This is a genomic window from Tenacibaculum finnmarkense genomovar ulcerans (genome assembly GCF_900239495.1).
Classification (GTDB): Bacteria; Bacteroidota; Bacteroidia; order Flavobacteriales; family Flavobacteriaceae; genus Polaribacter; species Polaribacter ulcerans.
On record NZ_OENE01000007.1, the window covers coordinates 1 to 230,686 of the forward strand.

The following is a 230,686-nucleotide window of genomic DNA, read 5'->3' on the forward strand; positions in this document are numbered from 1 at the left end:
ATAAAATTGTATCGAGAACTTTTATATATTTGAAATAACATCTCGATACAAATTTGATTTTCCTATCGGACATCAAATTCACTCGATGTGACATACGCTGTCAGTTCGAGTGATTTTATTGAAATGTTAATGGAAATAAAATTGTATCGAGAACTTTTAACGATTCAAAAATGAAAATTTATTACGTTTACATATTAAAATGTTCTGATAACTCTTATTATACAGGGGTTACCTCTAATCTTCAAGAAAGGTTAATCGAACATAAAAATGGAAAAAATATAAATAGTTATACCTTTAAACGAAGACCTTTAAATTTAGTTTTTTATTCTGAATTTACAAATATAGAATTAGCAATAGAAAAGGAAAAACAATTAAAAAAATGGTCAAAAGTTAAAAAAGAGGCTTTAATAAACGCTAAATTTGAAAAACTCCCAAATTTAGCGAAGAAAAAATTCAAATAACATCTCGATACAAATTTGATTTTCCTATCGGACATCAAATTCACTCGATGTGACATATCCTGTCAGTTCGAGTGATTTTATTGAAATGTTAATGGAAATAAAATTGTATCGAGAACTTTTATATATTTGAAATAACCTCTCGATACAAATTTGATTTTCCTATCGGACATCAAATTCACTCGATGTGACATATCCTGTCAGTTCGAGTGGATTAATATAAAAAGTAAAAAAATGAGCAACTTTACCCATATAAATGAGCAGAATCAACCGAAAATGGTCAATGTTTCTGATAAAAAAATTACCAAACGAACCGCTATTGCAAAAGCAACCATGTTTTTAGGTTCTCAAATTATTTCTCATTTTAAAAATAATGACCTAATTACCAAAAAAGGACCTGTTTTTCAAACCGCTATTATTGCAGGTATTCAAGCGGTAAAAAAAACGTCAGATATTATTCCAATGTGTCATCCGTTATTAATTAATGGTGTAGATATTGACATAAATATTGTTGGAAACGAATATTTAGAGGTTTTTTGTAAAGTTACTATCGAAGGAAAAACTGGCGTAGAAATGGAAGCTTTAACAGGTGCATCGGCAACTTGTTTGACCATTTATGATATGTGTAAGGCAATCAATCAAAAAATGATTATTAAAGAAATTATTTTAGTAGAAAAAACAGGTGGAAAATCTGATATTAACAGGCGTTAAAAAAATGTAAACATGGATAAAATAGCAATCATTGGAGCAGGAAAATTAGGGTGTGCAATTGCAGATGGCCTTTTAGAAAGTGGCTTAAGCCCAACTGATTTAAGTTTATCAAGAAGAAATACAGCAGCGTTAAAAAAATATGCGGATATCGGAACTTTAGTAACCACCGTAAATAATGATGCCATTAAAAATGCTGCTATTATTATTTTATGTGTAAAACCGCAAAAAACAAAAGAAGTCATTGCCCAATTAACACCGCAATTAACCAAGCAAATAATTATATCTACGGTTACAGGAATTTCATTAGCTGCCTTAAAAACAATGCTAAATAAAGAGCTTCCCTTGTTTAGAGCAATGCCAAATACAGCAGCAGCAATTAAACAATCGATGACTTGTATTTCAACAATTGACAGCAATCAAACACAGCAAAAACAGGTGAAAACTATTTTTAAAAACTTAGGCGAAACTGTTTTTATTGATGACGATTTAATGGCTTCGGCAACCGTTTTAGCAGCTAGTGGTATTGCCTTTGCTTTGCGCTACCTTCGGGCTTCAATGCAGGGCGGTATTGAAATAGGTTTTAACTCTGAATTGTCACAAAAAATAGCTGCGCAAACTTTAAAAGGAGCTGCCGAATTAATTTTACAGCGCCAAAATCATCCTGAAAGTGAAATTGATAAAGTAACAACACCTCAAGGAATTACCATTACAGGCTTGAGTAAAATGGAGCAAGAAGGTTTTAGTTCTGCTATTATTCAAGGGATTATAGCCTCAAAAAATAAAATAGATAATTTATAAATGATACATCAAAAACACGCAAAAATCACTAAAAAACAAAACGATACTTACGCTACGAATGAAGTCGCTATTTTAGGAACAAATTGTGGTATAATTGCTGATTTAGTTAAAGATGTTTCTTTGAATTTATCAAATTATAATTTAGGGTATTTTGATGCTTCTCATGCCAAAAATATTGCTAAAAACAACTTTACCGAATACACGTTTCATCAGCAAGGGAATTTACAAATTAACACGATAAGTTCTGTTAATAAATTTGAACAACGCTTGCAGTTTATCAATCATGATTTGGTGTTTATTAACGGAAATCATTATCAAGGAGCCAAGCAAATTTTAATTTTAGATAAGGAAAAACAAGCGTCTATTGAAAAAAGATTAGACCAAATAACCAACATTCAATTTATTATAAAACGTACTTCGGATGTTCCTTATTTTGATTGCTTACTCGAAAAATTTCCACAGATAAAAAACATAACTTGTTATCAAATTGATGAAATTGATAAAATTACACATCATATTGAAAATATAATTAAAGAACATATTGCGCCTGTAAAAGGCTTGGTATTAATTGGAGGAAAAAGTACCCGCATGGGAACGGATAAATCGGTGTTGGAATATTACGGGAAACCACAAAAAGAACATGCTAAAGAATTGTTAGAAAGTACTCTTTTAGAAACTTTTTATTCGGTACAAACTTCTTCGGAAAAAGCTTCTTCGGATGAAATTCAGGATACTTTTTTAAATTTAGGACCTTTTGGAGGTGTTTGTTCTGCTTTTCAAAAAGATCCTAATTCGGCTTGGTTAGTGCTTGCTACGGATGTTCCTTTTGTTGATAAAAACCTACTGAAATTATTGCTAGAAAAAAGAAATCCTAGTAAAATAGCTACGGCTATTAAAGGAAAAAATAGTGAGTTTGTTGAGCCTTTAATTACTATTTATGAGCCAAAAGCATATACTAAATTATTGCAATACATAGCCCAAGGATATTCATGCCCTCGAAAAATGCTGATTAATTCTGATATTGAAATTGTAGAAGTTGATGATCATTTGATTCGAAATATTAACACGCCTGAAGAATTTGAAATGGCTAAAAAAATGCTTTAAATTGAGCAAAATGCCTAGCCCCGATTGAAGCATTTGTTTGAGCTCTTTTTTGTTTTTTTCAAACAAAAAAAGCGAGTGCGCAAAGCGGGAAATTGCTTCTAATAAAAATTTTATAACTAAAAACAGCCCATTTTAATAAGATGGGCTGTTTGCTTTTAATTCGTATGTTTTTTAGCTTTTAATAGGCTTATTTAATTCTTGAATTTTAGCTTTTTTTCAATGGCTTCAATCATAATATTAGCAATGTCTAAACCTGTTGCAGCCTCAATACCTTCTAATCCTGGTGATGAATTTACCTCTAATAATAAAGGTCCTTTGTTAGAGCGTATAATATCGACTCCTGCCACAGGAAGGTCTAAAACTTTTGCCGCTTTAATGGCTAATTTTCGTTCTTCGGAAGTAATTTTAACTTTAGATGCCGATCCTCCTTGATGAATATTTGCTCTAAATTCCCCTTTTTCAGCTTGTCGTTGCATAGATGCTACCACTTTTCCGTTTACTACAAAACAGCGTAAATCTTGCCCGTTGGCTTCTTTGATAAATTCTTGAACAAGAATATTGGTTTTAACACTTTTAAAAGCGTTAATTACACTTTCTGCGGCTTTGGTGGTTTCTGCTAAAACAACGCCTTTTCCTTGGGTACTTTCTAACAATTTAATGATAAGCGGCGCTCCGTTTACCATTTTTATCAAGTCTTTAGTGTCTAAAGGTGAATTTGCAAAACCTGTAATAGGAACTTGGATATCGTTTTTAGCAAATAATTGGGTGGCTAATAATTTATCTCTTGACTGATTAATTGCATCGGCTGAGTTTAAACAATAGGTTCCCATAGCATCAAATTGACGAATTAATGCACAGGCATAAAAAGTTACCGATGGTTTAATTCGAGGAATAATAGCATCAAAAGCATCGATTACATTTCCGCCTCTGTAGCGTATTTGAGGCTCTTTAGCATCAAATTTCATATAGGCTTGTTGCACGTTTAAAAACACCATTTCATGCCCTCTTGCACGCCCTGCTTCCATAATTCGTTTGTTACTAAACAAACCTGAATTACTGGCTAATAAGGCTATTTTTAAACCTGTTTTTTCTTTTCTAAAAGCAGCGTATTTTTCATCAATATCCTGTTCATTAAAAGCAGGAAGTAAATAACTTTCTGATGCGTTTACTAAATATCCGTTTGACAATGCTTCACGCCCTAATAGCATTCTAAATTCCATCGAATCTCGGTTGGCAAGGGTTAATTCAATATCAAAAGTAGCTTGACCTAAAGTTACAGGAACTTTTATAACAAGACGTTCTTCGGATATTCCCGTAGAACTTTTAATAGAGCGTTTTGCGTGTACTTTTGACTCACAAGTAATACTGATACTCCTATTTTCTTGTAATGGATTTACCTCAAAACGAACCCATTGTTCTGTTCCTTTAAAAAAAGGCGTGATACTATTTGCTTGAATTGAAGAAGTTTTAGCTCCTGAATCTACTCGTGCTTTTATAGCAGGAATACCGAAATTTTTAAACGAACACCACTCTTCGCTTCCTATGATTTTTAAATTGTTCAATGTGATTTGTTATTTATATAAAGGTTTAATTTATTATTTCCCTACATCAATAATAATCATTCTTTAAATAAAAAACTACTGTTTTTTTTAAAAAACAATTAATTATTTTGGAAGTCATATTATATATCATCTTTTACTATTTCTATTTTACCAATACCTCAACAGACAACATAAAACACTCATTACAAACGAATTAAAACTTTAAAAACTTATATAAAAAGACTATTGTTCAATAATTGAATACTATTGTTCAATTTGATATTCTTTTTTAAACGGTAAATTTGACTTGTATATTAAATAATTAAAAAGTGGATTTAGAAGAACTTTTAATCGAAACAAAATCAACAGCTATTTTTCTCTTAAAAGATGATGGGGAGGTTATTGACTTTTTTCCAAAAAAAAATGACTTAGGCGATTTACAAGAGAAAATAATTGTGTTTCAAACAACTCTTTTTAATATGGGAAATCATTTTTTTAGTACGTTTTTTAATACTGAATTAAAGAAAATAAGGCTCAAGTCAGACGGTCAAAATATTCTTATGATTAAACACCATCAATACATGCTTTGTTTCTTATCAAAAAAGAAAATAAATATTGCCTTACTAGATATTATTTTAAAAAAAGAATTTAATAATCAACTATAAATAGAAAAAAAATGCAAAAAATATTAGATAAATTAGTGGAAAATGTAAGAGAAGATATTCCGGGGTATATCGCAATTAGTATTGCTGAAATGGCTTCTGGAGAATCGCTTCATTCACATTCTTCTAAACCTGATTTTGACCCTGCCTTGGCTTGTGCTTATAACGTTGAAATAATAAATGCTAAGCGTAAAGCAATGGTTACCTTAGGTTTAAATGAAAATATTAAAGACATTTATTTTAACCTAGAAAATGAAATACATATTGTTAATTTATCGCCAAGTGGTGAGTATTTTATTTATTTAGCTGTTGATTCTAAAAAGGCAAATTTAGCCCTTACCAGAACATTATTAAATAGACATAAAAAAGAATTAGATAATGAATTATAATAAAATTAATTTAAAAAATTATAATTTAGATAGCGATTTTCTATCGTACATAGAATCGTTTCAAAATATATACGAGCATAAAGTATTGCAAATTGCTACAAGCACAAACACAGCAGAAGCAATAGCCTTAGAAGCAAAGGAAAATGTTTTTACAGAGAATACTGTTGTTACTGCTACTGTTGAAAAAAGAGATATAAAGAAAATATTAGAAGATTTCTTTTTTACTCCAAAATATAACAATGTGCTAGATGTTTTAAAATTTGGAAACAATTAAATTATAGAAATTCACTTAAAAAAATCGGTGATCCTAGCATTTACAAACACATAAGGATGCCGATTTTTAGGTGTGTAAAATAATAGCCGATTCAAAATTTAAAATTCCCCAAATTTTAGAATTTATTTATATTGTATGTTTTATTTTTTCAGCTAAGAAAAAACCGATTTGCTCCTTGTTGTTTGTCTTTTTAATTTTATCAATCGTATTTTTTTGTATATTGATATTCAAATTATTACGCTATGAATTCTGATAAAATAATCGCTATTTTACGCCTACAATCCACCAAAAACATAGGCGATATTATCGCTAAAAAATTAATTACCGCTACAGGAAGTGTGGAGCAAATATTTAAAGAAAAAGCAGGTTCGCTACAAAAAATAAACGGAATAGGAGCGCATACCATACAGCAACTATTAAATACTGAAAACATAAAAAAAGCAACCGAAGAATTTGAATATATCAAAAAAAATAACATTCAATATTCTTATTTTTTAGATGCCGATTATCCTCAAAACTTAAAAAACTGTATTGATTCGCCTATTTTATTTTTTAAAGATGGTGCTATTAATTTAAACAGTCAAAAAATAATATCAATAGTTGGTACTCGAAAAATCACTCCTTACGGGCGTGATTTTTGCAAGCAACTTTTAGCTAATTTAGCGCCACACAACCCGATTATTATAAGTGGTTTTGCTTATGGTATTGATATTTGCGCCCACAAAGCAGCTATTGAAAATAACTTGCAAACTATTGGCGTTTTAGCACATGGCTTAGAAATGATATATCCAAAAACACATAAAAAATACTGCGCTCAAGTAACTAAAAATGGTGGTTTTATTACTGATTTTTGGCATAAAGAACAGCCGCTTCGTGAAAATTTTTTAAAACGAAATAGGATTGTTGCGGGTATTTCTAAGGCTACTATTGTTATTGAATCGGCAGCAAAAGGAGGCTCATTAGTTACTGCCGATATTGCAAATTCATATAACAGAGATGTTTTTGCAGTGCCTGGTAGAACTTATGATATTTACAGTAAAGGCTGTAATAATTTGATCAAAAATAACCAAGCGCATTTATTAAATACTGCTGACGATATTATAAAAATGCTTAATTGGGACGTTAATGAGTCAAAAAATACAACAGCAATACAAAACCAACTATTTGTTACCCTAAGCGATGATGAACAAAAAATTTATGATTTTTTAAACCAAAATGGCAAGCAATTATTTGATGTAATTGCCCACAAATGTGAAATTCCTGTATATAAATTATCATCATTAGTTCTTCAAATGGAACTTAAAGGAGTTCTCAGACCTTTACCGGGTAAACTCTTTGAGGTTTAGTATCTTTGAATTATGGCACAAGAAAAATTAATATCTCAAAGAAAACCCGCGTATCCTGTTAATAAAAAACTCGGACTTTATTTAAAAAGACATAATAGAACCATTCAAATTCCTATTTTTTATGATGATTTATTGCGTTATCAGGGTGCTATAACTGTCTATGATAAAAATGATAATGACACCTTATGGGTGCGTGTTTATTATAATGAATTTGAGCGTAAAGAAATAGATTTTAGCTTAAAAAAAATATATAATATTTTACATTCAAACGGTTCTGACGCTAGTATTCAGCACTTAAATGTAGATGCTGTTGATTTTTGTACCTTTGGTAATTCACAGCCTTTTAGGGTAAAAGTTCGTAATATTTTAAACGATAATTACACCTATTTTTACGTTAAAAAAACCGATGCTTCTCGTATTTATGGCTTAGAATTAGAAGATATTTTATCGCCTTATAACTTAAATTTTTTAGTGTATAAAGACACCTTAATTGAAGAACATATTTCAGGAATTCCTGGCGATATTTTTATCAAAGATTATTTAGACGATTGTTTAGATATTGAAAAAGCGCAAATAGCCAAAGAATTTGTGAAGTTTAACGAGCGTTGTATGATTCGTTTATTGGGTGATATGCGTTCGTATAATTACGTAATTGTACCTACCCACGATTTTGAAAATGTGGTGTATAAAATTAGACCTATAGATTTTGATCAGCAATGTTATGAAGGGAAATTCAAGGTGTATTATCCGCAGTTTTTTAAAGAAAATTTAAAATTTGTAAAATTAGTAGCTCAAAAATTAACCTCCGATTCTATTGAACAATATCAATTAGAAGAACGCTCAATTGTGGCAAAACGTATTTTAGGTTCTCGTTCTCGTTTAAACAGATTGCTTACCGCAATGAAATCGGACACTATTTCTATCCCAAAAAATATCGAAAAATTAAAAAAAGAAATTTTTGAGTTTACTGGCGATATTAATTTTAGAGATAGCGACGGAATGGGCGAAGTATTATACAACGCCTTAACCTTTATTCGCCGAAATTACGAAGATGTAACCCTTAAAAGTATTATCGAACAACAGCATAAAGGGTATTAGGTTTATTAGCGCTTGTTTAAACTTTTTTTTAAGTAAAATTTAAACAGGCGCTGCCTATAATAAGGTTTTTATTTTTCAGAAGATTCCTTTAATAATTTACATCGTTTTTTATATTTTCGGTATAAATAGAAAAAATAAATTGTTAGAAGTGGATGGATAATAACAAAAATCCAAATATTTGCAGATTTATACCCTAATCCTGTTACATTTCCTACGTATTGTAAAATATCGACGCATATATCAAAGAGTTTGTTCATAGTTTTTCTGATTCATTTTTTTTAATTTTTAAATTTACGCTTTCTTTAATTTTAAAACTAATTAGAACCTAAATTATGAGGATGTTAGCCTAAAAGTATCATACCAAAAAAACAACTTTTCAATTACCTCCTACTCCTCACACTCTCAATAACCACGGTTGCTAAAATTAAAGAACCACCAATAAAAGTATTCCAAGTAGGTATTTCATTTAAAAAGATAAACGCCAAAATAATTCCGAAAATAGGTTGCACGCTACTAATAATACTCGATGTTGAAACCGTAAAAAACTGTAAAGAATGCACCATTAAACTATGCCCTATTGCCGTGGTTAAAAGTGCCAATAATAATACATACGGATATTGGTTTTCAAAACCTGAAACATCCATAAAAAACAATACAGGAAGCAAACAAATTGTAATAATTAACGTTTGATAAAACATCAACATGGTGCCGTTATATTGAATTACATATTGCTTTAACATCAAAATTCTGATAGCATAAAACAATGCGGAAAGCAATCCGAATAAAATCCCTTGAACATTCGAACTTTCTAAATTAAATTCAGGTGCTAAAATATAAAGCCCTAGCAATACCATACATCCTAAAACAATGTAAATCGGGTTGAATTTCACTTTTAAAAACAAGGGTTCTAAAAAAGCAATCATTACAGGAAAAGTATATAATGATAGCATTCCTATGGCAACATTCGATAATTTTAAGGCATAAAAATAGGTAATCCAATGCCCTGCCATAAAAATTCCGCTGACAATAAACGGAAAAATATGTTTGCTTGATTTTATGGTTAAATCAATTTTTTTAAACTTACAAAAAGCAAATAAAATTAACATCGCAAACACCGAGCGAAACCAAATAATTACTTCCGAAGGCATTGCTATATATCTTCCTAAAACACCTGATGTACTTATAAATAATGTTGCTAATAATAAACCTGCTAAATTTTTAGTATGATTATTTTCCATTTTATATTTTTTTCAACAAAGGGCTTCAACCCCCCTTGCCTGACATTTATTTGATTTCACTTGACTTTTTTATATTTCTCGCAACAAGTTTAAAGCCGTTTTTACTGAATCAATTCGAATAAAAGTAACTAATAATCGTAAGCCATTTTTAGTTTCTTTCTGTTTCATTACACAACTTTTTGGATTTTCCTGTACATATTGCAACATTCTTGTAAATCCATCAGTTTCATAAAATTTACTTTGCTGGTCAGCTATAAAATAGCCTAATAAACGTTTTTGTTTTAATATAATTTTTTCAAGCCCTAATTCTTTCGCAAGCCATTTTATACGAACGCTGTCTAATAAATCTTGAACTTCTGCTGGATATTCTCCAAACCTATCAACAATTTGTTTTTCAAATGTTAATAACTCTTCTTCTTTTGTTAAATTTCCTAACTCATTGTACAAGCTTAATCTTTCGGTTACCGAATTTACATAAGCATCAGGAATAAGAATTTCAAATCCTGTTTCAATTTGTACATCTTTTACATATTCTTTCGGCGTATTTTCATCCGTAGGATATAAATCTTTAAACTCATTTTCTTTGAGTTCTTCAATAGCTTCTTGTAATATTTTCTGATAGGTTTCAAAGCCAATATCATTGATAAATCCACTTTGTTCACCTCCTAATAAATCTCCAGCTCCACGGATTTCTAAATCTTTCATAGCGATATTTAAACCACTTCCTAATTCTGAAAATAACTCTAAAGCTTCGATACGTTTCTTCGCATCTGTAGTCATCATATGATAGGCTGGCGTAATAAAATAACAGAATGCTTTTTTATTCGAACGCCCTACACGACCTCGCATTTGGTGCAGGTCTGACAATCCGAAGTTATTCGCATTGTTGATAAAAATAGTATTCGCATTTGGCACGTCCAATCCGCTTTCAATAATAGTGGTTGACACCAATACATCAAATTCACCATTCATAAAAGCAAGCATTAATTCTTCTAGCTTCTTCCCTTCCATTTGCCCATGACCGATACAAATTTTAGCATTCGGAACTAAACGTTGTAATAATCCTGCTACTTCCTTAATATTTTCGATTCTATTATGGATAAAAAAGACCTGTCCTCCACGAGAAATTTCATAAGAAATTGCATCTCTAATGGTTTCTTCGCTAAAGCGGATGACATTGGTTTCAATCGGATGTCGATTTGGTGGCGCTGTTTTTATTACTGATAAATCTCTAGCCGCCATCAAACTAAATTGTAGCGTTCTTGGTATTGGCGTAGCTGTTAATGTTAGCGTATCTACATTTTCTTTGATAGTTTTTAGCTTGTCTTTTACGGCAACGCCAAATTTTTGCTCTTCATCAATAACTAACAATCCTAAATCTTTAAATTGTAATTTTTTATTGGTTAATTGATGCGTTCCTATTACAATATCTACACTTCCATTTGCAACACCTTCTAAAACAGTATTTCGTTGTTTTGTGGTTCTAAATCGATTTAAATAATCAACCGTAACAGGAAAATCTTTTAAACGCTCCGAAAAAGTTTTAAAATGTTGAAAAGCTAAAATAGTAGTAGGAACTAAAATTGCTACTTGTTTTCCATTATCTACCGCTTTAAAAGCTGCACGAATAGCGACTTCTGTTTTACCAAAACCAACATCACCACAAACTAACCTATCCATGGGTTGCGGTTTTTCCATGTCGGTTTTTACATCTTGCGTAGATGTAAACTGATCGGGTGTATCTTCATAAATAAAACTAGCTTCCAACTCATGTTGCATATGCGTATCAGGAGCAAAAGCGTAGCCTTTTTGCAATTTTCTTTTGGCGTATAATTGAATTAAATTAAACGCAATATGTTTCACTCGAGCCTTCGTTTTCTGCTTTACTTTTTTCCAAGCACCCGAACCTAATTTATATATTTTAGGCGGTTTTCCGTCTTTTCCGTTAAACTTTGAAATTTTATGTAACGAGTGAATGCTTACATATAAAATATCTCTATCGCCATAAATTAATTTAATTGCTTCTTGTTTTTTTCCTTCTACATCAATTTTTTGAAGCCCGCCAAATTTTCCAATTCCATGATCGATATGTGTTACATAATCGCCAATTTCTAATCTGGTAAGTTCTTGTAAAGTGATGGATTGCTTTTTTTCATAGCCATTTTTTAAGCGAAATTTATAATAACGCTCAAATATCTGATGGTCAGTATAACAAACAATTTTATTTTGAATATCTACAAATCCTTGATACAAAGGAAAAACAATGGTTTCATAGGATACTTCCGTGTCGTTATCATCAAAAATATCATGAAAACGCTGAGCTTGTTTATCATTAGAGCAAAAAATATAATTGGTAAATCCTTTTGCTGAAAACTCGTTAAAATTCTGAATTAATAAATCGAATTTTTTATTAAAAGAAGGCTGTGCATTTGTATCAAAACTAATATCTGTTATATTTTTGATAACAGATTTACCCATATTTACCGTAGTAAATTTTTGTAATTCTTGTTGAATTAAAGTACCATCACAAAATAACTCCGATGGTTTTGAATGTTTTATTTCTGTTGATAATTCATCGAAGGAAGCAGTTGCTTTTTTAAAAAACGTATCTAAATTTGTTGTAATTGTAGCTATATCTTTTACAAAAATTGCTGTTTTAGCCGATATATATTTTAAAAAACTTTCTCTATTTTCTTGTAGCCCTTTGTTTTCAACATTAGGCATAATACTTACTTTCTGTTGTTTTTCTTTTGATAACTGCGTTTCCACATCAAAAGTTCGGATACTTTCTACTTCATCGCCAAAAAACTCCATTCGATAAGGTTCATCGTTCGAAAATGAAAAAACATCAATAATTCCACCACGAACTGAAAAATCACCAGGTTCAGTAACAAAATCAACACGATTAAACTGATATTCAAACAATACTTCATTTACAAAATCGGGAGATATATTTTCTCCAACTGTAATTTTCAAAGTGTTTTTATCAAGTTCTTTTTTAGTGACTACTTTTTCAAATAAAGCCGTCGGATACGTTACAATAATTGCAGGTTTTCTTCTCGAATTAATCCGATTTAAAACCTCTGAACGCAATAAAACATTGGCGTTATCAGTTTCTTCAATCTGATACGGTCGGCGATACGAACCTGGATAAAATAACACATTTTTATCGCCTAATAATTGCTCTAAATCGTTTAAATAATAGGCGGCTTCTTCCTTATCATTAAAAATTAATAAATAGGGTTTTTCGGCTTTTTTAAAAGTTTCAGAAATAACAAAAGACAACGAAGAACCAACCAAATTCGATATTTGAAAGTGGTTTTGTTCTTGTTGAAGCTCTTTAACAATCTGTTTGACGGTATCAGATTGTTGGTAATGGTTTACAATCAATTGTTTGCTCAACGTACAAGTATTTTATACAAATATACGTGGTTTATTTTTTTGGGTGAAACTCATTTTAAAACATAGACCTACATTCGATGAATTGCTTTATTTACTATTTTGTAAGTTTTTGTATTACTTTATTTGTTTTATCTAATTCAATTAAATGATAATTCTCACTATTTAAATCTTCTGTCAATATTTTAATTTCTAATTTTTCTTTATCATTAATTTCTTTATCTATTGAAGTGAAAATAATTATTTGTTTATTTTTTATCTCTGAAGACTCTTTAAATAAAGATTTCAAACTACTAATATTAGTTCTGTGCTGACCAGGTTCATCAAAAATAACTAAACCAGGATGATTACTTCCTACTTCAAGTAATGATAAGGTATAAGCCCAAATATTCCTTACAAAATCAGAAGCAGAAGAATTTATCCTAATTGATTGAGGTATTTCTGATTTATAAGCTCTATAAACAGGAAAGTATTTAAATGGTTCTTTTCTATTTATAGATATTTTCCATTGATCAGAATTACTGTCGTAACCAAATTTATAAAGCAAGTTTTTATATTTTTTCTCAAAATTAATTAATTTATTTTCATCTTCAATTTCAGAATCATTTAAATTTTCATACGCATTTTTATTATCTATATATTTATTTAATAAGTCAATTAATTCATTTTTTAATTCTGTAATCTTTAGTTCTAAAAATAAAAGATTTTCAATTTCTTTTTCTAGTTGTAATTTTTTTAAAATTTCAGCTTCTGAAAATGTTCTATCATCTGCAATTAAATCTCTTGATAGTGATTTTATTAAAGATTCTTTTTGTCTTAAATTTTCTTTAAAATACTGTAATAGTAATTTTTTTTCTGATGTCGAAACCTCTAATGACTTTGAAGACGTTTCAATCATTTTTTTTTGCCCTTTTAAGAAAGCTATAGTTTCTTCAATACTTAATATCGGTATCTCAATATCTGTATTTGAAAGTAAATCTGTTGATACAGTTTGAGAACATGTTGGACAATGATTTCCTTTTTTATTTAGAATGTTTTTACTAAATACTTTTTTTAAATTATTTTGATCTAGAATTTCTTTAGTTATTCTTTCAAACTGTTTCTTTAAATTACTTAACTGAATATTTTCAACAGCCAATTTGCCTGCAAAATCCTTAATGTATTCTTTTAATTTAAAATATTCTTTCTCTTTTTCTTGATACTTTACAAGTAGTTCTTTTTTATTCCTTCCGATTTTAGATATCGGTTTGTTTTTTAAAGTATTAAATGTATTTTTTTGAGATTTTAAATATTTGTCTAGTGAAATTTTTTCAGTTTCTGAAACTGAAAATAAAATATGTATATCATCAATTTTAGACCTATCTATGGTTAAATTATTTGGCAGTTCATTAAACGACCCATTAAATTGTTTAGATAAAATATCAAAAGATTTAATCGTTTTAATCCATTTTTCTGATAGTTGTTTCTCTTCTTTTGATAAAACATCTTTTTTAGTTGAAAGCTCTAATTCATTAAGGTTCAATAAAAATTCAACATTTTTCTGTTTAGCACTTGGTATACCAAAAAAAGGCATTGTTGCAAAAAAATCAGACCAGCCTTTTGTTTGTTCAATAAACATTGTAGAAAAAATAATCTGTAAATAAAGAGGACTGTAATCATTCACTTTTGATGTATTACTTACAGTTGGTCTATTAATATTACAAAAATTAGCTAACCAGACATAAAATCCATTTTCACTTTCATTGTTACCTGTACCATTAACAAAATACTCCTCAGAAATAGTAGATTCCTCTGATATTTTAACATTAATTAGATTAGGTTTTAACTTTTCTTCACCAGCCTTAATATTTCGAGTTAAAATTGCAATTACTCCATTGTTCTCAATTTCTAAAATAACTCTAGAACGAATTATTTTATGATTTATATCTTCGGCTTTTTCTGATTTAATTGTAAATTCATCTTTGAGAGCTTTATCTAAAGCTTTTTCATTATGACCTCCTAATAACTCTTCCATTCCTAAGGCATAATAAATACAAGAATTTATTGTAGTTTTTCCTTTTGAATTATGCCCAGCAACTATATTTAACCCTATATTAAATTTATAATCAAATCCATAAATTTCTTTGGGATAACTTTTTTCATTAGATAAAATTTCAGCTCTTAATCTATTTATTTTTATCATATTTAGTTAAATAAGTGTCCATTTTTTATTTGCATTAATAATTCTACTTTTAGGAATTGTACCTAATTCTTTAATTTTTATTATATCTTTTGTAAATAAATTAAAATCATCTATTTTTTTTAAAATATCCTCTCCTTCATTCGTTATATTTATTTCTAAACTATCGGAGTATTTACCTTTCATTATAATTGATTTTTCACAAAAATTATTTATATAACAAAGTGCTAATATTTTATCAATTCCAATTTCAAAAGACCAAGGTGTAATAGTTTGTCTTCTTTTTTTAGAAAAATCATATAAAACTTGATAGTTTGATTCTGTTCTTAATCCCCAAAAAACTAAATGAATTAATTGTATTGATGCTTTTTTTCTATTGGAACAATACTTAACTATTGCGAGTAATATTATTAATTTATAATAAGCATTATGTCTTATTGGTTCAGAAATAGCTTTTGAAGTTAATTTAATATCAATCATTATTATCTATTTTCAAAATTTAAAGAACAATCTAATAACCATTCAATTATTTGGAAATCTGCTAAATCTAATTTTATGTCATTAGGAATAACTTTTTCAAGTTCATATTTTAGTTGATTCTTTAATTCTCTTTTCGTTTTTCTTGCTTCATTATTATCCTTTACAAATTTAGAGGAATATTCCTCTTCAACATCATCCTGAAATTTATTTACAATATTTTTAAAACTCTTATGTAATTCAGGGCTTTTAGCATCTAAATCATAAATATTTTCTTGTAAAGAAAGATGTTTTATAAGTTGTTTTTGTGTGTTTTTATTTGCTATTTCTTCTGTATCATAAATTACTTTGTTTTTTCTTTCTAAATTCTCAAAATTACCATTATTCAATAATTTATAATTTTCTAAATCTTTTATTGTCTTTTCCTTTTCTAAGTTTTCTTCCCATTGTTTTAAAAAATCTATATCAGACATATTATGAAAATGTTTAAATACCTTAGATAAGTTTTTTATCGAACAACAATTAATATCATCATTCCAAGCTGTTTCTGTATTAACAGCATTTAGTATTCCTATTAGAAAAAGTTCCTTGTTTTTTATTATATATACTCCACTACCCGAAAGTCCTTGAGCAACAAACTGACCCTCATTACCCCCTTGATCAAATGTGCCATCAATATTAATTTGAAAATTTAATTTATCATTTGATATTTGTAAAATCTTTCCTTCAAATGGTCTAAATTGATTTTTATAAACCCCTTGATAACCATAAAAAATAATATTTTCTTTTTTAATAAAACCATAGCCTAATTTGACTGCTTTTAAATTATTTACTTCTTCAATAAAATCAATTTCTAATAGAGCCCAATCCTTATACTTTTTAGGACTATTATCTACTATTGAAAGAACATCAATATTTTTAAATTCAGAATTATAACCATCTTGAGTTTCAATATAAATGTCCTTTATATTCGGTAAAGAATCACCAAGACAATGAAATGCGGTTAGTACATAATAATTATTGTCATTAACTATAATTACACCACTTCCTTGATTTATATTTTTACCTTCTTTTTTTATAGTTATTCTAACACACGATTTTTCTAAAATATCAGTTATCATATTTTTTAGAATTTATTTTTATATTCAATTTTCCAATTGCCTTTTTCTAAATCGACTTCTGTTATAAAATCACCTATTTTATTTTTAATATCTTCTAAAGAATAGTTTGTAAAAATAGAAACTTCATTATCAAAATTTCTAGCTGAATTATAAACAATTCTAGCAATTGTTTCTCTTGATGGATGTTTATGATTACTCGAACCACCATTAGTAGATATAATAAAATTTGGACAATTAATTAATTCTAATAAACTACTAGAAGTATTGTTTTTACTACCATGATGAGATATTTTTACATAATCACAATTTAGTTTATTAGTGACTGTGTAATTTAACGCCTTTAATTCTTCTTCAATTATTTCAGCTCTTGAATCAGCAAGGAATAATATTTTTTTATCTAAACAATCTAAAATGAAAGAAATTGAAGAAGCATTTACAATATCACTTTTTATAGGACTATTAGGTTTAAAACTTGTTTTACTCAACTCTTCTAAGCAAATATTATAAGAGTCTGTAATATTTTTAGATGATATATTTTCTTTTTGTTGTTGATTATTAGGTTTTAACTGCTCCCATTTATCATATAGTGAACTTAATATTTCTTTTGTAGGAGATAGAATTTTGAATTTTATTCCCTGCAAATTAATTTCTTTATCCTCATTTGTTATATTTCTAACTCTGACTTTTGGTTTTTTCTCTAAAATGAGTTTCTTTAAATCACTCCCTTGTTTAAAACTAATTAATTCACCTGCATTTATATCAAAAAGTTCTGGATGATTTACCCATATTTCTTCTATTTCTATTTTATCAATAATAGAATTTTTGAATAATTTTATTAAACCACCTATATGGTCAGAATCAATATGAGTCAGGATTAATAAATCAATTTTAGTAATACTTTTTAATTCTTGTTTTAAAAAATATTTAAATGTAGAAGATGTTCCTCCATCTAACAAAATAATAAACTCATTGTTATCAGAAGTATACGTTTTGATTAAAATACAATCTCCGTTATATGCTTTTAAAACTGAGAATTCTGTGATTTTTCTTTTCATTCTAATTTTTTTATAAAAACATACTATTATATAATTTATTAAGAGTATCTCTATTTTTTAACTATACATCTCCACCATTAAACAATGAAAAACACATAAGAAACAGAGAACTCTTCCTTTTTCAATTTTTAACCTATAAAACTACACAATTATTTAGATAAACCACCAACCACTTACACAACATCCAAAACACTAACCCCGTTACTTTTTTTGGTGATTTGTATTTGCGTCGGGATACGTTCTTTCAGGTTTTCAACGTGGGATATAATCCCAATCATTTTTCCTTGTGCCTGCAGCGTTTCTAAGGTAGAAATTACCGTTTCAAGCGTATTGCTGTCTAAAGTTCCGAAACCTTCATCAATAAATAGCGAATCAATTTTCACATTTTTACTCGCCAAATCCGATAATCCTAATGCCAAAGCAAGGCTAATAATAAACTTTTCGCCACCACTCGAAGTATCTACCAATCGAGCTTGATCGGTTTGATAATGGTCGATTAAATTAAAATTAAGCTCCTCTTTTGGCTTGTATAAATCCTCCATTTTTAACGAATAACGCTTGTTCAATTTGTACAAATGCACGTTGGCGAGGTCTAATAAATGCTTTAAAGTTAAACGTTGCACATAGATATTAAACGCATCTTTTGAGTTCCCGATAATTTTAAATAACTGCTTCCAAACGTTGCAAATAGCGGTTTGCGCATCAATTTTTTGACAAATATCCTGGTTTCTATCCTGTATTTCTTTGTCCTTTCTAAAAGCCTCTGAAATTTCTCCTTTTTCAGTTAAAAAATCTTTGTTTTTTTGTTGAAAATCAGCTAATTTTAATTTGCTATCTTCCTCAGAAACTTCAAAATTTCTAGCAGTATTTAAAACTTCTTTTGCTTTTATATTCTCTTCTTTTAGCGTTTTTAATTCAACTTGTTTTTTGTTTATTTGCTCTTTATTCTCGCTATATTTTAAAATATTTTCTTTCGATAACAACGCCTTTTCAATAGCTTCTTTCGATTCAAAATCACTATTTTTTAGTTGCTTATTAAATTCAACATTTAAGTTTTCTATTTCTTCGGATAAAACTTTTAAATCTTGATTATTTTTAACTTTTAACGCTTCTTTTACCGATTTTTCTTCTAATATTTTTTGAACATTTTTTTTACTTTCTTCCAATTTTTTTGAAGCTTCTTTACATCTTAATTGTAAATTTTCACGCTTTTTTTCCACAGTAATTTCAGATGGTAAAATACTATTTCGTTGTTCTTTTAAAAGCTTCGTATTATTTTCAGATGCTGATTTTTTTTGAAGAAACTCATTTTGTGTTTTTGTATAATTTTCTACTTGTTTTTTAGTATTTTCTAAATCAAGATTATTTACTTTTTCTTCGGATTTTAAAGCCTCTAAATTTTGTTCAATTTTTGAATATTCAGCAACAGATTTTTCAATATTTTCGATAAACAAATCCGCCTGATTTATAGCTGGTAATTCATACTTAAATTCAGTCAACTTCGTTTTTAAAGTGTTTTCTAACTTGCTATAAGTAATCGTTAATTCATCCGTTATTTTTTCTTTGGATGTTATTTCAGCAGTGGCATTTTTGTTTTTCTCGGTGAGTGTGGCAACGGCTGTTTTAAGTGTATTTACTTCGTTTTTCTTAAGTTCAATTTTTTTAGATAAACGATCTTTATCAATTTGTAATTCTTGTGCTATTTTTAGGTTTTTATCAAGTACTTTTAGTTCTTCCGATATTGAATTTAACGCTATATTAATTTCAGTAATATTTGTTAAATCAGAAGAAATTGGCAATTCAGAAGATTTTAATTTTAGTTTTTTTACATCCTCTAAAATTGAATTTAGTTGAGTTTGTAAAGCTTCAATATTGGTATTTAATTGTGTTTCTTTTATCTTTAAAGCTACTTTTGATTCTTCTAAATATTTTAAACTATTTTTTCTTTCGACAAGTATTTTTTCAGATTCTGAAATCCCAATAACTTCCAAATTTTCTGCAAACGGATGTTCTTTTGAACCACATAAACCACAAGGTTCGCCTTTTTTTAATTTTTGACGATCAGCCTGATAATTAGCGATACTTTTTTCTAAATTCAGAATTTTTTCAGCATCTTTAACTACTATTTCTTGTTTTGAAATAGCTGTTTCAAACTTTTCAATTTCTAATTTACAATTGATTAACTCCGTTGATAAATTTTCTTTTTGAGTTATTTTTTCAGTATATTCTTGCTTGTTTTTTGCAATTTCTTCGGATAAACTTTTAAATTCTTTCCAATTATTTTCTGATGTAGCAAGTTGTTTTTGTTTTGCAAATAAATCAGTACTATTATTTTTTGATAAGGTGGTGTTTACAGCTAAAATTTCTTTCTCAAGCTTTTCAATTTCGATATTTTCTTTAGCTAAAAAATCAGTTTTTTCTTTTAAAGAAATCGTTGTTTTTTGTATTCCTTCATTTTTATCAGCAATAAAAACAGCATTTTCTTTTAAAATATTTTTATGTGATTTTAACGTAATTAAATCCGAATTCCAACTAGAAATATGATTTTTAACTTCTAATAAAAAGTTGTTTTCAGTTAGATTTTTTTCATCAATTTTAATATTTCCTTTTAATTTATCTAAATTTATTTTTAGCTTATTTTCTTTAGTTTCAAAATTTGTAATTTCTACTTTTAACTCTTTTAATTTTTCAGATGATTGAAAAGTAATATCAATTTCATTTTTTAATTGCGCATCTAACTTTGTAATTTTATCAAATTTCGGCAACCAAATTTTAAATTCTTTATCTGTATTTTCTAAAGCTGTTGTTTCGTTTTTAACTTGATTTTTGAAGTTTTCAATTTTAGGCGTAAGCTTTATTAATTCATCTTCTAATATTTTCTTTTGATGTGTTTTATCAAGAATATTTTTCTCATTTCTTTTAAAATTTTGAATCAACTCTATAAAAGGAGCTGCTTTTTCATGTAAAGATAACAAGCTTAATTCTTGTTTATAATTATCAACAAAGAGAGAAAGTTTTTCAGTTTCTTTTTCAAAAATTATATCTTTTTCAAGTAATTTTTGATAATTTATATACCAATTAATAACAGCTGTAATTTTTGTTATTTCTGCTTCATTTTTAGCAATATCGGTTGTTAAAATTGCTGATTTTTCTAATAATGCTTCTTTTTCTTCTTTTGATAAAATATCATCAGCATTAATTTTTGCTTTAATTATAGCTAGTTTTTTTTCTTCGGACGATTTTCTATTTAAAATTTCTTCACCAATTTTTTTATAGATTTGTTCGCCTGTAATTTGCTCTAATAATTTTCCTTTATCAGGTCCTTTTGCTGATAAAAAAGAGGCAAATTCACCTTGCGCCAATAATACAGAACGTAAAAATTGGTCGTAATTTAATTGGGTTACTTTTTGAACCTCTTCAATATATTTTCTTTTTTGAGTGGCGATTATTTTATCCGTAGATAAATTTTTTAAGCTCACCTCTTCTTTTGGATTTGTATATTTTTTACCTGCTTTGTTTGCAAGTTGGATTCCCCAATATCCTTCATAAATAAAATTATTATTTTCGAAAGTAATGCGGGTAAAAGCATTATTTGCACCATGACTTACTACATCAATTAAAGATCCTTTTGTATCCTTAAAACGAGGGACTTTTTGATATAAAGCGATTGTAATGGCATCTAAAATAGTGGTTTTTCCTGCACCTGTAACACCTGTTATGGCATATAAACCAACGTCTTTAAAGTTTTCATTTTCAAAATCAATAACAATTGGTGTTTCTGATTTTAACGAATTTATATTTTGTAATGCTATTTTTAAAATTTTCATAACGAATAAAGAATATTAATTTTTATTGATTTTTAACTGCTTGTAAAACTTCATTAAAAGCATCCCAAACTTGCTGATTTTGGTCTAAATCAAAATCCATTTCTTCGCATTTTAATTTAAAAACTTCGGTAGGAACTAATTCTTTTATGGAGGTTGCATCGGCTAATAACTCTTCAATTCCTTTTATTTTTCGTTGATTTTTTAAGGTGATTTTTAATATTTCAAAATCGTGTGCTTCGGAAGCTATTTTTAATTCATCAGTTTGTATCGTATTATCTTGATCTAAAACAATTTCTACCCAAGGTTTTAATTGATACGAATTGGAAATGATACTCGGAAATTTAGCGATACAATCATCCATACTTCCTTTTAGTTTGTAAAACTCTCTAAAATTAGGAACTATAACATCATCAATATTGCTGATTTTATTTGCTGATATTTCTAAAACAATGATTTTTTTATCATAAGTAAGTTCACTGAAACTTAAAATATTTGGAGAACCTGAATATCTGATTTTATCATTTTCGCCAACTATTTGCGGTCTGTGTAAATGCCCTAAAGCCACATAATCAAAATAAATTGGAAAATCTTGAGCACCGATATGTCCTAAAGTTCCTACATAAATATTTTGTTCGCTATCAGAAACCGAACCACCGGTAGCAAATAAATGTCCCATAGCAATAACGGGCGCATTGCTGCTATTTATTTTTTCAGATTCAATAGCGATTTCTTGATAATGATTGATTAAAGCTTTTTTATATTTATCGGTTAAATCATCAAAAGATTCGCCTGCAACGGCACGCCTAATATCGCCATCACGCAAATACGGAACAGCGCCAATAAGTACTTTTTCATCATTTATATTTATTTCAAAAACTTCATCGGAAATCTTTTCGGTGGCTTTACCAACTACTTTTATTGATAAGGCATTTAATAATTCTTTAGGAGCGTTTAAAGTTCCTGGCGAATCGTGATTTCCGCCTGTAATAATGATGTTTTTACACGAAGTTTTCTGGAGTTTTACCAAAAAATTATAATACATCGTTAAACTTTGGTTCGAGGGCGAACTGGTATCAAAAATATCGCCTGAAATTAAAAGCAAATCAATTTTTTCATTGCTAATATGATTTTCTATCCACGCTAAAAACAAGGTTTGTTCTTCTAATTGCGAATGCTCATGTAATCGATGTCCTAAATGCCAATCGGCAGTGTGAAGTATTTTCATGTGTTTTTTTAAAGGTATATTCTTCTTATAAAGAAACCTTGAAAATCACTATTTTTATAGTAAAAAAAGTAAAAAACAAGTTAATTTTAGTTGTTTTATATAAAAAGGTTAAAATAGCAGCGGTTTATTTTTTAAGGCTAAAAGTACACAATTGTTAAAATAAAAACAACAGATAAAAGAATAGTATATGAGTATTTTATCAAAAAAATTTATCATTTAATTAAAACGGATAAAAAAATTCAATAGAAAATTATTCATATATTTCTTAACTTACATAAATTGTTTTTCGTGACTTTTTTTTCATCTTTGTATCCTAAATAATGAGTACCTAATTTTAATTATTAAAAAATAAAAAAATGTCAATATCAGATTTATATTCTACAGGAAAACACAAACAAGAAATAGGACACTTTGCAAGTATTGTAAAAATTGCAAAAACTGATGGCACTATTTCAGAAAAAGAGCAACAATTATTAGAAAGAGTTGCAAAAAGGTTAAACATTGATCAAACAGAATACACAGCAGTTTTAAAAAGCCCTGAAAAGTATCCTGTAAATCCTCCTGTAAGTTATGACGAGCGTATTGAGCGTTTATATCGTTTAACAAAAATGGTTTTTGCCGATGAGCATGTAGACAAAAAAGAAGTAACTCTTATGCGAAAAATTGCTGTTGCTTTACAATTTCCTACCGACAACGTAGAAAAAGTTTGCGATGAAGCAATTTACTTGGTAATGAACGATAATGATTTAGATAATTTTACAAGTGCAGTTAAAAAAGTAAACGCTGTTTAATGGTATTATAATTAATTTTTTTTAACAAATCCCCTCTTTAAATGATATATAAAATTATACTTGCTACACTGCTTTGTTTTTCGATCAATTTATGTTCACAGAATTTAAACGATTCGTGGCAAGTAGGTATTGGTATGGGTATTACACATTTTAATGAGTCGAATGCGGCTTTTATTGGTGATACCAATATGTTTCAAGTACCAGTACTTAATTTAACCGCGCCAATTAGTGAGCGTTTATCAGTTAATGGAGCGATGTCAGTAAATACGATTGACAATGTGGGTTTTATGGAAAATAGCGTTAAATATTTTTCTATGGATGCTTCATTGCGTTATAATTTTAATGCAATTTTTGATAAGTTTAGCCCCTATATTTTTACAGGTGGAAGTATTGTTGACTCTGAATTAAAAGCAACTCCTACCTTAAATATTGGAGCGGGTGGTATTTATTGGTTTACCGACAGAATTGGTTTAAATCCGCAACTATATTACAAGCATTCTTTTGATGGTTATCAAAGTATGCGTTCGCATATTCAAACTACTTTATCGGTTGTGTTTAACCTTAATTGGAACGCCAATAACCGTAATCGTAATGGGTCGCAATCAAGGCCTGACTGTTATCATAATAAATATTAAGGATCAATATTAAGAACTATTTTTATACTAAAAAACGCCACTTTATTACAAAGTGGCGTTTTCTATCTATTTATTTTGATGTTTTTTTAAGACAATTTATCTATTGCATTTTTAATTCTTGCAATCGTATTTTCTTTTCCAATCATTGTCATGATATCAAATAAATCAGGACCTGCTAATTTACCTACCAAGCTTAAACGAAGCGGTTGCATTACTTTACCAAAACCAATTTCTTTGGATGTTATCCATCCTTTAATTTGGGTTTGAGCGTTTTCTATATTGAATTCTTCAATAGTAGAAATTACCGTAATTAATTCTTGCATTAATTCGCTAGTAGTTTCTTTCCATTGTTTTTTAGCTGCTTTTTCATCGTATGCTGATGGATTTTCAAAGAAAAAACTTGATAATTCCCAGAAATCAGCCACAAATGTAGCACGCTCTTTTATTAATGAAACAATTTTTTGAGTGAAATTTTCATCCGCAGTAATTCCTTTTTCTTTAAGAATAGGCAAATATAAAGCGGTTAATTCTTCGTCAGATTTTGTCTGTAAATATTGCTGATTAAACCAGTTTGTTTTGTCTGGGCTAAATTTAGCTCCCGATTTACTAACTCTGCTTAAATCGAAAGCTTCCACTAATTCTTCTAATGAAAAAATTTCTTGCTCCGTACCAGGATTCCATCCTAATAAAGCCAACATATTTATAAAGGCATCGTTAAAATAACCATCTTCTTTATAGCCACGAGAAACATCACCGGTTTGTTCATTGGTATATGCTAGTGGAAATACAGGAAAACCTAATTTATCACCATCACGTTTGCTTAATTTCCCTTTTCCTACAGGTTTTAAGATTAACGGTAAATGTGCAAATTTTGGCGCTTTCCAATCAAAAGCACGGTATAATAAAATATGTAATGCCATTGATGGTAACCATTCTTCACCACGAATAACATGTGAAATTTCCATTAAATGATCATCTACGATATTTGCTAAATGATAGGTTGGCATTCCGTCCGATTTAAACAATACTTTATCATCTAAAACATTGGTATCAATTTTAATTTTCCCACGGATTTCATCTTCTAAAATCAAAGTTTCATCTTGTGGCGTTTTAAAACGAACAACGTATTTATCGCCCGCAGCTAATTTAGCTTCAACTTCTTGAGCTGAAAGCGCTAATGAACTGTTTAATTTCTCACGATTATGCCAGTTATAAGTAAACGTTTTTCCGTTTTCTTCATGGTTTTTACGATGCGCATCTAACTCTTCAGCAGTATCGAAAGCATAATAAGCCCATCCTTTTTCTAATAAAATATCGGCATATTCTTTATATAATTCTTTACGTTCTGACTGACGATAAGGCCCGAATTTTTCATTATTATTTGGTCCTTCATCAAAAGGAATATTACACCATTCTAAAGCATCAATTATATATTGTTCGGCATTTTTAACATAACGAGTTTGGTCGGTATCTTCGATACGTAACACAAAAGTTCCGTTGTATTTTTTAGCGAATAAATAGTTGAATAAAGCAGTTCTTACACCACCAATATGTAAAGGTCCTGTTGGGCTAGGAGCAAAGCGTACTCTTACGTTATCAGTCATTTTTTGTTGATTTGAAGCTACAAATATAGTTGATAATCTAATTTTAGTATAAAATATTACATCTTTAATTAAAAATAGCGTGTTATTATTATCTGTAAACACGTTAAAAAAATAGTACTTTTATAAACTATTGTGTACATTTAATTAAATGAATTAAAAATATAAAATTAACACTATGAAAGATAATAACCATCTTCTTTTCTCATACGGAACTCTACAATTAGAAAAAGTTCAAATAGAAACCTATAAGAGAATTTTGAAAGGGAAAAAAGATAGTTTACCAAATTACAAACTAGATAAACTTAGAATTATAGATAAAGATGTCTTAGAAAAAAGTGGTAAAGAGTTTCATCCAATAGCTATTAAAACAAATAGTCCAAATGATTTAATCGAAGGGACTATTTTTGAAATATCAGAACTAGAACTTAAAGAAACGGATAAATATGAAGTGAATAATTACAAAAGAGTCTTGGAAAATTTCTCATCTGGACAACAAGCTTGGGTTTATGTATCGAGTAAAGAAAAACCAAATTCAACAATCTCTAATAATATTTCTAAAATCAGAGAAAGAATAGATAATGCTTGTAAACTATCAAATCGAAACCCAAATGAAATAAAATTACTTCTAGCAACAAAAACTGTATGTAGTGAAAGAATTAAAGAAGCTCTTAATTGTGGAGAAACTTTGATTGCTGAAAATAAAGTTCAAGAAATAAAACAAAAGTATAACGATTTGAATACATGTTCTTTTGAACAGCATTTTATTGGGCATTTACAAACCAATAAGATTAAAGAAATATTGAAGTATAATATTAATTGTATTCAAACAATTGACAGAATTAGATTAGCTGAAAAACTAGATAAAAGATTATCTTTTGAGGATAAAGTAATAGATGTTTTAATACAGGTAAACACTTCAAATGAAACTAGTAAATTTGGTATTAAACCAAATGAAGTTATTGATTTTATTAAACAAGTATCACTGTTTAAAACCTTAAAAATTAAAGGACTAATGACAATCGGATTATTTAGTTCTGATTTTGAAAAAGTGAGAAAATGTTTTAAACTTTTAAAAACCATACAACAAGAAGTTATAGAAGAGCAAATACCAAATGTAGAAATGAAAGAATTGTCTATGGGTATGAGTGGAGATTTAGAAATTGCAATTGAAGAAGGAGCAACAATAATTCGAACAGGAACAGCAATATTTGGAGAAAGAGAATATCCTGATAGTTATTACTGGAATGAAAACGAATAAAAACTATGCACAACAAACGAAAATAGCGAAAATAGTGCTTAATTTAAATTTTATGTATTTTTACAAAGTTCATACTTAATTCGAATTTTTTAGCTTTTTTATTCGCTACTTCGTTTATACGTCCAACGATATGGAGAATTTTAGCAAAATAGAACAAAAACTACAGCAATTTAGTAGAAAATACTATACAAGCGAATTAATAAAAGGAAGTATTTTATTTATTTCCTTAGGATTAATATATTTATTTTTCACCTTATTTATAGAGTATTTTCTATGGTTAAAACCCACGGCTAGAACTGTATTATTTTGGCTATTTATTTTGGTTGAATTATTTTTATTTGTCCGATTTATCTGTTTTCCTATTTTTAAAATTATAGGATTAAAACAAGGAATTTCTTTTGAAGAAGCATCAAAAATAATAGGAAATCATTTTCCTGAAGTACAAGATAAACTTTTAAATCTGCTTCAATTAAAACAAAATAACACTAAATCTGATTTATTAATAGCTAGTATTAATCAAAAATCAGAAGAAATACAGCCAATTTCTTTTAACAAAGCAATCGATTTTAAAACGAATATTCGCTATTTAAAATATGCGTTAATTCCGTTAATTATTTGGGGATTATTTTTTTTAACAGGTACTTCTAAACAATTATCTGAAAGTTTTAATCGAGTGGTAAATCATTCGGTTGCTTATAAAGCGCCTGCCGATTTTTACTTTAATATTACGGCAAAAAACTTAACTGTTATTAAAGGAAAAGATATTACTGTCTATATACAAACAACAGGAAAAGCTGTTCCTGAACAAGCAAAAATTCATTTTAATGAACAACAATATTTCTTCAAAAATGAAGGAAATTGTTTGTTTTCTTACACTTTTACACAAGTACAAAAACCTGTTGATTTTTACGCAAGTGCAAATGCTATTACTTCGGATGTATTTAAAATAACGGTCATAAATACGCCTTCGATTCAAAATATTTCAGTGCATTTAAGCTATCCGAAGTATATCAAAAAGAAAAATGAAATCATTAAAAACACAGGAAATATAATTGTTCCACAAGGAACTCTTGTAAAATGGGCTGTTAAAACAAGTCAAACAGATAGTGTTCATTTTATTTCAAATAACAAACGATTTGCTTTTTTAAAAGATACTAAAAATAAATTTCAATTTAAAAAACAAGTAAAAAAAGCACTCAATTATCAAATTTCTACGAGTAATAAAAACTTAAAAGAGTACGAAAAATTACAATTTTCGATTGGAGTTACTAAAGATGAATATCCGACAATTCATGTAAAATCTAATATTGATAGTATATCACGAGGAAATGCACAGTTTGTAGGGCAAATTGCTGATGATTATGGTTTCAAAAAATTAGAATTGGTGTATTATGATAAAAATAATAGCGAGCAAAATAAGCAATTCAAAAAAATTAAACTGACTAAAAACACCTTGCAAACCTTCTTTTTTGAATTTCCTGATGGCTTGAATTTACAAAAAGGCATCGATTACGAACTCTATTTTCAAGTGTTTGATAACGATATTATAAACGGTAGTAAAAAGACTAAAAGTCAGAAATTTTCGTATCGACAAAAAACAAAAAATGAAATTGATACCGAACTTTTACAAGAACAACGTAATCATATTCAACATTTAGAAAATTCATTGAACAAGCAAGAACAACAGAAAAAATCATTAGAAAAAATTCAGTTTGAGCTTCAAAACAAGAAAAATGTAAGTTGGAATGATCAGAAAAAAATTAAAAATTTAATTAAGCGTCAAAATCAATATAAAAAAATGATGCAACGGCAAACTGATAATTTAAAGCAAAATTTCTCGGAGAAAAAAGAGAAAAATGAAGCCTTGCAGGAAAAGAAAATCGACTTAAAAAAACGTATTGAAGAGCTTAAAAAATTAGACAAACAACAAAAATTATTAGACGAACTTAAAAAGTTAGCCGAAAAGTTAAATAGAGAAGATTTACTCAAAAAAACCAAAGAATTAGCCGAACAAAATAAACAGCAAGAAAAAAGTTTAGAGCGTATTTTAGAAATGACCAAGCGTTTTTATATGGAACAAAAAATGCAAAAGCTTGCTGATAATTTAAAGGATTTATCTAAAAAACAAAAAGATTTAAGTGAAAAAGAATCGCCTAAAGAAGCTGATAAAAAAGCTTCCGAAGAAAAAATAAAAGAAGAACAACAAAAAATAAATAAGGATTTTCAGAAAGTTAAAAAAGAATTAAACGATCTTAAAAAAGATAATAAAAGTTTAAAATCTCCGATGAAAATTCCAAAAATGGAAGATTTAGCAAAACAAGCTCAAGAAGAATTAAACAAAGCTGAAGAAAATTTAGAAAAGAAAAACGAACCTGAATCGAAAAAAAATCAGAAAAAAGCTTCTGATAAAATGCAAGAAATGTCTCAAAAAATGCAAAAATCAATGCAACAAATGAGCGCCGAAAATGACCAAGAAAACATGGAAGGTTTGCGTCAGGTTTTAGAAAATTTAATTATGTTTTCTTTTAACCAAGAAGCCTTAATGACTGTGTTTTCAAAAAGTAATTCTTCGCAGCCTAACTTTGGTAAAAACTTGCAAAAACAGCATCATTTAAAAACTTATTTTGAACATATTGACGATAGTTTATTTGTTTTATCGATAAAAAACCCAAAAATAACTTCAAAAATTCAAGATCAACTTTCATTGGCACATTATAATTTAAACGAATCTCTAGAAAGTTTTGCCGATAATAAATTTCAACAAGGTATTACAAGTCAGCGCTATATTATGACTGCCGCAAATACCTTAGCCGATATGCTAAGCAACGCGCTTGACGCCATGAAAAACCCAAAACCTGGCAGCGGAAAAGGTAAGGGAAAAGGAAAATCTTTTAGCCTGCCCGACATCATTAAAAAACAAAGCGAGTTAATGAAAAAGATGCAAGACGGAATGAAAAAAGGAGGCAAAAAGAAAGGAAATAAACCTGGAGAAAAAGAAGGTGGAAATAAAAAAGGCGAAGGACAAGGTGAAAAATTAAATGGAGAATTATATCAAATTTATAAAGAACAAGCCCAATTAAGACAGCAATTAGAAAAGGCGCTTCAAGAACAGAAAAAACAAGGAGCAGGGCATGGAAAAGGTAAAAATAAAAGTGCTGAAAAAGCCATAAAAAAAATGGAACAGCTAGAAAACGACATTTTAGAAAAAGGTTTTACCCAAAAAAATATTGACAGAATGCAGCAATTAAATTATCAATTACTAAAATTAGATAAGGCTACTTTTGAACAAAATAAAGATAAAAAACGAAAATCTGATGCTAATCTAAAGGAGTTTCATAGCAAAAATATTAAAAAATTAAAGTTTCAAAAGTTGTTTTATAAGCAGACAGAAATATTAAATAGACAATCATTACCTTTGCAACCTGATTATAAGAAGAAGGTACAAGAATATTTTAGCCTTCCTAAAAGCAACAAATAATACTTAAAAAACATTATTTTAAACAACTAAAATAGCATGATTGAATTTAATTACGAAACCGATTTTCAACTAAAAAATGAAGAAAAAACGGCACAATGGGTTTTAAATTGTATCGAAAAAGAAGGTTTTGAATTAGGAGAAATAAACTATGTTTTTTGTGATGACACTTATTTACATAAAATGAATGTAGAGTTTTTACAACATGATACCTTAACAGATATTATTAGTTTCGATTATACCTTAGGAAAATTAGTTGGTGGAGATATTTTTATTTCGATTGAAAGAGTCAAAGAAAATGCAAAGGAGTTTGATGTATTATTTGAAAATGAATTGCACCGAGTTATTATTCATGGCGTATTACACTACATGAAATACAAAGATAAAACGGATCAAGAAAAACAACTAATGCGTACTAAAGAAAATGATTCTTTAAAACTTTTAAATTTAAACTAAAACCGTTCCTTGTAGAACAGCCATAAAAAATGAGTTTATTTAATACAACATACGATGTAATTGTAGTAGGTGGTGGTCATGCCGGTAGTGAAGCTGCCGCAGCAAGTGCCAACATGGGTGCACATACATTACTAATAACAATGAATCTTCAAAATATTGCTCAAATGAGCTGTAACCCTGCCATGGGTGGTATTGCGAAAGGACAAATAGTACGAGAAATTGATGCTTTAGGTGGTTACAGTGCCATTGTAACCGATAAAACGGCGATTCAATTTAAGATGCTTAACAAATCGAAAGGACCTGCAATGTGGAGTCCTAGAGCGCAATCTGACAGAATGCAATTTGCAGAATGCTGGAGAAATATGCTAGAAAAAACCGATAATTTAGATTTTTATCAAGATGCCGTAAACGGATTAATTTTTGATGAAAATAAAATTGTTGGCGTAAAAACAGCCTTAGGTTTAGAAATAAAAGCCAAAACAGTAATTATTACGGCAGGTACTTTTTTAAATGGATTAATCCATATTGGTGAAAAAACATTTGGCGGTGGTAGAGCTGGTGAAGGTGCTTCAACAGGAATTACGGAAGATTTAGTTGAAAAAGGTTTTGAAGCTGGAAGGATGAAAACAGGAACTCCACCAAGAGTTGATGCAAGGTCTTTAGATTTTTCTAAAATGACAGAACAACCTGGTGATGAAAATCCTGAGAAATTTTCTTACTTACCAATTACTGAAAAATTAACCACACAGCGTTCTTGTTATTTAACCTATACAAATCAAAAAGTACACGATATTTTACGTGAAGGTTTTGATCGTTCGCCAATGTTTAATGGTCGAATTAAATCGACAGGACCAAGATATTGCCCGTCTGTAGAAGATAAAATTGATCGTTTTGCTGATAAAGATCGTCATCAGGTTTTTGTAGAACCTGAAGGATGGAATACCGTAGAAATTTATGTAAACGGATTTTCTACCTCATTACCTGAAGATATTCAAGACAAAGCAATTCGACATATTGCAGGTTTTGAAAATGTGAAGTTCTTGCGTTTTGGATATGCTATTGAATATGATTTCTTTCAGCCAACGCAATTAAAACATAATTTAGAAACTAAGTTAATCGAAAATTTATTTTTCGCAGGGCAGATTAACGGAACTACTGGTTACGAAGAAGCAGCTGCACAAGGTTTAATGGCTGGTGTAAATGCAGCTTTAAAAACTCAGAATAAAGAACCATTTATTTTAAAAAGAAGTGAAGCTTATATTGGTGTTTTAATTGATGATTTAATTACAAAAGGAACAGAAGAACCTTACAGAATGTTTACTTCTCGTGCTGAATATAGAACCTTATTAAGACAAGATAATGCTGATTTACGTTTAACAGAAATAGCTTATAATCTTGGTTTAGCTTCTAAAGAAAGGTTAGATAGAGTAATAAATAAGAGAACTAAAACAGCCGATCTTGTTAAATTTGTAGAAAATTTAAGTGTTAAACAAGAAGAAGTGAATCCTATTTTAGAAAGCAAAGGACTTAGTTTAATTAATCAATCGGTAAAATTATTTAAAATAGCTACAAGGCCACAATTATCATTTAATGATTTTAGAGTTATTGAAAAACTAGAAAATTATTTACAAGAAAATGATATGGATCAAGAAATTATTGAGCAAGTAGAAATTCACTTGAAATATTCTGGTTATATTGAAAAGGAAAAAAATAATGCCGACAAATTAAACCGATTAGAAAACGTTAAAATTCCTGCTAAATTCGATTTTAATAAAGTTCATTCATTATCGCATGAAGCTAGAGAGAAATTAAATAAAATTCAGCCAACTTCAATATCACAAGCTAGTAGAATAAGTGGTGTATCACCAAGTGATATTTCTGTTTTATTAGTTTATATGGGACGATAATAATTAAAAAAAATGATAAAAAAACGTTCCTTATGGAGCGTTTTTTTTTACGTATTATTGCAGTAAAAGACAACAATACATTGCTTAGAACATCATAAAAAATAAAAAATTGGAAACAACAAAAGAGCTTTACAAAAATCTTACACCATTACTAAATTGTATAGATCATACGGTTTCTGATGAAAGTTACGAAGTAATGTATAACAAGAAATATGATATGCTTGTTACTTCGCCTGTTCCTGTAAATTTAGAAAATTACTATGTAAGTGAAGCGTATATTTCGCATACTGATAGTAAAAAAACGCTGTTTGATAAAGTATATCAATTAGTAAAAAATCATACTTTAAAACAAAAATTAAAATTGATAAATTCTTTTAAATCCGAAGAAAAAACAATTTTAGATGTAGGTGCTGGTACTGGTGATTTTTTAAAAGTTTGTAAAGAAAATAATTGGAAAGTATCAGGAGTTGAACCATCAGAAAAAGCTAGAAGTTTTGCTTCAAAAAAAAATATTGAGCTTCAAGAAGATATTTCTAACTATAAAGGAAAACAATTTGATGTTATTTCGCTGTGGCATGTTTTAGAGCATATTCCTAATTTAATTGAATATACAAATCAATTAAAAAAATTATTAAAACCAAATGGTGTTTTAATTATTGCCGTGCCAAATTATAAAAGTTACGATGCTAAAAAGTATAAAGAATTTTGGGCTGCTTATGATGTGCCAAGACATTTATGGCATTTTTCTAAAACAGCGATAAAAAAAATATTTGCAACCACTAATATGAAAGTTGTAAAAATACTTCCAATGAAATTTGATGCTTTTTATGTTTCTTTATTATCAGAAAAATATAAAAATAATACATCAAAACCAATTAGTGCTTTTTTCACAGGATTAACATCAAATATCAAAGCAAAAAAATCAGGCGAGTATTCTTCTTTAATTTATTTGATAAAAAACAATTAAAATCATTTTAAACTATTTTAAAGTGGTTTTTAATAATCAAAATAAATAAAACATATAATTTACCTAAAAAAAATAAAACACCTCTTAAATACTTGTTTTAAGAGGTGTTTTTTATCAAAAAAAATTATTGCTATTTATTTTACCATCAAAAAAAACAATGATAATTTAAATAATCAAGCTTAATTACTTAGTAAATGCATTCCTAAAACTGTTACGATAAAATAAACTGCTAACGACATTGCTCCTGGATAATCTTTAGCCAATCGCTGTCCTATTAAAAGAAAAATTAAACAGAGTGCCGAAATTTGAACTCCTAATAATGCTAAATTAGCATCGTTCATTGTTATCAAATTAAAAATTCCGATAAACATAAAAGCTCCTGCAATTAACTCCATCACTAAAATTACCATCAATAAAAGTGGTACTGAATTTTTTAAAGGTGAATCTTTAAAATGCTCTTTGATAAAAGCAACATTTCCACTCCAATCAGAAACCTTATCAATACCCGATTGTAAAAAAGTAACGATTAAAAAAAGTAAAATTAAAATTGCTGTTCCGTGTTGTTGAATAACCTCCATATAATTGATTTTTAAATTATTTTTAAATAAAAAATTTGTAACAAAACTAAAGAAAAACCTTCTATAAATATCTATTATAAATAGTATCTTTAACCAATGCTTAAAAATTACTAACTAAAAAAATTAAAACTATGTTTAATTATTTGTATCCAATAATAATTATTGGACTATTTATTTTCTTCAAATCATTTTTTACCGTCAAACAACAAACAGCGGCAATTCTTGAACGTTTTGGTAAATTCCATAGTATTCGTCAATCAGGTTTGCATTTAAAAATTCCTTTAGTCGATAAAATTTCAGGAAAACTAAGTTTAAAAATTCAGCAATTAGATGTAATTATTGAAACAAAAACCTTAGATAATGTTTTTGTAAAACTAAAAGTATCGGTTCAATATAAGGTTATAAAAGAAAAAGTCTATGATTCTTTTTATAAATTAGATTATCCTCACGATCAAATTACTTCGTATGTATTTGATGTAGTTCGTGCCGAAGTTCCTAAAATGATTTTAGATGATGTTTTCTTGAAAAAAGATGATATTGCAATTGCTGTAAAATCAGAATTAAATGAAGCAATGATGACTTATGGATACGATATCATTAAAACATTAGTTACCGATATTGATCCTGATGCACAAGTAAAAGAAGCTATGAACCGTATTAATGCTGCCGATAGAGAAAAAACAGCTGCTCAATATGAAGGTGATGCACAACGTATTTTAATTGTTGAAAGAGCCAAAGCAGAAGCAGAAAGTAAACGTTTACAAGGTAAAGGTATTGCCGATCAGCGTAGAGAAATTGCACGTGGTTTAGAAGAATCAGTAGAAGTTTTAAATAGAGCAGGAATTAACTCGCAAGAAGCATCTGCATTAATTGTAATTACCCAACATTACGACACCTTACAATCTATTGGTGCCGATACAAATAGCAACCTAATTTTACTTCCAAACAACCCGAATGCGGCAAGTTCTATGTTAAATGATATGGTCGCTAGTTTTGCTGCTACAAATCAAATAGGCGAAAGTATGAAGGAAAGTAAAAACCTTAAAAAAGACGCATCATAGTATGATTATAACTACAACACCTAACATTGAAAATAAACCAGCAACAGCCTATTTAGGAATTGTTACTGGTGAAACAATTATTGGGGCAAATTTTATTAAAGATTTTTTTGCAGGAATTAGAGATATTGTTGGCGGACGTTCAGGTTCTTATGAAAAAGTATTGCGCAAAGCAAAAGATACCTCTTTAAAAGAAATGCAAGAAAGAGCTGAAGCATTAGGTGCCGATGCTATTGTTGGAGTAGATTTAGATTATGAAACCCTAGGAGCTAAAGGCGGAATGATCATGGTAACAACCTCAGGGACGGCTATTAAATTTTAAAAATTATATTTTACTCTATAAACGAAAAAAACCGAAGCATTTGCTTCGGTTTTTTTTAGCTATGATACTGCTGTTTTTATTTTTTATCGTTAGAAGAAGTTTTAATTTCTTCTGTTTTTTCACCTTTTTCGTCTACTTCTTCCTCGGCTTTAGTGGCATCTTTAAATTCTTTGATTCCTGTACCTAAACCTTTCATTAATTCTGGAATTTTCTTTCCTCCAAACATTAATAATGCTAATCCAACTACCAAGGCTATTTGCAATGGTCCAATCATTCCTAAAAATATACTAAGTGAAATCATCTTTATTAAATTTTACAGTACAAAGATACTAAATTAAATTCGCTGTTCAATTACTCCACCGATTACTTTTTTTGCTTTCAAAATTTCGGGAGTTCCTTTGTAAAAAATAGAACCTCCAAAAGAAACTTTAGCATCTAATGTTTCGCCAGCATTTACTTCAACTTTAGCTCCTGAACCTACTCGAACGTAATTTAAATCGGTTACCTTTAAATTATATCCATGGTACATACCACCTAAATTAGCCGCTACATTTTGGTTTTTAGTTGACCCTGAGAGTTTAATAACTGCTCCCGATGAACTTTTAACCGTTAAATGTTTCACTTTAACAACCATATTAATAAAAGCGCCTTCTTGTGCTTTTATTTCAATAGCTGGCTGTTCCATTATTTTTGCGGTAATTGTAGCACCTTCATTCGCATCAATTATACCTAATTCTGACTGGTAATAAAGCGTTATTTTAACCGTACCATCGGCAGTTGTTTCAGGGAATTTCAACGATAATTTTAACGTGTTATTTTTACTTTTAACCGTTACTTTATCTGCTTTATCTCCTGTTATAACTACTTTATTTTCTGTAGATTTTACTAAAAACACATCAATACCGTTAAATACTTTTACCTGAGTAAATTCACCGAGTTTTTTTGTAATCGTTGTTTGAGCAGCTGCTAAAAACGGCATCAAAATCAAACTTAAAAAGATTATTTTTTTAATCATAATAATTAATTAGTTACTTGGTACATTCAATAATTGTACCAACACTATAAAGTCAAATACTGGTTTTTATTGCAGTAGTGACTATAAATTAATGAGATACTAAATGAAAATCTAAATGTTTACGTTCTAAATCGGTATTTTTTACTTTTACAACAACCGTGTCTCCTAATTGAATTTCATTATTAGACGATTGCCCAACCACAGCATATTTTTTCTCATCAAAAACATAATAATCATCTTTAATGTCTCTAATACGCACCATTCCTTCACACTTATTTGCAGTAATTTCAACATAAATTCCCCATTCAGTAACCCCTGAAATAACCCCTTCAAATTCTTCCTCTTGATGGTCTTTCATATACTTTATTTGCATATATTTTATGCTAGAACGTTCTGCTTTTGCAGCTAATTCTTCCATTTGTGAAGAGTGCTTACATTTTACTTCATATTCATCAGATTTAGGAGAAGTTCCGCCATCTAAATAATGCTGTAATAAACGGTGTGTCATTACATCAGGATAACGACGAATTGGCGATGTAAAATGCGAATAATAATCAAAAGCCAAACCATAATGTCCAATATTTTGAGTTGTATAAGCTGCTTTACTCATCGAACGAATCGTTAAAGTTTCTACCATATTGGCTTCACCTTTCCCTTGAACATCGGCTAATAATTTATTTAACGATTGCGATGTTTTCTCTTTAGTTTCGGTATCTATTTTATACCCAAACTTGTTGATAATGTTCTGTAAAGAAGCTAGTTTATCAATATTAGGTTCATCGTGTGTACGATATATAAACGTATTTTTTGTTTCTTTTCCTTTAGAAAAACCAATAAATTCGGCTACTTTTCTATTGGCTAATAACATAAATTCTTCGATTAATTTATTAGCATCTTTCGATTCTTTAAAGAAAACTCCTACAGGATTTGCCTTTTCATCTAAATCAAACTTTACTTCAACTCTATCAAATGAAATTGCGCCTGCTTTCATACGTTTTTTACGTAATTTTTTGGCTAATTCATCTAATTTTAAGGTCGCTTCAACTATTTCTGGAATTACTTGATAACTTTCATCCGTAATTGAAATATCCGCTGGCATTTCGTAGGCTTTAATTTCTTCGGATAATGTACAGTTTTCAATAATTGACTGTGCTTCTTCGTAAGCAAAACGCTGATCAGAATAGGTTACTGTTCTACCAAACCACTGGTTTACAATTTCTGTTTTTTCATTCATTTCAAAAACTGCCGAAAAAGTTAATTTTTCTTCGTTTGGGCGTAATGAACAAACTCCGTTACTTAACATTTCAGGTAACATTGGCACTACTCTATCAACCAAATAAACTGATGTTGCTCTGTCATAAGCTTCATCATCTAAACTCGTTTTTGGTTGTAAATAATGCGAAACATCGGCAATATGAATTCCTATTTCGTAGTTTCCATTTTCTAATTTTGTAAATGATAAGGCATCATCAAAATCTTTAGCATCCTTAGGATCAATGGTAAATGTTAAATCTTTACGCATATCACGACGCTTTGAAATTTCAGCTTCGGTAATTTCTAATGGTAAATTTTCAGCTTCTTTTTCAATTTCTTCCGGAAATTCATACGGCAATCCATATTCTAATAAAATAGAATGAATTTCAGTTTCATGTTCACCAGGTTTTCCTAAAACTTGTGTAATTTTTCCGAATGGATTTTTAGAATTTTCTGGCCAATCTGTCATTTGCACGACTACTTTATCGCCATCTTCTGCGCCGTTTAATTTATTTTGAGAAACAAATAAATCTACCGACATTTTTTGACTGTCTGGCAATACAAAACCAAAACTTTTATTCATTTGTAAAATACCAACAAATTCAGTCTTTTTACGTTCGATTATTTCAACAACTTCGGCTTCTAATTTCGAAGATCGTCTTTTGTTATAAACAAAAACTTTTACGGTATCTTGATGCAATCCTTTTCCTAAATTAATGGCAGGCATAAAGATGTCTTTTTCAAAATCATCTGACATAAAATACCCATTTCCATTCGCTGTTAAATCTAAGGTACCGATATGATATTTACGATCTTGATTTATTTGATACTTGCCTCTATCTATTTCTTTAATTTTTTTTGTTTCGTGTAATTCTACTAATTTTTTAAGTACTTGACTTTTTCCATCAGAATCAGAAATACCCATTTTACTGGCAATCTGTTTATAATTATATGTTTTAGAAGTGTCTTCTTTTAAAATTTTGAAAATTTTTAAGGTTAAGTCTTTAATTACTTTTCCCTTTTTTTTATATATTTTTTTCTTTCTAGTCATTAATCTTTCGTCTTTTGTTAATTATCACCAAAATACAATTTATTTTACGACACTTTTTATTAAATAAGTGTTACCAATTTATTGTTTTGGGCTAATTTTTACATTATTATTTATGATATCATCATGATTTTTAAAACTCAATATATTTTATCTAAAAAATACCTCCTAAAAATCAAGAAGAAATTGAGCAATTTTTATACCATAAAAATAGTTAGTTGTTTTGCTTTTAAGGCTATTCCTATAATTTTATTAAATATTTAGATAGGCTATTTAATAAGGTTGTAGCAATTAAATTTCTGTTAATGGAGAAGTAACTACATTATGTAATTTAACAGTGTTATACCGCAAATATATATAAAAATAGCTAATAGTATCTGTGACGGTTATTTTTTGCTTGTTATACTTCTTTTTTTAGAAGAATTTTAAACAAGCTTTAAAGCTAATTAATGCGGTTATTAGTTATTTCTAATTTTTTTTGAATTGTTATTTCTTTATAAGGTTATTAACATTTATTATATTATATATATTTTCTCTTTAAATTTTAAAAAAAAGATGTTTGTTATTATAGTGTGTTAATAAGTACAATAAGTATTTGCTATTATTTTTGGTAATATGACTTATTAAATATTATCAACAGGTTATCATGTATTTAACTTCTTGATTTTTAGTATTTAAGTAAAGTTATTAACAGGTGTTAATAACTGTTAACAACTAATGATTCTTAATAACTTTAGCTAGTTTGATTGTTAACAAGAGGTTAATTTAGTGTTGATAAATGTTTATTAAATTCTAATAAAAAAAGTTGCATATGTTAAAATTGTTTTTGTATTGTAAAAATAATTGGAATAAACAAAAAAAGTTTTAAAAAGATACGCTTACTTATTAACATTTGCCCGGTATTTCTAAATTATTGATTTTGAGCTATTTATTGCTTATCTTTAAAAAAGCATTGTTAATTACTGTTGATAACCCTGATTTGCTGTATTTTTGTAGTACACAACTAAATTAAAATCAACAAATTATGACAATAGCCATTGGAAATGACCATGCCGGTACCGAGTATAAATTCGAAATTATAAAACTCTTAGAAAAACTAGGGCATAAGGTGATTAATTTTGGAACAAATGATACTAATAGCATGGATTATCCAGACGCTATTCACCCAACCGCTGAAGCTGTAGAAACGCAGCAAGCTGAAATGGGAATTATTTTATGTGGAAGCGGAAATGGTGCACAAATGACGGCAAATAAACATCAAGGCGTACGTGCAGCTTTATGCTGGAATAATGAATTAGTAGCATTAACACGTCAACATAATAATGCCAATATTTTAACAATTCCAGCTCGTTTTGTATCATTACAACAGGCTTTAGGTTTTGTAACTATTTTTTTAAATACCGAATTTGAAGGTGGAAGACATGCCGATAGAGTTAATAAAATAGCCTGTGATTGCCTATCGTAGTTTATAATGATTATAAATTAAAATATTTTAAATGAATTTTTTAATCAAAAAATTTACAGAACTAACAACATCAGAATTGTATCAAATATTACAATTGCGCTCTGAAATTTTTGTTGTTGAACAAAAATGTGTGTATCAAGACCTTGATAATAAAGACCAATATGCCTTGCATGTTTTAGGAATAAAGCAAGATAAAATTATAGCGTACACACGTTTATTTAATAGCGGTGAATATTTTGAAACGCCAAGTATTGGTAGGGTACTTGTTAAGAAGAAGGAGCGTGCATATGGTTACGGTCATTTTTTAATAGAAGCCTCTAAACAAGCTATTTACGATAGTTATAATTCGACTAAAATTACTATTTCAGCTCAAAAATATTTAATAAAATTTTATGAATCTCATGGGTTTATTAAAGAAGGGGAAGAATATTTAGAAGACGGAATACCACATGTTAAAATGAAAACAGTATAAAAAATATCGTTATTTCCTGCTATTTTTAGAGAAGTAATTATTTAATAATAGCAGGAAATTTTTTTTAAAATTTTTGATGATATTTTATTAAATTGCCAATAGGCTTGTTAATAACTTGGGTAATTTTAATTTTATTTTTGAAGGCAACCTCTTCTAAAATATCTTTAAAATAAAATGCGATAGAACCGATAAAATACACCGGAGTATCTATGTTTTTACGATAGGCTAAAACATGATATTTAAAAAATTGCTGAAATCCTTTTTTCACTAATTTTTGAATATATGGCGTTTCTTTATAAGAAAACATAAATTTAGCAAAAGTTGCTAAATATCTATTTGGACTTTGGTTTTGATATAAATTTTGTTTTATAAAATCAGGATCTAAATTAAATTTTTTTTCAAAATTATGTGCTATTTCAGCAGGCATTTTTTTATAGAAAAAATCTCTAAGTAATTTTTTACCAAAATAATTTCCACTTGCTTCATCCATAACTAAATAGCCCAAAGATGCTGAAATATAAGTGATATTTTCACCGTCAAAATAACAACTATTTGCGCCTGTTCCTAAAATACAAACAATGGCTTTTTTATTTTTTGCAGTAGCATATACCGCTCCTAAAATATCTTCTTGAACAGAAACATTTGTTGTTGCCGAAAAAAAATCAATTAAAACTTCGGTTAAAATATTTTTAGGGGTATTAGTACCACAGCCAGCGCCATAAAAATAAATTTTTTTAATAGCTTTTTGATATTTTTTTAAATCGGCACAGTTTTCAAGAATTGTTAATAACTTTTTTTTAGATAAAATATTGGGGTTTAAACCCAGTGTTTGCACTCTAAAAACTTCTTTTTTGCTACTATTTAAAGCAACCCAATCTACCTTTGTAGAGCCACCATCTGCAATTAATATCATGTTGTTTTTAATTTTTTAATAAAAATAACTAATCTTTTTTAGCTGCTTTTAACATTTTTTCATCCTCTTTTTGGGAAGCTGGTTTTTTGGTCATTTTATAAATTAAATAACCAAAACCAACCAAAAAATGTAGTATAATAATACTGGCTATTATATAAATAAAAGTGTTTGAATTATCTCTCATAGTGTAAAATTTAATGTGAAATATTAGTAATTACACTGTAAATTTACATAAAATACTACGTTAAAAAAACACAAATAGTTACATCAATTTAGATTGCTTATAATAAGGTTTGGGTTTCAATTACTGCTCCCGATTCCATATCATTTAAAAGAATATTTCCAATACGAACCCTAATTAAACGCAATGTTGGAAAGCCAACTGCGGCGGTCATTTTACGAACTTGCCTAAATTTCCCTTCACAAATTACAATACTAACCCAGCTTGTAGGACCATGACGATCATCTCTTATTTTTTGAGATCTATTAGGAAAATTAGGTGTTTTTAAGGTAGAAGCTTTCCCTGGAAGTGTGGTATATTTTTGACCATCAACCCCAATTTCTACGCCTTTTTGTAGTTTTTCGAGTGCTGCTGGTGTTATGATTCCATCTACCTGTACGTAATATTCTTTTTCGACTTTTTTACTGCGAACCTCGGCGCTTACTTTGCCATCGGTAGTTAAAAATAAAAGTCCTTCGGATGCAAAATCTAAACGACCAATTGCCATTGTTTTTTCAGGAAAATCAAACAATTCGCCTAGCATTTTTTTCTTTCTTTTGGTTTCGTTGGTAATAAATTGAGAAAGATAACCATAAGGTTTATGAATAATAAAATAACGATGTATCATAAGGTATTTATAGGGTGCTAATTGTTACTGAAAAGAAATCGTTACCGCTACTTATTCTGCTGTTTTTTATCGAATTTTCAGCAGCTTCTGCTAACGGATATTGTGTAATAGGTTCTATGCAGACCATATTTTTAACAGGAGTCCATAACATAAAATTATCAAAATTTTTGCTGCTAATTTTTATACTACTCCCCTCTTTTTTTATCAAATTAATTTCGTTTGTATTTAAAACTTTATAAGCTGCCGAACCTACATTTAAAATTTCCGATACGCTAATTTCTTTATTTTTTGTTTTTATAATTTCATCAGCAAAACCAGACAGTTTAAAACTCGGATGATAGCCAAACATATAAGGCATTTTTTTATCACTAATAATTTCAAAAGCTATTTTTATAGCTGATTTTTCAAGCGAAATAATTTTTCTAAAGATAAAATCATAGGTCCAAAATAAATGTTCTTGTGTCGATTTTTCAGGAAATTTAGAATTTTTTATCAGCGTGTTTTTTTTATATTTTTTTTCAAAAACTGCCGAAGTTTTATCGCTAGAAATAAGCTTGTAATTAAGTTCTCTTAATAAACCGTGTTGGTCTTGTTTGGCAATTCCATTAGGCGTATCAACAGAAAAATCATTTAATTTTGTAGGACCAATAATCGGAAACATTTCAATATCCGAAGCATTCCAACCAGGTGAATTTTTAGAATGTATTAGTTCTTCATTATTAATGATAAAACTAATTAGCTCACCTTTATATATAGTTGCTAAACTATGGCTGTTTTTTAAAAGAATACTCGCGCTCATTTTTATTGAAAATTAAAAAAACAATATTACAAAATGTAGCATGAAAAAGATGCCAAAAAAGCTGCTAAGATAAAAGTAGTTTTTCATAACTTAGCCACACTTATTGTACATATTTTAATAAGAAAAGAACTAAAAATAGCATTAAAAACAACAAGATTTATGGCAGCAGATAAAGAAAAAGAAGCGAAATTAAAAGCCCTTCAACTTACCTTAGACAAGTTAGATAAAACTTACGGAAAAGGTGCAGTGATGAAATTAGGGGATACTAAGGTTGAAGATATGGAAGTGATTTCATCAGGATCTTTAGGGTTGGATTTAGCTTTAGGTGTTGGAGGATATCCTCGTGGAAGAGTTATTGAAATTTATGGACCAGAATCATCAGGAAAAACAACCTTAACATTGCACGCTATTGCAGAAGCTCAAAAAGCTGGTGGTATTGCCGCTTTTATTGATGCAGAACATGCTTTTGACCGCTTTTATGCTGAAAATTTAGGTGTTGATACTGATAATTTAATTATTTCTCAACCAGATCATGGGGAGCAAGCCTTAGAAATTACCGAAAATTTAATCCGTTCAGGAGCTGTTGATATTGTAGTGGTTGATTCTGTTGCAGCATTAACACCAAAATCGGAAATTGAAGGTGAAATGGGAGATTCTAAAATGGGATTACATGCCCGTTTAATGTCTCAAGCGTTGCGTAAATTAACTGGTACAATTAGTAAAACAAAATGTACCGTTATTTTTATCAACCAATTACGTGAAAAAATTGGGGTAATGTTCGGTAATCCTGAAACAACAACAGGAGGTAATGCATTAAAATTTTATGCATCTGTACGTTTAGATATCCGTCGTAGAACACAAATTAAAGATGGCGATAAAGTTATCGGAAACAGTACGAAAGTTAAAATTGTAAAAAATAAAGTAGCGCCACCATTCCAAATTGCAGAATTTGATATTATGTATGGTAAAGGAATTTCAAAAGTTGGTGAAATTTTAGATATCGGTGTAGAATATGGTATCATTAAAAAAAGTGGTTCATGGTTTAGCTACGGCGAAACAAAGCTAGGACAGGGTAGAGATGCTGTAAAAGGTTTAATTAAAGACAATCCTGAATTGGCAGAAGAGTTAGAAACTAAAATAAAAGCGGCGATTGAAAATCAAGAGTAAATTTGATATTTTAAATAGCTAAAAAAACCTGTTGTAATATTTTTGCAACAGGTTTTTGTTTTTTTAGAAGCAATTTCCCGCTTTCTGCACTCGCTTTTTTTTGAAGAGAAAATCAAAAAAAGAGCTCAAACAAATGCTTCAATCGGGGCTAAAAATTTAGATACCAATTAAACACCAGTACTACCAAAACCATTTTCGCCACGTTCGGTTTCATTTAAAACTGTTACTTCTTGCCAAACTACACGCTCGTGTTTTGCAATAATTAATTGCGCAATACGTTCACCATCATTTACAGTAAAATCTTGGTTAGATAAATTCACTAAAATAACGCCAATTTCACCACGATAATCAGCATCAATAGTACCTGGAGCATTTAAAACAGTAACCCCTTTTTTAGCTGCCAACCCACTTCTTGGGCGTACTTGCGCTTCAAAACCAATAGGCAATGCGATAAATAATCCTGTTTTTATAATGGCTCTTTCCAAGGGTTTTAAAACCACGGGCTCATTTAAATTTGCACGTAAATCCATCCCTGCAGCACCTTGGCTTTCGTAAGTTGGTGTTTGATGTTTCGACTTATTTATTAGTTGTATATTCATATTTTTTTATAAAAAGTTTTCAAAATTCAAATATAATACTCATAACTTTTACTAGAAGGGTATAGATTTATTAATTTAGCCCATTAATCAAACCATACTATGAATAAGCAAACTAAAATAGCGGTTTTAGGCGGCGGAAGTTGGGCTACAGCCATTGTAAAAATGTTATCTGAAAACCTAGAAACTATCGGTTGGTATATGCGAAGTGCCTATGCTATCGAGCATATAAAAAGAAACAAACACAACCCTAGTTATTTAAGCTCCGCAGAATTTAATACCGAACAGTTAGATTTGTCTGACGATATGAACTATATCGCTGAAAATTATGACGTTTTAATTTTTGCAATTCCTTCGGCGTTTTTAAAAACAGCATTAGACAAATTATCAACTTCGCTAGAAGATAAAATAGTTTTTTCCGCTATTAAAGGTATTGTGCCAGAAACAGGCTTAATTGTAGGGGAACATTTTCATAAAAACTTTAATATTCCCTACCAAAATATAGGAGTTCTTACAGGTCCTTGCCATGCAGAAGAAGTTGCTATGGAGCGTTTATCATACTTAACAATTGCGTGTCAAGATCGAAAAAAGGCAGAACATTTAAGTCAATTTATTGGCAGCCGTTATATTAAAATAAAAATTTCTGATGATATTATCGGTACAGAATACGCCGCAATGTTAAAAAATATTTATGCGATAGCAGCAGGTATTGCACATGGTTTAGGCTATGGAGATAATTTTCAGGCAGTATTAATGAGTAATGGTATTCGTGAAATGAAACGCTTTATTGAAAAAGTAGATCAAATGAATCGCAATATTAACGATTCGGCTTATTTAGGTGATTTATTAGTTACAGGATACTCCGTTTTTAGTAGAAATAGAATGTTTGGTAATATGATTGGTAAAGGCTACACGGTAAAATCGGCACAAATGGAAATGAGCATGGTTGCCGAAGGATATTACGCTACAAAAAGTGCCTACGAAATCAATCAAAAAATTGATGCCAATGCCCCTATTATAAAAGCGGTATATAATGTGTTATACGGAAAAAAAGAAGCGAAAGATGAATTTTTGAAGTTAACAAATAGATTAGATTAGTTGTTTGCATTTAATAAAATAATCTCTCTTAATAAAAAGAATAAAATTCATCAATCACCGCTGTTTTTGTTATTTGATAAAAAAAAAATTAATATATAACAAGAAACAAACATAACTTAAAAATCTGATTTACACCTATTTTGTATTAAAAATAAACAATTTAAATGTTTTAGAAAAATTCTACTATTGGTTGTATTTTAAGTATTTTTGTTTAAAATTAAACAAAAATGAAAACAATTCAAGAAGCTGTTGAAATTACTATAAGAAAAACACCTTTTATAGAAGAAGCTTTAAATGAAAAATTGATAAACGTATCTTCTTTAGCAAGGGTTGTGTTGCCAGAGGTGTCTAAATTGCTTAAAAAAGATGTAAAAGTAGGCGCTGTTATGATGGCAATTAATAGATTGTCACCAGCAAATGAATTAAGAGTACGTAAAAACATCAAAAAATTAGCCCTTAATTTAGGCGATGTAATTGTTCGGTCAGATTTGTGTGATTTCACCTTTAAAAACACGTCTTCTTTATTAAGAGAAATCGCTAAAATATTAAGTAAATCGGCCGATAGTAATGATTATTTTTTAACAGTTTCGCAAGGTATTTTTGAAACGAATATTGTTACAAGTAAAAATTTACGAACCTATGTTGAAGAAATTTTTAAACGAGAAACCTTAATAAACAACGTAAACGATTTAGCGTCTATAACCATTAAATTACCAAAAGATAATTTAGAGCAATCAGGTATTTATTATTTTATTTTAAAGCAATTTGCTTGGGCAAATATTGCCGTACAAGAAATAATTTCAACCACACATGAAATGACCATTGTAGTAAAAGAAGAAGATGTTAACGAAACTTTTGCTATTTTGATGGATTTAAAACTAAATTAATAGCCAAGTACAAAAACATCAAAAAATGTCAATAAATCAGCAAAAAAACGATCCTTACGCTTCGTTAAGAATTAAAGAATTTAACCTATTTCTTTTAGTGCGTTTTGCATTAGTTTTTGGCTGGTCTATGCAATTTATAATCATAGAGTGGCAGGTTTATAGCATTACTAAAAACCCATTATCATTAGGTATTATAGGTTTAATGGAAGTAATTCCAGCAGTATCGATGGCATTATTTGCAGGGCATATTGTTGATCAGAAAGAAAAACGGAATTTACTAGCACTTTGTATCGGTATTTTTTCATTGATAAGTTTGGGCTTATTTTTTTTAACACTTCCTAGTTTTGTAGCGGGGTGGCAACAAAACACCATTTTATATGCCATTTACGGCTTGGTTTTTTTCGGAGGACTTTTACGTTCTTTTTTCGGTCCTACAATCTTTTCGTTAATCGGTTTAATTGTGCCTAAAAAATTATATCCAAACGCCGCCACTTGGAGCAGTTCTACATGGCAAATGGCATCGGTTTTAGGGCCTGCTTTTGCTGGGTTTACTATTTCATGGATAGGCGTTCATTGGTCACTTTGTATTGTTTTTAGCTTGGTGTTATTTTCATTTCTGATGGTCTTTTTTATCCCTAAAAAACCTATTTTAAACCCTAAAATAGGCGAACCAATCTTAAAAAGTTTACAAGAAGGAATTCATTTTGTCTTTAAAACAAAAGCCATTTTAGGAGCCATCACTTTAGATATGATTTCGGTATTATTTGGCGGCGCGGTGGCATTACTACCTATTTATGCACAAGATATTTTAAAAGTAGGACCAGAAGGTTTTGGGGCATTGCGAGCCGCACCAGCAATTGGCGCTTTTTTAACCATGTTGGTCACCGCTTATATTCCGATAAGTAAAAATGCAGGGCTAAAACTATTAGCCGCAATTTTTGGTTTTGGAACCTGTATTATAGTTTTCGGGCTGTCTTCTATTTTTTGGATATCAATTGTAGCATTATTTTTCAGTGGCGTTACCGATGGAGTTTCCATGGTTATCCGTCAAACCATTTTACAGTTAAAAACACCCGACCATATGCGTGGTCGAGTTGCTTCGGTTAATTCTATTTTTGTAGGCTCATCCAACGAATTAGGCGCTTTTGAAAGTGGCGTAACCGCAAAATTAATGGGTACAGTAACCGCCGTTGTTTTTGGTGGAACCATGACATTAATTACGGTAATTACCACAGGAATTTTAAATCCTACATTGCGTAAATTAGACCTGACTAAAGATTTAGAGGCACATCAAAAAATAGAATAATAATATTATTATTTAGGTAAAACTTAAAGTCATTTTTATGTTCGATTCTAACTCTTTTCGATGCTTTTCTACGGATGAAATATCCCAATTAAAATACGTTGTAAATTCATTTAAAACAGCTTCTTTGTAGGTGTTTACACTGGGTTTATCAAAAAATAAACGTCCTGTTCTACGCATAAAAAAATCAGTAGGTGTACAGGTCATTTCATATTGAATAGTAAACCAAATTTCAGCTTTTAATAAGCGAAGTATGGTGTTTTTTTCATCAATTTTATTAAATTTTTCTAAAATAACATTTGTTTGTTTCCCGTAATTATGTACTAAATAAGTAGCTTCTTTTTTAGTGAAATTATGTTCTTTTAAAATGCTATAAACTTCTTTTGTATAAGTTTCTACAGCTTTGTAATTTTTAAAATTTCCGCCTGTTAATAAAATTTTTTCTGTTTTTATAGCATCAAATTTTAGGTCAAAACGTCGAATCATTTTTTTGGCGATTAAATTAACAACACGTTCCGCCATTTTGCGATATCCTGTTAATTTACCACCAGCGATAGAAATTAATTTGGTATCAGAAACAAAAATTTCATCTTTCCTAGAAAGTTCAGATGCAGCTTTTCCTTGTTCATGAATTAGCGGACGCAAACCAGCCCACGATGATTGAATATCAGCAATGCTTAAGTGAATATCTGTAAACATATTATTTACTGCTTCAATTAGATAGGTTACATCAGTAATATCTATTGATAGTGTATCTTTATTTTGCTGAAAATTAGTATCTGTAGTCCCAAAATAGGTTATTTTTCCACGAGGAATGGCAAACATCATACGTCCATCAGGAACATCAAAATAAACGGATTGTTTTATCGGAAATTTTTCGTGAGCTACTACCAAATGTACACCTTTGGTTAAATGTAATCTTTTACCTGTTTTTGAATGATTAAGTTGACGTAATTCATCGACCCACGGCCCTGCGGCATTTACTACATATTTTGCCTTTATATTATAGCTTTGATTATTAAAAACATCGGTAACTGTTGCACCAACTACCCTATTTTTCTCGTAAATAAAGGCATTTGCCTTGGTATAATTAAGTATTTCAGCTCCGTATGTAGTTGCTGTTTTTAATATTTCGATGGTTAAACGGGCATCATCTGTACGATATTCCGCATAATAACCAGCGCCTTTTAAAATATTTTTGGGTAATAATGGTTCTATTTTAAGCGCTTCTTTTTTATCAAGCATTTTACGTTTGTCATCTCCTTCTACGGCAGCCAATACATCGTAAATTTTTAAGCCGATAGCGGTAAGCCAAGCACCATAAGTACCTCCTTGAATTAAGGGTAAAATCATTTTTTCGGGAACCACTAAATGTGGGGCTATTTTATGTACAATAGCACGTTCAGAACCAACTTCTTTGACTAGCCAAAAATCGAATTGTTTTAAATAGCGCAAACCACCGTGTATTAATTTGGTTGATTTACTTGAAGTACCTGAAGCAAAATCATTTTTTTCAACCAGTGCAACTTTCATTCCTCTAGATGCTGCATCTAAAGCAATTCCAGCACCGGTAATACCGCCACCAATAATTAAAATATCAAATGTTGTTTCTTGTAATTGTTCTTGAATATTTTTTCGATTGAAAAAAGAAAATTTAGTCATAGCTACCTTTTATTACAAAAGTACATATAAAAATAGATACTATAAGTTAAAAGTAATCACCTGTTAATTAGTAAGTTATTTGGAGCTATTTCCCGCTTTCCGCACTCGCTCTTTTTTGAAAAAAATCAAAAAAGGAGCTCAAACAATTGCTTCAATCGGGGCTAAAAATTAAAAAATATCGTTTTTATAATACCATTAAGTTACAACCTCGAATATCAGAATTATCAAACCGTCCAATAATTTCAAAGCTAGTATCTGTGTGTACTTTTCCTAAATCTTGTGTCGCAATAAAAGAGCAAGAATTATAGTTTGCTAAATCAATAATATTAACGCCACCATTTTTTTGATTGGGTAAAATAGTCAAAGCATCTTCGGTATCTCTAATTAAAACACGCATCCAAGGAGGGCAGTTAAAAATACCATTTCCTTTCGAATATCCTTGGCTTAATAATTCGGTCATACCATACTCTGAATGAATATGTTGTACGCCAAATCCACTACTTAAAACTTGATGTAATTCGGTACGAATAAGTTCTTTTCTTCGTCCTTTCATACCGCCAGTTTCCATAATAATGGTGTTTTTCAGGGTAAATTGCTGTTTTTCTATTAGGTCTAACAAGGCAAAAGAAACGCCAATAAGCAGTGTTTTTTGTCCTTTTTTATCTAATTCGATGAGTTTTTTTGCCAATTCATCTAAATTATTTAGGTAAAAACCACTTTCAGGCTGTGCCGATTTTTCAATTAAATCAGCAACCATATATACTAACGAAGAACCTTTTCGCTCTAAATAATTAGGTAATAAAGCTAAAACCACATAGTCTTTTATATCTCCATAAAAATAATCAAAACCTTTTAAATAACTTGTTTCATACCACGATAAATCGGTTACTAAGTGCTTGCTGGTAATACTACCGGTAGTACCAGAACTGCTAAAAGTTTCTTTAATTTTATCTGAAGAAGAAAGTATTTTTTTTGTTTTAAAAAATTCAATAGGTAAAAAAGGAATCTCTTCAATTTCAGAAATACTAGAAGGGTGAATATATAGTAAATCACAAAAAGATCGGTAAACCTTATTATTTTTAAATTGATGATTAAAAACCGCCAAAGCAGCTTGCTTAAAATCGAATGCTGATTGTATATTAAAAACTTGTTGTTTCATAAAGTTTTACAAAAATAGTAGTTATAACAGTAGTATTATATAATTGGACTGTTTTTTTTGTAAAACACTAAATTAAAGAGTTATTAAGTTTAAAAAAGAACAGATTAGACTGCTTTTTTAGAAAACATTGTTAACATATTATCAAATTTAGGTTCAAAAAGAAAATCAAAAATAACTTCAGATATCTTTTTACCTTCTTCTACTTCTACTTTAACCTCTGCTGCTATGCTTGCCGCTTCTACTGTTTCAGTAGTAGTTGCTACAACATTGATTTCCGTATTAATTTGGTCGTTTATCAATTCAATACCTAGTATTTTTTGATATTCTTGCTGTCCTAATTTTAAAATAGACGCAACTCTTGCGTCTATTTTAAGATTAGATAAATCTAATGGCTTATATGGCATCGTTTAATTCTGCTTTATATTTGTTAAGTAATGTTTTTGTAATGGCAATATTTGCTTTAGCAGAATCAATTGCTAAATAAATAAAATAACCTCCAGTAGGGGCAATGTTTATAATATGAATCTGATCGGTTAAAGTAATAGTGATATCTTTAATATCTTCCTTTATACCTAAAACACTGATTGCTTTTAGTTTAGCGTTTACTACTTCTAAGTTGTACGCCGAAGCCAAGTCAACGTCAAAATCAGCTTTAGCTGAATCTGAAACTAAAGTTTCTCCAGATTCTATTTCGGTTACACTTAACGCTATATATCCTGGGATATTTTCACTTACGTTTTTTACTAAATCATTTAAAATGTTTGTCATCGCTACTTTTTTTAGATGTTATTTATTATTTATCATTGTCTTTTTTTAAAGAAAGACTAATTAAACTTCTATTCATTACCCCGTCTGATAAGACACATAGTACATGGTCATCGTCACATTTTTTTATATAAAAATTTTGATCAGTAGTTTTTATAATTATTTCAGTTAACGGTGTCGTTTCTAGAACATCAGTAAAAAAATTATCAATTATATTGATAACAACTTTAGTTACCGCCGAAAAATCTTCAGGGTTTTCATAAGTAATTTTACTGTGTGCTTCTACAATTTTTCCTTCTTTATCAAATAGAAGGATTGCTTTAGATTTTGTACTGTGGTACAACTCTTTTAAATTCATAAAAAAATTTTATATTAGATCTAAAAAAATACTGTGAAGGGTGTAATTTGTTGTGAAAAGTAGATTATATTGCTACAATATGTATTAAATGTTTTTTCATTTATTACTATTAAAGTATGTTTTTTTGAAAAAAAAGGTAATATAGAATCAATATAAGTAAGTAATCTATCAATTTATAATAGTTTATTTGAGTATTCCTTACCTAAAAATATAGCAAAAAACACACTATTTAATTGATTAAATAGTGTTTACGATATTTAATTATTCTAATTTTAAGAAATACTCAAATAGTTGCTATGTATTTTTAAAGATGTTTAAAATTAAACAAAACTAACACTTTTTGTTTAATTTACAATGTGTAAAATTATTCGTATTTTCGTGGTTCAATTTAAACCTTAAATTTAAAACAAAATGGCAGATTTCGGAATCAAAGAAGCTTTAGCGCAATTAGGCGTAAAAGATATTAATGATGGAACTTCTACAGGTTCTGTAAATTTCTCTAATGGAGAAATTATTGAAAGTTATTCACCTGTTGATGGTAAATTAATAGGAAAAGTAAAAGCGACGACCAAAGAAGATTACGAAAAAGTAATGGAAACGGCTACAACTGCATATAAATCTTTCAGAAATATGCCAGCGCCACAAAGAGGTGAAATTGTACGTCAATTTGGTAATAAATTAAGAGATTTAAAAGAGCCATTAGGGAAATTAGTTTCTTACGAAATGGGAAAATCTCTACAAGAAGGATATGGTGAGGTTCAAGAAATGATTGATATCTGTGATTTTGCCGTAGGGTTATCACGTCAGTTAAACGGACAAACAATTCCTTCGGAACGTCCAGGACACGTAATGAGAGAGCAATGGCATCCAATTGGAGTTGTTGGAATTATTTCGGCATTTAATTTTCCTGTGGCTGTTTGGGCTTGGAATACTGCTTTAGCGTGGATTTGTGGTGATGTTTGTGTTTGGAAAGGTTCTGAAAAAGCGCCTTTATGTTCAATCGCTTGTCAGAATATTATTGCTGATGTTTTAAAAGAAAACAACTTACCAGAAGGGATTTCTTCTATTATCAATGGTGATTATAAGGTGGGTGAAATGATGACTACTGATACTCGTATTCCTTTAGTTTCTGCTACAGGATCTACCAGAATGGGACGTATTGTTGGTGCAACTGTTGCACAACGTTTTGGAAAATCATTATTAGAATTAGGAGGAAACAACGCAATTATTATCACGCCAACTGCCGATTTAAAAGTAGTTGTTCCTGGTGCTGTATTTGGTGCTGTTGGAACTTGTGGACAACGTTGTACATCTACTCGTAGGTTAATTATTCATGAGTCTGTTTATGATAAAGTAAGAGATGCTATTGTTGGTGCTTACGGGCAATTAACCATTGGAAATCCTTTAGATGAAACAAATCATATTGGGCCGTTAATTGACAAAGATTCGGTAAATACGTATTTAGCTGCTATTGAAAAAGCAAAAGCTGAAGGTGGAAACGTATTAGTTGAAGGTGGTGTTTTAGAAGGTGAAGGTTACGAAAGCGGATGCTACGTAAAACCAGCCATTATTGAAGCTGAAAATCATTTTGAAATAGTGCAACATGAAACTTTTGCACCTATTTTATATTTAATGAAATATTCTGGTGACGTTGAAAATGCTATTGAAAAGCAAAACGGTGTTGCGCAAGGATTATCATCAGCAATTATGACTAACGAATTAAAAGAAGCTGAAAAGTTTTTATCATACGCTGGTTCTGATTGTGGTATTGCAAATGTAAACATCGGAACTTCTGGTGCTGAAATTGGTGGTGCTTTTGGTGGTGAAAAAGAAACTGGAGGAGGACGTGAGTCTGGTTCTGATGCTTGGAAAGTATATATGAGACGTCAAACAAATACGATAAATTATTCTGATGAATTGCCTTTAGCGCAAGGAATTAAATTTGATTTATAGGTCTTATTAGAATACAAAACTTAACCTAAAGTTAACAAAAAAGCCTTCTAATGTTTCTTAATTGTTATTAAAAGGCTGTTTTAGTGTTAAATTAGTGTTAAATAAATGTTAAAAACATGAAAGTTACATCGAAAGGTGTGACTTTTTTTGTTTTTTTGCATCATATAGTTGTAAGTTATATTTTGAACCAATTTATAAATAGATTAAAATCAGGTAATTATACTTACGCTATAAGTATGACTTTAAATACTTATTTACCATATCAAGATAAAGCATCAATTCTTCTGCAGTAGCTTCAGGTAAATTTGAAAACTAAAACTGATTGATTAAAAAAAATTAGTTGCTTAATTTAATATTTTTCATAAGTATCTAATAAAAATTCTTGCTATTTGAAAAGAATCAATTTTAATCTTTTTTAGTAAAACAAGACTCCATTATAATCCTTTTTTGAAACGCTTTTTTATCAGAAGATAAAAGCTTCAAAAAATATCAATACGAACCCTTAAAAAATAATAATATGATTTTATCAATAATATTTTGGCTTATTCTAGCAGTAATAATAATAATGAGTGTTTACAGTCTTTTTAAATATCAATTACCGATGTTTTTTGGGTATTTAAATAAAAAAGTAGCCTCAAATAGCCAGCACACACCACAAAACGAAAATTTAGTAAGTGCTCAAAATATATTTTCTAAAAGAGTTAAAGAAAACGATTTGAAAATTGTGGCAGGAATTAATCCAAAAATTGAAGGGTTATTTCATGCTTTTGGAATTAAGACTTGGGAAGATTTAGCAGGAACTTCTGTTGAAAAATGTCAAGAAATTTTAAAAAGTGTTGGAAATAAATATAAAATTCAAAAACCTAAAACTTGGCCACAACAAGCAAAATTAGCAAATCAAGGTAAATGGAAAGAATTGCAAGAATGTCAAGGTAACTTAATTAGTGAAAAATAATATTTTAAGTATGAAAATAATTGATTTATCAAAACCGATTCAATATAACAAGGAAGACCCTTGGTTTATGAAAGTTAAAGTAAAACATAAATCACATAAAAAATCAAAACTATTAATTAGATTATTAGGCTTGCCTTTTAAATTATTTCCTAAAAATTTTACAGGTTGGGCAGATGATACAATTCAAAAAATGGGAGTACATTCAACTACTCATATTGATGCTCCTTGGCATTATTCACCAACTGTAAATGGCGAAAAGGCAAAAACAATTGATGAAGTTCCATTAGAATGGTGTTTTGGAGAAGGAATTGTTATCGATATGAAACATAAAGCTGATTTTGACCCTATTACTGTGGCAGATATTCAGCAGTTTTTAAAGGTAAATTCATTAGAAATTAAACCTAAAATGATTGTACTAATAAAAACAGGACGTGATATATTTAATGGAACAAAAGATTTTCATGAAAAAGGAACAGGTGTTAGTGCACAAGCTACAGAATGGCTTATCGATAAAGGAATAAAAGTAATGGGAATAGATGCTTGGGGCTGGGATTTACCATTACCTTATATGATTAAAAAAGCAAAAGAAACGAATAACTCAGAATTATTTTGGGAAGCTCATTTAGTAGGGCAAAACAAAGAATACTGCCATATGGAACAATTAGTAAATTTAGATGCTTTACCTTTTTCAGGATTTAAAATAGCTGTTTTTCCACTGAAAATTGTAGGTGCTTCAGGTGCTCCAGCAAGAGTTGTAGCAATGTTAGATTAATTTATTATAAAACCGCACTATTGCTAGTGCGGTGTATTTAGTTGGCTACTACTCCAACTAAAAATCAACTAACCAAACATCATTCTAATTCTGTTTATCAACAATTTTACGTTGTATTTTAGTGCGTTTTCTACTGTTGTTTCTTACAGAATTCTTTGCTGTATTTACCGTGTTTTTAGTGCTACTTCTTAAATGCTGTATAAATCCTTTGCCTAAAAAAGTATAGGTAGTTTTCGAACTTATATGATATAATGAAATTGTTTGATCGTTAATAATCTTTAATTCAAATTTTTCAACCGAATCAATAGCATTCGTATTATAATTAAGCGTTAAAAGTAGCAGATCATTATAGCCTTTAATTGTCGCTATTTCATAAGCTCCAACATAATCCCATTTAATAAAATCAATATTTGTACCAAGAAAATCGTGCGATGAATAAAATGTTACATCATTTTCAGGCGTAAATTGTAAGAAATTTTCGGTATCAAAAGGATTTTCATATCCGCCATTTTCATCAATTTTTTCCCAAGCAACATATTCTTGTAAAAGATATTCTATATTTTCATAAAATAATTTATCATAATCAAAATTATCTCTTTGATAACCAGTTAAAAAATAGCTTATATTTTGATGTAAATCATCAATTCTAATTTCATTTTCAGACAATTGAATTACCTCAAAATCATGCTGATTATCAAGCGTATGATTGGTTTGTAAAACACTGCCGTTTGCCTGATAATTACCAACCAAAACCCCCAAACCATTGCCTGTTTTACCAATATCAACAATATTATTATTGGCATACATATTTCCATTTAAAAATGAAACTGTAAACGCTTTTGATAAAAAAGGAATTTCGTTAGTACCTGTTGTACTATTATAATCGACATACCATAAATCATAACTAGAAACATATTGACTTAGTGAAAAAGGCGTATTTTCAGTATAATCAATATGGTCAATTACCTCGTTTTGAACCACACAAGAAGATATCATTACACTTGTTGTAATGTATAAAAAAAGTAGTTTTAAAGGTTTCATAGACGGTAATTTAATCGTTATATGGTACTAACTTTCAAATTACGTGCCAAAATTAAAAATCGATAATTAGTTTATTATGTTTGCTGATCGTTTACTGTTTTTTTGAAGCAATTTCCCGCTTTCCGCACTCGCTCTTTTTTGAAAAAAAATCAAAAAAGGAGCTCAAACAAAGCTTCAATCGGGGCTAGGCATTTTTACACAAAACCACATCGGTTATGCTAAACTTATTTCAGTATCACATCCTGATTTGCCTTAATTTTTCAGTATAAAAACCAATTATTGAATAAGAATAGTATTTGTTTTTATCATATTTTCAATTTTATAGGTCAGTATTTTATCGCCTATTTTATAAGTAACAACCGCTTGATTATCTTTTAAATTAAACGGAAATTTTTCTGTAATTTTAGGGAGTGAATTACCATATTCTTTTTCCGAATCGGCGTTTAAAATAAGTTCATTAACTACAGGAATAATACGGTTTTTATACCGAGCAACAATAATCTTTTTCCCATTTTCATGTTCAATAAGAGCGTTAATAATAGTGTTTTGAAAATATACTTTTTGAAAATCAATCGGTTTATCTGACGTAAAAATAATATTTAAACAAGCCGATTTATTTGTTGATAAATGATTAAAATCATCGGTATATAGTGCTTTTTTTATCTTAAAAGGAGGCGTATCAGTTTGCTTAATATTGGCACACTGAGTAAAAATAATTGCGAATATTAAGAATCCAAATAATTTCATAATAGTACTTTTTAGAGTTTAATTTTATACATTACAACTAATATACCAAGGTACAAAAATATAATAGTATAAGATGTTGAATTACAGTTATTGGGAGTTAAAAGAATGGTTTACCAATGTTGATTTTACCATTGTAGGTAGCGGAATTGTAGGATTAAATTGCGCATTGGCATTAAAAGAAAAACATCCGAAGGCTAAAATAATTATTTTAGAAAAAGGAATATTACCACAAGGAGCAAGTACTAAAAATGCTGGTTTTGCCTGTTTTGGAAGCATATCAGAATTAATAGACGACTTAAAAACACATACCGAACAAGAAGTGTATAACCTAGTCGAAAAACGCTGGCAAGGTTTGCAATTATTACGAAAAAATTTAGGAGATAAAAATATTAGGTATCAACAAAATAAAGGCTACGAATTATTTGAAGATACCGAGTTTTATGAAACCTGTTTATCAGAAAAAGACAGCCTTAATACCTTATTAAAACCGTTATTTAAAGCGCCTGTTTTTTCAGTTGATACCAATAAATTTAAGTTCCAAAACATTCATGAAAATTATATAACCAATCAGTTTGAAGGGCAAATTGATACAGGTAAAATGGCCGTGAAATTGCTTGAATTAGTACAAAAATCGGGCATAAAAATAGTCAATAGTATTTTGGTAGAAAGTTATTGTGAAAACAATGAAAATGTTTTGATTAAAACAAATCAGATAGAATTTTCAACCAAAAAATTATGTATTGCCACCAATGGGTTTGCAAATAAATTGCTGAACGAAAATGTAAAACCCGCCAGAGCGCAAGTATTAATAACAAAACCGATTAAAAACCTAGCTATAAAAGGAACATTTCATTTAGAAAAAGGCTATTATTATTTTAGAAATATTGACGATAGAATTTTATTAGGCGGCGGACGAAACCTCGATTTTAAAACCGAAGAAACCACAGTTTTTGGGCAAACAACGCTTGTTCAAAATAAATTAGAAGAAATTTTAAAAACCACTATTTTACCAAACATTAATTTTGAAATAGCCCATCGATGGAGTGGAATAATGGGTGTTGGAAATCAGAAAAAAGCCATTGTAAAACAGTTATCAAACAATGTGTTTTGTGGCGTTCGTTTAGGAGGAATGGGCGTAGCAATTGGTAGTTTGGTCGGTAAAGAATTAGCCGATTTAGCGCAATAAAATAGTATTCAAAGCAGTAAAATAATAGATGAATCAGAAAAAAATAAAAGAAGAATTATACAATCAATGTGTAATTTTTGTAGAAAAACGCTTAAAAACAATCGAAGAAATAATTTCATCGAACCAAAAAGCCTTGCAATCAGAAACCAAAAGTTCGGCAGGCGACAAGCACGAAACAGGGCGGGCAATGTTGCAATTAGAAATGGAAAAAGCAGGGCAACAACTTCATGGAATTGTAAAAATGAAAGAAACACTTTCTAAAATAAATATTGAAAATACGGCTACTATCGGCTGTTTAGGAAGTGTTGTTAAAACAACCAAAAATTCGTTTTATTTGAGTATTAGTTCAGGGCAATTAATGGTTGATAATCAGCCTTATTTTGCCGTTTCTGTGTCTTCGCCAATTGGTCGTATTTTATTAGGAAAAAAACAAGGTGATGGTTTTGTTTTTAATAATATTCAACAAAAAGTAATATCAGTTTTTTAGTTTTTTTATCGTATTTAAGTAACTAATATTTAATAAAAACCTACTTGAAAAACCTTGTGAGTAGGTTTGTGAGTTTGGTGTTTATTTTAGGTTTTCTGAGTGTAGTTTTTATAGGTTATTTACCCTATTTATTTCTGTATCAATTCCGTTGAAATAGTTTACATAATCCGTTAAGTCAGTATCTATCCATTCCAATAATTCATAAATCTCATTTTTTATATTTGTTGCTTCTGTAAAGTTAATAATATTTCCATTAAAACAAATGGGTTCGTTGTGATAAACACGATTTCTAAATTCTCTAATATTATTGAGTTTCTGATTCAGAATATTTCGGTTTACGTAATTTGGTTTATTTGGAAAACAATGAATAACGGTTCCTCCAATTAATTTATAATGATGTGTGTCAAATAAACTTGTCCAAAATCCAAAAGATTGTTCTGCTATAACTTTTCCAGATGTTACAGTTCCTTTTTTTCTGCGAATAATTTTTTCAGCTTTGATAATTGAATTTTTCAAAAAGAATTTAGAACCTAATGAAGAATCATTCATAAATCCTTTTTTTTCTGTAATTATCCAATTAGGATTTTCAAAATGTAACGACATTTGATGATTTACAATGTTTCTAAAGAATATTTCAAATAAGTTTAGCACAGGATAGAAGGCTTGTGCTGTTTTTAAATTAATTCTATATAGTTTTTGAGCTTTAGATTTTGAATTGCCAGTAGCTATTAAAAATCGGTCTAATCGAGGTTGCGATAAATATTTTTCTAATTTTGGATATTCCAATATTGCCTGTTTTTATTTGTTTATTACAAATATATTCACTTACTTTGTAAAGTAATGCTTAATAAAGCCTCTTTCTTTATAGAAACGTAATTAAGTGGAAGACATATAGAACCTCTCAATTTATTTTGAGAGGTTTTTTATTTTGTATTAGTTTCTAAAACATACAGTCTATTTCAAGCATCTAATTTAGCAAAAAAAAACTACTTAAAAAATCCTATGAGGGGTTTTGGGAGTAGGATTTTTGTTTATTCCGCTAGTATATTATTCAAAGTATTCAAATTTACGTTCTAAAATATCATTAGGAATTTCATTTTTAAATGTGATTTGTTTAGTCCAATTTCCTTTTTTATCAAAGTTATCATATTTATAAATATATTTCGAACTTAAACTACCATCTGAATTGTAATGACTTTCTTCAATTTGATTTCCCTTATTATCATATTTATAAAGAAACTTCACCCTTAAATTACTATCTGAATTGTAAGAACTCTTTTCAATTTTATTTCCGTTATTATCATATTTAGAAATATACTTAAAATCTAAACTACCATCTGAATTGTATTTACTTTCTTCAATGTGATTTCCCTTATTATCATATTTACAAATCCACTTCCAATTGAAACTACCATCTGAATTGTAAACACTCTTTTCAATTTTATTTCCCTTATTATCATATTTAGAAATATACTTATCTCTTAAACTACCATCTGAATTGTAATGACTTTCTTCAATTTGATTTCCCTTATTATCATATTTATAAAGAAACTTCGAACTTAAACTACCATCTGAATTGTAAACACTCTTTTCAATTTTATTTCCCTTATTATCATATTTATAAAGAAACTTCGAACTTAAACTACCATCTGAATTGTAATGACTTTCTTCAATTTTATTTCCCTTATTATCATATTTATAAATAGACTTCCACTTTAAACTACCATCTGAATTGTAAAAACTCGTTTCAATTTGATTTTCCTTATTATCATATTTATAAATATACTTCGATGTTAAACTACCATTTTTATTTAAAAAAAAACTCTCTTCAATTTTATTTCCCTTATTATTATATTTAGAAATATACTTATCTCTTAAACTACCATCTGAATTGTAATGACTTTCTTCAATTTTATTTCCTTTATTATCATATTTAACTTGGATCCCATTTCCAAAATAAATGTCTTTTTTTAGTTCTCCTTTTTCAATTTTCCCAAAACGCTCTATAGCTTTATAAGAAAATTCAGTATAAGATTTAACTTTGCCTTTTAAATTTTCTTTTGTTAAATCGGTTTCTTTTTTTTGACTGTTACAGCTAAATGCTGTTAATATCACAATTATTAATAAGGATAATTTCTTCATGTATTTTACAATTAATTTTTATTATTTTTTTCTGTTTTTATCCAAAATTATTATTGAAGAATAAAGAACTTTAAAGTTGAAGTATTCTTTTTTATTTCAGCAATAAATGTAATTATTTAGAAGAAACCATCAAAATATTTATCATCAATAAAAAGAATCAAAAACCTTAAAAACCAACCTTATACATCAAGCTTCAAACAAACTATTTCATCAATTTCAAGTTTTGAAGGATGCTTTAAAAAGACAAATCTACTGTTGTAAATTACTTTTATCAGCCAATGAGAACCTTTAAAATACACTTCTTTTACCACGGCTTTACGTGCCGAATTTGCTACAATTTCTATTTGATGTGGATATAATAAAACGGTTTTTTCTGCTTGTTTTTGATCGATAACAATTTCGTTAACAGTATCGAATAAAGAGGCAACGTATTTTATTTTTGGGTTTTTATATAAGTGTTCAGGTGTATCGTTAGCAATTATTTGACCATTTTTAAGAATAATAACATGATCGGCAAACGATAAAGCGTCTGTTCCTTGATGGGTGGCTGTAATACAGGTAATTTTATTTTTTTTCAGATAATTAAATAGGTTTCTACGCAGTGAGTTTTTTTTGAAATTATCAATCTGACTAAAAGGCTCGTCTAGTAGTAGTAATTTTGGCTGTTTTGCTAAGGCTTTTGCGATTGCAACACGTTGTTTTTGCCCGCCGCTTAGGTTTTCTACTTTTGTATTGGTGAAATCGGTCATTTCAATAATATTCAAGAGCTCGTTGGTTCTTCTTTGAGCTTCTTCGGGATCAAAACGTGATAGGAATTTTTTAATGTTTTCACTAACGCTTGTAAAAGATATTAAATCGAAATCTTGGGCTACGTATTTGAAAAAATCTACGCCAGGAACTAAATAATATTCAGGTCCTAGAATTTGAAAATCGTCATAAAAAATTGTTCCGCTTTTTAAATCTAATAATCCGTAAAGGGCTTTTAATAAAGTTGATTTTCCGCAACCACTTGCGCCCATTATAGATAAATGTTCTCCTTTTTGAAGGGAGAAATTTATGTTTTTTAGTGTTGTTTTTTCTTTAGAATATCCGAAGGTAATATTGTTTACTTGTAGCATAGGTACAAAAATATAATTTCTATTTTAAAATAGTGTTACTGTTGTGTTTATCTTTCTTTTTTTTACTAAAATGCGCGCGTTAGCGATTGAAGCAATTGTTTGAGCTCTTTTTTTGATTTTTCTTCAAAAAAAAGCGAGTGCGGAAAGCGCGACCCTTGTGGTAACGCCCAAATTATAGGTGTTATTTTAAAAATTAGGGGCATAAAAAAAACCGATACTTTCGCATCGGTTTTTATAAAAATTATTTATAGGTTACTTTTTTACTTGATTTTTTACTTGATAAGGCAATTTTTCAAATCCCATATTATATAAGGTAAATCCGAAAATGTCGGCATATTGTTCGATGGTTTTAGCTACGGGAGTTCCAGCGCCATGACCCGCATTTGTTTCAATACGAATTAATACAGGATTTTCGCCTTGTTGCTTGTCTTGTAATTCAGCCGCAAACTTAAAACTGTGGGCAGGAACTACACGGTCATCATGATCGCCAGTTGTTACCATAGTTGCAGGATACGCCACTTTTTGAACGTTGTGTACAGGAGAATATCCGTTTAAATAATCGAACATTTTTTTGTTATCGGCAGCTGTTCCGTAATCGTAAGCCCAACCTGCACCCGCAGTAAACGTGTGATAACGTAACATATCTAAAACGCCAACGGCAGGCAAAGCGACTTTCATTAAATCGGGACGCTGTGTCATTGTTGCACCAACTAATAATCCACCGTTTGAGCCTCCACGGATTGCTAAATAATCCGAAGAAGTATAATTTTCTTTGATTAAATATTCGGCAGCTGCAATAAAATCGTCAAACACATTTTGTTTTTTTAATTGTGTTCCTGCGTCGTGCCATTTTTTACCATATTCACCACCACCACGTAAATTAGGAACGGCATATACGCCGCCTTGTTCCATCCAAACGGCATTTGCAATGCTAAATGAAGGGGTTAAACTGACATTAAATCCGCCGTAACCATATAAAATAGTTGGGTTTTTTCCGTTTAATTCTAAGCCTTTTTTATAGGTAATTATCATCGGAACTTTTGTTCCATCTTTTGATGTATAAAAAACTTGTTTACTTTCATACCCATCAGAATTGAAAGAAATTTCAGGTTTCCAAGATAAAATATAGGTTCCATCTTCAGGATTAAATTTATAAGATGAACTTGGTGTATTGTAGTTTGTAAATGAAAAATAGATTTCTTTGGCTTTTGTTTTTCCGCCAAAACCACCAGCAGAACCAACGCCTGGAAGTGTTACTTCACGGATTAATTTTCCATCAAAATCGTATTGTAAAACTTTAGAAACTGCATCGACCATATATTCTGTAAAAAAATATCCTGCTCCTGTTGATGGCGATAATACGTTTTTAGTTTCGGCAATAAAATCTTTCCAATTTTCTGGCGTTGGATTTTTAGCATTTACCGTTACTATTTTTTTATTTGGCGCATTTAAGTTGGTTACTAAATATAATTTGTCACCACGGCTGTCAATTACATACGTATCGCTATCGTAAGTATCGGTAACGCTAACTAACTTACTGTTTGGAGTTGTTAAATCTTTTAAAAATAATTTATTTCCTGATGTTGAGGTTGCCGCAGAAATAAGTAAATACTTGTTATCCTGGGTTAAAGAACCGCCAACATACCTGTTTTTTTCTTCGGATGTTGCTCCAAAAATAACTTTGTCGGTTTTTTGTGGCGTATTTAAAGCGTGATAATATAATTTATGCTGATCTGTTTTTGCTGATAATTCGCTTCCTTGTGGCTTATCGTAGCTAGAATAATAAAAACCTTCGTTGCCTTTCCAAGCAATTCCTGAAAATTTTACATCGATTAAAGTATCGCCAATTACTTCTTTAGTTTTGGTGTTTAAAACAATAATTTTTCGCCAATCGCTTCCGCCTTCAGAAATTGAATAGGCAACAATACTTCCATCTTTAGTAAAACTTACCGAGCCTAATGAGGTTGTTCCATCCTTAGAAAAAGTATTTGGATTTAAGAAGACTTCTTCTTTTCCTTGGGCATCTTTTCTGTATAAAACGGATTGATTTTGTAAACCGTTATTTTTATAAAAATAGGTATAGTCACCTTCTTTAAATGGTGTTCCTAATTTTTCGTAATTCCATAATTCTGATAACCTATTTTTTAGTTGCTCACGATATGGAATTTTACTTAAATAATTAAAAGTAACGTCATTTTCTGCTTTTACCCAATTTTCGGTTTCAGTACTTTTATCATCTTCTAACCAACGATAATTATCGGTTACTTTTGTTCCGAAATAATCATCTACAATTGGTTTTTTAGCGGTTTTAGGATAGTTCAATGTGGTGTTTTTTTGAGTATTTTTTTCAGATTGATTTTCTTTTTTACAAGACACTAAAACAGTACTCGCACAAAGAATTGAAAAAAGGATTTTTTTCATAATAATGAGGTTTTTTAATAATTTCAAAGTTAGCTGAAAAAAGAACGAAAATATTCTTTTTAAGATGTTTTTAACACTAAATGACGGTCGTTGTTCTCTTTGAAAAATAAAATAACTATCTTTATACTTGAATTTTTGAAGCACAGAAGTAGTAATATAATAACAGTTATCATGACAGAAAATTTAACAAAAGAAACTTTTTTTAAAAAAGTGTTTAATTTTGAAGAAAATAAAGAGTGGAATTTTGAAGGTGATAAACCAGCATTAATTGATTTTTATGCCGATTGGTGTGGTCCTTGTAAATCGTTGGCGCCAATTTTAGAAGAATTGAGTGAACAATATGAAGGAAAAATAGATATTTATAAAATTAATACTGAAGAAGAACCAGAATTAGCGGCTGCTTTTGATGTTCGTAGTATTCCTTCAATGTTATTTTGTCCTATAGGTGAAGCGCCTCAAAGAGCTAATGGTGCATTGCCCAAAAAACAGCTTGAAGAAATTATAAAAGATGTTTTAAAAGTAGCTAAATAAACTTAAACCTGTTTTTTATAAAAATTAAAAAGTACTGTTTTTACAGTGCTTTTTTTTGAAAATAAAATGAAAATAGTGAACTGCATGATAATCACTACTCAAGCTATTTTTAAGTAATTAATATATTGATCTTCAGTAATTTGTGGTTTTGGTAGGAAAGCTGTAATTTTACTTTATATTTCAATTTGTTGAAAACTTCAAGGGATTTGTGAATAAGTAAAGCTTTCTAATTTTAGTAAAATTATAGATATTTGTAACCCCCAATACCGCAACAACAACAACCTAAATTAGCACACAAAACAATGACAGTAATTGAACCAATTTTACAAGAAAATAAAGATAGATTTGTGATTTTTCCAATTCAACATGATGATTTATGGGACTGGTATAAAAAACAACAAGCATCAATTTGGACTGCTGAAGAAATAGATTTATCGGTAGATGTTATTGATTGGGAAACCAAATTAACAGAAGATGAGCGTTATTTTATTAAACATATTTTAGCTTTTTTTGCAGCTTCTGACGGAATTGTAAATGAAAACTTAGCTGAAAATTTTGTAAATGAAGTACAGTATTCTGAAGCAAAATTTTTCTATGGTTTTCAAATAATGATGGAAAATGTGCATTCAGAAACCTATTCATTATTAATTGATACTTATGTAAAAAATGAAGTAGAAAAAGATCAATTATTCAAGGCGATAGAAGTTTTCCCGGCAATTAAAAAGAAAGCAGATTGGGCATTAAAATGGATTGAGTCTGATTCATTCGCAGAGCGATTAATTGCTTTTGCAGCAGTAGAAGGAATTTTCTTTTCAGGATCGTTTTGTTCTATTTTCTGGTTAAAAAAACGTGGTTTATTACCAGGATTGGCTTTTTCTAATGAATTAATTTCAAGAGATGAAGGAATGCACTGTGATTTTGCCGTTCATTTACATAATCATCATATTGTAAATAAAGTGCCTAAATCACGTATTCGTGAAATTATTTTAGATGCTTTAACTATTGAAAGAGAGTTTATTACAGAGTCATTACCCGTAAGTTTAATTGGTATGAATGCCAAATTAATGACACAATATTTAGAATACGTAACAGACCGATTATTATTAGAGTTTGGCTGCGATAAAGAATACAGTTCTACAAATCCATTTGATTTCATGGAAATGATTTCATTAGAAGGAAAAACAAATTTCTTTGAAAAAAGAGTTTCTGAATATCAAAAAGCAGGTGTTTCTGGTGGAGGTACAGGAGATATTAGTTTTGATGCTGAATTTTAAATAAAAAAACAGCCATCTTATTTTAAGTATATTATAGGAAAAATCACTCGTGTTTTTTCTATAATATACTGTTTTTAAAACAAAAAAATTACTTTAAAACAGATAGCTTTAAAAATAATCTTACTAATAGTGAGGTTTTTTAGTGATGCTGTTTATCAAAATAAAACCAATAATATATATGTATGTATTAAAGAGAGACGGACGGAAAGAGCCTGTGATGTTCGATAAAATTACCGAAAGGGTTCGAAGAGAGTGTTATGGGTTAAATGAAATTGTAGATCCTGTAAAAGTAGCAATGCGTGTAATTGAAGGATTATATGATGGCGTATCTTCTTCAGAATTAGATAATTTAGCAGCAGAAACAGCCGCAACAATGACTACTGCTCATCCTGATTATGCAAAATTAGCAGCAAGAATTTCCGTATCAAATTTACATAAAAGTACCAAAAAATCGTTCTCTGAAACGATGACGGATTTATATCAATATGTAAATCCTCGTACAACAAAAAAATCACCTTTATTGGCAGATGACGTATATGATATCATCCAAAAAAATGCTGATAAATTAGACTCTACCATTATTTATAGTCGTGATTTTAATTATGATTACTTTGGCTTTAAAACCTTAGAACGTTCTTATTTATTAAAGTTAAACGGAATTATTGCAGAGCGTCCGCAACACATGTTAATGCGTGTTTCTATCGGTATTCATAAAGATGATATTGAAGAAGCAATAGCAACTTATGAGTTAATGAGTAAAAAGTATTTTACTCATGCAACGCCTACATTATTTAATGCAGGAACGCCAAAACCACAAATGTCTTCTTGTTTTTTATTACAAATGCAAGATGATAGTATCGAAGGAATTTACGATACTTTAAAGCAAACTGCAAAAATTTCGCAATCGGCAGGAGGTATCGGGTTGTCTTTACACAATATCCGTGCTACGGGAAGTTATATTGCTGGAACTAACGGAACATCAAACGGTATTGTACCGATGTTAAAAGTGTTTAACGACACGGCACGTTACGTAGATCAAGGAGGAGGAAAACGTAAAGGTTCTTTCGCGATGTATTTAGAGCCTTGGCATGCCGATATTTTTGATTTTTTAGATTTAAAGAAAAATCATGGTAAAGAAGAAATGAGAGCACGTGATTTATTTTACGCTATGTGGGTTTCTGATTTATTTATGCAACGTGTTCAACAAGATGCCGATTGGACATTAATGTGTCCGCAAGAATGCCCAAATTTATTTGACACTTATGGTGAAGAATTTGAGCGTTTATATACAGGTTATGAAGCTGCCGGGAAAGGTAGAAAAACAATCAAAGCACGTGAATTATGGGAGAAAATCTTAGAATCACAAATTGAAACAGGTACGCCGTACATGTTATACAAAGATGCTGCAAACCGTAAATCGAATCAAAAGAATTTAGGAACTATTCGTTCTTCAAACTTATGTACCGAAATTATGGAATATACTGCCGAAGATGAGGTAGCAGTATGTAATTTAGCATCTATAGCAATACCAATGTTTGTTGCTGAAGATAAAAACGGAAAGAAGTTTTTTGATCATGACGAATTATATAAAGTAACTAAAAAAGTAATTAGAAACTTAGATACGGTTATTGATAGAAATTATTATCCTGTTGTAGAGGCTAAAAATTCAAATGAGCGTCATCGTCCAGTTGGTTTAGGAATTCAAGGACTTGCGGATGCTTTTATTATGTTGCGTTTGCCTTTTACTTCGGATGAAGCTAAAAAATTAAATAAAGAAATCTTTGAAACCTTATATTTTGCAGCTGTAACTTCATCAATGGAAATTGCAAAAGCAAAAGAGCCATATTCTACTTTTAAAGGTTCGCCAATGTCTAAAGGAGAATTTCAACAAGATATGTGGGGTACAACAGAAGCTGATTTAAGCGGTCGTTGGGATTGGGAATCTTTACGTAAAGAAGTTGTAGAACATGGTGTTCGTAACTCGTTATTAGTAGCGCCAATGCCAACTGCATCTACTTCTCAAATTTTAGGAAATAACGAAGCTTTTGAACCATATACATCTAATATTTATACGCGTAGAGTTTTATCTGGTGAATTTATTGTTGTAAACAAACATTTATTAGAAGACTTAGTAGCGTTAAATTTATGGGATAATGCAATGAAGGAAGATATTATGCGTGCAAACGGATCTATCCAACATATTGCGACTATTCCACAAGATTTAAAAGATTTATATCGAACGGTTTGGGAAATGAGTATGAAAGATATTATTGATATGGCTCGTGATAGAGGATATTTTATCGATCAATCTCAATCATTAAACTTATTTATGAAAGACCCTGATTATGCTAAATTAACTTCGATGCATTTTTATGCCCATAAAGTTGGTTTAAAAACAGGAATGTACTATTTAAGAACAAAATCGGCAGTAAATGCCAAGCAGTTTACCTTAAATATTGAAAAGAAGGTAGACGTTATTGAAGAAGATGCGCCAATGAGTGCAGCTGAATATAAAGCAATGATAGACGCTTCTAAAAATGGAGTTCCAGAAGATGACTGCTTAATGTGTGGTTCTTAAAACCTGCATATTTTAATCATTTTAGATGTTTATATTTTAAATGATATTAAAAATTATAGGAAGAAGAGAGGTCGAAAGGCTTCTCTTTTTTTTGTGAAAAAATCTAAGAACCTGTTTAAGAGTTAAATAAATATTAAATTTTCGTTGACAGATTCGATTTCTTATTTTTCTGTGATATTTTTTTTCAGATAAAATTTAAACAGGCTTTTAATAGAAAATAGCTTCTTAAATTGATAAGAAAACTACCTTAAATTATTACATAAAATAGAAAGTTTAAAACGTTATTTAAACTAATTCTAAATGTTAAATAAAAGCATTGTTAAAGCTTGTAAAATATGCGAATACCACTTAAATTTGTTAGAATATTTATATAAACAAACAAAATAATGGGATTATTAAAATCTTCTATTGGAAGAAAATTTGCCATGGCGCTTTCGGCGTTCTTCTTGATGTTTTTCTTATTGCAACACTTTGTAATAAACGTCACCTCACTTTTTCCAGATAATGGAGCAACATTTAACGCGTTATCCCACTTTATGGGAACTAACCCGTTAATTCAATTTGTTATGCAACCTGTCTTAATTTTTGGTGTAGTTTTTCATTTTGTAATGGGATTCGTCTTAGAATTAAAAAACAAAAGTGCAACTAATGTAAGTTATGCAAAAGATAACGGAGCAGCTAATTCTACTTGGATGAGTAGAAATATGATTTGGTCTGGTGCAGCTATTTTAGCATTTGTATTGTTACACTTTATCGATTTCTGGTTTCCAGAAATTAACACAAAATTTATCCAAGGAGACTGGAGTGGTGTACACGAAGGTATTGAAGGATTACGTTATTTTCATGAATTACAAGAAAAATTCGTAAACCCACTTAGAGTTGGTGCTTACGTAATTGCTTTTGTATTTTTAGCATTACACTTATTACACGGATTTTCTTCAGCATTCCAATCGGTTGGAGCAAATAACAAATACACTAAAGGATTGAAAACATTTTGTAAAATATATGCAATTGGTATTCCTGTTGGGTTTATCATCGTTGCTTTATTTCATCATTTCAATCATTAATACGAAACTAGTATGGCTTTAGATTCAAAAATTCCAAAAGGTCCAATTAAAGATAAATGGACAGATTATAAAAATAAGATTGATTTAGTAAACCCTGCAAACAAACGTAATATTGATGTTATTGTTGTTGGTACAGGATTAGCTGGTGGGTCTGCTGCTGCAACCTTAGCCGAATTAGGTTATAATGTAAAAGCATTTGCTTATCAAGATTCTCCACGTAGAGCGCATTCAATTGCAGCACAAGGAGGAATTAATGCAGCAAAAAATTATCAAGGTGATGGTGATTCTTTCTACCGATTATTTTACGATACCGTAAAAGGTGGAGATTACCGTTCACGTGAGGCAAACGTATACCGTTTGGCTGAAGTTTCTGCAAATATTATTGATCAATGTGTGGCACAAGGAGTTCCTTTTGCTCGTGATTATGGTGGATTATTAGACAACCGTTCATTTGGTGGAGTTTTAGTTTCTAGAACTTTTTATGCAAAAGGACAAACAGGACAACAATTATTATTAGGAGCATATTCAGCTATGAACCGTCAAATTGCTCGTGGAAAGATTGAAATGTTCAATCGTCATGAAATGTTAGACGTTGTTAAAGTTGATGGAAAAGCCCGTGGAATTATTGCCCGTGATTTAATTACAGGTAAAATCGAGCGTCATTCAGCACACGCCGTAGTTATTGCTACTGGTGGATACGGAAATGTATATTTCTTATCAACAAATGCAATGGGGTCAAACGCAACTGCAGCTTGGAAAATTCATAAAAAAGGAGCATTTTTTGCAAACCCTTGTTATACGCAAATTCACCCTACTTGTATTCCTCGTTCAGGTGATTATCAATCGAAATTAACCTTGATGTCAGAATCACTACGTAATGACGGTCGTATTTGGGTTCCTAAAAACATGGAAGATGTAATGGCAATTAGAGAAGGTCGTAAAAAACCAACTCAATTATCAGAAGAAGAAAGAGATTATTATTTAGAAAGAAGATACCCTGCCTTTGGTAACTTAGTACCTCGTGATGTTGCCTCTCGTGCAGCAAAAGAACGTTGTGATGCTGGTTACGGAGTAAATGCAACTGGTGAAGCAGTGTATTTAGATTTTAAATCGGCAATTACTCGTTACGGAACAGAACAAGCAAAATTACAACATATAACAAATCCTTCGGAAGCAAAAGTTTACGAATTAGGAAAAGGAATCATAGAAGCAAAATATGGTAACCTATTCCAAATGTATGAGAAAATTGTTGATGAAAATCCGTACGAAACACCAATGATGATTTATCCTGCAACACACTATACAATGGGTGGTGTTTGGGTTGATTATAACTTAATGACAACTGTTGATGGATTGTACTGTATTGGAGAAGCAAATTTCTCTGACCATGGTGCAAACAGGTTAGGAGCTTCTGCATTAATGCAAGGTTTAGCCGATGGATATTTCGTATTACCTTATACTATTGGAGATTATTTATCGAACGATATTCGTACAGGAAAAATTTCTACCGATACTAAAGAATTTGAAGAAGCTGAAAAAGAAGTTACCGATCGTGTAAATTTCTTTATCAATAATAAAGGAACACATTCTGTTGATTATTACCACAAAAAATTAGGTGTAATTATGTGGGAAAAATGTGGAATGGCTCGTAATGAAAAAGATTTAAAATCAGCAATGGTTGAAATTAAAGCATTACGTGAAGATTTCTGGAAAAACGTAACAGTTCCTGGTGATGCAAACGAAATGAATCCTGAATTAGAGAAAGCTGGTCGTGTGGCTGATTTCCTTGAATTAGGGGAGTTATTCGCCAAAGATGCTTTAGATAGAAAAGAATCATGTGGAGGTCACTTTAGAGAAGAATCTGCAGAAACAGATGGACCTCAAAAAGGAGAAGCAAAACGTAATGATAAAGATTACGCTTATGTTGCTGCTTGGGAATATAAAGGTGAACCAGCTGCTGCGGTTTTACACAAAGAAGAATTAGAGTTTAACGATATTGAACTAAAACAACGTTCATACAAATAAGAAGATATTATGAATTTAACACTTAAAGTTTGGCGTCAAAAAAACGCAAGTGATAAGGGAAAGATGGTCGATTACCAAGTAACCGAGATTTCTGAGCATATGTCTTTCTTAGAAATGATGGACGTACTTAATGAGCAAATAATCAATAAAGGTGATGAGCCTATCGCATTTGACCATGATTGTCGTGAAGGAATTTGCGGAATGTGTTCTATGTATATTAACGGTGAAGCCCATGGTCCTGATAGAGGTATTACTACCTGTCAGTTACACATGCGTATGTTTAAAGATGGCGATACTATTACAATTGAGCCATTTAGAGCAGCAGCTTTTCCTGTAATTAAAGATTTAGTCGTTGACAGAATGGCTTTTGAGCGTATTCAACAAGCAGGTGGATATATTTCTGTAAATACTTCAGGAAATACCCAAGATGCCAACGCAATTCCTATTCCTAAAAAAGATGCTGATGACGCAATGGACGCAGCAACTTGTATTGGTTGTGGTGCTTGTGTTGCAACTTGTAAAAACTCATCGGCAATGTTATTTGTTGGAGCTAAAGTAAGTCAATTTGCTTTATTACCACAAGGACAGGTTGAAGCTACCGATCGTGTATTAAACATGGTAGCTCAAATGGATGCTGAAGGTTTTGGAAACTGTACAAATACAGGAGCTTGTGAAGTGGAATGCCCTAAAGGAATTTCATTAGAAAACATCGCTCGTATGAATACAGAATTTATGAAAGCAAGTTTAAAAGGATAGATTCTTTTAGATATAGATTGAAAATCCCGAGTTTATACTCGGGATTTTTTTGTTTAATTTTATCAATAATTTACTAACAAATTTATCTAAACAATTATGAAGATATCACATTTTTTAAGCATCGCTATTTTAGTGGTTGCGGTTACTTCTTGTAAATCAGAAATACAAGAAAATACGGCAACAGTTCCTGTTGTACTAACAACAAATCCAACTACAGAAGTGCCTACATACGGGTTTACATCCGAAGTAATTTTAAATGATATTAAGGTTTTATCTTCGGATGATTTTGAGGGTAGAAAAACAGGAACTCTAGGGGCTACAAAAGCTAAAAATTACATAAAAGAACGTTTTAAAAGTTTAAATGTAACCCCGCTTACTGAAAATTTTGAACAAGCTTTTTCTTTTACTAACGGAACAAAAACCTATAAAGGAATTAATGTTTTAGGGCTTATTAAAGGAACAGCAAACACCGATAAATACATTGTTTTGTCGGGGCATTACGATCATTTAGGTGTTATTGACGGTAAAATATTTAATGGTGCTGATGACAACGCTTCAGGGGTTGCAGCATTACTAGGATTTGCAGAATACTTCAAAAAAAATCCACCGAAACACAACGTTATACTAGCTGCTTTTGATGGCGAAGAACTTGGCTTAAAAGGGGCATATCATTATATAAAAAACCCTGTAATTTCTTTAGATAAAATAGTATTGAACTTAAATTTCGATATGATTTCGAGAAGCGATAGTAAAGAATTATACGCCGTAGGAACACGTTATACTCCTATGTTAAAACAAACAATAACATCATTAAATAAAGTTGGAGAAGTTGAATTACTTATAGGGCATGAAGGTTTAGATAGCTTAGAAAATTGGACAAATTCAAGCGATCACGCAGCATTTTATAAAAAGGAAATTCCGTTTATATATTTTGGAGTTCCTGACCATAAAGATTATCATAAAGCTACAGATACTTATGATAAAATAAATAAAAAATTTACTTTAGAGGCTATTCAAACAATCATCAGTGTTTTTGCAAAATTAGACGCTAAAGAATTGTAAAATAATTTCTAAATAGCTTTATTTTAAAGCCAAAAAAAAGCCTATTGATTTTAAAATCAATAGGCTTTTTTAATATTTGTAGATACTTATTTCCAAGTATTGCTAGCACTAGCTCCACCCCAAGTTAGGGTAACTAAATATGGATTGTCAATAAAAGGATTTCTATTTCCTTGTACTTTTGCAATAGTGTTATTTCGTTGTTTTTCGAAATCAGAAACAGGATCTTCTTTGTTCCATTTTAAGAATAATTCTTTCGAACCAACTTTATCAAAAGTTTCGCCATATCTAGCGTTTAGGTAAAAAACCATTCTGGCAACATCTCCTTTCCACTGATCTCCAGGATACCAAGCATTATTATCTTTTTTAGCAACACCACTTCCGTCAATAAATGGAAGGTTTGATCTTCTGGTGTTTACTTTGTCATCACACGATCTTAAATGGTGTAAATCGGTTCTTGATATCGCATGATTTGCAGAAGCAAGTTTTGATTGTGGATATATATGCTCTGTATTGTAGGTTTGTGTTTGATGAGGGTTAGAACCAGAAGTATATTCTCTTCTATCTCTACTTTCACCAGTGTACATTAATACTACATTGTCTGTATTGTTTAAATCTTCATCCGCATTGTATAAATATTTATGTCTGTCGGTATATTTTAAGATGTTTGAATGCGATCTTTTTAATAAATCTTTCAGGGCTTCATAATTACTTTGCGTATCGTTTACAAAAGAAACACCACTATAATAAGCCGCTAATTCCGCAGGAATATTAAAAGCAATTGCCTTTATAACATTTACCGTAATTGTTGCGGTAGCACATGAATTTGTAGGGTCGTTATCACAAATAGTGTAGGTAAAGGTGTCTTTCCCTAAAAAATCAGCTAAAGGAGTATAGCTAATTGTTCCATCGGCATTTAAAACGACTGTTGCATTTGAAGCCTCTGTATTTATTGATTCAATTTTAGCACCATCAATTAGCACATCGTTATCAAGGTAACTACTAATTATAAGCGCTGAATTAATTCCTGTATTATAAATATCATCGACAGCCTGGGGAGTTCCTTTGTCAGAAACGCTAATACTTACAGTTGCTGTTTCACAAATATCAGGGGTATCTTTACTGCAAATAGTGTAGGTAAAAGTATCTATTCCTGAAAAGTTTTTAGCAGGAGTATAGGTGTAAAGTTCACGTTCTCTTTCTATGCTTCCGTTGTTTGTAGTTTTTGCATCAAAAGTAACAGTAATACTACCTCTAGATGAATATTCATCATTCGATAAAAAACTTGGTAATTCAATAACGGTGTTTTCAATAGCTTTAAAAGCATCGTCTTTTGCTACTATTTTTTCAGTTTCAGTTTCAGTTTCAGTTGGTATTGGTTCTGGTTTTATAATATCTTCTGTGTTTCCGCCACAGTTTATAAGGAATAAGGTTGCAAACCCTAATAATAATACTCTTTTCATCATCATGTTAATAGTTGTTAATGGTTGTTGTTAAATAATTTTATCGTGTACTTTTGTGGGGGTATGATTATTCCAAACTGTCAATATATCAGTAGCTACACTAGCGCCACTACCAGCAGCAATTGCAAACTGACTGCGCCAACCCGCTAAGGTTCCACAAACATATAATCCTTGTTTTATTAAATGATTAAAATTACGAAGCTGTATGCGATCTTTCATCACATTTGCCCTGATATGTCGTTCAACATACTGCTCTAAACCTGCTATTTCAAAAGGTTTTGAATAATTTAAAGCGATGACCACTTTTTTGCTGAGGTATTCTTGTTTATTTGTACTAATTTTATATCCGTTTTCATCATCTAAAACAGCCAATACCTTTTCGTTTTCAATTTGAATTACGTTAGGATATTGTGCTTTTAATTGTGTTTTTCCTTCAATTAAAATATCTTTACCTAATTTCCCTTCAGGCAATCCTAATACATTGTTAAATAGGGCATTTTGTAAATGAGATGTCTTTTGGTGTAATAAAATTCCTATTTTTTTATCTTTAGCATAAGCTTTTTTATGTGCCGATCCTAAAACCAAGGCACATTGCATGCCCGAAACACCTCCTCCAATAATTAATACGTCAAAAATCATTTATGCTAATAATACTTTAATGTTTTCGGCAAATAATCGAACAGCAATTGCTAATAAAATTACTCCAAAAACCTTTCTAATAATTTTAATTCCGTTATTTCCTATAAATTTTTCAATTTTTGGAGATGTTTTCAATACAACATAGATAACTAATACGTTTAATAAAACAGCAATAATTATGTTTGATATATGAAATTCAGCACGTAAAGATAAAAGAGTTGTTAAACTTCCTGGTCCTGCAATTAATGGAAAGGCAAGTGGAAAAACAGTCGCTGTTAAAGTTTCTTCGTCATCATCATCTTTATATAAAGTAATTCCTAAAATCATTTCTAAGGCGATAAAAAATAAAATAAATGCGCCTGCAACAGCAAAAGAATGTACATCAACACCAATTAAGCTTAATAACTGTTTACCAACAAATAAAAATAAAATCATTATAAAACCAGCAATAACAGATGCTTTTTCTGATTGTATATGCCCTACTTTTTTACGTAAGTCAATAATAATAGGGATGTTTCCAATAATATCAATTACCGCAAACAGTACCATAAAGGCTGTTAAAATTTCTTTGAAGTTAAAATCCATAATATTTTGTTTTTCAAGCGCAAAATTATATAAAGTAATGTTACAATCTAGTATTTTTGCAGCTAAATTTTATGTGAAGTTATTGTTAACTTCCAACTTAAACTATTTTTATGTTCCAATTAGGAAAAACTTTAGTATCAGAAAGTATTATAGATACTGACTTTGTTTGTAATATTTCTGCCTGTAAAGGTGCTTGTTGTATTGATGGTGATGCTGGTGCGCCATTAGAAAAAGAGGAAACAAAAATTTTAGAGGATATTTATCCTCAAATCAAACCTTTTTTACGTAAAGAAGGTATTGAGGCTATTGAAAAGCAAGGCACTTGGATTACTGGTGATTTTGGCGAATTAGAAACGCCTTTAATCAACGGTGCAGATTGTGCCTATGTTATTTTTGATGATAAAAACACTGCTTTATGTGCTATTGAAGAAGCGTATAATCAAGGAATTGTCGATTGGAAAAAACCTGTTTCTTGTCATTTATATCCTGTTCGAATTAAGCAATACAGTGAATTTTCGGCAGTAAATTATGATAAATGGGATATTTGTGATGATGCTTGTTCTTTAGGAAAAGAATTACAAGTACCTGTTTATAAGTTTGTAAAACAAGCCTTAGTTAGAAAATTTGGGCAAAACTGGTATGACGAATTAGAAGAAGTAGCCGAAAAAAGAATAAAAGAGCAAGAGCGTAAAAGAGTAAAAGAATAATAGAAAAAGAGAATAAGAGTGTAATTTTTTTTTTTTAATAAAAAACGACGCTATTTCAGCGTCGTTTTTTGTTTTTATTGATTTTGAAATACTTTTATGCGGTTATTTTACGCTAAAGCTGTCATTATCTAAATTAATATCCGCCATTAATTTTGAAGGATTAATTTCTACTGATTTTACTATTTTAGACGCAGTAAAACTATAGGTTGGATGTGCAAAAGTCCAATCTTCAATAACGGTTGCTGTTGTTGGCTTTTCGCCACGCATCATACGTAAAGGAATGTTAAAAGATTCTTTTGATCCATCGGTATAAACAACCAAAACATCAATAGGCATTGGCATTTGCCCGATTCTTTCTAAGGTAATTTCTTTTCCTTTTACCGATTTTACACCATAATCAATCGTATGTGTGGTTTGTGTCCATTCGTTTAAAAACCAATCTAAATGAATTCCTGAAACTTTTTCAGCCGTTCTTTTAATATCGTTTGGTGCAGGGTGTTTAAAAGAAAAATCAGTAAAATATTTCTTTAAAGTTTTTGCCGTATTTTCTTTTCCGATGATATATTCTAAATGCGTTAAGAAAATATTTCCTTTCGAATAACTTCCCATTCCGTACGCCATATTTGTATGAAAACGATCGGCATGTGTCGATAGCGATTCTTCTAACTTATTTTTTACTACATAATTGTAATATCTGTAAGAACCAGTATGTGGGTTTTTATCATTTTTACCAGAGATAACATTTTCTGCTTTATTAGAAATATAAGTTGTAAAACCTTCATCCATCCAAGAATGTTTCGTTTCATTAGATGCTAATAAAAACTGAAACCAAGTATGTGCTAATTCATGCGCTGTAACGCCAAATAAGCTTCCCCATTTACGTTTTCCTGTAATTAAAGTACTCATTGCGTACTCCATTCCACCGTCACCACCTTGAATAACTGAATATTGTTTATAAGGATATTGCCCAATATGCTTGCTGAAATACGTCATTAATTCCGCTGTTTTAGGCTGTAATTTTTTCCAGTTTTTTCTGAAATTACTAGGTAAATCATTTTTATATAAAAAATGCAAATCGATACCATTTTTCATGGTATAAATATCGTGCGTATAATTCGGATCGGCAGCCCAAGTAAAATCGTGTACATTTGGAGCAGTAAATTTCCAAGTTAATTTTTTAGTTGATGGAATATTTAAAGCCGATTTTTTGTTTTCATATCCATGCCCAACTTCCTGCGGATTTTGAAGATATCCAGTTCCTCCAACGGTATAATTTTTATCGATATGAAGTGTTACATTAAAATCACCCCAAACACCGTGAAATTCACGTCCTAAATACGGAGGTGTGTGCCATCCTTCGAAATCATATTCAGCCATTTTAGGGTACCATTGTGCCATTGACAATGCCACACCTTCTTCGCTATTTCTTCCTGAACGACGTATTTGAGCAGGTACTTGTGCATCAAAAATCATATCAAAAGTTACGCTTTCACCAGGTAAAATTTCCTTGTTTAAGGTAACCTCTAAAATAGTTCCAACAGTTTGATGTTTTACAGCTGCACCGTTTTGTTTTAATGAATTTACTTTGATGTATCCAATTTCTGTAGGCGATAGTTTACTAATTCTATTTCCGACTCTTTTATCAGGATCTTTAATATTTTGTGAACGCACATCCATTTGAGAATTTGGCTGAAACGCATTAAAATACAAATGATAAAACACCTTATTTAATTTATCGGGTGAATTATTAGTGTACACTAATTGCTGAATTCCTTTATATTGAAAGGTTTTTACATCCATATCAATATCCATATTATAAGCAACATGTTGTTGCCAATAATTTTGACTTACAGGCGTATTTGCTGTTTTAGCGATGTTGTTTTTAATAGATTTTTTTACTTCATTATTTGTTGTTGAACTTGTAGAGGCACAAGAAATCATCGACAATAATGAAAGTCCTAAGATTATTTTTTTCATATTAAATTGATTTAATACCTATTGCTGTTAGGGTCTTTTTTAAGCTTTTTAACTCGGTTTTATTTTTCAATTTTGAAAAACTTCTTGTTTTGCCATTTTTTAACTTTAAAGCAATACGTTCTATTCCTGAATTTTCTTTGATTTCTAATCCTTCAATTTCAGTAAGTTTATACGTTTTTTTCCAAGATTTTTTAAGTAGATAAAAAAGCACTGCAACAAGCGATCCGAAGCCAAGTAATGCCATAAAAATAAAGAGCATTTCATTTTTATCAAAAGAAATATAAAATAATTGAACACTCATATTAAGTACGTTCACTAGCATTAATACAATAATTAGCCATGAATGTGTAGGAACGTCATCTTTAATGCTTATTTGTTGAGTTTCTTTATTAAACGCTAACTGCATAGGTTGTTTTTATAACAAAAAAAGAGCATCAAAACTTTAAAAATCAATGCTCTTTTTTATCTTCTATATTATTTTTTTACTTTCTTCCGTTCACCATTCTGTCAGCCATTTTAACAGCATTGTAAGCGTTTACAACACGCCCAGAAACTGATAAATCAGCAAAAGGAACTAAATCTCCTTGAGGATTTTGGCTAGTTTTAGAACCTGGTTTGGTAACTAATAAATCAATTTTAGTTCCAGAGTTCATTAAAATATGTTTTACTTGGCTAGCCGATAATTCAGGATAATAAGAACGAACTAATGCAGCAACACCAGCAGCAGCAGGCGATGCCATTGAAGTTCCACTAATTTTCTTATAAGTATTGTCAGGATATGTTGAATTTATTTGTACTCCAGGAGCAAAAACATCTACATTCTTTTTACCGTAGTTAGAAAAACTTGCAGGTAATTCTTTGTTATAATTAGAACTCATTGCTCCTAATGTTAATACATTATCAGAAACTTCGTTAATTAAATCAGGTGCATCGTTAGGATATGTTCTTTCAACATCGATGTTTTTTCCTGAATTTCCTGCGGCATTTACAATTAATACATCTTTTTTAGCGGCGTATTTTAAGGCATCGTAAACCCATTCTTTATTTGGAGAAAAATCTTTTCCAAAACTTGTGTTAATAACTTTTGCTCCGTTATCAACAGCGTAACGAATTCCTAAAGCAACATCTTTATCATACTCATCTCCGTCTGATACCGAACGAACAGCCATCATTTTTACATTATCAGCAACTCCATTGGTTCCAATATTGTTATTACGAGCAGCTCCAATAATACCGGTAACGTGTGTTCCGTGCGATTCTTTCTTTTCAGAATGACCAGTATTGGCATTACCATAACCAGGCTTGTCGTTAATATCGTAAGGATTATCACCTACAACTTTACGGTAATCAGCCTTTAAATTATCTTCAGCAATGGTTTTATCGGCATTCTTTATTCCTTTTTCAAAGTATTCTTTAGTTTCTTTTAAGTCGGTAAAATAACTTAACATACGTACTGAAAAACCTTTTGCACGGTTTAAACTTTCATCCGAAGAATTGATTGCTGCAATTTCTTTTTTTGTATAGGTTGATTTTCCAAAGTATTTGGTTAACGCTTTTTCTGATTCAACAGCCATTTTTACAAATTCAGCAGAACGAACTTTTGATTTTTTTGCACCAGCTATTTTTTCGGCATGTTGTTTTTTTACCTCAGCTAAAGTAGTTGCATCTACTAAAGATGGATTCATTAAAATACGTTCGTACTCTAAGTGTTCTTTATAAGATTCACCTAAAAAGTTCCATCCGTTAATATCATCAATATAACCGTTTTTATCATCATCGATTCCATTTCCTGCAATTTCGTTGGTGTTTACCCAAGCTACAGAAGCTAAATCTTCATGTTTTAAATCGGTACCAGAATCAACAACTCCAACAACAACAGTAACATTTTTCTTTCCTTTTAAGAAATCGTACGCTTTGTTTACACTCATTCCTGGAATACTGTCTGTTGCTAAATCTAAATGTAGCCAATTGTCTTTTTCATAGGCAGTTAATGCTGCTTTTTTTGCTGAAATATTAACAATATTATTGCTTCCTGTAGGTACAGCAACTTTACTTACCGATGAACAGGCTGTTAATATTGAAATTGCTACTGCCGAATAAAACATTGGTCTTAAAACTCTCATAATTTCTATCTTAATTAAATATATCTGTAAATTTATAACTCTCGTTTAAACGAACTCCTTTTTCGGTATGTTTAACCGTAATTAGCTCATTATAGGCATCGTGCTCTAAAAATAAGTGATAATTATTATCGGCTGCTTCGTTTAAAAATATTCTTTTTTCTGCTATACTAAGCAAAGGTCGGGTATCGTAGCCCATTACATAAGGCAAGGGAATGTGCCCTGCTGTTGGTAGTAAATCGGCCATAAAAACAACTGTTTTTCCTTGGTATTGAATTTTAGGAAGCATTTGTTTTTCGGTATGCCCATCCATAAATAAAACATCAAAACCTAGTTGGCTTTGAAAATTTTCAGGCTGTTTGTCAATAAAATTTAACTGCCCGTTTTGTTGAATTGGTTGTATGTTTTCTTTTAAAAAAGATGCTTTTTCACGAGCGTTAGGAATGGTTGCCCATTGCCAATGCTCTTGATTACTCCATACTTTGGCATTTTTAAAAGCGGGCATATAGCCTGTTTTATCGTTATTCCATTGAATTACTCCGCCACAATGGTCAAAATGTAAATGTGTTAAAAAAACATCGGTAATATCATCTCTGTGAAAACCGTGTTTTGCTAAGGAAGTATCTAATGAAAAATCGCCAAAAAGGTAATAGTATCCGAAGAATTTATCGGATTGTTTGTTTCCAACGCCAGTATCAATTAAGGTTAACCTGTCGCCATCTTTAATAAGCATACAGCGCATACTTAACGAAATTAAGTTATTAGCGTCTGCAGGGTTTGTTTTTTGCCAAATAGTTTTAGGAACTACGCCAAACATAGCGCCGCCATCTAATTTAAAATTACCAGTTTCTATTGAAAAAATTTGCATAGCTACAAAGATGCAGAAATTTAACGAAACTTTTTGTTAATGAAAACAAAAAAGACGCACTAATTAGTGCGTCTTTTAGCTATTTTTTATAAAAACACCTTATTTTTTATCGTTAGTTGCTAATAAAAAACCAATAGTGAAATTTGCATCCCAGTCAAAAATTACGGAATGAACTTTAGTAACATCATTTATGGCTTTAAAAATATTTAAACCAGATTTTATTTTTTCACCCCTTCTTTTAATTACTTTTTGATAAAAATTAATGTCTTTATTTAAAACCGTGTAGCGTTCATTTCCTTTGCGTAAAGATTTTGCTAATTGATACGGAACACCTCCTATTATAAAACATTGAGAAGCTCTGTTAGAAGGAATTTTTTCTGCAACTTTATGCACCGCTTTATATACAATTGTATCAGCGACTCCTTGCTGAAAATACTTAGCACCATAGGTTTCTTTACCGATCATTTTATCGGAATCTAAATACGATATTTTTGTGTTTCCTGAGCCTATATCTACTAAATAAGCTGTTTTTTCAAACCTTTTAGGAATAACAGCATCTAAGGCATATTGACCTTCTTGCTCAGGTGTTACTACATTTACAACGTAGCCTATTCTTTTAAGTTCTTGTTTGATTAGTATGGTAATATCTTGTTTGTTAGCTCCTGAACTCACTACAAAATGTATGTTGCTAGGCTTTACACCAAACTCTATAATTCGTTGTATATATTTCTTTAATTTTTTATTAACCTCTTCGGTATTGGTAATTCCTTCGGCAATTAAACTATTACCAAATTCTTTACTTTTCATCTCCCAATTGTTGTTTTTATCAATAGCAACAATAAATGAATTAAAACCAGAGGCACCTAATTCTACCACTCCTTTTAAAGTTCCGTTAATTGGTTTGGTTGGCTTGTAATTAAAACTAGCCGTTTTCCTTTTTTCTTTTTTTGCCGATTTTTCAGCAATTTTACTAGTTAGTTTTACTTCTTCTTTTTTTTCTTCTGATTTACAAGAAACAAAGGTGTGTGAGATTGTTAATAAAACCATCCACAGCAAAGACATTTTTTTCATAAACTTTTGATTTTTAGATTTTTTTATCTGGGGGAGGCAATTTTTTGTAAAAATACTTTTTTTATTTTTTTGAAACAACGATTTTATATGAAGTAATTATTAAGAAATAAAAAAAACCTTATAAATCAAAAGATTTATAAGGTTTTGTGGAGGTGTCTAGCGGATTCGAACCGCTGTACATGGTTTTGCAAACCATTGCCTAGCCACTCGGCCAAGACACCTTTTTAATATTTAAGACTGCAAATTTACATTTTTTTTTTAAAATATTCCTTTTTTTATGGAAATTTTTATAAAAATGTTATTAACATTCTGTCAACATCTTAAAAATGTTTTGTGTTAATTAGTCCGAACATCTTTTAAAACAATAACCACTTCGGCTACATTTCCTCCAATTGGCGGATTAATTTTTGCTACGCTAACTTCGGCTTTATCAACAAGTTGTATTTCATCAAAAATTCTGTTTAAAATACGCTGTGCAACGTGTTCTAATAATTCTGAACGAATTGCCATTTCTTGCTTTACAATATGATTTAAATGTACATAATCTACTGTGTCGGCAAGTTTATCTGTTGCTGATGATTTTTGCAAATTAGCTGTTACTTCAATATCAACTCGGTATTCTGAGCCAATTTTTGCTTCTTCTTCTAAACATCCGTGGTTGGTAAATAATCGAATGTTGTTAACACGTATAATTCCCATAATATTTTTTTAAGTATATTTTAAAGTATTTTTTTTGAAAAAATTAGTACAAAAATACGTTTTTTACTTTACTTAAAAATATAGCTGTTTTTCACTCAAAAAAAACAGTAAATTTGTTTTAACTGAACCACCAATCAATATTTATGTATTTATGACAATTTTTATTCTTTCTGTAAGCGATCAAATTTATTCTACCCAAAGAATATATAAAGAAGCTACCCGTCGTGGGCATAATGTGCGTATTATTAATCATTTAAAATGTACGGTAAAACTTGCAAATGGCAAAGTCGAAATACACTATAACGGTGAAAATATTATTGATATTCCTGATGTAATTATCCCTCGAATTGGCGCTTCTGCTACACGTCATGGCGCTGCTATAGTAAAACAGTTTGAACTAAGTGGTGTTTATAGTACAGCAACTTCAATGGGTATTTTACAAGCTCAAAATAAGGTGCGTACTTTGCAAATTATGAATCAGAATAATATTGCGATTCCCAATACTATATTTTCTGTAAACCCCGATACTATTGATGAACAAATTAATTTGTTAGGCGGCGCACCCATTATTATCAAATTACAAGAAGGTACACACGGTTCAGGCGTTATTTTGGCAGAAAGTAATCAATCAGCAAAATCAATTATTGATACGATGTACGCTACTAATGCCAATATTTTGTTACAAGAATTTATCGCCGAGAGTAATAGTGAAGATATCCGTGCTTTTGTGGTTAATAATAAGGTTGTTTCAGCAATGAAAAGAAAAGGCGCTGCAGGTGATTTCCGTTCTAATATTCATCAAGGAGGAAGCGGATTTAAAATTTCTTTATCCGAAGAAGAAAAAGAAATAGCCATAAAAGCAAGCCAATATTTAAACTTACCTGTTGCAGGAGTTGATTTAATTCGTTCTAAAAGAGGTGCTTTATTAATTGAAGTAAATACCGCCCCTGGCTTGCAAGGAATCGAAAATTATACAAATCAGAATATTGCCAAAATGATTATTAAATTTTTAGAAGACGATGTTTACACAAAACTTTAAAAATGACGTTGTAGAAATTCGAGGGCATAAAATTGGACTCGGAAAATCAGAACTTATTAAAATTCCTATTGATAGACTGCCAACGGGTACGCTTATCGAAATTCCCGTATATGTTTTTAATGGATCACAAGCAGGACCTACTATTTTATTGCAAGGTGGTTTGCATGGCGATGAGGTAAATAGTGTTGAATTGGTTCGTAGAATGCTGATTGATAAAAACTATAAAATTCAGCGAGGTTGCGTTATTGTAGTGCCTTTATTAAATGTTTTTGGCTTTTTGAGTCTGTCTCGAAATATGCATGGAAAAGATGTAAATAGAAGTTTTCCAGGATCTAAAAAAGGCTCTTTAGCGAGTAGAATGGCGTATTATTTAATGCAAGAAATTACTAAAAATGTCGATTTTTCCATTGATTTTCATACTGGTGGAGCGCAAAGAAGTAATTTTCCGCAAATACGATATACCCCTGATGATGAAGATGCTTTTCAATTAGCAAAACTATTTAATGCTCCTTTATTATTTGGTTCAAAACTGATTCCTAAATCGTTTAGAAATCAATGTTATAAAAATGATATTCCTGTAATCGTCTATGAAGGGGGTGAAGCATTGCGTTTAGATGAACATGCAATTCAAGAAGGGATAAACGGAACGCTTCGAGTGTTAAAACATTTTAAGATGATTTCTGAAAATATTGAAATTCCTAAAAACACAAGCGTTATCATCAGTAAAAAAAGAATGTGGATTCGTGCTAAAGTTGCTGGGTTATTTAATCCGACAGTAAAAAATGGTGCTTTTGTTTTAAAAGGACAAGTTTTAGGGCATATTATGGATACTTACGGAGCAACAAATTTTGCTGTAAAAGCTTCTGCGGATGGCTATATTATCGCCAAAAATAATTTCCCGATTGTAAATATGGGTGATGCCTTATTTCACTTCGGAAATGCTTAATAATTTATCAAAAAGAAGCAAAAACAGCACTAAAAATATTAAAAACACACCTATAAATAAATAGCAGTATCTTTGCCTCTTCATAGAAGTGCTTATTTTAGAGTATTTCTGAAATAATATATATGACATTTAAATCTTTAGGATTATCCGATGCTTTATTAAAAGCCATCGACGAAAAAGGATACGATACCCCATCACCAATTCAAGCAAAAGCAATACCACCTATTTTAGAAGGGAAAGATGTATTAGCTTCAGCACAAACAGGAACAGGAAAAACAGCAGGTTTTACATTACCAGTTTTACAACGTTTAGCAGATTCTAAACACCCTAAATACCGACCAGTAAGAGCATTAGTACTTACACCAACAAGAGAACTTGCTGCCCAGGTTCATGACAATGTAAGAGAATATAGTAAGTATTTAGATATCAGATCTGCCGTAGTTTTTGGAGGTGTAAAAGCTGCCAGTCAAATAAAAACATTACGTCAAGGAGTCGATATTTTAGTTGCCACTCCTGGTAGATTGTTAGATTTACACGATCAAAAAGCAGTATCATTTAACAGAATAGATGTACTTATTTTAGATGAAGCTGATAGAATGTTAGACATGGGTTTTGTTAGAGATATTAACAAAATCATTAGTTTTATGCCTGCAAAACGTCAAAACTTGATGTTTTCTGCAACATTTTCAACAGAAATTAAAAGATTAGCTTCAGGAATTTTAAGAAATCCTGTTTCAGTAGAAGCGGAACCTGAAAATTCAACGGCAGAGAAAGTTGCCCAAAAAGTATATGCGGTAGATAAAGGTAAAAAAACCGAAGTAGTTATCAACTTAATTAAAGATGGTAATTGGAGTCAGGTTTTAATCTTTACTAGAACTAAACATGGTGCTAATAAATTAACTGAAAAGTTAATAAAATCAGGAATTTCTGCTGCGGCAATTCATGGAAATAAAAGTCAAGGAGCTCGTACAAAAGCATTGGCAAATTTCAAGAATAATACCAACCGAGTATTAGTTGCTACTGATATTGCAGCTCGTGGAATTGATATTCCTTTATTGCCACACGTTATCAACTTCGAATTACCAAATGTACCAGAAGATTACGTACACAGAATTGGTAGAACAGGTAGAGCGGGTGCAAAAGGTGAAGCGCTTTCATTAGTTTGTAGTGAAGAAACGGAGTATCAAAAGGAAATTGAAAAAATATTAAAGCAAAAATTAAAGACTGAAATTATCGCAGGATACGAACCTAGAGATACCGCTGGTCCTAAAAGAGCTTCAACACAAAAGAAGGGTTCTACAGCCAAGAAAAAAGGCGTAGGCGCTAGTCATAGAGGTGGTAGTACTGCAAAACCAAAAAGACAGCGTCCTAGTAATAATTCAAGAAGCAACAACTCAGGAAGTTCTTCTAGAGGTGGTTCTTCTAGTAATTCTGAAAGTTCATCAAGAAGAAATACAAGAAGATAATTTTTTTAAATTCTTATAGAATACTAAAACCTCCAAAGTTTGATTTTCAAATTTTGGAGGTTTTCTATTTTTATATCACTTACAACATTTTTTATTAAAATTATTAGAAGCTATTTCCCGCTTTCCGCACTCGCTTTTTTTGTTTGAAAAAAACAAAAAAGAGCTCAAACAAAGCTTCAATCGGGGCTAGGAATTTTAACTATTTTCAAGCAATAGAACAAAACAACTTACAGCTTGTTAAAAAAAGTTAAAAATCATAAAAAAACACCATACTACAATAACTTTAATCCTATCTTTTAGCTACTTTTGAACAAGAATTTTAATTGTTAGCATTATGAAATACGACCCAATAGACAGTAGCTTATTTATAGAAAACCGCAAAAATTTTATGGCAAAAATGAAGCCAAATAGTATTGCTGTTTTTAATTCAAACGATGTATATCCAGTAAGTGCCGATAGTGCGCTTCCTTTTGAACAACATCGTGATATTTTCTTTTTAAGTGGTGTTGACCAAGAAGAAAGTGTTTTACTTTTATTTCCTAATTGCCCAAAAGAACATTTACGTGAAGTATTATTTTTACGTGAAACAAATGAACATATTGCTGTTTGGGAAGGTGCAAAATTAACCAAAGAAAAAGCCCTAGTAACAAGCGGAATCAAAAGCGTTTATTGGTTACAAGATTTAGAAAAAGTACTTGCCGAAATGATGGCACTTGCCGAAAACGTGTATATAAACACCAACGAACATTACCGTGCATCGGTAGAAACAGAAACTCGTGAAGCGCGTTTTACAAAATGGTTATTAGCAAAATATCCTGCACATTCTATAGCTAAAAGTAATCCTATTTTACAACATTTACGCTCTTTAAAAAATCCTATTGAATTAGCTTTAATTCAAAAAGCCTGCGATATTACCGAAAAAGGATTCAGACGTGTCTTAGATTTTATCAAACCTGGGGTTTGGGAATATGAAATTGAAGCTGAATATATTCATGAATTTATCAGAAACCGTTCTAAAAGATTTGCCTACACACCAATTATAGCTTCAGGAAATAATGCGAACGTATTGCATTATATTGAAAATAATCAACAATGTAAAGCGGGCGATTTAATTTTGATGGATGTTGGTGCACAATATGCCAATTACGCTTCCGATATGACTAGAACCGTGCCTGTTTCTGGTCGTTTTTCAGAGCGTCAAAAAGCAGTGTATAATGCGGTAAACCATGTAAAAGATGAAGCTACTAAATTATTAGTTCCTGGAACTATTTGGGCTGATTATCATAAAGAAGTGGGTAAAATAATGACTTCAGAATTGTTAGATTTAAAATTAATCGACAAGGCTGATGTTCAAAATGAAGACCCAAACTGGCCTGCATATAAAAAATATTTTATGCACGGAACTTCGCACCACATGGGCTTAGATACCCACGATTACGGATTGTTACATCAGCCAATGCAAGCAAATATGGTGTTTACCGTTGAGCCTGGAATTTATATTCCTGAAGAAGGTTTTGGTATTCGTTTAGAAGACGATGTGGTAATTCAACAAAATGGTGCGCCGTTTAATTTAATGCGTAACATTCCTATTGATGCTGATGAAATTGAAAGTATTATGAATAAATAATAATTTTATTTAAAAGACTATTCTGAAAATAAAGCTTAAAAATTAACAAGAAAATTGTACAAGAATTACAAGGGGCTAAAACCCCTTGTTTTTTTGCTTGAAAACTAAAAAAAATAAAATTATTGCTAAAAATAAAATGTTATGATTAAAAAAAATGTACTACTTATTTTACTATTTACCAGTTGCTTGTCTTTTTCACAATCTAACTGGAAAAAATTTAAAAAATTATCTTCTGCAAAAAAAATATGGATTATTTTTCATCCATTTAAAGCTAAAAAAGCACAACAGATTTCTAAAAAAGCGTATAGAGTTGCCGATTCTATTAAAAAATCGCCAGTATTAGATGGCGATGGTGCAGGCGGGCAAGTTGATGCCTTTCGTCATGCCTTTTGGATGGCTAGTTTGCGTCAAGAAATAGGAAAAAATGCCGCTCGTTCTTTAGGAAAAGCACACGAAAGAGAAAATTATCAAACTTATAAAAAACGAAAACTAGAAGACGGTGTTATTCCTGATAAAATAGCAACAACGATGGATTTATTTAACAATAATATTGGATTATCGCTTACTAAAAAAGGCGTTATAACACCTAAGAAAGCATTAATTTATAAAGTGATAAACGCGGTTAAAGCAGGGAGATTAAAAATTATTAAAAAAGATGCCAACGGAAATTTTTTAACCTGTAATAATACCCCTATTTCTGAAAAATCATTAAAAGGAAAGTGGGAAAATAATAAGTGTTTGGTAAATTCGAATCATATAAAATAGGGTTTAAAAACAAGTAACACAAACAATATAATTTGTTAACATATACTTACGTTTTAAGGCTAAAAACAGTTTTATATTTGCAGTGTTGTTGTTTTTAAAACATATCCCCCCGTGTGTTAAATACTGAACTCGTAGACTTGTGTGTTGCGAGTTTTTTTCATGCCTTTTTTATAAAGTGAACTGTTAAACGAGCTGTTTTAAAAGTGATTTTTACAGGTGGATAAAAATATTTAAATTAAATGATAGGCTTTTTTTTTATATAGAAATCCCTTCCACAATTTTTGCGTAATTTTGTACTTCAATTTCAACAGAAGATGTCAGAAGAAAAGAAATCACTTAATTTTTTAGAACAAATTATTGAAGAGGATTTGGCAAACGGAATGCCAAAAGAAAACTTACGTTTTCGTTTTCCTCCAGAACCTAATGGATATTTACATATCGGACATACAAAGGCTATCGGAATTAGTTTCGGTTTAGGGCAAAAATACAATGCTCCTGTAAACTTGCGTTTTGACGATACAAACCCTGCTAAAGAAGAGCAAGAATATGTAGATGCTATTAAAAAAGATGTTACTTGGTTAGGGTATCAATGGGAAAACGAATTATATTCATCTGATTATTTTCAACAATTATACGACTGGGCTGTTTTATTGATAAAAGACGGAAAAGCGTATGTTGATAGTCAATCTTCTGAAGAAATGCGTACTCAAAAAGGAACGCCAACTCAAGTAGGAACGAATAGTCCTTATAGAAGTAGAACTGCAGATGAAAATTTAGATTTATTCAGCAGAATGAAAGCTGGTGAGTTTGAAGAAGGAACACATGTTTTACGTGCAAAAATTGATATGGAATCGCCAAATATGTTATTGCGTGATCCGTTAATGTATCGTATTTTAAAGAAAGCACATCACCGTACAGGTAATGATTGGGTTATTTATCCAATGTACGATTGGACACACGGAGAAAGTGATTATTTAGAGCAAATATCGCACTCATTATGTTCTTTAGAATTTAAACCTCATAGAGAATTATATAACTGGTTTCGTGACAATGTGTATGAATACAGTAAATCAGAATTTCCAAATGCACCAAAACAACGTGAGTTTTCTCGTTTAAACTTAAGCTACACTATTATGAGTAAGCGTAAGTTATTAACATTGGTAGAAAATGGCATCGTAAACGGATGGGATGACCCAAGAATGCCAACAATTTCTGGATTAAGAAGACGTGGATATACACCTGCTTCAATCCGTAATTTTATTGAAACTGTGGGAGTTTCTAAAAGAGAAAATGTCATTGATGTTTCTTTATTAGAGTTTAAAATTCGTGAAGATTTAAATAAAACTGCCAATAGAGTTATGGGAGTTTTAGATCCTGTAAAAGTAATTATTGATAATTATCCTGAAGATAGAGAAGAAATTCTTATTGCAGAAAATAATCCTGAGGATGAAAATTCTGGTACAAGAATAGTTCCTTTTTCAAGGGAAATTTACATCGAAAGAGAAGATTTTAGAGAAGAAGCTAATAAAAAATTCTTCCGATTAAAATTAGGAAAAGAAGTTCGTTTAAAAAATGCTTATTTTATAACTGCAACAAGTTGTGAAAAAGATGAAAATGGCAAAATTACCGTAATTCACTGTACCTATGACCCATTAACAAAATCGGGTAGTAATACTGAAGAAAGTAAGCGTAAAGTAAAAGGTACTTTACATTGGGTTTCTGTAAAACACGCCGTAAAAGCTGAGGTTAGAGTGTACGATAGATTATTTTCTGATGAAGCTCCAGATGCTCATAAAGACAAAGATTTTATGGAATTTGTAAATCCTAATTCATTAGAAAAAATTACTGCTTTTGTAGAACCAAGTTTACAAACTGCTAAAATTGGAGAGCAATTTCAATTTCAACGTTTAGGATATTTTAATGTTGATGATGATTCAACTTCAGAGAATTTAGTATTCAATAAAACAGTTGGATTAAGAGATAATTGGGCAAAAGCTAATAAATAAAATGTTTTAAAATAGTATTGTTTTTATGTGAATAAAAGCTTAAAATCAATTTTATAAAAGTCACTATTTTTACATGAAAATAGTGGCTTTTGTGTTTTATAAATTTATGATTCATAATGTTTTATCTTGTTTTTGATAAGAAAATAATATTTGCCTATATTTGTTTAAATTAAATTAAAATGAAAAAAATTATATACCTGTTTTTATTAACTGTATCGTTTACTGCTTTTGCACAAATGCAAGAAAAAAAAGAAAAAATTGCACCAGCTAAAAATGAATTTAAAATAGATGCTTTCGATTTGGCTTTTATGAGAGCACTTGACGTTAGTTATGAGCGTGTAGATAATCAAAACATGGGGTATGGAGTTTCTTTGTTATTAAATTTTCAAGATGATGATCTTTATAATGAAAAATTTGCCGTAACACCTTTTTTTAGAATGTATTTTTTTAATAAACAGGATTATGGAGCAAGAGGTTTTTTTGCAGAAGTGTATGCAAAGTTTGCTTCAGGAGAAAATCCAGAAGATTATTATGAGCCTGTTTATGATAATTACTCATCACCAAACCAAGAATATTATCATGATTTTTTTGATGTCTCTTTTGGAATGGGATTGGGTTGGAAATGGGTAAATAAAAATGGTTTTAGTGTAGAAGCTTCTTTAGGAGGAGGAAGATACTTGGGGTTTGACAATCATTCGCCTGAATTTTCTGGTAGAGGAGGCGTTTCATTCGGATACCGTTTTTAATTTGATAAACTATTATTTTTAGTTCTTAAACCAAATAAAATTTAAAAACACCTATGATTGACTTGTGGTTAATTATAGGTGTTTTTTTATGCTAAAAATCCATTTTCCATTTTCGATAGAATATGTATCTTTACTGATTAAGAAAAGTTAGAAACTTAAAAAATTATCTGACTGAAAATCAATAATAAAAAAGTGTTTTTTGATACTGAGTATTTCAGATTTAAAAAATACTTATAAACTATATAATTTTATGAGTTGTAACAGTTGTTCAACTAGCAAAGATGGGGTTCCAGGTGGTTGTAAAAGTAATGGAAATTGCGCCAGTGGTACCTGTGGAAGTGGTAATAAACTTGCCGTTTTTGACTGGTTATCGAATATGACTTTACCTACCGGTGAAGCTCCTTTTAATATTTTTGAAGTTCGATTTAAAAACGGACGTAAACATTTTTTTAAAAACACCGAAAAATTAACCCTTTCTATGGGTGATGTTGTTGCCGTTGAAGGATCATCGGGGCATGATATTGGTATTGTAGCGTTGGCAGGAGAACTTGTAAAAGTTCAAATGAAAAAACGAAAAGTTAGTCAAGAGAGTGAAGAGGTAAGAAAAATATATAGAAAAGCATCACAAAAAGATATTGATATTTGGCAAACAGCCAGAGATAGAGAGCAAGAAACGCAACGAAAAGGACGGGAAATTATTAGTCGCTTAGCACTAAAAATGAAACTTTCTGATGTAGAATATCAAGGAGACGGTACCAAAGCAACGTTTTATTATACTGCCGATGAACGAGTAGATTTCCGTCAGTTAATTAGAGATTTAGCAGGTACTTTTTCTATCCGTGTAGAAATGAAACAAGTGGGTATGCGTCAAGAAGCAGCTCGTTTAGGAGGTGTTGGTTCTTGTGGTAGAGAATTATGTTGTTCTACTTGGTTAACCGATTTTAGAAAGGTAAATACCGCAGCGGCAAGGTATCAGCAATTGTCATTAAACCCGTTAAAATTAGCTGGGCAATGTGGTAAATTAAAGTGTTGTTTAAACTTTGAATTAGATACTTATTTAGACGCTTTACAAAGTTTTCCTAAGCAAGATAAAATACTAAAAACCGAAAAAGGGGATGCTGTTTTTGTAAAAATGGATATCTTCAAAAAAATAGTTTGGTACACGTATAAAGAAGAAAGTTTTAAGTGGTTTAGATTGTCATTAGAACAGGTTCATGAAATTATTGCATTGAATGAAAATAATGAACTCGCTTTACCGTTAGATGAGTATGAGTTAGAAATTACTGTACAGCCAATTGTTGATTTTGAAAATGTAGTTGGGCAAGATAGTTTAACTCGTTTTGACGCTCCTAAGAAATCACGAAATAATGCTAGGGTAAAATCAAGAAAACCAGTGGTAAAAAAAGAAGGGAGTTTAACGGCTAAAACACCACCAAATAAACGCCCTCAAAGAACTCCAAGAGCTGCTGCTAATAAAAGAGAAGGTAATTTACCTGTTAAAAATAAGCAAGCAGAAGGACCACCAAATAAACGCCCTCAAAGAACTCCAAGAGCTGCTGCTAATAAAAGAGAAGGTAATTTACCTGTTAAAAATCAGCAAACAGAAGGACAGCCAAAAAGACGCCCTCAAAGAAGACCTGTAAATAAAAGAGAAGGTGATTTATCTGCGGAAAATCAGCAAACAGAGGGACAGCCAAAAAGACGCCCTCAAAGAAGACCTGTAAATAAAAGAGAAGGTGATTTATCTGCGGAAAATCAGCAAACAGAAGGACAGCCAAAAAGACGCCCTCAAAGAAGACCTGTAAATAAAAGAGAAGGTGATTTATCTGCGGAAAACCAGCAAACAGAAGGACAACCAAAAAGACGCCCTCAAAGAAGACCTGTAAATAAAAGAGAAGGTGATTTGTCTGCGGAAAATCAGCAAACAGAAGGACAACCAAAAAGGCGTCCTCAAAGAAGACCAGCAAATAAAAGAGTGGTAAAAAAGAATATTGTTGAAAAAAAGAAGGAAGCTAACAAACCAATAGCAAAAGAAACACCTAAGGCAAGCAAGCCTAAAAAATCAACAGTGCCGACTGAAAATAAAAAGAACGATATAAAAAATGAAAAACAATAGCCTAGTTATCTTTTTTTTAGCTGTTTTTGCAATCATATCTTGTGATTCAAAAAGTGTTTATGATACCTATAGTACGTTATCTGAGGGTTCGTGGAATAAAAACAATGCAGTTGTGTTTACTTTTGATGTAAAAGATTCAATACACAAAAAAAACTTGTTTATAAACCTTAGAAATAATGAAGACTATGCGTACAGTAATTTGTTTTTAATAACACAATTACGCTTTGCTGACGGGCAGGTGCTGGTTGATACTTTAGAGTATGACATGACAGATACTAGCGGGAAATTTTTAGGAAAAGGCTTTTCAGGAGTTAAAGAAAATAAATTATTTTATAAAGAAAATATAACGTTTCCCACTACAGGAACACATACTTTTAAAGTTACACAAGCTATGAGGAAAAATGGTAAAATAGAAGGTATTAAAGAGCTTAAAGGAATTACACAAGTAGGATTTAGAATTGAAAAAACACAATAATGACAGAGCAAAATACAACTAGTTTTAGTGGATATATCAAATGGTTTTGGGGTATATTATTAGGTGGATTCCTCTTTGTAGGGCTATTATTTTTATTAGCTTCATGGGGTACTTTTGGAGCGTTACCTTCCTTTGAAGAGTTAGAAAACCCTAAAAGTGATTTAGCAACAGAAGTTATTTCTTCGGATGGAAAAACATTAGGAAAATACTATGTAAAAGCCAATAGAACACCAATTGAGTATAAAGATTTGCCTGAGGTTTTAATAAAAGCCTTAGTCGCTACTGAAGATGAACGTTTTTACGAACATTCAGGGATTGATTTTTACGGTACTGCAAGAGCTATTTCAAATTTTGGTAGAAAAGGAGGTGCAAGTACTATTACACAGCAATTAGCTAAAAACCTTTTTAATAAAGGAGGTTCGAGTAATATTTTTAAGCGTCTTTCTCAAAAATTAAAAGAGTGGGTAGTTGCAATAAAATTAGAGCGTCAATACACCAAAGAAGAAATTGCTACCATGTATTTAAATACACAAGGTTTTCTTTTTAATGCAACAGGTATTCGTTCTGCTACACGTATTTATTTTGGTAAAGAGCCTAAAGAATTAGATATACAAGAAGCGGCTATTTTAGTGGCAATGTTAAAAAATCCGAGGCAGTATAATCCATATAGAGAGCGCTCTAAAAAGAAATCGTTACAACGTAGAAATGTGGTTTTTGCTCAAATGGCAAAAAATGAGGTTATCAGCCAAAAAGAAAAAGATTCGCTACAAAAATTACCTTTAAAAATCAATTTTACACCAGAGAGTCATAGTGATGGATTGGCAACTTATTTTAGAGAAAATTTAAAACAACGTCTTAAAAAATGGGCAAAAGCAAATCCAAAAGATAACGGTGAGTTTTACAATATTTATAAAGATGGTTTAAAAATACATGTAACTATTGATTCTCGTATGCAAAGATATGCAGAAGAAGCGAGTAGCGAACATATGGCTAATTTGCAATCATTTTTCTTTAAAGAACAAAAGGAAAATAAAAATGCTCCTTTTTACGATTTAGAAAAATCTCAAGTTTTAAATATTTTAAAACGAGGAAAACGAAGTTCAACACGTTACAGGCGTATGAAAGCGGCAGGGAAAAGTGAAAAAGAAATTGAAAAATCGTTTAATACAGATGTAGACATGCGCGTGTTTTCGTGGAAAGGAGACAGAGATACGGTAATGACTCCCTACGATTCTATTCGTTATTATAAACACTTTTTACGTTCTGGTTTGGTTTCTATTGAACCACAAACAGGGCATATTAAAGCGTGGGTTGGTGGTATTAGTCATAAGTATTTTAAATACGATGCTGTAGAGCAACAAAAACGTCAAGTAGGTTCTACTTTTAAACCTTTTGTGTATGCAACAGCGATTAATCAATTAAAAATGTCGCCTTGTGATAAATTACCTAATATTTTATATACTATTCCAAAGGAAAAATATGGAATGCCAAAAGATTGGACACCTGAAAATGCCAGTAATAAATACGGAGGTGAATTAACCTTAAAACAAGCTTTAGCACGTTCTGTAAATGTAATAACGGCTCGATTAATAGATAAAGTATCACCTATAAATGTGGCACGTTTGGCAAAATCAGCAGGAATAACTTCTAAAATTGATGCAAACCCAGCAATTGCTTTGGGTGCAGTTGATTTATCATTAATAGAAATGGTAAGTGCATATTCAACCTTTGCAAATAAAGGATTGCGTGTTAGCCCGATGATGATTACCAGAATTGAAGATAAAAATGGAACTATTTTAGAAGAATTTGTACCTAAAACAAAGGAGGTTTTAAGTGAAGAATCAGCTTATGTGGTATTAGATTTATTAAAAGGTGTTACACAATCAGGTTCAGGTGCACGATTGCGCTCTGGTTGGACAAAAAGAAAAGATGCTACAACAGGTTTTCCATATAAGTTTACCAATCCGATAGCAGGAAAAACAGGAACTACACAAAATCAATCAGATGGTTGGTTTATGGGAGTTGTACCAAATTTAGCAACAGGTGTTTGGACAGGTGGTGAAGATAGAGCAACTCATTTTAAAGGAATCGGTTTAGGACAAGGAGCAACCATGTCATTACCAACTTGGGGATTATATATGCAAAAATGTTATGCAGATAAATCATTAAATATCAGTGAAAAAGATTTTGAAAAACCTTCAGGAGAATTAACCATTACTATTAATTGTAGTGAGGTAAAAAAGAGTGATGATAAACAAGATGAAGAAGGAGATACTGATTTTTAAGAAATTTTTTCAAGAAATATAGTATTTATATAAACGTCAAGAATTCTATTAACATAATAAAAAACTAAAATGATACACAAAAAAGTAAATAGCGTAGAAGAAGCCCTTATCGGGGTAAAAGATTCGATGACCTTTATGTTGGGAGGTTTTGGTTTATGTGGAATACCAGAAAATGCAATTGCAGAGTTAGTAAAATTAAATGTTAGAGAGGTAACATGTATTTCTAATAATGCAGGTGTTGATAATTTTGGCTTGGGTTTATTACTTCAAAATAAGCAAATAAAAAAAATGATTTCTTCGTATGTAGGAGAAAATGACGAATTTGAACGTCAAATGCTTTCAGGTGAGTTGGAAGTTGAATTAACGCCTCAAGGAACTTTAGCAGAAAAATGTAGAGCTGCACAAGCAGGTTTTCCTGCTTTTTACACACCTGCAGGTTACGGAACAGAAGTAGCTAAAGGAAAAGAAACTCGTGAATTTGATGGTAAAATGTATGTGTTAGAACCTGCTTTTAAAGCCGATTTTGCTTTTGTAAAAGCATGGAAAGGTGATACGGCAGGAAATTTAATCTTTAAAGGAACAGCTCGTAATTTTAACCCAAATATGTGTGGTGCTGCAACAATTACGGTGGCTGAGGTAGAAGAATTAGTTCCTGCAGGAACACTAGACCCTAATCAAATACATATTCCTGGTATTTTTGTACAGCGTATTTTTCAAGGAGAAAAATATGAAAAGAGAATTGAGCAACGAACTGTAACTCCTAAACTGTAAAAAAATGGCTTTATCAAAACAACAAATAGCACAGCGAATAGCGAAAGAATTACAAGATAAATGGTACGTTAATTTAGGAATCGGAATTCCTACGTTAGTGGCTAATTATATTCCCAAAGGCATTGATGTTGAGTTTCAATCAGAAAACGGATTGCTAGGAATGGGCGCTTTTCCTATAGAAGGAACCGAAGATGCCGATTTAATAAACGCAGGGAAACAAACCGTAACAGTTTTAGATGGCGGATCTATTTTTGATTCGGCAATGAGCTTTGCTATGATCCGAGGAAAACACGTACAATTAACTGTTTTAGGTGCGATGGAAGTTGCTCAAAATGGCGATATTGCCAATTGGAAAATTCCTGGGAAAATGGTAAAAGGAATGGGCGGAGCGATGGACTTAGTAGCATCGGCAGAAAATATTATTGTCGCTATGATGCACACTAATAAACGTGGCGAATCTAAAATATTAAAAAAATGCTCTTTGCCCTTAACTGGTGTTGGTTGTGTTACAAAAGTAGTAACGAATTTAGCTGTTTTAGAGGTGAAAAATAACGCATTTTACTTATTAGAAAGAGCGCCTGGTGTTTCTGTGGAAGAAATTCAAGCAGCAACCCAAGGAACTTTAATCGTAAATGGAGAAATCCCTGAAATGGCTATTTAAGATGAAGTATTTTAAAAAGTTTTATTTAGTTATTTATCCATTATTAATCGTGTTTTTTATTTTTATGCTAGATAAAATATTTCTTATTCAAGAATCTTGGATAAGAATAGGTATCGCAATTGCTTTAGCCTATATTTTATCACCAAGAAAAAAAATAATTAAAACAGCAACGGGAGACAGAAAACAATTAACATGGATTTTTCTTAAAAACCCTATATTTTTAGATTAATGAAAATAATATCATACAACGTAAACGGAATTAGAGCCGCTTTAAAAAAAGGATTTATAGAGTGGTTAAAATCTGCTAATCCTGATGTAATTTGTATTCAAGAAACCAAAGCTCACAAAGAACAACTTGATGTTACGGATTTTGAAAATGCAGGATATCCGTATCATTATTGGTTTTCGGCACAAAAAAAAGGCTATTCATCCGTAGCAATTTTTTGTAAAGAGAAACCAAATCATATTGAATACGGAACAGGAATTGAAAGCATGGATTTTGAAGGAAGAAACCTTCGTGTAGATTTTGATGCCGTGTCTGTAATGAGTTTATATCTTCCGTCAGGAACAAATTCTGAACGCTTGAATTTTAAATTGAATTATATGGATGAATTTCAAGAATACATCAATAATTTAAAGCAAGAAATTCCGAATTTAGTGATTTGTGGTGATTATAATATTTGTCATGAAGCAATTGATATTCACAATCCGAAGATGAAAGGAGTTTCAGGGTTTTTACCTGAAGAAAGAACTTGGTTTACCGAGTTTATCAAAACAGGTTTTACAGATAGTTTCCGTTATTTAAATGAAGATAAACAAGCATATTCTTGGTGGAGTTATCGAGCAAATTCAAGAGCAAACAACAAGGGTTGGCGTTTAGATTATGCGATGGTTGCTGAACCTTTGAAAGATAAAATAGCAAGAGCCTACATTTTACCAGAAGCAAAACATTCTGACCATTGCCCGATTGTTGTTGAATTAAATTTATAAATTTTAAAAAAGAAGTAACATGAAAAACGTATTAATACTACTTTTTTTTACGGTATCAATTTTTGCACAACAACCTGTTGATAGTGTTTTTACCCCAAAAGAACAGTTGGCGATAGCTATTGATTCAAGCTTTGTGGCAACAGATTCTATTGTAAAAGATACTATTAAAAGAAAAAAGATTTATGCCTGTTTTTCAGATACAGATTTGAAAAAAGTAGATAGTTTACTGATTGAAAAAAAATTCAATGCGTCATCATTTGATACAATTCAATATGTAATTAATGACAAAGATATTATTGGCAATACAACAGCAATGCTTTCTACCGATTTACTAAAAAAGCGCTTGCATGATTTGAATTTAAAAACACCATTTCATTTAGCTTATAGTCCATCTTTAGAAAAAGTAATTAATAGTTATTTAAAATATCGAACAAAATATTATCCTGCTTTAATGGCAAAGGCACAGTATTATTTTCCGATGTTTGAACAGTATTTAGATCAGTTTGATGTTCCGTTAGAAATGAAATATTTAGCCATCGTAGAATCGGCATTACGTCCTGCGGCTCGCTCAAGAGTTGGCGCAACAGGGCTTTGGCAATTTATGTATGGCACAGGAATTCAGTTTGATTTAAAAGTAAATTCGTATGTTGATGAGCGTCAAAACCCTGTAAAAGCAACTATTGCGGCGTGTAAATATTTAAGTCATTTACATAAAATTTTTGGCGATTGGGATTTAGCTTTGGCAGCCTATAATTCAGGTCCTGGAAATGTTTCAAAAGCAATAAAGCGATCAGGAGGATATAGAAATTATTGGAATATTCGCCCGTATTTGCCTCGTGAAACGGCAAGTTATGTTCCTGCTTTTTATGCAACGATGTATATTTTTGAATATGCCGAAGCACATAATATTTATCCTGAGCCACCAACTATTTTTCATTTTGAAACCGATACGATTCAAGTAAAAAGAACGGTTACTTTTGATCAAATTGCTGCAAAAACAAATATTGATACCGAATTATTATCATTTTTAAATCCGTCATATAAATTAGCGGTGATTCCGTATGCCGAAAATAAAAATTACGCAGTTCGATTGCCTAAAAAACATGTAATTGATTTTTTAGAGAAAGAACAAGATATTTATGTGTTGGCAAATACAGAAGATGGTAAAAGAGAAAAGCCGTTGCCGAAATATTTTGAAGAAGATAAACAAACGCGTTACAAAGTGCGTAACGGCGATTATTTAGGGAAAATAGCGACTAAATTTGGTGTAAAAGTAAGTCAAATTAAGCGTTGGAATGGTATGCGTTCTCATCGATTAAAAATAGGGCAGCGTTTAAAAATTTATCCAAAGAAATTAACGGCTCATAAAAAAGTAATTCGAAATAAAAATAAACTTCCAAAAGGACCACATAAAGTGTATGTGGTAGAAAGTGGTGATTCGTTATGGACTATTTCAAAAAAATATCCGTCAGTTTCTATTGATCAAATTAAAAAATGGAACAATATTTGGAGTGTTAAAAGTTTGAAACCAGGAATGAAACTCAAAATTTTTAAAAGTTAATTTATTCTTTTGATTTTTTTAAAAAAACACACCAAACACCAGCTCTTAAAAAGTTATAAAAACAACGAATTATGAAAAAAATAATAGGCTTACTTTTTTTAGTGATTTTTGCCACATCATGTAATACTGCTACAGGAAAAGAGGGCTATACTTTGCCAACATCTAACGGTAACACCAATAAAATAATGGTGGTTGTAAAGGCGTTAGATTGGGAAGGAAAAATTGGAAATAAAATACGTACTATTTTTGGTGAGCATCAAGTGGGCTTGCCACAGCCAGAAACCTTGTTGTCGGTTAGTCAAATAGACCCTAGTGGTTTTGGTAGCTTTATGCGACATTCAAAAGCAGTTTTAATGATTAAACAAGGCGAAAAAGAAAGTATTACTGTTGAAAAAAACAGGTATGCAAAACCTCAAATTATCATACATGCTACGGCTAAAGATAAAGCGGGTGTTTTAAATATGTTAGATAAAAGAGGTAAGGAAATTATCAAATTATTTAAAGATGAAGATATAAAATTCACGCAAAAAATATTTAAAAAAGAACGTATTGATGAAACGGGGTTTAAAACCGTTAAAAATATCGGATTTACCATTGATATTCCTAAACGTTTTAGATTGGTAGAGGATTCGGGTGATTTTATTTGGTTTCGTCAGCACTTAAGAAGTGGTGTTGCTCGTGGCGATGGAACGAACAATGTATTAATTTATACAATTCCTTTAGGTGATGAAAATAAAGTTGCCGATAATATAACCGCAGTACGTGATACGATTGGTAAAAAACATATTCCTGGAAGTAAAAAAGGTATGTATATGATTACCGAACAAGCTTACACGCCTTTTACTTTTGATGCTATAATCGATGGTAAAAAAGCGTACGAAACTCGTGGGAAATGGGAGGTTAAAAATGATTTTATGGCAGGGCCGTTTATTAATTACACCATTATTGATAAGAAAAATAATCGCTTGGTTGTTTTTGAAGGCTTTACCTATGCGCCGTCTGTAAATAAACGTGATTTTCTGTTTGAATTAGAAGCAATTGCAAAATCAATGAAAATAAAATAGTTAAATTATTTAGTTAAACTTAGACCTCACAGGTTTTTAAAACCTGTGAGGTCTATTTATTTCAGTATTGCATCAATTTTTAAAGTTGATGCTTTTTTTATTTGAAGTAGTATTTTTACTTTTTAGTACAAATGCCTAGCCCCGATTGACGCTTTGTTTGAGCTCCTTTTTTGATTTTTTTCAAAAAAGAGCGAGTGCGGAAAGCGGGAAATTGCTTCTAATTATTTTTAAAATAGCACTATTTGACACAAAATAACGGTTTAATTACAAACCGTGTTTTAGAACTTGATGATGTTTAAATTTAATAAGGAGGCTGAAAATTATCTTTTTATTGCTATTTTTACGCTTTTACGTGCAATAAAATTACTTATATTTTTGTTGTAGAGTAAAAGCATAATGATATGAATAAACTATCCAAAATTTTAGTTTTTAACCTTCTTTTAGCTACAGTATATTCTTGTAGTGTGAAAAAAGATGCTTTTTTAAATCGAAATTTTCATGCGCTTACCACAAAGTATAATGTGCTTTTTAATGGTGAACAGGCTTATTTAAAAGGGCTAGAAGAGGTTAGTGCCAAGCATAAAGATAATTTTTGGAAACCTTTACAAATAGAGCCGATTACTTTTGAAGCGGATCAAATTATATTGCCTGTTTTACAACCTGGTTCAGGGTTTGATATGAGTGATGTTGATCAGGAAGAAGAAGTTTTAACAATGTTTGATAAAGCGGAAGAGAAAGCGGTAAAAGCCATTCAAAAGCATTCGATGAATATTAATGGTTATGAAAAAAATAGGCAGATTGATGATGCGTATTTATTATTAGGAAAATCACGGTATTATACACAGCGTTTTGTGCCCGCAATTGAAGCGTTTAATTATATTATTGCGAATTATCCAAATGCGAGTTTAATTAATGAGACAAAAGTGTGGCGGGCTAAAACAAATATTCGTTTAGATAATGAAAAATTAGCCATAGAATCGCTAAAATTTTTATTAGAATTAGAAGAAAATGAAGCCGAACTTCCTGATGTAATAAAAGAGCAAGCACACACCGCAATGGCAATGGCATATCAAAAAACAGATACCATTCAAAAGGTAATTGAACATTTAACGGCGGCTTCAAAAATATTTAAAAATAAAGAACAAGCGGGGCGTAATATGTTCGTTTTAGGGCAAATTTATAGTGAATTAAATTATAAAGATTCTGCACGTGCTGTGTTTAAAAAATTATCAGAAACTAGAAAGGCTCCGCATAAATATCGTATTCGTGCAAGTATTGAAATGGCTAAAAATACGCCAAACGATTCAGCATCGATTGTTGTTTTATCAAAATTGAAAAAATTAATCAGAAATTCAGATAATCGAAAGTTTTTGAATGCGCTTTATTATCAGGCGGGTGTTTTAGAGTTAGGGCGAAATAAAACCGATAATGCTATTGATTATTTTAAAAAATCGATAAAAGCGAAACATAATAACGACTATCAAAAAACATATGCTTACGAGCGTTTAGGGGCTATCGCTTTTGATAAACAAAAATATGTGTTAGCGGGTGCTTATTATGACAGCGTTTTAACGGTAACCTCTAAAGAGTTTATAAATGAAAAACGCATTAGAAGAATCCGAAGAAAAAATAAAGGGTTAACAAGGCTACGAGAATATGAAAATCTTGTTACTACAAATGATAGTATTTTAAAATTAGTAGCAATGCCAATTGCCGAACGTACTTCTTTTTTTGAGAAGTATATCGAAAAAATTAAAAAAGAAGATCAAGATAAAAAGCAACTCTTATTAAATGCTCAGAATTTTGGAAGTTCTTTTGGAACAAGTAGCGGAATTAATACCCCTAGCAATAAAGGGAAGTGGTATTTTTATAATACGCAGGTATTGGCTTTTGGAAAAGCAAATTTTCAGAAAGTTTGGGGAACACGTCCTTTAGAAGATAATTGGCGATTGTCGGATAAATCTACTAGTAATATTCAAGAAGATGAAGCTGTTTTAACGGAGTCGAAAGTTAATTTGCGTTACGAATTATCAACCTATTTAAACGAAATTCCTTCGGATAAAAAAATAATTACAAGCTTAATAGAGAGTCGTAATGATGCGTTGTATCAGTTAGGTTTAATTTATAAAGAGCAGTTTAAAAATAACAATCTAGCTATTAAAAATTTAGCCCGTGCGCAAAAAGAACAGCTTAAAAAACAAGATTCTAGCTTAGAATTACCAATAAGTTATCATTTATATCAACTATATAGGCTAGAAAATAATGTAGCTAAAGCAGGATATTATAAAAATATAATTTTAACAAAATATGCGCCAACAACATTTGCTGAAATTATAAGAAATCCAACAAAAAAAGTAGTAGCAAACAAAAAAGAAGATGTACTTTTAAACAGGTATAAAGAAATATACTACTTGTATAAAGAAAATAAATTTGAACAAGTTATAAAAGAAATAGAAACGGTATCTTTAACAGTTAAAGAATCAATATTGATACCTAAGTTTTTGTTTTTAAAAGCATTGGCTATTGGTAAACAAAAAAATAAAGAGGCATATATTAAAGCGTTAGAGTTTATAGCAATTCGGTATGCTGATAAGCCCGAAGGTGTTAAAGCAATAGAAATATTAGATAAATTAAAAAAATAAATCCCCTAAAAGATGTTTAGTAAAGAAAGTAAAAAAACAAGCGAAGTTAAAGTTTCAGAAAGAAATGTTATTGGTAAAAATACACAAATAAAGGGTGATATTATTTCGGAAGGAGACTTTAGAATTGATGGAACTTTAGAAGGAACAATTAAAACCAACGGAAGGGTTATTATTGGCGAAGCAGGTTTTATTAAAGGAAAAATAGAGTGTGCAAATGCCGATATTGAAGGGAAATTTTCAGGTGAATTAGTCGTTTCAAACACCTTAACGGTAAAAACAGCAGCAAATATTAACGGTGATGTTATTATCGGTAAGCTTTCAGTAGAGCCAGGTGCGTCATTTAATGCAACTTGTGCAATGAAAGGATCGGTAAAAGAATTAAATAGCAATGGAAAAAAAGAAAAAACCGCTTAGTAAGTACCTTCGCTTTACCGGTATTGCTTTTCAAATGGGTTTGACTATTTATTTAGGAAATAAACTTGGCGAATGGTTAGACCTAAGGTATGCTAATGAAAATGAATTATATACTAAGGTGTGTACTTTGGTCGCTGTTTTTGGAGCGATGTTTTCGGTAATATCTCAAGTTTCAAAATTATCTAAATAAATATTTAAGTAAAAAATGATTAAACGTATTTTGTATTTTATCGCCCTTATAATGTTATTATTTGCGGTGGGTTATGGTTCTCATAATGCTATTTTAAATATGCGTGGCGATGTCATATCATACTCCTTGTTTTCGGTGTACCTATTTCATGTAGTGGCTACAAGTATTATATATGCATTGTTTGAACTTCTTGCAAGTCAACTGCCAAACGAAGCAGGGTATGGCTATTTAGCATCGATGCTTTTAAAGATCGGTTTTTTTGTGCTAATATTTCAAAAGGATGTATTTACAGGTGTACAGCTCAGTCAACCAGAAAAGGTTTCTTTAGTGATTCCTTTATTTTTATTTTTGATAACTGAAGCAATGGGTGTTTTTAAGTTGTTAAACAGTAAGTAGTTCGCTTTTTTATGCCCACTTTTAACAGCATGTTAAATTTGTATTAAAACTAAGACAGAAAACGGTTTGTAGTTTTGATTACAATATGTACCTTTGCACGGAAATTTACAGACCTTAAACCTATATTCAAATTTAAGATATGATGATAGCAAAAAAATCTATCAAGTTTTTAACAATACTTGCATTAGTTTTTACATCATTTTCAGTATTCGCTGAAGGTGGAACTACTACTTTACAAGAAGGTGAGCATACAACTTCACCTAAAAGTGAACACACTGTATTGCAGGAAAATGAGCACATTATAGAACAAGATGGTGGCCGTGTAAACACAAAGGCTGAAATTGAAGCTTATAAAAAGCATCACTTAGCAGATTCGCACGATTTTAATTTATTTTCGTACACCAATGATCAAAATGAAAGAAAACACGTAGGAGTTCCTTTACCTACAATTGTTTGGACAAGTAAAGGTTTAAGAGCTTTTATGTCGTCAGCTTTTCATCATAATGATGATGGTCATGTAGTTGTGCCAGCAGATGGAGTAAAGTTAACTAAAATACACAGTAAAATATATGAGTTAAATGAAGGAGAAACAGCTGTTTCTTTTGATGAGGCTCACCATGCTACAAATGCTCATAAAGTATTGGATTTTTCTATAACAAAAAGTGTTGTAGGAATGCTTTTAGTAGGTTTGTTAATGATTTTTGGCTTTAGAGGATTAGCTAAAGGATACAAAAAAGGCGCAATACCAACTGGTTTTGCAAGAGTTTTAGAGCCTTTAGTATTATATGTTAGAGATGAAATAGCAAGACCAAATATTGGTGAAAAGCATTACCGTAAATTTATGGGATTCTTATTAACTGTTTTCTTTTTTATCTGGGTTTCAAATTTATTAGGGTTAACTCCTTTAGGATTTAATATTACAGGACAATTAGCTGTAACAGTTTGTTTGGCTCTTTTTACCTTTTTTATCGTACAGTTTTCAGCGAATAAAGACTATTGGAAACATATTTTTTGGATGCCAGGAGTTCCTGTAGCCATGAAATTTATTTTAGCACCTATTGAGTTTTTAGGTATTTTAACCAAGCCTTTTTCATTATTTGTACGTTTATTTGCTAATATTACAGCAGGTCACTCAGTAGTAATGGGTATTGCCGCTTTAATGATTGTATTAAAAGCGAAGTTTGGAACAGCAGGTGCTACAGGTGTATCTGTATTTTTAACGTTGTTTTTAACGTTAATTGAAGTGTTGGTAGCTTTCTTACAAGCTTATATCTTTACAATGTTATCTTCATTGTTTATTGGTATGGCAGTAGAAGAACATGAGCACCATTAATAAAATGAAATTTTTTGTTTAATTTAATATAAATCAATTATTATGACAGGTCTTACTTTAATAGGAGCAGGTTTAATCGTAATCGGAGCAGGATTAGGATTAGGGAAAATCGGTAGTAGCGCAATGGAAGCTATCGCACGTCAACCTGAAGCTGCTGGAAAAATCCAAACAGCAATGATTATTATTGGAGCATTATTAGAAGGTTTAGCATTCGGTGCTTTACTTTTAGGATAATCTTCCAGAAATTAAAAAGAAACACTTTCTGCAACGATTGGTTGCAGAAGTGTTTTATTAAACAATAAAAAAATACAAAATAAATTAGTATGGGAATTTTTAATGATTTTTCAATAGGATTATTTGTCATGCAGGCTTTTATCTTATTAATCTTAATTTTTTTAATGGTAAAATTTGCTTGGAAGCCTATTTTAACTGCCTTAAATGACAGAGAAGAGGGTATTCAAAATGCATTAGATCAGGCTGAAAATGCTCGTAAAGAAATGCAAAATTTACAAGCTGATAACGATAGATTATTAAAAGAAGCACGTGCAGAAAGAGATGCAATGATGCAAGAAGCTCGTGATATTAAAGACAATATTGTAGCAGAAGCAAAAGAAGAAGCACAAGCGCAAACTTCTAGCATGATTGAAAATGCGAAAGCAACAATAAAACAAGAGCAACAAGCTGCTATTTCTGAATTAAAGAAAACAGTAACTGATTTATCTTTAGATATCGCTCAGCAGTTAGTCAGAAAAGAGTTAACTTCACCAGCAGATCATTTAAAGCTAGTAGAAGGAATGTTAGAAGAGATTACTTTAAACTAATCAATCGATGAAAGGAGCTAGACCAGCATTACGTTACGCAAAAGCAATATTAAATTTAGCTAAAGAAACTAATAAAGATTCTTTAGTAAACGATAATATGAAATTCATCGCAAGTACTATTGCAGAAAGTAGCGATTTAAACAGAATGCTTAAAAGCCCTGTAGTTAAAGCCACTGATAAACAAAAGGTTTTAGTTGCACTTTTTGGTGATAAAGTAGATGCTATCATAAAAGGTTTATTCAATTTATTAGAAGAGAATAAACGTATGATAATGTTAGAAGCTATTGCAAAGCAATACGCTATTCTTTACGATGCCTATAAAGGGATACAGGTTGCTAAAGTTACTACCGCAGTAGTTTTAACAAAAGAGTTAGAAGATAAAATACAAGCGAAAATTGTTTCTTTAACAGGAAATAGCGCAAGTATAGAAAATATAGTAAATCCGAATATTTTAGGAGGATTTATTTTACGTGTTGGAGATGTGCAGTATGATGCAAGTATTTCTAATCAATTCAAAGAGTTAAGAAGAGAATTTGACAATTAGTCAGTATATTCCACAAATTTAATTATACATCCAAAGCAATAAGATGGCAGGAATTAAACCAGCTGAAGTTTCAGCAATTTTAAAGGAACAATTAACAAACTTCGAGTCTAAAGCTTCATTAAATGAAGTAGGTACCGTATTACAAGTAGGTGATGGTATTGCTCGTGTTTATGGTTTGTCTAATGTACAATATGGTGAATTAGTAGAATTCGATAACGGATTAGAAGGTATCGTATTAAACTTAGAAGAAGATAATGCAGGTGTTGTATTATTAGGTGCTTCTACATCAGTAAGAGAAGGTTCTGTTGTAAAACGTACAGAACGTATTGCTTCTTTAAGAGCTGGAGAAGGTATTGTAGGACGTGTTGTAAATACTTTAGGTCAGCCAATTGATGGTAAAGGACCAATTGAAGGTACAACTTACCAAATGCCTTTAGAGCGTAGAGCTCCTGGGGTTATTTATCGTGAGCCTGTAACTGAACCAATGCAGACTGGTATCAAATCTATTGATGCAATGATTCCTGTAGGACGTGGTCAGCGTGAGTTAATTATTGGTGACCGTCAAACTGGTAAATCTACCGTAGCAATTGATACTATTTTAAATCAAAAAGAATTTTACGATGCTGGGAAACCAGTATATTGTATATATGTTGCTATTGGTCAAAAAGCATCTACTGTAGCAGCAATTGCTAACATGTTAGAAGACAAAGGCGCAATGGCTTATACTACAATTGTAGCAGCAAATGCATCTGATCCTGCAGCAATGCAAGTATATGCACCATTTGCTGGAGCTGCAATTGGAGAATTTTTTAGAGATACCGGAAGACCAGCTTTAATTGTTTATGATGATTTATCTAAACAAGCAGTTGCATACCGTGAAATTTCTTTATTATTAAGAAGACCACCGGGACGTGAGGCATATCCTGGAGATGTATTTTACTTACACTCTCGTTTATTAGAACGTGCTGCAAAGGTTATCAACGATGATAAAATTGCTAGTGAAATGAACGATTTACCAGATTCTTTAAGAGGAGTTGTAAAAGGTGGAGGTTCTTTAACTGCGTTGCCAATTATTGAAACACAAGCAGGAGATGTATCAGCATATATTCCTACAAACGTAATTTCGATTACCGATGGGCAAATTTTCTTAGATGGAGATTTATTTAACTCTGGTGTTCGTCCAGCAATTAACGTAGGTATTTCAGTATCTCGTGTTGGAGGTAACGCTCAGATTAAATCTATGAAAAAAGTATCGGGTACTTTAAAATTAGACCAAGCACAATTCCGTGAATTAGAAGCTTTTGCTAAGTTTGGTTCTGATTTAGATGCAGCTACTTTAAATGTAATTTCAAAAGGACAGCGTAATGTTGAAATTTTAAAGCAAGCACAAAACGATCCTTATACTGTTGAAGATCAGGTTTCTATTATTTATGCAGGTTCTAAAAACTTGTTAAAAGATGTACCGGTTAACAAAGTAAAAGAATTTGAAAAAGATTATATTCAGTATTTAAATGCTAAGCATAGAGATACTTTAAATACTTTAAAAGCAGGTAAATTAACTGATGAAGTAACTGATACTTTAACAGCAGCTGCAAAAGAAATTTCAGCTAAATTTAAGGCTTAATAAAAGATATTAATATAAAGTATTGAGTTTATTCTCAATACTTTATTTTTAACACTCAACACAATTCGTATGGCGAATCTAAAAGAAATACGTAACAGAATTACTTCTATTAAATCAACGATGCAGATTACCTCTGCCATGAAAATGGTATCGGCTGCAAAGTTAAAGAAAGCACAAGATGCAATTACGGCAATGCGCCCATATTCGTCTAAGCTTACTGAATTATTACAAAGCTTAAGTGCTACTTTAGATAGTGATGCTGGTGGAGTATATTCAACACAAAAAGAAGTGAAAAATGTATTACTAGTTGTAATTACTTCAAACAGAGGTTTGTGTGGTGGTTTTAACTCTTCTATTGTTAAAAGAACAATAAAAGCTATTGATGAAAATTACAGTGATGTAGCTGTTGATTTATTAACGATAGGTAAAAAAGGAGACGATATTTTAGCAAAACAGCATACGGTTATTGAAAACAGAAATGATATTTTTGATGATTTAACCTATGACAATGTTGCACAAGTTGCACAGAAAATAATGGATTTATATGTAGCTGGTTCTTATCAAAAGATACAGCTTGTTTACAATCAATTTAAAAATGCAGCAACTCAAATTCCTCAATTAGAGCAATTTTTACCAATTGAGCCAATAGAAAGTGATGAAACTGTAACATTAGATTATGTTTTTGAACCTTCTAAAGAAGAGATTGTTTTAGAATTGATTCCTAAGTCATTGAAAACACAATTATACAAAGCAATTCGTGATTCATTTGCATCAGAACACGGAGCTCGTATGACTGCAATGCACAAGGCAACTGATAATGCAACTGAATTACGTGATGAGTTATTATTAACGTATAACAAAGCTCGTCAGGCAGCTATTACTAACGAAATTTTAGAAATTGTTGGTGGTGCAGAAGCATTAAATAACTAAAAAATTATAGTTTTTATCAATTTAATTGATGAAAAATTAATGTATATAAAAAAAGCGAATCCATTTGGGTTCGCTTTTTTTTAATGAAGTTTAAACAGGTTCTAATAATTCTTCAATTTTTTCTTGAATACTTTTTGCATCAATATTTAATAAAACTTGTAATTCTTCTACCGTTCCGTGGTCGATAAAATTATCAGGAATACCTAAAATATCAATACTCCCTTGGTAGTTTTCTTCAGATGCATATTCTAAAATGGCAGAACCAAATCCACCATTTACAGTTCCGTCTTCTAGGGTGATAATGCTATCAAAATCAGTAAAAATAGCAGCTAATAATTTTTTATCCAAAGGTTTTACAAAACGCATATCATAATGCGCTACACTATTGCTATTTTCTAGTTTATTTATGGCTTCAAAAACAGTATCGGCAATTGTTCCTACCGATAATATTGCGACTTTATTTTTTAATTTTTCAAATGATTTTTTAGATGATTTTTCAAGGTGATTATTTAATTTTTTAAGGCAAACAGCTTTTCCTATTTGAATTTCTTCAAAAGGAAGTTGCCATTTTTCTAATTGACCTGTACCTCTTGGATATCGAATTGCAATAGGATTTTTTAAACCTAATTGCGCCGTAAACATAATATTTCGAAGTTCAATTTCGTTACGAGGTGCAAAAATGATCATATTTGGAATTAAGCGTAAATATGCCAAATCGAAAACTCCGTGATGCGTTGCACCGTCTTGCCCAACCAAACCTGCTCTGTCGATACAGAAAATAACAGGTAAATTTTGCAAGGCAACATCATGAATTATCTGGTCGAAAGAACGCTGTAAAAAGGTAGAATAAATAGCGCAAAACGGCATAATATTTTGAGTTGCCATTCCTGCGGATAAAGTAACGGCATGCTGTTCGGCAATACCAACATCAAAAGTACGCTCAGGAAATTCGGCTAACATTCCATTTAAAGAACTTCCTGAAAGCATTGCAGGTGTAATACCTACAATTTTTTTATTTTGATGCGCCAATTCAATTAATGTTTTTCCAAAAACATCTTGAAATTTAGTGAATTTACTTTTTTCTTTAGGGAATACATCGCCTGAAATTTTATCAAATTTTCCTGGAGCATGATATTTTACTTGGTCTTGTTCTGCCTGTCGCAAACCTTTTCCTTTGGTGGTAATTATATGTAAAAATTTAGGTCCTTTAACATCTTTTAAACGGTTTAATTCTGATAAAAGTTCTTCAAAATTATGCCCATCAATAGGACCTGAATATTCAAAATTTAAGGCTTCAAAAATATTATGTTGCTCAATATCCGACCTTGTCGATTTTATCCGTGTTAAATATCCTTTTAAAGCACCAACTGAAGGATCAATTCCAATAGCATTATCATTTAAAATCACTAATAAATTAGCATCGGTATCGCCTGCATGATTCAAGGCTTCAAAAGCCATTCCGCTAGCAATAGAAGCATCGCCAATAATAGCAATATGATGTTTATTACTTCCTTGTATTTTAGAGGCAATTGCCATTCCTAAAGCCGCTGAAATAGAAGTAGAAGAGTGTCCAACGCCAAAAGTATCGTAAGCACTTTCGCTTCGTTTTGGGAAACCTGAAATACCGCCTAATTGTCGGTTACTATGAAAAACGTCTTTTCTGCCTGTTAAAATTTTATGCCCGTAGGCTTGATGCCCAACATCCCAAACTAATTGGTCGGTTGGTGTATCGAATACATAATGCAAGGCAATGGTAAGTTCAACAACACCTAAACTTGCGCCTAAATGTCCTTCTTTTGTGGCGACAACATCAATAATAAATTCACGTAATTCTGTGGCTAATAATGGCAGTTTATTAGCAGATAATTTCCTTATATCCGAAGGAAAATTAATATTTTTTAACAGCTTTTTTGGCATAGCGCAAATGTACTAAAAACTTTGTTGTAGCTTTGCCGTATGAGTAAATTGTATTTGGTACCAACCCCTATTGGAAATTTAGAAGATATTACGCTAAGAGCGCTTAGAATATTAAAAGAAGTCGATTTTATTTTGGCGGAAGACACGCGTACTAGTGGAAAATTGTTAAAACATTTTGAAATTGGAACACAAATGTATAGCCATCATATGCACAACGAGCATAAATCGGTCGATGGTGTTTTAAATCGCTTAAAAAATGGTGAAACCTGTGCCTTAATTTCTGATGCTGGAACTCCAGCTATTTCTGATCCTGGGTTTTTATTAACAAGAGCTTGTGTACAGCAAAATATTGAGGTAGAATGTTTGCCTGGTGCAACTGCTTTTGTGCCTGCTTTAGTAAATTCTGGTTTGCCAAATGATAAATTTGTTTTCGAAGGATTTTTACCTGTTAAAAAAGGAAGACAAACCCGTTTAACTTTTTTATCCGAAGAAAATAGAACCATGATTTTTTACGAAAGCCCTCATAAATTATTAAAAACATTAGCCCATTTTGGCGAATATTTTGGACAAGACAGGCAAATATCAGTGTCTAGAGAATTGACAAAATTATTTGAAGAAACCAAGCGAGGAACAGTAGCAGAAGTGTTATCATATTATACTTTAAAACCCGCCAAAGGCGAAATTGTGATTGTTGTTGATGGTAAAAAATAATTAAACAAGTTGGTATTCGGGGTAGTGGTTTTTCATTATTTCTTCGGATGTATTTGGGATTAAAATTAACGTAATATATCCTGATAAAACTAAAAGTGTTGAAAATATTGATAAACCTATTACCCAATAGCTATTATCGAGTTTTTCACCCATAGAAATGATATTAGAGATATTTGAAAATAAAACGATAAAGTTACTAGCGGCTAATTTGTAAATAAAATTTTCGAGCAACCATTTTTTGTTGGTTTTGGCTATTTTTTGTTTCTGTTGACTAAATAACAGTCGGCATTTTATCAGTAAAAACACAAAGAAAACAACATAAAAACTAATATAGCTGTACGCACCAAAAACAGGTGTTTTATACATATTATAAAAGCCTAAAAAGATAGAAAATGTTATGATTATTTTAGGGAGTGTAAACCATTGTTTTAATAAATTCCATAAAATTATACGGTATTTTTTAGCAACCTGTTTTTGTTTTTCTTCTAAAATATCCATAAAACCAAATATGCCAAATTTTTTGAATGAAATGTCACGTGCTTCTTCAAAAGTTACTGTAGGTTTTTCGATGTAAATTTGTTCAATATCGTTTGCTAAATGATCGACTAATTCGGTTTGTACATCGTAAAACTCCACAAAATGTTGCTGTGTAAATTTGTAAAGTTGGGCTATATTTTGATTGGTTAATTGCATGATTATTCTACTAGATATTTATACTTGGTTTGTATCGTTTTTTGTTTAGAAATAAAACTTTGATGTATTATATAAATAACGATAATTACAATTAAGTGTATATAGGAAAAATAAAAACTGAAAACAGGTCTTTGGTTAAAATTTATAATACTAGCTGTGTGTACAATGCTTAAAGTTAAAAAAATAGTGATTGAATTATAAGCATTTACTATTTTAATTAACTGATGTTTTTTCATAAAAGAAATAGTGTTGTAAGCGAAATACGCCATTTCAATGAAAAGGCATGTAAACAAAAAATACTCCGATATTTCGGGTTTATAGTTTATCAAATACAAAGCAATTACTAAAAACAAACCAACAGTTAAACAATGAATAGGTTTAGATAATTGAAATATAGAATTTTTAGCGATACTCAAATAATCAGCCAAAAATTTGCGCTTTATTATCGAATTATATTCAAGAAAAAGAGCTGTTTTTCTACTCAACATATATTTAATAAAAGGAGTTTGAAGACGGTTATTTTCAAAAAAAGCATCAGTATTTTCAATGTTATTTTCAATTTCAGAAGCAATATGATCAACCATTTCAAAGCGAATATCAATATATTCAACGCCAATTCCTTCTAGAAAATCGTTAATTCTTCGATTTTGTTCTTGAGTTAATTGCATTTTATCATAATTTTTTGATGTTCTTTATAAAGCTTATAGCCTAAAAAGCTATTACAGAATATTAAAAAAACATAAAAAGAGGATATTTCAGGTAAAAGAAAGGCGATAAAAAGTAGCAGTAAACTTGGGATTATAAATTTTTCAAAGAGAAATAAAAAGGTGGTTTTTAATTTTCTCATCTTAAAATAAAAATATCCGTTAATAATTGCTAAACCAACACCAATTGTTAAAAAAAAGAATGAATTATCCGATAAAAAAGAAAAAATAGTTGATTTTCCACCAATCAAAAAAGCTTGTAAAAAAACTGCTATAAAAGAAAAGATAAGCCAATATTTTCCTAAATTCACTGCTTTGTTAATTACAATTTTTGGTCTATTGTATAAAATACCTATTAGAAAACTACTGGTAAATTTTAAATCGTTATGCCATTTTCCTGTACTTTGCTTAAAAGCATCTTCAAAAGGAATTCCTTGTTCCAAAAGAGATTCTATATCAGAAATAATATGATCTAAAACTTCGAACCGAACATCGATATAATCTAGTTTTTTGTAGCTAAGAAAATTTTCTACACACTGTATTTGTTCTTGAGTTAATTCCATAGTAATATGATTTTATTCTAAACTAAATTTAGGGTTTACTAATTGTTGCATCGTCTTTAAAAAATCTTGCATTTCAGCTAGTTTGTTAACGGTTTCTTTACTACCGCTTTGGGTTAATTTGTAGTATTTACGCAAGCGATTACCAACTTTTGCCACTTCTACATCTAACAATCCTTCGGCTTCTAATTTGTGTAAAGCAGGGTATAAAGCGCCTTCGGTAATTTTTAATTCGCCCTTGGTAAGCTCCTTTACTTTTTGTGTAATTTCATAGCCATACATTTTTTCATTTTGAGCCAAAAGCTTTAAAATGATGGTTTGTAAAGAGCCTTTATATAATTTCTGATTTCCCATTTTTGTAAACAATAAATAAACTTCAAACTGTTTTAAAGTGATACAAATATACATAATTTTCTTATGTATAAGTTTCTTAGGTATTATTTTATACAAACTCTCACAAATCATTTACTTAGTATTGCTTATTTTTGTATATCTAAACTCGATAAATGTCTACATTTCATAAATTAAATATTGAAAAAATAATCAAAGAAACTGCCGATGCTGTTTCTATATTATTCACCGTTCCTGCCGAATTAAAAGAAGCATATACTTTTATCGCAGGGCAATATGTTACTATAAAAGCAAGCATAAACGGGCAAGAAATAAGAAGAGCATATTCTATTTGTGCTTCGCCAAAAAGCAATCAAATTAAAGTAGCGGTAAAAGCAGTGGAAAAAGGTCTTTTTTCAACCTATGCAACGACTGAGCTAAAAGAAAATACGATTTTAGAAGTTTCTGAGCCTGAAGGAAAGTTTGTTTTAGAGCCTAAAGCTGCTAAAAATTACCTAGCCTTTGCCGCAGGAAGCGGAATTACCCCTGTTTTATCAATGATAAAAGCGGTGTTAGAAAAAGAAGTTTCATCAACTTTTACTTTGGTTTTTGGAAATAAAAAAACCGAAAGCACTATTTTTTATGATGAATTAAATGGGTTATCTGAGGCATATCCGAAGCAGTTTAACCTGCATTATATTTTTAGTAAAGAAGCAGTAAGCAACAGCAAATTTGGACGAATAGATAAAGGTCATGTTAATTACTTTGTAAAAAATATTCATAAAGATATTTCTTTTGATGCTACCTATATCTGTGGACCCGAAGAAATGATTAATTTGGTGTCAGAAACCCTGCAAGAGGCTAATTTTGATAAAGAAAATATCCATTTTGAGTTGTTTACAGCAAGCGCATCGGCTACTGAAATACCAGCGGATTCTTCTGATGGAAAATCGGAAATTACGGTGTTGTTAGACGATGAAGAAACGACTTTTTCAATGGAAAAAACCGACACACTTTTAGCTGCTTCTTTGCGTAACAAATTAGATGCGCCATATTCATGTCAGGGTGGTGTTTGTAGCAGTTGTATCGCAAAAGTTACTCAAGGAAAAGCTGTAATGTCTAAGAATTCTATTTTATCAGATGATGAATTAGAAGAAGGTTTTGTTTTAACCTGTGTAGCACATCCTTGTACACCAAAATTAGTACTTGATTTTGATGATATTTAGAGCTAAACACAGCGTATAAAAATGGATTTTTACAATTTTAAAAACGCTTTATTTATAGGTTTTATCATGTCGTTTATGATAGGGCCTGTATTTTTTATGCTTATAAAAACAAGTATTTTAAAAGGAGCAAGAGCAGCAATTGCATTTAATATCGGTGTTATTTTAGGTGATATCGCTTTTATGCTAATTGCCTATTACGGAAGCAGAAGTTTGCTAGAAAAAATTAAAGACGACCCTCGTTTATTTATGGTTGGCGGTCTTATTTTAATCGTGTATGGTTTTATTACTTATTTTGATAAAAACAATAAAAAAGATGCCCAAATAACGGATGTAAAAATTATAGAAAGTACTAATTATTTAAAATTTTTAGCAAAAGGTTTTGCCTTAAACTCTATAAATGTTGGTGTTTTAGCAACTTGGCTAGGAGTTATTTTAGTTGTTGGACCCACATTAAATATGGATCCGACCGCTATCTTTTGGTATTTTACTACCATACTTTTTGGCTATGCTACCACCGATTTAGGTAAAATATTATTAGCAAAGCAATTAAAAAATAAATTAACGCCTTTAGTTATTTATCGCATAAAAAAAGGAATGGGTGTTTTATTGATTGTTTTTGGTGTATTGATTATGTTAAAAAGTTTCGTTCCTAAAGAAGAAATTGATGCTTTATTTAATAAAGTTACGCCAGAACAAACCACTAAAACTACTAAAAATTAGTTAGAATAATTAAAAACCGATAATCATTTTAGCAATTCCGAAGTAAATTAAAATCCCAAAAATATCATTACTTGTGGTAATAAATGGTCCTGTAGCAATTGCAGGATCAATACCACGTTTATCTAAAAATAATGGTATAAAAGTTCCTATTAAACCAGCGACAATAATCACTACAAAAAGCGATATAGAAATCGCCGTTGCTACTTTTATATCTTGTTCTTTAATAAAGATAAAAAAGAACAATAAAATAGCCAAAGCCAAGCCATTTACCATGGCTAAAGAAACTTCTTTTAATAGCCTGTTGCTAATACTTCCTTTTACATCATCATTGGCTAAACCTTGCACTATAATTGCCGATGATTGTACGCCAACATTTCCTGCCATTGCTGCGATTAAGGGTGTAAACATAAATAAAATGGCGTTGTCAACCATGGCATCTTCAAAAAATCCCATAATACTTGCGGCACCAACACCTCCTAATAATCCGAGGAAAAGCCAAGGCAAACGCGCACGAGTTAGCTCCCAAATAGTATCATCAGCTTCAACATCTTGGGTAATACCTGCGGCTAATTGATAATCTTTATCGGCCTCTTCTTTAATTACATCAACAATGTCATCAATGGTAATTCGCCCTACTAAAACACCTAATTCATCAACCACCGGGATGGCTTCTAAATCATATTTTCGCATAATATTGGCTACATCTTCGGCTTTATCTGTAACGCTTACAAAATCTACCTTTGGTATATAAACCTCAGCAATGGTAGCCTTTGTGGCGGTCATTAGTAAATCTTTTAAAGACAAGCGTCCTTTTAATTTTCCAGCATCGTCAATTACATAAATTGAATGTACACGAGTAACTTCTTCCGCTTGAATACGCATTTCTTTTTCACAGCGAGAAATGGTCCAATTTTCATTAACTTTTACCAGTTCTTTAGCCATTAAACCACCTGCAGAATTTTCATCATAGCGTAATAACTCTACAATTTCTTTGGCATGTTCTTGGTCTTCAATTTCTTGCATTACCGCTTTTTTCCTTTTATCGGAAAGTTCGGAAATTACATCGGCAGCATCATCGGTATCTAGTTCATCAATTTCTTCCGCAATTTCTTTTGCGGTTAGTTGTTGTAATATTTTTTCACGAACATCATCATCAACATCCATCAGTACTTCTGAGGTTGTTTCGCTGTCTAATAAACGGATAATATATACGGCTTCTTCAAAGGGTAATTCGTCTAATATTTCGGCAATATCAGCATGGTGCATTTCTTTAAAAAGCTCATTAAGCGCATCGTTTTTTTTACTTTCGATGTATTGCAATACGTTATTAAGCAGTTCTTGGGTTATTTCAAATGCCATCTTTTGCTATTTTACTTGATAATCGAGCGTTAAATATGTCTAGTCATAATTCTTTTATGATCTTATGTTTAATTATCTAAATTGTCTTTTGCTATTTTATCGGTTAATTCGATAAAACGTACTACTGATAATTGTTCAGGACGCATGGTAAAAATAGGATCTTGTTTTAAATCATCAGAAATATTGAATGATTTTAAACTAGAACGCAGCATTTTTCGTCGTTGATTAAACGCTGTTTTTACCACTCTAAAGAATAATTTTTCATCAACAGGTAAGCTATAATCTTTTTTCCTAGTTAATCTGATAACACCAGAATCTACTTTTGGCGGCGGATTGAAAACAGTAGGAGGAACGGTAAATAAGTATTCTACATCGTAAAAAGCCTGTGTTAATACAGACATAATTCCGTATATTTTACTTCCCTCTTTTTCAGCGATTCTTTTGGCTACTTCTTTTTGAAACATTCCTGCAAATTCAGGTACAAATTCTCTGTATTCAATGGCTTTAAATACAATTTGTGTAGAAATATTGTATGGAAAATTACCAATAATAGCTACTTGTTTTTCATTAAAAAATTCTTTTAAATTTTTCTTTAAAAAATCACCTTCAATAATTTCAAATTTTTTTGCAGTGGTGTCTAACTTAATATGTTCTAACGGAAAAGTATCTTTTAAATAGGCAACCGAATCATAATCGATTTCCATTACCGTGGTTTTGGTTTCTCTTTCTAATAAGTATTTTGTTAAAACGCCCATTCCAGGACCAATTTCTAATATATTATCGTAGCCTTTTCCAATTAAAGCATCAGCTATTTTTTTAGCGATATCTTCATCAGTTAAAAAATGTTGTCCTAGGTGTTTTTTTGCTCTTACTGTCATGGTCTTAAATTAAGATAAAAAAGGGTTAGAAACAAGCATCAAAAAGAGCGCTTGCATTTAATAAATGAGGTTGCCGTATTTTTAATTACTAGCTACCGTAGGAAAAAATTCATTAATTACTTGTAATTCGGTACGAAAGGCTAACATTTTATCGCCAAATTTCTTAAAACTTGCCGCACGAAGTTCATCAGCATGATTGTTGTAATAAGCGTCTAAATTTTCACGTGTTTTTGCAGTATATTGAACAGAATAGGTTGTTCCTCCCATTTCTTCTTCTACTAAAACTTGGGTTAATTTTGCGCTTAAAAAGTGTCCTGTATTTAAAACTTCAGGAATATGATTTTCAATCCAAACTAACCATTCTTGGTGTACACTTTGGTCAATATTTATGGTAACATTATAGATATACATACTTAATTTTCTTAAATTATAATTGATCTTTTCTTAGTTGTCTAAACTGCTTTCGAGCGTCTATTAAATAGATGCTAGAAGCGTGGTCAAAAATAATCTTTTGATAGTGTTTTTTTGCCTTTTCAGGGTTATTTAATTTCGTGCGATATAATTCAGCCATTTGATAATATACATCGTCAACATAAATGCCGTTTTTATCTAAAGCAATTATTTTATTGTAATTAAAAATAGCCGCTTCATATTTTTGCTGTTTGATAAAAAGTCCCGCCTGTTTAAACAAGGCTTCGTCTTGAATAGGTTGCCCTTTGTAGTTTGTAATAAGGTTTGTTAAAATACTAATTGCTTGTGTATCTTTATTTTGAAATGCTAATAAATCGGCTTTTGCATATTGTTTTAAGCCTGTAGAAACGCTGTCTTTTGGCTGATTATCAGTAATTGTTAAAAATAAATTTGCTGCATCGTTGGCAATTAATTGTGTTGCCGAACCTTTTAAAATTTTTAATTGTGCTTTTGCCCAGGTAAAATCGTTTTTAAAATAGGATGTTTGCGCTACTTTAAAACGAGCTTCTTGCCCCAAAAAATGATTTTTAAATTGAGTTTGTACTTGCGAAAAGTAAATTAAAGCCTTGTTAAAATTGTTGGTGTACACTAAAACTTCGCCAAGTTTGAGTTTTACGGCGGCTTTTTCAAATTTAGAATTGGCAAAAGTTAACACTTTTTGCAGAACTTCAATTGCTTTTTCAGGAGTGTTTTCTGTAAATGTTAAATAATTAGCATAGGCTATTTGAAGTTCAAAGGTATTTTTATTGATGCCGTATTCATTAAAAATAGCTTGAAATTTTTCAGGAATATTGGCTTGTTTTGTACGAATAGCTATTTTTAAATTATTATTGATTGCCTTAAATTTATCGGTCGGATAATTTGTTTTTTCAATGATAAAGTCAAAGCAATTTTTAGCGGTTTCATAGTCTTTGTTTTCTAACGAAATTTCGCCTAATTGATGTATTTTATTTAAATAATCAGGGTTTCTAGCTACCAATGCTTTTTGTTGAATTAGCGCTTTAGAATACTGTTTTTGCGTAATAAATAACCAAGAAAGTAAGTCGTTCCAACAATTTTTTGGATTGCTTACCGCTTTTCGCAACAAGGCTTTTTTGAACAATATATTGTTTTCATTTTCAGGGTTTTCATTAATGTATTTACTGGTATAACGTTTTACATTATTTAAGTATTTTTCATCTTTATCGACTAAACTAACGTAGGAATCGAACATTTTTTTGAAATTCCCTTTTTCGCCATAAAGTTGGGCAAGTTGAAAGCCATAATTTGCTTTCGGATTATTTGTTATAATTTTTGTGTAGGCTTCAATGGCAAAATCTAACTTATTATATTCTTTAAAAAGTCGGGCAATTGTGGCTCCGTAATTTCTTTTTTTATCTAAAGAATTTAAGGCGATTTGATATTCTTTATTTGCTTGAATATCCTTTTGTTGTCGTTCAAAATTATAGCCTTTTATGATGTTTAAAAACACCAAATTTGGTTTTTCTTTTATTCTTTCAGATAAAAGAGCATCAGCAACTAAAAATTGATTTGTTTCTTGATAACTGGTTACAAGCCTTTTTAAATACAGGCTATTGTAGGGGCTTTTATTGTGTAATTTTTTATAAAGATGTACTGCTTTTTGGTAGTCGTTATTTCTGAAATAATTTTCAGCGACTATAAATTCATTTTGTTGGGCATGTAATTGCACATTACAAAACAAGCTAAAAATGAGTATATTAAATAGAATAACGGCTTTTTTCATCAATCAAAAATACAGAACAAAATTGTTGTAATTATGATTTGTGTTTTAAATTTTGCTGTTTTTTGTGTAAAATTTTCAAAATAGTACAAATGCCTAGCCCCGATTGACGCATTTGTTTGAGCTCTTTTTTATTTTTTTCTTTTGAAAAATAAAAAAAGCGAGTGCGGAAAGCGGGAAATTGCTTCAAAAAAATTTTATAACTAAAAAACTGAATTTGTTAAAGATATTTTATTTCAGTTTTACATCCTGATTTGTCACAATTTTGTCAATTCGAGTGATTTTAATGACTAGAAGGAATTAAAATTGTATCGAGAATTTTATTTTTGATGCTAAAAAGTTCTCGATACAATTTTTTTGAAGGAAAAAAAATCACTCGAACTGACAGGTTATTTGTAAATTTTTGTAATAAAATTTAAACAAGCTCTAAAGGCATTTAAAAACCCCAAGTTTTCAACAAAGAAACTTGGGGTTTACTATTTTATAAAAGTATGTTTTTTAATGATTAATCGATCATATCAAAACCACAATAAGGAACTAAGGCATCAGGGATTTTAATTCCGTTAGCTGTTTGATAATTTTCTAAAATACCCGCTAAAACTCTAGGTAAAGCTAAAGAACTTCCGTTTAAAGTATGTACTAATTGACTTTTTCCGTCTTTATTTTTAAAACGTAATTTTAAACGATTTGCTTGATATGTTTCAAAATTTGAAGCCGAACTAATTTCTAACCAACGCTCTTGAGCTGTTGAATATAATTCGAAATCGAAAGTTAAAGCCGATGTAAAACCAGTATCGCCACCACATAAACGTAAAATACGATATGGTAATTTTAAATCGCGTAAAATATCTTTAATATGTTCAACCATTTCGCTTAAAACATGGTACGAATTATCAGGGTGTTCAATGCGAACAATTTCTACTTTATCAAACTGATGTAAACGATTCAACCCACGAACGTGTGCGCCATAACTACCAGCTTCTCTACGGAAACAAGGCGTATAACCTGTGTATTTAATTGGTAAATCGGTTTCTTTTAGTAAATCATTTCTGTGGATATTGGTAATTGGCACTTCACCAGTTGGAATTAAATATAAATCATCGATTGTTGAATGATACATTTGCCCTTCTTTATCTGGTAATTGCCCTGTTGCAATTCCTGAAGCTTCGTTAACTAAATGAGGAACTTGAACTTCTTTATAGCCAGCTTGGGTATTTTTATCTAAAAAATAGTTGATTAAAGCACGTTGTAAACGAGCCCCTTTTCCTTTGTAAACAGGAAAACCTGCACCGGTAATTTTTGTACCTAATTCAAAATCGATAATATCATATTTTTTAGCTAATTCCCAATGAGGTAAAGCGTTTTCGCCTAAATCAGGAATAATTCCTTCGCTAAAAATTTTCTCGTTGTCTTCTTCACTTTTTCCTGCTTTTACAGAGGAGTGAGGAATATTCGGAATTTGATATAATAATTCTTGTAATTTATCAGAAATGCTATTTAAATCTTCTGTAAATTGTTTTGAATCTTCTTTTAACTGCCCTGTTTTTTCTTTTAATAAATTGGCTTTTTGAATTTCGCCTACTTTAAAAAAACCACCAATTTCTTTGGATATTTTGTTTGATTCAGCTAATACATTATCTAAAGAAACCTGTGTAGCTCTACGAGTTTCATCAAAAGTTAATACTTGATTAATAATTGTTTCGGCATTGGCAAAATTACGTTTTGCTAAACCGTCTAAAACAACTTGTTTGTTGTCTCTAATAAACTGAACCTGTAACATCTTTTTGTTTTTTTTAAGAACTGCTAAGATATAAGAAGCCGTACACTTAAACAACCTGTTTTTGAAGCTAAATTTGTTCTAGCATGATAAAAAAATCTAACATGGTTATATTGAAGTAGTCGCATATTTTTTCGAGTGTGAGTATTGTTATATTAGTTCTTCCTTGTTCAATTCTAGCTAAATGAATGCCTGTATCAATATAAAAATCATTAGAACTAATTCCATTTTTACTGCGTAATATTTTAAGACAAAGCACCATTTTTTTTAGGATTATCTCTTCTTTGGAGAGTATCATTTTTTCACATAAAATTCTAAAAAACATATTAAAGTAAAATGACAACTATGTCATTTTACTTTAATATGAATGCTTTAATTTTGTATCAGTAAAAAATAACCTAATAAGAGTTGTATTTAAGAGTTATCTTTTTTATATCAAGAAGGGGGTGTATTAAAATTTAGCTCTTGACGCAACTTTTTGTTTTAAGGGAAATCTAATATAGGTTTAATCTTTTGTTAAATAGGTTTTTTGGGGTTTTCAAGAGGTTACGCTTAAAAGTTGTTTTTAATTCAGATGTTTTGGGAGGGGCGTTATTATTAATTTAGCTTTTGGCGTAATTTCTCAAGCTTATTTTTTTAAATACTCTAAACTAATATCTTTATCCTTTTCAAGTTGGATAACCAAATCGTTTAAAGAATCAAATTTTTGCTCATTTCTTAAAAAATACAATAATTCTACAGTAATATTTTGATGATATAAATCGGCTTTAAAATCAAAGAAATGTACTTCAATACTTTGGTTTTTTCCGTTAACTGTTGGTCTGTTTCCAATGTTCATCATTCCAAAAATACTCTTGTTTTCAATAGTTGATTTTACAATATATACGCCTGTTTTAGGAATTAATTTATAAGATTCAGGAATTTCAATATTTGCTGTAGGAAAGCCTATTTTTCTGCCCAGCTGTTTTCCTTTAACTACTTTTCCTGATAAAGAAAACGGCGTTCCTAAATAATTATTGGCTGTTTTTAAGTGTCCGTCTGCAAGGTTTTTTCTGATTTTTGTAGAGCTTACCGAAACTTGGTCAATATCTTGCGCCGGAATTTCTTCAACAGTAAAATTATATAAATGAGAATATTCTGTTAATTGGGCTATATTTCCTTCTCTATTTTTACCAAAATGATGGTCGTAACCAATAATTAATTTTGAAGTATTAAATTGATTTACCAAAATTGTACGTACAAAATCTAGGGCGGTAAGTCTTGAAAATTCTTTGCTAAAAGGGTGAATAATTAAATAGTCTAAGCCTAATTTTTCAAGATATACAGCACGTTCATCTATGGTATTTATCAATTTAATAGTAACATCTTTTTGCAATACCATTCTAGGATGCGGAAAAAAAGTTAAAAGCACCGATTTTTTACCAGATACTTTTGCTTCGGCAACCAATTCTCTAATTATTTTTTGATGTCCTATATGTACGCCATCAAAAGTTCCAATAGTTACAATTGTTTTTTGCGTTGATTTAAAATCAAAAATGGAATGGATAATTTTCAAGATAAAATTTTTTGTAAAAATACAATTTGTAAAAGAGCTTTAAAAGGTTGATTAAATTTTATTAACTAAAAAAGCCGAGATAGGAGTCTCGGCTTTTTTAATAGTGGGTATTAATATTACAACATACTTACTTTTCCGCTGCTAATATGGTAAACTCCTCCTACAATTTTAATTTCACCAGCTTGCTCCATTTCATTTAAAATAGGGCTCTTTTCTCTGATTCGTTGAATTGTTAAACTTACGTTGTTTTCAATGGTTTTATTAACAAATTCGGTGTTTGATGAATTATGATCACCAGTAATTTCTTTTTCTGATTTTTTTACAGCTGGTTGAATATTACTTAACATAGATGTAATATTTCCTAATTCTACGTGATCGCAGGCTGCTTTAATTGCTCCGCAACTTTCATGACCTAGCACAAAAATTAACTTACTTCCTGCTACTTTACATGAATATTCCATGCTTCCTAAAATATCAGTATTTTCAAAATTCCCTGCAACTCTAGCTACAAAAACATCGCCAATAGTTTGATCAAAAATTAATTCAACAGGTACTCTTGAGTCAATACATGAAAGTACAATTGCTTTTGGATGCTGACCATCTGTTGTTTGAGTAATTAAGGCTTTATGGTCTATAGTGTGAACTTCATCTCTAATAAAACGTGAATTTCCTTCGATAAAATCTTGTAACACAATCATTGGTGTTAATTTGTCTTGAGCGTCTTTTGTTAGTGCTTTATTTCTGTGTGGCATAATTTTTTTACTTTTTAAAGTGATGTTTTATATCGTATTTCATCTAGTTTATAACGGTTTCAATTAAATTGAAAAGATGTTTTTAGTAGATGAAATTAAGAATAATATTAATTTGTTTTCTGCTATATTTTACTTGTTGTTAACCAGGTAACAAGCAACGGTTAAATATAGTTTTTAATTTAATTTTTATGAAATATAATTATGCTGATTTTTTAGTTCTTAAATTAAAAAACTCAATATAACTCGGCGGATTATTTACAATACCTCTTTCTGATATTAATTGAATATCTATATTTCTTTCTTTGGCTTTAAAAGCAAAATCTTCTAAAATTTCGATGATATCATTATCTAAATATCGTGTTTTTCTAACATCTAATTCTAAAAAAGTTTCTTTAGGTAAGCTGTCTAGTTCTTTTAAAATAGCTCCTTTGTTAAAAAAAGTAACTTCTTCGGCAAGTGTCATTTTAATTTTGTGCTTACCATTACTTTTATCTTCAATATGTAAAAAGTGTGAGTTTTGAAAACTTTTAATTAAAATAACCACAATTCCTACCATTAATCCTAGGGCGATACCTACTAATAAATCGGCAAATACAATACCAACTACTGTTACTGTAAAAGGTACCCATTGTTTCCATCCTAGTTGAAATATTTCTTTAAATACTTTAGGTTTTGCTAAGTTATATCCTACAACTAATAAAATTGCTGCTAAAACAGATAGTGGAATTTTATTTAATAAAGTAGGAATTAAAAGTACTGAAATTAATAATAAAAATCCATGAATTATTGTCGCTAACTTTGTTTTTCCTCCTGATTGAATATTTGCAGAACTTCTTACAATAACCTGTGTAATTGGCAAACCACCAATAAGCCCCGAAATAATATTCCCTGTTCCTTGTGCCAATAATTCTCTATTTGTTGGTGTTACATTTTTATCTGGGTCTATTTTATCTGAAGCCTCCACACATAATAATGTTTCTAAACTTGCTACTAAAGCAATGGTAAAAGCGGTAACCCAAACTTGTGGGTTTGTAATAGCGCTAAAATTAGGAAAGCTAAACTGCCCTAAAAAAGAATCTAAACTATCAGGCACTGGTACGCTTACTAAATGTGCTGGGTTTATACCATATTTAGTATTTTGAATTGTAATAAAATAATACACAATACCTGCAACAACCGCCACTAAAGGACCTTGTATTATTTGAAATATTTTTCCTTTTTTAGATAAAACAGTACTCCATAGTAATAATATTGCCAAACCAATAAACCCAATAATTGTAGCACCTAGGTTAATATTATCAACAATATTTAAAATAGCAGAAAAGGTGTTTTCACCAGAAGCCTCTATAAAACTATCGGCCCCTTCAGGTTCGGCATCATAGCCAAAAAAGTGAGGAATTTGTTTTAAAATAATAATAATACCAATACCTGTTAACATCCCTTTAATTACTGATGAAGGAAAATAATACCCAATAATTCCAGCCTTTAAAAAACCAAAAATCACCTGAATAACTCCTCCTAAAACTACGGCAACTAAAAAGTTTTCGTAGCCACCTAAAGTACCAATAGCGGTTAATACAATAGCTGCTAAACCTGCTGCCGGACCACTAACTCCAATTTTAGAGCCACTTAAAGCTCCTACAACAACACCACCAATTATACCTGCAATTAAACCAGAAAATAAGGGTGCACCACTAGCTAACGCAATACCTAAACACAAAGGTAATGCAACGAAAAATACGACTACACTTGCTGGTAAATCGTTTTTAATATATTTGAACATATATATAAGTAATTTGCCTCTAAGCTTTATAAACTTAGAGTTGTTTTTAATAATAAATAATTTTTTTGTACTGCTTAGAAATTAAATAGCAAACTTTGGTGGAGGAGTGGTGGTCTTTAAGTATTGGGAAACATAATTTTTAGAATGAAAAATTACGATTTCTATTTTTTGAGTTTTTCTGAAAAATAAATTTAAATCAGCGGTTTGATACAGTTTTAACTCTTTAGAGGTTTCCTCTACAGTGCTTTCTTCTTCCTCTTCGTTTAAGTCTAAAAAAATGGTAACATCTTGGCTGCTATCAATTAAAGTTATAATTGTAGGTGCAGCAATCATGCTCATAAATAAGATAGAGAAAAAAAGTGCAATTTTTACTTTCAACTGATTAAGTTTAATTTAAGAGATACAAAAATAAGAAAGGTTTTTTAATTTATGAGTTAAATTATAGCTAATAATTATGTAACAACTTAATAGAGCCGCTAATAACCCATCCTGTTTTTCCGTCAGATAATTTTATTTTATTCCAATTATCAACAGTATCAATAACCAAAACCTTTGTGCCTTGGTGTAGTGTGAATAGTCTATCGGCATCATTTGTAGGCGCATTTTTTACTGCCATTTTTTCTGAAAAAACAATCGCTTCAATCTTGTTTTTTGATTGATTATATTGAAAATAGGTAATACTTAAAGTAATTATTAACAGTAAAAAAGAGGTTGTGCTAGTTGCAAAAAACACCCTTTTTTTGCTTGGAGTGTATGAAAAATAGTACAAAACAAATAAAATACTCGCTAAAAAAGATAGTATAACTACAAAAATAGCCCAGGTGTTATAGGTGAATTTTTGTAATACATTGTAATTTATCCTTTGTAAAAAAGTAAGCGGTAATTCTTCAATTCTGTCTAAAGTTAAACGCTTTGCGATGTTTAAATTATTCTGAGCATCGCTATTTAATGGGTTTAATTGAAGTGCTTTTTCATAATTATAAATAGCAGGCGCTACTTTATGCAACTTATGATAGGCGTTCGCTAAATTAAAATACACTTCAGAACAAACGACATTTTTACTGCTTTCAAGCTGTTTATAAACTTTAATAGCATCAATATATTTACCTTCTTTGTATAAAGAATTGGCGTTTTCAAATAATTGATCCGCAGTTTGTGCTAATAAAATATTCGGTATTAAAAACACTAGTAATACAATACATTTTCTCATTATAATTGCTTGTCTAATTGAGTAATAATTTGTGTTGCTTTTTGGTATTCTTCGGTCATTTGCAGATTTGTAATTGGCGTATATCGTGCAAAATCACAATCGGATAAAACAGTTATAAAGCTTTTAATAGTAGCCTTATCAACCTTTTTCTCTTGAAGTAAATCGGTAATTTTTTCACTACTAATATCCGTTGTTTCTATCTGTAGTTTTGCTTTTAAATAATTGTGTAACGCTCTTTCTAAAGCTTCATAAAAAGCTTCTTTTTTACCTAATTCTTTCTTTGCTTCCGATAAATATTTTTTAGCTAATTTATCTGCCTTTCGTTGTTTATTTCCTACAATATCACCATTTCGTTCTTGTTTTTTCTTAGCGATAAAAATGCTAACAGGAATGGCTAAAACTGGTAATAACAACAATACATAAAACCAAATAGATTTAAAAAAATCGGTGCTTTTTAAAGGTTTAAAATTTGTTGAAGTTTGAATATATTTAAAATCATCACCAGTAATTTCAACGGGTTTTTTATTTAAATCGCCCGAAGTTTTGGTAGCAGGTAATGTTTTTCCTTCTAAAATAGCTACAAATAAATCATCAGTAATAATGGTTTTATAGGCTTTTTCCTTCGGATTAAAATAAGAAAAACTCGTTTTCGGAATTTTGTATTTTCCTTTATACTCAGGCACTACGGTATAAATATCGGCAACTTCTCCTTTTAAACCTGCTGAAGTAATGCTAACATTTTCTTTTCTTTCAGGTTGATAAATTTCAAGTTCTTTAGGCGTTTCTATTTTAGGAAGTTCAAATAATTTTAAATTCCCCTGTCCACGAACAGCTACTTTTAGCAAAGAAGACTCATTTGCCTTTAAGCTGTTTTTATTTAAGGAAACATTAAAATTAAATTTACCAACGGCACCTGTAAAATTTTCAGGTTTATTTTCAAGAGGTAAGGGTTTCGCATTCACTATTTTTTTAGCCGAATAAAATTCTTTACGAACTTGTTTTGTCATGGAATTTCCAAAAAAATCGGCACGACCCGTAGGAACCGCCACCACAATATCCATTTTCATAGGATTTAGGGTTAGTTTTCCATCTCTAGTAGGCACAAGCAAGGCTTTGTGCATAACGGCATATCGGTAACGCTCACCATTATAGGTGCCTATTTGCACGGGTGTTTCATTTATTTTAATTTCTTGATTCCAAAACCCATTATATTGTGGATTCTTGGTAACAGCATGGTCATAAATACCGATATTTTCACTAAAATATAATCGGTATTCAACATAAATACCTTCACCAACATAAGGTTGAGAATTTGAAATTTGCGCTACCAAATGAATATTTTGTTGTGCAATATAATTAGGGTCGTTAGGGTCTTTAGGAGTCTCTACAGGTCCTAAAACAGTAATTTTCACAATATTTGACCTTACTATTTTCCCGTCTATTTCTATTGTTGCAGCAGGAATATTGTATGTCCCCTTAGCTTTGGGTTCAATAATATAGCTGTATGATTTTTTAAAGGATGATTTACCATTTATCCAAGATTGACTAACCGATTGGCTAGGTCCTCCAACAACTTTAAAGTTTTTAAAGTTAGGTGGTGTAAAGTTATCGGCACCTTGTTGGCTAATGATAAATTCTATACGTAATCGTTGGTTAATGCCTAATTTATTTTTGCTAACGCTTGTTTTTAATGCTGATTCTTGCGCATTAATAGCAAATGTTATAAAACAGCTTAATAAAGCGATATATAGTTTTAATTTCATATTCATTTTCAAAAACGTAAAAATTAGTAAGGTTTTAAAAGTTGGAAAATTACCAATCTTTTTCTTGTTTTACTTTTTTTCCTTTCGATTTTTTCACATTCATTTTCTTTTGAGTCTTCTTCTCCTCGTTGTTTAAGCTTTCCAACAACTGTTTCATTTGCTCAGGCGACATTTTTGCCTGTTTAGGCTGTGGTTTTTGGTCGTCTTTTTTCTGATCGTCTTTCTTCTTTTGATTATTCTGATCGTCGCCTTCTTTTTTCTTGTCTTTGTCTTTGTCTTTGTCTTTGTCTTTCTCTTTATTTTTATCGTCTTCTTTGTTATCCTTTTTATCTTTATCGTCGCCTTTTTTGTCTTTATCTTTTTTATCCTTGTCTTTATTTTCTTTGTCGTCCTTCTTATCTTTATTGTCTTTGTTATCCTTATCCTTGTTATCCTTGTTATTTTTCTTGTCTTGCTGTTCTTTCTTTAATTTCTTTTGAGCAATAGCAAGATTATAACGTGTTTCATTATCCTTCGGATTTTTACGCAACGCATTTTTATAAGCATCCACCGCAGGTTGATACTGTTTTTGTTCTAGCAACGCATTTCCTATATTATGATATGCGGCTGCTTTTGATAATTTATCGGTAGCAGTTTTAGCGGTAAGTTCAAATTGTTCTACGGCTTCTTTATATTTTTTTTGCTGATATAAAGTGTTACCAAAATTATAACTTGCTTTATCGTAAGTACTATTTTTATCTAATGCTTTACGGTATAAAATACTAGCATCATCAAACTTTTGCTTATTGTAAAGCTTGTTTCCTTTACGTAACAAAGCCCTTGATTCTCGTTGTAATTTTAACGTGTCTATTTGTGCTGATATCTGTATTGTTATCAGTATAAATAATAAGAATAGTATATTTTTTGAATGTTTCATTTTCTATAAAATAGCCGTTACGACTCTTTTTCGTTAAACAAATCTGCTTTTTTAACCCATTTTGTTTTTCTTTCGAAGAAAAATAAATCGATAATTAAAAATAGTAAACCAATTCCTAAAAACCATTGAAACTGATCTTTATAATCAGAAAATTGTTTGGTTTCAAATTCACTTTTTTGAGCATTCGTTATAATTTTTTCGATAGCATTTACAGGATTTGACGTTTTATTTCCATCGATATATTTTCCTTGAGAAGCTTCAGCAATATCTTGTAAAACATCCGATTTTCTTTTGGTGATAACCGTCTGCCCTTGATGATCTTTTTTATAACCAACTAGTGCGCCGTTTCTTTTTATCGGAATTGGCGCTCCTTTTTCTGTTCCAACACCAATGCTATATACTTTTACGCCTTCTTTTGAAATATTCTGAGCTAGTTCTTTTGTTTGATCTTGATGATCTTCTCCATCAGAAATAACAATTAAAAAACGATTCGTTTGTTCATCATTATTATAATAGGTTTTAGCTAAATTTAAGGCTTCATTAATTGCTGTTCCTTGGCTTGAAACCATATCGGGGTTGGCATTTTGTAAAAACATTTTAGCCGCCGCATGATCGGTAGTAATTGGTAATAACGGATAGGCATTTCCTGCATAAATAATAATACCAACTCTATCGCTTCCTAATTTATCAATAGTTTTTGAAATGATTTGTTTTGCTTTCTCTAACCTGTTTGGAGCAATATCTTCTGCTAGCATACTTTTAGAAACATCCAAAGCAAAAACAACATCGACACCTTCTCTTTTTACGGTTTTCAGTTTGGTTCCCATTTTAGGATTTACCAACGAAATAATTAAAAAAGAAATTCCTATTAAGAAGAAAATCAATTTTAAAACCGATTTAAAAGTAGATGAATTTGGTGCAATTTTAGCTAACATTTTAGCGTTAGTAAACTTTTTTTGAGTGCGTTTTTTCCACCATAAAACAAATAAGAAAACAACAATTAATATCGGAATAATTGCAAATAGCCAAAAATATATCGGTTCTTCTAATCGGTATAACATGTTTATATAAAACTTTTAAATACTGTGTTTTTCAATAAAAATTCTAATACTAAAAAGATACCTGCAATACATACCAATAATCGGTAATTTTCGGTGTAATTATAATATTTGAATTCTTCTATTTTTGTTTTTTCAAGGGTATTAATTTCGCTATAAATGGCTTTTAATTTAGAGTTGTCGGTTGCTCTAAAGTATTTACCATCTGTTTGTTTTGCGATATGTTTTAATAACTTTTCGTCTATTTCTACTTGTTGATTTCTAAAAGAAATTTTTCCAGTTCTAGGATCTTTTGCCCAAGGAAAAGGTGCCATTCCGTTTGTACCAATACCGATTGTATATACTTTAATTCCGTTTCCTTTTGCTAGTTCGGTTGCTGTTTTCGGATCTACAAAACCAGCATTATTTACACCATCGGTTAAAAGAATAATCACTTTACTTTTGGCTTTGCTTTCTTTTAGTCTATTTACAGCAGAACCTAAGCCCATACCAATAGCTGTTCCGCCATCTAACTGACCCCATTTAATTTGAGAAATGGTTCTTTTTACAATCGATTTATCGCTAGTAATTGGTGTTTGAGTAAAACTTTCACCTGCATAAACAACAATTCCAATTCTGTCATTTGGTCTTTGATTCACAAAATCAACAGCTACTTTTTTCAGTGCTTCTAATCGATTTGGTTTTAAGTCTTTCGCCAACATACTTGCCGATACATCAATTGCCATCACAATATCAATTCCTTTATTCGATTTTGTTTTTTTACTAACCGCTACATTTCTAGGTCTTGCCAAAGCAACTATTAAACACGCCAAAGCGATTAATCGAAATAAGTATAAAAACGGTTTTAGTTTTGGTAAAATTCCACCATTTATTTTAAACCCTTTCACACTCGAAATGGTTAATTGTGCGCTGTCTTTTTTTCTAGAATAGAAATTCCAGAAAGCTAATAAAGGTATCAATATTAGCAACCATAAAAATTCAGGACTATGAAACTCAAAGTTATTCCACTTCATCTTCTATTGTTTCTTTTTTAGGTTTTAAATTATCGATGATATTTTTAGCATCTTTACGATCTTGTTCAATTTGATAATCCATCGGTTTCGATTTTGCAAACTTTACTAAATCCGATTCTTGTAATAACTTTTTTAATTTATAGATGGTTTCTTTATCTGTTTCAATTGATTTTATATTGTTAAAATCGTTTAAAATAGCTATTAATTCATCGGTTGTAATTTCGAGAGCAGGTAACTTTAGTTCTCTTTCAATATAACCTCTAACAATATTTGTCAGTTCGCTATAGTATTTTTTTGTTTGATTATTTTGCCATAATAATTTTTTATCTAAAGCTTGTAATTTTTCGATAGCTTCTTCATACGGAGGTAATAATGGAACAATAATTTCTTCTTTAATTTCTTTTTTCTTTCTGACACTAAAATAATAGAGTAGTGCTCCGATTAAAATAAGTAATGCTACTACCCACCAAAAATACTGTTCAAAATCATTGTATTGGTAGCCTTCGGTTTTGATTCCTTTGATACCAAATTTTTGAGCTTTTTTAATATCAATACTAGCTGTGCTTACATTTACAAGCAAGCTATCGGTTAAATAAGCTTGATTTTTAATGAAAATTTGTTGTTGTGGAATGTAAAAAGCGCCACTATCAAAACCTGTTAAAGTATATTTTTTAACTAGTTTATTATTTAGTTTTTCAATTTTTAAAGAATCAACAATTTCTAATCCTTTTAAATTTTTTAAACTAGGGATGATAACATTTTGAGTTTCATTTACCGAAATTTTATATTGAAACTGTTCACCAATACGAATACTAGCAGTATCAATTTCAACCTGTATTTTGTTTGATATATTATCTGATTGTGCAAAACCAATGCAATATATCAGTAAGAATATGTAAAATAATGTAGCTCTCATTTTTTATGCTGTCAATTTAAAATAGGCAATGATTATTTTCGTTTAAAATAGCCTAATAATTTTTTCACGTAGCTTTGATCTACCTGAATATTAATAGTTCCTGCACCGCTTTTCTTAAAAGAGGATTCAAAATAATTGGCTAATTGCAAGGCGTTTTCTTTGTATTGATTTCGAACCGATTTGGCGCTTGTATTTACTAAAAATGTTTCGCCAGTTTCAGCATCGGTCATCGGTACCATTCCTAGGCTAGGAATTTCTTGCTCGTGCTTGTCAAAGATTCGAATACCCGTTACATCGTGTTTTTTACTAACTAATTTTAAGGTGTGCTGATAGGCATCGTCCATAAAATCAGAAAGCACAAAAACAATGGCTTTCTTTTTGGTGATGCTTGATAAAAACTTTAAACCTTCGGTAATATTGGTCTGTTTGCTTTTTGGTTTAAATTCAATCAATTCACGAATAATACGCAATACATGACTTTTTCCTTTTTTTGGAGGAATATAAAGTTCCATTTTATCAGAAAATAAAATCAAACCAACATTATCATTATTTTTGGTAGCCGAAAAAGCCAATGTCGCGGCAATTTCGGTAATGGTATCTTTTTTAAATTGATTAGAAGTACCAAAAAATTCCGAACCAGAAATATCAACAAGTAACATCATGGTTAGCTCTCGTTCTTCTTCAAAAACTTTAATATGAGCTTCATTATAACGCGCGGTTACATTCCAATCAATCGCTCTAATATCATCACCATATTGATATTGGCGTACTTCAGAAAAAGTCATACCACGCCCTTTAAAAGTAGAGTGGTATTCTCCGCCAAAAATATGGTTAGACAACCTGCGTGTCTTTATTTCTATTTTACGAACTTTTTTTAGTAATTCTTTGGTGTCCATATTTTTTATTAAGGCACTTGTACTTCATTAATTATAGCATCAATAATATCCATAGAGGTAATATTTTCAGCTTCTGCTTCATAGGTAATTCCAACTCTGTGACGTAATACATCGTGTACAATTGCACGAACATCTTCAGGAATTACATAGCCTCTTTGTTTAATAAAAGCGTAACATTTTGCAGCTTTTGCTAAGTTAATACTTCCACGAGGCGAAGCTCCAAAGCTAATTAAGGGTTTTAATCTTTCTAAATTATATTTTTCAGGATAACGAGTTGCAAAAATAATATCTAAAATATATTTTTCAATTTTTTCATCCATATAAACCTCGTTTGCAACCTTACGAGCTCTTAAAATATCATCTACAGAAATTACAGGATTTACCGTACCAAAACTTCCGTTTAAATTTTGACGCATAATAATTTGTTCGTCTTCAATTTTTGGATAATCAATAACTGTTTTTAACATAAAACGGTCAATCTGAGCTTCAGGAAGTGTATAAGTTCCTTCTTGTTCTACCGGATTTTGCGTTGCCATTACTAAAAATGGTTCTTGTAACTTAAAAGTTTCATCACCAATAGTAATTTGACGTTCTTGCATTGCTTCTAATAATGCAGATTGTACTTTAGCAGGCGCACGGTTAATTTCATCAGCTAAAACAAAATTGGCAAAAATAGGTCCTTTTTTAATGGTAAACTCATTTTGTTTTACGTTGTAAATCATGGTTCCTACAATATCGGCAGGTAATAAATCGGGCGTAAACTGAATACGACTAAAACTACCTTGTACCGCTTTTGATAAAGTATTAATAGCAAGTGTTTTTGCCAAACCAGGCACTCCTTCTAATAAAATATGCCCGTTACCAAGAAGCCCAATAAGTAAGCGTTCAATCATATGTTTTTGCCCAACAATGACTTTATTCATTTCATTGGTTAAAATAGCAACAAAAGCACTTTCTTTTTCGACTTTTTCATTAATAGCTCTTACATCTACATCCATAGTAATTGAAATATTATTATAATTTATGAAACAAAGCTACAATAATAAGGAAATAATAGCTGTTAAAATATGGTTAAAGCTAAAAACTATACTGCCATTATACTATTGATACAATAATGATTATAAAATTAATTTTTTATAGTTATTTTTAGTTAAATAGGTTATTATTGTGAAAAAATTAACTTTTTTAAGAAAAATAATAAAACTATGTTAAACCACCATTTAAGAACACGGAAAACACAAATTATCAGCTGTTTTTTATTGATGACATTAACTACAATAAGCTCAATATTAGCACAAACAATTAAGGGAAAGGTAGTTGATCAAAGCGGCTCAGGAATTCCTTTTGTTAGTGTTTTAAAACAACATACTGTAAACGGAGTAAGCACTAACGAACAAGGAGACTTTTCGTTAGATGTTGAAAAAATGCCTGTTACGTTGGTTTTTTCATCCGTAGGATTTACCACATTAACCAAACAAATTACTAAAAACACCTACATAACAGTTGTTTTAAAAGAAGGAAATGTTTTAAATGAAATTATTTTAACAGGAAACCGATCAAAACCACGAACAATTTTAGATTCTGCTGTACCAATCGATAATGTTAGCGTAGGCGAATTACAAGCAACAGGGCAAACAAATATTGATAAAATGTTAATGTATGCAATACCTTCATACAATGCGAGTAGCCAAACGGTTTCAGATGGAACAGCACATTTTGACCCAGCCGATTTAAGAGGTTTAGGACCTAGTAGAACCTTGGTTTTAGTAAACGGAAAACGTAAAAACCAAAGTGCTTTAGTCTATGTAAACGATACACCTGGTAAAGGTGAAGTTGGTGTGGATATGAAAAGTATTCCAACCGCAGCGATTGAACGAGTAGAGGTATTGCGTGACGGTGCATCGGCACAATACGGGTCGGATGCTGTTGCAGGAGTTATCAATATTATTTTAAAGAAAAACATCGATTTTACACAGGTAAATGTTACTTCAGGAATTACTAGCCAAGGCGATGGAGCAAATGTTTCGGCATCAGCGAATCATACGCTTACCTTTGGTGAAGGAGGTTTTTTAAATGCCTCTCTTGACTTGAGTTATCAAGATAAAACAAACAGAGCTGGCGAGCCATCAAAGGATGATTTATTTGGCGTAGATAATCAATGGACAAAAGACAATCCTGCTTTAGGAATGACTATCGGACAGGCAGAAATGAAAAAAGCGGCAATTTTTTTAAATGCTGAATATCCTTTAGATGAAAACACCAAATTATATGCTTTTGGAGGTTTTAACGCTAGGCAAGGAACAAGTTTTGCATTGTATCGTCCGCCATATTGGATTACCAACGATTTTGGTTTATTAACACCAAAAGGAAAAATATACAGCGGTTTTCAACCTACCTTTGAAACAGGAATTCAAGATGTTTTAGTTACCGCAGGAAGTAAATTTATGTTAGGCGAATTCAATGCCGATGCAAGTGCTAGTTACGGTAAAAATTCTGTAGATTACACTATCGGAAATACCATTAATGTTGATTTAGGAGCGAAAAGCCCTACTTCTTTTGATGCAGGAGCCTATGCTTTTAGCAATATTATTGGAAACTTTGATCTAAGTCGTTCTTTTGGAGCTGTAAGTATTGGTTTCGGATTTGAAGGTCGTCAAGAACAATTTGATGTTATTAAAGGAGAAGAAGCTTCTTATTATAAAAGTGGTGCACAATCTTTTCCAGGATTACAACCAAGCAATGCTTTAAGTAAAACAAGAACAAATATCGGCGGATACACCACATTAGATTGGGATATTACTGATAATTTTTTAATAGGAGGAGCTGCTCGTTATGAAGAATATTCAGATTTTGGCGGAAACACTTCTTGGAAAATTAATTCAAGATATAAATTAGGATCTGCAACAGTTTTACGAGCATCTTACGGAACAGGATTTAGAGCGCCCTCATTACACCAAGTATATTTAAGTAATGTACAAACCTTAATTTCTGATGGAAAAATTTCAAATCAAGGAACATTTAACAATGTAAGTTCGGTAATTAAAGGATTAGGCGTTGCCTCTTTATTTGCAGAAACATCTAAAAGTATTTCGGCAGGTTTAACGGTAAAAGCATCGAATGATTTTACAATTTCGTTAGATTATTACAATGTTAAAGTAGCCGATAGAGTTGTTTTTTCAGGAGAAATTGGTGGGAAAGATGACAACGGAATGCCAAATGCAGCCGTGCAAAAAGTATTAGATGAAAATAAGGTAACGAGTATCAAATTTTTTATCAATGCGGCATCTACGAAAACTTCAGGTTTTGATTACACCATGCGTTATAAAAACATTGATTTTGCTTCAGGAAAACTAGCCTTAAATTTAGCTTTAAACGTGAATAAAACCAAGTTAGAAGGCGAGGTAAAAACGCCTACTAAATTATCAAATTATAAAAACGCTATTTTTAATAGAAAGGAGCAGTCAAGAATTATTAGCGCCCGACCAAATACCAAAATTTCTTTTGGTACAAATTATAAACGCGATAAATTTAATGCCAATATAAACAACACTTATTTTGGCGAAGTAATTTGGCAACATGCTTCGGATGATCAAAAAGATCAAACCTTTGGCGGTAAAGTTTTAACCGATATATCTTTAGGATATGAACTTTCAGAGCTAATTTCATTTACAGCACAAGTGAATAATTTATTCAATGTGTACCCAGATACTATTGATACAAAAGGCGATGTAGTAACCGATTTAGGTGGTCGTTTTAAATATCCTTGGGAGGTAAATCAGTTTGGCTTTAGTGGAACAATTTTTAAAGCAGGCGTAACTTTTAAATTTTAAAACGTATTTAAATTAAGATTTTATATATATGTAAAAAGCACCTTTTTTAAAGGTGCTTTTTTTATAATTTATGATATTTTTATGTATATTCTTTTAACGATAGTGTATCGTTTTCAAAAACAGCATAAGTAAAATATTTCACCCAATCACCGGTATTTATATAAATGCTTTTTTCTTCGGATGCTTTTTTAGATACATCAATTTCTAACGGAAGATGTCTATGCCCAAAAATAAAATAATCGTAGTGTTTTGTTTCAAGCTTACGCTTGCAATATTGCACTAGCCATTCTTTATCTTCTCCTAAAAATTTGGCATCATCATCGCCAGAAATCATTTTATTTTTAACCGACATATATTGCCCAATACGAACGCCAATATCAGGATGCAACCATTTAAACATAAATTTAAACATCGGAAAAGTAAATACTTTTTTCATTCGTTTGTAGCCTTTGTCGTGAGGTCCTAAACCATCGCCATGCCCTATAAAAACTGTTTTTTGGTTGATCTTAAAAACTTGTGGTTTATGATATACAGGAATATTTAATTCTTTTTCAAAATAATCGACCATCCATAAATCATGATTTCCTACAAAGAAATAAATAGGAATTCCGCTGTCTTTAATTTCGGCAAGTTTCCCTAAAATACGTACAAATCCTTTGGGAACTACGGTTTTATATTCAAACCAGAAATCAAATAAATCGCCTAATAAAAAAATAGCTTCAGCATCGTCTTTTACTTGGTTTAGCCAACCTAGAAATTTTTGTTCTCTTAGGAAACTTTTTTCGGCTGTTGGCGCACCTAAATGCTGATCGGAAGCAAAATAGATTTTTTTATTTGGAGTAGTCGTAATTGTAATCAAAGGTGTAATTTTTGGTAAAAATAACTAATTTGAGGTACTTTTGTTGAATAAAATGATTAATAAATAACGCTTTAACATCAGTAGAATATCATGAAAATAAATCCTTTTGACGATACTTATTTTATGAAAAAAGCTTTAGAACAGGCTCAAACAGCTTTCGATAAAGGCGAGGTTCCTGTGGGTGCTGTTATTGTTTTTAAAGATAAAATAATTGCCCGAGCGCATAATTTAACCGAAATGTTAACCGATGTAACAGCGCATGCAGAAATGCAGGCTTTTACGGCTGCGTCTGATTTTTTAGGCGGAAAATATTTAAAAGAATGTATTTTGTATGTTACTTTAGAGCCTTGTCAGATGTGTGCGGGTGCAAGTTATTGGGCACAAATCGGGAAAATTGTGTACGGCGCTAGTGAGCCGAAATTAGGTTTTTCTGTGTTACAAACCAAGTTGCATCCTAAAACTAAAGTTATATCGGGGGTTTTAGAGGAGGAATGTGGTTTTTTATTGAAGAAATTTTTTGCTGAAAAACGAAATTTGAATTAGTGGGTTGAGACGCGAATTTCACGGATTTTCGCTGATTTTTTTGAGGTTTTGATTTCGTGATTTATTTTGAGACGCGAATTTCACGGATTTTCGCTGATTTTTTTGAGGTTTTGATTTCGCTGATTTATTTTGAGACGCGAATTTCACGGATTTTCGCTGATTTTTTTGAGGTTTTGATTTCGCTGATTTATTTTGAGACGCGAATTTCACGGATTTTCGCTAATTTTTTTGAGGTTCGCATCTTTATTTGCCGTATTTCTCCTGTTGATGCGATGCTGAAATAAATTCAGCATGACGTTTATTTGCTTTGAAGTAACTATTTCCTAGCCCCGATTGAAGCATTTGTTTGAGCTCTTTTTTTGATTTTTCTTCAAAAAAAAGCGAGTGCGGAAAGCGGGAAATAGCTTCAAATATTAAAATAAACTTTGCTGTTTACAATCACTTTCATGTTCTAGAAGCCATTTTTTACGCCATAAACCGCCTGCGTAGCCTGTTAATGAACCGTCTGAACCGATAACTCGATGACAAGGAATTATAATCGGAATGGGGTTTTTTCCGTTTGCCGATGCTACGGCTCGTATTGCTTTTATGTTTCCTAATTGCTTTGATTGCTGTAAATAAGTGGTGCTTTTTCCGAATGGAATATTTAATAATTCTGCCCAAACTTTTTGTTGAAAATCTGTTCCTTGAGGATTTAATTTTAAATCGAAAGTTGTTCGTGTTCCTGAAAAATATTCGGATAATTGGGTAACACAATTTTGTAAACAAATCGGGATTTCAGTTGAAGAATTAATTTGTTCATCTACAACTGAAACCGATTGAATTCCGTTTTGGTTGCCAACAATTTTGGCAGTTCCTATGGGAGTTTTGTAATAGGTGGTTTGTAAATTAGACACTAAAAATATCTTTAGAATTTTGTGTGGTAATTGCTGATATTTCATCAAAAGTTAATCCGTAAATATCAACTAATTTATCTACAACATTGGTTAAATAAGCGCTTTCGTTGCGTTTTCCTCGGTAAGGTGTTGGTGCTAAATAGGGTGAATCGGTTTCTAAAACAATATCTTTTATATCGATTTCATTTAAAAACTTATCGATTTTACCCTTTTTAAAAGTGGCAACTCCGCCAATTCCTAATTTCATATTATATGAAATTGCTTGTTTTGCCTGCTCTAAAGTTCCTGTGAAACAATGAAAAATCCCGAATAAATCAGCGCCTTTTTCGGCTTCTAATACTTCAAATACTTCATCAAAAGCATCTCGGCAATGAATTACAATGGGTAACTTTTTTTCTTTTGCCCACTGAATTTGTGTTCTAAAGGCTTCTTGTTGTTGGGTTACAAAGGTTTTATCCCAATATAAATCAATCCCAATTTCACCGATGGCATAAAAAGGACGTTTGTCAATCCATTTTTTTACGTGTGCTAGTTCTTCTTTATAGTTTTCTTTGACATAAGTCGGATGTAAACCCATCATTAAAAAAACATCGTTCGGGAAGTTTTTTTCTAAATCGAACATTCTTTCTGTGGATGAACTGTCAATTGCTGGGATAAAAAAACGAGAAACGCCCGCATCTTTTGCACGTTGTATCATTTCAGTTCTGTCTTGGTCAAATTCTTCGGAATATAAATGGGTGTGTGTATCGGTAATCATTTATGTATATTTACAATTAGCAAAACCACAAAAGTACGAGAAATGGCAAGTTTGAAGAAGGTATTAAAGAAAAAGAAGTATTCAAAAATAAAACTCCGCAAAAAGGAAACACATCACTTAGAGTTAACTGCAAAAATAAACGGTATAAAAGGAACGTTTATTTTAGATACAGGTGCTTCAAATTCGTGTGTTGGTTTAGATTTGGTGAATCGTTTTAAATTGGTATCGCAAGAAAGCGAAGTCAAAGCAGCAGGAGCAGGGGCAATTGATATGGAAACTCGAGTGTCAAAAAATAATGTATTGAAAATAGGGAAGTGGAAAACTACAAAATCTAACTTGGTTTTATTTGATTTGGTACACGTAAATACGGCGTTAATTCAGCACGATGCTACAGAGGTTGATGGTATTATCGGGGCTGATATTTTAGAGAGTGGCAAGGCTTTGATTGATTATGATAAAGGTGTTTTATATCTGAAGAAAATCAACGAAAAGAGGCTCAAAAAACTAGCTGAAAAAGCTGCGAAAAAACAGCAAAAAATAGCCCGAAAAATAGCAAAGAAAATAGCCCGTAAAAATGAAGGTAATTTATCAAAAGTGCCTTTTTAAATAAGCTAAAAAATCTCACAACGTTATGTTGTGAGATTTTCTATAAAATATTTTATCCGAAGATATAAATATTAGGCTAATACTTCTTTAATTCTTCTGACTGCCTCACGTAATTGTAATTCCGAAGCCGCATACGACATACGAATACAAGCAGGCGCACCAAAAGCTTCACCAGTTACGGTTGCTACATTTGCTTCTTCTAATAATAACATAGAAAAATCACTTGCATTGTTAATTTCATGTCCTTTAATTGTTTTTCCGAAGAAAGAAGATACATCAGGAAAAACATAAAATGCTCCTTCAGGAATATTTAATTTAAAACCTTCAATTTCTGAAAATAAACTTAAAACTAAATCTCTACGAGTTTTAAATTCATCAACCATATATTTAATTTTACTAGGCTCTGCTAAAACAGCCGTAATTGCAGCACGTTGTGCAATACAGTTTGTTCCTGAAGTAATTTGCCCTTGCATTTTTGTACACGCTTTAGCAATCCATTGTGGCGCACCGATAAAACCAATTCTCCAACCTGTCATCGCAAATGCTTTCGCTAATCCGTTTACGGTAATAGTACGGTCGTACATATTTTCGATAGCTGCAAAACTAAAATGTTTTGTTCCGTAGTTGATATGTTCGTAAATTTCGTCCGATAAAATATAAATATTTGGGTGATTTTCTAATACTTTCGCCAATGCTCTGTATTCTGCCTCGGTATAAATAGTTCCACTTGGATTATTTGGCGAGTTAAAGAAAATCATTTTTGTTTTAGGCGTAATTGCTGCTTCTAATTGTGCTGGTGTAATTTTAAAATCGGTATCAATAGAAGAAGGGATTTCAACAAATTTAGCCTCACATAAAGTGGCAATTGCTGAGTAGCTTACCCAATAAGGCGCTGGTAATAAAACCTCATCGCCTGGGTTTAATAACACCTGTGCAATATTTGCAATCGATTGTTTTGCTCCTGTTGAAACGACAATCTGATTTGGCGTATAGGTTACGTTATTATCACGCTTAAATTTGGTGCAAATAGCTTCTTTTAATTCGACATAACCATCCACAGGTGTGTATGAATTATAATCTTGATTAATTGCTTCGATCGCGGCATCTTTAATAAAATCGGGCGTATTAAAGTCAGGTTCTCCTAAGCTTAAACTGATAATATCTTTACCTGCGGCTTTTAATTCTCTTGCTTTAGCAGCCATCGCCAAGGTTTGAGATATTGGTAAACTGTTAATTCTGTTTGATAATGCGTTTGACATTGATTATATTATTAAGGTGCATTTTGTTAAAATGCGTGTTGTTAAAATGCGTATTATTTTAAGCTGCATGAGGTTTTTCACCCAAACTTCCTAATTGTTTAAAGTGCTCAATAAAAGCTCTTGTCATTGTTTTGTATTCGTTGTATGGCAAGTCAAATTCAGCGGCAGTTTCCTTGACTATTTTTGCTATTTTATTATAATGAACATGCGAAATATGTGGAAAAATATGGTGTTCTACCTGATGATTTAATCCACCAGTATAAAAATTAACCAACCAGTTTGTAGGTGCAAAATTAGAGGTGGTATATAATTGATGAACTGCCCAGGTATGTTCTAAATTTCCGTCTTTATCAGGCAATGGCATTTCTGTTTTTGGAACTACGTGTGCTAATTGAAAAACAACGCTTAAAATCATCCCTGCGGTATAGTGCATTACAAAAAAACCTAGTAAAACTTTCCACCAAACAATGTTTAAAACCAATAATGGCAATGCAATCCATAATGAATAATAAACAATTTTAGAAATTACTAATTTTGTCCATTCTACCTTCGGATTAGGGAATTTACCATAGGATAACTTACGTTTTAAATAACTACTCATTTGTTTTACATCGGTAGTAATAGCCCAGTTAATGGTTAATAATCCGTATAAAAATATTGAATAAAATTTTTGAAATTGATGTACAGGCAACCATTTTGAATGCTTCGAAAAACGGATAATTCTACCAGCGTCAATATCTTCATCATGTCCTTTAATATTGGTAAAAGTATGGTGCAATACATTGTGTTGAACTTTCCAGTTATAGACATTTCCTGCTAAAATATAAATACTGCTTCCCATTAATTTATTCAGCCAGTTTTTGCTTGAAAAAGAATCGTGGTTGGCATCGTGCATTACGTTCATACCAACACCTGCCATACCAATTCCTGTAATAACGGTAAGTAAAAGCATTGTTGATTCGGGCATTGGCACGGTTAATATTAAAGCAAAAGGAACTAAGAAAGTAGCAAACATAATAATTGCTTTACTATACAATTTCCAGTTACCCGTACGCTTAATATTGTTTTCTTTAAAATAGGTATTTACCTTTTTATTTAGCGTTCGAAAGAACTTTACATTGTTTGTTCGTGAGAAGTTTATAGTCTTCATTGTGTTGTGTATTATATATAGCAAAAATAAACGTTTTTACCCTATATTATTGATTACAAACCACTTTTTAACAAGAAAGATATCTTTTGTTAGATAAATGCGTATTCCCGATTAGTTTTTTACTTTTGCACTGAAAAATATATTCAATCACAATATCAATGGAACTTATAAAAAAATACTTTACCGACTTAACGGAAACACAATTAGCACAGTTTTCAAAATTACAAGAACTATATGAAGATTGGAATTTAAAAATTAACGTAGTTTCTCGTAAAGATATTGATGAATTGTATTTACGTCATGTATTACATTCTTTAGGAATAGCAAAAGTGATGCAATTTAAACCAGGTTCTAAGGTTATGGATGTTGGTACAGGTGGAGGTTTTCCAGGGATTCCATTGGCAATTTTATTTCCAGAAACCCAGTTTCATTTGGTAGATTCTATCGGAAAAAAAATTAAAGTAGTCAATGAAGTAGTGGCAGGCTTAGGTTTAGAAAACGTAAAAACCACCAACGGACGTGTTGAAGAGGTAAAAGATACCTACGATTTTATTGTAAGTAGAGCGGTAGCTCAAATGGAAACATTTGTAGGATGGACAAAAGGAAAAATCTCTAAAAAGCAGAATCACGATTTAAAAAACGGAATTTTATATTTAAAAGGAGGCGATTTATCGGAAGAATTAGAAAAATATACCTCAGCAACGATTTATGATTTACCAGATTTCTTTGAAGAAGATTTCTATGAAACCAAAAAAGTAGTGCATTTAGGGATGAAATTTAAGGCGTAATTTTATATAATTAGCTGTTTTCCTATAATTCAGTATTTATTTAAAAACGTTGTCAATTCGAGTGATTTTAATGACTAAAAGGAATTAAAATTGTATCGAGAATTTATATTTTATTTTTCTTTATTTTGAAGATAAAAAAGTTCTCGATACAATTTTTTGAAGAAAAAAATTACTCGAACTGACCGTTTTTTACAATTATTAAAGACTTAACAACATCCCGAATTAGGCGCACAGCTTGTTTGTTCTTGAATTTCCGCTAATTTTACTTTTGGTTTTTCACTAATTTTAGTTGCTTTTGCATCAGGAATACCACATTTATCTTTATCTAAGCAATCGGTTAGCGTGCTTGTTAATAAAAAGTGAGTTCCATCAAAATCTAGCCCATATTTACCAATTGTTGTTCCTTGATATTCCACTTCAATATCTAAATCGGCAATATGTAGTACTTTTTCAGAAAGCGCAATAATGCTCATTAATTTTTCAGGATGCAATCGGTGGTCATAATCATCGGCTTCCCATAATTGAAAGTTTACAAGCTCTTCGGTTCTTACTGTTCCGCCACAATCGATAAAGTTTTTGGTAACTCTTCCGACTTCTGTTACGTGAAAATGACTCGGTACTAATTCGCCATTTGGTAATTTAAAACTGATGTTTTTTAAGCTTGATAAATGTTTTTTAATTTCTGATAATTTCATGATTTTTTTTATTTTAAAATAAGTGAATCGTTTTATTATAATGAGAGATTAATATAATTTTTTTGAAGCTATTTCCCGCTTTCCGCACTCGCTCTTTTTTTTGAAGGAAAAAAAAGGAGCTCAAACAATTGCTACAATCGGGGCTAGAAAAAATAGTGCTAGCTTTAGAGTTTTACAGTCTTTAAAAGAGCATTTACACCTGCTTGTGCTACTTTAAAATCATTTTCTACCGTGCTACCGCTTACGCCAATAGCGCCAATAAGTACGCCGTCGGGATTTTTTATAGGGATTCCTCCAGCAAAGGTAATCATGCCATTATTAGAGTGTTCGATATTGTATAAAGGTTGCCCAGGTTGCGATAACTTACCTAGAATATCGGTGTTTTTACCAAACAAAGCGGCTGTTTTTGCTTTTTTCATGGCAATATCAATAGGTCCTAAAAAAGCACCATCCATACGTTCGAAAGCGACTAAGTTTGCGCCTGCATCTACTACAGAAATACTCATTTTTGTATTTAATTGTGTCGCTTTTACTGTTGCAGTAGCAAGTACTTTTTTTGCTTGGCTTAAGGTAATATTCATAGGATTAAATTTTTTAGATGCTGATTTAGACGCTAATTTCACGAATTTTCACGAATTTTTTTTAGATGCTGATTTAGACGCTGATTTCACGGATTTTTGCTGATTTTATTTAGATGCTGGTTTAGACGCTGATTTCACGGATTTTCACGAATTTTTATTTAGACGCTGATTTCACTGATTTTTGCTGATTTTATTTAGATGCTAATTTAACGGATTTTCGTTGATAAAAATTAAATAAAATTGGCTAATTATTTATTTTGAAATAGGTTCGAATCCTAGCCCCGATTGTAGCGATTGTTTGAGCTCTTTTTTATTTTTTCTTTTCAAAAAATAAAAAAAGCGAGTGCGGAAAGCGGGAGATTGCTTCAAAAAATTTTTCTTATTAATTTTAATGTTTTGCATAAAAAAAAGCCTTTTCAAACAGGTTGAAAAGGCTTTTAAATTCTAAAAATAGAAATTTTATATAAGGTTTTAATACCAGCGTTTTTTCTTCTTTTTAGAAGCTTCAGACTTACGTCCTTTTTTATTGGTGCTAATCGTATTTGGTTGCTTTATATGTTTTGGTTTTACCAATAAAAACGGGTGATCTTCAATAATTTTTATCGGGCGTTTTAAAACCTCTTGAATGCTTTTAATATAGCTAGTTTCATCGGCTCCACAGAATGAAAATGCAATTCCCGCTTTTCCTGCTCTACCAGTTCTACCGATTCGGTGTACATAAGTTTCAGGAACATTTGGAATATCTACATTAATTACAGCATCAATTTTATGAATGTCAATACCACGAGCGGCAACATCGGTAGCGATTAGAATATTCGCTTTGTTGCTTTTAAAATCGTCAATGGCTTGGTTACGTAAAATTTGGGTTTTATCGCCGTGAATACTCGTTACGTTATAGCCGTTTTTAATAAGGGTTTGCTCTAATTTATCAACGCCAAATTTGGTGCGTCTGAAGATAAGAATACGCCCTTGTATAGTGTTTTTTAGTAAATATAAACACAAATCTACTTTGTGTTTTTTAGGCGTGTAATATAATAATTGCCCAATTTTATTAACGGTGTTATCGGTAGGGATAACGTTAACAATTGTTGGCTTATACAACATTTGTTTTGCTAAATCGCTTACTTTTTCGGGCATGGTAGCCGAGCATAAAAGTGTTTGTTTTTTGCGAGGACAAAGTGCTTCAATCTTTTTTACATCATGGATAAAACCCATGTCTAACATTAAATCGGCTTCGTCTAAAACAAAGGTTTTTAAGCTGGTTAAATCAACAGATCCTTGTTCGTGTAAATCGATTAAACGCCCTGGTGTTGCTACTAAAACATCAATTCCTTTTGCTAAAGTTTCTTTTTGTGCTTTGGTTGATATTCCCCCGTAAACAACTCCTGCTAGTATGTTTGTGTGTGCTGCGTAGGTGCTAAAACTTTCTTGAATTTGTATTGCCAGTTCTCTGGTTGGGCTTACTACTAAAGCTTTTATTTTTTTAGGGCCTCTTTCAGGAACAAGGGCTAGTTCTTGCGCTAAATTATGGATAATTGGCAATGCAAAAGCCGCTGTTTTACCCGATCCTGTTTGCGATCCAACAATTACATCTTTTTTATCTAGTACTAACGGAATTACTTTCTGTTGTACTAAGGTTGCTGTGTGATATTTTTGTTCACTAAGTGCTTTTAAAATATCGGTATTAAGATGTAAGTCTGTAAACTTCATTGATTATTTTTTTTGCAAAGATACTGTAATTCAAACTTACATGAAATTTATAAGTTTGGTTGGGAGGTTATTTTAAAACACTCATAAATTCACCAACAATATTCATGTTGTTGGCATTCTCTTGATCGATAATTATATCTTTATAAGAAGGGTTATAAGAGTTGGGTTTTAAAACGATTTGGGTATGTTCCCAGTCTTGTTCTGTTACATTTTTTTGACTTGCATATGTTTTTACTGTAAATGCGGAATTAAAATCAGTGTCTTGAATGTCATGGTTTTCTATTAATAAAATTTTACCTGATCGCGAACCTCCTGAATATTTTTTAAAAATACAGATTGAACCATTAGGTATTCTTTTATTCATTGATTCACCAATAATTTTACAAGCAAAATAATCGGTATTTAAGGCATATTTTTCAGGGACTTCAATTTTAGAAAATGTTTTTTCTGATTGTAATTCACTGAAATTTCCTGCTGCGGCATAAAAATCATATAGTGGAATGGTCCATTTTTCTTTTTCGACGATAGCTTCTTTTACAAGTTCTAACTTATTTTCCTTTGGTTTAGTACTCATTGTGATATAATGATAAAGGTTTTCAGGAACGGTGTTTTCTAAATTAAATCTAATTTTAACTACCGAAACATTTTTACCACTATCATTTTTCAAGGCAGTTTGCTCTACTTTTTCTTTATTAGGATGCACATCTCCCATATAATAAAATTCTTTACTTTCATCGTTACTTTTTTTAATAAATAAGGGTAGTCTAATAGCGCCATTATTTCCTAATATTGACTGAACATCTTTACTCTCTAATTTTCTATTAGATTTAGACATCCAATTAAACTCTTTATTATTTACAAATTCATCTTCGTATTTAGTAGATTCAGAAATATCTTCTTCTTTATCATAATTTACAAAAATGGGACAATGTTTATAATCAGGACTCACCAAATACCCGCCTACATTTTGTGCAACTGGATTTTCTTTGACATTTAAAATCCTAAAAACATCTTTTCTAGAGTATTTTTGATACAAAATAAATCCATCTTTCCAATTTTCTAATTGAAATTTTTCCTTGAATTTAAATATAGAATACTCTAAAGAATCTATCAAATATTCTTTAAAACATGACTCTTTTAAATTTTTTATAAACGGATTTGCTAAAAGAATTACTTTTCCATTTACAGTTATGATTTCTAGGTCATAAATTTCTTTTACGCTAATAAGTTTTTTGTTCTTCTTTTCGCGGGTAAATTCAAAATTAAGGTTTGAAATTGTTGAAGTTATCGTTTGCTCACTAATTTCAAATTTATAATTTTGATAAATTATTTTCTTTAAATTTTCAAAAGTTAATTCTCCTAAGGTAATAAGTTCTTTTAATAGAATACATTCTGTTATTCTTTTTGCATTATTGATTTCCTTTGAAAATAACTCTAAAAGCTTTACTAATTTAGGGTTCAAAACAGCCTTAAAATCTTCATCTACTTTTGCTGTAAAATTATAGTACGATTTAGAATATTCTACAAATAAATAAGGGTCTCTAGCTTCATTGTTCAAAAAATCAACCATCATAGGTATGCGACCTAATCGGTATTTTAATAATCGATAATCCTTTTTCAAATCTGAAAGAACCTTCATGTTTGCTGAATCTATTGATTTGAATATTTTATCCTTAGATATTTCATCAAAATTAATAGTAGAAGAACCGGCTAACATTTTACTTCCTTCTGATATTAATTTTCTTAGGGTATCTTTATTGTAGGAAGTGTCTCCGTAAAGAGCTACAGGAATTAAATAATTATTTTTATGATTTCCAATAAAATCAACAACAGTTAAGTAATCTTTACCGGTAGTTTTTCTTAATCCTCTACCTAATTGTTGCACAAAAATAATGGCAGAATCAGTCGGTCGAATCATTAAAATTTGATTGATTTTTGGAATATCTATTCCTTCATTAAATATATCAACAGTAAAAATATAATCAATTTTTTCGTTAATATTATCAGATTCTAATAAGCGAATTGCCTCTGCTCTTTCTTGTTCCGAATTACTTCCCGACAACGCAATTGTTTTAAAACCTTTTTCATTAAATTTAATAGATAGGTTATTCGCTTCTTCATTTCTTGCGCAAAAAACCAAGCCTCTAGTTATTCCATTATCACTTCCGTATAATTTTGCATTTTCTATGATCTTTTTAACTCTTTCATCGGTATTTAAAAGATTAAAATCGTTGGTGTTTTCAAGAATTTCGTTGTTTACTTTTAAATCTGTAATTCCATAATAATGAAAAGGGCTTAACATGCCTTCTTCCATTGCTTTGTTCAATCGTATTTCATAGGCAATATTATGGTCAAATGAGCTGAAAATATCATTTCCATCTGTACGTTCAGGAGTTGCAGTCATTCCTAATAAAAATTTAGGATTGAAATATTCCATTAAACGCAAATAAGAGGTAGCACCCGAACGATGCGATTCATCTATAATTATATAATCAAAATGATCTTTTTCAAATTCGGATAAGTGGTCTTCTCTTGAAATAGTTTGTATTGTTGAAAAAATAAAATCGGCATCTAATTCTCTTTTATTACCAGAATATAAACCGAAGGTTTTTGTGTTCTTAAATATTTTTTTAAAAGTTTCAAGTGCTTTTTTAGCAATATTTAAACGATGAACAACAAATAATAATTTTTTAGGCTTAAATTCTAGTACGTCAAAGGCCGCTAAGTAGGTTTTTCCAGTACCTGTTGCCGAAATTATAAGTGCTTTATTTTTTTTATCTAATCGTATTTTTTTTAAGTTTTCTAAAGCCTCAAACTGCATGGTGTTCGGTGTAATAGTCGCTTGTTTTCCAATTTCAGGGTAATTAAATTTAGATAACCTATTTTTATTATAAATAACTTCATATTCAGCTATATATTCTTTACTAACATGGGTTGCTTGTAAAAAATCAGCTTCGAATTCTAAAAGAACATTATTTGCAATTTCGCTAGCGTGTAAGCCTGAAACTTTTAAATTCCACTCTTTATTTGTTGTTAGTGCAGCGGCTGTCCAATTACTACTTCCAATAATTATATTATAATAATCGTTAGTTTTAAAAATGTAGCCTTTAGAGTGAGAATTGTTTTTGGTTGCTATTTTTAATTCTATATTTTTAAAAAGTAATAGCTTTTTAAGCGCTTCTGGCTGTGTAAAATTTAAATATTGAGAAACTAATACCTTCCCTTTTACACCCTTTTGCTCTAGTTTTAAAAGTGTATTTAATAATACAGCGATACCGCTAGTAGTTACAAATGCTACAGAAATATAAAATTCTTCACAAAAATTTAGCTCTTGAAGAAGTGTTGAAAGTACTTTTTCTTTCGGTATTTTTTTGTTTACTAATAATTTAGGTCGGTATAAAGTATTTGACACCGTTTTTTTATCTATAAAACCAGTATCTAAACTTTTTTTAAAGTTGTTTGTAAAAAAATTATTCATCATTCATTAGTTTTTTTACAATAGGTAAATCAGCGGCGGCCCAATCAAGATTACTTAATTTTTCTTTTGATAACCATTGACCAGATATATGTTCGTTTAATGTAATATCCGTAGAATTTACTTTGCAGATAAAACTGTGCATTGTTAATTCAAAATCGGGATATGTATGATTAACAGTAAGGTATAAATTATTTATTTCTGGCGTTATATTTAATTCCTCTATCAGTTCTCTTTTAAGAGCTTCTTTCTTTGTTTCACCAGCTTCAATTTTACCTCCTGGAAATTCAAATTTATTAGAAATATAGGCTAATTTATTTTCTCCTCTTTGTGCGCAGAATATTAAATCATTATGGATTATTATCGCAGCAACAACTTCTACTTTTTTCATTTTTTTTCACTTGTATTTAAGGCTAGCTAAGTTAGCTTAAAAAACAACTTCTTTCCACAGAAAATTCCAACCAAAAAAAAGCAACCTCATCTTTGAGATTGCTTTTAATTATAAAACAGGCTATAAATTAAAAATAGCGAGCTCATAAAGTATTATTTAACCGTCTTTTTAGCATCGTTTAATAAAATAGGCTTTCCGAATCCTAATTTATTTAAAGGGGCTAATTGTGTTTTGGCATCACCTACAAAAAGCCAAATCATTCTGTTCGGATTGATGTATTTTTTAGCCAAAGCCTGTATTTTTTCAATAGTCATATCAGTAACTATTTTTTCACGGTTTTTAACGTAATCAGTATCTAAATTATAAGCACTAATATTTTGTAACATATTTAATTTAGCACTCATAGTTTCAAAACGTCGGGCGTTACTTTTAATTAAAAACCCTTTGGTAGTCGCCAAATCTTTATCAGAAAAAGTAGTAGGGTAGTCGGTAATTATTTTTTTAACCAATTCTGCCGATTCTAAAGTAACATTACTTCTAACACGACTAAAAATAGTAAACGGACCTGCTGCTTTTGTTCCTGAAAAATAAGAGTAAATACCATAAGTATATCCTTTTCCTTCTCTTAATTCTTGTGTTAATCGAGATGCAAAACTACCACCACCAAGAATATAATTCATTACCGATGCTGGGTAATAATCAGCATCGGTAGCCGCTAAAGCAGGCGCACCAAAACTAATAATAGATTGCTTTGAATTAGGAACATCATAAAAATAAATACTTGATTTTTTTGGCGCTTCAGGAGTTTTATATACAGGAATACGTACTTCTTTAGCAGCCCATTTAGTCGTTAAATCGGTCAAAGGAGCAAGCGCTTTTTCTTTGTTTATAGCCCCAACAATGTGCATTTTAGCAACCGATGGCGAAAAATAGCTTGAATAATATGATTTTAAATCATCTAAAGTTATTTTTTTTACAGAAGCAATACTTCCTAGGGTATTCTTAGAACGGATATTGTCTTTCCCGTAAATCAACTCGTTGTAAATATTTTTGGTAATTGTTGCCGGACTCGCTTCTTGCTGACGTAAATTACCAATTACCGATTTTTTAATCAATTCAAATTCGCTAGCATCCCAACGAGGTTCTAATAGCATTTCGCTAACCAAAGCAATGGTTTTATTGTAGTTTTTAGCCAAAGTAGTACCGCTTATAGTAATGCCTTGTTTCCCTGAATAAAAAGTAATATCGGCACCTAATTCTTCAATAGCTTCTTCTAATTGAGCTACGGTTTTATTTTTTGTACCGTTATTCATTAAACGAGCCGTTAGGTTTGCAACACCTAATAAATTCATGTTTTCTACTAGCTGACCGCCGTCAATAACAATATTAAAACGTACCAAAGGAACTTCACTATTTTCAATTCCAAATACTTTAATGCCGTTTTTTAAGTTGTTTTTCCAAATAGCAGGAACACTTAAAGTAGGTTTTTTTCCGTAAGATGGCTCTGTAGCTCTGTTTATTTTTGAAGGTGTTTTACTGTATTTCGCTGCAATTTTAGCATCGAATTTTTCTTCAGCTCCTGCAACAATTTTTTCTTGTTTTATAACCGCTTCTTTAGCATCTTTTAAGGCTAATTTGGTCATTCCTTTAGGAACAAAACTTGTTGTTACAACATTTTTATCTTTAATATAGGTAGTGTAAACACGCATTACATCTTCTTTACTAACCTTTAAAGTACGTTCAATTTCTTTGTTGATAAGCGCCGGATTTCCTGCATAGGTATTGTAAGATGCTAAATTAGTTCCTTTACCAAGTACGCTCGCCAAGCTGCTGTAAAAATTGGTTTCTAAACCTGCTTTTATACGGTTTAAATCTTTATCAGAAATCCCTTGTTTTTCAAAATTAACGAAAGCCGTAGTAATTCCTTTGTTAATAGCATTCAAATCAACATTATTAAAACCACGAACCGATAATTGTGCTTGCCCTGCTAATTCTGACGACCAATTCCACATGCTTGTGCTAGCGGTAAGTTTTAAACTATCAACTAAAATAGTATTTAAAGGGGCTTTTTTTCCTTGCGATAAATACTGAGTTAATACATCTAAAGCATACGAATCTTCATGGTATAAAGCAACCGTTGGCCAGGCAATTGTTAGCTTTGGTAATTTGGCGAAATTATCTTCAAAATAAAACGATTTTGATGTTTCAAGCTTTCCTGGTTTTTTAGCTAAAGGTGTAATTTTTTCACCTCTTGGAATTTCGTTGAAATATTTATAAACCCATTCTTTAGCTTTTGCAGTGTCAAAATCACCCGATAAAACTAAGGTAGCATTGTTAGGAACATACCATTTTTTGAAAAAGGTTTTTACATCGTTTAAAGTAGCATTTTGCAAGTCTTCTAATGAGCCAATTACCTGCCAGTTGTACGGATGATTTTTCGGGTATAAATTTCGATCAATAATTTGCTGATTAAAACCATACGGACGGTTGTCAACACTTTGACGTTTCTCGTTTTTTACCACTTGTTTTTCTTTGGCTAAAACAGGGTCGGTTACGGTGTTTATAAACCAACCTAATTTATCTGCCTCTGCCCAAATCATTTTTTCTAAAGCATCGTTTGGTACGGTTTGTAAATAATTGGTACGGTCTCTGTTGGTAGATCCGTTAGCACCTGAACCACCAATTTTAGCACTCATTTTGTCTAAGCCTCCTTTTCCTAAATTTTCAGATTCTAAGAATAATAAATGTTCAAATAAATGTGCAAAACCTGTTTTTCCTTCGGTTTCTCTAGCCGAACCTACATGAACCATTAGCTCAACAGCTACCACAGGGTCGGATGTGTCGGTATGTAAAACAACTTGTAAGCCGTTGTCTAATTCAAATTTTTCAAAAGGAACACTTAACGATGAGGTCGGTTTTGAAATGTCTGTTGTGTTATTTGTTGCGTTTTCTTTTGTATCCGAAGCGCAGGTAATAAAAAGCATTGCGGTGGAAAATAAGAGTAGTTTTTTGAACATTATTTAAGGGTTTTTTAGTGTTTTTTTAATGTTTATTAAGGTGATAAAGATACAGCATCTATAAAATGAATTTTGTTAAATAAATGCTAGATTTTAGCAGAAAATAGCACGAAAAAACCCCATCAATTATTGATGAGGTTTCTTTTTAATATAAAAATTATCTAAATTTAGATATAATTTTAAAACTTATCCTAAGAAAGGGTATTTATAATCTGTAGGAGTTACAAATGTTTCTTTTATTAAACGAACAGAAGTCCAACGTAATAAGTTTTGAGCAGAACCTGCTTTATCATTTGTTCCTGAAGATCTTCCTCCACCAAAAGGTTGTTGTCCTACAACAGCACCAGTTGGTTTATCGTTAATATAGAAGTTTCCAGCAGCGTTTTCTAAAGCTTTAGAAGCTTTTTCAACAATGTATCTATCCGTAGAAAAGATAGCACCAGTTAATGCGTATTCAGTAGATTCATCAACTAATTTTAATGAAGCTTCCCATTGATCATCTTCATATACGAAAACAGTCATAACAGGACCAAATAATTCAGTTGTCATAGTTGCATACGTAGGCGATTTAGCTACGATTACAGTAGGCTCAATAAAGTATCCTACCGATTTATCATGGTTTCCACCAATAATAATTTCAGCATCCGCATCCGCTTTTGCAGCGTCAATAAAACTTGCTATTTTATCAAAAGAACCTTCATGAATAACAGCGTTAACAAAGTTGTTAGTGTCTTCAGGAGAACCCATTTTAATTTCAGCAGCTTGCGCAATTAAATGACCTTTAACTTCTTCCCACATAGAAGCAGGAATGTAAGCACGTGAAGCAGCAGAACATTTCTGTCCTTGGTATTCAAAAGAACCTCTAGTTATTGCAGTAGCAACTTGTAAAGGGTTTGATGAGTTGTGAACCCAGATAAAATCTTTTCCACCAGTTTCACCAACAATTCTTGGATATGTTTTGTAAGTATGGATGTTATTTCCAATTTGTTTCCATAAGTTTTTGAAAACATGAGTTGAACCTGTAAAGTGTAATCCAGAGAAATCAGCAGATGCTAATACAGTATCAGAAATCATAACAGGATCACCATATACAACGTTAATTACACCGTCAGGTAAACCAGCTTCTTTAAATAAATCTACAATTACTTGTGCAGAATATGCTTGATGGTCAGATGGCTTCCAAACAACAACGTTACCCATTAAGGCAGCTGCTGCAGGTAAGTTTGCTGCAATAGAAGTAAAGTTAAAAGGAGAAATTGCATATACAAAACCTTCTAAAGGTCTGTACTCAACTCTGTTCCAAATTCCAGGTGCAGAAGCTGGCTGATCTTTAAAGATATCAGTCATATACTGTACATTAAAACGGAAAAAGTCAATCATTTCACATGATGCATCAATTTCAGCTTGGTGTACGTTTTTAGATTGTGCAATCATTGTTGCAGCATTCATTCTTGCTCTATAAGGACCCGCTAATAATTCAGCAGCCTTTAAGAAAATAGAAGCACGCTCAGTCCAACAAGTACTAGACCATTCTTGTCTTGCAGCTAAAGCAGTACTAATAGCAGCATCTACGTGCGATTTATCAGCAGTATGATATTGACCAACCACGTGTTTATGATCGTGTGGAGGTGTAATGTTTTTAGTGTTTCCGGTTCTAACTTCTTCACCATTAATATGCATTGGCACATCAATATTGCTATTATACATCGCTTTGTAAGTAGCTAATAACTCTTCTCTTTCTGCCGATCCAGGAGCGTATCCTTTTACAGGTTCGTTTACTGCCTCTGGAACTTTAAAAAATCCTCTTGCCATTTTAGTATGTTGTTTGTATGTTAAAAAAAATCTTATTTAAAAATGAAAAATAGCATAAAAGCCTTTAATTAGCCGATATAAATTTTTCATAAAGTAAAAGAATCAAAAGATTACTTTACGGAACAAAGTTAACACTTATTTTAATAATTACTAAGTTGTTTTTACGTCTGATTTATCAAAATAATATACCATATATGCAGGGCAATTAAAAATAGTGAATACAATAAGGTAATACCCTATACTTATTTTATGTTAAAAGAAGATTGTTACTGTTTTATTAAAAATTATTTGAAGCAATTTCCCGCTTTCCGCACTCGCTCTTTTTTTGAAGAAAAAATCAAAAAAAGGAGCTCAAACAATTGCTTCAATCGGGGCTAGGCATTTTTGCTTCTTTTTAAAATTGTTACATAAAAAAATGTATAAACGTTTAAAAATACTGTTTTAATAAATACGAAGGTTTTTGAATACTGTTTTTTATTACTTTCGCAATTAAAAAAAGTTATGTATAAAATACGATTGTTGTTTTTATCAATAATTTCGATGTTGTTATTCACAAGTTGTTTTGAGTTTGTAGAAGAAATATCTTTTCATAAAGATGGCTCAGGAACAGCTACATTTACATTAAATTTAAGTAAAAGTAAAACTAAAATAGCGTCTATATTATTATTAGACAGCATAAACGGTTATAAAGTTCCATCGAAAGTAACAATTCAAAAAAAAGTAGCTGTTATTGTAAAAAAAATGAAAACTATTCAAGGGATTCACCAAGTAAAAAACAGCTTAAATTTTGATGATTTTATTGTAAGTATTTCTTGTGATTTTGATACTGCAAAAGCACTTAACAGCGTTTTAGCAACTTTTAGTAATAAAAAAGACGCATTAGCACTGCAAAAAAAACCTCATTTTAAGTACGATAAAATACGTAAAACCTTCATCCGAAGTCATCATTTTAATATCGGAAAAGAGTTTCAGAAAACAAAAATGAAGGATAGAAAAGTTTTTGAAACTGCTAGTTACACCAGTGTGTATCGTTTTGAAACGCCTGTAAAATCGTATTCAAATAAACTTGCTAAAATATCAAAAAGTAAAAAAGCAGTGTTTTTACGAGTAAATGCTCAAGAAATTATCAACAATAAACAAACGATAAAAAATAATATTAAACTACTAAACTAAACGCTAAACTAAACTTGAAAAAATTAAAAACAACCATGAAAAAACTAATTGCTACCCTACTATTTATAAACATATTTGTAGCTTTACAGGCTCAAAAATTAGAAAACAAAATTCCCAATACTTCCGATATTGTAGTCGTTGCCGATGCTGATAATTTATTCAAATTAATAAACATTTCAGAAATAGACAACAGTTTTTTAGGCGAAGAAATGTTAAAAGTTATTAATCGAAAAAGAGAAGATAAAATAAGCTCAGTGGGTGGCGCAGGAATTGCTATAAAATCAAACGCATATTACTTTTTTGAAAGAACTGATAGTATTTCATACCATACATTTTTAGTGAAAATCAACGATAAAGCTCGTTATCAAGCGATGTTGAAATCAAGAGATTTAAAGAAAATTAAAAAAGAACAAGGGTATAGTTATATTCAAAAAAACAGCGAATTAATGCTTTGGAATAATGAGTTTCTTGTTTTTGTAAAAGGTGATAAACACCGTGGGTATTTTAAGCAACATACCGAGCGTTTTGAAAAACTAAAACAAGAAGGACAATCGATGTATGCTGTAAAAAAATCCCTGTCAAAAAAATGGATTTTACAAAAAGGATTTTCAATAGCAACTAATGGTTTATTAACTTCAATTGCGGTAAATCCAAGCTTTCAAAAGGCGAAAAAAAGAAATGCTGTTGCAACACTTTGGGTGCGTAATTATGGCGAATTAATAGCCGATGTAATTGGCTCTTTAGGAAGAGGTTTAAAAACATCAATAGCTTCATTAATGCCTCAAAATGGTGAAAACATTAACGGAATAGAAACGGTAACAGCTAATCTGTTTTTTAATAAAAAAAATGCCAATTTATTATTAGAAATGACTGTTAGCGATGACATGAAAAAATCGTTCAAAAAGATTTATAATCAAAAAATGAACAGCACTCTAATTAATAGTTTTAATCATGATAATGCCTTGGCTTTTTGGAGTGTTTCTATAAATACCGAACAATTATTGCTAGAATACCCAGCAATGGTTGACAAAATGTATGGCGGAATGTTTCCCAAATTTAGTCAAGAAATTAGCCTTGTTGGCGATGTATTATCATTAATTATAGATGAAAAAGCAATGGCAAGCTTAGTTACTGGCGATGCTTTATTTGTATTAAATGGTTTTGAAAAAAAACAGGTATCTTATAAATCATATAAATATGATGACAATTATAAACGTAAAGAAATAACCAAAACAAAAGAAACATTAATGCCCGATTTTACTTTTATGATGGGCTCAAAAGAAGAAAAATTACTAACAAAATTATTCAAATTAGGGCAAAAGCATAAGCTCGTAAAAGGAGTAAAAAATGTTTTTGAATTGGATGTTAAAAAAGCAAAATTACCGTTTAATGTATATGCGGTTATAAAAAATGAGGTGTTTTATATTACAAATTCAAAAGTAAGAGCGGTAAAATTATCGCTAGGAAAAAGAAGTTTTAAAATAAGAAAACACCGCAGGTTAATTAAGAAAAATTCAAGTGTTTTATTTGCCGATGTAAATGCGTTACTTGCTCATTTACCAAAAAAATCATTTCGAAGTACTGAAAGAAAAATGATTGCTTTTTCGAATGATAATATTCAGGATGTTCGTTTTGTGGTTTCAAAAATGAAAGGAAATAAAATAGCATCAAAAGTTGAATTAAATACCAAGGGTAAACAAGAAAATACCTTAAAATTATTGTTTGATTTTATAAATAATGTTGCAAAGTAACGAGATGTTTAAAAAAGTATTATTTGTTATTTTTCTGCTGATTAGCACACTGTTTACCTTCGGATATTTTAAGTATTATCCTAGAGAAAATACGGATGTTAAAATACCTGTTTCTGCGGATGTAATTATTCGTGTAAATTTACGTGAAATAGCATATAATATGTTAAAGGATGTTGTAAAACATCCTTTAACATATTTAAAATCGTCTAAAAAAAATAAGCAAACTAAAGTTGGTTCTTTGTTTGAAAAGCTTAAAATTCCTTCGGATGTTTTTTTTTATAGCAATAACGATATTTTAAAAAATACGTGGGTAAGTACTGTTATTGAAATCAAAAATAAAGCGGATTTATTATCTTTTTTTAATCAAGATAAATTTGTTAAAAAATCACTTGAAAATGCTGTTTATTTCATCAGTAAAAAGACGGTTTATTTTATCAATAATAATCAATTAAGAATTGTTTTTAATATAGATGAAATTACTAAAGTTGAAACGAAACTAAAGATTCTTTTAAATACAAATAATTATTTAAAAGATGAAAATAGCATTGTTCAGAAATTAAAAAACAGCAAAGAACTTATTGCTTTATCAACTAAAACTAACGATTTTTTAGAACTTGGAATTGATGAAAATGAAATATCAATACTTGGAGAATTATCTGAAAAAAACACGCCTTTTTTATCTTCTGAAAACAATATAAATAATGGTTTATTAGCAACTGTTTCAGGGAAAGTAAAAAAATCTTTTTTGAGCGATTATTTAGATAAATCATCAAAAGATAGGTTTGAAAAATTCACAAATTTATCAATCGATAGTCTTCAAAGGCATTGGAATGGTGAATTTAATGCCAATTTAAATGCTTTTATCCAACGAAAAGATAGCGTTGTAACGTATCAATATGATGATGATTTTAATAAAATTGCAAAAACAACGATTAAAAAAACAATAGTCCCTGATGTAAATGTAAGTTTTGGAGGAACTACTATTTTTAATTATTTATCATCAAAAAAAGCACTAAAAAATATTAATGGAAAAAAAATATTGCTTGTAAATCCGTTGTTTAAAACCTATGCTTATCAGCAGGAAAAGAGCTTGTTTTTATCTTCAAAAGATGAATCTAATACTATTTTAAGTAAGCAAAAGAATAAGAAGTTTAATGAGCATACTAAATTTTTGCTTTTTATAGAGGTAGAAAAATATTTAAAAACTCAAGATACTTCTTTAGAAAATTTCACGAAGTATTTAGCTGAAATAAAAACAATAAAGGCAGTCGTTGCTACTAATAATAAGGTGTCGGTTAAAGTTTGTTTTAAAACAAGTGCGCTAAAATCTCTGTATCAAACAATTAAGTGATACCCTGTTTGTAAAATTAGTTTAAAGAAGGGCTTGCGGTTAGTTGAAATCTAGGAATAGTAACGATAAATTCTTCAAGAGTTTCGGTATTAATCATTTTGTAATTTCCTTTCATTGCACCTGTTGTTGATAGTAAAAAACAGTTTGATCGGTATTTAAAAATATCGTTTGGTTTTAAAACAGGAGTTTCGCCAACTACCCCTTTACCCGCTACGTGTTCTGTGTTTTTAAGAGCGTCAATAATAATCCAAAAACGTTCTAAAAGTTGTACGGTGTCGGTAGAATTATTTTCAATAGAAATATAATAACTAAAAGAAAAATATTCAGTTTCCCCTTGGTTAACCACACCATTAAAATTGGTTTCGATTGCTATTTTAATACCCTTGCTTATTTGTTGTAACATAGTTTTATTTTTTTTATTAAGAAGTTTTAATTGATGAACACCAAGTTACCTATTTTGATTAAAGTAACCATTCCCAAGTCCGATAACACGGTGGTAAGTTTCGCCGAAAGGCTTATAATATACGATAACTGTATATTCATTTTCGGTTTGATAGAATGAACCACTTACTTCATTTAGGTTTGTAATTTGCTTGTTACTTAGTGTTACATACTTATAATTATAAAACCCTTGTTTGAATTTAATTGCAGCCTGGTATTGTTCTGAAACCGCATCATATTTCATTTTATTTTCTTCGGATAATTCATAATTATTAAACGCTCCATAAATAAAAACAGCCTTATTTTGATAAGCTTCATAAGCTCCTAACGAAAAATGAACCATAGAATAATCCGCCTCTGTATTGGCATCATTAGCCTCTAAGGTTCTTACGATAAATTGTCCGTTGATATCAGGGTTATAGGTGTACACTTTGTCTGTTCGTTCTTCGTTAAGGTATAAGTAGCTGTGATAGAGTTCTTTTCGTTGTGTTTTAGCAATGCTAAAATTACTGCTACGTAAATGTTTGGTATCAAAATTTAAAAACTCATTGCCTCCCCAAAAATTTGTTTGAAGCGTATGGTTGTAAATAAGCTGTTGTTGTTTTATAAATTTTGGTTGAATATTATATCGAACCGTATTCCAATTATGGTTTTGTAATAAGGCGATATTAATTTCTTGCTGCGCATTATTTATACTTAAATTTTGATGATTTACCGTAAATTGTACCGTTTGTTTTTGATTGTTTGATTTCGCTTCTCGGCTTCTAAAAACAGCTACGCCAACGGTTGTAATATCTTGATAAAAAACACAGCGTCTTGTAAATACTAGGTCATAATTTTCATCTAAAATAGAAATTAAATAATTTCCACTTTTTGTGATGATGGTGTTTTGATTAGGAATATCAACCGTATAATGTGTGTAGGGCTGTAAAGTATTAAATGAATTACTTGTGTTTATAATTTCATTTTGATCAAACCCCTCAATATATTGACTAGAAGTTAAATTACTAGGTTTCCAATCATAGGTCATGTGTTCAATTTTATACTGATATTCTTTATTATCAGCCTCTAAATCATCAAAAGATAAGGTTAAAACACTTCCTAAACGCACAATTGCCGAAAACTGATTTTTGCTGTGTTTTGGGCGCAATTGAATTGTGTTGATGTTTTGGGCACTAACAACAAAATGAAGGGCACTAAATAAGAAGCTTAATAGGTATTTTATCATGAATGCAAAGGTATCAAAATATAAACCAACGCTACTTATTTATTTAGAACAAATATAAATAGCTAATTATTCAAAAGATATAAATATAAATACTTACTCGAAAAAATCAAAACCTGTAAATTTGTTTTTTTTTAGAAAATCAATTTAACCAGTTCAGTTCCTATGTCAAAAGACATCCGTATTAAGAAAGGCTTGGACATCAAGCTCGTTGGCGAAGCAGCGCAAATAACTACCGAACTTCCGTTAGGTGGTGTGTTTGCAATTCAGCCAGATGATTTTCACGGCGTTATTCCAAAAATTTTAGCAAAACAAGGTACCGAAGTAAAGGCGGGTCAAGCACTTTTTTATTCAAAAAGTGATGAACGCATTTTATTTCCAAGTCCTGTTAGTGGTAAAATTTCAGAAATCGTTCGTGGAGCCAGAAGAAAAGTTTTAGCAATTAAAATCACTGCTGATGCACAGCAGGAGTACAAAGATTTTGGTAAAAAAGATGTTGATGCAATGTCTGGCGAAGAAGTGAAAACTCACTTGTTTGCTTCAGGTTGTTGGCCATTTGTAAAACAGCGTCCGTATGACGTGATTGCAGATCCGAATCAAGCACCTAAATCAATTTTTGTATCTGCCTATGCAAGTGCACCTTTAGCAGCCGATTATGATTACGCCTTAAAAGGTAAAGAAGCTGAATTACAAACTGCATTAACTGCTTTAACAAAATTAACAGCAGGTAAAGTACACGTTTCTGTAGCAAAAAAATCAACATCATCTCCTTTTAAAGGAATGAAAGGTGTTGAATTGCACAACGTATCTGGACCGCACCCTGTTGGTAATGTGAGTACGCAAATTGCACAAATAGATCCTATTAATAAAGGGGAAGTTGTGTGGGTTGTTACACCTCAAGATTTAGTAGTTATCGGTGAGTTGTTACTAACTGGTAAATTTAATGCAAAGCGCACTATTGCTTTAGCAGGATCTAAATTCAGCAAACCTCAATATGTTACTGCTTTGGCAGGAGCAAATATTGGAGATCTTGTAAAAGGAAATTTAGACGCTGATAATGCACGTGTAATTAGCGGAAACGTATTAAGCGGTGTTCAGGTTGATACAGCAGGATATTTAGGATACTATCAAAACATAGTAACTGCAATTCCTGAAGGTGATGATTATGAATTTTTCGGTTGGAATAAACCTGTTTTTAACAAGGTTTCTACCTCAAGAGCATTTACGTTCTCTTGGTTAAATCCGAAGAAAAAATACGACTTAAATACTAATACAAATGGTGAACACAGGGCATTTGTGGTTACAGGATCGTATGAAGAAGTATTTCCGTTGGATATTTTTCCGATGCAATTATTAAAATCTTGTAAATACAAAGACCTTGACGAAATGGAAGGGTTAGGTGCTTACGAAATTGCACCAGAAGATTTCGCTTTAACAGAATTTATTTGTGTGTCTAAACAACCTCACCAGAAAATAATTCGTGAAGGATTAGATTTAATGAGAGAAGAATTAGGATAAGATATGGGCTTAAAACAAAACTTACATAAGTTAAAAGAAAAGTATAAAGGTACTAAGATGGCACCTGCGTTTAACGCAATCCACACCTTTTTATATTTGCCTAATGAGACGACTCACGGAGGAACTCATATAAAGGCTGCTGATGATTTAAAGCGTACAATGAACATAGTAATTATGTCATTAGTACCTTGTTTAATCTTCGGAATGTTCAATGCAGGTTATCAACATAACGCTGCAATCAATGGATTTACAGAAGGAATGTCTTTCTTTAGTGGAGAGTTCTGGAATATGGCGAATTTCTTAATCGGTTTAGTTAAAATTTTACCGTTAGTAATTGTATCATATGTGGTAGGATTAGTAGTAGAATTTATTTTTGCCGTAATAAAAGGTCACGAAGTAGAAGAAGGATATTTAGTTACAGGAATGTTAGTTCCTTTAATTGTACCAATCGATTTACCTTTATGGATGCTATCTGTAGCGGTAGTATTTGGTGTGGTTATCGGTAAAGAAGTATTTGGAGGTACAGGAATGAATATTTTAAATCCTGCATTAACAATACGTGCATTTTTATTCTTCGCATATCCAACTTGGATGTCGGGAGATAAAGTATGGGTTCAAGGAGCTAGAGAATTAACAGGAACAGCAGACGCTATTTCAGGTGAAACTATTCTAGGAACTTTAGCACAATCGCAACCAGTAACACATTCTGTTTCTGATATGTTCTTCGGATTTATTCCTGGTTCAGTAGGAGAAACATCTACCTTCTTAATTTTATTAGGAGCTTTATTTTTAATCTTTACAAAGATTGGAAGCTGGAGAATTATGTTATCAGCAGTAATCGGAGCTTTAGTAATGGGATTCATTTTTAATCAAGTAGTTGGTTTAGGATGGATTGGTGAAACAAGTAAGTTTTACGGATTAATGAGTTTAGATTTCTGGAAACATTTATTAATTGGAGGTTTTGCATTTGGAGCTATATATATGGCTACTGATCCTGTATCAGCATCGCAAACCAACAAAGGAAAATGGATTTATGGTTTCTTTATCGGATTTATTTCGATTATGATTCGTGTATTTAATCCTGCCTATCCAGAAGGAGTAATGTTAGCTATTTTATTAATGAACGTTTTTGCTCCAACAATTGACCATTATGTGGTTCAAGGGAATATCAAGAGAAGACTAAAACGTACTAAAGTTAAAACTGCCTAATTATGAGTAAGAGAACAGACAGTAATGGATATACGCTACTTTTTGCCATTGCAATGGTATTAATAGTAGGTGCGTTGTTAGCTTTTACAGCTTCATCGCTTCGCCCAATGATTGATGCAAATAAACGTATCGAAAAGCAACAAAATATTTTGTATGCGATGGGGGTAAATGAAAACGATGAATCTAGCGCAATCTTTGTTTCTAAAGATAAAGTAGCTGGTGAGTTTTCAAAATACATCAAAAAACAAATCGTTATTGAAGGTGCTAAGGCTACTGAAGATGCGAATGCGTATTTAATCGATGTAAAAAAACAGCAAACAGCTGCAAAAGCAGGAAAAGTAAGAAAATTACCAGTATTTATTGGTGAAAAAGACGGTAAAACGTTTTACATCACGCCAATTAGAGGTAAGGGTCTTTGGGATGCTATTTGGGCATATGTTGCCTTGGATAAAAACATGGTAGTTCAGGGTGCTTTTTTCGATCATAAAGGAGAAACGCCAGGTTTAGGAGCAAATATTAAGCAACGCTATTTTATGGATGACTTTATCGGAGAAAATTTAATGAACAACGGTTCTTTTAAAGGAATTGGAGTTTCAAAATCGAATAATGATCCGAAGAACGAAGATAAAAATGATAACGAGGTAGATGCAATTGCAGGTGCAACAATTACAGGTGATGGAGTTGCTGCAATGATTAAATCTGAATTAGGTTTATACGTGCCTTACTTTAAAACATTGAAATAAATATGGGACTTTTATCAAAAAAAGACGCAGCATTAATTACAGATCCGTTATTAGATAACAACCCAATTACGATTCAAGTATTAGGTATCTGTTCAGCATTAGCAATTACAGCAGAACTGAAAGCTTCTATAGTAATGGCAGTTTCTGTATTATTTGTATTAGGTATAGGAAACGTTGTAATCTCTTTAATGAGAAACATTATTCCATCAAAAATTAGAATTATTGTACAGTTAATCGTAGTTGCTGCTTTAGTAATTATTGTTGATCAAGTATTAAAAGCTTTTGCTTACGAGTTAAGTAAAACACTTTCGGTATTTGTTGGTTTAATTATTACCAACTGTATTATTATGGGACGTTTTGAAGCTTTTGCTTTAGGAAATGGTCCTTGGAAATCATTCTTAGATGGAATTGGAAATGCATTAGGATACGGAGCTATTTTAATTGCAGTAGGTTTCTTTAGAGAGTTATTAGGTTCTGGTACTTTATTAGGATTTAAAGTATTAGGAGATCCAATAGAACAAACAGGATTGTATGCATTAGGATATGAAAATAACGGATTTATGTTATTATCTCCAATGGCGTTAATTGTTGTTGGTATTATTATTTGGATACAACGTAGTAGAAACAAAGCATTAATCGAGGATTAAATCCTCTTCAATATTTATAGTTTAAATTGTTTATTGAATTTAAACTATAAATAAAAAGGAAAGAGGGAAAAATATAAAATATGGAACATTTAGAATTATTTTTCAAGTCGATATTTATTGATAACATGGTATTTGCTACATTCTTAGGAATGTGTTCTTACCTAGCAGTATCTAAAAAAGTAGCAACAGCCGTAGGTTTAGGAGCTGCCGTTATTTTTGTACTTGCTGTAACAGTACCTGTCAACTGGTTATTAGATCAATATTTATTACAGCCAGGAGCATTGTCTTGGTTAGGAGATGAATATGAAGGTTACGATTTAAGTTTCTTATCATTTATTATGTTTATTGCAACAATTGCAACCATGGTACAATTGGTAGAAATTATTGTGGAGAAATTTGCACCAGCATTGTATAACTCTTTAGGTATTTTCTTACCATTAATTGCCGTTAACTGTGCAATTTTAGGAGGGTCTTTATTTATGCAATCTCGTGAAATTCCAACATTAGGTTTATCTTTAACCTATGGAATTGGTTCAGGAATCGGATGGTTTTTAGCAATTTTAGCAATTGCAGCTATTCGTGAAAAAATCAGATATTCAAGCGTTCCTGCACCTTTAAGAGGTTTAGGAATTACTTTTATTATTACTGGATTAATGGCAATCGGGTTTATGAGTTTTGGAGGAATGTTAACAGGAGGCGACGAAGAGGTTAAAACTCCAGAAGCTCCTAAAGCAGCAGTTGTTACTAAAACAGTAATCGAAAACAAGGTAACCAAGATAGAAGAGGTAAAAGAGGAAGCTGAGAAATTAGCTGATAACACTAAAAAAATTATAGAATAATGGTATTTTTAGAAGTAAGTACAGGAGGTACGGTAGCTGTAACGGTTATATCATTTTTAATAATTCTATTAATTTTAGTAGGGTTGTTATTATTTGTAAAGCAAAAATTAGCACCATCAGGACCCGTAAAAATCACTATTAACGGTGATAAAGTAATTGAAGTAGCATCAGGAGGTACCTTATTATCTACCTTAGGTAACGAGAAGATTTTTTTACCATCAGCTTGTGGTGGTGGTGGTTCTTGTGTACAATGTGAGTGTCACGTAAATTCTGGTGGAGGTGAAGCTTTACCAACAGAAACACCTCACTTTACACGTAAAGAATTAGCACACGGAGTTCGTTTATCTTGTCAGGTAAAAGTAAAACAAGATATGGATATTTCTATTCCTGAAGAAATTTTTGGAATTAAGAAATGGGAAGCAGTAGTTGTAAGAAATTACAACGTTGCAACTTTTATTAAAGAATTTGTAGTTGAAATTCCTGAAGATATGGGCTACAAAGCAGGTGGATATATTCAAATTGAAATACCAGCTTGTGAGGTAAACTATGCTGATATGGATATTACTGCGCATCCAGAAGAACATGAAACTCCAGACAAGTTCGAAGCAGATTGGGATAAATTTGGTTTAAGACCATTGGTAATGAAAAATACAGAAACTGTAGAAAGAGCATATTCTATGGCTTCTTATCCTGCCGAAGGAAGAGAAATTATGTTAAATGTACGTATTGCAACACCTCCTTTTGATAGAGTGAAAGGTGGATGGATGGATGTAAATCCTGGAGTTGCTTCTTCATACATATTTAACTTAAAGAAAGGTGATAAATGTGTTATTTCTGGACCTTATGGTGAATTCTTTATCAACGAATCAGAAGCTGAAATGTTATATGTAGGTGGTGGTGCAGGTATGGCGCCGATGCGTTCGCATTTATATCACTTATTTAGAACATTAAAAACTGGTAGAAAAGTAACGTATTGGTACGGTGGTCGTTCAAAAGCTGAATTATTCTATGTAGAACACTTTAGAGCTTTAGAAAGAGATTTCCCTAACTTTAAATTCTTTATTGCTTTATCTGATCCAACAGAAGCGGATAACTGGAAAGTTAAAAAAGATGTAAATGATGAAGCTGGAGATGGGTTTACAGGATTTATTCACCAAGTAGTAATCAACGAGCATTTAGCGAAACACGAAGCACCAGAAGACTTAGAATTATATTTCTGTGGTCCACCATTAATGAACAATGCTGTTCAGAAAATGGGAGAAGATTTTGGTCTTGCTGACGAGAATATCCGATTTGATGATTTTGGAGGATAAATCTTTATCAACTAAAAAAAATCAAAAATTATATAAAACCGATACAGAAATGTATCGGTTTTTTTTGTACTTAAAAACACAGGCATTTTAATCCAAAGAAATATATTTATGGTATTTGGGCTTAGAAAACGTACCTTTGCGGCAAATTACTGTAAATGATTACTTTTCAAGATTTAGATTTATCAAACCCATTACAAAACGCAATTCAAGAATTAGGTTTTGTAAACCCAACACCAGTTCAGGAAGAAGCCTTTCCAATTATACGATCTGGTAAAGACGTTGTTGGTATTGCCCAAACAGGTACCGGGAAAACCTTTGCCTATATGTTACCGATACTTCGCGACTTGAAGTTTTCAAAACAACAACACCCAAGAGTGCTTGTAGTGGTGCCAACCCGTGAACTAGTAGTTCAGGTGGTTAGTGAAATTGAAAAGCTATCAGAATTTATGACTTTGCGTACTATTGGTGTGTTTGGTGGAGTTCCTTTAAACAGACATAAACAAGCTGTAGCATTAGGTGCAGATGTAATTGTTGCTACTCCAGGACGCTTATATGATTTAGCTTTAAGTAATAATTTAAAACTAAAATCAATCCAGAAATTAGTCATTGATGAAGTAGATGTAATGCTTGATTTAGGATTTAGATTTCAACTATTAAATATTTTTGAATTATTACCTGTTCGTCGTCAAAATATTATGTTTTCGGCAACAATGACTCAAGATGTTGAGGCGTTAATTGATGATTTCTTTATCGCTCCGAAAAAGATTTTTATCGCTGTAAGTGGAACGCCACTTGATAATATTAAGCAAATTAGCTACAATATTCCTAACTTTTATACCAAAGTAAACGTATTACACGAGTTACTTTATAACAAAACAGAATATAGTAAAGTGTTAATTTTTACGCCAAATAAAAGAAATGCCGACCGATTATTTGAGTGTGTAAAAGAAGAGTTTCCAACAGAATCGTGTGTAATTCATTCGAATAAAACACAAAACTATCGTTTGCGTTCTATTGAACAATTCAATAAAGGTGAAAAACGTATTTTAATTGCTACCGATGTAATTGCTCGTGGTTTAGATTTAGCCGAAGTAACACATGTAATTAACTTTAATACGCCTTATTTCCCTGAAAATTATATGCACAGAATCGGACGAACAGGACGTGCAGAACATGAAGGAACAGCGATTCTTTTTTCAACAAAAGCAGAACAAGAAGCTAAAACGAGAATTGAAGAATTGATGAATTATGAAATTCCAATGTTAGAAATCCCTGAACATGTTGAAATCTCTACACAATTAACCGAAGAAGAACGTCCGAAAGAAGACGGAGAGAAAAATAAAAACAGAACTTCATTAGAGTATGTTCCTGGTCCTGCTTTTCATGAAAAAAGTGAAAAGAACAGTAAAACAAATCAAGGAGGTTCTTATCGTAGAGAAATTGCGAAAAAATATAAGAAGCCTAAAACTAGGGGTGATAAGAATTATAACATGCGTAATAAGAAAAAATAATGCAGGTACTTACCAAACAAGAGCTTCATAATTTAGGAATGAATATTGCGGGTAAAAAGCTTCAAAAAATGGGCTACGAGTTTGTTGCAATTAATAGCGAACTTAAAAAACATCCGCAGTTTGTGTTATATAAAAAAGGCGAACCGACTATTTTTGTGTTAGTAAAAACCACCAATAATATTCAAACGCCCGAAGATTACGACGTTTTATGGATGGAAACATTTAAACAACATGCCGAAAAAAATAATGCAAAAATTTGGTTTGCAGGCATTGGTATTGCAAATTCAGAAAGTGTTGATTTACCTGTTTTTAAAAATCAACCTTATTATATCGCATTTGAAGATTTTATCAAGATTTAAAACATCTTATTTTTTTTTATCGCCTAAAAAATATTTTAAAGAACACTCATTTTGTAAAAATTGAGTGTTTTTTTATGTTTAAATTTTAAAATTATTTGAAGCTATTTCCCGCTTTCCGCACTCGCTTTTTTTTGAAGAAAAATCAAAAAAAGAGCTCAAACAATTGCTTCAATCGGGGCTAAGTTTATTTGGTTGTGTTGTTCTTTTTTATTGTTTTTTGTCAATTCGAGTGATTTTAATGACTAGAAGGAATTAAAATTGTATCGAGAATTTGAATTATTTTATCTTAATTAATGTTGATGCTAAAAAGTTCTCGATACAATTTTTTTGAAGGAAAAAAATCACTCGAACTGACAGGTTGTTTTCTTTTTAAACAGGTAATTCAATCAATTTTTGATTATAATTTTAAAAACATCCGAAGTAGATAAAATATTAAAAACGCCATATATTTTAAATATGACAAAGAACAAATTAAAAAAAGAGTTGTTCAATTGATAAAATTGTATTTTTGCATCGTATGGAAGAAACACGTGAAGAAATAATCGAAAAAGCGGTTTTAATTGGTATTATAACCCAAAAACAAAACGAAAAACAGTCTGACGAATATTTAGATGAGTTGGAGTTTTTAACTTTAACAGCAGGAGGAGTTGCTGTAAAACGCTTTGTCCAGAAAATGGAAAAACCAAATCCTAAAACTTTTTTAGGAACTGGTAAATTAGAAGAAGTAAGAATGTATATCGCATCAAAGGGCATAAGTATTGCTATTTTTGATGACGAATTATCGCCAGCGCAATTGCGTAATATTGAAAATGAATTAGGATGTAAAGTATTAGATAGAACAAATTTAATATTAGATATTTTTGCAGGAAGAGCACAAACAAGTTCTGCAAAAGCACAGGTAGAATTGGCACAATGTCAGTATTTATTACCTCGATTAACAAGATTATGGACTCACCTTGATAAGCAAAAAGGGGGTATCGGAATGCGTGGACCTGGTGAAACAGAAATTGAAACTGACCGTCGTATTATTAGAGATAAAATCACCTTATTAAAGAAAAAACTTTCTACTATTGACCGTCAAATGGCAGTTCAACGTAAGAATAGAGGTAAAATGGTACGTGTTGCATTAGTAGGTTATACCAATGTTGGTAAATCGACCTTAATGAACGTAATTAGTAAAAGTGATGTGTTTGCCGAAAATAAATTATTCGCAACCTTAGATACTACTGTAAGAAAGGTTGTAATTAAAAATATTCCTTTTTTAATGACTGATACTGTTGGGTTTATTAGAAAATTACCAACACAGTTAGTTGAGTCATTCAAATCAACCTTAGACGAGGTTCGTGAAGCGGATTTATTACTACATGTAGTAGATATTTGTCATCCAAATTTTGAAGATCATATTGCATCTGTAAATAAAATTTTAGATGAAATAGGCGCTTCAAATAAACCTATTTTAATGGTTTTTAATAAAATTGATGCTTATACTCATGATACCATTGATGAAGATGATTTAATTACCGAAAAATCAAAAAATCACTACACTTTAGATGATTGGAAAAACACTTGGATGAACGATTTAGGTGAAGAAAGTCTTTTTATATCAGCATTAAATAAAGACAATTTAGAAGATTTTAAAGAAAAAGTTTACGAATCGGTTAAAAAAATACATATTGAACGATTTCCTTACAATAACTTCTTATATCAAGACGATTTACCAATAGAATAAACACATAACTTAACAATAAAAAGTGCCTAAAAATTTGTTTTTATGTACTTTTTATTGTATGTTTAGTATCTCTTATAGAGAAAAATATTTTAACCATTTTATCCCCCCTAAAAATGAAAAATAATAAAAATAGATCACTCGCCCCATCAAAATTCCTTTTTGATAGCACTTTTCAAAGTAAATTAGAACTCCGCTTTTTCAGTATAAATTTATAAATAAAATAGCTTCATAGCGTTCAATAGTTTTTTTAACTATCGAATGATTTTTCTTAAAGTTAAAATAAATTGTAATGAAAAACAGAATAAACATAACCGTAGCGCTTATTTTCTTTAGTGTATTACAAGTTTTTTCTCAAAAAAAATGTGGTACTCAAGAAGAAGTATTCGTAGATCTTAACGCCATTAATAAATGTGCTGTAGAAACTGATGTTGTAAAAACAAAACAGCCTAAAACGAAATATATTGTAACTTCAAGTACTCGGTATTTAAAAAAACGAAGTACCCCAAATGCAGAAGTTCATTTAGCGAGTAATTTAAAAACAAACACTGTTGTTGAAACAAAAAAAACAACTAAAATAACGCAAAGCTTACTAACAATAATAAAAAATGAGGCGGAAAAAGAAAATATATCTTTTGATGCTGTTGATCATATTCCATTATTTGCGTCTTGTGATGAAAATTCACTAGACAAAGTTCATTGTTTTAATATGCAAATGGAGCAGCATATTGTTAGTCATTTTGAATATCCGAAGGAGGCTTTAAAAAAAGGTATCGAGGGTAATTTTGATGTTAGTTTTGTAATCGATAAAAACGGAAAAGTAAAGGATATTAAAGTGCTAGGAGAAAACGATAATATCATTTTGAAAAAAGAAGCAATGCGAATTGTTATGTTACTTCCCAAGTTTACACCAGGCAAACAAAAAGGAGCCTTAGTGAGTGTTTTATATAAATTTCCAATGAATTTCATCTTAAATTAATAATTTGTTAACCAAGAGCTAACATAGTTTTAGGTTCTTTGATGAATAATATATATTTGCAGGTTTAGTTACGTTTTTTTAGTAATTAGTTGTTTTACAGTTTGATGTGGTTTGTTTTATAGAGGAAGATTAATATTGTTACTATCTTTTTTGTCAATTAATGCAATATTACGAATTTCCATAAAATAAAGAAGCTAGTAGCGTGGTTTCTAAATTACCTGAATTTTTTTCTGTAAAATATAGATTTAATTTGCCCTAGAAGAATAACTTTAAAGGCGATAACTACTTTCAAAAAAGAATCTAAACCAATCAATATGCTAAAAAAATTACTCCTTTTTTTTTTTATAGCTTTTAGTGTTACTTTATCGGCACAGCGTACTTTAACAGGGAAAGTGTATGATGAATATCTAGAGCCTTTTCCGAGTGCACTTATCAATTCATTAGAAAATAGCGCTATATCAGCTGCTGATGGTAGTTTTAGCTTAACCACATCATTAAATTTTCCGTTTACAATACAAGTTACTGCTTTTGGATACAGAAAAGAGCTTATTGAAATTACTCATGCAACTCAAGAATTAAATATTATTTTAAAAGAAAGTTCTTCTTTAGATGAAGTGGTGATATCGGCATCAAGATCTCCAGAACGAGTTATAGAATCGCCAGTAACTATTGAGCGCTTAGGGATTACTGATATTAAAAATAATACGTCAATTTCTTTTTATGATGGGCTTACTAATTTAAAAGGAATTGATTCTCGTGAGGCTAGTTATGGTTTCAAATCTATCAATTCTCGAGGTTTTTCTACTTTTGATAATACTCGCTTTGTGCAATTAGTCGATGGTGTTGAAACCTCAATTCCTGCCTTAAATTTTTCGGTAGGTAATATTGTAGGTTTATCAGAATTAGATGTAAAAGATGTTGAAATATTACCAGGAGCTTCATCGGCTTTATATGGTGCAAATGCCTTTAACGGTATTTTGTTAATGAGAAGTAAAAATCCTTTTGATTATCACGGTATCAGTAGTTATTACAAAACTGGTTTTATTAATCAAGAAGCATTAGGAACAGCGCAGTTTTACGATGTTGGTCTTAGAATGGCGTATAAATTTAGCAATCATTTTGCTGCAAAAGTAAATTTTGTAACCTATAAAGCAGAAGAATGGCATGCAAATGATGCTAGAAATACAACGGGAGTTGGTGGTGTTGTTACGCAAGGAAATAGAGAAAACACCTTAGATTATGATGGTGTAAATTTTTATGGAGATGAAGTTTCTTATGAATTACCAGGTATTGGAAATGTTAGTAGAACAGGGTATGCTGAACAGCAACTGTACGATTATGATGGAAAGGCAGTAAAATTTGATGGTTCGTTTCATGTACGCCCATTTGGCGATCAAACATTAGAGGTAATATTAAATGCTCGTTTTTCATCAGGAAATAACATGTATCAAGGAGCGAATAGGTTTGCTCAAAACGATTTTTCTATAACGCAATATAAATTAGAGTTTTTAGGTAAAAACTTTTTTGTTCGTGGTTACTACACAGGTAATACTACTGGCGAAACCTATGATTTACGATTTGCAGGTATTGCTTTAAACGAGCATTATAATCCAAGTGGAAATTGGTTTAAAGAATATGGAACGGCATTTTCAGGGGCTATAAAAAATGTAACAGCAGGGAATGATAAAGCGGCAAGAAATTATGCCGATAGAAATAGGCTACAACCCGGAACAGCAGCTTTTAAACAAGCATTACATGGTATTATTGAAAAACCTATTAATCAAGGAGGTTCGGGCTTAAGAGATAAAACACAACTATATAATGTAGAGGCGAATTATAATTTTAGAGACCTAATTAAATGGGCACAAGTTCAGGTAGGTGCTTCTTATCGTAAATTTAATATTAATTCAGAAGGAACTTTATTTACCGATGTAAATAGTCCTTTAGCTTTTGATATGTTAGGAGCGTATTCGCAAATTCAAAAGAAATTTTTTGAAGATCGCTTAAAATTTACAGGATCTGTTCGTTATGATAAATCTCAAAATTTTGAAGGTAATTTTTCGCCAAGGGTTGCTTTAAATTACGCGATCAAAGAAAATAAAATACTAAGAATATCGTATCAAACAGGTTTTAGAACTCCAAGTACTTTAGAGCAATATATAGGTTTAAAAACAGGGCCTAATTCTTTTCTTTTAGGAACATCAAACCAAAACATAGCACGTTTTTCAACAGTAGCTAAAAATAGTAATAACACGACCAATATTATTACAGGCGCAGCTATTTTTGAAAAAGCATTTGTACTTAATAATAACGTTCCTGTTCATGTAAAACCGACGCCTATAAAATCAGAAAAAGTAACTTCTTATGAAATAGGATATAGAAGTATTTTAAATATTACACGCAGCAATGTAATGGAGTTAGATGTCAATGCTTACTACAATCAATATGATAATTTTGTCGCCAATAAAAACATCGTTGTGCCTAATTATGGTGCCGTTTTAAATGGCGTTCCTGATGCGCAGGCCTTAAAGGCTTTTTCAAATAAAGATGTTACTGCTGTTTTATTAAACACAAACACAACAGCAAAAGTAGATTCATACGGTGTTGGATTAGGCTTAACAACAAAAGTGTTTAAAAAATTTAATTTTGGCGCCAACTACACCTTAAGTAAAATGATATTTAACCAAGAAGATGATCTTGATTTTAAGCCCGGTTTCAACACTCCTGAACATCAAGTGAAAATAATGTTTGGTACTGCTAATTTGTTTAAAAACTTCGGATTTAACATAAACGCAAGATGGCAAGATAAATTTTTATGGCAATCTAATTTTTTAACAGGAGAAATAGAAAGTAGAACTTTACTCGATGCTCAAATAAATTACAAAATACCTTCTTTAAAATCAAGAATTAAAATAGGAGGAACGAATTTAACAGGAAAAGATTACGTTGTGGCTCCTGGTTCAGGATTAATAGGATCTATGTACTATATATCGTGGGTAATTAATCAATAAGTGCTTTCTATTTTATAAGTTTACTAAATAGTAGCTATAACTAACTAAAGAAAAGCACAAAAAGCCTGAACAATTTATTGCTCAGGCTTTTTTATAGGCTGTTTTTTAGAAATTTAAAGTTATACTAATGTTAATTAAAAGTAAAATAGTGTTGATTTTACAATCAAAATTAATTTTTATAAATATAATTTTTTTAAAAAATAAAATTGAATTATGATTTTTTTTAATTGTTGAAATCCTTTAAAAATACATTGTTTAGCCTTTTTTAAGTGATAGTATTTTACTTAAAGTGTTTTTTTAAAAGCTTGTATTTAAGAGGTGTAAAATAAAAAACATAGAATTAAGTTATTTTATTTTAAAATTTCATACTTTTGCATTGTGTTAATATGACTTTTTTTGTCGTATGTAATGCAAGTAAATTCCACCATTATGAAAAATTTATTATTTTTTTCCTTGTTAATTATACTGAACATGTTTTCTACTGTTCAGGCTCAAAAAGTTTGTGAATCTCCAGAGGCAAACGAAATAGACTTAAATAGTATTAGTGTTACAAAATGTACCATTAAAGAATCTAAAAGTAAGCGAAATAAGAACAAGAAGTCTAGGCTTATTTCTGTATCAGTATCTGCAAATAAAAGGCATTTAAAGAAAAGAGAGCTTTTAAAGAAGAAAGAAGTTACCGCAATTGGAGCTACGGGAGTTTCTAAGGTTTCTGAAACTGCTTTAAATGCTGAAATTACAAATACAATATCGTTGAAAAACAATATTGAAAACCTTAAAAATAAATTATCAAAAGAAGAGGTTAGAAAGGCATTAAAATTTACATCTGTAGATAAAATACCTGTTTTTGATGCTTGTAAAAAAGCAGAAAAGGGTGAGGAGTCTGATTGTTTTAATAATGAAATGATGCGTCATATTTCTAAGTATTTTAGTTATCCAGGAGAGGCTGTTAGACAAAATTTACAAGGAGATGTTTGGGTTCGTTTTATTATTGACAAAAGCGGTTACGTAAAAAACATTAAAACATTAGGACCTGATAATGCTGAAATATTAAACAATGAAGCTGCTCGTGTAGTTTTAAAGTTGCCAAGGTTTAAGCCAGCAAAAAAAGAAGGAAAGCGTACTTCTGTAAAGTATGGTTTTCCAATTAATTTCTCTTTAGAGGAGTAAAAATAATTTTAAATTATAAAACACGTTAAAATGTTTAAAAAATATTCAATAATTATTGTTTTTGCCTTGTTTAGTATGGTGTCATACGCACAGGTAGAAGTAAAAGGGTTGGTTTATGATGAATATCTAGAGCCTTTTTACAATGCTAAAATTACTGTTTTAGGCGAAAGCACGCTATCTGATCAAGACGGTAATTTTGCCTTAAAAGTATTTAAGAGTTTTCCAATAACTTTAAGAGTTTCTGCTTTTGGTTATCAAACAGAAGAATTGGTAGTTGAAGGTTTAGATAAGTCAATTAATATCATTTTAAAAGAAGCATATCTTTTAGATCAAGTAGTTATATCAGCCTCTAGAGTTCCGGAACGAATTATTGAATCACCTGTAACTATTGAGCGTTTTGGTTTAAACGATATTAAAAACACCACTTCAAATTCTTTTTATGACGGTTTAGCTAACATAAAAGGAGTGCAGTCACGAGAGGCAGGCTATGGTTTTAAATCAGTTAATACTAGGGGTTTTTCTGATTTCAGTAATTCTAGGTTTATCCAAATGATAGATGGTATGGATACTGCAGCGCCAGCCTTAAATTTTAGCCCAGGTAATTTATCGGGGGTTTCTGATTTAGACATTAATAATGTAGAGATTTTACCAGGAGCATCTTCTGCATTATATGGAGCTAATGCTTATAATGGGCTTATGTTATTAACAACTAAAAATCCTTTTGAACATACAGGTATTAGTGTTTTACTTAAAAGTGGTAATACTTCCCAAAAAACAGCGGGAAATAATACTTTTTATGACGCATCTGTTCGTATGGCTTATAAATTTAGTGAGTCTTTAGCTGCTAAAGTAAACTTCAATTATCTTACTGCTGAAGAATGGCATGCTAATGATACAAGAAATAAACAAATTGATACTAATAAAATAATAGAAGGTACTAGAGATAATACTTTAAATTTTGATGGTATTAATATTTATGGAGATGAGTTTGATTATAGTGCTGATTTATTAGATTCAGCAGAGTATTTTGGTGAAGATTTTAGTGATCCTAGATATGATGATTTTGATTTTTCTCAAGACTTACGCCTTAGTAGAACAGGATATTCAGAGCGAGAATTATTAGATAAAGATCAAAAAATAAAAAACTTAAAATTTGATGCTTCTATACATTATAGACCTTTTAAAGATGAATCATTAGAGTTAATTGTTGCGACAAAAATTTCAACGGGTAATAGTCTTTTTCAAGGGATGTCAAGATATGCGCAAAGAGAGTCTTATGTTAATCAATCTAAATTTGAAGTAAAAGGAAGTAATTTTTACGTAAGAGCTTATTACTCGTTAAATGATGCTGGAGATTCTTTTGATTTAAATAGAACGGGTAGTGTAATGACATCGGCATTATCGAGTATAGGTTGGGGAGATAATTATTTTCTTAGTTTGAATAATGCTCTTAATGATAGAGGATTGGGGTTTGAAGATTTTCAAGCGTATCCAGAATTATCAAAGCAAGCAAGATTATTAGCTGATTCAGATAGATTTCAACCTGGTACACCAGAGTTTAATAAAGAGTTAAAAAGAATTAAATCAACATTAATTACCAAAGGAGGTAGTAAGATATACGACAAAAGTGCGTACTCACATGCAGAGGGTAATTATAACTTTAGTCATTTATTAAATAACTGGGGAGATGTTCAAGTAGGAGGGTCTTTCAGACAATACAATCCAAATTCTAGAGGTACAATTTTTAATGATGCTAAAGAGGCTATTCAGGTAAATGAATACGGTATTTATAGTCAAGTTCAGAAAAAGTTTTTAGAAAAAAGATTAGGATTAACAGGGTCTTTACGTTATGATAAATCTCAAAATTTTGATGGTAACTACTCGCCTCGTTTAGCGGTAAATTATGCTTTAGGAGAAGATAAAAATCATTTTATAAGAGCATCTTATCAAACAGGTTTTAGAAACCCAACAATACAGGAACAGTATTTAATGAATCAACCAGGTAGAAAAGTTAATCTAGGAACATCAAAAGATAACCTAGATAGAATTTCTATCGGTAGAAAGTATGATGAATTAAATAATATTAGCTATACTCAAGCTCCTTTAGATGGTATTATTTCAGGGAATGATATTATGACTAATTCATTATTGACTTCATCAGTATATCCATCAGCTGATTATAAAGGAAAAGAATTTGTGAAATCAGCATATAACGAAGTAAAACCAGAAGAAGTTCAAACAATTGAATTAGGGTATAGAAGTATGTTTGGTATTACAGAAACAAATAACATTAATATAGATGTTAACGCTTTTTATAGTAAACATAAAGATTTTGTATTTAGACAAGATATAGTAACACCTAAAGTAGGATTGGTTTATCCTTTTGGAAATAGAAAATTAACAACTCAAGAGTTAGCTGACCCAATTATAAATAAAGGTAAAATTGTAGATGGAGTTTTAGTTGCTGATGAATTGGCTTATAATGCACTTTATGATCTAGATGATGATGGTGAGTTATTAGCGCAAGAATTTAATTTAGTTACTAATAGTAAATCAAAAGTAACATCTTATGGTTTTGGAATTGGTTTAAATACTAAATTATTAAAAACATTTAATTTTGGGGTAAATTATAATTTCATAAATTATGAAATTATTGATAAAGATTTAGGTTTTTTCGAGCCAAACTTTAACACACCAAAACATACGGTAAAAGTTCAGTTAGGAAACAACAATCTATTTAATAATTTTGGGTTTAATATAAACGCAAGATGGCAAGATGAATACAGATGGGTTTCTACCTTTGTAAAAGGAGATGTATCAGAAAGAACTGTACTTGATGCACAGTTAAACTACCGTATTCCTTCTATGAAATCTAAAATAAAAATTGGAGGAACAAACTTATTCGGTAAAGAATATATTGTAGCACCAGGATCTGGTCAAATAGGACAATTATATTATGTTTCTTGGACAATAAATAACTAAGAACTTTAGCATATATTTTACAAAAACTCGAGCATTGCTCGAGTTTTTTTGTTTTTTTAAAAAAAACATTTAATTTTTCAGTACTTGTTAAAATTTTATCTAAAAAAATATCACAGAAAAATAAGAAATCGAACTTATTAAACTAAATTTATTTCAGTTTTTCATTCTAATTTCCCACAGTGCTTAGCTGTGTAGCCAGTTCAAGAATAAATTTGTAGGTTTTAGACAATTAATTGTTTATTTAAAAAGAGTCTATTTTACCTTTATAAAAGTATTTTTTAAGTATTTTTGTTACTCTATTTGACTGATTAACTTATATTTGTCTAACCTTCCCTTCACACATTTATTTTCCTTCCCCTCAGGAAAAATTATTTAATTAATATAATTTTTTTGATATGATGAAAAGAATAGTGTTCCTAGCACTGTTGCTTCTGTTAAACTCAGTAGCAATTGCCCAAAAAGTTTGTGAATCTGCAGATAAAACTGCTGAGATTGATTTAAATAGTATTAGTGTTACAAAATGTACTATTAAAGAGCCTAAAAATAAGAGTAGTAAGAAATCTAGGCTTATTTCTGTAACAATATCTGCAAATAAAAGGCATTTAAAAAAACGAAAAACTTTAAAGAAACAAGAGGTCGCAAGTCTTGGAGGTATAAATACTGTTGAAGTTGGCGAAATAGTTAAGAACTCTGAAATTACAGGTGTAGTCGTACTAAAAAACAATATTGAAAATCTTAAAAATAAATTATCAAAAGAAGAAGTTCGAAAGGCTTTAAAATTTACAGCTGTAGATAAAATACCCGTTTTCAAAGCTTGTGAAAAAGCAAAGAAATCAGAAACTTCAGATTGTTTTAATACCGAAATGATGCGTCATATTTCTAAACATTTTAGCTATCCACTAGAAGCGATTAAACATGGCGTTAAAGGTGAAGTTTGGGTTCGGTTTATTATTGATAAAACAGGTTATGTTAAAAATATTAAAACACTAGGCCCTGACGGTGCTACAATATTAGATAAAGAAGCGGTTCGTGTAGTTGCTATGCTACCTAAATTTAAACCAGCTAAAAAAGATGGAAATTATACGACTGTAAAGTATGGTTTTCCAATTAATTTTTCACTAGAAGAGTAGAAGTAAAAAAAATATTTAAAAGAAATTTTACGATGTTAAAAAAACAATTAATAGGGATGTTTTTTATTTTTTGTAGCGTAATTACATACGCACAAATAGAAATAAAAGGAGAGGTTTACGATGAGTATCTAGAGCCTTTTTATAATGCTAAAATCACTATAAAAACAGAAAGTACTACTACTTTTACAGATGGTAAGTTTGCCTTGAAAACCTTGCGAAAATTACCGGTAACGCTAATAATTTCTGCTTTTGGTTATCAAACCGAAAAACGGATTATTAGAAGTTTAGATACGCCAATAAATATCATATTAAAAGAAAGTTTATTACTAGATCAAATTGTTATTTCAGCATCTAGGGTTTCTGAAAAAATTATTGAATCACCAGTAACAATTGAAAGATTTGGTTTAACAGAGGTTAAAAATACGTCCGCTAATTCTTTTTATAGTGGCTTAGCAAATTTAAAAGGAGTAGAATCTAGAGAAGGAGGTTATGGGTTTCAATCTATAAATACAAGAGGTTTTTCGGATTTTAGCAACTCTCGATTCGTCCAAATGATTGACGGTATGGATACCGCAGCACAGGCGTTAAGTTTTAGTACAGGGAATTTTTCAGGGGTTTCAGAATTAGATATTCATAGCGTTGAAATTTTACACGGAGCATCTTCAGCATTATATGGAGCCAATGCTTATAACGGTTTGATGTTAATGAACACCAAGAATCCATTTGATTATACAGGAATTAGTAGCTTATTTAAAACAGGATATACCAGCCAAAAAGAAGGTGGAAATAATCCTTTTTATGACGCCTCTATACGAATGGCGTATAAATTTAATGACTATTTTGCTGCGAAAGTAAATTTTTCTTATTACCAAGCTGAAGAGTGGCACGCCAATGATTTAAGAAATAAACAAATTGATACACATCAATTAATAGAAGGGAGCCGTGAAAAAAACTTAAATTATAATGGTGTAAATATCTATGGAGATGAAATGTTTACTGACTTATCAGGATACAATAGATATTTAGCTCAAAAAAAACCAGGAATTGAAAAAATTCCATTTGGAACTCATTTAAGTAGAACGGGATATACTGAAGCTGAATTGTTGAAAAATAATTTTGAAACAAATAACACTCGGTTTTCTACCTCATTATATTTTCGACCTTTTAAAGATGAGCGTTTAGAAATTAAACTAGCTTCTAGATTATCATTTAGAAATAACCTTTTTCAAGGGGCAAGCAGGTTTGTACAACGTAACTATTACACAGAACAGCATAAATTAGAACTAAAAGGACATAATTTTTATCTTAGAGGATATTATACAGGAAATGATTCAGGTAATTCATACGATTTTACAAAAACAGCAATTGCACTTGAAGATAATTCATTAAATATTATTGATTGGTCAAAACAATATGTTGATCAAAAATATCTTAATAATAAATCAATAACTGAATCAAGAAAATTAGCAGATATAAATAGAGTAAATCCAAATACAAGTGCTTTTAATAAAGAACTTAATAAAGTTACATCAACATTAATTTCTGAAGGAGGAGGGGCTATCTATGAAAAAAGTAATTACAAACATTTAGATGGTAATTATAATTTTAAAGAACTTTTAAATAATTGGGCAGACCTACAAATAGGAGGTTCATACAGATGGTATAACCCAAACTCTAAAGGAACACTTTTTAATGATTACTCGAATAACATACGTATTAAAGAATATGGTTTTTATTCTCAAATTCAGAAAAAACTATTAGAAGATAAATTAAAATTAACTGCTTCGCTTCGTTATGATAAAGCAACTAATTTTGATGGGAATTATTCACCTAAAATAGCCTTAAATTATGCTTTAGGAAAAGATAAAAATCATGTATTTAGAACTTCATTTCAAACAGGGTTTAGAAATCCAACAGTTCAAGAGCAGTATCAATTATTAGCATCAGCATTTAAAACAAATATTGGAACAGTAAGCGATAATTTAAATAGGATTGCGCATGGTAATAATTATTATGAAGCTTGGGATGATGCTTCAAACTCTTATATTGGAAAATATAGACCAATTTTAGGAGATGAAATTATTAATAATTCTTTATTAACTAAAACAGTTTACGGCGATAATAAAACCTACGAAAAGTCAGATTATAAAGAGGTTGTTCCTGAGCTTGTTAAAACAATTGAATTAGGTTATAGAAGTATGTTTCTTTTAAATAAACAGATAAATATTGATTTAGATATTAACGGATATTACAGTAAGTATGATCATTTTATTTTTACACAAGATGTTCTAGTTGTGCATGCAGGGGAGGTGTATCCTTATGGAAACAGAAAATTAACTCAGGCAGAATCACAAGAACCTAAAAATAAGTATGGATATACTAATGAGCAAGGTGTTTTAGTTTTTGATGAAGTTGCTAATAGGGCTTTTTTATACGGAGATGTAAAAGAATTTAATATTATAACCAATAGTAAATCTCAGGTTGAATCGTATGGTTTCGCTTTTGGAATGCATACCAAGTTATTTAGAAATTTTGATTTTGGGGCAAATTATAGCTTTAATGATTATCAATTTGAAGATAAAGACCATGGGCAGTTTGAACCAAACTTTAATACTCCAAAACACAGCGTAAAGGTTCAGTTAGGAAATAACAATGTATTCAATAATTTTGGCTTTAATATAAACGCAAGATGGCAAGATGAATATAAATGGGTTTCTACCTTCGTAAAAGGTAATGTTGCTGCAAGAACTGTGCTCGATGCACAATTAAACTACCGTATTCCCTCTATGAAATCGAGAATTAAAATTGGAGGAACAAATTTATTCGGTAAAGAATATTTTGTAGCACCAGGTTCTGGTCAAATAGGTCAATTATATTATATATCTTGGAGCATTAATAACTAAGTTATTTTATATATTTTAAACACACAAAAAACCTGAATAATATTTTATTCAGGTTTTTTGTGGTTATTAATATCTTGTACCGATTTTGTTGTTGGTGTTTTGTTGTTGGTAGAGACGCAATGCATTGCGTCTCTAGGATGTTCTGCTCTGGGAAATGATGCTGAATCGTTAAACAAAAAAATGAGCCCGATTAGATATCGAGCTCATTTTTATAAATAGGTTATTTTTATTACTTAATAAGCTCTTTCGTCATTTCCTTCATAGAAGTTAATAAACGCTTGGTTTACCACTCTGTTTCCACCATCGGTAGGATAATCACCTGTAAAATACCAATCACCTAAATTATCAGGGCAGGCTTTATGTAAGCTTTCAACGTTTTGGAAAATTACTTCAATATTCGAAGAAATATCCGCAGTTTTTAACATCTGAGCAATTTTAGCCGAAATTTGTTTATCGGTAAAAGGAGCATATACTTCTTTTACATAATTTACAACATCTTTATCTTGGCTAACCTGTTGCTTTTTACATTTGGCATATACGCTATCAATAATACCATACTGATCGGTTTCTTTTAACAATTCTAATGCCGCTTTAAAGGCGATAAAATCATTAATTTTTGCCATATCAATACCATAACAATCAGGGTAACGAATTTGAGGAGCCGAAGAAACTACTACAATTTTCTTTGGGTTTAATCTATCTAATATTTTAATGATACTTTTCTTTAAAGTCGTACCACGAACAATACTATCGTCAATAATTACCAAGTTATCGGTTGGTTTTACAACACCATAAGTAACATCGTAAACATGGGCTACTAAGTCATCTCTACTGCTATCATCAGTAATAAAAGTTCTTAATTTTGCATCTTTAATAGCTATTTTTTCAAAACGAGGTCTTTTAGAAAGAATGTCGGTTACTTTTTCTTTCGATAATTTTCCGCCACCTGCTAAAATAGCTGCTGTTTTTTGCTGATTTAACACATCTTCGGCAGCTTCCATCATTCCAAAAAATGAAGTTTCTGCGGTGTTAGGAATGTATGAGAAAACAGCATTTTCAATATCGTTATCAATCGATTTTAAAACCTCAGGAAATACATATTTTCCTAAGTTTTTACGTTCGGTGTAAATATCGGCATCGCTTCCTCTTGAAAAATAAATACGCTCAAAAGAACAGGCTTTTTTAACACGCTGTTCTAAAACAGGCGCCATAGAAGTTTCACCACTTTTTTTAATGATTAGTGCATGACCTCTATCAATTTCTTTGATTTCGTTAATATCAACATTAAATACCGTTTGAATTGCAGGACGCTCTGAGGCTACCACCACAACTTCATCATCTTGATAATAAAATGCAGGACGAATCGCCGAAGGATCTCTTAAAACAAAAGCATCACCGTGTCCTAATAAACCAGCCATAGCGTAACCACCATCCCAGTTTTTTGCTGAACGCTGTAAAATTCGTTGGATATCTAAATGCTCTTCAATAAAAGGAGATGCATCTTTTTTACTAAATCCTGCTTCTTTTGCTTTTACATATAAATCAGAAACTTCATCCTCTAAGAAATGACCTATTTTTTCCATTACTGTAACGGTATCGGTAGCTTCTTTAGGGTGCTGTCCTAAATCAATTAAATCATTTAAAAGTTGCTTCGAATTGGTCATGTTAAAGTTACCTGCAACAAGTAAACTTTGGTGTCTCCAATTACGTTGACGTAAAAAAGGATGTACATTTTCGATAGAATTTCCTCCAAAAGTACCGTAACGAAGATGTCCTAAAAACAAGTTACCTAAGTAAGGAACATTATTTTGTTGCCATTGGGTATCGGCTGCTTCTTCAATATTTTCTTCAAAAACGCCGTTAATACGGTTGTTTATTTTTCCGAAAATATCTTTAATTGGTTGCGGTTGATTAGAACGAATTCTGCTAATATATCTGGTTCCTGGTGCTACATCAAATTTAATACTAGCAAAACCCGCACCGTCTTGCCCACGATTGTGCTGTTTTTCCATTAATAAATACATTTTATTTACCCCGTATAAAGCGGTTCCGTACTTATCTTTATAATATTGTAATGGTTTTAATAATCGAACCATTGCAATACCGCACTCATGTTTAATAGCGTCACTCATTTTGAAAAAATATTTAATAGTGTGTTGTTGTTGTTCTTGTTATTCTTGTTGTTGTATGTTTTATGCTATAAAAAAATCCGCAGCAAAAAGCGCGGATTTTTAAGTTATGATAGTTTTATATCAAATTGTGTTAATTCTTTAAAAGCTTGTAAGCGTGTTAGCACTTCTTCTTTTGTAAGATTTTCCATTCGTTGTGTTCCAAATTTTTCAACACAAAAGGATGCTAAATTAGAACCGTAGATAATTCCGTTTTTCATGTTGTCAAACGAAATGTCTTCAGTTTTTGCTAAATATCCACAAAAACCTCCTGCAAAAGTATCACCTGCTCCTGTTGGATCAAATACTTCGGCTAGCGGTAATGCTGGGGCAAAGAACATTTTTCCTTCACTAAATAATAAAGCACCGTGTTCTCCTTTTTTAATGATTACATATTTAGGACCCATTTCATGAATTTTCTTCGCAGCATTTACTAACGAATATTCTCCACTTAATTGACGCGCCTCTTCGTCATTAATAGTAACAACATCTACACGTTTTAAAACGGTGTGTAAATCATCTAAAGCGATGTCCATCCAAAAGTTCATCGTATCTAATACTACTAATTTTGGTTTTTCAGTCATCTGATCTAAAACAGACGCTTGTGTTAAGGGGTGTAAGTTTCCTAACATCACAATACCTGCATCTTTAAATGCTTCAGGAACTACAGGGGTAAAATGTTCTAATACATTTAATTCTGTAATTAGGGTATCGCGTGAATTCATATCGTTATGATATTTACCGCTCCAAAAAAAAGTTTTACCTTCTTTTACAACCTCAATACCATCGGTATTAATTTCTTTACTGTTCATCATATCTAAATATGATTGAGGGAAATCTCCTCCAACAACAGAAACAACTCCGGTTTTAACTCCAAAATTAGAAGCTGCCAAACCTACGTAAGTTCCTGAACCTCCTAATATTTTATCTGTTTTACCAAAAGGTGTTTCAATAGCGTCAAATGCTACGGTACCAACTGCTAATAATTTGCTCATTTCTTGTTTTTTTACTGTAATTTTGCACTTTTAACAAAGTGTCACAGTGCAAAAATAGTTTTAAAAAATGACTATCAAAGAAATACAAGAAGAAATTATTGACGAGTTCTCTATGTTTGATGACTGGATGGAGCGTTACGAATATATCATTGACTTAGGAAAATCATTACCTATAATAAAGGACTCTTTTAAGTTAGATGAAAATTTAATTAAAGGATGTCAGTCAAAAGTTTGGTTATATTCAGAGTTATCTGGCGACAGTATTCTGTTTACTGCCGATAGCGATGCTATTTTAACCAAAGGAATTGTAGCGTTATTATTAAGAGTTTATTCTAATCAAACACCACAAGCAATTTTAGCTGCAAAAACTGATTTTATCGATGAAATTGGTTTAAAAGAACATTTAAGCCCAACTCGTGCAAATGGTTTAGTTTCTATGATTAAGCAGATAAAAATGTATGCAATAGCGCAACAATCAAAATTGACAACCTAAATTAATAGTCAAAATTAACAACGAAAAGAAGTAGGAAAGATGACAGATAAACAACTAGACGAATTAGGAGATAAAATAGTAGGTGTTTTAAAAACAATTTACGATCCTGAAATTCCAGTAGATATATATGAGTTAGGTTTAATTTATGATGTATTCGTATCGGAAGAAAACGATGCTAAAATTTTAATGACCTTAACTTCGCCAAATTGCCCGGTAGCAGAAAGTTTACCTGTTGATATTGAAAATAAAGTAAAATCATTAGAAGAAATTAACAACTGCGAGGTTGAAATAACTTTTGATCCTACTTGGACAAATGAAATGATGAGTGAAGAAGCGAAGTTAGAACTTGGAATGCTATAAAAATGGCGGCACAAATTATAAATAAAGTAGCCAATAGTCAATTAATAACTATTGATCTTGAAGATTTTTATCCAAAGGGAAATCGTATTGTTTTTGATATTAAAGATTGGTTATATGAAGAATTAATTCTTCGTGAAAAAGACTTCCGAGAACAAGTTAAAAATCATAATTGGTCGCAATACCAAGGTGATTATATTGCTTTAAGTTGTTCGGTCGAGGCTATTATTCCTTCTTGGGCATATCTTTTATTAACAACAAAGTTAACCGAATTTGCTAAAAAAGTAGTAGTAGGAAATTTAGAATTACTAGAAACCGTACTTTTTAATGATATTATTACTAATTTAAATATCACAGAATATCAAGATAAAAGATTAATAATAAAAGGCTGTTCTAATAAACCAATACCACAAAGTGCTTATACACTGCTGGTAAGCAAAATTCAGCCAATTTGTAAAAGTATTATGTTTGGGGAAGCCTGTTCAACGGTGCCTTTATTTAAAAAAAAATAAGTGCATAAAGAGTGACTTTTATAAAATAATATTGTCTAATAAAAAGCGTAGTTTTACGCTCTTAAAAATTATAAAATTAACAGTATGAAAAAAATTGTTTTAACATTCGCATTTGTATGCGCTATTGCTTCTTTAAAAGCACAAACAGTTGAAGAATTAAAAAAAGACCTTACAGATAAAAAAGGTGAAATAAGTAAATTACAAGGTGAAGCAAGTGCTTTACAATCTAAAATTGATGCGTTTCCAGGATGGAAATTTGGTGCATTTGGTACTATTGGAGCAAATTTTTCAGGTTTCGATAAATGGTATTCTAACGCAGTTCCTAATTCATCTGCAGGAAATGTAGGTATTACAGCAAATGGTTTTGCTAATTTAGATAGAGAAAAATATTTCTGGAGAAATTCAGGAAATATCAATTTAGGGTGGGTTAAGTTAGATGATAAAGATAATGCTACTGACGATACTGATTTTCAAGGAACTACTGATGTATTTACGCTAACATCTTTATTTGGTTATAAATTAACGAAAACACTAGCAGCATCAACATTAGTTGAATACAGAACATCTTTAATTAAAAACTTTAACGATCCAGGATATTTAGATTTTGGACTAGGGCTTACCTGGATTCCTATGCCAGAATTAGTAGTAGTTGCACATCCATTAAACTACAACTATGTATTTAGCAAATCAGGATCAAACTTTGATTCATCATTAGGAGCTAAAATAGTAGCAGAATACAACAAGAAAATTGGTAACTTTAAGTTCAGATCTAACTTATCAACTTTCCAAAGCTATAAATCAGCAGATTTATCAAACGCTACTTGGATAAACTCTATCGGATTTAATATTTGGAAAGGTATTGGAGTAGGAATTGAATCTGGTTTAAGAGCTAATAAACAAGAGGCATTTAATTCAGAATTAACAAATTACCCTTCTTTAGAAGCAACACCAGGAAAAATACAATCTTACTGGTTAGCAGGTTTAAGCTACGGTTTCTAAATAAAAAGAGTATTATTATATAATTATAAGAAACCTCAAGCAGTAATGTTTGAGGTTTTTTTTATGTATTTTAGCTAAAAATAAAATTCAATTAAATGACACTATTAATCATATACGCTACAGTTTCTATTTTCTTCTCTTTTATATGTTCTATTCTAGAGGCTGTTTTATTAAGTGTAACCGCTACTTTTATCAATGTTAAAAAGAAGGAGAGCGAGGCTTTTGCAACCGATTTAGAAGCCTTAAAAAAAGATGTTGATAAGCCTTTGATTGCTATTTTAACTTTAAATACTCTAGCGCATACAGTAGGAGCAATTTTAGTAGGAACAGAGGCTAAGAAAATTTTTAATGATGACGGTTATGGTGTTTTTATTGTTTCGGCAGTGATGACTATTTTAATTTTAGTAGCCTCAGAAATTATTCCAAAAACCATTGGAGCAACTTATTGGAAACACTTAGCGGGCTTTACTACAACAGCTTTAAAAATGATGATTTTTCCATTAAAATGGACAGGAGTTCTATGGGTTTTACAATTAGCAACGAAATTAATTGGTGGAAAATCGGCACATGGAGAAAGCGTTTTAAGTAGAGAAGATTTTTCAGTAATGACAGATATTGCCCAGCAAGAAGGGGTTTTTCATGAAGATGAAAGCAATGTTATTAGAAACATGCTAAACTTTAAAGACGTTCAAGCAAAAGATATTATGACACCTCGAACTGTGGTAGTGTCAGCAGATGAAAACCAAACAATTCAATCTTTTTTTGATAAAAACAAGCAGTTAAACTTTTCAAGAATTCCTGTTTTTTCTAAAAACTCAGACAACATAACAGGTTATATTTTAAAAGATCAGCTTTTATTAGCTTTAATTGATAAAAAAGGAAGCCAGCCTTTGAGTTCAATTAAAAGAGATATTTTAGTGGCAAAAAGAGAATTATCAGTTCCTGATTTGTTTACTACATTAGTAAAAGAACGCGAGCATTTAGCGTTAGTTATTGATGAATATGGATCAGTAAGCGGTTTGGTTACTCAAGAAGATGTTATTGAAACCCTTTTAGGTTTTGAAATAATGGATGAAAGCGATCATGTTGCCGATTTACAAAATTTAGCCAGAACAAACTGGGAAAAACGTTCAAAAAATATTGATATTATTGATCATTCTGATGAGTCATAATTCTTTTAAGTAGTCAATAAAGTACTTATAAAATAAATGCAAAAAAACTCAGCGCTAAATTTAGTGCTGAGTTTTTTGATTTTTTAAGTGTTTATTTTTAATAAAATTATAGTGGAATAACAATCGATCCGTTAAATTTTTCTCTTATTTTATTCAAAGCTCTATCTGCCTGTAATTTTGTTCTATAATCGCCAACCTGCGCCTTCCAATCAGGCTGATCGTAGGTAATTTTAGTAAAAACACCTGGATATTCAAGGCGAAATCTATTTCGTAAACTTTTCGCTTTGGTTTCTAATCCGTTATATAATTGGATTCTATAGCCAGTACCGTTGTTTTTATTATATGTTCTTTTTTTTGCAATCAGCGAAGCAATATCTTTGTTGTCCTTTTGATTTTGCTGTGCTTTTGCACTCAAAACACCTATTGAAAGTGATAGCGCTAAAATTAGTATAAGACCTCTTTTTTCCATTTAATTAAAACTTTATACAAAAGTAATGACTTGTAATTTAATAGATTGTTTACTTGAGTTATTTAGAACAAATATAAATTATAAATTAGGATTCTCTTAACTTTTCACAATTTATATAGAAGTAGTACTTTTGCGTAACCTTCTATGCGCTATTTTACTAATAGCCTTGTAGATAAAAATGTATTAAAACTTATATTTAACAGTATGAAAAGTGTGAAACATCACAACAGATTAACCCAGACACTCGTAAAGAGTTTAGCTTTCTTTTTAGTTTTATTAGTGAGTTTTTCGGCATTTTCACAAGATGTTGATGAAGCTCGTCAAAAAGAAGGGAAAAAATTATTTAAATCTTTATGTGCATCATGTCACAAGTTAGACAAAAAACTTGTAGGTCCTAAATTAGGAGACATTGAAAGTAGAAGAGAAAACGATTGGTTAAAGTCTTGGATTAGAGACAATGCCGCGTTTAGAGCTTCTGGCGATAAAGATGCAATTGAAGTTTTTGAAGAGTACAAGCAATCTAGCATGACGGCTTTTCCTCAGTTAACTGATAAAAATATCGATGATATTCTTTATTACACCACTGTAGGGAAACTTAAAAAAGCAGGTGAAGCTGCTGTTACTGTTGGAGCAACTGAAAAAGGAGAAGCTCCTGGATGGTTGTTGTATCTTTTAGCTGCTGCTATTATTGTAGCTTTTTTAATTATTGCTAGTTTATTAAAAACAATTAGTGAATTAAAAGGAGCTCCTAAAACACCAGGTGTCGTAGGACAAACTGCTGATTTATGGGAAGGGTTAAAGAAAAACACCTTTTTACAAGTGTTAATCGTTATATTCTGTGCTTTAATGGGTGCTTATTTTTTCTTCGGAACCTTATTTCAAATAGGTGTTGACGAAGGATATCAGCCAATTCAGCCAATTGCTTTTTCACATAAAATTCACGCTGGTGATAACAAAATTGACTGCCAATATTGTCACTCTTCAGCAAAACATAGTAAAACATCAGGGATTCCTTCTGTAAGTGTTTGTATGAATTGTCATAAAAACATATCTGAAGTAGCAGATGATACGAAAGTTGTAATGGAAGGTCATACGTTGGTGAAATCTGACTTAGACAAAGAAATTGCTAAAATATACGAAGCTGCCGGATGGGATGCTGAAAATTTAGAATACACTGGAGTTACTAAACCTGTAAAATGGGTTAGAGTTCATAATTTACCAGATTTTGCATATTACAATCACTCACAACACGTTACTGTTGCTGGATTAAAATGTCAAAAATGTCATGGTCCTGTTGAAGAAATGGAAGAGGTATATCAATATTCTCCATTAACAATGGGTTGGTGTATTGACTGTCATAAAGCAACCAAGGTTGACTTAAAAGGCAATGAATACTATGCTAAAATTCATAAGCAATTAGCAGCAAAGTATGGGGTTGACCAAGTGTCAATTGCTCAGTTAGGTGGAAAAGAGTGTGGTAAGTGCCACTATTAATCAATTAGAAAGTAGAAAAACACATATATAAATGGCTTCAAACAAAAAATACTGGCAAAGTGTTGAAGAACTAAAAGGTAGTTCTGTTGTTGAAACGCTACGTAATAATGAGTTTGTACAAGATATTCCTACAGATGAATTTTTAGGTGATAAAGAAACATTAGAAACTTCATCAACCTCACGTAGAGATTTCTTGAAATATGTTGGATTTACCACAGCAGCCGCTTCTTTAGCAGCCTGTGAAGGTCCCGTAAGAAAATCAATCCCTTATGTAGTACAACCAAATGATATTGTTGTAGGTATTGCAGATTGGTATGCAACTACAATTGCAGATGGTTTTGATTTTGCAAACGTATTAGTAAAAACACGTGAAGGTCGTCCGATTCTTGTAATGCCGAATAAATTAGCATCAGGAGAAACAAACGCACGTACACAAGCATCTGTTTTATCATTATACGATGATCAATTACGTTTAAAAGAACCTAAAAAGGGTGCAGATCAAATTTCTTGGGCAGATGCCGATAAAGAAATTATCGCAACCTTAAACGAGTTAAAAGTAGCAAACGAACCAGTTGTGTTATTAACTGGTACTTTAGCAAGTCCTTCAACTGAAAAAGTAATTACAGCATTTACTGCTGCATATCCAAACGTAAAGCACGTTGTTTATGATGCTATTTCAGAAAGTGCAACTGCCGATGCTTTTCAAGCAATGTATGGTACACGCGCTTTACCAAATTATGATTTTAGTAAAGCAGAAGTTATCGCTTCTATTGGTGCTGATTTTATTGGAGACTGGCAAGGAGGATATGAAAAGTCATATACTGATGGGCGTAAAGCTGCATCTGGTAAAATGTCTTACCATGTTCAAATAGAAAGTAATATGTCATTAGCAGGGGCAAATGCTGATAAAAGATTGGTTGTAAAACCTTCTGATCAAGTATATGCTTTGGTTAATTTATATAATGCTGTAACAGGAGAATCAATTCCTTCTAAAGCAACTAAAATTGACGCTGAAATTAAAAAGCTAGCAAGCAATTTAATTAAAGCAGGTTCAAAAGGAGTTGTTCTTACAGGATTAAATGATAAAAACGCTCAGTTAATTGCTTTTGCTATTAACGAGAAGTTACAAAGTGAGATATTCGATACCAAAGCTGTTAATTTAACACGTCAAGGTAACGATACTCAAGTAGCTCAATTAGTTGCTGATATTAAAGCAGGAGTAGTAAAAGGTTTAGTTACTTATAACACAAACCCTTTATATACGTTAGCAAACGCTGCTGATTTAGCTGAAGGAATTAAGAATTTAAAATTATCTGTTGCAATATCGACTCAAAACGATGCAACGGCTAATGCTACACAGTATAGCTTACCAGCGCCTCACAATTTAGAGAGTTGGGGAGACGTTACAATTACTAAAGGTACGTATAGTTTAATGCAGCCAACAATTTCGCCATTATTTAATACGCGTCAGTTACAAGATGTGTTATTAAAATGGTCAGGTAGTTCAGCAAGCTATTACGATACTTTAAAAGAATTTTGGAGTGCCTCTATTTTAAACGGAGCTTCTTGGAATCAAGCATTGCATGATGGTTTTTTCAAATCAGCAATAATTTCAGAAGAAGAAGTTTTTGAATCGGCAGTAGTTATTAGTGCTTCAGTTTCTGAATTATTAAAAACAACAAGTACCGCTTCAGGTTTTGAATTAAACTTGTTTTCATCAACTGCTTTAGGTGACGGTAAACAAGCAAACAATCCTTGGTTACAAGAATTGCCAGACCCTATTACACGTGCTGCTTGGGATAATTATTTAACCGTTTCAATGGCTGATGCTAAAGAATTAGGTTTTGATAACCCGGTAAAAGATAACGGTGCTATTAATGGAAACTACGCTACGGTAACAGTAAATGGTGTTTCTATTGAAAAAGTTCCAGTAATGATTCAGCCAGGACAGGCAAAAGGATCTGTAGGTTTAGCATTAGGATATGGTAGAACACAAAGTTTAAAAGAAGAGATGCAGGTTGGTTTAAATGCCTACCCTCTTTATAAGAACGCAAACCATATTCAATACAATGTTTCTATTGAAAAAACTTCAGGATGGCATAAGTTTGCTTGTACACAAGTACAAAGTACACTTGCAGGTCGTCATGATATTTTAAAAGAAGCAACTTTAAAGCAGGTAGCTGATAAAAGTTTAGACCCAAAACATACTTGGAATAAGCCTTCAATGGTATCTTACGATCACCAAGAGGTTGAGGCAAAAAGTATCGATTTATGGGCAGACCATAATCGTGAAATTGGGCATCATTTTAATTTATCTATTGATTTAACATCTTGTACAGGATGTGGGGCCTGTGTTGTAGCATGTCATGCAGAAAATAATGTGCCGGTTGTAGGTAAAGACGAAGTAAGAGTAGGTAGAGATATGCACTGGTTGCGTATTGACCGTTATTATTCTTCAACAGTAATTGATAAGCAACATGATGCTTCAATGACTATGGAAGAATTTAGAGCTCAAAACCCTAGATTATCAAACAAAGAAGTTGAAAGAAAGTATACTGAAAAGGTTTTAGAATTAAGTAAAGGTGATTTATTTGATGCTTTAGAAAATTCTGCAGAAAACCCAGAGGTAGCTTTCCAACCAATGATGTGTCAGCACTGTAATCACGCACCTTGTGAAACGGTATGTCCGGTAGCAGCAACATCACATGGTCGTCAAGGTCAAAATCAAATGGCTTATAACAGATGTGTTGGTACAAGATATTGTGCAAATAACTGTCCTTATAGAGTTCGTCGTTTTAACTGGTTTAATTATTCAGAAAACGAAGAATTTGATTTCAATATGAACAACGAATACGGTAAAATGGTATTAAACCCAGATGTTGTAGTTCGTTCTCGTGGAGTTATGGAAAAATGTTCAATGTGTATTCAAATGACACAGGCAACTATTTTAAATGCTAAGAAAGAAGGTAGAGCAGTACATAAAGATGAATTTGAAACCGCATGTTCATCAGCTTGTTCGTCAGGATCAATGGTGTTTGGAGATGTAAATAATCCTGAAGATGCAGTAACTGCATTAAAAGAGGATGATAGGGCTTTTCACGTATTAGACTATATTGGAACAAAACCAAATGTAGTGTATCAAGTGAAAGTAAGAAATACAAACGAAGCTTAATAACAAAACTAATAAGTATATAGATTTATGTCGTCTCATTACGAATCATCTTATAGAGAACCTTTAGTGTTGGGTAACAAAAGTTACCACGATATCACTGAAGACATTGCAAGACCTATTGAAGGTAAAGCAAATCAAAATTGGTATATCGCATTTTACATCTCCTTAGCAGCAATGCTTTGGGGGTTTGGATGTATTTTCTACACCGTCGGTACAGGTATCGGTGTGTGGGGATTAAGTAAAAACATCGGTTGGGCATGGGATATTACCAACTTCGTATGGTGGGTAGGTATTGGTCACGCAGGAACCTTAATTTCGGCGGTACTATTATTATTCCGTCAAAAATGGCGAATGGCAATTAACCGTTCGGCAGAAGCGATGACAATTTTTGCGGTATTCCAGGCAGGGTTATTTCCAATTATTCACATGGGGCGTCCATGGAATGGATACTGGGTGTTACCAATGCCAAACCAGTTCGGATCATTATGGGTTAATTTTAACTCACCATTATTATGGGATGTATTCGCAATTTCAACGTATTTATCTGTATCATTAGTTTTCTGGTGGACAGGTTTATTACCAGATTTTGCAATGATTCGTGATAGAGCAGTAAAGCCTTTTCAAAAGAAAATATATGCTTTATTATCTTTCGGATGGTCAGGTAGAGCTAAAGATTGGCAACGTTTTGAAGAAGTATCTTTAGTGTTAGCAGGTTTAGCTACACCATTAGTACTTTCAGTACATACAATTGTATCTATGGATTTTGCTACTTCTATTAACCCAGGATGGCATTCAACAATATTTCCACCTTATTTCGTAGCTGGAGCAATCTTTTCAGGATTTGCAATGGTACAAACCTTATTAGGTATTATGCGTAAGGTTACAAATATGGAAGCATATATTACACGTTTACACGTAGAATATATGAATATTGTAATTCTTTTAACTGGTGGTATTGTAGCGGTAGCTTATGCAACAGAGTTTTTTATTGCATGGTACACAGGTTCACCGTATGAAAACTACACATATTTGTCTTTTGGTGCTGAAGCAGGTGCTTACGGATGGGCATTTTGGTCATTATTAATATGTAATATTATTTTACCACAGTTTTTATGGATCAAGAGATTAAGAAGAAGTTTTATTTTTTCTTTTATTATCTCAATCATTATTAATATTGGTATGTGGTTTGAGCGTTTCGATATTATTGCAATTGTATTAAGTAAAGGTCATTTACCATCAACATGGTGGCGTTTTGAGCCAACATTTGTAGATGTAGGTATTTTTGTTGGAACTATTGGTTTCTTCTTTGTATTATTCTTATTATACGCAAGAACATTCCCAGTAATTGCACAAGCAGAAGTTAAGACAATCTTGAAATCTTCAGGACAGAATTTTAAAAAATTAAGAGAAGAGAACAATGAGCACTAGTAAAGTAATTCACGCATTTTATAATGATGATGATATCTTAATGGATGCCGTTAAGACAATCAAAGGAGAACACCATCATCACATCGAAGAGGTATTTTGTCCATTTCCAGTTCACGGACTAGACAAGGCATTAGGATTGGCACCAACCCGTTTAGCGATTACTGCATTCTTTTACGGAATTACAGGATTATGCTTTGCTATTTGGATGACAAACTATATGATGATTCAAGATTGGCCACAAGATATTGGTGGTAAACCTAACTTTAGTTGGTTTGCTAACATGCCAGCGTTTGTGCCAATTATGTTTGAATTAACCGTCTTTTTTGCAGCCCATTTAATGGTAATTACTTTTTATATGAGAAGTAGAATATGGCCATTTAAAGAAGCAGAAAACCCTGATCCAAGAACAACGGATGATCATTTTTTAATGGAAATTCCTGTAAATGGTAACGAAGAAGAGTTAAAGGCGTTGATAGCAACAACAGGCGCTGTAGAAATTAACATAGTAGAAAAGCACTAATAACCAGAGATATGAAAAGTTTTGTGAAAATAATCGTCGCTTTAGTTGTTATAACAAGTGTTATTTCATGTGGAGATAAACGAACCCCTCAATTACAATACATGCCAGACATGTATGTTGCTGTTCCTTACGAGCCAAATGGAGCGCTGGGGTTAAATGGTAAAATGGTAGATAGATTACCTGTTGCAGGTACGGTAAGTAGAAAAGGTATTGTAGCTTATGATATTCCTGATACAAATGAAGGCTATGAAAAAGCAAAAGCAACTTTAAAAAGCCCTTTAGCGACTACTGAAAAGAATTTAGCAAAAGGAAAAGAGTTGTACGGAATCTACTGTGCTACTTGTCATGGAAGTAAAGGAGATGGTAACGGAGTTTTATCTCAAAGAGATAAATTTAACGGAATACCAAACTATAAAGAAAGAGATTTAAACCCAGGAAATATTTATCATGTTATTATGTATGGTAAAAATTTAATGGGATCTCATGCAGGACAATTACAGTACAAAGAGCGTTGGCAAATTGTGCAGTATGTAGAGAAATTAAGAAGCGAATTAAAATAACTCTATAATAGATAGTTAAGATATGTACCAGTTTACAGGAAAATTAAAAATACTTGCTATTGCTCTTATGATTTTAGGAGCGTTAGGTACTGCCATCAGTTTTATGTCGGCACCTAAAACGTTAACAGAGGCAAAAGCAATTTTAGCAAAACAACATGGTGATCATCACAATGAGCATGCTACAGATACCGCACATACAGTAGCTGTACCTCATGTTGAAGAAGCTAAAAAGGAAGCACATACTGAGGTTGAAAAACACTCAGAAAAAACAACAGAAGCGCATGCTGCTGATACTACGGAAATACAGGCTCAAGCTGTTAAAGAAGTGCATTCAGAACAAGCAACAACGGCTCATACTGAATCAGCAACACACGCTGTAGAAGCAACAGAAAAACACGCTGAGGCTGTAGTACACCCAAGTACTGCTGACGCTCATACTGAAAACCATGACGCACATGCTGAACATGCTTTTCACCAAATGCAAAATCGCCCTTGGGCAGCATTTTTTGTAGCGTTAATGTTCTTTTTAGGAGTTACATTATTAGTATTGGCTTTTTATGCAATTCAAAGAGTAGCACAAGCAGGTTGGTCAGTAGTGTTGTTTAGAGTAATGGAAGCTATTACAGCAAACCTACACTATGTAAGTGCTATTATGTTATTATTTTTAATAGCAACATTTATGCACATGAATCATTTATTTCCTTGGATGAACGAAGGCGTTTTTGACCCGCAGCACGCAAATTATGATGCTGTTGTAGATGGAAAAAAATGGTTTTTAAACACACCAGGATGGTTAATGAGAAGTATCTTTTATTTAACGGTATGGAATGTATATCGTTTTATCATTAGAAAAGGTTCTATAAAACAAGAAAATGGAGATTTAAAATTACACATGAAAAACTATAATATTTCTGTTGTATTTTTATTCTTTTTCCTTATTACAGAATCAATGATGTCTTGGGATTGGATTATGGGAATTGACCCACACTGGTTCTCTACATTATTTGGATGGTATGTATTAGCTACTTTTTTAGTATCGGCATTAACAGTAATTGCATTTGTAACAATTTACTTAAGAGCTAAAGGTTTCTTACCATTTGTAAATGATAGTCATATTCATGATTTAGCGAAATATATGTTTGGTTTTTCAGTATTTTGGACCTACTTATGGTTTGCTCAGTTTATGTTAATTTGGTATGCTGATATCCCTGAAGAAACAACATATTACTTATTGCGTTTTAATGAATACAAAGTACCATTTTTGGCAATGGTGGTTATGAACTTTATCTTTCCTGTATTATTATTAATCAATAGTGATTTTAAAAGCGTACCTTGGTTTGTAACAATAGGAGGAGTTGTAATATTAGCAGGTCATTATTTAGATTTATTCGTGATGATTATGCCTGGAACAGTTGGTGCACAATACGGATTTGGGATTGGAGAAATAAGTGGAATTTTATTCTTCTTAGGATTGTTTATATTTGCTACTTTTAATGCCTTTGCAAAAGCAAATCCATTAGCAAAAGGGAATCCATTTTTACACGAAAGTGAAACTCACCATTACTATAATATCGAACACAGAGGAGAAGATAGTAATAGTCATTAAAAGATATAATTATCGCCTTTTTAACTTTTGATAAAAAGGTGATTTTTTTGCTTAAAAAATATCTTATGACATATATCATAGGAATTAAAAAAACATTAAATTTGAAGGCTTTATAATAGTCTTTCTTAAAACGATTAAATATTAATATTTATGCTCGCTTTATTTTATATTTTCATAGCAATTGCAATAGGAGTTAGTTTCTGGCAAATTACACGTATCATGAATCTTCGTTCTGTAATAGCTACAGACAAAGACAACGAAACGCAAGGTAAAATTGCCATAGGATTTTTAGTTTTCCTTTACGCAATGATGGTTTATTGTTTAATAGCAATGAATGTAATTATGTTACCGGAATCGGCCTCTATTGAAGGAGAGCACGATGATAACTTATTTAACATTACCTTTTGGTTAATTGGTATTGTTCAATTTGGAATGCAGTTTTTAATCTTCTTTTTCACTTACAAATACAGGGGTAAAAAAGGTAAAAAAGCATTGTTTTATGCTGATAGTCATACCTTAGAATTAATATGGACAGTTATCCCAGCGGTAACAATTGTTCTATTAATTGGATATGGTTTATGGGCTTGGAACAACATTATGTATGTTGGAGATGACGAAAACCCAATTGTAATTGAAGTATATTCAAGACAATTTGATTGGCAAGCACGTTATGCTGGAGCAGATAATGAATTAGGTTTAGGAAACGTAAACTTTATTAAAGGTATTAACTCTATGGGAGTTGATATGTCTGACCCAAAATCGCAAGACGACAAAAAAGTTACAGAAATGGTTTTACCAAAAGGTAAAAAAGTTGTTTTTAAATTCCGTTCTCAAGATGTGTTACACTCCGCATATATGCCTCACTTTAGAGCGCAAATGAACTGTGTACCAGGTATGATTACTCAATTTGCTTTTACACCAAAATACACCACTGCAGAAATGCGTTTAAGTTCTGAAGTTATTGCAAAAACAGATGGTATTAATAAAATAAGAAAAGCTAAAGGAGAAGATCCTTATGAATTTGATTATTTATTATTATGTAACAAGATTTGTGGTGCATCTCACTATAATATGCAAATGAAAATCACTGTTGTTGAGCAGGCAGATTATGACAAGTGGTTATCAGCACAAAAAACATTAGCACAAGTTATTAAGTAAGGTATTTTTTAAAGTATATATAATAGATTATGTCAGAACATCATCACAAAGAAACATTTGTAACTAAATATATTTTTAGTCAAGATCACAAAATGATCTCGAAACAATTTCTTGTTACAGGTATATTCATGGGAATTATAGGAGGATTCATGTCTATGTTATTTCGTTTACAAATAGCATGGCCAGATACTTCTTTTTCAATCATAGAAGCATTTTTAGGAAACCATCAAACCGATGGGATTATGGATCCTGATATGTACCTAGCATTGGTAACAATTCACGGTACAATAATGGTATTTTTCGTATTAACTGCTGGTTTAAGTGGTACTTTTTCAAATCTATTAATTCCATTGCAAATTGGAGCTCGCGATATGGCTTCTGGTTTCTTAAATATGGTATCATACTGGTTATTTTTCTTATCATCAGTAATTATGATAATTTCATTGTTTGTAGAAGCAGGACCGGCATCGGCAGGATGGACAATTTATCCACCATTATCGGCATTGCCACAAGCAATTCCAGGATCGGGTACAGGAATGACTTTATGGTTAGTATCGATGGCAATTTTCGTTGCCTCTTCATTAATCGGATCGTTAAACTACATCGTTACCATTTTGAACTTACGTACAAAAGGAATGAAAATGACCAGATTACCATTAACAATGTGGGCATTTTTTGTAACGGCAATTATTGGAGTTGTTTCGTTTCCTGTATTATTATCAGCCGCATTATTATTAATTTTTGATAGAAGTTTTGGAACATCATTCTTCTTATCAGATATTTTTATCTCTGGAGAAGTATTACACTACCAAGGAGGATCGCCTGTATTATTTGAACACTTATTCTGGTTCTTAGGACACCCGGAAGTATATATTATTTTATTACCAGCATTAGGATTAACATCTGAAGTAATTTCAACAAATGCACGTAAGCCAATTTTTGGATACCGTGCCATGATTGGATCTATTATGGCAATTGCATTTTTATCAACAATTGTTTGGGGTCACCATATGTTTGTATCAGGAATGAATCCTTTCTTAGGATCGGTATTTACCTTTACAACGGTATTAATTGCTATTCCATCGGCAGTAAAAGCATTTAACTATGTAACAACTCTTTGGAAAGGAAACTTACAATTAAACCCAGCCATGTTATTTTCTATCGGATTAGTTTCTACCTTCGTAACAGGAGGTTTAACAGGATTAGTTTTAGGAGATTCTGCATTAGATATTAACGTACACGATACCTATTTCGTAGTAGCTCACTTTCACTTGGTAATGGGAGTATCTGCTTTATTAGGGATGTTTGCTGGTGTGTATCACTGGTTTCCTAAGATGTATGGTAGAATGATGAATAAAACATTAGGTTACTGGCACTTTTGGTTAACCATAATTGCTGCTTACGGAGTATTTTTCCCGATGCACTTTGTTGGATTAGCTGGTTTACCACGTCGTTATTATACAAACTCAAACTTTCCAATGTTTGACGATTTAGTTGAAATTAACGTATTTATGACATTAATGGCATTTTTAGGAGGAGCAGCTCAGTTAATATTCTTAGCAAACTTCTTTATTTCAATGTACAGAGGTCAAAAAGCAACGATGAATCCTTGGAAATCAAATACTTTAGAGTGGACTACACCAGTAGAGCACGTTCACGGAAACTGGCCAGGAGCTATTCCTGAAGTTCACCGTTGGGCTTATGACTACAGTAAAGTTGATGAAAATGATGAGTATGTTCACGGAGAAGATTTCGTATTACAAACCACACCATTATTAGAAGGTGAAGAACCATCTTAACATATAAAACTTATTAAAAGTTTAAAAAAGCCTTCCAAAATTTTGGAAGGCTTTTTTGTTTTAGAACTGTTTTGATGTATTTTATATTTTACCTAAGTAATATGTATCTTAGCATTGATAATTTACTAGGTAACAATTATTACAAACCAAATAGTATATTTCAAGTATATTTGTAATTATATGAATGAAAACTTAAACCCTGAAAACACCAATTTATCAAGCGATGAGCTGGATGTAGAAAAACAACTACGCCCACTTTCCTTTGATGATTTTGCAGGTCAAGATCAAGCAATTGAAAACTTAAAAATATTTGTTGAAGCAGCCAATCAACGAGAAGAAGCTTTAGACCATACTTTATTTCATGGACCTCCAGGATTAGGAAAAACCACCTTGGCCCATATTTTAGCCAATGAATTAGGTGTTGGAATAAAAGTAACCTCAGGGCCTGTTTTAGATAAACCAGGCGATTTAGCAGGATTATTAACCAATCTTGATGAACGCGATGTGTTATTTATTGATGAAATCCATCGACTAAGTCCCATTGTTGAAGAGTATTTATACTCAGCAATGGAAGACTATAAAATCGATATTATGATTGAGTCAGGGCCTAACGCTCGCACCGTTCAAATTCATTTAGAACCTTTTACGTTAATAGGCGCAACCACACGCTCAGGGTTATTAACCGCTCCGATGAGAGCTCGTTTTGGTATCAGCAGTCGTTTACAATATTATTCAACCGAATTATTAACCACTATTATTGAGCGAAGTGCCTATATTTTAGGCGTGCCAATATCAATGGAAGCGGCAATTGAAATAGCAGGTAGAAGTAGAGGAACACCTCGTATTGCAAACGCTTTATTACGAAGAGTTCGAGATTTTGCTCAAATAAAAGGAAACGGAAGTATCAGTATTGAGATAGCAACCTACGCCTTAAAAGCATTACATGTTGATGCCAATGGTTTGGATGAAATGGACAATAAAATTTTAACGACCATTATTGATAAATTCAAAGGTGGTCCTGTAGGACTTAGTACTATTGCAACAGCAGTTAGTGAAAACACCGAAACTATTGAAGAGGTATATGAGCCTTTTTTAATACAACAAGGTTTTATAATGCGTACCCCAAGAGGTAGAGAAGTTACCGATTTGGCTTATAAACATTTAGGAAGAACAAGAGATTTAACAAGAAATTTAGTGAAAAATTCAACGAAAGGCGAACTTTTTTAAAATGAAACTAAAAAAAATAATACCTATATTTCAATGGCTGCCTAACTATAAAAAATCAGGATTAAAAACTGATATTATAGCAGGTATAACCGTAGCAACGGTGTTAATCCCGCAAGGAATTGCCTATGCTCTAATTGCGGGACTACCACCTATTTATGGCTTGTATGCCGCTTTAGTGCCTCAATTAATATATGCTATTTTTGGATCGTCACGTCAAGTAGCAATCGGTCCTGTGGCGATGGATTCATTAATTGTAGCAACAGGCGTTTCTACCTTGGCATTAATGGGGTCTGAAAGCTATATCGCTATTGCTATTTTATTAGCACTAATGGTGGGAAGTATACAATTTTTAATGGGCGTATTTCGCTTAGGATTTATAGTTAATTTCTTATCAAGACCTGTAATTATTGGTTTTACATCGGCGGTAGCGCTTATTATCGGTTTAAATCAATTTCGGAATTTACTAGGGGTTAATTTTTTACAAAGCGATCAAGTTCAGCTTCTTTTAGAAGATATTATATATAAAATTGCTGATTTTAAAATAGCAACAACTATTATAGGAGTCATAGCCTGTTTGATTATTATGATTCTTAGAAAAATCAATAAAAAAATACCAAATGCGTTAATTGTAGTAACATTAGGAATTATAATACTTCGCTTTTTTGGCAATTATTTAACCGATGTAGCTATTGTAAAAGACATTCCTTCAGGTTTGCCTACATTGATAATTCCGGTAATAGATATCGCTTTAATTAGAGAGTTATTACCTATTGCTGCAACTCTTGTTATGGTTGGTTATCTAGAAATTATATCCATAGGAAAAACTCTTGAAGCAAAGCAAGATGAGTACCGAATACAGCCAAATCAAGAATTAATTGCCTTAGGATTAAGTAATATCGCGGGTTCTTTGTTTCAGTCTTACCCAATAACATCAAGCTTTTCTCGCTCAGCGATAAACGAAGAAGCTGGCGGTAAAACAGGTGTTTCAGCAATTGTATCGGCATTGATTGTAGTGCTTACCTTGCTTTTTTTTACCCCGGTATTTTATCATTTGCCAAAAACAATATTAGCCGCCATTATTATTGTAGCAGTATTTAATTTGATAAATGTATCGGAAGCTAAAAAACTTTGGAAATCTAATAATTTAGACTTTTGGCTGTTGATCGCTACTTTTTTAGCTACGATATTTTTTGGTATAGAACCAGGGATATTAATAGGCGTAGTTTTATCATTAGTTGTATTAATTTATAGAACTTCAAGACCTTATGTTGCCGAATTAGGAAAAGTACCAAATTCTGATTTTTATCGAAATAAAAGCAGGTTTGAAGAAGTAATTACAGATAAAGAGGTATTAGTATTTCGTTTTGATGCTCAATTATTTTACGCAAACTGTACTTATTTTCGAGATAAATTAGACGAAATATCCGAAGAAAAAGGCAGCGCATTAAAACTAATTGTATTAGATGCTGAAAGTATTAACAGAGTTGATAGTACAGGCGTAGAAATGCTAAAAGAGCGTATTCGATACTATCAGAAAAGAGGTATTGCCTTTTATTTTGCAGGTGTAAAAGGACCTGTAAGAGATGCCCTTTTTAGAGGTGGTGTATTAGAGGTGGTAAGTTTAGATTATTTTTTTATGCGTGCCAATGGCGCAGTACATTTTTTTAAAACAGGAAATAACGAAAATCAAAAAAAATACGCTCAATATATACATCAAGCGTATAAATAATTAATATTATGAAAATAGAGCAAATTTATACAGGTTGTTTAGCACAAGGTGCTTATTATATTGAAAGTGAAGGCGAAGTTGCTATTATCGATCCATTGCGTGAAGTGGAATCATATATCAAAAAAGCAACACAAAATACTGCAAAAATCAACTATATTTTTGAAACTCATTTTCATGCCGATTTTGTAAGCGGACACGTAACTTTAGCCGAAAAAACAGGCGCAAAAATTGTGTACGGACCAACGGCAAAAACTACTTATAAATCGCATATAGCAACAGATGGCGAGGTTTTTAAAATCGGAAAAATTACCATTACCGCACTGCATACACCAGGGCACACTATGGAAAGTACGTCATATTTATTGAAAGATGAAAACGGAAAAAACCACGCTATTTTTAGTGGAGATACCTTATTTTTAGGCGATGTTGGTCGCCCAGATTTAGCACAAAAAGGAACTTTAACAATAGAGGATTTAGCAGGTTTTCTGTACGATAGTTTGCGTACTAAAATTATGACATTAGAAGATGATGTAATTGTATATCCAGCACACGGAGCAGGATCGGCCTGTGGTAAAAACCTAAGCAAAGAAACCATCGGAACAATTGGAGATCAGAAAAAAACCAATTATGCGTTGCGTGAAAACATGACAAAAGCCGAATTTATAAAAGAAGTAACCGACGGATTATTACCGCCGCCAGCTTATTTTCCTTTAAATGTAAAAATGAATAAGGAAGGATATGAATCTATTGATGATGTTATCAAAAACGGTGCAAAAGGTTTGTCGGTAGCCAATTTTGAAAAAATAGCCAATACAACTGATGCGATTATTTTAGATGTGCGTCATCAATCAGAATTTATAAAAGGATTTATTCCGAAGTCAATTTTTATAGGTTTAGGCGGAACGTTTGCCCCTTGGGTAGGTGCTTTAATTAAAGATGTAAAACAACCAATTCTATTGGTAACGCCCCAAGGAGAAGAAGAAACAACGATTACTCGTTTATCACGTGTCGGTTTTGATAATGTTTTAGGATACTTAGATGGAAGTTTTAACGCTTGGAAAACATCAGGTAAAGAAATTGATACTTTACGTTCTGTTTCTGCGGATGTTTTAGAAGATGCAATAAGCAAAAAAGCCCTTGTTTTTGACGCTCGTAAACCTGGTGAATACGCCAAAGAACACATTGTTGATGTGCCAAGTACACCCTTAGATTTTTTAAACGATCATATTGAAGAATTTCCTAAAACCGAAGATTTTTACGTGCATTGTGCAGGCGGATATCGCTCGGTAATAGCGGCATCAATATTAAAAGCAAGAGGATATCATAATGTAATTGACGTATCGGGAGGTTTTGCAGCGATACGAAAAACAAGTATTGAGAGAACAGTTGCTGTTTGTCCATCAACTTTAAAATAATAGATTTTTAGATAAAGGTTTTAAATAAAAACTAAAATGAAAAAATATTTAGTATTCATCGCATTAATTTTTATGGTTTTTACATCGTGTAAATCTCAAGAAAATAAGATCAAAAATACTACAGTTGCTGATTTACAGAAAATAACACAAACATCAAAAAAAATTCAATTACTTGATGTTCGAACCCCTGAAGAATGTTCACAAGGAATTATTAAAGATGCAATAATGATAAATATTTTTGCTGATGATTTTGAAGAAATCGCCTTAAAAAAATTAGATAAAACAAAGCCTGTTTATGTGTATTGCAGATCGGGAAGAAGAAGTGTATCGGCATCAGTACGTTTAAAAAAACGAGGTTTTGACGTTTATAATATTTTAGGTGGATATATTGATTATCAAAAATTTACATCAACAAAAAAGCAGTAATTAAGTACTAAAAAAAAGAAAGCATGACACAAGAAATTTACATAGAAAACTTAAAATGTGGCGGTTGTGCCAATACAATTATCAACGGATTAACCGCTATTAAAGGTGTTGAAGAAGTAAAAGTTGATGTAGAAAAATCATTGGTTACTTTAAATGCAACCCAAGAAAGTTTGGTTTTATCCAAAGAAAAATTAGCAAAATTAGGCTATCCTGAAGTTGGAAGTGAAAATACAGTATTACACAAAGCAAAATCGTTTGTAAGTTGTGCTGTTGGTAAAATTAATAAATAATCGATTAATAAAAAATAGAAAATCCCAAGTTTTTAAGGCTTGGGATTTTTTTATAAATCATTAAAATTTATATTTTTTAAGGAATTTAAAACTTAAAAGTAACTCCTGCTAAAAAGTTAATCGTAGCTTGTGGATAATATCCTTGAATTTCAGTAGTTGTTCCAGCTTTCGACCAAGTATCTAAATAAATATAGCCTCTATCGACATATTGTTTGTCAAAAACATTGTTTACAACTCCTGTAAATACAATAGATTTAAAGATTGATTTTGTTTTTAATTCATACATGATATTAAAATCACTAGTAAAATAACTGCTCAATTTTGATGCCTCGGTATCGGTATTACTCAAATATTGTTCGCCTACAAATTTCGATAAAAATGCTAGTTGTAAATTTTCTGACGCTTGATAAGTTAATGAATTTCCTGTAACAATATTGGGAGAATTTGCAATATTGGTATTTCCTAATTCTTGTAATTTATCGTTTCTGTTAGTAACGAAATCAACATTTTTATTTTGACTTACCGAAACATTTTGACCAATCGAAAATTTATCGTTTACACGTATATTGGCATCCATTTCTACACCAACTCGGTAACTATTACCACTTGCACTACGCAAGGCATCGCCAGTATCATCAATTTCACCTGTTAAAACCAACTGATTTTGATAATCCATAAAGTAAATATTGGTGTTTAATTTGATCGTATTGGTTTTTAAACGCCATCCTAATTCATAATCATTTAAACTTTCGTGGGTCGTTACACCGCCTTTAAAATCGCTTCGGTTTGGTTCTCTATTTGCCCTAGCGAAAGAAGTGTAAAAGCTATTTTGATTGTTTAAAGTATAGGTAAATCCTATTTTTGGATTAAAGAAATTAAAGTTTTTATCAACATTTAAAGGTTTTCTTTTAGAGGTTAAACCGTTTGTTTTATAGCTGATAAATCGTCCTTGTAAATCAGCAAAAGCTCTTAAATCATCGGTAATATTAAACGATATTTTCGTAAAAATATTCGCATCTTTTTTAGTCGATGTTCCGTCGTAATAACGATCTCTGATGTTTGCGTTATCAGCAAATTCTTTCGCCCAAATAACTTCTCCAAAATGGTCATTTCCATAGTAACTGTACGAACCACCAGAAATAATTTCTAATTTATCATTATTATAAGTGGCATTAAAATTAGCGACATAAAAATCATTGTCTAACCAACGGCGAACAATTAAATCGGTGGCAGGAGTTCCGTACCAATCGGTTGCTGTGGCTTTTACCAAATTATTATATTTTGAAACAGCACTTTCTCCTTTAAATTGCTCAAAATAGCCTTTTCCTTTGGTGTAATTTAAACCAAGATTTGTTGCCCAGTTTTGGCTTAATTTTTCGTTCCAATGCAATTGATAATGGTCTTGATTATAATTATCAATTTCGTTATCGTAGGTTAATGGATTTTGTCTTCTATCTTGCTTTAATTGTTTTGCAGAAATTCCGTCCCAAGCTTGATAAGTCTCTTCTTTTCCGCCAAAAGTGATGGCTTTAATCAAGGTATTTTTATTGGAATAACTTGCTTGTAAAAAGTACGATTTTAAATCGGTAGAAGCCCTGTCAATATATCCATCAGAATAAATATTTGATAAGCGTCCTGCTAATTCAAAATGCTCGTTTATTTTTCCTGTGGTAAATTTTACGGTATGTTTTCTTGTTCCAAAAGAACCAAAAGCATTTGAGATTTCTCCGCCCGCTTTTTCAGAAATTCCATCAGTTAAAATGTTCAAACTTGCCCCGAAAGCACCTGCACCATTTGTAGAAGTTCCTACGCCACGTTGCAATTGTAAACTTTGGGTTGACGATGCAAAATCGCCTAAATTAACCCAATAACTTCCTTGACTTTCAGAGTCATTATAAGGGATTCCATTAATGGTTACATTTACTCTTGTAGCATCCGAACCACGAACGCTCATGTAGGTATAACCCACGCCAGCCCCTGCATCCGAAGAAGAAACAACGTTTGGTAAATAGTTTAGTAAAACAGGAATATCTTGCCCTAAATTACGTTTTTCAAGTTGTTTTTTTGATACATTAGAGTGTGTTACAGGAGCGTTTGCTTGTACACGAACGGCATTTACTAAAACAGCATCTAATACGTTTTTTTCTTCGGATAATTGAATGGTAATTTGTTGGTTATTGGTAAGTTCTATTTGTTTTATTGTTGTTTTAAAACCGATATAAGAAACTTCTAAAAGATGTGTTCCTTTGGATAAATTCAGTTTAAAGTTCCCTTTTTTATCCGAAGAAACTCCTTTTTTTGAATTTTTAAGAACAATAGAAGCACCATTTAAAGGTTCTTGATTGTTGTTAATTATTTTACCAGATAAAATAAAACTTTGCGCATTTACGGCAAAACTGCTACATAATACGATTATAAAAGCGATGCTTTTAAGTTGTTGAATAAAAGACATTTGTCTCATTTTTTTATAAATAAAAATCGAATAAAAAGAGGCAATTATTCTTTTTGTTTGAATAATTAATTTGATAACATCATAGCATTTTTTAAAGCCCTAAAACCCTTTTTTATAAGATGATTTTAGTGCTTTGCAATATGTTTTTTCCCTAAACAGCATTACCTGTTCTAGGTTCATTGGGTGTGATCTCAGCCGATATTTGGCACCCCTTTAAGAGAACATTGCAAAGGTATGATTCAATTTTTGAATGGCATAAAAACAAGCTTATTTTTATCTTATTTTTTATTAAAAAAACATTAATTAACGATGTGTTTTTTTAGCGGGTTATTATTAAATATCTTTGAAAAGATATAACAATTATTCATTATTTTAAAAGGTCAATTTAATGGCATTAATTACTACAAAAGCAATTGTTTTGAGGGCGATTAAATATGGCGATACCAGTTTAATTGTAACTTGTTTTACTTTAGAAAGCGGCATTGTTTCTTACCTTATTCGAGGTGTTTTAAAATCAAGAAAAGGACTGCTTAAAAAAGCCTATTTTGAGCCATTAACACAGTTGCTTATTCAGGCAAAGCATCATCAAAATAGGACTGAAAAGGTGTTAAACTCTATAAAAGAAGCAGGGGTTATTCATCCTTATAGCAATATTCATACTTCGGTTGTTAAGCAGTCTATCGTACTTTTTTTATCAGAAATATTAACAAATATTATTAAAGAAGAAGAAAAAAATGACGTTTTATACCAGTATATAGAAACGAGTTTAATTTGGTTAGATACGCATAGTGATGTTGCGAATTTTCACTTATTATTTTTGTTGAATTTATCAAGGTTTTTAGGGTTTTATCCTGATGTTTCTCAAGCGAATAAACCTGCTTTTAGTTTATCCGAAGGAAGATTTACAACAGCAACCTATGAAAAATTAGTACTTACAGGAAATGAATTACTGCTTTTTAAAAAGCTGTTAGGTATAAATTTTGATGCTATACACACTATTTCGTACCATAAAAACGAAAGGCAGACCATCCTTGGGGTTATAATTCGATATTTTGAATTACATTTGGAGGGTTTTAAAAAGCCAAAATCATTAGCTATTTTAGAAACCGTGTTTAGTTGATTTATGAAGCAAATTATACTCTTATTTTTTTTACTTACAAGCATCGTTATTTTTTCACAAAAGCTTGCCATTGTTGATGCCCAAACAGGCGAAGCAATTGACGGGGTAGCGGTGTTTAATAAAAACAAAACAATCGCTGAAATTAGTGGTGTTGATGGTATTGTAAATATTTCGGCATTTAAAGCATCCGAAGTGCTTGTTTTTTCGCATGTTTCGTATGCGGGTTTTCAGGAAAAAAAATCAATATTAAAAAAAAATCAGTATCAGGTTTATTTATCAAAATATTCAGAACAATTAGATGAAATTATTGTTTCTGTTTTTAAAAACAAAGAAAAAACCAATAGAATTGCCGAACAAATTGCCGTTGTTTCTTTAAGAGATATTCAAAAGGTATCGCCACAAACATCGGCTGATTTATTAGCGAGTATTCCAGGAATTAAAGTGCAAAAATCACAATTTGGTGGTGGAAGTCCTGTACTTAGAGGGATGGAAAGTAACCGTGTTTTATTGGTGGTCGATGGCGTGCGCATGAATAATGCCATTTATAGAAAGGGACATTTACAAAATTCGATTACCGTAAACCCGAACTTATTAGAAAGAACCGAAGTGGTTTTTGGTCCTTCATCGGTTATTTATGGTTCCGATGCGCTTGGCGGTGTAATTCATTATTATACGAAAACGCCGAAATTATTTAATCTATCGAATAAAAATAAAAAAAGTAATATAAAAGCAAGTCATTTTTTACGATATAGTTCGGTAAATAATGAAGTTACAAATTCAGTAACTACAGAATTACAGTTTAAAAAATGGGCATCGCTGACCAATATTTCACACAGTAGTTTTGGTGATTTAAAAATGGGGAAAAATCGAGCACATGGTTTTGATACTTGGGGCAAAGTGTTTTTTTATTCAGATAATTTAAACGGAAATTACACTGAAAATCCGACGAAAAATAAAGATAAAAATTTGCAGAAAAACACCGGGTTTAGCCAAACTGATTTTTTGCAGAAATTATTTATTCCGCTATCAGAAAATACTGATTTAAAATTTAATATTCAATATTCAACATCATCAGATATTCCACGATTTGATAAATTAATGGAACAAAAAAATGGCAGTTTAAAATTTGCCCAATGGTATTATGGTCCTCAAAAAAGGCTGTTAATTTCTTCGCAGTTAGCAATTAATCCGAATATAAAATGGTTGGAAAAAGGTGCGATTACCTTAGCATATCAAAATATTAAAGAAAGCCGTATTCAACGAAAATTTGGTAGTTTAAAGCGTTCAAATAAACATGAAAAAGTGCAAGTTTTTAGCGTAAATGCTGACTTTACGGTTCCTTTAGCTAAAAAACGTGACTTAGGCTATGGTTTAGAACTTGCTTATAATGATGTAAATTCAAATGCTTATGGCAAGACTTTAAAAATATCTACGGATAAAAGTATCGGTTTTGATGATGATTTTATGGTGCAATCTCGCTATCCTGACGGTGGAAGTAGTTATTTTAGTTCGGCAATGTATTTAGATTATCGCCAAGATATTTCATATAATTCCACCTTAAATACTGGGGTTCGATTTACCAATACTCAATTAGATGCTCGCTGGATAAATCAGGCGTTTGTAAAGTTACCAAGTACTGATATTTGCTTAAATAACAACGCATTAACTCTTACGGCGGGCTATGTGTATAAGCCGTTTAAAACATGGCAATTAAATGCCGTGTTGTCATCAGGGTTTCGCTCGCCAAATATTGATGATGTAGGAAAAGTAAGAGAAAAAAATGGCGAAGTTACCGTGCCAAATATCAACTTAAAGCCAGAGCATGCCTACAATACAGAGCTTGGTGTTCAAAAATATTTTAATAATAAAAAGTTTCGAATTGGCGCAAATGTGTACTATACTTTATTGAATAATTACATCTATAGAGAAACTTTTATGCTCGGGGGCGTTTCAAAAATTTTATACGATGAAGAGCAAGGAATTATTGTAGCAAATGTAAATAAAGGAACGGCATATATTACCGGTGCAACGGTGAGTTATCAGGGGAAATTAGCTGAAAAATGGAAAACTTCAGGTTCTTTTACTTATACAAAAGGACGTGCTTACGATACGAAATTACCACTCTCGTCAATTCCGCCATTATTTGGTCGATTTGAGCTTAGTTATGCCGATAATAAATTAGAAAGTGGTGTAAATTTTATTTTCAATGCTAAAAAAAATATTTCAGATTATAATTTAGAAGAAGGCATTGATAATCATAAACAAACGCCAATTATCAACAAAAAAGCCACCGCTGATATTGATAAATATTATGGTACGCCAAGTTGGATGACTCTTGGTTTACATGCTAAATATACGCTGAATAAAAACATTTCAATACAAAGCCAATTCAGTAATTTATTGGATGCGCATTATAAAGAATTTGCCTCAGGAATTTCAGCACCGGGGCGAAATATTTCAATATCGTTATTAACTAATTTTTAAATACAAATACAGATGATTAATATTTTTAAAATTGTAAGTTTATTGGAAGGAATATCTTATATATTATTGCTTTTTATAGCTGTTCCTATTAAATATTTACAAGGTGATGCAAGCTATGTAAAAATGCTAGGAATGCCTCATGGAGTACTATTTGTAGCCTACATAATTTTAGCAATTATGTTAAAATCTTCACAGAAATGGAACACAAAAACCTTCGGAATTATTTGCGGATTATCATTGCTGCCTTTCGGAACTTTCTTTGTTGGAAAATACTTAAAAGCGTAGTTTTTATTTATCAACAAAATATTTTAAAGCGATATTTTATAAACTGTTTTAGTTTGTAAAGTATCGCTTTTGTAGTATTGAAAACCTTTATCGCTGTTTTAAAAAAACATTATTTTATTTTAAAAAAAGCACTTGAAATAGTGCGCTAATAAAGTATGTTACTGATACTTACATAGTAGCAAATTTATTATTGATAAAAAAAGTGTATTTTGCAATAGCGTTAATAAATTAATTATTTATAAATTATGAAAAAAACACTATTACTTATTGCATTTGTGCTACTGAGCACTGCAACAATGGTTGCTCAAACAATCATAAAAGGTACCGTTAATGACGCATCTCTTGGAGGAGTATTACCAGGAGCAAACATTAAGGTTTTAAGGAAAGCTGTAGGAACTTCTACTGATTTTGATGGGAAATTTACCATGAAAGTAGTTGATATTCCTCCTTTTACTATAAAAATTTCATCTATAGGATATCACTCTAAAACCATCGAAATAACAAAAAATAATCAAGTTGTGGTGGTTAGTTTAACCGAAAATGCAACTTCTTTAGACGAGGTTGTAATTTCGGCATCAAGAACTCCTGAGCGTGTAATGGAATCGCCAGTAACTATTGAGCGTTTTGATTCAAGGGCTATTAAAAACACCGCTTCTGCCTCTTTTTATGATGGCTTAGAGAACCTAAAAGGAGTTGATATAAACGCTAGTGGATTAACATTCAAATCGGTAAATACACGTGGTTTTGCCTCTTTTGCTAATGAGCGTTTTGTACAATTAGTTGACGGAATGGACAACGCTTCTCCTGCATTAAATTTTGCTTTAGGAAACTTGTTAGGAATGTCGGAATTAGATGTTAAAACCGTTGAAATATTACCAGGAGCAGCATCTGCTTTGTATGGCGCAAACGCATTTAATGGTATTATGTTAATGACCAGTAAAAGTCCTTTTGACGATCAAGGAATTAGTTTTGTATATAAAACAGGTTTTACAAGTCAGCAGGCTGCGAGCAATAATCCTTACCACGATACAAGTATTAGAATGGCACATGCTTTTGATAATAAATTTGCCGTAAAAGCAACATTATCATATTTAAAAGGAGAAGAATGGCATGCAACAGATACTAGAAATACCACAGGTGTTGGTGGAACATATTTACCCGGAGATAGAAATTCTAGGACAGATTATGATGGTTTAAATGTATATGGCGATGAGGTTGGAACAAATATAAGAACTGCTTCAGGCTTAGGAATTATCCCTAGCGTTCGAGTTACTAGAACGGGGTACGATGAGGTCGATTTAATGAGTAACGAAGCAAAAAGTGTTAAATTTGGCGCAGCATTACATTATCGTCCTTGGGGAAATGACCGTTTAGAAATTATATGGAATTCAAAATATGGTACAGGAAATACTATTTATCAGGGGCAGAACAGGTATAATATTTCTAACTTTTTTATGGAGCAACATAAATTAGAATTTAAAGGAAAAAACTTTTTTATAAGAGGATATTATACCGGTGAAGATGCTGGCGATTCTTACGATACTCGTTTTACAGCCATTAATATTAACAGAGAATGGAAATCGGATAAAAACTGGTTTAGCGATTATATAGCAGCCTATGCGAATTCGGTACTTGGTAACCCTAATATAGACACTTCTTTAGCGCATGCTAATGCTAGAAAAGCAGCAGATACAGGACGTTTAATTCCAGGGACTAGTGCTTTTAACAACGCTTTTAATAAAGTAACTAATGAGCCAGATTTAACAAAGGGTTCAAAATTTCAAGATAAAACAAGTTTATATCATGTAGATGCAAATTTAAACTTACGTGATTATATTGATTGGGCAGAAGTACAAGTTGGCGGTTCGTACCGACAATTTAATTTGAACTCATTCGGTACTATTTTCACAGATCAGAATAGCTTAATTGATTATGATGAATATGGTTTATATACCCAACTTCAAAAGAAAATGATGGAAGATCGTTTAAAATTAACCACTTCTATTCGTTATGATAAAGCAAAAAATTTCGATGGAAATATTTCTCCTCGTTTGTCGTTAGCTTATGCCGCAGGTGAAATGAAAAATCATAATTTCAGAGCCTCTTTTCAAACAGGTTTTAGAAATCCAACAACGCAAGATCAGTACATCGGTTTGGCAACAGGAGGCGGAACTTTAATTGGTACTTCTGAAGATAATTTAGATCGATTTACTTCTTCACCTTTACCTGTTAGTATTGCAGGGCAACAAATTCCAGGAATTAATTCTGAAACAACATATACCGGTAGAGATGCCTTTACCAATGCTTTTTCAGAAAGTTCTATTATAGACAAAACACCTACCAAGGCTAATTTTGATTTGGTAAAACCAGAAAAAGTAATGTCTTATGAAATAGGGTATCGTGGAGCAGTTGCTGTATCAGAAAGTAAAGTAGGTATTGATTTTAGCATGTATTATAACGATTATAAAGACTTTATCGCCTTAAAAAAAATAGCCGTTCCTTTTTACGGTGTAGCGGGCAGTAGTTTGCCAAGTGTGGTACCAAATGTAAGCGAAGGTGATTTAGCTTTGTTAGCCTTAAAAAATGGCGATTTTGCAGGCGTTGGATTTAGAACAAATTCATCGGCAGCTATTACTTCTTATGGAGTAGGACTTGGTTTAAGTACAAAAGTTTTTAAAGGATTTAATTTAGGTGTAAATTATACCTGGTCTAAATTTGATTTTGATCAAAGCTCAGACCCCGATTTTCAAGCAGGATTTAATACCCCTGAACACAAAATTAAAATACAGTTTGGTAAAACCAATTTATTTAAAAACTTCGGATTTAATGTAAGTACAAGATGGCAAAATGATTTTTACTGGGAATCATCTTTCTTTGAAGGAGCTGTAGCTGCTAGAACAGTATTAGATGCGCAGGTAAATTATAAAATTCCTTCTTTAAAATCAGTATTTAAATTAGGAGGTGCTAATTTAACAGGAAAAGAATATTTTAGTGCGCCAGGTATTGGAGCAATAGGTTCTCAATTCTTTATTTCTTGGACAATAAATAACTAAAAAGATGAAAAAAATGACATTAAAATATACATGGTTATCGGTAGTTTTTATTGGGTTGGTAGCCTGTGATGTAAATAATGATTTAGATCCAATTACAGAAAAAATTCAAAAAGAAACCATAATTTCTTTAGAATCAGGTAGTGCTGATTTTTCAAATTATGTAGCAGTAGGCGCATCTTTTACCGCAGGATATACAGATGGAGCAGTCTTTAAAGAAGCACAAAAAAACTCCTTTCCAGCAACCTTAGCATCTAAATTTGCGATGGCAGGTGGCGGTGAATTTACCCAGCCATTAATGAACGATAATTTTGGTGGTTTTACAATTGCTGGAAAAGTTTCAGGCGCACCTAGGTTCTATTTTAATGGATCAGCACCTGTAGTATTAGCGGCAACACCAACTACCGAAATATCAAATATTAAAGCAGCAGCGTACAATAATATGGGTATTCCTGGTTTAAAAAGTTATCATTTAGGGGTAAAAGGTTATGGTGCATTAGCGGGGTTACCAAATGCAAATCCATATTTTATAAGAATGGCATCATCGCCAATGGCAAGTGTTTTAGAAGATGTAATTACACAGAATCCAACCTTCTTTTCGTTATCAGAAATTGGTGGAAATGACCTGTTAAGTTATGCTGTTTCAGGAGGTGTTGGTGTTGATCAAAAAGGAAATTTAAATCCAGCAACTTATGGTAGTAAAGACATAACAGACCCTACTGTTTTTGCAAGTGTTTTTTCAACAGCTGTAACAGCTCTAACAAGCAATGGAGCTAAAGGAGTTGTCGCTAATTTACCAGAGGTTACATCACTACCTTATTTTACAACAGTGCCTTATGCTCCTTTAAACCCAGCAGATCCTGCTTTTGGCGCACAAATACCTACTTTAAACAATGTATTTGGTGCAATTAACGATGTATTTGTTGCTATTGGCGTGCCAGAACGTGCTATTGTATTTGTAGCAGATGCCGCTAGTCCTGTAGTTATAAAAGATGAAGCTTTAGAAGATAAAACAGCACAAATAATCGGAACATTATTAGCAAGCCCTAGTTTTACTGCTTTTGTAGCTGGTTTTGGTTTGCCTACCGATGTGAGCACCTTGCAAAAAGTAGCAGGTTTATTAGGAACTTACTACGGGCAGGCAAGACAAGCAACAGCCGATGATTTATTAGTCTTACCAAGCAGTAGTATTATTGGTAAAGTAAATGCAAATTCAGTGAAATTTTTATTGAGCCAGGGATTACCAGCACAATTAGCAGGAATGTTTTCTGTAGAAGGAGTTTCGTTACCATTAACTGATAAGTGGGTATTAACTACTAAAGAAATTGAAAAAGTTAAAAGGGCAACCACTGCTTATAACACCTCAATTAAAAATATTGTAACTCAAAAAGGCTTGGCTTTTGTCGATTTTAACGCAATTTTAAAACAAGCGGCTACTAGTGGTTTATATTTTGATAATTATAACATGACAACTAGTTTTGTTACAGGTGGTTTGGTGAGTTTAGATGGCGTTCATTTAACAGCGAGAGGCTATGCTTTAATGGCAAATGAAATGTTAAAGGCAATTGATAAAACCTACGGATCTAACTTTGAAAGCGCAACAAATGGATTGGCTAAAGCGGCTGATTTTCCAACAGGTTACGCGGCTACTTTAAAGTAAGAAAGTAGTAGTATTAAAATACTATTTTTAGGATAAAAACGGCTTCATTTTTTTAAATGAAGCCGTTTTTGTTTTATTCGTTACTATTGTCAATCCACTCTTTTATTTTGTTGTCATTGATAATATATTTTTTATACTTATCATCTTTATATCGATAATAAATAAATATAGGCATTAATATAAAAGCCATGTATAAAACGCCAAGCCCCATTACAATTTGTGCTATCGGATGCTCGGTATTTAAAAGATAAGCCCCTGTAAACATCCAAAGTAAAAAGATGATGAATAATATTTTTAATGCAGTTTTCATTATTTTGATTTTAATAGGACAAAAGTAAAAAATCCTACCATGTAAATACAGGTAGGATTTTTATTATTTTGAGTATGGTAAAATAATTACATTTTTTGTAACCAATTTTTTACATCAACTTCTTGTTTTATAATATCTCTTAATTCAGAAATTGGAACACGTTTTTGTTCCATTGTATCTCTATGACGAATTGTAACAGCATTATCATTTAATGTATCATGATCAACAGTAATACAAAATGGTGTACCATTTGCATCCTGACGACGGTAACGACGTCCTACAGCATCTTTTTCATCATAAGCCACATTAAAGTCCCACTTTAAATCTTCCATAATTTTACGAGCAACCTCAGGCAAACCATCTTTTTTAACTAGTGGTAAAATAGCCGCTTTTACAGGTGCTAAAATAGCAGGTAGTTTTAAAACAGTTCTTGAAGTTCCGTTTTCTAAAGCTTCTTCTTGTAAAGAATTTGAAAAAACAGCTAAAAACATTCTGTCTAATCCGATAGAAGTTTCTACTACGCAAGGTGTATAACTTTTGTTATCTTCATGATCGAAATATTGTAATTTCTTTCCTGAAAATTCTTCATGCGCTTTTAAATCGAAATCTGTACGTGAGTGAATTCCTTCTAATTCTTTAAATCCGAAAGGAAATTTAAATTCAATATCGGCAGCAGCATCAGCATAATGTGCTAATTTTTCATGATCGTGAAAACGGTAATTTTCAGCGCCCATACCTAAAGATAAATGCCAGTTTAAACGGGTTTCTTTCCATTTATTGTACCATTCTTTTTGCGTTCCTGGTTTTACAAAAAATTGTAATTCCATTTGTTCAAACTCACGCATTCTAAAAATAAATTGACGTGCTACAATTTCATTACGAAATGCTTTTCCAGTTTGAGCAATTCCAAAAGGAATTTTTAATCTTCCTGTTTTCTGTACGTTTAAAAAGTTTACAAAAATACCTTGTGCCGTTTCAGGACGCAGGTATAAATCCATTGCAGATTCAGCAGAAGCACCTAATTTTGTACCAAACATTAAGTTAAATTGCTTAACATCCGTCCAGTTTTTTGAACCTGTTAAAGGGTCGGCAATTTCTAATTCTTCTATCAATAATTTTACATCGGCTAAATCTTCATTTTCTAAAGATTTTCCTAAACGAGATAAAATGGTATTAATTTTTTCTTGATAGCCTAAAACACGTCCGTTTGTTGCAACAAACTCTGCTTTGTTAAAAGTCTCTCCAAAGCGTTTTTCGGCTTTTTTAACTTCTTTTTCAATTTTAGTTTCAATTTTAGCACAGTAATCTTCTACTAAAACATCGGCTCTGTATCGTTTTTTAGAATCTTTATTATCGATTAAAGGATCGGTAAAAGCATCAACATGCCCTGAAGCTTTCCAAGTGTTTGGATGCATCAAAATTGCCGCATCAATACCGACAATGTTTTCGTGCATTTGCACCATTGCTTTCCACCAATAATCTCTAATGTTTTTCTTTAACTCAACTCCGTTTTGAGCATAGTCGTAAACCGCACTTAAACCGTCATAGATCTCAGAAGACTGAAATACATAACCATATTCTTTTGCGTGTGATATTACTTTTTTAAAGTGATCTTCTTGTTTTGCCATATTGCAAAAATAAAATAAGGATTTAAACTAATGCTATTCTAAAACGAAAAAGTGACTAATTAAATGACTTTTTTACTTTTTCGTGGTTTTTTTATCGCTTTTAAAGATAATTTTATCTTAAATTAAGAATGGTTGCACCTAAATAAAGCTGATCTATAAAAGTACTAATGGTGTATTTTCCTTTATTAATATCATCTCTATTGACTAAAATAAGCGATACTAAACTTAATTTGTCATTATTATAATTTACATCAATAGCATCGGTATATTGAATATTTGCACCGTTTTTTAAGTTGGTAACTCCTTTTGGGGCAATAACATTATTATTTTGATCTGTAATTTGAATATACACTGTTTTTTTACCAGTATCAGCCACGGGGTTTTCGAGTAAATCAAAATTGACTCTAAAGGCATCTGTTCTGCTAGATCTTGAGGTTGAGGTTAGTTCTCCATTGCTGCGCTCTTTCATAGCTACTGCATTAACGGTATTTATTTTTAGAATGCTACCGGCAGCTACTTTCGTTTGAAGTATTTTTTGTTTTTCTTCTAATTCGTTATTTTTATCGCTTAAAGAAGTATTTATAGTTTCTTTTTGCGCTAAAATCGTTTTTGTAATTGCGTTTTTTTGAGTCAATGCCTGATTGGCAATACTTAATGAATCTACTTTGATAAATAGTTGTTTATTTTCATATTCTAAACGACTTATTTTTTTTCTGTAAATTCGTATTAAACTGTAATTGTCTATCTGTAATATTTTTATCGAATCTCGAAGATTGTTCATTTTAACGAGTTCAAGTTGTAGTCTTTTAGAAATACTTTTTTTACGAACCACAACATCGGTATAATCTCTAATCATTTCATCGAGCTCCTTTTCTAGATCATTTTTATCATTTTTAAAGGCCTCTTGAAGAGTATCATGTTGGCTTTTTTTCTGTAGTGAATAGAGGCTTAAGGATAGTATTGTTATTATTAATAAAACAATTATAGCGCTTTTTTTTCTTTCAGTAGTCATAATTTACGGGGGGTAATAATGTTTTTTTCTATTTAAGCTTGAGGGTTGTTTTTTTTATAAAAATACCATCAATAAAGACATTTACATGGTAAAAACCTTTGGTTAGGGAGTTTTTATCTACATTAATAAATGAAATTACGGGTAATATTTTTTTATTGTATTGTACGGTTAATATGTCATTACAAAATATTTTTTGCTTGTTTGTTAATAAGACTTCTTTAACGGGTGAAATAACCTGATTATTGTAAACAATTTGAATATAAATAGGTTTTAAACCAGGTTTAATAATTTTATTTTCTAGTAAATTAAATGTTATTTTAAAAGCTGTTGTTTTGCTAGCCCTATTAGTATGGGTGTATTTACCGCTTCGTCTTTTTTTCATTGTCACTACTTTTATTGTAGCTATTTTTAAAACTTGAGCAATGGCAATTTTTTCTTTTAAAAGCTTTTTCTCTTGATCTAGAGAATTGTTTTTATGTTTTAAGCGATTATTTTGATGTCTTTTTTGAATTAAAACTTCGGTAACGCTATCATTTTTAGTTATTAATTGATTGTTTTTTGAACTTAAAGAGTCAATGTAAGAAAAAAGTAATTCATTTTGTTTATTTAAAATTAAAATACGTTTTCTGTAAAACCGCAATAAACGATAATTTTCAGCTTTTAAGTTATGAATAGTATCTTTAAGTTTAATTATTTCATGAAGTTTATTTCTTAAATTTAAAGAAACATCATCCTTTTTATTAAGTGCTTTTTCATATTTTTTTAAAACAGTATTTAATTCAAATTCTAGGTCTTTTTTTTCGGAATCAAAAGCTATTTTTAATTCTGAATATTCACTTGCATTTTTATACGACAATACACCTGTTGTAATTAATAATGCAAGTAGAAAAGCAATAAACCCCGTATTTTTAAATTTTGTTGCAATCATTCATCGGTTTTCTGATAAACGATTAGGTTTATCAGAATCTAATATACTGCTTTTTGTGCAGTTATAAATAAATGCAGGAGGGAAGTTAAGCGATTCAAAACTTAGCTTGATGTTACTTCCAAAAACTTCTTTTAATTTTTTATAATATGTTAAGCTATACTGATATTGAATAAACAATCCATTATTACTTAAAAGGTTATAACTTTCAACTAAAATACGATGCGATATTTCTTTTGGAATAATCGTTAACGGTAAGCTAGAAACAATATGATCGGCATTTTTGTAGCCTAATTTTTCAATTTCGATAGCCATTTTTTCGGCAGAAGCTTTTAAAACAATTAACTGCGGATTTTTTATCTTCTTTAGTTCATCATAAAAGGCATCATTAATTTCAAAGCAAATTAAAATAGCCTCAGGTTTAAGTTTTTTTAAAATACTATGTGTTATAGGGCCGTTTCCAGGACCTAATTCTATAATAACATTCGCTTTTGAAAAATCAATTTCCCGAAGCATTTTATTTGCTAAATATTTAGAACTAGGGGCAACAGTACCAGATGTTTTGTAATTTTTTACAGCTTCTTTAAAGAAATTAAATTTTTTACTCAAAATAATATTTTGTTATGTTTTTTGTATATTTCTGCTCAAATAAGGTTCGTAAAGATGCAAAATTTAAAAGATATATTCTATTTATTTTATCCTAATTTATGTATTAATTGTGCAACTACATTATTACAAAGCGAAACTTATTTATGCACTGTGTGTAGTAATAAACTACCCATTATAGAAAATAATCAGTATGTAAATAATAGCTTATTGGCACCTTTTTATGGTAAAATTTTGGTGAAAAATGTCCGTTCATTCCTGTATTATCAAAAAAAGGGTGTTACTCAAAAAGTAATTCAAGAGTTAAAATATAAAAATCAACCAGAAATAGGTCGTTTTATAGGTAATTGGTTTGGCGAAAACTTAAAAGAATCAGGTGTTTTTAAAGAGGTCGATTATATAATTCCTGTGCCATTACATCAAACTAAATTAAAAAAGAGAGGCTACAATCAGCTTACAGAATTTGGTAAAACCCTAAGTGTTCTTTTAAATGCAACCTATAAACCCGATTTTTTAATAAAAACAACCATTGCTAAAACACAAACAACAAAACTTCGTTTTGAACGATTTTATAATATTAAAACAGCTTTTGAATTAACTGATGTTAAGGTCTTTGAAGGCAAGCACGTTTTATTAATTGACGATGTATTAACCACAGGAGCAACCCTAGTGGCTTGCTGTGAAGAGTTATTAAAAACAAAAAATATAAGCATTAGCATTGCTACGATAGCTTACACTAAAAAAGAATAATTTTGTTAGGCTTAATTTACTACTTTTGAAGTTCTATTTTAAGAATATTTAAAGAATTAATTTGTGAAAAATAAGTTATTAATTTTAGTCGTTTTAGCATCTGTAATTATAGTTAGTTGTGCAAGAAAAGGAATGCCAGAAGGCGGTTCTAAAGATGAAGATGCGCCAATTATGATGACGGCAAAACCGCCTTATAAAACGATTCATTTTGATAAAAAAAATATTAAAATTGAATTTGACGAATATGTAGTTTTAAAAGGATTATCGAAACAATTAGTTGTTTCTCCTCCTTTAAAATACCCACCAATTATAACACCTCAAGGAACTGCGAGTAAGTATATTAATATTGAAATTTTAGACACTCTAAAAACCAATACAACCTATACTTTTAACTTTGGAAATGCAGTACAAGACAATAATGAAAATAATAAACTAGAAAGTTTTAAATACGTTTTTTCTACAGGAAATTATATTGATTCATTAAAATTAAAAGGCTCAGTAGCGCCAGCGTTTACACAAAAAAAGCTTAAAAACATCAGCGTTTTATTATATCGTTTAGATAGCACTTATACCGATTCAATTATTTACAAACAAAAACCAAATTACCTTAGTAGCACTTTAGATTCTACTAATTTTGAATTCACCAATTTACGCAAAGGAAAATACTTGTTATTAGCCTTAAAAGAAGCGTCAAGCGATTATATTTTTAATAGCAAAACAGATGAAATAGGGTTTTATAAAGACACAATTTCATTACCAAGAGATACACTTGTTTTAAACCCTGTAACACTTTTTAAAGAAGTACAGCCGTATCGATTTAAAAGAGGAAAAGAAGTTTCAAAAGGAAAAATTCAATTTGGATATGAAGGAAAACGTGGAAATATGAAAATTGAATTATTATCAAAAGTTCCTGCTTCATTCAAATCATTTTCAGCCTACGAAAAAGACAAAGACACCCTTAATTATTGGTTTACCCCTGTAAAACAAGATTCGTTAAATTTTATTGTAAGCAATAAAAATAACTTTAAAGACACGGTAACAGTGCGTTTACGTAAAAAACAAATCGATTCTTTGGCTATTTTATCAGAAGTAAAAAGTGTTTTACCTTTAAAAGATACCTTATTTTTAAGCACTAATAATCCTATTACAATTTTTGATAAATCAAAGTTTTCGTTAGTAGATAAAGACACCATTGCAATTCCATTTCAAGTAAAAAAACAACGTATAAACAAGCTCGCTATTTTATTTGAAAAAACACCTTCAACATTTTATAAATTGGCAGTTTTGCCTAAAGCAATTATCGATGTATATGAAACTAGTAATGATACGTTAAAATATCAATTTAAAACCCTAACCGTTGAAGACTACGGAAGCATTATTTTAGAGGTAAAAAAACAAACAAAGCACCCTGTAATTATGCAACTTTTAGATAAAGGCGAAGTGGTAAAAACCAGGTATATTAATAGTTCAGGAAAAGTAATATTTGATTTATTAGCACCCAAAGAATACACCGTTCGAGCAATTATCGACACCAATAAAAATACTATTTGGGATACAGGAAATTTTTTATCAAAACAACAACCCGAAAAAGTTATTTACTTTGAAAAGGCATTTAAATTAAGAGCCAATTGGGAAATGAATGAAGCGTTTGTTGTGGAGTAAGTTGGTATAGGGTATAAAAAAACCTCAGATAGTATCTGAGGTTGTTTATTTTTTTAAAGTGCACCACTAATGCAAATGAATAATGGGACACTGAGCTGCAAAGATACAAAAAAATATATAATTATTAAGGATAAGAGTAGCCTAATTTATTTTCTATGATTTCTTTTATCATATCGTTTTCTGCAAATTTATCAAATAACGCTACCAGTTTTTTTTCTAATTCATTGGTTCGGTTACTCGAAATATTTTCCATTAAATATAGTAATGCTTTAATTCCTGCATCTAAACTATGACTATAATTATTGTTGAATTTTACCCCAGGAACTCCACTTACACCTTTATCTATATGTAAATCAAATATCACACCACTATGCGCACAACTGTTCCGTACAAATACTAATGTATTTAAAAAGTTCTGAAGCTTTTCGGGCTTTTCAATCGCATATTTTAAAGAAATTTCTTTCCTAATACTTTGGTCGGTAATGTGTTCAAATACTTTCACTATTGAACCAAATGTATAATACTCAAAAGTTTTCCAACAAGGAGCGTAAATATCTTTAGGATATTTAATATGATGCTTGCTAATTTGAATATTTTTTTTCTTAAAATTTTTATTATAATGTGATTTTATGTCTTTTAAATATTCAGGAGCCATTATTTTTGTATCTGTGTACCAAATTGCATTATCATCATAGTGCATAGAAACCCAGTAGGTAAGATTAGTTCTGAAATTTAATTCTAACCTATTTATGTATTTAATCAATAAATATCTTAGATCTACATCTAAATAATAAAGGTCAATTACAGTTGAAAATTTAGTTCCTTCTACAAAATCATGATTTGAATTAATTTCAAAAGGATGCCAATAAAACCCTAATCGATAGTAGCCAATATCTAATAAAATTTCTTTAATTTTAGACTCTTTCCAGTCCAAATCCATACCTCTTTTACGAAGTTTTTTAATTTGATCTTCGATACTTGTTACTGTTGTTGCCATTTATTTTATAAAAAAAAATTAAAGATAAGAGTTGTTTTCTTG

Annotated in this window: 200 protein-coding genes, 1 tRNA gene and 2 pseudogenes; 114 read left to right on the plus strand and 89 right to left on the minus strand. The window is 31.1% G+C overall.

Annotation, left to right across the window (positions count from 1 at the left end):
- Positions 1-170 precede the first annotated feature (170 nt).
- From DPIF8902391_RS02435 to DPIF8902391_RS02450, 4 genes are all read left to right on the plus strand, one after another.
- Positions 171-461 (plus strand): GIY-YIG nuclease family protein, encoded by a 291-nt coding sequence (locus tag DPIF8902391_RS02435; protein WP_172504956.1) that lies wholly within the window; start codon positions 171-173, stop codon positions 459-461.
- A 231-nt stretch (positions 462-692) separates the two neighbouring features.
- Complete coding sequence (gene moaC, locus DPIF8902391_RS02440) at positions 693-1,169, plus strand: cyclic pyranopterin monophosphate synthase MoaC (RefSeq protein ID WP_172504957.1); 477 nt, start codon at positions 693-695, stop codon at positions 1,167-1,169.
- A 12-nt stretch (positions 1,170-1,181) separates the two neighbouring features.
- Positions 1,182-1,967 (plus strand): pyrroline-5-carboxylate reductase, encoded by a 786-nt coding sequence (gene proC / locus DPIF8902391_RS02445; RefSeq protein WP_058883982.1) that lies wholly within the window; start codon positions 1,182-1,184, stop codon positions 1,965-1,967.
- Complete coding sequence (locus tag DPIF8902391_RS02450; protein ID WP_172504958.1) at positions 1,968-3,071, plus strand: NTP transferase domain-containing protein; 1,104 nt, start codon at positions 1,968-1,970, stop codon at positions 3,069-3,071.
- Positions 3,072-3,262: 191 nt separating this feature from the next.
- Here the strand turns inward: DPIF8902391_RS02450 and rimK are convergent, their stop codons facing one another.
- Positions 3,263-4,633, minus strand: coding sequence for a 30S ribosomal protein S6--L-glutamate ligase (rimK, locus tag DPIF8902391_RS02455; protein WP_058883980.1), 1,371 nt, complete (start codon positions 4,631-4,633; stop codon positions 3,263-3,265).
- A 308-nt stretch (positions 4,634-4,941) separates the two neighbouring features.
- Here rimK and DPIF8902391_RS02460 point away from each other — a divergent pair, with 308 nt between their 5' ends.
- From DPIF8902391_RS02460 to DPIF8902391_RS02480, 5 genes are all read left to right on the plus strand, one after another.
- Positions 4,942-5,277 carry a hypothetical protein gene (locus DPIF8902391_RS02460; RefSeq protein ID WP_058883979.1) on the plus strand — a complete coding sequence of 112 codons (336 nt, stop codon included), beginning with the start codon at positions 4,942-4,944 and terminating at the stop codon, positions 5,275-5,277.
- Positions 5,278-5,288: 11 nt separating this feature from the next.
- Positions 5,289-5,663: a hypothetical protein gene (locus tag DPIF8902391_RS02465; protein ID WP_058883978.1), complete on the plus strand. Its 375-nt coding sequence runs from the start codon at positions 5,289-5,291 to the stop codon at positions 5,661-5,663.
- Positions 5,653-5,937, plus strand: a complete 285-nt coding sequence (locus DPIF8902391_RS02470) for a hypothetical protein (protein WP_058883977.1) — start codon at positions 5,653-5,655, stop codon at positions 5,935-5,937. Before DPIF8902391_RS02465 ends, DPIF8902391_RS02470 begins: the two co-directional genes overlap by 11 nt.
- Before the next feature lie 242 nt (positions 5,938-6,179).
- A complete protein-coding gene (dprA, locus tag DPIF8902391_RS02475; RefSeq protein WP_058883976.1) occupies positions 6,180-7,283 on the plus strand; it encodes a DNA-processing protein DprA in 1,104 nt (367 codons plus the stop codon).
- Between the two features lie 12 nt (positions 7,284-7,295).
- On the plus strand, positions 7,296-8,381 hold the full coding sequence (locus tag DPIF8902391_RS02480) for a hypothetical protein (protein ID WP_058883975.1): 1,086 nt from the start codon (positions 7,296-7,298) through the stop codon (positions 8,379-8,381).
- Between the two features lie 68 nt (positions 8,382-8,449).
- Here the strand turns inward: DPIF8902391_RS02480 and DPIF8902391_RS02485 are convergent, their stop codons facing one another.
- The 9 genes from DPIF8902391_RS02485 to DPIF8902391_RS02525 all read right to left on the minus strand — a co-directional run bounded on the left by DPIF8902391_RS02485 (position 8,450) and on the right by DPIF8902391_RS02525 (position 22,902).
- Positions 8,450-8,638, minus strand: coding sequence for a hypothetical protein (locus tag DPIF8902391_RS02485; RefSeq protein WP_172504959.1), 189 nt, complete (start codon positions 8,636-8,638; stop codon positions 8,450-8,452).
- 123 nt (positions 8,639-8,761) lie between these two features.
- Complete coding sequence (locus tag DPIF8902391_RS02490) at positions 8,762-9,619, minus strand: DMT family transporter (protein WP_058883974.1); 858 nt, start codon at positions 9,617-9,619, stop codon at positions 8,762-8,764.
- Positions 9,620-9,688: 69 nt separating this feature from the next.
- Positions 9,689-13,021, minus strand: coding sequence for a transcription-repair coupling factor (gene mfd / locus DPIF8902391_RS02495; RefSeq protein WP_172504960.1), 3,333 nt, complete (start codon positions 13,019-13,021; stop codon positions 9,689-9,691).
- Between the two features lie 94 nt (positions 13,022-13,115).
- Positions 13,116-15,200: a hypothetical protein gene (locus DPIF8902391_RS02500; protein ID WP_172504961.1), complete on the minus strand. Its 2,085-nt coding sequence runs from the start codon at positions 15,198-15,200 to the stop codon at positions 13,116-13,118.
- Between the two features lie 6 nt (positions 15,201-15,206).
- The gene (locus DPIF8902391_RS02505) at positions 15,207-15,677 is read right to left on the minus strand and encodes a hypothetical protein (protein ID WP_172504962.1); all 471 of its coding nucleotides are present in this window, start codon (positions 15,675-15,677) and stop codon (positions 15,207-15,209) included.
- Between the two features lie 2 nt (positions 15,678-15,679).
- A complete protein-coding gene (locus tag DPIF8902391_RS02510; RefSeq protein ID WP_172504963.1) occupies positions 15,680-16,795 on the minus strand; it encodes a trypsin-like peptidase domain-containing protein in 1,116 nt (371 codons plus the stop codon).
- Positions 16,796-16,800: 5 nt separating this feature from the next.
- Complete coding sequence (locus tag DPIF8902391_RS02515; RefSeq protein WP_172504964.1) at positions 16,801-17,850, minus strand: ComEC/Rec2 family competence protein; 1,050 nt, start codon at positions 17,848-17,850, stop codon at positions 16,801-16,803.
- A gap of 173 nt (positions 17,851-18,023) precedes the next feature.
- A complete protein-coding gene (locus DPIF8902391_RS02520) occupies positions 18,024-21,677 on the minus strand; it encodes an AAA family ATPase (protein WP_172504965.1) in 3,654 nt (1,217 codons plus the stop codon).
- A gap of 22 nt (positions 21,678-21,699) precedes the next feature.
- Positions 21,700-22,902, minus strand: coding sequence for an exonuclease SbcCD subunit D C-terminal domain-containing protein (locus DPIF8902391_RS02525; RefSeq protein ID WP_172504966.1), 1,203 nt, complete (start codon positions 22,900-22,902; stop codon positions 21,700-21,702).
- Between the two features lie 356 nt (positions 22,903-23,258).
- Here DPIF8902391_RS02525 and DPIF8902391_RS02530 point away from each other — a divergent pair, with 356 nt between their 5' ends.
- Positions 23,259-23,693 (plus strand): TerB family tellurite resistance protein, encoded by a 435-nt coding sequence (locus DPIF8902391_RS02530; RefSeq protein ID WP_172504967.1) that lies wholly within the window; start codon positions 23,259-23,261, stop codon positions 23,691-23,693.
- Positions 23,694-23,734: 41 nt separating this feature from the next.
- Complete coding sequence (locus DPIF8902391_RS02535; RefSeq protein ID WP_058883966.1) at positions 23,735-24,328, plus strand: hypothetical protein; 594 nt, start codon at positions 23,735-23,737, stop codon at positions 24,326-24,328.
- Positions 24,329-24,414: 86 nt separating this feature from the next.
- Here the strand turns inward: DPIF8902391_RS02535 and gltX are convergent, their stop codons facing one another.
- Positions 24,415-25,932: a glutamate--tRNA ligase gene (gltX, locus tag DPIF8902391_RS02540; protein ID WP_172504968.1), complete on the minus strand. Its 1,518-nt coding sequence runs from the start codon at positions 25,930-25,932 to the stop codon at positions 24,415-24,417.
- 175 nt (positions 25,933-26,107) lie between these two features.
- Here gltX and DPIF8902391_RS02545 point away from each other — a divergent pair.
- The 6 genes and pseudogenes from DPIF8902391_RS02545 to DPIF8902391_RS02570 form a co-directional block, all read left to right on the plus strand.
- Positions 26,108-26,443 (plus strand): annotated as a pseudogene (locus DPIF8902391_RS02545) (gamma-glutamylcyclotransferase family protein); the annotation flags it as partial.
- Positions 26,444-26,470: 27 nt separating this feature from the next.
- Positions 26,471-27,190 carry a YggS family pyridoxal phosphate-dependent enzyme gene (locus DPIF8902391_RS02550; protein WP_172505072.1) on the plus strand — a complete coding sequence of 240 codons (720 nt, stop codon included), beginning with the start codon at positions 26,471-26,473 and terminating at the stop codon, positions 27,188-27,190.
- A gap of 130 nt (positions 27,191-27,320) precedes the next feature.
- Entirely contained in the window at positions 27,321-30,668 is a 3,348-nt protein-coding gene (locus tag DPIF8902391_RS02555) for a DUF4175 family protein (protein ID WP_172504969.1), read from the plus strand.
- Between the two features lie 36 nt (positions 30,669-30,704).
- A complete protein-coding gene (gene ybeY / locus DPIF8902391_RS02560; RefSeq protein ID WP_058883963.1) occupies positions 30,705-31,121 on the plus strand; it encodes an rRNA maturation RNase YbeY in 417 nt (138 codons plus the stop codon).
- 29 nt (positions 31,122-31,150) lie between these two features.
- The gene (mnmG, locus tag DPIF8902391_RS02565) at positions 31,151-33,028 is read left to right on the plus strand and encodes a tRNA uridine-5-carboxymethylaminomethyl(34) synthesis enzyme MnmG (protein ID WP_172504970.1); all 1,878 of its coding nucleotides are present in this window, start codon (positions 31,151-31,153) and stop codon (positions 33,026-33,028) included.
- A gap of 109 nt (positions 33,029-33,137) precedes the next feature.
- Complete coding sequence (locus DPIF8902391_RS02570) at positions 33,138-33,995, plus strand: class I SAM-dependent methyltransferase (protein ID WP_242037260.1); 858 nt, start codon at positions 33,138-33,140, stop codon at positions 33,993-33,995.
- Between the two features lie 179 nt (positions 33,996-34,174).
- Here the strand turns inward: DPIF8902391_RS02570 and DPIF8902391_RS02575 are convergent, their stop codons facing one another.
- The gene (locus DPIF8902391_RS02575; protein ID WP_172504971.1) at positions 34,175-34,573 is read right to left on the minus strand and encodes a DoxX family membrane protein; all 399 of its coding nucleotides are present in this window, start codon (positions 34,571-34,573) and stop codon (positions 34,175-34,177) included.
- 131 nt (positions 34,574-34,704) lie between these two features.
- Between DPIF8902391_RS02575 and DPIF8902391_RS02580 the strand changes: the two genes are divergently transcribed.
- Both DPIF8902391_RS02580 and DPIF8902391_RS02585 read left to right on the plus strand, forming a co-directional pair.
- Positions 34,705-35,634, plus strand: a complete 930-nt coding sequence (locus DPIF8902391_RS02580; RefSeq protein ID WP_058883959.1) for an SPFH domain-containing protein — start codon at positions 34,705-34,707, stop codon at positions 35,632-35,634.
- Position 35,635: 1 nt separating this feature from the next.
- Entirely contained in the window at positions 35,636-35,953 is a 318-nt protein-coding gene (locus DPIF8902391_RS02585; protein WP_172504972.1) for a heavy metal-binding domain-containing protein, read from the plus strand.
- 76 nt (positions 35,954-36,029) lie between these two features.
- Here the strand turns inward: DPIF8902391_RS02585 and DPIF8902391_RS02590 are convergent, their stop codons facing one another.
- The 3 genes from DPIF8902391_RS02590 to rnr all read right to left on the minus strand — a co-directional run bounded on the left by DPIF8902391_RS02590 (position 36,030) and on the right by rnr (position 39,273).
- The gene (locus tag DPIF8902391_RS02590) at positions 36,030-36,254 is read right to left on the minus strand and encodes a Sec-independent protein translocase subunit TatA/TatB (protein ID WP_058883957.1); all 225 of its coding nucleotides are present in this window, start codon (positions 36,252-36,254) and stop codon (positions 36,030-36,032) included.
- A 33-nt stretch (positions 36,255-36,287) separates the two neighbouring features.
- On the minus strand, positions 36,288-36,932 hold the full coding sequence (locus DPIF8902391_RS02595) for a head GIN domain-containing protein (RefSeq protein ID WP_144430002.1): 645 nt from the start codon (positions 36,930-36,932) through the stop codon (positions 36,288-36,290).
- Between the two features lie 124 nt (positions 36,933-37,056).
- Positions 37,057-39,273, minus strand: a complete 2,217-nt coding sequence (rnr, locus tag DPIF8902391_RS02600; protein WP_058883956.1) for a ribonuclease R — start codon at positions 39,271-39,273, stop codon at positions 37,057-37,059.
- Positions 39,274-40,294: 1,021 nt separating this feature from the next.
- Here rnr and rpiB point away from each other — a divergent pair.
- Positions 40,295-40,735, plus strand: coding sequence for a ribose 5-phosphate isomerase B (gene rpiB / locus DPIF8902391_RS02605; RefSeq protein WP_058886194.1), 441 nt, complete (start codon positions 40,295-40,297; stop codon positions 40,733-40,735).
- Positions 40,736-40,766: 31 nt separating this feature from the next.
- Entirely contained in the window at positions 40,767-41,207 is a 441-nt protein-coding gene (locus DPIF8902391_RS02610; protein ID WP_058886193.1) for a GNAT family N-acetyltransferase, read from the plus strand.
- 64 nt (positions 41,208-41,271) lie between these two features.
- Here DPIF8902391_RS02610 and DPIF8902391_RS02615 read toward each other — a convergent pair whose 3' ends face one another.
- From DPIF8902391_RS02615 to DPIF8902391_RS02630, 4 genes are all read right to left on the minus strand, one after another.
- Positions 41,272-42,120, minus strand: coding sequence for an N-acetylglucosamine kinase (locus DPIF8902391_RS02615; protein ID WP_172504973.1), 849 nt, complete (start codon positions 42,118-42,120; stop codon positions 41,272-41,274).
- A 28-nt stretch (positions 42,121-42,148) separates the two neighbouring features.
- A complete protein-coding gene (locus tag DPIF8902391_RS02620) occupies positions 42,149-42,304 on the minus strand; it encodes a hypothetical protein (protein ID WP_172504974.1) in 156 nt (51 codons plus the stop codon).
- Between the two features lie 97 nt (positions 42,305-42,401).
- A complete protein-coding gene (locus DPIF8902391_RS02625; RefSeq protein WP_172504975.1) occupies positions 42,402-42,968 on the minus strand; it encodes a pseudouridine synthase in 567 nt (188 codons plus the stop codon).
- Between the two features lie 7 nt (positions 42,969-42,975).
- Positions 42,976-43,767, minus strand: a complete 792-nt coding sequence (locus DPIF8902391_RS02630) for an aldose epimerase family protein (RefSeq protein WP_058886191.1) — start codon at positions 43,765-43,767, stop codon at positions 42,976-42,978.
- A gap of 159 nt (positions 43,768-43,926) precedes the next feature.
- Between DPIF8902391_RS02630 and recA the strand changes: the two genes are divergently transcribed.
- Entirely contained in the window at positions 43,927-44,934 is a 1,008-nt protein-coding gene (gene recA / locus DPIF8902391_RS02635; RefSeq protein ID WP_058886190.1) for a recombinase RecA, read from the plus strand.
- Positions 44,935-45,101: 167 nt separating this feature from the next.
- Here the strand turns inward: recA and dut are convergent, their stop codons facing one another.
- Positions 45,102-45,533: a dUTP diphosphatase gene (gene dut / locus DPIF8902391_RS02640; protein WP_058886189.1), complete on the minus strand. Its 432-nt coding sequence runs from the start codon at positions 45,531-45,533 to the stop codon at positions 45,102-45,104.
- A gap of 99 nt (positions 45,534-45,632) precedes the next feature.
- On the opposite strand from dut, the gene DPIF8902391_RS02645 reads away from it, so the two are divergent.
- The 3 genes from DPIF8902391_RS02645 to DPIF8902391_RS02655 all read left to right on the plus strand — a co-directional run bounded on the left by DPIF8902391_RS02645 (position 45,633) and on the right by DPIF8902391_RS02655 (position 48,821).
- Positions 45,633-46,628: an NAD(P)H-dependent glycerol-3-phosphate dehydrogenase gene (locus DPIF8902391_RS02645; protein WP_058886188.1), complete on the plus strand. Its 996-nt coding sequence runs from the start codon at positions 45,633-45,635 to the stop codon at positions 46,626-46,628.
- Between the two features lie 227 nt (positions 46,629-46,855).
- Complete coding sequence (locus tag DPIF8902391_RS02650; RefSeq protein WP_058886187.1) at positions 46,856-47,515, plus strand: hypothetical protein; 660 nt, start codon at positions 46,856-46,858, stop codon at positions 47,513-47,515.
- 25 nt (positions 47,516-47,540) lie between these two features.
- On the plus strand, positions 47,541-48,821 hold the full coding sequence (locus tag DPIF8902391_RS02655; RefSeq protein WP_058886186.1) for an MFS transporter: 1,281 nt from the start codon (positions 47,541-47,543) through the stop codon (positions 48,819-48,821).
- Between the two features lie 12 nt (positions 48,822-48,833).
- Here the strand turns inward: DPIF8902391_RS02655 and DPIF8902391_RS02660 are convergent, their stop codons facing one another.
- From DPIF8902391_RS02660 to DPIF8902391_RS02680, 5 genes are all read right to left on the minus strand, one after another.
- A complete protein-coding gene (locus tag DPIF8902391_RS02660; RefSeq protein WP_172504976.1) occupies positions 48,834-50,480 on the minus strand; it encodes a glycerol-3-phosphate dehydrogenase/oxidase in 1,647 nt (548 codons plus the stop codon).
- Positions 50,481-50,664: 184 nt separating this feature from the next.
- A complete protein-coding gene (locus DPIF8902391_RS02665) occupies positions 50,665-51,639 on the minus strand; it encodes a LuxE/PaaK family acyltransferase (RefSeq protein WP_058886184.1) in 975 nt (324 codons plus the stop codon).
- 104 nt (positions 51,640-51,743) lie between these two features.
- Positions 51,744-52,043 carry a hypothetical protein gene (locus DPIF8902391_RS02670; RefSeq protein ID WP_058886183.1) on the minus strand — a complete coding sequence of 100 codons (300 nt, stop codon included), beginning with the start codon at positions 52,041-52,043 and terminating at the stop codon, positions 51,744-51,746.
- The gene (locus DPIF8902391_RS02675; protein WP_058886182.1) at positions 52,033-52,407 is read right to left on the minus strand and encodes a hypothetical protein; all 375 of its coding nucleotides are present in this window, start codon (positions 52,405-52,407) and stop codon (positions 52,033-52,035) included. Before DPIF8902391_RS02675 ends, DPIF8902391_RS02670 begins: the two co-directional genes overlap by 11 nt.
- 25 nt (positions 52,408-52,432) lie before the next feature.
- Complete coding sequence (locus tag DPIF8902391_RS02680; RefSeq protein WP_058886181.1) at positions 52,433-52,762, minus strand: roadblock/LC7 domain-containing protein; 330 nt, start codon at positions 52,760-52,762, stop codon at positions 52,433-52,435.
- Positions 52,763-53,173: 411 nt separating this feature from the next.
- On the opposite strand from DPIF8902391_RS02680, the gene amaB reads away from it, so the two are divergent.
- The 3 genes from amaB to DPIF8902391_RS02695 all read left to right on the plus strand — a co-directional run bounded on the left by amaB (position 53,174) and on the right by DPIF8902391_RS02695 (position 56,442).
- Complete coding sequence (amaB, locus tag DPIF8902391_RS02685; RefSeq protein ID WP_058886180.1) at positions 53,174-54,715, plus strand: L-piperidine-6-carboxylate dehydrogenase; 1,542 nt, start codon at positions 53,174-53,176, stop codon at positions 54,713-54,715.
- Between the two features lie 517 nt (positions 54,716-55,232).
- Positions 55,233-55,670 (plus strand): hypothetical protein, encoded by a 438-nt coding sequence (locus DPIF8902391_RS02690; protein ID WP_144430083.1) that lies wholly within the window; start codon positions 55,233-55,235, stop codon positions 55,668-55,670.
- A 10-nt stretch (positions 55,671-55,680) separates the two neighbouring features.
- Complete coding sequence (locus tag DPIF8902391_RS02695; protein ID WP_058886331.1) at positions 55,681-56,442, plus strand: cyclase family protein; 762 nt, start codon at positions 55,681-55,683, stop codon at positions 56,440-56,442.
- Between the two features lie 84 nt (positions 56,443-56,526).
- Here DPIF8902391_RS02695 and DPIF8902391_RS02700 read toward each other — a convergent pair whose 3' ends face one another.
- Both DPIF8902391_RS02700 and DPIF8902391_RS02705 read right to left on the minus strand, forming a co-directional pair.
- Positions 56,527-57,483, minus strand: coding sequence for a hypothetical protein (locus tag DPIF8902391_RS02700; protein WP_172504977.1), 957 nt, complete (start codon positions 57,481-57,483; stop codon positions 56,527-56,529).
- A 276-nt stretch (positions 57,484-57,759) separates the two neighbouring features.
- Positions 57,760-58,230: a hypothetical protein gene (locus DPIF8902391_RS02705; RefSeq protein WP_172504978.1), complete on the minus strand. Its 471-nt coding sequence runs from the start codon at positions 58,228-58,230 to the stop codon at positions 57,760-57,762.
- 76 nt (positions 58,231-58,306) lie between these two features.
- Here DPIF8902391_RS02705 and DPIF8902391_RS02710 point away from each other — a divergent pair, with 76 nt between their 5' ends.
- Positions 58,307-59,416: an NAD(P)/FAD-dependent oxidoreductase gene (locus tag DPIF8902391_RS02710; RefSeq protein ID WP_172505074.1), complete on the plus strand. Its 1,110-nt coding sequence runs from the start codon at positions 58,307-58,309 to the stop codon at positions 59,414-59,416.
- Between the two features lie 28 nt (positions 59,417-59,444).
- On the plus strand, positions 59,445-59,903 hold the full coding sequence (locus DPIF8902391_RS02715; protein ID WP_172504979.1) for a 3-oxoacyl-ACP synthase: 459 nt from the start codon (positions 59,445-59,447) through the stop codon (positions 59,901-59,903).
- A 108-nt stretch (positions 59,904-60,011) separates the two neighbouring features.
- Here the strand turns inward: DPIF8902391_RS02715 and DPIF8902391_RS02720 are convergent, their stop codons facing one another.
- The 4 genes from DPIF8902391_RS02720 to DPIF8902391_RS02735 form a co-directional block, all read right to left on the minus strand.
- The gene (locus DPIF8902391_RS02720; RefSeq protein ID WP_172504980.1) at positions 60,012-60,689 is read right to left on the minus strand and encodes an Abi family protein; all 678 of its coding nucleotides are present in this window, start codon (positions 60,687-60,689) and stop codon (positions 60,012-60,014) included.
- Positions 60,690-60,950: 261 nt separating this feature from the next.
- A complete protein-coding gene (locus DPIF8902391_RS02725) occupies positions 60,951-62,045 on the minus strand; it encodes a hypothetical protein (RefSeq protein WP_172504981.1) in 1,095 nt (364 codons plus the stop codon).
- Between the two features lie 179 nt (positions 62,046-62,224).
- Positions 62,225-63,163, minus strand: coding sequence for an ABC transporter ATP-binding protein (locus tag DPIF8902391_RS02730; RefSeq protein WP_172504982.1), 939 nt, complete (start codon positions 63,161-63,163; stop codon positions 62,225-62,227).
- A gap of 252 nt (positions 63,164-63,415) precedes the next feature.
- Entirely contained in the window at positions 63,416-65,584 is a 2,169-nt protein-coding gene (locus tag DPIF8902391_RS02735; protein ID WP_172504983.1) for a prolyl oligopeptidase family serine peptidase, read from the minus strand.
- A gap of 171 nt (positions 65,585-65,755) precedes the next feature.
- Between DPIF8902391_RS02735 and trxA the strand changes: the two genes are divergently transcribed.
- The 7 genes from trxA to DPIF8902391_RS02770 all read left to right on the plus strand — a co-directional run bounded on the left by trxA (position 65,756) and on the right by DPIF8902391_RS02770 (position 74,877).
- Positions 65,756-66,115 (plus strand): thioredoxin, encoded by a 360-nt coding sequence (gene trxA / locus DPIF8902391_RS02740; protein ID WP_058886172.1) that lies wholly within the window; start codon positions 65,756-65,758, stop codon positions 66,113-66,115.
- Between the two features lie 302 nt (positions 66,116-66,417).
- Positions 66,418-67,389, plus strand: coding sequence for a ribonucleotide-diphosphate reductase subunit beta (locus DPIF8902391_RS02745; RefSeq protein WP_058886171.1), 972 nt, complete (start codon positions 66,418-66,420; stop codon positions 67,387-67,389).
- A 178-nt stretch (positions 67,390-67,567) separates the two neighbouring features.
- Complete coding sequence (locus DPIF8902391_RS02750) at positions 67,568-69,967, plus strand: ribonucleoside-diphosphate reductase subunit alpha (RefSeq protein WP_058886170.1); 2,400 nt, start codon at positions 67,568-67,570, stop codon at positions 69,965-69,967.
- 383 nt (positions 69,968-70,350) lie between these two features.
- Entirely contained in the window at positions 70,351-71,034 is a 684-nt protein-coding gene (locus tag DPIF8902391_RS02755; RefSeq protein ID WP_058886169.1) for a succinate dehydrogenase cytochrome b subunit, read from the plus strand.
- A gap of 12 nt (positions 71,035-71,046) precedes the next feature.
- Entirely contained in the window at positions 71,047-73,059 is a 2,013-nt protein-coding gene (locus DPIF8902391_RS02760) for a fumarate reductase/succinate dehydrogenase flavoprotein subunit (protein ID WP_058886168.1), read from the plus strand.
- Positions 73,060-73,068: 9 nt separating this feature from the next.
- Positions 73,069-73,815, plus strand: coding sequence for a succinate dehydrogenase/fumarate reductase iron-sulfur subunit (locus DPIF8902391_RS02765; protein ID WP_058886167.1), 747 nt, complete (start codon positions 73,069-73,071; stop codon positions 73,813-73,815).
- A gap of 96 nt (positions 73,816-73,911) precedes the next feature.
- Entirely contained in the window at positions 73,912-74,877 is a 966-nt protein-coding gene (locus tag DPIF8902391_RS02770; RefSeq protein ID WP_172504984.1) for a M28 family peptidase, read from the plus strand.
- An 86-nt stretch (positions 74,878-74,963) separates the two neighbouring features.
- Here the strand turns inward: DPIF8902391_RS02770 and DPIF8902391_RS02775 are convergent, their stop codons facing one another.
- Genes DPIF8902391_RS02775 through DPIF8902391_RS02785 form a run of 3 tightly spaced genes read right to left on the minus strand, consistent with a single transcriptional unit; the run spans position 74,964 to position 77,561 of the window.
- Positions 74,964-76,343 carry an endonuclease gene (locus DPIF8902391_RS02775; RefSeq protein ID WP_172504985.1) on the minus strand — a complete coding sequence of 460 codons (1,380 nt, stop codon included), beginning with the start codon at positions 76,341-76,343 and terminating at the stop codon, positions 74,964-74,966.
- A gap of 24 nt (positions 76,344-76,367) precedes the next feature.
- Positions 76,368-76,976, minus strand: coding sequence for a BaiN/RdsA family NAD(P)/FAD-dependent oxidoreductase (locus tag DPIF8902391_RS02780; RefSeq protein WP_058886164.1), 609 nt, complete (start codon positions 76,974-76,976; stop codon positions 76,368-76,370).
- Entirely contained in the window at positions 76,977-77,561 is a 585-nt protein-coding gene (locus DPIF8902391_RS02785; protein ID WP_058886163.1) for a MarC family protein, read from the minus strand.
- 110 nt (positions 77,562-77,671) lie between these two features.
- On the opposite strand from DPIF8902391_RS02785, the gene DPIF8902391_RS02790 reads away from it, so the two are divergent.
- Positions 77,672-78,268 carry a DUF3109 family protein gene (locus DPIF8902391_RS02790; RefSeq protein ID WP_058886162.1) on the plus strand — a complete coding sequence of 199 codons (597 nt, stop codon included), beginning with the start codon at positions 77,672-77,674 and terminating at the stop codon, positions 78,266-78,268.
- Between the two features lie 102 nt (positions 78,269-78,370).
- On the opposite strand, the gene DPIF8902391_RS02795 is transcribed toward DPIF8902391_RS02790, so the two are convergent.
- From DPIF8902391_RS02795 to folB, 7 genes are all read right to left on the minus strand, one after another.
- Positions 78,371-80,245 (minus strand): M1 family metallopeptidase, encoded by a 1,875-nt coding sequence (locus tag DPIF8902391_RS02795; protein ID WP_058886161.1) that lies wholly within the window; start codon positions 80,243-80,245, stop codon positions 78,371-78,373.
- A 1-nt stretch (position 80,246) separates the two neighbouring features.
- Complete coding sequence (locus tag DPIF8902391_RS02800) at positions 80,247-80,651, minus strand: hypothetical protein (protein WP_058886160.1); 405 nt, start codon at positions 80,649-80,651, stop codon at positions 80,247-80,249.
- 76 nt (positions 80,652-80,727) lie between these two features.
- The gene (locus DPIF8902391_RS02805) at positions 80,728-82,368 is read right to left on the minus strand and encodes a S8 family serine peptidase (protein ID WP_058886159.1); all 1,641 of its coding nucleotides are present in this window, start codon (positions 82,366-82,368) and stop codon (positions 80,728-80,730) included.
- Between the two features lie 10 nt (positions 82,369-82,378).
- Entirely contained in the window at positions 82,379-83,233 is an 855-nt protein-coding gene (locus DPIF8902391_RS02810; RefSeq protein WP_058886158.1) for an MBL fold metallo-hydrolase, read from the minus strand.
- A gap of 99 nt (positions 83,234-83,332) precedes the next feature.
- On the minus strand, positions 83,333-84,304 hold the full coding sequence (locus tag DPIF8902391_RS02815) for a hypothetical protein (RefSeq protein WP_172504986.1): 972 nt from the start codon (positions 84,302-84,304) through the stop codon (positions 83,333-83,335).
- Positions 84,305-84,451: 147 nt separating this feature from the next.
- Positions 84,452-84,525 (minus strand) — tRNA-Cys (locus tag DPIF8902391_RS02820).
- 115 nt (positions 84,526-84,640) lie between these two features.
- Positions 84,641-85,003, minus strand: a complete 363-nt coding sequence (folB, locus tag DPIF8902391_RS02825) for a dihydroneopterin aldolase (protein ID WP_058886156.1) — start codon at positions 85,001-85,003, stop codon at positions 84,641-84,643.
- Between the two features lie 151 nt (positions 85,004-85,154).
- On the opposite strand from folB, the gene DPIF8902391_RS02830 reads away from it, so the two are divergent.
- The 26 genes and pseudogenes from DPIF8902391_RS02830 to atpG all read left to right on the plus strand — a co-directional run bounded on the left by DPIF8902391_RS02830 (position 85,155) and on the right by atpG (position 112,415).
- Complete coding sequence (locus DPIF8902391_RS02830) at positions 85,155-86,042, plus strand: RimK family alpha-L-glutamate ligase (RefSeq protein WP_058886155.1); 888 nt, start codon at positions 85,155-85,157, stop codon at positions 86,040-86,042.
- Positions 86,023-86,988 (plus strand): succinylglutamate desuccinylase/aspartoacylase family protein, encoded by a 966-nt coding sequence (locus DPIF8902391_RS02835; protein ID WP_058886154.1) that lies wholly within the window; start codon positions 86,023-86,025, stop codon positions 86,986-86,988. Before DPIF8902391_RS02830 ends, DPIF8902391_RS02835 begins: the two co-directional genes overlap by 20 nt.
- Positions 86,989-87,110: 122 nt before the next feature.
- On the plus strand, positions 87,111-88,454 hold the full coding sequence (locus DPIF8902391_RS02840) for a DEAD/DEAH box helicase (RefSeq protein ID WP_058886153.1): 1,344 nt from the start codon (positions 87,111-87,113) through the stop codon (positions 88,452-88,454).
- A 334-nt stretch (positions 88,455-88,788) separates the two neighbouring features.
- On the plus strand, positions 88,789-90,081 hold the full coding sequence (locus tag DPIF8902391_RS02845; protein WP_058886152.1) for an aminopeptidase P family protein: 1,293 nt from the start codon (positions 88,789-88,791) through the stop codon (positions 90,079-90,081).
- A gap of 141 nt (positions 90,082-90,222) precedes the next feature.
- Complete coding sequence (locus DPIF8902391_RS02850; RefSeq protein ID WP_144430081.1) at positions 90,223-90,846, plus strand: DUF6973 domain-containing protein; 624 nt, start codon at positions 90,223-90,225, stop codon at positions 90,844-90,846.
- A 314-nt stretch (positions 90,847-91,160) separates the two neighbouring features.
- Positions 91,161-92,852 carry a glutamine--tRNA ligase/YqeY domain fusion protein gene (locus tag DPIF8902391_RS02855; protein ID WP_172504987.1) on the plus strand — a complete coding sequence of 564 codons (1,692 nt, stop codon included), beginning with the start codon at positions 91,161-91,163 and terminating at the stop codon, positions 92,850-92,852.
- Positions 92,853-93,031: 179 nt separating this feature from the next.
- On the plus strand, positions 93,032-93,598 hold the full coding sequence (locus DPIF8902391_RS02860) for a hypothetical protein (protein WP_172504988.1): 567 nt from the start codon (positions 93,032-93,034) through the stop codon (positions 93,596-93,598).
- 250 nt (positions 93,599-93,848) lie between these two features.
- Positions 93,849-95,171, plus strand: a pseudogene (locus tag DPIF8902391_RS02865) (PSP1 domain-containing protein); the annotation flags it as partial.
- A 529-nt stretch (positions 95,172-95,700) separates the two neighbouring features.
- Positions 95,701-96,189 (plus strand): gliding motility lipoprotein GldH, encoded by a 489-nt coding sequence (locus DPIF8902391_RS02870; protein WP_058886149.1) that lies wholly within the window; start codon positions 95,701-95,703, stop codon positions 96,187-96,189.
- Positions 96,189-98,474 (plus strand): transglycosylase domain-containing protein, encoded by a 2,286-nt coding sequence (locus DPIF8902391_RS02875; protein WP_172504989.1) that lies wholly within the window; start codon positions 96,189-96,191, stop codon positions 98,472-98,474. The genes DPIF8902391_RS02870 and DPIF8902391_RS02875 overlap by 1 nt, the downstream gene beginning before the upstream one ends.
- 69 nt (positions 98,475-98,543) lie before the next feature.
- Complete coding sequence (locus tag DPIF8902391_RS02880) at positions 98,544-99,245, plus strand: CoA transferase subunit A (RefSeq protein WP_101914047.1); 702 nt, start codon at positions 98,544-98,546, stop codon at positions 99,243-99,245.
- 4 nt (positions 99,246-99,249) lie between these two features.
- The gene (locus DPIF8902391_RS02885; RefSeq protein WP_172504990.1) at positions 99,250-99,906 is read left to right on the plus strand and encodes a 3-oxoacid CoA-transferase subunit B; all 657 of its coding nucleotides are present in this window, start codon (positions 99,250-99,252) and stop codon (positions 99,904-99,906) included.
- A gap of 1 nt (position 99,907) precedes the next feature.
- Positions 99,908-100,135: a hypothetical protein gene (locus DPIF8902391_RS02890; RefSeq protein WP_058886145.1), complete on the plus strand. Its 228-nt coding sequence runs from the start codon at positions 99,908-99,910 to the stop codon at positions 100,133-100,135.
- Entirely contained in the window at positions 100,135-100,896 is a 762-nt protein-coding gene (locus tag DPIF8902391_RS02895; protein WP_172504991.1) for an exodeoxyribonuclease III, read from the plus strand. The genes DPIF8902391_RS02890 and DPIF8902391_RS02895 overlap by 1 nt, the downstream gene beginning before the upstream one ends.
- A gap of 19 nt (positions 100,897-100,915) precedes the next feature.
- Complete coding sequence (locus tag DPIF8902391_RS02900) at positions 100,916-102,457, plus strand: lytic transglycosylase domain-containing protein (RefSeq protein ID WP_058886143.1); 1,542 nt, start codon at positions 100,916-100,918, stop codon at positions 102,455-102,457.
- Positions 102,458-102,528: 71 nt separating this feature from the next.
- Complete coding sequence (locus DPIF8902391_RS02905; protein ID WP_172504992.1) at positions 102,529-103,521, plus strand: DUF4837 family protein; 993 nt, start codon at positions 102,529-102,531, stop codon at positions 103,519-103,521.
- Between the two features lie 401 nt (positions 103,522-103,922).
- Entirely contained in the window at positions 103,923-106,163 is a 2,241-nt protein-coding gene (gene porW / locus DPIF8902391_RS02910; RefSeq protein WP_172504993.1) for a type IX secretion system periplasmic lipoprotein PorW/SprE, read from the plus strand.
- A 12-nt stretch (positions 106,164-106,175) separates the two neighbouring features.
- Positions 106,176-106,577, plus strand: coding sequence for a bactofilin family protein (locus tag DPIF8902391_RS02915; RefSeq protein WP_058886140.1), 402 nt, complete (start codon positions 106,176-106,178; stop codon positions 106,575-106,577).
- Positions 106,552-106,767, plus strand: a complete 216-nt coding sequence (locus DPIF8902391_RS02920) for an AtpZ/AtpI family protein (RefSeq protein WP_058886139.1) — start codon at positions 106,552-106,554, stop codon at positions 106,765-106,767. Before DPIF8902391_RS02915 ends, DPIF8902391_RS02920 begins: the two co-directional genes overlap by 26 nt.
- 15 nt (positions 106,768-106,782) lie before the next feature.
- Positions 106,783-107,163 carry a DUF6168 family protein gene (locus DPIF8902391_RS02925; RefSeq protein WP_144430080.1) on the plus strand — a complete coding sequence of 127 codons (381 nt, stop codon included), beginning with the start codon at positions 106,783-106,785 and terminating at the stop codon, positions 107,161-107,163.
- 139 nt (positions 107,164-107,302) lie between these two features.
- Complete coding sequence (gene atpB, locus DPIF8902391_RS02930; protein ID WP_058886137.1) at positions 107,303-108,496, plus strand: F0F1 ATP synthase subunit A; 1,194 nt, start codon at positions 107,303-107,305, stop codon at positions 108,494-108,496.
- Positions 108,497-108,538: 42 nt separating this feature from the next.
- Entirely contained in the window at positions 108,539-108,730 is a 192-nt protein-coding gene (gene atpE, locus DPIF8902391_RS02935) for an ATP synthase F0 subunit C (RefSeq protein ID WP_058886136.1), read from the plus strand.
- A gap of 89 nt (positions 108,731-108,819) precedes the next feature.
- Entirely contained in the window at positions 108,820-109,317 is a 498-nt protein-coding gene (locus DPIF8902391_RS02940; protein ID WP_058886135.1) for a F0F1 ATP synthase subunit B, read from the plus strand.
- Positions 109,318-109,324: 7 nt separating this feature from the next.
- Positions 109,325-109,861: an ATP synthase F1 subunit delta gene (atpH, locus tag DPIF8902391_RS02945; protein WP_058886134.1), complete on the plus strand. Its 537-nt coding sequence runs from the start codon at positions 109,325-109,327 to the stop codon at positions 109,859-109,861.
- 43 nt (positions 109,862-109,904) lie between these two features.
- Complete coding sequence (gene atpA, locus DPIF8902391_RS02950; protein ID WP_058886133.1) at positions 109,905-111,485, plus strand: F0F1 ATP synthase subunit alpha; 1,581 nt, start codon at positions 109,905-109,907, stop codon at positions 111,483-111,485.
- A 69-nt stretch (positions 111,486-111,554) separates the two neighbouring features.
- The gene (gene atpG, locus DPIF8902391_RS02955) at positions 111,555-112,415 is read left to right on the plus strand and encodes an ATP synthase F1 subunit gamma (RefSeq protein WP_172504994.1); all 861 of its coding nucleotides are present in this window, start codon (positions 111,555-111,557) and stop codon (positions 112,413-112,415) included.
- A 90-nt stretch (positions 112,416-112,505) separates the two neighbouring features.
- On the opposite strand, the gene DPIF8902391_RS02960 is transcribed toward atpG, so the two are convergent.
- Positions 112,506-114,332 carry a 1-deoxy-D-xylulose-5-phosphate synthase gene (locus DPIF8902391_RS02960; RefSeq protein WP_172504995.1) on the minus strand — a complete coding sequence of 609 codons (1,827 nt, stop codon included), beginning with the start codon at positions 114,330-114,332 and terminating at the stop codon, positions 112,506-112,508.
- A 39-nt stretch (positions 114,333-114,371) separates the two neighbouring features.
- On the opposite strand from DPIF8902391_RS02960, the gene rsmI reads away from it, so the two are divergent.
- Complete coding sequence (gene rsmI, locus DPIF8902391_RS02965) at positions 114,372-115,043, plus strand: 16S rRNA (cytidine(1402)-2'-O)-methyltransferase (protein WP_172504996.1); 672 nt, start codon at positions 114,372-114,374, stop codon at positions 115,041-115,043.
- Here rsmI and DPIF8902391_RS02970 read toward each other — a convergent pair whose 3' ends face one another.
- From DPIF8902391_RS02970 to DPIF8902391_RS02985, 4 genes are read right to left on the minus strand one after another with little or no spacing between them, the layout of a single operon-like run.
- Positions 115,044-115,736 carry a hypothetical protein gene (locus tag DPIF8902391_RS02970; RefSeq protein WP_172504997.1) on the minus strand — a complete coding sequence of 231 codons (693 nt, stop codon included), beginning with the start codon at positions 115,734-115,736 and terminating at the stop codon, positions 115,044-115,046.
- A gap of 2 nt (positions 115,737-115,738) precedes the next feature.
- Entirely contained in the window at positions 115,739-116,404 is a 666-nt protein-coding gene (locus DPIF8902391_RS02975; RefSeq protein WP_172504998.1) for a hypothetical protein, read from the minus strand.
- Positions 116,395-117,003: a hypothetical protein gene (locus tag DPIF8902391_RS02980; protein ID WP_172504999.1), complete on the minus strand. Its 609-nt coding sequence runs from the start codon at positions 117,001-117,003 to the stop codon at positions 116,395-116,397. Before DPIF8902391_RS02980 ends, DPIF8902391_RS02975 begins: the two co-directional genes overlap by 10 nt.
- 12 nt (positions 117,004-117,015) lie before the next feature.
- Positions 117,016-117,354, minus strand: coding sequence for a PadR family transcriptional regulator (locus DPIF8902391_RS02985; protein WP_058886127.1), 339 nt, complete (start codon positions 117,352-117,354; stop codon positions 117,016-117,018).
- Positions 117,355-117,506: 152 nt separating this feature from the next.
- Between DPIF8902391_RS02985 and DPIF8902391_RS02990 the strand changes: the two genes are divergently transcribed.
- Positions 117,507-118,556, plus strand: a complete 1,050-nt coding sequence (locus tag DPIF8902391_RS02990; RefSeq protein ID WP_172505000.1) for a ferredoxin--NADP reductase — start codon at positions 117,507-117,509, stop codon at positions 118,554-118,556.
- A 21-nt stretch (positions 118,557-118,577) separates the two neighbouring features.
- A complete protein-coding gene (locus DPIF8902391_RS02995) occupies positions 118,578-119,276 on the plus strand; it encodes a LysE family translocator (protein WP_172505001.1) in 699 nt (232 codons plus the stop codon).
- A gap of 9 nt (positions 119,277-119,285) precedes the next feature.
- Here the strand turns inward: DPIF8902391_RS02995 and mgtE are convergent, their stop codons facing one another.
- The 18 genes from mgtE to DPIF8902391_RS03085 form a co-directional block, all read right to left on the minus strand.
- Complete coding sequence (gene mgtE / locus DPIF8902391_RS03000) at positions 119,286-120,635, minus strand: magnesium transporter (RefSeq protein WP_172505002.1); 1,350 nt, start codon at positions 120,633-120,635, stop codon at positions 119,286-119,288.
- A 68-nt stretch (positions 120,636-120,703) separates the two neighbouring features.
- Positions 120,704-121,513 carry a 16S rRNA (adenine(1518)-N(6)/adenine(1519)-N(6))-dimethyltransferase RsmA gene (gene rsmA / locus DPIF8902391_RS03005; protein WP_172505003.1) on the minus strand — a complete coding sequence of 270 codons (810 nt, stop codon included), beginning with the start codon at positions 121,511-121,513 and terminating at the stop codon, positions 120,704-120,706.
- Between the two features lie 81 nt (positions 121,514-121,594).
- Positions 121,595-121,924 carry a DUF4286 family protein gene (locus tag DPIF8902391_RS03010; protein WP_058886122.1) on the minus strand — a complete coding sequence of 110 codons (330 nt, stop codon included), beginning with the start codon at positions 121,922-121,924 and terminating at the stop codon, positions 121,595-121,597.
- Positions 121,925-121,940: 16 nt separating this feature from the next.
- Positions 121,941-123,728 (minus strand): tetratricopeptide repeat protein, encoded by a 1,788-nt coding sequence (locus DPIF8902391_RS03015; RefSeq protein WP_172505004.1) that lies wholly within the window; start codon positions 123,726-123,728, stop codon positions 121,941-121,943.
- Positions 123,729-124,230: 502 nt separating this feature from the next.
- Positions 124,231-125,505, minus strand: a complete 1,275-nt coding sequence (gene serS, locus DPIF8902391_RS03020; RefSeq protein WP_172505005.1) for a serine--tRNA ligase — start codon at positions 125,503-125,505, stop codon at positions 124,231-124,233.
- A 67-nt stretch (positions 125,506-125,572) separates the two neighbouring features.
- Positions 125,573-125,827 (minus strand): helix-turn-helix domain-containing protein, encoded by a 255-nt coding sequence (locus DPIF8902391_RS12585; protein ID WP_145993606.1) that lies wholly within the window; start codon positions 125,825-125,827, stop codon positions 125,573-125,575.
- Positions 125,828-126,130: 303 nt separating this feature from the next.
- Positions 126,131-127,057 carry a bifunctional riboflavin kinase/FAD synthetase gene (locus DPIF8902391_RS03030; RefSeq protein ID WP_058886118.1) on the minus strand — a complete coding sequence of 309 codons (927 nt, stop codon included), beginning with the start codon at positions 127,055-127,057 and terminating at the stop codon, positions 126,131-126,133.
- A gap of 116 nt (positions 127,058-127,173) precedes the next feature.
- Positions 127,174-127,809, minus strand: a complete 636-nt coding sequence (locus DPIF8902391_RS03035) for a carbonic anhydrase family protein (protein WP_058886117.1) — start codon at positions 127,807-127,809, stop codon at positions 127,174-127,176.
- A 199-nt stretch (positions 127,810-128,008) separates the two neighbouring features.
- Positions 128,009-129,592, minus strand: coding sequence for a SulP family inorganic anion transporter (locus tag DPIF8902391_RS03040; protein WP_172505006.1), 1,584 nt, complete (start codon positions 129,590-129,592; stop codon positions 128,009-128,011).
- An 81-nt stretch (positions 129,593-129,673) separates the two neighbouring features.
- Positions 129,674-129,970 carry a hypothetical protein gene (locus DPIF8902391_RS03045; protein WP_083501107.1) on the minus strand — a complete coding sequence of 99 codons (297 nt, stop codon included), beginning with the start codon at positions 129,968-129,970 and terminating at the stop codon, positions 129,674-129,676.
- Positions 129,971-130,037: 67 nt separating this feature from the next.
- Positions 130,038-130,802 (minus strand): tetratricopeptide repeat protein, encoded by a 765-nt coding sequence (locus tag DPIF8902391_RS03050; RefSeq protein WP_172505007.1) that lies wholly within the window; start codon positions 130,800-130,802, stop codon positions 130,038-130,040.
- Positions 130,802-132,565, minus strand: a complete 1,764-nt coding sequence (locus DPIF8902391_RS03055) for a BatD family protein (RefSeq protein ID WP_172505008.1) — start codon at positions 132,563-132,565, stop codon at positions 130,802-130,804. The genes DPIF8902391_RS03050 and DPIF8902391_RS03055 overlap by 1 nt, the downstream gene beginning before the upstream one ends.
- A 49-nt stretch (positions 132,566-132,614) precedes the next feature.
- Complete coding sequence (locus tag DPIF8902391_RS03060; protein WP_172505009.1) at positions 132,615-133,481, minus strand: tetratricopeptide repeat protein; 867 nt, start codon at positions 133,479-133,481, stop codon at positions 132,615-132,617.
- A gap of 17 nt (positions 133,482-133,498) precedes the next feature.
- Entirely contained in the window at positions 133,499-134,542 is a 1,044-nt protein-coding gene (locus DPIF8902391_RS03065) for a vWA domain-containing protein (protein ID WP_058886111.1), read from the minus strand.
- 2 nt (positions 134,543-134,544) lie between these two features.
- Positions 134,545-135,552 (minus strand): vWA domain-containing protein, encoded by a 1,008-nt coding sequence (locus DPIF8902391_RS03070; RefSeq protein ID WP_058886110.1) that lies wholly within the window; start codon positions 135,550-135,552, stop codon positions 134,545-134,547.
- Complete coding sequence (locus DPIF8902391_RS03075) at positions 135,539-136,468, minus strand: hypothetical protein (protein ID WP_172505010.1); 930 nt, start codon at positions 136,466-136,468, stop codon at positions 135,539-135,541. The genes DPIF8902391_RS03070 and DPIF8902391_RS03075 overlap by 14 nt, the downstream gene beginning before the upstream one ends.
- A 32-nt stretch (positions 136,469-136,500) precedes the next feature.
- Positions 136,501-137,364, minus strand: a complete 864-nt coding sequence (locus tag DPIF8902391_RS03080) for a DUF58 domain-containing protein (protein WP_058886108.1) — start codon at positions 137,362-137,364, stop codon at positions 136,501-136,503.
- Positions 137,365-137,372: 8 nt separating this feature from the next.
- A complete protein-coding gene (locus DPIF8902391_RS03085; RefSeq protein ID WP_058886107.1) occupies positions 137,373-138,362 on the minus strand; it encodes an AAA family ATPase in 990 nt (329 codons plus the stop codon).
- Positions 138,363-138,626: 264 nt separating this feature from the next.
- On the opposite strand from DPIF8902391_RS03085, the gene DPIF8902391_RS03090 reads away from it, so the two are divergent.
- Positions 138,627-141,194 (plus strand): TonB-dependent receptor, encoded by a 2,568-nt coding sequence (locus DPIF8902391_RS03090; RefSeq protein ID WP_172505011.1) that lies wholly within the window; start codon positions 138,627-138,629, stop codon positions 141,192-141,194.
- A gap of 79 nt (positions 141,195-141,273) precedes the next feature.
- Here DPIF8902391_RS03090 and DPIF8902391_RS03095 read toward each other — a convergent pair whose 3' ends face one another.
- The gene (locus DPIF8902391_RS03095) at positions 141,274-142,053 is read right to left on the minus strand and encodes a UDP-2,3-diacylglucosamine diphosphatase (protein WP_172505012.1); all 780 of its coding nucleotides are present in this window, start codon (positions 142,051-142,053) and stop codon (positions 141,274-141,276) included.
- A 90-nt stretch (positions 142,054-142,143) separates the two neighbouring features.
- Here DPIF8902391_RS03095 and DPIF8902391_RS03100 point away from each other — a divergent pair, with 90 nt between their 5' ends.
- Entirely contained in the window at positions 142,144-142,596 is a 453-nt protein-coding gene (locus DPIF8902391_RS03100; RefSeq protein WP_058886105.1) for a nucleoside deaminase, read from the plus strand.
- Between the two features lie 413 nt (positions 142,597-143,009).
- Here DPIF8902391_RS03100 and DPIF8902391_RS03105 read toward each other — a convergent pair whose 3' ends face one another.
- On the minus strand, positions 143,010-143,492 hold the full coding sequence (locus DPIF8902391_RS03105) for a methylated-DNA--[protein]-cysteine S-methyltransferase (RefSeq protein ID WP_394810784.1): 483 nt from the start codon (positions 143,490-143,492) through the stop codon (positions 143,010-143,012).
- Positions 143,485-144,249, minus strand: a complete 765-nt coding sequence (locus tag DPIF8902391_RS03110; protein ID WP_172505014.1) for a TatD family hydrolase — start codon at positions 144,247-144,249, stop codon at positions 143,485-143,487. Before DPIF8902391_RS03110 ends, DPIF8902391_RS03105 begins: the two co-directional genes overlap by 8 nt.
- 42 nt (positions 144,250-144,291) lie before the next feature.
- Between DPIF8902391_RS03110 and DPIF8902391_RS03115 the strand changes: the two genes are divergently transcribed.
- Entirely contained in the window at positions 144,292-144,855 is a 564-nt protein-coding gene (locus DPIF8902391_RS03115; protein WP_172505015.1) for a retropepsin-like aspartic protease, read from the plus strand.
- 71 nt (positions 144,856-144,926) lie between these two features.
- On the opposite strand, the gene DPIF8902391_RS03120 is transcribed toward DPIF8902391_RS03115, so the two are convergent.
- Both DPIF8902391_RS03120 and DPIF8902391_RS03125 read right to left on the minus strand, forming a co-directional pair.
- Positions 144,927-146,114: a pyridoxal phosphate-dependent aminotransferase gene (locus DPIF8902391_RS03120; protein ID WP_172505016.1), complete on the minus strand. Its 1,188-nt coding sequence runs from the start codon at positions 146,112-146,114 to the stop codon at positions 144,927-144,929.
- Positions 146,115-146,172: 58 nt separating this feature from the next.
- Entirely contained in the window at positions 146,173-147,264 is a 1,092-nt protein-coding gene (locus tag DPIF8902391_RS03125) for a fatty acid desaturase family protein (RefSeq protein WP_172505017.1), read from the minus strand.
- Positions 147,265-147,422: 158 nt separating this feature from the next.
- Between DPIF8902391_RS03125 and rsmG the strand changes: the two genes are divergently transcribed.
- Entirely contained in the window at positions 147,423-148,052 is a 630-nt protein-coding gene (gene rsmG / locus DPIF8902391_RS03130; RefSeq protein ID WP_058886100.1) for a 16S rRNA (guanine(527)-N(7))-methyltransferase RsmG, read from the plus strand.
- A 206-nt stretch (positions 148,053-148,258) separates the two neighbouring features.
- Here the strand turns inward: rsmG and DPIF8902391_RS03135 are convergent, their stop codons facing one another.
- From DPIF8902391_RS03135 to pruA, 7 genes are all read right to left on the minus strand, one after another.
- Positions 148,259-148,747: a DUF6428 family protein gene (locus DPIF8902391_RS03135; RefSeq protein ID WP_172505018.1), complete on the minus strand. Its 489-nt coding sequence runs from the start codon at positions 148,745-148,747 to the stop codon at positions 148,259-148,261.
- Between the two features lie 164 nt (positions 148,748-148,911).
- Positions 148,912-149,328, minus strand: coding sequence for a GlcG/HbpS family heme-binding protein (locus DPIF8902391_RS03140; protein WP_058886098.1), 417 nt, complete (start codon positions 149,326-149,328; stop codon positions 148,912-148,914).
- A 471-nt stretch (positions 149,329-149,799) separates the two neighbouring features.
- On the minus strand, positions 149,800-151,038 hold the full coding sequence (locus DPIF8902391_RS03145) for a DEAD/DEAH box helicase (protein ID WP_172505019.1): 1,239 nt from the start codon (positions 151,036-151,038) through the stop codon (positions 149,800-149,802).
- A 67-nt stretch (positions 151,039-151,105) separates the two neighbouring features.
- Positions 151,106-154,519: a DUF3427 domain-containing protein gene (locus tag DPIF8902391_RS03150; protein ID WP_239720158.1), complete on the minus strand. Its 3,414-nt coding sequence runs from the start codon at positions 154,517-154,519 to the stop codon at positions 151,106-151,108.
- Positions 154,509-154,904 (minus strand): (deoxy)nucleoside triphosphate pyrophosphohydrolase, encoded by a 396-nt coding sequence (locus DPIF8902391_RS03155; protein ID WP_172505020.1) that lies wholly within the window; start codon positions 154,902-154,904, stop codon positions 154,509-154,511. Before DPIF8902391_RS03155 ends, DPIF8902391_RS03150 begins: the two co-directional genes overlap by 11 nt.
- Positions 154,905-155,056: 152 nt before the next feature.
- The gene (locus tag DPIF8902391_RS03160; protein WP_239779716.1) at positions 155,057-157,921 is read right to left on the minus strand and encodes a M16 family metallopeptidase; all 2,865 of its coding nucleotides are present in this window, start codon (positions 157,919-157,921) and stop codon (positions 155,057-155,059) included.
- Positions 157,922-158,107: 186 nt separating this feature from the next.
- Entirely contained in the window at positions 158,108-159,733 is a 1,626-nt protein-coding gene (pruA, locus tag DPIF8902391_RS03165) for an L-glutamate gamma-semialdehyde dehydrogenase (protein WP_172505021.1), read from the minus strand.
- 501 nt (positions 159,734-160,234) lie between these two features.
- Here pruA and DPIF8902391_RS03170 point away from each other — a divergent pair.
- From DPIF8902391_RS03170 to DPIF8902391_RS03180, 3 genes are read left to right on the plus strand one after another with little or no spacing between them, the layout of a single operon-like run.
- Positions 160,235-160,906, plus strand: coding sequence for a hypothetical protein (locus DPIF8902391_RS03170; protein ID WP_172505022.1), 672 nt, complete (start codon positions 160,235-160,237; stop codon positions 160,904-160,906).
- A 35-nt stretch (positions 160,907-160,941) separates the two neighbouring features.
- Positions 160,942-162,657 carry a hypothetical protein gene (locus DPIF8902391_RS03175; protein WP_172505023.1) on the plus strand — a complete coding sequence of 572 codons (1,716 nt, stop codon included), beginning with the start codon at positions 160,942-160,944 and terminating at the stop codon, positions 162,655-162,657.
- Positions 162,644-164,008: a hypothetical protein gene (locus DPIF8902391_RS03180; protein WP_172505024.1), complete on the plus strand. Its 1,365-nt coding sequence runs from the start codon at positions 162,644-162,646 to the stop codon at positions 164,006-164,008. Before DPIF8902391_RS03175 ends, DPIF8902391_RS03180 begins: the two co-directional genes overlap by 14 nt.
- Positions 164,009-164,024: 16 nt before the next feature.
- Here DPIF8902391_RS03180 and apaG read toward each other — a convergent pair whose 3' ends face one another.
- Together apaG and DPIF8902391_RS03190 are read right to left on the minus strand one after the other, a co-directional pair.
- Positions 164,025-164,411 (minus strand): Co2+/Mg2+ efflux protein ApaG, encoded by a 387-nt coding sequence (gene apaG, locus DPIF8902391_RS03185; RefSeq protein WP_058886088.1) that lies wholly within the window; start codon positions 164,409-164,411, stop codon positions 164,025-164,027.
- Between the two features lie 45 nt (positions 164,412-164,456).
- Entirely contained in the window at positions 164,457-165,677 is a 1,221-nt protein-coding gene (locus tag DPIF8902391_RS03190) for a type IX secretion system plug protein (RefSeq protein ID WP_058886087.1), read from the minus strand.
- A 162-nt stretch (positions 165,678-165,839) separates the two neighbouring features.
- Here DPIF8902391_RS03190 and DPIF8902391_RS03195 point away from each other — a divergent pair, with 162 nt between their 5' ends.
- The 15 genes from DPIF8902391_RS03195 (at position 165,840) to DPIF8902391_RS03265 (ending at position 187,714) form a co-directional block, all read left to right on the plus strand.
- Positions 165,840-167,192, plus strand: a complete 1,353-nt coding sequence (locus DPIF8902391_RS03195) for a Na(+)-translocating NADH-quinone reductase subunit A (protein ID WP_058886086.1) — start codon at positions 165,840-165,842, stop codon at positions 167,190-167,192.
- A gap of 3 nt (positions 167,193-167,195) precedes the next feature.
- Positions 167,196-168,401, plus strand: a complete 1,206-nt coding sequence (locus DPIF8902391_RS03200; RefSeq protein WP_058886085.1) for an NADH:ubiquinone reductase (Na(+)-transporting) subunit B — start codon at positions 167,196-167,198, stop codon at positions 168,399-168,401.
- A gap of 2 nt (positions 168,402-168,403) precedes the next feature.
- Entirely contained in the window at positions 168,404-169,144 is a 741-nt protein-coding gene (locus DPIF8902391_RS03205; protein WP_058886084.1) for a Na(+)-translocating NADH-quinone reductase subunit C, read from the plus strand.
- A gap of 2 nt (positions 169,145-169,146) precedes the next feature.
- Entirely contained in the window at positions 169,147-169,791 is a 645-nt protein-coding gene (locus DPIF8902391_RS03210) for an NADH:ubiquinone reductase (Na(+)-transporting) subunit D (protein WP_058886083.1), read from the plus strand.
- Positions 169,792-169,871: 80 nt separating this feature from the next.
- Positions 169,872-170,630 carry an NADH:ubiquinone reductase (Na(+)-transporting) subunit E gene (gene nqrE / locus DPIF8902391_RS03215; RefSeq protein ID WP_083501104.1) on the plus strand — a complete coding sequence of 253 codons (759 nt, stop codon included), beginning with the start codon at positions 169,872-169,874 and terminating at the stop codon, positions 170,628-170,630.
- Positions 170,630-171,943, plus strand: a complete 1,314-nt coding sequence (nqrF, locus tag DPIF8902391_RS03220; RefSeq protein WP_172505025.1) for an NADH:ubiquinone reductase (Na(+)-transporting) subunit F — start codon at positions 170,630-170,632, stop codon at positions 171,941-171,943. The genes nqrE and nqrF overlap by 1 nt, the downstream gene beginning before the upstream one ends.
- 158 nt (positions 171,944-172,101) lie before the next feature.
- Positions 172,102-173,454, plus strand: a complete 1,353-nt coding sequence (locus DPIF8902391_RS03225) for a DEAD/DEAH box helicase (protein WP_058886324.1) — start codon at positions 172,102-172,104, stop codon at positions 173,452-173,454.
- On the plus strand, positions 173,454-173,813 hold the full coding sequence (locus DPIF8902391_RS03230; protein WP_058886080.1) for a hypothetical protein: 360 nt from the start codon (positions 173,454-173,456) through the stop codon (positions 173,811-173,813). Before DPIF8902391_RS03225 ends, DPIF8902391_RS03230 begins: the two co-directional genes overlap by 1 nt.
- A 517-nt stretch (positions 173,814-174,330) precedes the next feature.
- Positions 174,331-175,542, plus strand: a complete 1,212-nt coding sequence (gene hflX / locus DPIF8902391_RS03235; protein WP_172505026.1) for a GTPase HflX — start codon at positions 174,331-174,333, stop codon at positions 175,540-175,542.
- Positions 175,543-175,831: 289 nt separating this feature from the next.
- Complete coding sequence (locus DPIF8902391_RS03240) at positions 175,832-176,518, plus strand: energy transducer TonB (protein WP_172505027.1); 687 nt, start codon at positions 175,832-175,834, stop codon at positions 176,516-176,518.
- A gap of 314 nt (positions 176,519-176,832) precedes the next feature.
- A complete protein-coding gene (locus tag DPIF8902391_RS03245) occupies positions 176,833-179,529 on the plus strand; it encodes a TonB-dependent receptor (RefSeq protein WP_172505028.1) in 2,697 nt (898 codons plus the stop codon).
- A 429-nt stretch (positions 179,530-179,958) separates the two neighbouring features.
- Positions 179,959-180,699: an energy transducer TonB gene (locus tag DPIF8902391_RS03250; protein ID WP_172505029.1), complete on the plus strand. Its 741-nt coding sequence runs from the start codon at positions 179,959-179,961 to the stop codon at positions 180,697-180,699.
- A gap of 30 nt (positions 180,700-180,729) precedes the next feature.
- Positions 180,730-183,681: a TonB-dependent receptor plug domain-containing protein gene (locus tag DPIF8902391_RS03255; RefSeq protein ID WP_058886075.1), complete on the plus strand. Its 2,952-nt coding sequence runs from the start codon at positions 180,730-180,732 to the stop codon at positions 183,679-183,681.
- 395 nt (positions 183,682-184,076) lie between these two features.
- Positions 184,077-184,811, plus strand: a complete 735-nt coding sequence (locus tag DPIF8902391_RS03260; protein WP_172505030.1) for an energy transducer TonB — start codon at positions 184,077-184,079, stop codon at positions 184,809-184,811.
- A 32-nt stretch (positions 184,812-184,843) separates the two neighbouring features.
- Positions 184,844-187,714, plus strand: a complete 2,871-nt coding sequence (locus DPIF8902391_RS03265) for a TonB-dependent receptor plug domain-containing protein (protein WP_172505031.1) — start codon at positions 184,844-184,846, stop codon at positions 187,712-187,714.
- Positions 187,715-187,758: 44 nt separating this feature from the next.
- On the opposite strand, the gene DPIF8902391_RS12535 is transcribed toward DPIF8902391_RS03265, so the two are convergent.
- From DPIF8902391_RS12535 to DPIF8902391_RS03275, 3 genes are all read right to left on the minus strand, one after another.
- Positions 187,759-187,890: a hypothetical protein gene (locus DPIF8902391_RS12535; protein WP_256444643.1), complete on the minus strand. Its 132-nt coding sequence runs from the start codon at positions 187,888-187,890 to the stop codon at positions 187,759-187,761.
- A 57-nt stretch (positions 187,891-187,947) separates the two neighbouring features.
- Entirely contained in the window at positions 187,948-189,846 is a 1,899-nt protein-coding gene (locus tag DPIF8902391_RS03270; RefSeq protein ID WP_058886072.1) for an amidophosphoribosyltransferase, read from the minus strand.
- Between the two features lie 104 nt (positions 189,847-189,950).
- Positions 189,951-190,877, minus strand: coding sequence for a PfkB family carbohydrate kinase (locus DPIF8902391_RS03275; protein ID WP_172505032.1), 927 nt, complete (start codon positions 190,875-190,877; stop codon positions 189,951-189,953).
- A gap of 67 nt (positions 190,878-190,944) precedes the next feature.
- Between DPIF8902391_RS03275 and DPIF8902391_RS03280 the strand changes: the two genes are divergently transcribed.
- The 5 genes from DPIF8902391_RS03280 (at position 190,945) to DPIF8902391_RS03300 (ending at position 194,410) form a co-directional block, all read left to right on the plus strand.
- Positions 190,945-191,370, plus strand: coding sequence for a SufE family protein (locus tag DPIF8902391_RS03280; RefSeq protein WP_058886070.1), 426 nt, complete (start codon positions 190,945-190,947; stop codon positions 191,368-191,370).
- A 39-nt stretch (positions 191,371-191,409) separates the two neighbouring features.
- On the plus strand, positions 191,410-191,730 hold the full coding sequence (locus DPIF8902391_RS03285; RefSeq protein ID WP_058886069.1) for a DUF59 domain-containing protein: 321 nt from the start codon (positions 191,410-191,412) through the stop codon (positions 191,728-191,730).
- Between the two features lie 2 nt (positions 191,731-191,732).
- Positions 191,733-192,239, plus strand: a complete 507-nt coding sequence (locus DPIF8902391_RS03290; protein ID WP_172505033.1) for a DUF2480 family protein — start codon at positions 191,733-191,735, stop codon at positions 192,237-192,239.
- 84 nt (positions 192,240-192,323) lie between these two features.
- A complete protein-coding gene (locus DPIF8902391_RS03295; RefSeq protein ID WP_058886067.1) occupies positions 192,324-193,238 on the plus strand; it encodes a DUF3078 domain-containing protein in 915 nt (304 codons plus the stop codon).
- 95 nt (positions 193,239-193,333) lie between these two features.
- Positions 193,334-194,410, plus strand: coding sequence for a CNNM domain-containing protein (locus DPIF8902391_RS03300; RefSeq protein ID WP_172505034.1), 1,077 nt, complete (start codon positions 193,334-193,336; stop codon positions 194,408-194,410).
- A gap of 106 nt (positions 194,411-194,516) precedes the next feature.
- Here DPIF8902391_RS03300 and DPIF8902391_RS03305 read toward each other — a convergent pair whose 3' ends face one another.
- Positions 194,517-194,879: an SPOR domain-containing protein gene (locus tag DPIF8902391_RS03305; RefSeq protein WP_058886065.1), complete on the minus strand. Its 363-nt coding sequence runs from the start codon at positions 194,877-194,879 to the stop codon at positions 194,517-194,519.
- A gap of 204 nt (positions 194,880-195,083) precedes the next feature.
- Here DPIF8902391_RS03305 and DPIF8902391_RS03310 point away from each other — a divergent pair, with 204 nt between their 5' ends.
- From DPIF8902391_RS03310 to DPIF8902391_RS03370, 13 genes are all read left to right on the plus strand, one after another.
- Positions 195,084-196,373 carry a cytochrome c3 family protein gene (locus tag DPIF8902391_RS03310; RefSeq protein WP_058886323.1) on the plus strand — a complete coding sequence of 430 codons (1,290 nt, stop codon included), beginning with the start codon at positions 195,084-195,086 and terminating at the stop codon, positions 196,371-196,373.
- A gap of 31 nt (positions 196,374-196,404) precedes the next feature.
- Positions 196,405-199,545 (plus strand): TAT-variant-translocated molybdopterin oxidoreductase, encoded by a 3,141-nt coding sequence (locus DPIF8902391_RS03315; protein ID WP_058886064.1) that lies wholly within the window; start codon positions 196,405-196,407, stop codon positions 199,543-199,545.
- 27 nt (positions 199,546-199,572) lie between these two features.
- Positions 199,573-200,973 (plus strand): NrfD/PsrC family molybdoenzyme membrane anchor subunit, encoded by a 1,401-nt coding sequence (gene nrfD, locus DPIF8902391_RS03320; RefSeq protein ID WP_058886063.1) that lies wholly within the window; start codon positions 199,573-199,575, stop codon positions 200,971-200,973.
- A complete protein-coding gene (locus DPIF8902391_RS03325; protein ID WP_058886062.1) occupies positions 200,963-201,493 on the plus strand; it encodes a DUF3341 domain-containing protein in 531 nt (176 codons plus the stop codon). Before nrfD ends, DPIF8902391_RS03325 begins: the two co-directional genes overlap by 11 nt.
- Positions 201,494-201,504: 11 nt before the next feature.
- Entirely contained in the window at positions 201,505-202,053 is a 549-nt protein-coding gene (locus DPIF8902391_RS03330) for a c-type cytochrome (protein WP_172505035.1), read from the plus strand.
- Positions 202,054-202,075: 22 nt separating this feature from the next.
- Entirely contained in the window at positions 202,076-203,659 is a 1,584-nt protein-coding gene (locus DPIF8902391_RS03335) for a hypothetical protein (RefSeq protein ID WP_058886061.1), read from the plus strand.
- 150 nt (positions 203,660-203,809) lie between these two features.
- Entirely contained in the window at positions 203,810-204,817 is a 1,008-nt protein-coding gene (locus DPIF8902391_RS03340; RefSeq protein WP_058886060.1) for a cytochrome c oxidase subunit II, read from the plus strand.
- A gap of 29 nt (positions 204,818-204,846) precedes the next feature.
- Positions 204,847-206,616, plus strand: a complete 1,770-nt coding sequence (locus tag DPIF8902391_RS03345) for a cytochrome c oxidase subunit I (protein WP_058886059.1) — start codon at positions 204,847-204,849, stop codon at positions 206,614-206,616.
- Positions 206,617-206,796: 180 nt separating this feature from the next.
- Complete coding sequence (gene ruvB / locus DPIF8902391_RS03350; RefSeq protein ID WP_058886058.1) at positions 206,797-207,843, plus strand: Holliday junction branch migration DNA helicase RuvB; 1,047 nt, start codon at positions 206,797-206,799, stop codon at positions 207,841-207,843.
- A gap of 1 nt (position 207,844) precedes the next feature.
- Positions 207,845-209,572: a SulP family inorganic anion transporter gene (locus DPIF8902391_RS03355; protein WP_058886057.1), complete on the plus strand. Its 1,728-nt coding sequence runs from the start codon at positions 207,845-207,847 to the stop codon at positions 209,570-209,572.
- An 8-nt stretch (positions 209,573-209,580) separates the two neighbouring features.
- The gene (locus DPIF8902391_RS03360; RefSeq protein ID WP_172505036.1) at positions 209,581-210,987 is read left to right on the plus strand and encodes an MBL fold metallo-hydrolase; all 1,407 of its coding nucleotides are present in this window, start codon (positions 209,581-209,583) and stop codon (positions 210,985-210,987) included.
- A 36-nt stretch (positions 210,988-211,023) separates the two neighbouring features.
- Complete coding sequence (locus DPIF8902391_RS03365; RefSeq protein ID WP_172505037.1) at positions 211,024-211,413, plus strand: rhodanese-like domain-containing protein; 390 nt, start codon at positions 211,024-211,026, stop codon at positions 211,411-211,413.
- Between the two features lie 23 nt (positions 211,414-211,436).
- Positions 211,437-211,703 (plus strand): heavy-metal-associated domain-containing protein, encoded by a 267-nt coding sequence (locus tag DPIF8902391_RS03370; RefSeq protein WP_101918155.1) that lies wholly within the window; start codon positions 211,437-211,439, stop codon positions 211,701-211,703.
- A gap of 85 nt (positions 211,704-211,788) precedes the next feature.
- Here the strand turns inward: DPIF8902391_RS03370 and DPIF8902391_RS03375 are convergent, their stop codons facing one another.
- A complete protein-coding gene (locus DPIF8902391_RS03375) occupies positions 211,789-214,155 on the minus strand; it encodes a TonB-dependent receptor (RefSeq protein WP_172505038.1) in 2,367 nt (788 codons plus the stop codon).
- Between the two features lie 388 nt (positions 214,156-214,543).
- On the opposite strand from DPIF8902391_RS03375, the gene recO reads away from it, so the two are divergent.
- The 5 genes from recO (at position 214,544) to DPIF8902391_RS03400 (ending at position 222,754) form a co-directional block, all read left to right on the plus strand.
- The gene (recO, locus tag DPIF8902391_RS03380) at positions 214,544-215,275 is read left to right on the plus strand and encodes a DNA repair protein RecO (protein WP_172505039.1); all 732 of its coding nucleotides are present in this window, start codon (positions 214,544-214,546) and stop codon (positions 215,273-215,275) included.
- Positions 215,276-215,278: 3 nt separating this feature from the next.
- Positions 215,279-217,759: a TonB-dependent receptor gene (locus tag DPIF8902391_RS03385; protein ID WP_172505040.1), complete on the plus strand. Its 2,481-nt coding sequence runs from the start codon at positions 215,279-215,281 to the stop codon at positions 217,757-217,759.
- Positions 217,760-217,771: 12 nt separating this feature from the next.
- A complete protein-coding gene (locus DPIF8902391_RS03390) occupies positions 217,772-218,044 on the plus strand; it encodes a DUF3817 domain-containing protein (RefSeq protein WP_058886050.1) in 273 nt (90 codons plus the stop codon).
- A gap of 245 nt (positions 218,045-218,289) precedes the next feature.
- The gene (locus DPIF8902391_RS03395) at positions 218,290-221,097 is read left to right on the plus strand and encodes a TonB-dependent receptor (protein ID WP_058886049.1); all 2,808 of its coding nucleotides are present in this window, start codon (positions 218,290-218,292) and stop codon (positions 221,095-221,097) included.
- Between the two features lie 4 nt (positions 221,098-221,101).
- A complete protein-coding gene (locus DPIF8902391_RS03400) occupies positions 221,102-222,754 on the plus strand; it encodes an SGNH/GDSL hydrolase family protein (protein WP_172505041.1) in 1,653 nt (550 codons plus the stop codon).
- A gap of 73 nt (positions 222,755-222,827) precedes the next feature.
- Here the strand turns inward: DPIF8902391_RS03400 and DPIF8902391_RS03405 are convergent, their stop codons facing one another.
- The 5 genes from DPIF8902391_RS03405 to DPIF8902391_RS03425 form a co-directional block, all read right to left on the minus strand.
- A complete protein-coding gene (locus DPIF8902391_RS03405; protein WP_058886048.1) occupies positions 222,828-223,064 on the minus strand; it encodes a hypothetical protein in 237 nt (78 codons plus the stop codon).
- A gap of 86 nt (positions 223,065-223,150) precedes the next feature.
- Positions 223,151-224,692 carry a glycine--tRNA ligase gene (locus tag DPIF8902391_RS03410; protein ID WP_172505042.1) on the minus strand — a complete coding sequence of 514 codons (1,542 nt, stop codon included), beginning with the start codon at positions 224,690-224,692 and terminating at the stop codon, positions 223,151-223,153.
- A gap of 112 nt (positions 224,693-224,804) precedes the next feature.
- The gene (locus tag DPIF8902391_RS03415) at positions 224,805-225,704 is read right to left on the minus strand and encodes a hypothetical protein (protein ID WP_058886046.1); all 900 of its coding nucleotides are present in this window, start codon (positions 225,702-225,704) and stop codon (positions 224,805-224,807) included.
- A gap of 28 nt (positions 225,705-225,732) precedes the next feature.
- Positions 225,733-226,632, minus strand: a complete 900-nt coding sequence (locus tag DPIF8902391_RS03420) for a hypothetical protein (RefSeq protein ID WP_172505043.1) — start codon at positions 226,630-226,632, stop codon at positions 225,733-225,735.
- Positions 226,633-227,238, minus strand: a complete 606-nt coding sequence (locus DPIF8902391_RS03425; RefSeq protein WP_058886044.1) for a class I SAM-dependent methyltransferase — start codon at positions 227,236-227,238, stop codon at positions 226,633-226,635.
- Positions 227,239-227,292: 54 nt separating this feature from the next.
- Here DPIF8902391_RS03425 and DPIF8902391_RS03430 point away from each other — a divergent pair, with 54 nt between their 5' ends.
- Both DPIF8902391_RS03430 and DPIF8902391_RS03435 read left to right on the plus strand, forming a co-directional pair.
- On the plus strand, positions 227,293-227,985 hold the full coding sequence (locus DPIF8902391_RS03430; protein ID WP_058886043.1) for a ComF family protein: 693 nt from the start codon (positions 227,293-227,295) through the stop codon (positions 227,983-227,985).
- A gap of 63 nt (positions 227,986-228,048) precedes the next feature.
- A complete protein-coding gene (locus DPIF8902391_RS03435; RefSeq protein ID WP_058886042.1) occupies positions 228,049-229,647 on the plus strand; it encodes an Ig-like domain-containing protein in 1,599 nt (532 codons plus the stop codon).
- Positions 229,648-229,771: 124 nt separating this feature from the next.
- Here the strand turns inward: DPIF8902391_RS03435 and DPIF8902391_RS03440 are convergent, their stop codons facing one another.
- Positions 229,772-230,644, minus strand: a complete 873-nt coding sequence (locus DPIF8902391_RS03440) for an Abi family protein (RefSeq protein WP_058886041.1) — start codon at positions 230,642-230,644, stop codon at positions 229,772-229,774.
- Between the last annotated feature and the right edge of the window lie 42 nt (positions 230,645-230,686).

What these genes read in the sequence shown, in the direction of transcription:
- DPIF8902391_RS02435 (WP_172504956.1), top strand. Translation starts at nt 171, where the DNA reads ATGAAAATTTATTACGTTTACATATTAAAATGTTCTGATAACTCTTAT.
- moaC (WP_172504957.1), top strand. Translation starts at nt 693, where the DNA reads ATGAGCAACTTTACCCATATAAATGAGCAGAATCAACCGAAAATGGTC.
- proC (WP_058883982.1), top strand. Translation starts at nt 1,182, where the DNA reads ATGGATAAAATAGCAATCATTGGAGCAGGAAAATTAGGGTGTGCAATT.
- DPIF8902391_RS02450 (WP_172504958.1), top strand. Translation starts at nt 1,968, where the DNA reads ATGATACATCAAAAACACGCAAAAATCACTAAAAAACAAAACGATACT.
- DPIF8902391_RS02465 (WP_058883978.1), top strand. Translation starts at nt 5,289, where the DNA reads ATGCAAAAAATATTAGATAAATTAGTGGAAAATGTAAGAGAAGATATT.
- DPIF8902391_RS02470 (WP_058883977.1), top strand. Translation starts at nt 5,653, where the DNA reads ATGAATTATAATAAAATTAATTTAAAAAATTATAATTTAGATAGCGAT.
- dprA (WP_058883976.1), top strand. Translation starts at nt 6,180, where the DNA reads ATGAATTCTGATAAAATAATCGCTATTTTACGCCTACAATCCACCAAA.
- DPIF8902391_RS02480 (WP_058883975.1), top strand. Translation starts at nt 7,296, where the DNA reads ATGGCACAAGAAAAATTAATATCTCAAAGAAAACCCGCGTATCCTGTT.
- DPIF8902391_RS02485 (WP_172504959.1), bottom strand. Translation starts at nt 8,638, where the DNA reads ATGAACAAACTCTTTGATATATGCGTCGATATTTTACAATACGTAGGA.
- DPIF8902391_RS02490 (WP_058883974.1), bottom strand. Translation starts at nt 9,619, where the DNA reads ATGGAAAATAATCATACTAAAAATTTAGCAGGTTTATTATTAGCAACA.
- DPIF8902391_RS02500 (WP_172504961.1), bottom strand. Translation starts at nt 15,200, where the DNA reads ATGATAAAAATAAATAGATTAAGAGCTGAAATTTTATCTAATGAAAAA.
- DPIF8902391_RS02505 (WP_172504962.1), bottom strand. Translation starts at nt 15,677, where the DNA reads ATGATTGATATTAAATTAACTTCAAAAGCTATTTCTGAACCAATAAGA.
- DPIF8902391_RS02510 (WP_172504963.1), bottom strand. Translation starts at nt 16,795, where the DNA reads ATGATAACTGATATTTTAGAAAAATCGTGTGTTAGAATAACTATAAAA.
- DPIF8902391_RS02515 (WP_172504964.1), bottom strand. Translation starts at nt 17,850, where the DNA reads ATGAAAAGAAAAATCACAGAATTCTCAGTTTTAAAAGCATATAACGGA.
- DPIF8902391_RS02520 (WP_172504965.1), bottom strand. Translation starts at nt 21,677, where the DNA reads ATGAAAATTTTAAAAATAGCATTACAAAATATAAATTCGTTAAAATCA.
- DPIF8902391_RS02525 (WP_172504966.1), bottom strand. Translation starts at nt 22,902, where the DNA reads ATGAAAATACTTCACACTGCCGATTGGCATTTAGGACATCGATTACAT.
- DPIF8902391_RS02530 (WP_172504967.1), top strand. Translation starts at nt 23,259, where the DNA reads ATGTCAATATCAGATTTATATTCTACAGGAAAACACAAACAAGAAATA.
- DPIF8902391_RS02535 (WP_058883966.1), top strand. Translation starts at nt 23,735, where the DNA reads ATGATATATAAAATTATACTTGCTACACTGCTTTGTTTTTCGATCAAT.
- gltX (WP_172504968.1), bottom strand. Translation starts at nt 25,932, where the DNA reads ATGACTGATAACGTAAGAGTACGCTTTGCTCCTAGCCCAACAGGACCT.
- DPIF8902391_RS02555 (WP_172504969.1), top strand. Translation starts at nt 27,321, where the DNA reads ATGGAGAATTTTAGCAAAATAGAACAAAAACTACAGCAATTTAGTAGA.
- ybeY (WP_058883963.1), top strand. Translation starts at nt 30,705, where the DNA reads ATGATTGAATTTAATTACGAAACCGATTTTCAACTAAAAAATGAAGAA.
- mnmG (WP_172504970.1), top strand. Translation starts at nt 31,151, where the DNA reads ATGAGTTTATTTAATACAACATACGATGTAATTGTAGTAGGTGGTGGT.
- DPIF8902391_RS02575 (WP_172504971.1), bottom strand. Translation starts at nt 34,573, where the DNA reads ATGGAGGTTATTCAACAACACGGAACAGCAATTTTAATTTTACTTTTT.
- DPIF8902391_RS02580 (WP_058883959.1), top strand. Translation starts at nt 34,705, where the DNA reads ATGTTTAATTATTTGTATCCAATAATAATTATTGGACTATTTATTTTC.
- DPIF8902391_RS02585 (WP_172504972.1), top strand. Translation starts at nt 35,636, where the DNA reads ATGATTATAACTACAACACCTAACATTGAAAATAAACCAGCAACAGCC.
- DPIF8902391_RS02590 (WP_058883957.1), bottom strand. Translation starts at nt 36,254, where the DNA reads ATGATTTCACTTAGTATATTTTTAGGAATGATTGGACCATTGCAAATA.
- DPIF8902391_RS02595 (WP_144430002.1), bottom strand. Translation starts at nt 36,932, where the DNA reads ATGCCGTTTTTAGCAGCTGCTCAAACAACGATTACAAAAAAACTCGGT.
- rnr (WP_058883956.1), bottom strand. Translation starts at nt 39,273, where the DNA reads ATGACTAGAAAGAAAAAAATATATAAAAAAAAGGGAAAAGTAATTAAA.
- rpiB (WP_058886194.1), top strand. Translation starts at nt 40,295, where the DNA reads ATGACAATAGCCATTGGAAATGACCATGCCGGTACCGAGTATAAATTC.
- DPIF8902391_RS02610 (WP_058886193.1), top strand. Translation starts at nt 40,767, where the DNA reads ATGAATTTTTTAATCAAAAAATTTACAGAACTAACAACATCAGAATTG.
- DPIF8902391_RS02615 (WP_172504973.1), bottom strand. Translation starts at nt 42,120, where the DNA reads ATGATATTAATTGCAGATGGTGGCTCTACAAAGGTAGATTGGGTTGCT.
- DPIF8902391_RS02620 (WP_172504974.1), bottom strand. Translation starts at nt 42,304, where the DNA reads ATGAGAGATAATTCAAACACTTTTATTTATATAATAGCCAGTATTATT.
- DPIF8902391_RS02625 (WP_172504975.1), bottom strand. Translation starts at nt 42,968, where the DNA reads ATGATACATCGTTATTTTATTATTCATAAACCTTATGGTTATCTTTCT.
- DPIF8902391_RS02630 (WP_058886191.1), bottom strand. Translation starts at nt 43,767, where the DNA reads ATGAGCGCGAGTATTCTTTTAAAAAACAGCCATAGTTTAGCAACTATA.
- recA (WP_058886190.1), top strand. Translation starts at nt 43,927, where the DNA reads ATGGCAGCAGATAAAGAAAAAGAAGCGAAATTAAAAGCCCTTCAACTT.
- dut (WP_058886189.1), bottom strand. Translation starts at nt 45,533, where the DNA reads ATGAATATACAACTAATAAATAAGTCGAAACATCAAACACCAACTTAC.
- DPIF8902391_RS02645 (WP_058886188.1), top strand. Translation starts at nt 45,633, where the DNA reads ATGAATAAGCAAACTAAAATAGCGGTTTTAGGCGGCGGAAGTTGGGCT.
- DPIF8902391_RS02650 (WP_058886187.1), top strand. Translation starts at nt 46,856, where the DNA reads ATGAAAACAATTCAAGAAGCTGTTGAAATTACTATAAGAAAAACACCT.
- DPIF8902391_RS02655 (WP_058886186.1), top strand. Translation starts at nt 47,541, where the DNA reads ATGTCAATAAATCAGCAAAAAAACGATCCTTACGCTTCGTTAAGAATT.
- DPIF8902391_RS02660 (WP_172504976.1), bottom strand. Translation starts at nt 50,480, where the DNA reads ATGACTAAATTTTCTTTTTTCAATCGAAAAAATATTCAAGAACAATTA.
- DPIF8902391_RS02665 (WP_058886184.1), bottom strand. Translation starts at nt 51,639, where the DNA reads ATGAAACAACAAGTTTTTAATATACAATCAGCATTCGATTTTAAGCAA.
- DPIF8902391_RS02670 (WP_058886183.1), bottom strand. Translation starts at nt 52,043, where the DNA reads ATGCCATATAAGCCATTAGATTTATCTAATCTTAAAATAGACGCAAGA.
- DPIF8902391_RS02675 (WP_058886182.1), bottom strand. Translation starts at nt 52,407, where the DNA reads ATGACAAACATTTTAAATGATTTAGTAAAAAACGTAAGTGAAAATATC.
- DPIF8902391_RS02680 (WP_058886181.1), bottom strand. Translation starts at nt 52,762, where the DNA reads ATGAATTTAAAAGAGTTGTACCACAGTACAAAATCTAAAGCAATCCTT.
- amaB (WP_058886180.1), top strand. Translation starts at nt 53,174, where the DNA reads ATGGCAGATTTCGGAATCAAAGAAGCTTTAGCGCAATTAGGCGTAAAA.
- DPIF8902391_RS02690 (WP_144430083.1), top strand. Translation starts at nt 55,233, where the DNA reads ATGATTTTATCAATAATATTTTGGCTTATTCTAGCAGTAATAATAATA.
- DPIF8902391_RS02695 (WP_058886331.1), top strand. Translation starts at nt 55,681, where the DNA reads ATGAAAATAATTGATTTATCAAAACCGATTCAATATAACAAGGAAGAC.
- DPIF8902391_RS02700 (WP_172504977.1), bottom strand. Translation starts at nt 57,483, where the DNA reads ATGAAACCTTTAAAACTACTTTTTTTATACATTACAACAAGTGTAATG.
- DPIF8902391_RS02705 (WP_172504978.1), bottom strand. Translation starts at nt 58,230, where the DNA reads ATGAAATTATTTGGATTCTTAATATTCGCAATTATTTTTACTCAGTGT.
- DPIF8902391_RS02715 (WP_172504979.1), top strand. Translation starts at nt 59,445, where the DNA reads ATGAATCAGAAAAAAATAAAAGAAGAATTATACAATCAATGTGTAATT.
- DPIF8902391_RS02725 (WP_172504981.1), bottom strand. Translation starts at nt 62,045, where the DNA reads ATGAAGAAATTATCCTTATTAATAATTGTGATATTAACAGCATTTAGC.
- DPIF8902391_RS02730 (WP_172504982.1), bottom strand. Translation starts at nt 63,163, where the DNA reads ATGCTACAAGTAAACAATATTACCTTCGGATATTCTAAAGAAAAAACA.
- DPIF8902391_RS02735 (WP_172504983.1), bottom strand. Translation starts at nt 65,584, where the DNA reads ATGAAAAAAATCCTTTTTTCAATTCTTTGTGCGAGTACTGTTTTAGTG.
- trxA (WP_058886172.1), top strand. Translation starts at nt 65,756, where the DNA reads ATGACAGAAAATTTAACAAAAGAAACTTTTTTTAAAAAAGTGTTTAAT.
- DPIF8902391_RS02745 (WP_058886171.1), top strand. Translation starts at nt 66,418, where the DNA reads ATGACAGTAATTGAACCAATTTTACAAGAAAATAAAGATAGATTTGTG.
- DPIF8902391_RS02750 (WP_058886170.1), top strand. Translation starts at nt 67,568, where the DNA reads ATGTATGTATTAAAGAGAGACGGACGGAAAGAGCCTGTGATGTTCGAT.
- DPIF8902391_RS02760 (WP_058886168.1), top strand. Translation starts at nt 71,047, where the DNA reads ATGGCTTTAGATTCAAAAATTCCAAAAGGTCCAATTAAAGATAAATGG.
- DPIF8902391_RS02765 (WP_058886167.1), top strand. Translation starts at nt 73,069, where the DNA reads ATGAATTTAACACTTAAAGTTTGGCGTCAAAAAAACGCAAGTGATAAG.
- DPIF8902391_RS02770 (WP_172504984.1), top strand. Translation starts at nt 73,912, where the DNA reads ATGAAGATATCACATTTTTTAAGCATCGCTATTTTAGTGGTTGCGGTT.
- DPIF8902391_RS02775 (WP_172504985.1), bottom strand. Translation starts at nt 76,343, where the DNA reads ATGATGATGAAAAGAGTATTATTATTAGGGTTTGCAACCTTATTCCTT.
- DPIF8902391_RS02780 (WP_058886164.1), bottom strand. Translation starts at nt 76,976, where the DNA reads ATGATTTTTGACGTATTAATTATTGGAGGAGGTGTTTCGGGCATGCAA.
- DPIF8902391_RS02785 (WP_058886163.1), bottom strand. Translation starts at nt 77,561, where the DNA reads ATGGATTTTAACTTCAAAGAAATTTTAACAGCCTTTATGGTACTGTTT.
- DPIF8902391_RS02790 (WP_058886162.1), top strand. Translation starts at nt 77,672, where the DNA reads ATGTTCCAATTAGGAAAAACTTTAGTATCAGAAAGTATTATAGATACT.
- DPIF8902391_RS02795 (WP_058886161.1), bottom strand. Translation starts at nt 80,245, where the DNA reads ATGAAAAAAATAATCTTAGGACTTTCATTATTGTCGATGATTTCTTGT.
- DPIF8902391_RS02800 (WP_058886160.1), bottom strand. Translation starts at nt 80,651, where the DNA reads ATGCAGTTAGCGTTTAATAAAGAAACTCAACAAATAAGCATTAAAGAT.
- DPIF8902391_RS02805 (WP_058886159.1), bottom strand. Translation starts at nt 82,368, where the DNA reads ATGAGAGTTTTAAGACCAATGTTTTATTCGGCAGTAGCAATTTCAATA.
- DPIF8902391_RS02810 (WP_058886158.1), bottom strand. Translation starts at nt 83,233, where the DNA reads ATGCAAATTTTTTCAATAGAAACTGGTAATTTTAAATTAGATGGCGGC.
- DPIF8902391_RS02815 (WP_172504986.1), bottom strand. Translation starts at nt 84,304, where the DNA reads ATGAAAAAAATGTCTTTGCTGTGGATGGTTTTATTAACAATCTCACAC.
- folB (WP_058886156.1), bottom strand. Translation starts at nt 85,003, where the DNA reads ATGGGAATTATACGTGTTAACAACATTCGATTATTTACCAACCACGGA.
- DPIF8902391_RS02830 (WP_058886155.1), top strand. Translation starts at nt 85,155, where the DNA reads ATGACAATTTTTATTCTTTCTGTAAGCGATCAAATTTATTCTACCCAA.
- DPIF8902391_RS02835 (WP_058886154.1), top strand. Translation starts at nt 86,023, where the DNA reads ATGTTTACACAAAACTTTAAAAATGACGTTGTAGAAATTCGAGGGCAT.
- DPIF8902391_RS02840 (WP_058886153.1), top strand. Translation starts at nt 87,111, where the DNA reads ATGACATTTAAATCTTTAGGATTATCCGATGCTTTATTAAAAGCCATC.
- DPIF8902391_RS02845 (WP_058886152.1), top strand. Translation starts at nt 88,789, where the DNA reads ATGAAATACGACCCAATAGACAGTAGCTTATTTATAGAAAACCGCAAA.
- DPIF8902391_RS02850 (WP_144430081.1), top strand. Translation starts at nt 90,223, where the DNA reads ATGATTAAAAAAAATGTACTACTTATTTTACTATTTACCAGTTGCTTG.
- DPIF8902391_RS02855 (WP_172504987.1), top strand. Translation starts at nt 91,161, where the DNA reads ATGTCAGAAGAAAAGAAATCACTTAATTTTTTAGAACAAATTATTGAA.
- DPIF8902391_RS02860 (WP_172504988.1), top strand. Translation starts at nt 93,032, where the DNA reads ATGAAAAAAATTATATACCTGTTTTTATTAACTGTATCGTTTACTGCT.
- DPIF8902391_RS02870 (WP_058886149.1), top strand. Translation starts at nt 95,701, where the DNA reads ATGAAAAACAATAGCCTAGTTATCTTTTTTTTAGCTGTTTTTGCAATC.
- DPIF8902391_RS02875 (WP_172504989.1), top strand. Translation starts at nt 96,189, where the DNA reads ATGACAGAGCAAAATACAACTAGTTTTAGTGGATATATCAAATGGTTT.
- DPIF8902391_RS02880 (WP_101914047.1), top strand. Translation starts at nt 98,544, where the DNA reads ATGATACACAAAAAAGTAAATAGCGTAGAAGAAGCCCTTATCGGGGTA.
- DPIF8902391_RS02885 (WP_172504990.1), top strand. Translation starts at nt 99,250, where the DNA reads ATGGCTTTATCAAAACAACAAATAGCACAGCGAATAGCGAAAGAATTA.
- DPIF8902391_RS02890 (WP_058886145.1), top strand. Translation starts at nt 99,908, where the DNA reads ATGAAGTATTTTAAAAAGTTTTATTTAGTTATTTATCCATTATTAATC.
- DPIF8902391_RS02895 (WP_172504991.1), top strand. Translation starts at nt 100,135, where the DNA reads ATGAAAATAATATCATACAACGTAAACGGAATTAGAGCCGCTTTAAAA.
- DPIF8902391_RS02900 (WP_058886143.1), top strand. Translation starts at nt 100,916, where the DNA reads ATGAAAAACGTATTAATACTACTTTTTTTTACGGTATCAATTTTTGCA.
- DPIF8902391_RS02905 (WP_172504992.1), top strand. Translation starts at nt 102,529, where the DNA reads ATGAAAAAAATAATAGGCTTACTTTTTTTAGTGATTTTTGCCACATCA.
- porW (WP_172504993.1), top strand. Translation starts at nt 103,923, where the DNA reads ATGAATAAACTATCCAAAATTTTAGTTTTTAACCTTCTTTTAGCTACA.
- DPIF8902391_RS02915 (WP_058886140.1), top strand. Translation starts at nt 106,176, where the DNA reads ATGTTTAGTAAAGAAAGTAAAAAAACAAGCGAAGTTAAAGTTTCAGAA.
- DPIF8902391_RS02920 (WP_058886139.1), top strand. Translation starts at nt 106,552, where the DNA reads ATGGAAAAAAAGAAAAAACCGCTTAGTAAGTACCTTCGCTTTACCGGT.
- DPIF8902391_RS02925 (WP_144430080.1), top strand. Translation starts at nt 106,783, where the DNA reads ATGATTAAACGTATTTTGTATTTTATCGCCCTTATAATGTTATTATTT.
- atpB (WP_058886137.1), top strand. Translation starts at nt 107,303, where the DNA reads ATGATGATAGCAAAAAAATCTATCAAGTTTTTAACAATACTTGCATTA.
- atpE (WP_058886136.1), top strand. Translation starts at nt 108,539, where the DNA reads ATGACAGGTCTTACTTTAATAGGAGCAGGTTTAATCGTAATCGGAGCA.
- DPIF8902391_RS02940 (WP_058886135.1), top strand. Translation starts at nt 108,820, where the DNA reads ATGGGAATTTTTAATGATTTTTCAATAGGATTATTTGTCATGCAGGCT.
- atpH (WP_058886134.1), top strand. Translation starts at nt 109,325, where the DNA reads ATGAAAGGAGCTAGACCAGCATTACGTTACGCAAAAGCAATATTAAAT.
- atpA (WP_058886133.1), top strand. Translation starts at nt 109,905, where the DNA reads ATGGCAGGAATTAAACCAGCTGAAGTTTCAGCAATTTTAAAGGAACAA.
- atpG (WP_172504994.1), top strand. Translation starts at nt 111,555, where the DNA reads ATGGCGAATCTAAAAGAAATACGTAACAGAATTACTTCTATTAAATCA.
- DPIF8902391_RS02960 (WP_172504995.1), bottom strand. Translation starts at nt 114,332, where the DNA reads ATGCCAAAAAAGCTGTTAAAAAATATTAATTTTCCTTCGGATATAAGG.
- rsmI (WP_172504996.1), top strand. Translation starts at nt 114,372, where the DNA reads ATGAGTAAATTGTATTTGGTACCAACCCCTATTGGAAATTTAGAAGAT.
- DPIF8902391_RS02970 (WP_172504997.1), bottom strand. Translation starts at nt 115,736, where the DNA reads ATGCAATTAACCAATCAAAATATAGCCCAACTTTACAAATTTACACAG.
- DPIF8902391_RS02975 (WP_172504998.1), bottom strand. Translation starts at nt 116,404, where the DNA reads ATGCAATTAACTCAAGAACAAAATCGAAGAATTAACGATTTTCTAGAA.
- DPIF8902391_RS02980 (WP_172504999.1), bottom strand. Translation starts at nt 117,003, where the DNA reads ATGGAATTAACTCAAGAACAAATACAGTGTGTAGAAAATTTTCTTAGC.
- DPIF8902391_RS02985 (WP_058886127.1), bottom strand. Translation starts at nt 117,354, where the DNA reads ATGGGAAATCAGAAATTATATAAAGGCTCTTTACAAACCATCATTTTA.
- DPIF8902391_RS02990 (WP_172505000.1), top strand. Translation starts at nt 117,507, where the DNA reads ATGTCTACATTTCATAAATTAAATATTGAAAAAATAATCAAAGAAACT.
- DPIF8902391_RS02995 (WP_172505001.1), top strand. Translation starts at nt 118,578, where the DNA reads ATGGATTTTTACAATTTTAAAAACGCTTTATTTATAGGTTTTATCATG.
- mgtE (WP_172505002.1), bottom strand. Translation starts at nt 120,635, where the DNA reads ATGGCATTTGAAATAACCCAAGAACTGCTTAATAACGTATTGCAATAC.
- rsmA (WP_172505003.1), bottom strand. Translation starts at nt 121,513, where the DNA reads ATGACAGTAAGAGCAAAAAAACACCTAGGACAACATTTTTTAACTGAT.
- DPIF8902391_RS03010 (WP_058886122.1), bottom strand. Translation starts at nt 121,924, where the DNA reads ATGTATATCTATAATGTTACCATAAATATTGACCAAAGTGTACACCAA.
- DPIF8902391_RS03015 (WP_172505004.1), bottom strand. Translation starts at nt 123,728, where the DNA reads ATGAAAAAAGCCGTTATTCTATTTAATATACTCATTTTTAGCTTGTTT.
- serS (WP_172505005.1), bottom strand. Translation starts at nt 125,505, where the DNA reads ATGTTACAGGTTCAGTTTATTAGAGACAACAAACAAGTTGTTTTAGAC.
- DPIF8902391_RS12585 (WP_145993606.1), bottom strand. Translation starts at nt 125,827, where the DNA reads ATGTTTTTTAGAATTTTATGTGAAAAAATGATACTCTCCAAAGAAGAG.
- DPIF8902391_RS03035 (WP_058886117.1), bottom strand. Translation starts at nt 127,809, where the DNA reads ATGCCACACAGAAATAAAGCACTAACAAAAGACGCTCAAGACAAATTA.
- DPIF8902391_RS03040 (WP_172505006.1), bottom strand. Translation starts at nt 129,592, where the DNA reads ATGTTCAAATATATTAAAAACGATTTACCAGCAAGTGTAGTCGTATTT.
- DPIF8902391_RS03050 (WP_172505007.1), bottom strand. Translation starts at nt 130,802, where the DNA reads ATGAGAAAATGTATTGTATTACTAGTGTTTTTAATACCGAATATTTTA.
- DPIF8902391_RS03055 (WP_172505008.1), bottom strand. Translation starts at nt 132,565, where the DNA reads ATGAAATTAAAACTATATATCGCTTTATTAAGCTGTTTTATAACATTT.
- DPIF8902391_RS03060 (WP_172505009.1), bottom strand. Translation starts at nt 133,481, where the DNA reads ATGAAACATTCAAAAAATATACTATTCTTATTATTTATACTGATAACA.
- DPIF8902391_RS03065 (WP_058886111.1), bottom strand. Translation starts at nt 134,542, where the DNA reads ATGTTATACCGATTAGAAGAACCGATATATTTTTGGCTATTTGCAATT.
- DPIF8902391_RS03070 (WP_058886110.1), bottom strand. Translation starts at nt 135,552, where the DNA reads ATGAAGTGGAATAACTTTGAGTTTCATAGTCCTGAATTTTTATGGTTG.
- DPIF8902391_RS03075 (WP_172505010.1), bottom strand. Translation starts at nt 136,468, where the DNA reads ATGAGAGCTACATTATTTTACATATTCTTACTGATATATTGCATTGGT.
- DPIF8902391_RS03080 (WP_058886108.1), bottom strand. Translation starts at nt 137,364, where the DNA reads ATGGACACCAAAGAATTACTAAAAAAAGTTCGTAAAATAGAAATAAAG.
- DPIF8902391_RS03085 (WP_058886107.1), bottom strand. Translation starts at nt 138,362, where the DNA reads ATGGATGTAGATGTAAGAGCTATTAATGAAAAAGTCGAAAAAGAAAGT.
- DPIF8902391_RS03090 (WP_172505011.1), top strand. Translation starts at nt 138,627, where the DNA reads ATGACATTAACTACAATAAGCTCAATATTAGCACAAACAATTAAGGGA.
- DPIF8902391_RS03100 (WP_058886105.1), top strand. Translation starts at nt 142,144, where the DNA reads ATGAAAATAAATCCTTTTGACGATACTTATTTTATGAAAAAAGCTTTA.
- DPIF8902391_RS03110 (WP_172505014.1), bottom strand. Translation starts at nt 144,249, where the DNA reads ATGATTACCGATACACACACCCATTTATATTCCGAAGAATTTGACCAA.
- DPIF8902391_RS03115 (WP_172505015.1), top strand. Translation starts at nt 144,292, where the DNA reads ATGGCAAGTTTGAAGAAGGTATTAAAGAAAAAGAAGTATTCAAAAATA.
- DPIF8902391_RS03120 (WP_172505016.1), bottom strand. Translation starts at nt 146,114, where the DNA reads ATGTCAAACGCATTATCAAACAGAATTAACAGTTTACCAATATCTCAA.
- DPIF8902391_RS03125 (WP_172505017.1), bottom strand. Translation starts at nt 147,264, where the DNA reads ATGAAGACTATAAACTTCTCACGAACAAACAATGTAAAGTTCTTTCGA.
- rsmG (WP_058886100.1), top strand. Translation starts at nt 147,423, where the DNA reads ATGGAACTTATAAAAAAATACTTTACCGACTTAACGGAAACACAATTA.
- DPIF8902391_RS03135 (WP_172505018.1), bottom strand. Translation starts at nt 148,747, where the DNA reads ATGAAATTATCAGAAATTAAAAAACATTTATCAAGCTTAAAAAACATC.
- DPIF8902391_RS03140 (WP_058886098.1), bottom strand. Translation starts at nt 149,328, where the DNA reads ATGAATATTACCTTAAGCCAAGCAAAAAAAGTACTTGCTACTGCAACA.
- DPIF8902391_RS03145 (WP_172505019.1), bottom strand. Translation starts at nt 151,038, where the DNA reads ATGAAGTTTACAGACTTACATCTTAATACCGATATTTTAAAAGCACTT.
- DPIF8902391_RS03150 (WP_239720158.1), bottom strand. Translation starts at nt 154,519, where the DNA reads ATGATGAATAATTTTTTTACAAACAACTTTAAAAAAAGTTTAGATACT.
- DPIF8902391_RS03155 (WP_172505020.1), bottom strand. Translation starts at nt 154,904, where the DNA reads ATGAAAAAAGTAGAAGTTGTTGCTGCGATAATAATCCATAATGATTTA.
- DPIF8902391_RS03160 (WP_239779716.1), bottom strand. Translation starts at nt 157,921, where the DNA reads ATGTTCAAAAAACTACTCTTATTTTCCACCGCAATGCTTTTTATTACC.
- pruA (WP_172505021.1), bottom strand. Translation starts at nt 159,733, where the DNA reads ATGGCAAGAGGATTTTTTAAAGTTCCAGAGGCAGTAAACGAACCTGTA.
- DPIF8902391_RS03170 (WP_172505022.1), top strand. Translation starts at nt 160,235, where the DNA reads ATGTATAAAATACGATTGTTGTTTTTATCAATAATTTCGATGTTGTTA.
- DPIF8902391_RS03175 (WP_172505023.1), top strand. Translation starts at nt 160,942, where the DNA reads ATGAAAAAACTAATTGCTACCCTACTATTTATAAACATATTTGTAGCT.
- DPIF8902391_RS03180 (WP_172505024.1), top strand. Translation starts at nt 162,644, where the DNA reads ATGTTGCAAAGTAACGAGATGTTTAAAAAAGTATTATTTGTTATTTTT.
- apaG (WP_058886088.1), bottom strand. Translation starts at nt 164,411, where the DNA reads ATGTTACAACAAATAAGCAAGGGTATTAAAATAGCAATCGAAACCAAT.
- DPIF8902391_RS03190 (WP_058886087.1), bottom strand. Translation starts at nt 165,677, where the DNA reads ATGATAAAATACCTATTAAGCTTCTTATTTAGTGCCCTTCATTTTGTT.
- DPIF8902391_RS03195 (WP_058886086.1), top strand. Translation starts at nt 165,840, where the DNA reads ATGTCAAAAGACATCCGTATTAAGAAAGGCTTGGACATCAAGCTCGTT.
- DPIF8902391_RS03200 (WP_058886085.1), top strand. Translation starts at nt 167,196, where the DNA reads ATGGGCTTAAAACAAAACTTACATAAGTTAAAAGAAAAGTATAAAGGT.
- DPIF8902391_RS03205 (WP_058886084.1), top strand. Translation starts at nt 168,404, where the DNA reads ATGAGTAAGAGAACAGACAGTAATGGATATACGCTACTTTTTGCCATT.
- DPIF8902391_RS03210 (WP_058886083.1), top strand. Translation starts at nt 169,147, where the DNA reads ATGGGACTTTTATCAAAAAAAGACGCAGCATTAATTACAGATCCGTTA.
- nqrE (WP_083501104.1), top strand. Translation starts at nt 169,872, where the DNA reads ATGGAACATTTAGAATTATTTTTCAAGTCGATATTTATTGATAACATG.
- nqrF (WP_172505025.1), top strand. Translation starts at nt 170,630, where the DNA reads ATGGTATTTTTAGAAGTAAGTACAGGAGGTACGGTAGCTGTAACGGTT.
- DPIF8902391_RS03230 (WP_058886080.1), top strand. Translation starts at nt 173,454, where the DNA reads ATGCAGGTACTTACCAAACAAGAGCTTCATAATTTAGGAATGAATATT.
- hflX (WP_172505026.1), top strand. Translation starts at nt 174,331, where the DNA reads ATGGAAGAAACACGTGAAGAAATAATCGAAAAAGCGGTTTTAATTGGT.
- DPIF8902391_RS03240 (WP_172505027.1), top strand. Translation starts at nt 175,832, where the DNA reads ATGAAAAACAGAATAAACATAACCGTAGCGCTTATTTTCTTTAGTGTA.
- DPIF8902391_RS03245 (WP_172505028.1), top strand. Translation starts at nt 176,833, where the DNA reads ATGCTAAAAAAATTACTCCTTTTTTTTTTTATAGCTTTTAGTGTTACT.
- DPIF8902391_RS03250 (WP_172505029.1), top strand. Translation starts at nt 179,959, where the DNA reads ATGAAAAATTTATTATTTTTTTCCTTGTTAATTATACTGAACATGTTT.
- DPIF8902391_RS03255 (WP_058886075.1), top strand. Translation starts at nt 180,730, where the DNA reads ATGTTTAAAAAATATTCAATAATTATTGTTTTTGCCTTGTTTAGTATG.
- DPIF8902391_RS03260 (WP_172505030.1), top strand. Translation starts at nt 184,077, where the DNA reads ATGATGAAAAGAATAGTGTTCCTAGCACTGTTGCTTCTGTTAAACTCA.
- DPIF8902391_RS03265 (WP_172505031.1), top strand. Translation starts at nt 184,844, where the DNA reads ATGTTAAAAAAACAATTAATAGGGATGTTTTTTATTTTTTGTAGCGTA.
- DPIF8902391_RS03270 (WP_058886072.1), bottom strand. Translation starts at nt 189,846, where the DNA reads ATGAGTGACGCTATTAAACATGAGTGCGGTATTGCAATGGTTCGATTA.
- DPIF8902391_RS03275 (WP_172505032.1), bottom strand. Translation starts at nt 190,877, where the DNA reads ATGAGCAAATTATTAGCAGTTGGTACCGTAGCATTTGACGCTATTGAA.
- DPIF8902391_RS03280 (WP_058886070.1), top strand. Translation starts at nt 190,945, where the DNA reads ATGACTATCAAAGAAATACAAGAAGAAATTATTGACGAGTTCTCTATG.
- DPIF8902391_RS03285 (WP_058886069.1), top strand. Translation starts at nt 191,410, where the DNA reads ATGACAGATAAACAACTAGACGAATTAGGAGATAAAATAGTAGGTGTT.
- DPIF8902391_RS03290 (WP_172505033.1), top strand. Translation starts at nt 191,733, where the DNA reads ATGGCGGCACAAATTATAAATAAAGTAGCCAATAGTCAATTAATAACT.
- DPIF8902391_RS03295 (WP_058886067.1), top strand. Translation starts at nt 192,324, where the DNA reads ATGAAAAAAATTGTTTTAACATTCGCATTTGTATGCGCTATTGCTTCT.
- DPIF8902391_RS03300 (WP_172505034.1), top strand. Translation starts at nt 193,334, where the DNA reads ATGACACTATTAATCATATACGCTACAGTTTCTATTTTCTTCTCTTTT.
- DPIF8902391_RS03305 (WP_058886065.1), bottom strand. Translation starts at nt 194,879, where the DNA reads ATGGAAAAAAGAGGTCTTATACTAATTTTAGCGCTATCACTTTCAATA.
- DPIF8902391_RS03310 (WP_058886323.1), top strand. Translation starts at nt 195,084, where the DNA reads ATGAAAAGTGTGAAACATCACAACAGATTAACCCAGACACTCGTAAAG.
- DPIF8902391_RS03315 (WP_058886064.1), top strand. Translation starts at nt 196,405, where the DNA reads ATGGCTTCAAACAAAAAATACTGGCAAAGTGTTGAAGAACTAAAAGGT.
- nrfD (WP_058886063.1), top strand. Translation starts at nt 199,573, where the DNA reads ATGTCGTCTCATTACGAATCATCTTATAGAGAACCTTTAGTGTTGGGT.
- DPIF8902391_RS03325 (WP_058886062.1), top strand. Translation starts at nt 200,963, where the DNA reads ATGAGCACTAGTAAAGTAATTCACGCATTTTATAATGATGATGATATC.
- DPIF8902391_RS03330 (WP_172505035.1), top strand. Translation starts at nt 201,505, where the DNA reads ATGAAAAGTTTTGTGAAAATAATCGTCGCTTTAGTTGTTATAACAAGT.
- DPIF8902391_RS03335 (WP_058886061.1), top strand. Translation starts at nt 202,076, where the DNA reads ATGTACCAGTTTACAGGAAAATTAAAAATACTTGCTATTGCTCTTATG.
- DPIF8902391_RS03340 (WP_058886060.1), top strand. Translation starts at nt 203,810, where the DNA reads ATGCTCGCTTTATTTTATATTTTCATAGCAATTGCAATAGGAGTTAGT.
- DPIF8902391_RS03345 (WP_058886059.1), top strand. Translation starts at nt 204,847, where the DNA reads ATGTCAGAACATCATCACAAAGAAACATTTGTAACTAAATATATTTTT.
- ruvB (WP_058886058.1), top strand. Translation starts at nt 206,797, where the DNA reads ATGAATGAAAACTTAAACCCTGAAAACACCAATTTATCAAGCGATGAG.
- DPIF8902391_RS03355 (WP_058886057.1), top strand. Translation starts at nt 207,845, where the DNA reads ATGAAACTAAAAAAAATAATACCTATATTTCAATGGCTGCCTAACTAT.
- DPIF8902391_RS03360 (WP_172505036.1), top strand. Translation starts at nt 209,581, where the DNA reads ATGAAAATAGAGCAAATTTATACAGGTTGTTTAGCACAAGGTGCTTAT.
- DPIF8902391_RS03365 (WP_172505037.1), top strand. Translation starts at nt 211,024, where the DNA reads ATGAAAAAATATTTAGTATTCATCGCATTAATTTTTATGGTTTTTACA.
- DPIF8902391_RS03370 (WP_101918155.1), top strand. Translation starts at nt 211,437, where the DNA reads ATGACACAAGAAATTTACATAGAAAACTTAAAATGTGGCGGTTGTGCC.
- DPIF8902391_RS03375 (WP_172505038.1), bottom strand. Translation starts at nt 214,155, where the DNA reads ATGTCTTTTATTCAACAACTTAAAAGCATCGCTTTTATAATCGTATTA.
- recO (WP_172505039.1), top strand. Translation starts at nt 214,544, where the DNA reads ATGGCATTAATTACTACAAAAGCAATTGTTTTGAGGGCGATTAAATAT.
- DPIF8902391_RS03385 (WP_172505040.1), top strand. Translation starts at nt 215,279, where the DNA reads ATGAAGCAAATTATACTCTTATTTTTTTTACTTACAAGCATCGTTATT.
- DPIF8902391_RS03390 (WP_058886050.1), top strand. Translation starts at nt 217,772, where the DNA reads ATGATTAATATTTTTAAAATTGTAAGTTTATTGGAAGGAATATCTTAT.
- DPIF8902391_RS03395 (WP_058886049.1), top strand. Translation starts at nt 218,290, where the DNA reads ATGAAAAAAACACTATTACTTATTGCATTTGTGCTACTGAGCACTGCA.
- DPIF8902391_RS03400 (WP_172505041.1), top strand. Translation starts at nt 221,102, where the DNA reads ATGAAAAAAATGACATTAAAATATACATGGTTATCGGTAGTTTTTATT.
- DPIF8902391_RS03405 (WP_058886048.1), bottom strand. Translation starts at nt 223,064, where the DNA reads ATGAAAACTGCATTAAAAATATTATTCATCATCTTTTTACTTTGGATG.
- DPIF8902391_RS03410 (WP_172505042.1), bottom strand. Translation starts at nt 224,692, where the DNA reads ATGGCAAAACAAGAAGATCACTTTAAAAAAGTAATATCACACGCAAAA.
- DPIF8902391_RS03415 (WP_058886046.1), bottom strand. Translation starts at nt 225,704, where the DNA reads ATGACTACTGAAAGAAAAAAAAGCGCTATAATTGTTTTATTAATAATA.
- DPIF8902391_RS03420 (WP_172505043.1), bottom strand. Translation starts at nt 226,632, where the DNA reads ATGATTGCAACAAAATTTAAAAATACGGGGTTTATTGCTTTTCTACTT.
- DPIF8902391_RS03430 (WP_058886043.1), top strand. Translation starts at nt 227,293, where the DNA reads ATGCAAAATTTAAAAGATATATTCTATTTATTTTATCCTAATTTATGT.
- DPIF8902391_RS03440 (WP_058886041.1), bottom strand. Translation starts at nt 230,644, where the DNA reads ATGGCAACAACAGTAACAAGTATCGAAGATCAAATTAAAAAACTTCGT.